This is a genomic window from Sanguibacter sp. Z41_6 (assembly GCF_059621145.1).
Genome location: NZ_JCAQIF010000002.1, coordinates 55,538 through 283,901 on the forward strand (window position 1 = coordinate 55,538; position 228,364 = coordinate 283,901).

The following is a 228,364-nucleotide window of genomic DNA, read 5'->3' on the forward strand; positions in this document are numbered from 1 at the left end:
CGGAGGACGTCATGCGCAGCGCCCTCGTCCAGGGCGGGACGAGCTTCGACGCCCTGTACGTCAACGTCAACGGGCAGTCCGGGTACTTCGACCGGTCGCTCGAGGCCTACGGACGCGCCGGCCAGCCGTGCCGACGCTGCGGGACGCCGATCCGCCGGGACGAGTTCATGAACCGTTCGTCGTTCACCTGCCCGGCGTGCCAGCGCCGCCCTCGCGCGGCGGGCCGATGAGGACGGTACGCGTCGGTCCCGGTCGACGACTCAGCCCCGGTCGACGACGTTCCGCAGCGGCACGCCGCTGACGAACGCCGCAAGGTTCTCCTCGATGAGGGCCTCCGCGCCCTGGGGTCGGCCGCCCGCGGCGTGCGGGGTGGCGATGAGGTTCGGTGCCGACCACAGCGGGGAGGCGGCGGGCAGCGGCTCGCGGGCGAACACGTCGAGCGCTGCGCCACCGAGCGTCCCGGACCGCAGGGCCGTGTCGAGGGCATCTTCGTCGACAGTGGTCCCGCGGCCGACGTTGACGAGCCAGGCATGGTCCGGCAGCTGGGCCAGGCGTCGGGCGTCGATGACGCGGTCGGTCGCACTGCCGGCTGGCAGCACCGCGACGAGCAGGTCGGTGACCGGCAGGCGCTCGTCGAGGTCGTCGTCGGTGATCACCGGGAAGCCGGCACGCGTACCCGCGCTGGTCGCCACCCCGACGACGTGGGCGCCGAGCGCCGCCAGGAGCGGAGCAAGCCTCTGTCCGATCGACCCGAAGCCCCAGATCGTCACCTCGCGGCCGTCGAGCGTGCCCAGGCCCGGGACGTGCGCCTGGTCCCCGGTCTGGACGCCGCCGAGCTCGCCCGCCCACCGTCCGGCGCGCTGGGCGTCGAGCATGAGGTCGAGCCTGCGGACCGCCATGAGCGACAGGGCCAGGGCGTGCTCCGCGACCGGCCCGTCGTGCAGCGACCTGCCTGACGTGATGACGACGTCCGGGCCGAATCCTGCCTCGACCACGGTGTCGGGCCCGGCGGGGAGGGCCTGGACCCATCGCAGGGCCGACAGGCGCTGGGCGCTGTCCGCGAGCTGCTTGCGGTTGTTGCCCCAGACGACGAGCACCTCCGCGTCGGTGTGCTCGTCGGGCACGGGCAGCGTGACGTCGTAGTCGACGAGGTCGACGTCGTGGTCCGCGGGGGCGGTGACCGTGAGGGGCAGGGACGTGGGGAGGAGGACCTTCATGCCCCTACAGTGCCAGGTGCGGCGGGGCGCCACGGGTCGTGGGACCGAGGCAGGGCCAGCCCGTCCTAGGATGGTCGGGTGGACACCGCCGAGGACACCCAGGGCCAGGACTCCCGCATCACCGTCATGATCGTCGACGACCACGAGGTCGTACGCCGCGGGATCGCGGAGGTGATCGACCGGTCGGAGGGCATGCACGTGGTCGCTGAGGCGGGCAGCGTCGCCGAGGGCGTGCGTCGAGCGAAGCTCGTGCGACCCCAGGTCATGCTCGTCGACCTCCAGCTGCCGGACGGAACAGGGATCGACCTCATGCGCGCCGTCCGTGAGGCGCAGCCTGAGATCTACGCGATCGTCCTCACGTCGTTCGACGACGACGCGGCACTCGCGGCCGCGCTCGAGGTCGGCGCGGCGGCGTACGTGCTCAAGAGCGTGCGGGGCGCCGAGATCGCTGACGTCGTGCGCGCGGTCGCGGCGGGCCGGGTGCTCTTGGACCAGCGCACGGTGACGCGCCGTCGCCGGGAGCACGACGACCCCACGGAAGACCTGACCCCGAGCGAGGTGCGCGTCGTCGCGCTCATCGGCGAGGGCCTGTCCAACCGGGAGATCGCGGAGCGACTGGGCTGTGCCGAGAAGACCGTGAAGAACCACATCACGTCGCTGCTCGCGAAGATGGGACTCCAGCGTCGCACTCAGGTGGCGGCCTGGGCGGCCTCGCGGCGCAACCAGGCGTGGGCGCCCGACGCCCTGCGCTGAGTCCAGCCGGCCGTGACGGGCCGAGCTGCGCAGGCGGCCCGCTGCGCCAGCCGCCGCCTGCGCTACCCGGCCCCGCTGTCACCAGGTCCCGCTGCTACCAGTCTCCGCTCGACCGGGCGTTGAGCGGAGCGCTCCAGGTGAGCACGGTTCCACGTCCACCGGGGGCATTCTCGATCGACGACGTGCCGCCGTGCTGGCGTGCCCGGGCGGCGACGTTCCACGTGCCGGAGCTCCGTCCGCTCGCCCCGCTCAGCCCGACGCCGTCGTCCTCCACCTCGACCCGCACCTCGCCCGGGCCGCCTGTCCCGAGGGCAGCGGGGGTGAGGACCGCGATGCGGACGGACACGGACGAGGCCTGGGCGTGGCGGGCTGCGTTGGCAAGTCCTTCGCGGACGACCGCGAGGATGTCGTCCGCCAGGGGCTGCGAGACGAGGGTGTCGATCGTCGCCTCGTCGTCGTCGAGCGCTCCGAGACTCCGGTCGTCGACGGAGATGACGAGCGACGGGGCGAACCCGAGACCGGTCCTGGCCAGCGCCGCCTCCCGCCGCAGGCGCTCGACGAGCCCCGTCGCGGCGTCCGGGTCCCGCAGGGAGTGCACGATCGATCGGATCTCCCGGACGGAGTTGTCCACGTTGTCGAGCGCCTCGTCGAGGATCGCGATGAGCCCGGCCTTGTCGAGCCCTCGCGCCGCGCGGCGCCGGACGGTCTCGAGCTGCAGGCCGGTCGCGAAGAGCTGCTGGATCGCCAGGTCGTGGAGGTCCCGGGCGATGCGCTCCCGCTCCTCCACGAGCTTGCCGACGTCCTGCGCCTGGCGCGCCTCAGCGAGGACGAGCGCGAGGGCAGCCTGGTCCGCGAACGTCGACGCCCGCTCGAGGTCCTTGGAGATGAACGCCTCCTTGCCGTCCTTGCGCAGCAGGACCAGCACGCCCACGGGCTTGTCGGCCGTGCCCATCGGGGCATAGAGGGCAGGGCCGTACTGACGCATCGGCGGGAGCACGAGGTTGCGGGCACGCTTGAGCGAGGGGACGAGGTGGCCCTTGCCCGTCTGCAGCGCCGTCCAGGAGAGCCCGGAGCGTGGCATGACGAGGCCGAGGAGGTCCTTCGCGCCCCACCCGTGGACGATCTCCATGACGAGCTCGCCGCCGAGCCCGGGAAGGACGAGGCACGCGGCGTCGGCCTCGGCGATGTTGCGGGCGACGGTGACGATGTGCTCGAGGACCTCTTCCTCGGGTGCCCCGGAGAGGAGCATCGTGGTGATCTCCGCCCCTGCGCTGAGCCAGCGCTCGCGTTCGATCGCGTCTGCCTCGGTGGGAATCACTCAGCTCTCCTTGCGTGCGGTCTCTGTGTCGACACCGCCACGGTACGCCGGGCGGCGGGCGAGGAGCTCCTCGTGGCGTCCGCGGTCGACGACCTGGCCGCCGTCGAGGAGGAGGACCTCGTCGGCGGCAGCGAGCGGGGTGAGGCGGTGGGTCGCGACGACCACCGTGCGCGGGTGGTGCGAGTCGGTCCCGAGGCGCAGGAGGTCGGTGAGCAGGGCGTCCGCGGTGGCGGGGTCGAGGTGCTCGGCGGGTTCGTCCACGAGGAGGACCTGCGCGGGGGAGCACAGGGCGCGTGCGAGGAGGAGCCGGCGCCGCTCCCCGCCGGAGACCGTCGTGGCGTCGGCCCCGAGCCGGGTGCCGAGCCCGTCGGGGAGAGCGTCGAGCCACCCGCCCAGCCCGGCTCGCCGGATGGCGTCGCACGCTTCGGCCTCCGAGAGGTCGCCTCGCGCGACCCGCAGGTTCTCGAGCAGCGTGGTGTCGAAGACGTGGGCGTCCTCCGCGGTGAAGGTGACCACCTCGGCCGCGGCCTCCCGAGACAGGTGCTCGGCGGGTCGTCCTCCGAGCAGGAGCGTGCCGGAGACGGGCGGGACGAGACCGGCGAGGGTGAGCAGGATCGTCGTCTTGCCCGCACCGCTGGGTCCGACGATCGCGAGGGAGCGTCCAGGTGCCAGCTTGAGGTCGAGGTCACGGACGACAGGCTGGCGGGCGGGCCATCCGCAGGCCAGGTCCCGGGCGACCAGCGGAGCCCCGGACGTCTCGCCGTCGGGAGGCAGGGGAGCCGTCACGGCCTCGCGCGGCGCCGCCGCGTCCAGGAGCGCCATGATGCGGGCAGCAGCCTGTCGCGAGCGGTGCAGCTGGATCGCGGCCGCCGGGAGGACCTGAACGGCCTCGAACGCCGCGAGCGGGGTGAGCACGACGACCGCGAGCGCCACCGGGTCGAGGGCGCCGGCGTGCGTCGCCGGGATCGCGAGCACGAGCGCGCCGAGCACGGCGAGCCCGACGGCGAGGGTGCCGACGGCGCTCGCCGCCCCGGACGTGCGGGCTCCCGCGTCCGTCGCGGCCGTGGTGCGCCGGTCCGCCGCCCGCACGGCGTGCATCCGCTCGTCGAGCCGTCCCGACACGGTGAGCGGTCCGGCGTCGTCGAGGATCTCGAGCGTGAGCGCGGCCGTGTCTGCGCGTGCTGCGCTCGTGCGTTCCTCGCTCGTGCGAGCACCGCGGGCGGCGAGCGCCGGAGCGACGACGCCGGCGAGGACGAGGCACAGGGCGAGGACGAGCGCCGAGGGCACGTGGAGGGTCGCGAGGAGCCCGACGGACCCGACAGACAGGGCGAGGCCGACGGCGGCAGGGAGCAGGGCGCGTACGACGACGTCCCCCACGGCGTCGACGTCGGCGCCGACACGTGCGAGGAGGTCACCGCGTCGGACCGAGGCGACGGCCTCGGGGCGGCCGGACGCGAGAGTCGTGTAGAGCCGGCTCCGCAGCGCGACCATCCCGTCGAGCGCCACCTTGTGGGACGCGAGGCGTTCGAGGTAGCGGAAGACTCCACGTGTGATGCCGAAGGTGCGCACCGCGACGGTCGCGACGGACAGGGTGAGCACCGGGGGCATCTGGGACGCTCGCGCGATGAGCCAGGCGGACACGGCGGCGAGCGCCACGGCGCTCCCGAGGGCGAGCGTGCCGAGCGCGACAGCACCGAGGGCGGGGCGCCACCGGACGTCGAGCATCCGGACGGCCCGCCAGAGCGGGTCGCGAGCGGCGGCAGGAGCAGCCTGCGAGGAGGTGTGCTGGTCGGGGGCCCGGACCGTCATGCGAGGGCTCCGACCGGTGCGTCGGAGCGGACCTCGACGACATCGTCGGCGAGCGCGACGAGCGAGGGCCGGTGGGCGACGAGAAGGACGGTGCGACCGGCGTCGCGCAGCGCGCGGACGCATGCCAGGACGTGCTCCTCCGAGACGGCGTCGAGGTGAGCGCTGGGCTCGTCGAGGACGACGAGCTGCTGCGATCCGAGCAGGGCGGCGGTGAGTGCCACCCGCTGGCGCTGGCCGACGCTCAGGCCGAGACCGCCCCTGCCGACGACGGTGTCGAGGCCGTCGTCGAGCGTCACCAGGACCTCGTCGAGGCCGGTCAGGGCGCTGGCCTGCGCCAGGCGTCGGGTGTCAGGATCTCCGAGGGCGGAGCGGAGCGTGCCGGGGGGCAGGACGCTGCGCTGGGGGAGCCAGGCGATCTGCGACCACCACGATGCGGGGTCGAGGTCGGTGAGGTCGAGCCCGTCCACGAGCACGCGCCCGTCGTCCGGTCGGACGAGACCGAGCAGGGCGAGGACCGCGGTGGTCTTCCCTGCTCCGCTGGGCCCGACGAGCGCCACCACCCGTCCGGGGCGGATGACGACCGACAGTCCTGCAGGTGCCCGGACACCCCGTCCCGGCGCGTCGACGCCGAGTCCTTCGACGCTGACGACGGCGGTCCTGAGGTCGGGGGCCCCGAGGGTGCCGGGCGTCGGCACGGGCGTCTCCAGGACGGCGAACGCTGCGTCGGCGGCGGCCACGCCGTCGGCCGCCGCATGGAAGCGGGCGCCCACCTGACGCAGCGGGAGGTAGACCTCGGGCGCGAGGACGAGGACCGCGAGGGCCGTCTCCAGCTCGATCCCGCCGTGCACGAGCCGCAGGCCCACCCCGACGGCGATGAGCGCGACCGAGAGGGTCGTGAGCAGCTCGAGGACCATCCCGGAGAGGAAGGCGACCCGCAGGGTGCCCATGGTCGAGCGGGTGTACGCCTCTCCGAGGGCGCGCACCCGCGCCGCGGGACCGCGCTCGCGGCCCAGCGCCTGCAGGGTCGGGAGGCCGGCGAGCAGGTCGAGCACCTGCGCGCCGAGGCGCTGCATGGCGACGAGGCGGCGACGGGACGTCGTCTGGGTGAGGTGCCCGACGAGGATCATGAAGACGGGAACGAGAGGGATGGTCACCGTGGCGACGAGCGCGGACACCCAGTCGAGGTCGGCGACGACGAGCAGGACCGCCGGGGTGACGGTGGCGGCGAGGAGCAGCTGCGGCAGGTATCCGACGAGGTAGGGCTCCAGGTCGTCGAGCCCCCGCGTGACGAGCGTCGCGACGTCCGTCCCGTTGCCCGTTGCCCTCCAGCGGGGTCCGAGCGCGGCGGCACGTGCGACGACGCCCGCGCGCAGGTCCCCGACGACGCGCGTCGCCGCACGCTGGGCGAACCGCTCCTGCACGCCCACGGTGACGGCGCGCGCGACGACGACGCCCGCGAGCCACGCGACGTGCCCACGCAGGTCCACGAGCGGCGCACGCTCGCTGATCGCCGGCGCGAGGATCGCGGCGACGAGGAGGGCCTGGGCGACGACGAGCCCTGCGGAGACGAGCCCCAGCGCGGCCGTCAGCAGGAGGTAGGCGCGCGCGGGGGCGGCGAACCGCAGCAGCCGGGGGTCGAGGGGCTTCACTCGGACGCGCCGCCCTCCGCGCTGGCGGCGTCCTCGCGCTCCCGCAGGGTCCGAGCGGCGAGGTCGCGCCGGGCGGACAGACTTGGCAGGCCGATCGGTGCGGGGATGTCCGTGAGGCTGATGCGCTTGCGGAACACCCAGTACGTCCAGCCCTGGTAGAGCAGCACGACGGGCGTGAGGAACAGCGCCACCCAGGACATCACGGTGAGCGTGTACTCGGTGGACGAGGCGTTGCGGATGGTGAGCGAGTTCTCCGTGAGGTGCGCCGGCATGACGTCGGGGTACATGGAGCCGAAGATGAGGACGACGGCGGCGACGATGGCCACGGCGGACAGGAGGAAGGCCCACCCCTCCCGGGCGCGGGCGTTCGCGACGACGACCCCGACGAGCGCCGCTGCGGCGACGACGACGGCCGCCCACGTCCAGGTGACGGAGTACGCGACCTGCGCCCACACCGCCCACGTCCCCGCCGCAGCGACGGTGAGGACGGAGAGCACCCCGGCGAGCGTCCGGGCTCGGGTGCGGATCTCACCGTCGGTCTTGAGCGCGAGGAACACGGCCCCGTGGGTGAGGAACAGCAGGAGGGTGACGACACCGCCGAGGAGGGCGAACGGCGAGAGCAGCGACCAGAAGCCGCCGACGAACTCGTGGTCCGCGTCGAGGTGCACGCCGCGCACGAGGTTCGCGAACGCCACACCCCAGAGGATCGCGGGGAGCCACGAACCGATGATGATTCCCTGGTCGCACCGGCGCTTCCAGGTCGGGTCGTCGATCTTGCCCCGGTACTCGAACGAGATCCCGCGCAGGATGAGGGCGATGAGGATGAGGAACAGCGGGACGTAGAACCCTGAGAAGAGGGTGGCGTACCACTCGGGGAAGGCGGCGAACGTCGCACCGCCCGCCGTGAGCAGCCATACCTCGTTCCCGTCCCAGACCGGCCCGATGGTGTTGATGACGAGGCGCCGTTCCTTCTCGTCGCGCCCGAGCACGGGCAGGAGCATGCCGACGCCGAAGTCGAAGCCCTCGAGCACGAGGTACCCCGTCCACAGGACGGCGATGAGGAGGAACCACAGGAGCTGGAGGTCCATGTCGGTGTGTCTTTCTCGCGGGCCGGGTCAGTAGGCGAAGGACAGCGGGCGGTCGGTGTCGTCGTCCGTGCGTGCCTCGGGGGAGTCGTCGTGCACGGTCTCCGGCGCACCTTCGGCCATGTAGCGCCAGATGAGCCGGCCCCAGACGACCGTCAGCGCCGTGTAGACGAGCGTGAAGATCACCATCGAGGCGAGCACGACGGCAGGGCCCTGCGCGGTGGAGACCCCGCGCTCGGTGAGCATCCGGATCGCGTCGATGCCCGTGGGGTTCGGTGCGACGACCCACGGCTGGCGGCCGGTCTCGGTGAAGATCCATCCGAACGAGGACGCGAGGAACGGCGTGGGGATCGCGAGGAGGCCGAGACGTGCGAGCCACTGCTTGTCGCTCACCCGTCCGCGCCGGGTGAGCCACAGTGCGGCGACGGCCAGGGCGGCCGAGCCTGCCCCGAGGCCGATCATCAGACGGAAGCTCCAGTAGGTGAGCGCGAGGTTGGGGGAGTAGTCGACGGGGTTGCCGGCCGAGTCGGTGTCCCCGTACTTCTCGCTGTACATCTCCTGCAGCTCGGCGATGCCCGGCAGGTAGGAGTCGAACCGGCCGTCGGCGAGGAAGCTCGTCACCCCGGGCAGCTCGAGGACGTGCAGCACGCCCTCGCACGAGTTCGACAGGTCTCCGAGCGTGAGGATCGAGAAGCTCGCGCCGTCCTCGCCCTCGCACAGGGCCTCCGCGGCGGCCATCTTCATGGGCTGCTGGTCGAACATGAGCTTGGCCTGCGCGTCGCCCGAGACGGCAAGGCCGACACCGGACGCGATCATGGCGACGAGGCCGAGCACGACGGCGGGGCGGTAGACGTCGCGGGCGACGTCCGGACGGCCGCGGCGCACCTCGCGGACCATCCACCACGCGGCGATCCCGGCGACGAAGGTGCCGGCCGTGAGCCACGCGGCGGTGATCGTGTGCGGGAACGCGGCGAGGAGCGTCGAGTTCGTCAGCACGGCCCAGACGTCGGTCATCTCGGCGCGTCCCGTCTCCGGGTTGAAGATCGCGCCGACGGGGTGCTGCATCCAGGAGTTCGCCGCGAGGATGAAGTAGGCCGAGAGGTTGGTCGCGACGGCGACCGCCCAGATGCACGCTACATGGATCTTCTTCGGCAGCTTGTCCCAGCCGAAGATCCACAGCCCGAGGAAGGTGGACTCGACGAAGAACGCGGCGAGCGCCTCCATGGCCAGCGGTGCGCCGAACACGTCACCGACGAACCGCGAGTACTCGCTCCAGTTCATGCCGAACTGGAACTCCTGCACGATTCCCGTGACGATGCCGATCGCGAAGTTGATGAGCAGCAGCTTGCCGAAGAACTTCGTGAGCTTGAGCCAGCGCTCGTCGCCGGTGCGGACCCACGCGGTCTGCATGATCGCGACGAGCGGCGCGAGGCCGATCGTCAGCGGGACGTAGAAGAAGTGGTAGACGGTGGTGATGGCGAACTGCCACCGTGCGAGGTCGAGGACGTCCACGATGCTCCAGAGGTGCGGGTCGGGTGCGGGGCGCGCCGGGGCGTTCGCCGGTCCTGTCCTCGGGCCCGCAGCACGCATCGTGCGTCGGAACGACACTAGGGATTGCACCGTCGGGGGGCCGGGACCAAGGTCCCGGTGGCGGCGCGGGCACTCGACTGCGACGTGTGACCTTGGTCTCGACACGCCTTGTCAGCGCCCCGCAGTCCTCGATGACGCCCCTGTGCGATACTGAGGACGGCTCAGGGGCCACACTCCCTGAGGCCGACACAGCTCGCAGCAACGCGAATCGCAGATCGTGGTGGCGCCGCAGTCGGGGTACGTACCCGGCAGCTTGGCGCACCCGCTCGCTCGCCCGTGCAGCGGACTGACACCGACGACTTCCGTCGTGGGCGCTCCTGCGTCTGCGACGACCGAACCGCCTGAGGGCGCCGCACGTGTGGGGCGAGACCCTCCGGGCATTGGAGCACCTTCGTGACTCTCGACAACACTCCCACCAGCACGAGCGGCAACGACGTCCCGGCGAAGAAGCCGGCGCGACGACGAGTCACCCGCCAGACTGCGGCGCCGCAGCCTGTGGACCTCACCGCCCTCGCCGCACCGGTTCCCGCGAGCGCACCTCCCGCTCCGGCCACGAGCACCAGCGGCGCCGCGGTGAGCGAGACGCCCGCCGCCGAGGAGTCGGCCCAGCCCCCGAAGCGCCGTCGCGCCACGGCGTCCGGTCGTGCGACGAGGTCGCGCGCCACCAGCGAGCCTGTCACCACCACCGAGCCTGTCGCAGACACCAGCTCCCCGAGCGTCGTGGCTGCTCCGACGACCGACGGGCCCGCGGCCGGGACGGAGGGCGCCCAGACGTCCGACGACGCGCCGAGCGTGAGTGCTCCGCGAGCCCGACGCAGCCGCTCACGGGCCGGCGCCCGGACAGCCGACGCGCCCGACGCCGCACCCGCTGCCGCCGCACCTGCCGACGACGCACCGGTCAGCGCCGCTGCGGACACGACCCCCGCCGCAGGCGAGCCGCAGCTCGACGTGATCGCCGAGCTCGCGCGGACCGCGGAGCCTGCCACGAGGAGCCGACGCTCCCGCTCGTCGGCCAAGGCCGCGGCCCAGGACGCACCTGCGAGTGCGCCCGCCGAGGCCGCTCCGGAGGGCGCCGGGACGAGCGCTGCGGACGAGGTCGACGTGCCGGCTGCGCCCAAGCGTGCTGCACGCACCCGCGGCGGCCGCCGAGCAGCGAGCCGCCCCGAGTCGTCATCGCAGCCCGAGTCCTCGTCCCCGCCCGAGTCGTCGTCCTCGCCGGAGGAGAGCCCCGTGCGGACGAGCCGTCGCTCGCGGTCGGGTGCGACCAAGGCGCCGGTCACGGATCCCACCCCGGCGCTCGAGACCACCGCGCCGGAGCCCGTCCGCGAGAACGCCGCGCCGGAGCCCGCCAGCAGAACCGCTGCACCGCAGCCTGCCCCGGAGGCCGCGCCGGCGCCGACGACCGGCGAGCAGGCGCCGCGTCGCGCGTCGACCGCGTTGCTCTTCCAGGCGCCGGACACGACGGTGACCCGCACGGGTCGTCGCCGGGTCCAGTCGCCGGCCGGTCCGCCGCGGACGAGCGCGGCGCCGTCCGTCGCCGACGTGCAGCCGGCCTCGAGCGGCGTCGACGAGGACGAGCTCCTCGTCGACGAGGACATGGTCGACGGGCTGGCCGCTGCTGACGAGACCGCGGGTGCGCAGAGCGCCAGCGGCACGGTGGCGGAGGACGACGACCGGGCCGACGACGACTCGCAGGACACGGACGACTCCGAGGACACTGACGCTTCCGAGGACACCGACGCTTCCGAGGACGGCTCGGGTGGGTCGCGCCGTCGCCGTCGCCGTGGCGGCCGTGGTCGGCGTAGCCGTGGCGGTTCTGACACCCCGAACGAGGGCAGCACCGAGGACCACTCCGACGACGACGCGTCGACGGACGAGGACGAGCCCGCCCGCGCACCCGAGGACGAGAGGGGCGAGGGGCACGCTGAGACCGGTGGCGGTCGCTCGCGCCGCCGCCGCGGTGCCGTGGCCGAGACTGAAGCGGCGGAGGACGCGGCAGACGCGTCGTCCGACGAGGACTCCGAGGACGACGGAGAGAGCGGCTCGAGCCGCCGTCGCCGCCGCCGTCGCCGGGGGGGTGCACGCGGCAGCGAGGCCGAGCCCGATGCAGCTCCCGCCCGGACCCCCCGCACACGCGGCGGGTCGGAGGGACGGACCGCATCGGACGAGGTCACCGCGCTCAAGGGCTCGACGCGCCTCGAGGCGAAGCGCCAGCGTCGTCGGGACGGCCGCGACGCGGGCCGGCGTCGGTCCATCATCACCGAGGCGGAGTTCCTCGCCCGTCGGGAGAGCGTCGACCGCTCGATGATCGTGCGTGAGCGCGACGGTCGGACGCAGATCGCCGTCCTCGAGGACGGGGTGCTCGTCGAGCACTACGTCTCCCAGCAGTCGCAGGCCTCCATGGCCGGCAACGTCTACCTCGGCCGGGTGCAGAACGTGCTGCCGAGCATGGAGGCGGCCTTCGTCGACGTCGGCAAGGGGCGCAACGCCGTGCTCTACGCCGGTGAGGTCAACTGGGACGCTGCGGGCCTCGAGGGCCAGCCACGGCGCATCGAGCAGGCGCTGAAGTCTGGCGACCCCGTGCTCGTGCAGGTGACGAAGGACCCGATCGGCCAGAAGGGTGCTCGGCTCACGTCGCAGATCACGCTCGCGGGTCGGTACCTCGTCTACGTCCCGAGCGGAGGCATGACCGGGATCTCCCGCAAGCTCCCCGACACGGAACGTGCTCGTCTGAAGAAGATCCTCCGCGAGGTCGTTCCCGAGTCCGCTGGTGTCATCGTCCGTACCGCTGCCGAGGGTGCGAGCGAAGAGGAGCTGCGCGCCGACATCGCCAGGCTGCAGGCCCAGTGGGAGGCCATCGAGAAGAAGTCGAAGAGCGCGTCCGCGCCGGCACTGCTCCAGGGCGAGCCGGATCTCGCGATCCGCGTCGTGCGGGACATCTTCAACGACGACTTCAAGGAGCTCACCATCTCGGGTGGGACCGCCTGGTCGGAGATCTCCGAGTACGTCAACGAGCTCGCGCCGGACCTCGCCGAGCGTGTCCACCGCTGGACGAGCGAGAAGGACGTGTTCTCGGAGGCGCGGATCGACGAGCAGCTCGCCAAGGGCCTCGATCGCAAGGTGTTCCTGCCGTCCGGAGGGTCCCTCGTCATCGACCGCACCGAGGCGATGACCGTCGTCGACGTCAACACCGGCAAGTTCATCGGATCGGGCGGCACCCTCGAGGAGACGGTCACCCGCAACAACCTCGAGGCGGCTGAGGAGATCGTCCGACAGCTGAGGCTGCGGGACATCGGCGGCATCATCGTCATCGACTTCATCGACATGGTGCTCGAGTCGAACCGTGACCTCGTCCTGCGTCGGCTCGTGGAGTGCCTGGGCCGGGACCGGACGAAGCACCAGGTCGCCGAGGTGACCTCGCTCGGCCTCGTCCAGATGACGCGCAAGCGCGTCGGGCAGGGCCTCGTCGAGGCGTTCAGCGAGACGTGCGAGCACTGCAACGGTCGCGGGTTCGTCGTGCACGACGAACCGAACGAGAAGCACGCCGATGCCGGGCACGGTGCGACGGCCGCAGCGGCCGGCGACTCGTTCGACAAGCGTGCGCGCCGCAAGCGGGGCGCGGGCCGTGACGAGGGTGCTGCGATCACGACGGTCCCGGTGCTGCCCGAGGAACGCGAGTCCGTGAAGGCGACGCTCGCGACGATCGCCGCGGCTGCGGCCCACGCGCACGAGCACGAGCACGACAAGGACGCGGCGGTCAGCGTCGAGACGGACGAGCTCGAGAACCTCGAACCGCTCGCGGATGCTCAGCAGGCCGACACGCAGTCGGACGCAGGGGCGCAGGTCACGGACGGGGCGACGGTCGTCTCGGACGAGGCGGCACCGACCACCCCGCCGTCGGCGCGCGCCGAGAGCCCGGTCTTCGACGTCGTGGCCGAGCTCGCGGCATCCGGGCACGGGGCCGCCCCACGTTCCGACGAGGCCGACGCCGAAGGTCGGGCGTCCACCGGGCCGGACGTCGCCCTCTGACGCGTCACCGGTGAACCTCACCTGATGCCACCGCTCCCTCCGGAGCGGTGGCATCAGGCGTTCCCGCGGCCTTCTGTCGGGCCAGCGGCCGCGCGTCAGCCGCGCGCCAGCCGTGGTCAGTGTGGGGGCACGGGCCGCGATGGCGCCGAGCAGTCCGACGACGTCGTAGGATAGGAGCCGGAGCGTTCCGTTCCGCGCGTGCCCGGGAGCGCAACTTGACCCAGGGTGCCGTATTCCGTAATCTTGACCGTCGGCGCGATGTGATTCGCGCTGGTCCCGTGTGCTCCCGAGGTGTTCGACTGCCCCGGTGATGAGCACGCCGCTGAGACTAAGAGAGATGAGCAGCAACGTGGTGTACGCGATCGTCAAGGCCGGTGGCCGCCAGGAGAAGGTTTCCGTCGGCGACGTCGTCGTCGTCGACCGACTTTCGGGCGACGCCGGCGAGTCCATCGAACTTCCCGCGCTGCTTCTGGTCGACGGGGAGAAGGTGACCACCGACGCAGCCAAGCTGGCGAAGGTCAAGGTCACCGCAGAGATCGTTCGGGACGAGAAGGGTCCGAAGATCACGATCCTCAAGTTCAAGAACAAGACGGGTTACCGTGTGCGCAAGGGGCACCGTCAGCAGCTGACGCGCCTCAAGGTCACCGAGATCAAGTAGTTCCTCCGCGCGGCGGGCGACGCCCGGCGCGCTCGTCTTCCACACACTCTTCAGCAGGAAAGCAGGTTCCGCCATGGCACACAAAAAGGGTGCGAGTTCCTCGCGCAACGGTCGCGACTCGAACGCACAGCGCCTCGGTGTCAAGCGCTTCGGTGGCCAGGTCGTCAGCGCAGGCGAGATCATCGTCCGCCAGCGGGGCACGCACTTCCACCCCGGCAACAACGTCGGCCGTGGCGGCGACGACACGCTCTTCGCGCTGACCGCTGGTGCCGTCCAGTTCGGGACGCGCCGTGGCCGCAAGGTCATCGACATCGTCGAGGCTGGCGTCTGAGGTCCTCGACCACAGCTGAACCACCGCGAAGAGGGACGCACCGCATGGTGCGTCCCTCTTCGATGTTTCGTCCGCGTGCACCTCTGCGTGCCCGTGTTGATCGCTCCTTGCTGACGGCGCGAGACTGTAGACGGACGGGCTCCGCCCCGTCCGGACCCGTCAGCGCTACATGATTGGTTGAACCATGGCTTCCTTCGTTGACCGAGTCGTCCTGCATGCCACGGGCGGGAGCGGCGGCAACGGTTGCGCCTCCATCCACCGGGAGAAGTTCAAGCCCCTCGCGGGTCCCGACGGAGGCAACGGGGGCAACGGCGGGAGCGTCATCATCCGTGTCGACGCCCAGGTGACCACCCTGCTCGAGTTCCACCACTCCCCGCACCGCGTCGCGCAGTCCGGCACCCAGGGCATGGGCGACTACCGGCAGGGCTCCAACGGTGAGGACCTCATCCTCTCGGTCCCGACGGGCACCGTCGTCAAGGACCGCGAGGGCAACATCCTCGCCGACCTCGTCGGCGACGGAGCCGAGTTCGTCGCCGCACCCGGCGGCCACGGTGGGCTCGGCAACGCGGGCCTCGCGTCGAAGCGCCGCAAGGCGCCCGGATTCGCGCTGCTCGGCGAGCCGGGCGAGGAGCTCGATCTCGTCCTCGAGCTCAAGACCATCGCCGACGTCGCGCTCGTGGGCTACCCGAGCGCCGGCAAGTCGAGCCTCATCGCCGCGATCTCGAAGGCGCGTCCCAAGATCGCCGACTACCCCTTCACCACCCTCGTGCCCAACCTCGGTGTCGTCCAGGCCGGCGGGTCCCGGTACACCGTCGCCGACGTCCCCGGCCTCATCCCGGGCGCGAGCGAGGGCAAGGGCCTCGGGCTCGAGTTCCTCCGGCACGTCGAGCGGTGCGCGGTCATGGTCCACGTCCTCGACTGCGCGACGCTCGAGCCGGGCCGCGACCCGATGTCCGACCTCGACACGATCGAGCAGGAGCTCGCCGCGTACGCAGGTGACCTCGACATCGACGGAGGACGCGTCCCGCTCACGGAGCGACCGCGCCTCGTGGTCCTCAACAAGATCGACGTCCCGGAGGCACGCGAGCTCGCCGAGCTCGTGCGGCCCGACCTCGAGGCCCGCGGCGTCAAGGTCTTCGAGGTGTCTGCCGTGAGCCACGAGGGTCTCAAGGCCCTCGCGTACGCCCTGGGCGAGTACGTCGAGCGTGCCCGGGCCGTGGCGCCCGCGCCCGCACCCGCACGCACGGTCCTGCGGCCGCGCGCGGTCGACGATGCCGGCTTCACCGTGCAGCGCAAGGAGTCCGGCGGTCGCCCGTACTACGAGGTGCGAGGAGTCAAGCCCGAGCGCTGGGTCCGCCAGACCGACTTCTCCAACGACGAGGCCGTCGGCTACCTCGCGGACCGGCTCGCGACCCTCGGCGTCGAGAAGCAGCTGTTCAAGATCGGCGCCGTCGCGGGCGACGAGGTCCGGATCGGCCCGGAGCACAACTCGGTGATCTTCGACTGGGAGCCCACGCTCATGACGGGCTCCGAGCTGCTCGGCGGGCCGCGCGGCTCGGACGTGCGCCTCGAGGAGTCCCTGCGCCCGTCGCGGTCGGACAAGCGCCGCGAGCACACCGAGCGCATGGACGCCAAGGCCGAGGCCCGCGCAGAGCTGTGGACGGAGCGCGAGGCGGGCATCTGGACGGACCCGATCGCGGACGACGAGGCTGCCGGGGTCTGACCTGGTGCACGATGTACGTGTGACAGACCTGCCTCCTGCACCGCACCCGCGCGCCATGATCCGGGACGCGCACCGCGTCGTGGTGAAGATCGGCTCGTCCTCCCTGACGGGGGCCGACGGACACCTCGACGTCGCTGCGCTCCGCAGGCTCGTCGACGTGCTCGCCGCGCGCCACGCCGAGGGCAAGCAGGTCGTGCTCATCACGTCAGGTGCCATCGCGGCCGGGCTCGCCCCCCTCGGCCTGCCCGCGCGGCCGCGCGACCTCGCGACCGCCCAGGCGACGGCCTCGGTGGGCCAGGGCATCCTCGTCGCCCGGTACACCGAGGCGTTCGCGGCGCACGGCCTGCGGGTGGGGCAGGTGCTCCTCACCGCCGAGGACACCGTGCGGCGTGGCCACTACCGCAACGCTCAGCGCAACCTCGAGCGGCTCCTCGACCTCGGTGTCGTGCCCGTCGTCAACGAGAACGATGCGGTGGCCACGAACGAGATCCGGTTCGGCGACAACGACCGCTTGGCCGCGCTCGTCTCCCACCTCGTACGCGCGGACGCCCTCATCCTCCTCACGGACGTCGACGGGCTCTACGACGGCCCCCCGTCGCGTCCGGGATCCACCCGTATCCGCGAGGTGCACAGCCTCGCTGACATTGCCGACGTCGAGATCTCGGGCAGCGGCAGCGCGGTGGGGACGGGCGGGATGGTCACCAAGCTCGAGGCCGTGTCGATGGCATCGGGCTCAGGCATCCCCGTGGTGCTCACGCGCGCCGACAACGTCGCCGACGCCCTCGCCGGGAGGGAGGCCGGCACGTGGTTCGCGGCAACCGGCAAACGCACGTCGCGGCGCCGTCTGTGGCTGCGGTACGCCGCCAAGGCGCGTGGCCGGCTCGTGCTCGACGACGGAGCGGTCCGGGCAGTCACCGGTGGCACGGCATCGCTGCTCCCCGCCGGCATCACGGCAGTCGAGGGCGACTTCCGGTCGGCGGACCCCGTCGAGCTCGTGGACTCCACCGGGAAGGTCGTCGCGCTCGGGCTCGTCTCCTACGACGCACGTGAGGTCCCCGCGCTGCTGGGATTCTCCACGGGTGAGCTGCGCGACTCCCTCGGCGAGGGCTACGACCGCGCCGTGGTGCACCGTGACGACCTCGTCCTCGTGCCGCGCCCCCGCAAGTCATGAGCCCGGGCGCCGGCAGGGACCTCGCGACGGACGTCGTCGTGCGGCGCGCCGAGCCCCGCGAGCACGCCGAGGTGGGCCGCGTCACCCAGCACGGCTTCGACACCGGTCCCTATGGCGCGACGAGCGACGCCGACCGGCTCGCGCTGCTCCACGATGCAGCCGGTCGTGACCGTGACGGTGCTCTGCTCGTCGCGGTCCGCGTCCACGACGGCACGATCCTCGGGACGGCGAGCCTGCTGCGGTCGGGTACCCGCTACGTGCGCAACGCACGGCCGGACGAGGCCGAGCTGCGCCTGCTCACGACGCTCCCCGAAGGGCGGGGGCAGGGCCTGGGTCGGCTGCTCGTCGAGGCTGCGGTCGCCGAGGCGCGGACCTGGGGGGTGCGCGCGATCGTGCTCGACACCGGGCCGGACAACCCCGCAGTGGCGCTCTACGAACGCCTCGGGTTCGTGCGCGATCCCGCACGGGAGTCGACGGTGGTGCGCGGCATCGGGACGCTGCGCTTCTACTCCTTCCCGCTCGGTGACGACGCACCTCCGGACGCGCGTGACGACGCCCGCGAGGGGTGACTAACCTGGTCACATGACCCAGGTAGCAGAGCACGGACCGGACGCCCTCGCCGACGACGTGAGCGCGGCGGTGCTGGGCGTCGCCCGGCGTGCCAAGACGGCGTCGTTGGCGCTGGCCACGGCGACCCGCAGCACCAAGGACGCCGCGCTGCACGCGTTGGCCGACGCGCTCGTCGCCGCGACGGCGCAGATCGTCGAGGCGAATGCGGACGACCTCGCCCGGGGCCGCGAGAACGGGACCTCCCCGGGGCTCCTCGACCGCCTCGCGCTGACGGAGGACCGGGTGGCCTCGATCGCCGACGCGCTCCGCGAGCTCGCTGCCCTGCCGGACCCCGTCGGTGAGGTCGTCCGGGGAGCGACGCTGCCGAACGGGCTCCGGATGCGGCAGGTCCGGGTCCCCATGGGTGTCGTGGGGATGATCTACGAGGCGCGTCCCAACGTGACCGTCGACGCGGCCGGCCTCGCCCTCAAGAGCGGGAACGCCGTGATCCTGCGTGGCGGGAGCGCAGCGGCCCGCTCCAACGAGGTCATCGTCGAGGTGCTCGGTCGGGCGCTCGAGCGCCAGGGCCTCCCCGCAGACCTCGTCCAGTCGATCGATGCCTACGGACGGCCCGGAGCCGTGGCGCTCATGCACGCGCGCGGTCTCGTCGACGTGCTCGTCCCGCGGGGCGGGGCGGACCTCATCCAGACGGTGGTGCGCGAGTCCACCGTGCCCGTCATCGAGACCGGGGTGGGCAACTGCCACGTCTTCCTCGACGCGAGCGCCGACCCAGCCATGGCCGTGGAGATCGTCCTCAACTCCAAGACCCACCGGGTGGGGGTGTGCAACGCCGCCGAGACGCTCCTCGTCCACCAGGACGCGGCACCGACGCTCCTGCCCGCGGTCCTCGCTGCCCTCGGCGCGGCGGACGTGGTGGTGCACGGAGATGCGAGCACGCTCGCTCTCGCGCCCGACGCGGTGCGGGCCGTGCCGGCCACCGACGAGGACTGGGCCACGGAGTACCTCTCGCTCGACCTCGCCGTGCGCGTCGTGCCCGACCTCGACGCGGCGATCGAGCACATCCGGACCTGGTCCTCGGGGCACACCGAGGCCATCGTCACGGCGGACCTCGTGTCGTCCGAGCGGTTCGTCGCGGAGCTCGACTCGGCGGCCATCATGGTCAACGCCTCCACCCGCTTCACCGACGGCGGTCAGTTCGGGCTCGGAGCCGAGATCGGGATCTCCACGCAGAAGCTGCACGCGCGGGGTCCGATGGGGCTGGGTGAGCTCACGACGACCAAGTGGGTCGTGCACGGCGACGGTCACGTGCGACGCTGACGTTCCGCGTACGCCGCCGTTCGGGCACCCGTCGGGATCGTCCGCGCCAGGACGCGTGAGAGACTAGACGTTCACTCAGGACCAACGTCCTGCGTCCGGTCCCGACCGGGCGTGCGGACGAGCGAAACAGGAGGATGACATGTTCGCAGCAGTGCTCGCCGCGGAGGAGACCGAAGCCGTGAACCACCTCGCGATCTCGCCGATCGCCTTCGGCATCACCGCCTTCGCCGTCCTCCTCGGTCTCCTCGCCGTGACGTACGCGTTCCGCAGCGTGTGGACGCGTCACTGATCGCGACGGATCCGTCGATGTCGACGCAGCGCCGCCGTGTGGGCGTGATGGGTGGGACGTTCGATCCCATCCACCACGGTCACCTGGTCGCCGCGAGCGAGGTCGCTGCCCGGTTCGAGCTCGACGAGGTCGTGTTCGTCCCGACCGGTCAGCCGAGCTTCAAGCAGCACCAACCGGTCAGCCCGGCAGAGCACCGCTACCTCATGACGGTGATCGCCACAGCGTCGAACCCGCGGTTCACGACGAGCCGGGTGGACATCGACCGTCCCGGGCTCACGTTCACCGTGGACACCTTGCGTGACCTGCGCCAGGAGCGCCCCGACGTGGACCTCTACTTCATCTCGGGTGCGGACGCGATCGAGCAGATCCTCACCTGGAAGGACGCCGAGGAGCTCTGGAGCATGGCGCACTTCGTCGCGGTCACGCGCCCCGGGCACCGGCTGTCGATCGACGGTCTGCCGCGGCACGTGGTGAGCGAGCTCGAGGTCCCCGCCCTGGCCATCTCGTCCACCGACTGCCGCGCGCGCGCCGCCGCCGGTGAACCGGTGTGGTACCTCGTGCCGGACGGGGTGGTGCAGTACATCGCGAAGCACGGTCTGTACGTCGAGTCGGCTGTGAGGGTTGCATCATGACAGAGCAGGGCGGGGACACTCCCGCGGTCCCGCTGACGCGCCGCCAGATCCGCGAGCAGGCCGCACGTGCGGCGGCCGCCGCCGCGGCGTCGGCGCCGCCAGCCTCCCAGGCGCAGGGTGCTCCGCCCGCGTCGTCGCCACGCGGTGCGGCTCCCGCGACACGGTCCGGTGCGCCGGGCGCGCGCCCGGCGCAGCAGGCTGACGGTGGCTCGCGGTCTGCGACCGGCCTGCCTCAGCGGACCCCGCAGCCGAGCGGGCCCGGCTCGCAGTTCAGCCGGGTCGGGCGACCCCGGTCCCAGCCACCGGGGCAGCCACACCCGCAGGTCCAGGCGCAGCCCGCGCGCCCGGAGAGCACGCCGGACGTGTCCCGACGGAACCTGCGGGAACGGGCGGACTCCTCGCGGCCTGTGGTGGTTCCTCCGACGCAGACGAACGCGATCCGCACGGTCGATGAGACCGGCGAGCTGTCCGTCGTGCGTGACGTCCCGCGCACCGAGGTCCCGCGCAGCGGCGCGCGCCCGTCGTCGGCATCGGCCCCGCGACCCGCCCCGACGCCGCAGCAGTTCCACCAGACGGTAAGACCGCAGCCCGCCATCGAGGCTCCCTCCGCCGCTCCGAAGCTCCTCGGTGACGGCACGCCCCGGCGGCCGTGGCCGCCCGTCACGTCCGCCGCTGGACCGCGTACCGCGGAACAGGGCGGGCGCGGCGCGCCCCCCGTGAGCGAGTTCCACCAGCGCGTCTCCGCGCCGAGGACAGCGCCGGACCCGGCGACGGCGCCAGCCACGAGCCCGGAGCCGGTGACGGAGATGCTCCCGCGCTGGGACGCCGTGTCTGCGACGCGCGCCGAGCGCCCGTCGCAACCGAGCGGGGCTGTGCCGGCGGCTGACGCGGCCCCGGAGGAGCGCGACGGACATGGTCCTGCCCAGGCACCGCGGACCCCGCCGCGGTCGCTCCCGGCCGACAGCGCAGCAGACGACGTCGCCGACGAGGACGACGAGGACGAGGACGACGACGACGGGGACCACAAGTACACGTGGTTGCACTATCTGATCCTCGTCGCGGTAGCGTTCGTTCTCGGGCTGATCATCTGGAAGGTCGGCCTGGAGGGCAGCGGCGCCGCCGCTGCCGAGGGCACCGCCGCGAGCATGTCCGCCGCGTCCCATGCATCGTCCTACGCATCACCCCATCCATCTCATGTGTGATCTCTGAGGAGCATCTGTGCCTGCAACTGACCGTGCCATCGAGCTGACGATCGCGGCGGCCCGCGCGGCGTCCGAGCGCAAGGCCGCCGAGATCATCGCGCTGGACGTCAGCGAGCAGCTCGTGCTCACCGACGTCTTCCTCATTGCCTCCGGCAACAACGAGCGCCAGGTCTCTGCGATCGTCGACGCCGTGGAGGAAGCCCTCCACAAGCTCGGCTCGAAGCCGATCCGGCGTGAGGGCAAGGCGGAGGGCCGCTGGGTCCTCATCGACTTCGGTGACATCGTCGTCCACGTCCAGCACGCCGAGGACCGCGTGTACTACGCGCTCGAGCGTCTGTGGAAGGACTGCCCGCTCATCGAGCTCCCCGAGGACGCCCGTGGAGGCGACGGGACGGTCGCGCCCGAGTACGAGCCCGACGACTTCGGCTACCCGTTGCGCGGGGTGGGTGCGGACGTCGACGAGTGAGCGTCGGCACCCTCGTCTTCCTGCGGCATGGCCGGACCGCGTACAACCTGCAGGGCCGGCTCCAGGGTCAGGTGGACATCCCGCTCGACGACGTCGGTGAGTGGCAGGCGGAGCACGGTGCGGCAGCGCTCGCGCGTGCCCACCGGCCGACCCTCGTCGTGTCCTCCGACCTCCTCCGCGCCCGGGCCACCGCGGAGGCGTACGGCAGTGCTGTGGGCGTGGAGGTCGTCGTCGACCCCAGGACCCGCGAGCGTGGCTTCGGGGAGTGGGAAGGCCTGTCGAGGCCTGAGCTCGAGGAACGATGGCCGGTCGGGTTCGCTCAGTGGCGCCGCGGGGAGGAGCCGCCCCGGTCCGGCGCGGAGAGCCGCGCCGCAGTGGTCGCACGGATGCTCGAGGCGATCGCGGAGCACGGGGAGGCGTTGGACACGCAGGACACGCTCGTCGTCGTCTCGCACGGCGCCGCGATCACGATCGCGCTCACGGCGCTGCTCGGCCTCGACCCGACGGTGTGGCGTGGGCTTGCGGGGCTCAACAACGTCCACTGGTCGCAGCTCAACCGCTCCGGACCGTCCGCGCACCCCGGTTGGCGTCTCATGGCCCACAATGTCGGGGCCGGTTACCCGCTGGATCACTGGAACGCGGGGCCCGATTGGAACTTCGAGGCAACTTCGTCCTAAGATTGCGACGCTTCGGAAACGGGGCACCGGATCCCTCGGGGTCACGGGGCTGTGGCGCAGCTGGTAGCGCACCTGCATGGCATGCAGGGGGTCAGGGGTTCGAGTCCCCTCAGCTCCACCGAACGAAGGGCGTCTGACCACCAGGTCAGGCGCCCTTCGGTGTTCTCCGGGTCGGACGCCCGGTCGCGTGCGCCACGTCGTCGAAACGGACACACTGGGGTACTTTCCATGATGACGACAGACTGGACGGCGTGACGACGTCACGCGCCGTCGCGGGCAACGCGCGCGGCCGCGTGCCCGACCGCGCCCGTTGCCCGGCGGTGACGAGCCTCACCGGGCGGGCGAGGAGAGCGCGATGACATCGGTCGGCGAGACGACAGGCCCCGTCGCCCGGCCCCGGCTGCGCAGAGACCTCTCCGTCTCGGCGGTCGTCGCCGGGCTCGTGGCCGTCCTCGTCTCGTACTCGGGGCCGTTCGCCGTCGTCACCCAGGCCGCGGACGCGGGCGGACTGAGCGTCGACGAGACCACGTCGTGGGTGTGGGCCATCTCCGTCGGCAGCGGTCTGACCTGCGTCGTGCTCAGCCTGTGGACGCGGATGCCCGTCATCACCGCCTGGAGCACGCCCGGTGCTGCGCTGCTCATCACGTCGCTCGGAGATCACGCGTTCTCCGCAGCGGTGGGTGCGTATCTCGTCGCGGGTCTCGCGATGACGATCATCGCGACGACCGGGGCCCTCGGGTGGGTGATGGACCGGGTCCCGCACGGCATCGTCTCCGCGCTCCTCGCGGGGATACTGCTGCAGTTCGTCATCGCCGCCTTCCAGGCGGTACCCGGTGCGCCGCTCCTGACGATCACGGTGGTCGCGGCCTTCGTCGTCACGAAGCGGCTCGTGCCGCGGTACGCCGTCCTCGTCGCCCTCGTCCTGGGGGCACTCGTCGCAGGCGTCCAGGGGAGGCTCGATGGCCTCGGCAAGGTGACGGGGGAGGTGACCGTCCCGCACCTGACGGCTCCGTCCTTCTCCCTCGCGGCGATCGTGAGCATCGGGATCCCGTTGCTGCTCGTGACGCTCGCGTCGCAGAACGCGCCGGGGATCGCCGTGCTGCGCACCGCCGGCTACTCGCCGGACGACCGCCGGCTCGTCGGGGCCACGGGTCTCGTCTCGACCGTCCTCGCTCCCTTCGGCAGCCACGCGATCAACCTCGCCGCGATCACGGCAGCGATCTGCACGGGGGAGGAGGCGCACCGCGACCCGGCGCGACGGTATGTCGCCGGGGTGGCGACGGGCGTGCTCTACCTCGTCGTCGGTGTGTTCAGTGTCGGCCTCGTCCAGCTGTTCCACGCGCTCCCGGGCGCGCTCGTCGCGGTGGTCGCCGGCGTCGCGCTGCTGGGCGCGGTGCTCAACGGGCTCGTCGGGGCCGTGGAGGACACCCGCTCGCGCGAGGCGGCGCTCATCACGCTGGCGGTGACGGCGTCGGGCCTGACGCTCGGAGGCGTCGGGTCCGCCTTCTGGGGGCTTGTGGCGGGCCTGCTCGTGCACGCGGTGCTCACCTTCCGGACGCGTGCACCGGGAGCAGGTGCGTGACCAGCAGGTGCGTGACGGCGTGCGTCACGCAGCGGTAGGGGAGATGTTCACCATCCACTGCACGCCGAAGGGGTCGATGCACATGCCGAAGAGGTCACCCCAGGGCGCGGCCACGAGCGGCTCGATGACGGTCCCACCCTCGATGAGGCCCTCCCAGCAGCGCCGGAGCTCGACCTCGTCGTCGCCGCTCAGCGAGACCTGGATGCTCGTGCCGGGCGTGTACTCCATGCTGCTCGGCGTGTCGCCCGCCATGAGGACGAGGCCGCTCGGTGTCATGAGCTGGGCGTGCATGACCTTCTCGGCGTCTGTCGGGTCGTCGCTCCCGAAGGACGGTCCGAAGGTGTCGATGGCCAGCTCGCCCCCGAACACGGACTGGTAGAACTCCATCGCGGGCCGGGCGGTGTCCCGGAAACCCAGGTGGGGATTGAGGATGATGCTCATGGTCGGACCTCCGTGCGTCGTCGGCGGGTGACCCTCCCAGCATGGCACCGGGGAAATGTCAGGGGATAGGGCAAAGCAGGGTCTTTTTGTAGTAGGTCGCGGAGCCCGTGTACCCGAGCGCCTCGTAGAAGGTGCCGGCGCGTCGGGTCGCGAGCGAGACGACGGACGCGCCCACGTCTGTCGCCCACGCTTCTGCCGCGTGCATGAGGGCCGCGCCCGTCCCCGCGCGGCGCACCGCCTCCGCCACGACGATCTCGTCGACCCAGGCCACGAGCCCGTCGGCGTGGAACGTGGCCCGTGTCGACGCGGAGAGGTATCCGACGACCGCACCCCCCGGGTTCGCCTCAGCGACGAGGAGCAGGCATCGGGGGTCGGCGAGGATCGTCCGGTACATCTCCGCGAACCCGCCGGGCGTCGGGCGCCCGGAGGTGGCGAGCGCGATGGCCAGGGGCCACACCGCGTCGGCGTCCTGCGCCGTCGCCGGTCGGACCGTCGTCGTCATCTCGTCTCCCGGTGTCACGTGCGCGTGCAGAGCTCGGACCGCTGGTCAGACTAGCGTCCAGACGGGGCCGCTCTCGGGCCGCTCCCGGGGCCAGTGGGCCCGGGGCACGGGACCGGCCTCAGCGCGGCGTGCGCTGCCGCCACAAGAGCCAGACGAAGTACGGCGCGCCGATGAGCGCCGTGGTCAGTCCCGCCGGAATCTGTGCTGGCGCGATCACGGTGCGGCCGACGGTGTCCGCGACGCTCACGAGGAGTGCTCCGAGGAGCATCGCGACAGGCAGGACGCGTCCGTTGCGGGATCCGACGAGAGCGCGCGCGGCGTGCGGGGCGACGAGCCCGACGAACCCGACGACGCCGACCGCGGAGACGGCCGCAGCGGTGACGAGCACCGTCCCGGCGAGCAGCAGCAGCCGGGTCCGCTCGACGTCGACGCCGAGCGTGAGCGGAGTGTCCTCGTCGAGGCTGAGCACGTCCATCTCGCGACGGTACGAGGCGGCGAGGGGCGTGACGACGAGCAGGGCGACGGTGACGGGGACGATGTGCCCGAGGGTGCGCCCGTAGGTGGAGCCGGAGAGCCACGTGAGGGCGAGGTTGACGTTCCACGGCGCGGTGACGACGATGAGGAGCGTCGTCACGGCGGTGACTCCGGCGCTCGTGCCGATACCGATGAGCACGAGCCGGTCGGAGCTCAGACCGCCCCGTCGGGCGAGGAGGTACACGAGCGCGAACGTCGTGCAGGCGCCCGCCGTCCCTGCCGCGGTCATCATCCACACCGGGGCTCCGGGGACGAGCAGGATGACGCTCACCGCACCGAGACCCGCTCCGGCGGTGACGCCGAGGAGGCCGGGGTCGGCGAGCGGGTTGCGGCACACCGACTGCACGAGCGTCCCGGCGAGTCCCAGCGCCGCACCGGCGAGCAGAGCGGCCAGGACGCGTGGACTGCGCTGGTCGAGGACGAAGTCGACCTGTCGTCCGGCCTGCCCGCCGAGCCAGTTCGCGACGTCTCCGAGCAGGACGAGTCGGTCGCCGAGCAGGACCGCCACGATCGCCGCCGCTGCGAGGAGCGTGACGAGGACCGTGACGACGACCGCGGCGCGCCGGACGCTCCGGGGCCGGACGTGTGCCCGGCTGCCCCGTGCGGCGGGACCGGAGTCCCGCAGTCGGCGGGCCAGGGCCACGAGGACGACGGCACCGAACACCGTGGTGACGATGCCCGTGGGCACGGCCGCGCCGTACCGGCCCGGCAGCACGGCCCGCAGGAGCACGTCGGCTGCGAGGACCACGACGACGCCGACGAGGGCGGCCAGCGGGAGGAGCGTGGCGTGGCGGCTGAGTCCGGGGACCCGGCGAGCGACCAGCCGGGCGAGCACCGGCGCGCACAGTCCGACGAACCCGATGGGGCCGGCCACGGTGACTGCTGCCGCGGAGAGGACGACCGCGCCTCCGACGGCGAGCACTCGCGTGCTGCGCACGTCCACCCCGAGCACCCGGGCGGTGTCGTCGCCGAGCGCGAGGAGGTCGAGGCGTCGCGCGAGGAGACCGAGGCCGACGAGGCCCGCGGCGACGACCGGTGCGGCGAGGGTGACCGTCCGCGTCCCGGACTGGACGATGGAGCCGCTGCCCCACGCGAAGAGACCGAGGGTCTCCTGCTGGAAGAGGACGAGCAGGAGGCTCGTCACGGCGCTCAGCGCCAACGTCGTCGCTGCTCCAGCGAGGATGAGACGCGTGGGCCCGGCACCCCCTCCGCTGGACAGTGCGAGGACGAGACCGGCGGCCGCGAGCCCGCCGACGAGGGCGAGCAGACCCGAGACGTAGAACGGGAGCGTCACACCGACGACAGCGACGACGACGACCGCGAGGTACCCGCCGGCGTTGACGGCGAGGGTGTCGGGGGACGCCAGGGGGTTGCGGGCCACGGACTGCAGTGCCGCACCCGCCGCGCCGAGCGCAGCGCCCACGAGGACTCCGGCCAGGAGCCGTGGGAGCCGTGAGGCGACGAGGACGGCGGAGGCCGTCGAGCCGTCGTCGAGGCCCAGGGCCGCGCGCGCGACCTCACCGACCCCCAGGCCGGCGGTGCCCTGCGTGAGGTGCAGGAGGGCGAGGACGAGGCCGAGGAGGGTGGTGACGGCGAACACGCCGCTGGTGCGCAGGAGCGGGCGGCGAGCGGCGAGGGGCGCCTGCGCGAGGACCTCGGCCGCGCCCACGGGTGGGACCGGGACCGCCCGCTCCTGCGCGGTGCTCACGCGGTGAGTGCGGCGATGACCGCGTCGACGTACGCCTCGGCCGAGGCGGGTCCGCCGAACATCCAGATCCCGTCCGGGAGGCGGTGCACGTCACCGGCGGCGACGAAGGGCAGCTGCTCCCAGATCGCGTTGCCGGCGAGGCCTTCGGCGAACGGGTCGGCGGTGGAGTCGCTGGCCATGTAGAGGAACTGCAGCGCGTCGGCGTCGGCGAGAGCCGTGAGGCCTTCGACGTCCGTGGTGGACAGGCCGTAGTCGGGGTCGCCCTCGCCCTCCCAGCCGTTGACGAGGCCGAGCTCGGCGGCGATCGCGCCGAAGAAGGACCCGGGCGTGTACATCCGGACGCTCACCGTGCCGTTGGTGTCCCAGCCGTCCGCCATGGTGAAGGTCGCGCCGGTGAGGCCCGCGGCCTCGAGCGCGGCCTTGCCCTCGAGCACCTTCTCGTCGAAGGACGCGAGCAGCTCCTCCGCCGTCTCGGCGGTTCCCGTCGCGGCAGCGAGCGTCTCCACCGTGCTCTCCATGTACCCGATGGGGTCGGTGCCGTCGGAACCGCGGAGCACGACGACCGGTGCGATCTCCTCGAGCTGGTCGACGACGGTGTCGGCGGTGTCGGTCGTCACGGCGATGAGGTCCGGTTCGAGGGCGGAGATCGCGTCGAGGCTCGCCTCGCCCCGCATCCCGACGTCGGGGGTCGTCTCGTCGAGCGGCAGAGCGGTTGCCCACGTGTTGTAACCGGCGACGTCGGCCTGGCCGACGACGTCGACACCGAGGGCGAGGAGGTTCTCGGTGAGGCCCCACTCGAGGGACACGACCTCGTCGGCGGCCTCGTCGAGGGTGTGCTCGCCGCGTTCGTCGGTGTACGTGACAGGGTCGCCGGACGCTCCGGCCTTCTCGGTCTGGGTCGTGGACGCTGGCGCCTCGGTGGTGCCGCACGCGGTGAGTGTGAGCGCGACCGCGAGCAGCGTGGCGGGGAGCAGGGGAGACGTGCGCATGGGTGTCCTTCGGTCTTGGGTGAGGGTGGAGAGGTTGAGGGGTGTGCGCGGTGAGGTCAGGCGGGGACCGCGCGGCGCCCCGTGTGGCGACCGACCGGCTCCGTCCGGACGGTGCCGGTGCGCGCGTCGACGCTCACGTCGATCCGGAGCTGGTAGGTCGCGCTGAGCGCTTCGGCAGTGAGGACCTCCACGGGCGTCCCGGCGGCCTGCACGACACCGTCCTGCAGCAGGACGACGTGGTCGGCGACGGCGGCGGCCTGGTTGAGGTCGTGCAGCACGACGCCGACGGCGACGCCGTGGTCGTCCGCGAGGTCGCGGACGAGGTCGAGGATCTCCACCTGGTAGCGCAGGTCGAGGTAGGTCGTCGGCTCGTCCAGGAGCAGCACGCCGGTGTCCTGCGCGAGGCAGGTCGCGAGCCAGACGCGCTGGAGCTCTCCGCCCGAGAGCTCGTCGACCCCGCGCTCGGCCATCGCGCTGACGCCCGTGACCTCCATGGCGTGCGCGACCGCCCGCGGTCCGTCAGGGTCCGTGCGACGGTACCGGGCCTCGTAGGGGTGGCGGCCGTATCCGACGATGTCGCGGACCGTGACGCCGTTCGGGGTGGGCCGGCTCTGGGACAGGAGGGTGACCTGCCGGGCGAAGTCCTTGGGTCGTAGTGCGAGGGCGTCGGGCACGTCGGGCAGGCTGACGGTGCCTGAGGTCGGCCGGTGCAGGCGGGCGAGCGAGCGGAGGAGCGTGGACTTGCCGGACCCGTTGGGGCCGATGAGCGCGGTGACGCGTCCCGCGCTCAGGTGCAGCGAGGCGCCGTGCACGACGGTGGCACGGTCGTATCCGAGCACGAGGTCCTGGCCCGTCAGTGACGGGGAGCCCAGGGCGCGGTCGGTGACTAAGGATTGCCTCACATAGGCAAGGTAACCCTCACTAGCGGCACCGGGTCAAGCATCTCGCGATGCGGGCGTCAGGAGTCGCGCACGATCTCCGCGAGGCGCAGCGCATCGAAGGGGGCGTGCACCTTCGCGTCGTTGTCGAAGTACACGTAGACGTCGCGCCCGACCCCGTCCGCGGTGGACGTTCCGTCGACCCAGCCCCGGATCCGCTCGGCCCACGTCCGGAGCTCTCCGTCGTCGTATCCGCTCACGTACAGCTCGGACGAGCCGTGCAGCCGCACGTAGACGAAGTCGGCGGTCACGTCGAGAACCAGGGGCCACTTCCCGGCCGTGTCGGCGACGACGACGGCGACGTCCTGTGCTCGGAGAAGGTCGAGAGCCTCCGGCGTGACGAACGACGGGTGTCGCACCTCGAGCGCATGACGCAGCGGGCGGTCCTCGTCGGTCGTCAGCCAGTCCCGCCCGTCCAGGCGCTCGTCGCGGCGCGTGGCCAGCTCCGCGGCTGCGGCCGTCGTGCGGGGGAGCGACGCGAGGAACCGCCCGACGACGTCGGCGTCGAAGACGTGCCGCTCGGGCAGCTGCCAGAGGATCGGGCCGAGCGTCGGACCCAGTGCGAGGACACCGGACGCGAAGAAGTTCGCGAGCGCCGCCTCGGTCTCGACGAGTCGCAGCATGTGGGTGATGTAGCGGCCACCCTTGACCGCGAACACGAAGTCGTCCGGCACCTGGGAGCGCCACCGCTGATAGCTCGCGGGCGTCTGGAGGGAGTAGAAGGAGCCGTTGATCTCCACGCTGGGCATACGCTCCGCCACGTACTCCAGCTCGCGCCGCTGCACCAGGCCCGGCGGGTAGAACGTCGTGCGCCACGGAGGGTACCGCCACCCGGAGATGCCCACCCGGGCGGTGGGTGCGTGCGTCAAGACTCGTGGATCTTCGTCGGGAAGGGCGTCCCGTCGCCGTGACCGGCCGCCGCGATGAGATCGAGGAGCGCGGTGGCGTAGGCATCCGAGGCGCTGCCGGCCGGGAACAGGACCGGCTCGCCGTGCAGCAGGATCTCCGCGACGAACCGCTCGTCGCCGTCGTGGCGCAACGACCGGAAGGAGGGTCCGAGCAGGACCCGCAGCTGCTCCTCCGTGGGGTGCCACAACGTCTGGTCGAGGTCCACGGAGTCGAGCGCCCACTCGGTGGTGCCGTTGAAGCCGAGCACCTTGCCCGTGTCGAACTCGTGCACCTCGACGGTCATGTCGCTCACGGTGAACACCGCGTCGGAGAGGTCCTGCGACTCGATCGTGAACCGGTCTCCGGCTGCTGGCTGCCACCGGAGACCGGCGAGGGCGAGAGCGCGTGCGAGGTCCGAGGAGATCATCGCCCCAGTCTCTCCGGACGCGGCGCCCCCCGCACCCCGGCACTCGCCCTGCGCCCGCCCGGGGCGGTGGGTAGGGTCGCCGGAGAACGGGGGTGCCGCGAACCCGTCGGCTACCGCCCGTCGTTGCACGGAGGGCCACCATGACCAGCGTCACCGTCGCCGAAGGCGTCCACCGCATCGAGCACGCGTACGTCAACTGCTACCTCGTCGAGGGCGACGACGGCGCGCTCACGCTCGTCGACGCCGGGCTCCCGGCCGTCTGGCCGGTGCTCGCGGACGCCCTGCGGACCATCGGGAAGCGCCCGCACGACATCTCTGCCCTCGTGCTCACGCACGCGCACTTCGACCACGTGGGCGTCGCCCGCAAGCTCGTCGAACGCCTCGAGGTGCCGGTGTGGGCCCACGAGGACGAGCAGTTCCTCGCCGCGCACCCCTACCGTTACGCGCACGAGAACCTCCGCGGGATCTACCCGGTGCGGTACCCGCGCAGCATCGGCATCCTGGCCGCCATGACGCGAGCCGGGGCACTCAAGGTCCGCGGTGTGCGCGGGACCCGTGCCATGACGCCCGGGTCCGTGCTCGACGTCCCGGGTCGGCCGGAGATCCTCTTCACCCCGGGCCACACCTTCGGGCACTGCGCGCTGCACCTGCCTGAGCGGGGGGTCCTCATCAGCGGCGACGCGCTCGTGACCCTCGATCCGTACACAGCACACACGGGGCCCCGGATCGTGGCGGGAGCGGCCACGGCGGACATCGACGAGGCTCTGAGGTCCTTGGACGTCCTCGCGGCCACCGGAGCCCGGACGGTGCTGCCGGGGCACGGGGAGCCATGGTTCGAGGGCGTGGAGTCCGCGGTGGAGCTCGCGCACGCGGCAGGCGGCGTCTGAGGGGCTCGCGCCCGGCACCGGGCGCGAGATCGCCGTCGGGCTGCCGTCGCTCGCGACGCGCCACAGGCCCCCGTACACGCGACGAAGGCCCCCACCGTGAGGTGGGGGCCTTCGTGTGAGTCGTCCGCGAGCGATCAGGCGCGGGCGTCCTGGATGTTCGCCTGCGAGTCCTGAGCCTGGTCGCGCACGTCCTGGGTGGCGTGCTTCGCCTCGGACTTGAGGTCGGCTGCCCCGCTGGCCGCGGTGTCCCGGACCTGCTGGGCGCCCTCGGTCGCCGTCGCCCTCACCTGGTCCACAGCCTGCATGGCGGGCTCGCGGAGGGTGTCGGCGAGCTCTGCGGCGCTGCTCTTGACGCCCTCGGTGGCAGTCTGGACCGCGTCGCTCTCCTTGACGGAGTGCACGGCGTCGCGCTCACGGCGGCTCGACGGGATGAGCGAGGCGGTGAGAAGTCCGACGCCGAAGGCGATGATGCCGGCGGCGAGCGGGTTGCCCTGCGCCTTGGCCCTCGCAGCGCTCGGCGCGCCCTTCACGGAGCCCATGGCGCCGCTCGCGGCGCCGGAGAGCCCGTCCTTCGTGCTGCTCGCCGTACCGCGGATGCTGTCGGACACACCGCTCGCGGTGCTGTGCAGGCTGTCGTTCGCGCCGCTGGCAGCGCCGAACACCTTCTCCTTGGCGCTCGAGACGGCGTCCTTGACCTTGTCGGCCTGCCGGTGAGCGACGGCACTGGGGCTCACCTTCTCGGTGAGTGCGTCGACGTCCTGGCTGAGGTTGGCGCGGGTCGCTTCGATGTCTGCGCGGATCTGGTCCGGGTCGTTCGTGGTCATGGCGTCTCCTGTCCCTTGAGAGCATCTGGAATCTGCTTGACGGTGGCGGCGGTCTGCGGGAGGCCCTTCGTGCGCGCCATCTCCTTCTTGCCCTTCGCGGCGAGCACCGCGGCGACGACTCCCCAGATGATCGCGACGATGAGGCCGGACCAACCGAGTGCGGGGTCCTCGCCGCCGTCTCCGATGAGCCGTGCGAGGCCCCACCAGAGCGTGAGCGAGAGGAAGAGGAGGACGAAGTGCCCGGCGACGGCAGCGCCGCCGAACATCCCGGCGCCCTTGCCGGCCTGCTTGGCCGACTCCGTGGCCTCGGCCTTGGCGAGGGCGATCTCCTGCCGGATGAGCTCGGAGAAGTCCTTCGTCACCTCACCGAAGAGCTGCCCCACCGAGGCGTTCGTCGGATCGGCCCCGGGGGCTCCCGGTGCGCCTGTGGGTACCGTCATCGAAGCCCACCGAGACCCTGGTCGTACGTCGTGTCGCCGGTGCGGCCGTAGCCGTCGGCGGCCGTCGTCGGGGTCGCGTAGGTGCCGAGCGGGTCGGTCGCCGCTCCGGTGTCAGCGCCGGGTGCCGTGTCGGCGAGGGTGCCGGGTGCGTAGCTGGCGGGCACGTATCCGGCCGGCGTGTGACCGGACAACGAGCTGGGCGCGTGCTGGGACCCGGCCGTGTCCGCGGCCTTCTCCTGTGCGGCGTCGTCCTTGAGACCCCGGGCGACGCGGCCGACGACGAGGCCGACGCCTGCCGCGATCGCGAGGAAGGTCCCCGGGTTGCGACGGGCGTAGCTGGAGACGTCGGTGAGGAGGTCGGACGGCTCACGGCTCTCGAGCCAGTCGCTCGCGTCGGCGAGGTAGGAGGACGCCTGACGCGCGAGGTCGCGGGCGAGGCCCTGTCCCTCCGTGCCGTCAGCCATCGACGTGAGGTCGTCGGAGAACGTGCGGACCGTCCCGGCGAGGCGCTGCACCTGCTGGCTGGCCCCGCTCGCGAGCTCCGTCCGCCCCTGGTCGAGAAGGTCCTTCGCAGCGACCTTCGCCTCGGCGACGGTGTCCTTCGCGGCGGTCTTGGCCTCGGCGGCCGTGTCCTTGACCATGGTCTTCTCGGACTCGACGACGCGGCTCGCGCCGTCGCGTGCGGTCGAGGCGACGTTCGCTGCCTCGTCCTTCGCCGTGTCCTTGAGACCGGAGTCCTGGGAGTCGGAGCCCGTCGTCGAGTAGGAGCTGGTCGACCCTGCGCTGTGCGCGGGGTACGTGGGGACGGGCTCGCCCGCGGACGACCCGAGGGGTTCGATCGGGTTCGTCGGACCGCTGTATGCGTCTGTCATGGTCGTTCCCTTCGTTCGGAGACTTCTTCCACGCCACTTCTTGACGTCTGCGTCCATGGTGTGCTGCATATGCCGCCTCCGCCTCCCGAAATCACATGTCGTGCGAAGGTCGTTCTGCTCGTCTAGAGTTCCCGGCTGCCTGTGTTCGCAGGCGCGCTCGCGGACTGGCGACGCGTTTCGACCGCACGGGCGACGTCGTCGTCGACGAGGTACGCGTTCATGGAGATCGCGGCACGGGAACCGGCAGCTGCCGCAGCGATCACCTGCGCAGCGGGGTCGCTCACGTTGCCCGCGGCCCACAGTCCCTGCACCGTCGTGGCCTGCTCGTCGTCGACAGCGAGCCACTGCGCGAAGTCGTTGCGTTCCGTGCGCGCCCCGAGCACGACTGCCAGCCGGTCGCGGGCGAGGAAGCGCGGGCCGATGAAGAGCGCCGTCCGCGGTTCCACCTCTCCGGACTCCATCCGCACGCCGACGAGACGGTCGCCCGAGGTGACGAGGGCATCGACGGTGCCGTCGACGACGCGCACGCCCCGCGCGGCGAACTGTTCCTCGTCGTCGGGGCTGAGGCTCGCCGTCGAGTGCGTGAAGAGGACGACGTCGTCGGACCACTGCCGGACGGTCAGAGCCTGGTGCAGCGACATCGGGTTGGACGCGATCACGCCGATCGGCTGGCCTCGCACCTCGAACCCGTGACAGTACGGACAGTGCGAGACGCCGGTGCCCCACTGCTCCCGGACCCCCTCGATGTCGGGGAGCTCGTCGACGAGGCCGGTCGCGATGAGCACCGTACGTGCGTGGAGCACCGATCCCGAGGAGAGCGTGGCGCGGAAGCCCGAGCAGTCCCGCTCGAGTGCCTCGACGGAGTCGTCGACGAACCGGCCGCCGTACCGTTCGACCTCGGTCCGACCGTCCCTCATGAGGTCGCCGGGCGAGACTCCCTCCCGAGCGAGGTATCCGTGCACGTGCCCTGCGGGGGAGTTGCGCGGAGATCCGCCGTCCACCACGACGACGTCCCGCAGCGCCCCGGCGAGCACGAGCGCGGCACTGAGCCCGGCCGCGCCACCGCCGACGACGAGTGCGTCGAGCGTCGTCGTCGGCCCACCTCGCCCGCCGGGACAGGGTCGGCTGCCACCGCCCTCGTGCTCGCACCCGTCGACGTGAGCCGCTCCGGTACCACGTGCGGCCCCGGTCTCCTGGGTCATGACAGACCACCTCCGCGCCCCACTGTCGGTTCTCCGGGCCGCTCTCGCCACCGGACGTCGGCGGTGCGGGCACCGCGTCGCGGGCAGGGGCCCGCGCAGGTCCCTCGGGAGGACCCGGTCGGCTCGGTGCACCTGGTGGTACCGTGACATGAGGACAGCCCTCAGAAGGAGGCCAGGACCGATGAGCGACTGCGGTTTTGGCGACTTCGAGTTCGAGCGCCGCTTCCTCGTGGACGACCTTCCCACCGCGGCCCTCGCCGAGCCTGATCCCGTCCTCATCGTCCAGAGCTATGTCCTGGCCGCCGAGGGCTATGCGATGCGGGTCCGCGTCCAGTCCGGCTCCGTCCTCCTCGACCTGGACGGCACCGAGGACGAGCTCGGTGTGCTCCGTGACTTTGCGGGAGAGTTCGAGTTCTGTGCCGTGACCGTCAAGGGCCCGATGGTCGGTGGCACGCGCTACGAGGCCGAGCGCGAGATCGACGTCGGGGTCGGGCTCGAGCTGATCCGGCTCGGCGGCAAGCGCATCATCAAGAACCGCTACGCGATGTGGCTGGGCGGCGACGGGTGGGTCATCGACGTGTTCGGCGGAGCGAACCGGCCGCTCATCATCGCGGAGTGCGAACGCGGCGGTCCGGTCACTGATCTGACGATCCCGCGCTTCTGCGTCACGGAGGTGACGGACGACCGGCGATTCTCGAACGAGACCCTGTCCCACGCACCGTACTCGGCGTGGGCGCCGGCCTATGCGCAGGAGCTCGCGACCCGGGGGCCGCGGTTCCTCCAGGAGTTCGGGCGCAACACGCTCGAGACCGACCTGCCCTGAACCGCGCGTTCCGTACGGCTCAGGGGAGCAGCGGGGGGTCCACGTCCGGCACGTGAGTGCTGAGGAACTGAGCGACTGCCGCAATCTCGGGTCCGCTGATCCCGTGGGCGAGCCCGGGGTAGACGACGTCCGTGAGGGTGGTGTGCTGGGCGAGCCAGCGCCGTGCCCGCTCGAACGCGTCGCTGCTGATGATCTGGTCCCGGTCGCCCCGGCCGAAGAACACGGGAGGCGCGAGGCGTGCCAGTTCGATGTCCGAGTCCAGTGCTGCCTCGGTGACGAAACCGGACAGCACCACGCCTGCGACGAAGCGGGCGGGTGCCTGACGCATGAGCTGGGTGACCATGAGGCCGCCCTGGGAGAAGCCGAGGAGGGCGATCTGCGTCGCCGGGGGGACGTGCTCGTCGATCCACGCGAGGACGGCGTCGGCGGCGGCGCTCGCAGCAGCGGGATCGGGGCGCCCGGGGTCGACGATGGGCACCCACGCGTAGCCCGACGGCAGGGGGAGCGGCGCGCGTACCGAGGCTGTGGCGAGATGCCGGGGGAGGTGCGGGACGAGTCCGGCGAGGTCGTGCTCGTCGGCTCCGTATCCGTGCATGAGCAGCAGGAGCGGCGAGTCCGGGCGGGGACCGGGGGACAGCACGGTCGCCCCGGTCGAGATGCTCAGCGTCATCCGGGAACCCTATCCGGTGGAGGGGTGGGTCGTCGGTGGTGTGCCAGGTCGGCGCGGGGGCTGGTCCCGAAGGTGGTCCGCCATCGACGTGAGGAACGTGACGACCGCGTCGCGGCAGTCCTCCGGGACCTCGTCGGCGATGGCGAGCATCGCGTCGTGCATGACCCGCAGGCGACCGCGGATGTCCTCGTGCGCGTGCGCCGTGGCACGGATCTCGAGTGTTCGGCGGTCGGTCGGGTGCGGGTGCCGTTCGAGGTGGCCGGAGGCGGTGAGGCGGTCGAGGAGCTTCGTCGTGGAGGCCGTGGAGAACCCGAGCGTCACGGACAGCCCGCGCGGTGTGGCGATGGCGCCCTTCGTCTGGGCGCTGACGACGTACTGGAGGGCGAGCAGGTCGCTCTCGTTCATTGCCATGTCGGCGCTCACTCGTCGGCGCATGGACTGGTCCTCGCGCCGGAAACGCCTCAGGGCGTGCAGGATGCGGATGGCCGATTCATTGTTCTCGTACCAGTATGTCCCTGTGCCGGTCGCGTCGTTCGTGCTCATCATGTGATGATAGTTGACTATTAACTAGCCTGGCTAGCAAAATCGTTCGCTCCCACCGTCCCACCACTGCATCGGAGGTCCTCGTGACGATCCAGGTCACCACCCACGAGGACCATGTGATCCTCCTCGACGAGACCGGACGCAGGACCGGGACGGCGCCCCGAGCAACCGTGCACGGCACCGACACGCCGCTCCACCTCGCCTTCTCCTGCTACGTGCTGCGCAGCGACGGAGCGGTCCTGCTCACCCGCCGGGCACTGCACAAGCGCACCTGGCCCGGGGTGTGGACGAACTCCTTCTGCGGGCACCCCCGCGAGGACGAGTCGATGCTCGACGCGATCACCCGCCATGCGACCCACGAGCTCGGCCTCGTGGTCCGGGACGTGTCCGTCGTGCTGCCCGACTTCCGGTACCGCGCTGTCGACGCCTCGGGCGTCGTCGAGAACGAGATGTGCCCCGTCTATGTCGCGACGACCGAGCTCGAGCCCGTCCCGAACCCGGACGAGGTCATGGACCTGCGCTGGGTCGACACCGAGGATCTCGGACGCTCGATCACCGCGACGCCCTGGGCGTTCAGCGAGTGGATGGTCGCGCAGCTCAACGAGATCGCGCTGGTCGACCTCTCGGTGCCCGCATGACGGCGCCGCCTGTGCCCGCGGGGACGCGAGCGCGGACCGGGCGCTCGGCCGCGAGCACGGAGCAGACCCGCACGGAGCCGCCGAGCACGGAGCCGACGAGCACGGGGCCGACGAGCACGGGGCCGACGAGCACGGACCCCGCCCGCGTGATGCCCGCGGAGCAGCTCCCCGGTCTCCGCTCCTCGCGCGAGGCCGTGGCGCAGGTGCTGGACGAGTACTTCGGCACGCGCATCGACCGGGCGGCGCAGCACGGCGACGAGTACCACCGGCTGTGGCTCGGTCTGCGTGAGTCGGCAGACGGAGGCAAACGGTTCCGTCCTGCGCTCGTGACAGGCATGTACGAGGTGCTCGGTGGCACCGACGTCCGCCTCGCCGCCACGATCGGCGCGGCCGTCGAGCTCCTGCACACGGCGTTCGTCATCCACGACGACGTCATCGACCACGACGACGTCCGTCGTGGTCGCCGCAACGTCCCGGGAAGCTTCTACGACCAGGCGCGCCTGGCTGGCGCCGACGACCGCAGAGCACGGAGCCTCGGGGCGGCGGCCGGCATCCTCGCCGGGGACCTCGCGCTCTCCGGAGCCGCACACATGATCGCGGTGAGCAGTGCCTGTCCCGAGGTGCGCGGCGAGCTGCTCGAGCTGTTCGACCACGCCATCTACCTCACGGCGGCGGGCGAGCTCTCCGACGTGGCGTTCAGCGTCGTTCCCGGCGGGGTCGGGCTCTCCGACATCCTGTCGATGGAGACCCACAAGACCGCCGCGTACTCGTTCCAGCTCCCGCTGCGAGCCGGGGCGGTCCTCGCCGGCGCTGATGCGTCGACCGTCGAGTGGCTCGACGGATTCGGTAGGCTCGTCGGTCTCGCGTTCCAGCTCTACGACGACGTCCAGGGCGTCTTCGGCAGTACGGGCCGGACGGGCAAGAGCGTTCTCACCGACCTGCGGGAGGGAAAGATGACACCCCTCATCGCGCATGCCCGGACCACGGATCAGTGGGACGGCATCTGGGCGGTGCTCGGAGACGACCGGGTCACCGAGGAGCAGCTCCACGCGGTCCGCGCGTCCTTGGAAGCGGCAGGCTCCCGTCGCTTCATCGAGGACCTCGCCGCTGACTGCCTCGCGTCGGCCCACGCCCGTCTGACCGAGGTCGACCTCCCTGACCGCTTCACCCGATGGATCGAGACGATGACGGCATCCTTGATCGTGCGACCCGCATGAGCCCTACCGCAGGCCTCCGCCGCGCGCGGCCGGACGAGGCCCAGCTGTACGACCTCGTCGCGCAGCGCAGTGCAGCGACCGTCATCGCCGGGTACTCGACGTCGTTCGGATGGGCGTGCCGGTTGCTGCACCCCTCGACGCGCACCGACGTCCGCAACGTCTACGCGCTCGTCCGCCTCGCCGACGAGATCGTCGACGGGCCGTACAGCGCCGTGGACACGACGCGGAGCGCTGCGCTGCTCGACGCGCTCGAGCGGGACACGCTCGACGTCCTCGTCGCCGCGCACTCGACGAACCTCGTCGTGCACGCCTTCGGTCTCACCGCGCGCCGGTACGGGATCGGTCCAGATCTCGTCGTCCCGTTCTTCGCATCCATGCGCGCCGACCTCGAGGTGCGCACCCACACACCGCAGTCGCTCGCCGCGTACATCTACGGCTCCGCCGAGGTCGTCGGACTCATGTGCCTGCGCGTGTTCCTCGGTGCGGCGGGTCGCGCCGACTACGACGAGCTGGCGCCGGGAGCCTGCCGCCTCGGAGCGGCGTTCCAGAAGATCAACTTCCTGCGCGACCTCGCGACCGACCGCGAGGTCCTGGGCCGGGTGTACTTCCCCGACCTCGATCTCGACGCGTTCTCCGACGAGCAGCGCGACGTGCTCGTGGCGGACATCGACGCCGACCTCGCGGTCGCGGCCGAGGCGATCCGAGCCCTGCCCGCGAACAGCCGGACGGCCGTCGCCGCCGCCCACGGGCTCTTCGAGGAGCTCAGTGCCCGCCTCGCGGCCGCTCCGGCGAGCGACCTGTTGCGCGAACGCGTGCGCGTCCCCGGGCACGTCAAGGCCCAGATCCTCGGTCGCGCGATCGCGAACGGTCGCCGCTCGTGAGCACGGCGATCGTCGTCGGGGGAGGGATCGCAGGTCTGGCCACGGCGGCCCTCCTGGCACGTGACGGCTACGACGTGGAGCTCCTCGAGCAGCGCGACGAGCTCGGCGGGCGGGCCGGCTCGTGGGAGTCGGGAGGGTTCAGGTTCGACACCGGACCCTCGTGGTACCTCATGCCGGAGGTGTTCGACCACTTCTTCCGGCTCCTGGGTACCACCGCCGCGCGCGAGCTGGACCTCGTGCGGCTCGACCCCGGCTACCGGGTCTTCTTCGAGGGGCACGCTGACCCCGTCGACGTCACCGCCGACGTCGAGACGACGAAGGCGACGTTCGAGGCGATCGAGCCCGGCGCGGCCGCGAGCCTCGACCGCTACCTCGCCTCCGCACGCGACACGTACGAGATGGCGCAGCAACGGTTCCTCTACTCGAGCTTCCAGTCGAAGCTCTCGCTCGTGCGGGCCGACGTGCTGCGCCGCGGTGGTCGGCTCGTCCAGCTGCTCGCCCGACCGCTCGACCGCTTCGTCGCGGGCTACTTCCGGGACGACCGGATCCGCAAGATCCTCGGCTACCCCGCCGTGTTCCTCGGGTCCTCCCCGGACCGGGCTCCGAGCATGTACCACCTCATGAGCCACCTCGACCTCGTCGACGGGGTCCTGTACCCGCGGGGCGGTTTCAGCACCGTGATCGAGGCTGTCGAGCGTCTCGCCCGGGCGGAGGGCGTGCGTATCCGCACGGGCGCGACGGTCACTGCCATCCGCACGCGCGACGTCGGGGGTGCGCGTCGCGCCCGGCGTCCACGGGCCGCCGTCACCGGTGTGACGTACGAGTGCGACGAGGGCACGCGCGAGCTCGACGCGGACGTCGTCGTCAGCGCCGCGGACCTGCACCACACGGAGACGACCCTGCTTCCGCCAGCCCTGCAGACCTACCCGCAGGAGTGGTGGGACTCCCGGCAGTCGGGGCCGGGAGCCGTCCTCGTCTACCTCGGGGTGACCGGCGAGCTCCCGCAGCTGGCGCACCACTCGCTGTTCTTCACCGACGACTGGCAACGCAACTTCGACGACATCTTCGGTCCGGACGCGCACATCCCGCAGCCAGCCTCGGCGTACGTGTGCAAGCCGTCCGCGACGGATCCCACCGTCGCGCCCCCGGGGACGGAGAACGTCTTCATCCTCGTCCCCGTGCCGCCGGACCCGTCGACTGGTTCGGGAGGCATCGACGGAGCGGGCTCCCCGGCGATCGAGAAGGCGGCGGACGCGGCCATCGAGCAGGTCGCCCGGTGGGCCGGGATCCCCGACCTCACCGACCGCATCGTCGTCCGCCGCACCGTCGGCCCCGCCGACTTCGCAGAGTCCTACAACTCCTGGTCAGGAGGAGCCCTCGGCCCCGCGCACACCTGGCGGCAGAGCGCCTTCCTCCGCGGGTCCAACAGCTCCGCACGGGTCGACGGCCTCCTCTACGCCGGCGGGACGACGATCCCCGGCATCGGGTTGCCGATGTGCCTCATCAGCGCGGAGATCGCGCTCAAGCGGCTACGCTCCGACCGGTCGACGACACCACTGGAGGAACCGCTGTGACCGGTTGGGAGTACCTGGGTGCCCTCCTCGTCTCGTTCGCGTGCATGCTCGTCGTCGACCGTCGGTGGCGGGTCTTCCTCTGGGCCGACGCACGCCGCGCAGGGCTGGTCATGGCCGTCGGCATCGTCTTCTTCCTCCTGTGGGACGCAGCCGGCATCTCCTTCGGGATCTTCGAGAGGGGCCAGAGCGCCGCGATGACAGGGATCGAGCTCGCCCCCGACTTCCCGCTCGAGGAGCTCGTGTTCATCACCTTCCTGTGCCACCTGACGATGGTCCTGCACGGCCTCGCCACCCGGTACCTCGTGCCCGCCCTCGTCCGCGCGCGAGCCGACGGAGGGCAGGCGTGACGTACCTCCAGCTCAACGCGGTGTTCGTCCTCGTTGCGGCGGCCGTCGCTCTCGTCGCGCTGCGGCGTGCAGCGGGTCGGACGCCGGTCGACCGCCGTGTCCCGGCACCGGGCGCGCGGCGCTGGTGGGCGGCGACGGCCGTCGTCGGCCTCGTCCTCGTGGTGCTCACGGTCGTGTTCGACAGCATCATGATCTGGGCGGACCTCTTCCGGTTCGACGACCAGCACATGAGCGGGGTCACCGTCTGGCTCGCTCCGCTCGAGGACCTCGCCTGGCCGGTCGCCGCAGCGATCCTGCTGCCCGCGGTCTGGGCCGGCGTAGGCCACAAGGACGGTCGATGAAGCAGGTCATCGCGTCCTCACGGCCCATCAGCTGGATCAACACCGCGTACCCGTTCGCCGCCGCGTACATCATGGCCGGCGGCGGCATCACGTGGCCTCTCGTCCTGGGCACCCTCTACTTCCTCGTGCCGTACAACATCCTCATGTACGGGATCAACGACGTCTTCGACTACGAGTCCGACCTGCGCAACCCGCGCAAGGGCGGGGTCGAGGGGATCGTGCTCGACCGCGGTGTGCACCGGCTCACGTTGTGGACCGCCGTGCTGAGCAACGTCCCCTTCCTCGTGTACCTCGTCGCTGTGGGGAACTCCTCGTCGACCGTGGCACTCACCGTGTCCGTCGCCGCCGTCGTCGCGTACTCCGCGCCCGTGCTGCGGTTCAAGGAGAGGCCGCTGCTCGACTCGCTCACCTCAAGCACCCACTTCGTCAGCCCCGCCGTGGTCGGGCTGCTGCTCGCCGCCCCCGGGACCGTCTCCGTCCCCGTGTACGCCGCGCTCGGGGCCTTCTTCCTCTGGGGTGTGGGCTCCCACGCGTTCGGCGCCGTCCAGGACATCGAGGCCGACCGTGCCGCCGGGATCGGGTCCGTCGCCACGGCCTTCGGTGCCGCGCGGACGGTGCGGTTCGCCATGGCCTGCTACGCCGGAGCTGCCCTCGCGCTCCTCGCCACCGGGTGGCCCGGGGTGCTCGCGGCCGTGATCCCGCTCGGGTACCTCGTCAACGTCGCACCCTTCCGCTCGCTGCGTGACGAGGACTGCGAGACGGCCAACGCGGGCTGGCGGCGGTTCCTGTGGCACAACCTCGTCGCAGGCTTCCTCGTCACACAGCTCCTCATCTGGATCGCGCTCACCTGACGCCCTGCGTGTGGTGGGATGGTCGCCGACACGACGAGGAGAACGACGCGATGGCGAAGCTGTACTTCCGGTACGGGGCGATGAACAGCGGCAAGAGCACGGCGTTGCTGCAGGCGGCGCACAACTACGAGGAGCGGGGCCACGAGGTCCTCCTCGCCAAGCCGGGGGTCGACACGAAGGCGGGCCGGGCGATCCGGTCACGGCTGGGCGTGGACCGGGAGGTCGACTTCGTGGTCGGCGCGGAGGAGGACGTGCTCGGCGCGTTCCAGGCTCAGCGGGAGCAGCTCCAGCGCCGCACCGGGCGGGACGTCAGCTGCTTGCTGTTCGACGAGTCGCAGTTCCTCACGGCGCAGCAGGTCGACGATCTCCTGCGCGTGGCGACGCTCGACGGTGTTCCCGTCATCTGCTACGGCATCCGCACCGACTTCCAGACGGTGGCGTTCCCTGGCAGCCGACGGCTGCTCGAGGTCGCGCACTCTCTGGAGGAGCTCAAGACGATCTGCCGCTGCGGCCGCAAGGCGGTCTTCAATGCCCGCACGGTCGACGGCGCGTTCACCTTCGACGGTGCCCAGGTCGCGATCGACGGGGTCGAGGTGGGCTACGAGTCGCTCTGCGCCGCGTGCTACCTCCGGGAGAGCGGCGGCCGGTTGGCGTCCTGACGCGCACGCCGTCCCGAGGTGCTGCTGCAGCTCGGGACGGCGCTGCCAGGACGACGCACCTGTTACCAGCGGTCGTGGACGTGCGGGCGGATCTTCTCGTCGTAGATGCGCTCGAGCGCGGCGGACTGCTCCGGGGTGAGCGGCGGGAGGTCCGCCGCGGCCGCGTTCCCGCGTGCCTGCTCGGGGTTGCGAGCGCCCGGGATGACCGTCGTGACGCCGTCCTGGTCGAGGATCCACCGCAGCGCGAGCTGCGCGGTCGTCATGCCGGATCCCTCGGGGACGAGCGCGGACACCTCGTTCGCGGCGGCGACACCGACGTCGAACGGCACACCGGCGAACGTCTCGCCGACGTCGAACGCGGCGCCCGAGCGGTTGTAGCTGCGGTGGTCGTTGTCGGCGAACGTCGTGCTCGCGTCGTACTTGCCCGAGAGCAGGCCGCTCGCGAGGGGGACGCGCGCGATGATCGCGACGCCCGCCTCCCGGGCTGCCGGGAGGACCTCCTCGAGCGGCTTGCGGCGAAACGCGTTGAGGATGATCTGGACGCTCGTGACGCCGGGGCGCGCGATCGCCGTGATGGCCTCGGCGCAGGTCTCGACGGAGACGCCGTACGCGGCGACGCGCTTCTCGGCGACGAGCGTGTCGAGAGCGTCGTACGTGGCGTCAGCGGAGAACACCGGGGTGGGCGGGCAGTGCAGCTGGATGAGGTCGAGGGTGTCGACGCCGAGGTTCTCCCGGCTCCGGTCCGTCCAGGCCCGGAAGGCGTCGAGCGTGTACGCCTCGGGGGTGTGCGCCTCGGCGCGCCGGCCCATCTTCGTGGCGACCGTGATGCCATGGCGGCCACGCTGGTCGAGGAACGACCCGATGATGCGTTCGCTCCGACCGTCGCCATACACGTCTGCCGTGTCGAGGAACGTCACGCCGGAGTCGAGGGCCGCAGCGAGCACGGCGTGGGCCGACTCCTCCGAGACGTCCCCCCAGTCGCTGCCGAGCTGCCAGCAGCCGAGGCTGATCGCGCTGAGGTCGGGGGAGAGGCGGGATGTGGTTCTGGTGTCCATGCGCCCCACCCTAGGCGGCGGCACCGCCAGCCGCTGGACGCGCCCCGCCCCTCGCCCGCGATCAGGCGCTGGGCTGTGCCTCGGACTCGCTGTCCCGCAGGCTGGCGAGCTCGGCGTCAGAGTCCCACGTGCTGATGTGGAGGCTCGGGAGCATCGTGGCGAGCTCGGGACGCCAGGCGTCGATGCGCTCGGGGAAGCACCGCTCGAGGAGGTTGACCATCGCGGTCACGGCGGTCGACGCACCGGGCGAGGCGCCGAGAAGGCCAGCGATGGACCCGTCGGCGGCGGTGACGAGCTCCGTGCCGAACTCGAGGACACCACCGAAGGCGCCGTCCTTCTTCTTCATCACCTGAACGCGCTGCCCGGCGGTGATGAACTCCCAGTCCTTGGGGTCAGCCGTCGGCATGAAGTCACGCAGCGTGCGGAACTTCGACCACTTCGACTTCGTCACCTCGCGGACGAGGTACATGGTGAGGTCCATGTTGTCCTTGGCGACCGTGAGCATCGTGACGATGTTCGACGGCCGGACGGAGCGGAAGAGGTCGAGGAGCGACCCGCGCTTGAGGAACTTCGTGCTGAAGCCCGCGTACGGACCGAACAGCAGCGAGGTCTCGCCGTCGACGACGCGGGTGTCGAGGTGGGGGACGGACATGGGCGGCGAGCCGACGTCGGCCTTGCCGTAGACCTTGGCCTGGTGCTGGGCGACGAGCTCCGGGTTGCGCGTGCGCAGGAACACCCCGCTGATGGGGAAGCCGCCGTAGCCCTTGATCTCCGGGATGCCCGCCTTCTGCAGCAGCGGCAGTGCGCCGCCGCCGGCCCCGATGAAGACGAAGCGGGCGTCGACCGTGCGACGTGCCTCCTGGGCGTTCCAGCTGCGGTCGGCGACGGACAGGCGCCACGTCCCGTCCTTGCGCTTGGTGAGCGAACGCACCTCGTGCTCGAGGTGCAGCTCGGCGCCGCTGGCGACGAGGTAGTCGGTCATGCGGCGGGTGAGTGCGCCGAAGTCGACGTCGGTCCCGTCCGATGCGCGCGTCGCGGCGATCGGCTCGTCGTCGCGGCGCTCAGCGAGCAGGAGCGGGGCCCACGAGCCGATGACGGCCGGGTCGTCGGAGAACTCGAGGTCCGAGAAGAGGGGGTGCGCGGACAGCGCCGCGTGCCGCCGGCGCAGGTACTCGACGTTCTCCGCGCCGCGGACGAAGGTCATGTGCGGCGTCGAGCTGATGAAGCCCTCGGTGTCGGGCAGGAGCTCGGCGGAGACGAGGTGCTGCCAGAACTCGCGGGACACCTGGAACTGCTCGTTGATCGTCACGGCCTTGCGGATGTCGACGGTGCCGTCGGCGCGCTGCGGTGTGTAGTTGAGCTCGCACAGGGCTGCGTGCCCGGTGCCGGCGTTGTTCCACGCGTTCGAGCTCTCCTGAGCGACGGCGTCGAGACGCTCGTAGATCTGGATGGTCCACGTGGGCTCGAGGAGGCGGAGGAGGGAACCGAGCGTCGCGCTCATGATCCCGCCCCCCACGAGGACGACGTCGACGGGTGCGCTGGGGGTGTTCTTGGAGGCTGCCACCTGGCGATGCTATGACTCGTCAGCCGCAGGATTGGGCCGAAGTGACCAATATCACGGGTCATGCGTTGTGGGGTGGGACCAAGGTCACGGATCGAGGCGGACGTCCGCGACCGACCGGTCGGGCCGCCATCCCCGCCACACAGGGTGCCGGAGCCTGCCGCTGCCCGTCCACTCCGCGAAGGTCACCTCCGCGACGCGGTCGGGCTCCACCCATCGGGCGTCCCGCGCGTCCGCACCTGGCACACCCTCCACGGCCGGTGCTGACCGCTCAGCCCTGCCGAGCTCCTCGGTGAGCTGACGCACGAGCCGTTCCGAGAACCCGGAGCCCACGCGGCCCGCGTAGTGCAGCACCCCGTCGTCGTCGGGGACCGCCACGAGGAGGGATCCGACGAGGCCCGCCCGCCCGTCACGGCCGGGGCGCCATCCGACGACGACGACGTCCTGGGTGCGCTGGTGCTTGATCTTCACCCACGTGCGCGCGCGCCGACCCGGTTGGTAGACGCTGGCGCGGCGCTTGGCGACGACGCCCTCGAGCCCGAGCGTCCTGCTCGCCTCGAAGGCCTGCCGGGCGAGCCCGGGCACGTCGCCCTCCGACGCCGTCTCGAAGGCCGGGGGCAGGTGGATCCCGTCGCGTTCCGTCAGCACCTCCGCGAGCTGCGCGCGCCGGTCGTCGTAGGTGTGCCGCGTCAGACGTCGGCCGTCCCGCTCGAGGAGGTCGAACACCATGAGGTCGACCGGCTGCGCCTTCGCTGCGCGCTCGACGTCGCGGTCCTCGGTGAGGTTCATCCGGGGCTGCAGGCGTCCGAAGTCGGGGCGTCCGGCACGGTCGAGCGCGACGACCTCCCCGTCGAGGACCGCGTCGCCGTCCACGGCGTCGGCGAGCGCGGCGAGCTCCGGGTACGTCGCGGTGAGGTCGATGCCGTTGCGGCTGCGTGCGGTGACGTGACCGTCGGCGACGGTGAGGATCGCGCGGACCCCGTCCCACTTCATCTCGAACGCCCAGTCCTCGGTGCGGTCGAGGTCGTCGATCGATCCCGGCGTCGCGAGCATCGGTGCGATGTCCGATGCCGGAGCACTGCGCGCGGGCCGCTCGGTGACCGGGGCAGGTCCCACCGCCGGTCGGGTTCGCCCCGCCGGCGTGTCCGGCGACATGAGGTGGATGAGCCAGGTCGACTCGTCGCCGGACCCGGTGTGGATGAGAGCGAGCTTCCGTGTCCCGCGGTCCACGGGGCGCCCGGCGCTGTGCAGGGTGACGATGACCTCCTTGCCCTCCCGCCACTTGTGCAGCTCATACGTCCCGGAGTCCCAGATCGTCACCTCCCCGGCGCCGTACTCGCCCTTGGGGATCGACCCCTCGAACGTCCCGTACTCGAGGGGGTGGTCCTCCGTCTGCACGGCGAGGTGGTTGCGGGCCGGGTCGTCGGGCTCGCCCTTGGGCAGGGCCCAGCTGACGAGGACGCCGTCGTGCTCGAGCCGGAAGTCGAAGTGCAGGCGACGCGCATGGTGCTCCTGGATGACGAACGTCGGTGCGGCGTCCTCGGCGCCAGGGTCCCGCCGAGGCGTTGCGCTCGTGCGCGCGGGCACCGGTTCTGGGGTCTTCGCGCCGTCGCGCTTGGAGCGGTACACCGCGAGCCGGTCGGTCACCGCGGGCGCGGGTGCCGGTCCGGTGTCCTGCGGGCGCCGCAGCCCGGCGAGCAGGTCGCCGTGCTCCGCGAGCCGGGCCACGACGTCGTCCATCTCGAGATGGTCGAGGTCGGGGGAGTCGAGCTCGTCCCAGGTCCGTGGTGCCGCGACCGTCGGGCGTTCGCGTCCCCGCAGCGAGTAGGGCGCGATCGTCGTCTTGTTCGGGTTGTTCTGGGACCAGTCGACGAGCACCTTGCCCTCACGGAGCGACTTCTTCATGTCGCTCACGACGAGATCTGGGTGGTCCGCCTCGAGCGCCCGTGCGAGCTCGTGCGCGACGGCTCCGATCGCGGTCGCGTCGTTCGTCCCGTCGAGCGCGGCGTAGAGGTGGATCCCCTTGGAACCGCTCGTGACGGGGAACGGCTCGAGGCCCATGTCGAGAAGGATCGCGCGCGCCCACCGAGCGACGTCGGCGCACTCCGCGAGGCCCGTGCCGGGGCCCGGGTCGAGGTCGAGGACGAGCCGGTCGGGGTTGCTCCGACCGGCGTCGTCGGGGTCGCCGGTGAACCGCCACTGGGGCACGTGCACCTCGAGGGCGGCGATCTGACCGAGCCACGTGAGCGTCGCCAGGTCGTTGACCACCGGGTAGGTGTTCACGTGGTCGGAGTGCTGCAGGCGGCGGCGCGGGACCCACGTGGGTGTCGCGTCGTCGAGGTTCTTCTGGAAGAACACCGGGCCGTCGGTGCCGTGCACCCAGCGCTTGCGCGTCGCAGGCCGGTCGTACGCGTGGGCGATGAACGGGTCAGCGACGGCGGCGAGGTAGGCGAGCACCTCCGCCTTCGTCGTGCCGGTGCGCGGGTAGAGGACCTTGTCGAGGTTGGTCAGCGACAGGCGACGCCCGCCGATCTCCACGGCCTGCGCGCCACCCGGGCGCGACGAGCGCGCACCGCCGCCGGACCGTGCCGCCATGCCAGGCTCCCGTCGTCGTGCCGACCTGTGTCCCGCCCCATCATGGCGACGGGTGCGCGCTGCGGCACCTCGGGCCATGATGGGGCGATGCGAGCGATCTGGAAGGGCGCCATCACGTTCGGGCTCGTCAACGTGCCGGTCAAGCTGTACAGCGCGACCGAGGACCACGACATCGGGCTGCACCAGGTGCACGACGCCGACGGCGGGCGCATCCGGTACAAGCGCACGTGCGAGGTCTGCGGCAAGGTCATCGACTACGGGCACATCGCCAAGGCCTACGACGACGGGGACCGCACCGTGGTCCTCACCTCTGACGACCTCGAGTCCCTGCCGGTCGAGCGCAGCCGGGAGATCGACGTCGTCGAGTTCGTGCCCGCCGACCAGATCGACCCGATCATGTACGAGCACGCCTACTACCTCGAGCCGGACTCGAAGTCGATCAAGTCCTACGCGCTGCTCGTGCGGACCCTCGAGGCGAGCGAGCGCGTCGCCGTCGTGAACTTCTCGTTGCGTCAGCGCTCGCGGCTGGGTGCGCTGCGGGTCCGCGAGGGCGTGCTCACGCTGCAGATCCTGCGGTGGGACGACGAGGTCCGCGAGGCGTCCTTCCCGTCCCTCGACGAGAAGGTCCGCATCAGCCAGAAGGAGCTCGACATGGCGGCCACGCTCGTCGAGAGCTTCGAGAGCGACTTCACCCCCGAGAAGTTCACCGACGAGTACACCGAGCAGCTGCAGATGCTCATCGACGCCAAGCTCGAGCAGGGGGACGCGGTCGACACGGCAGCGACGTTCGGCGAGCAGCCCGAGGACGAGGACGGCGAGGACGCGCAGGTCGTCGACCTCATGGAGGTGCTGCGACGCAGCGTCGAGAAGTCACGGGGGATCGGGAAGAGCACCAAGGCGTCAGGGAGCACCGGGACATCGGGCGGCACCTCGGGTTCTGACGACTCCGCTGGTGTCTCCCGGACGACGAAGAAGGCGACTGCCAAGCGTGCGACGGACGCGGCTCCGTCCTCGTCGACGACGTCCGGGTCGAAGGCGCCAGCGAAGAAGCCTGCCACGACGAAGGCCCCCGCGAAGAAGGCTGCCGCGAAGAAGGGCGGGGCGGAGAAGGGCGGGGCGGAGAAGAAGGAGAGCGCCTGACAGGCGGCTCGCCCGTCGGCGTCACGCGAGGCGCGCGGGGAACCCACCCTTGGCGAGCGGCCCCCAGCGCGTGATGGTCACGCGCAGGAGCGACTTGTCCTGGGCGCGCATGGCGTCCCGGTACTCGTCCCAGTCGGGGTGCTCGCCGGCGATGACCCGGAAGTACTCGACGAGGGGTTCGAGGGCCTCGGGCATGTCGAGGACCTCGGCCGTGCCGTCGATCTGCACGTACTCGCCGTCGAAGTCGTCGGAGAGGATGCACATCGACACGCGGGGGTCCCGGCGCAGGTTCACCGCCTTGGCGCGGTCGGGGTACGTCGAGACGACCACTCGCCCCTGCGCGTCGACGCCGCAGGACACGGGAGAGGTCTGCAGGCTGCCGTCCTTGCGGAACGTCGTGAGGACGGCGTGGTGGCGTGGGCGCACGAACTCGAGGAGCTCGTCGCGGGTGACTGTCGTGGCGGAGGCGATGGATCGGACCATGTCCTGACAGTAGCGAGCGGGCGCCGGGTGCACCGCCGGGCCGCCTCCCGGGTGCGTGGTCAGGTGCCCGCGTCGTTCAGGACAGCGCGTTACGATCAGGGCGTTTGTGGCCGCGTGCCGATCGACCGGAGGTGATGTGGCGGTGCACCTGTCGCCCCCACCCCGCTGGTTGCGGATCGCCTTCGTCGTGCTCGTCGTGGTCCTCGGGTCCCTCGTCTACGGGGTGACGACGGCGTCGACCGACGCGAGCCTCGGTCCGCACAACGCGCACTACGCGGTGACGGTCGACTCCGAGGTGCGGGTGGACCTCGGCCCGCTCGGGACCGTCGCGCTCGACTCGCCGCTGCCGGGCGGCCTCGGCGTGACCGTGACGATCGAGGAGATCCCGAACGACCTCACGTCGGTGGACTCCGGTGCGACGCTCGACGCGCTCGCCACCGACGTGCAGGGGTACCTCCAGTTCTTCGCCGGGCCGCAGGAGACGATCTCCTACGTCGCCCGGGCGCTCATCGAGGATGCGATCAGCCGCGCGGTCGCCATGATGCTCGTCGTGCTCGCCGTCGGTGTCGGGGGGTACTTCCTGCTCGGTGCCGAGCGCCGCTCGGAGCTCGGTGCAGCGGCTACCCGGCACTCCTGGTCCATCGCGGCTCTCGTGACCGTCTCTGCGGTCGTGGGCGGGGTCGTCGTGACCGACCGGGCGCAGGGCTCGTCGGACGTCGAGGGCGAGCGGGCGTCGGCGGTCTTCGCCGGCACGCCGCTCGAGGGGGCGCGCATCACCGGGCGACTCTCCGGCGTGGTGGACGCGTACGGCGGTCAGCTCTTGAGCGTCTACCGCGAGAACGAGGACTTCTACGCCGGGGCGGACCGCAACCTCGCGGCCGCGTGGGCGGCACGGACCGAGCGTACGGACCTCGCGACGGCTCGGCTGCAGGAGAGCGTCGGTCAGGCAGGCAGCTCCGACGATACCGGTGCGGGTCCTGGTGCCGGTGGGGGCGAGGACGAGACGCGCGAGGACGAGCCGGGTCGGGAGGAGAGCGGCGCCGCGGAAGCGGGCGACGAGGATGCGCCGGAGGCCGACCTCGTCACGCTGCTGCTCGTCTCGGACCTGCACTGCAACACGGGGATGTCCCCGCTCATCACGACGGCCGCCCGGCTCTCGGGGGCGGATCTCGTCCTCAACGGCGGTGACACGACGATCAACGGGACGTCCGTCGAACGGTTCTGCATGGACTCCTTCGCGAGCGCGCTCCCGGACGGCGTCCGGATGGTGCAGGCGGACGGCAACCATGACAGCACCGAGACGTCCCAGCAGGCGCGGGACGCGGGCGTCGTCGTGCTCGACGGGTCGATCGTCGAGGTCGCCGGAGTGCGGATCCTCGGTGACCGGGACCCTCACGAGACGCGGATCGGGCAGGGATCAGCCTCGGTCTCGGGCGAGAGCTACGCGGAAGCCGGGAAGCGCCTGGCTGAGGTGGCGTGCGAGGCCGACGAGCCCGTGGACCTCATGCTCATCCATACCCCGGCCGTCGGTACGCCGGCGCTCGCCTCGGGATGTGTGCCGGTGCAGATGTCGGGCCACACCCACACCCGGCTCGGCCCGGTGCGCTCCGGCGGTGGGGTGCTCTACGTGAGCGGGTCCACCGCGGGGTCGGTCAGCGGCCAGGCGACGGTGGGACCGCTCAACGGCGATGCCGAGATGACGGTCTTCCGGTTCGATCGGGCGACGCGCACGATGCAGGACTACCAGGTCGTGCGTGTGCGCCCGGACGGCAGCGCGCAGGTGGGTGCGCGGCTCGCGTTCCCGCGGCCGGCGCCGGTCGCTGACGAGCGGGTCGGGGAGGGGACGTCCGGCCTGGTGACCGTCCCGGACACCGGGGGCGAGGCAGCGACCGACGGCTGAGCGGACCCGGTGCTGGCTGCGGCTCTGGATGGCACGTGTCCCGGTAGACAGGGCACATGCCGTGTGTAAAAGTTCGGTATGCCGAACTTTCAATTGTGGGAGCCCTTCGGCGATCGTCGTGGCCGCCCGCGCCGAGCGGGGGCCGCCACCGCGCTGGCGGTCGCAGCGGGCCTGCTCGCGCTGGCCGCCTGCGCGCCGTCAGACAGCACCGACGTCCGCGAGCGCGCGGGTGACGCGTTGCTCGTGCTCACGACCTTCACCGTGACGGCCGACATGGTCCGGCAGGTGGGCGGGAGCCACGTGCACGTGGAGTCCGTGACGAAGCAGGGCGCGGAGATCCACGGGTACGAGCCCACGCCCGACGACCTGCGGCGCGCCGCGGAAGCCGACCTCGTCATCGAGAACGGACTCGGCCTCGAGGCGTGGTTCGCGGACTTCACGGCGGGCGTCGACGCTCCCCGCGTCACGCTCGGGGACGTCGTCGAGCCCCTCCCGGTACGCCGGTCGGGGTCAGCGGGCGAGCCGGACGTGCCCAACCCCCACGCATGGATGTCGCCGAAGGTGGGAGCGCAGTACGCCCTCAGCATCGGCGAGGCCCTGTCCGACGCGGACCCCGAGCACGCCGCCGACTACCGGGCCAACGCGCAGCGGTACTCCGCCGAGCTCGCCGGGCTCGCCGACTCGCTCACGGAGGCGGTCGCGGCGCTGCCGGAGTCCCGCCGGGTGCTCGTCACCTGCGAGGGAGCATTCTCCTACCTTGCCCGCGACACGGGACTCGACGAGGCCTACCTCTGGGCGGTGAACTCCGAGCAGCAGGCGACCCCCCGGAACATGGGCGCCCTCGTGGACACCGTCCGGGCTCGCGACGTGCCTGCGGTGTTCTGCGAGTCGACGGTGCCCACGGGCGCCCAGCGGCAGGTCGCGGCAGAGACCGGCTCGACCTACGCCGGCGAGCTCTACGTCGACTCCCTCTCCGCTGCCGACGGACCCGTCCCCACGTATCTCGACCTCCTGACGTACGACGTCGGGCTCATCATCGACGGCCTCACAGCCGGCACCCCCACGGAGGAGTCATGACCGTGCACCGCTGGGTCACCGGCGTCCCGGCCGCGATCGTCGTCGACGACGTGAGCTACACCTACCCGTCGTCTGGGCGCCGGGGGACCGAGACCCGTCCCGCGCTCGACCGCGCGTCCCTCACGGTGGCGAACGGCGGGATCACCGGCCTCATCGGGGTGAACGGAGCAGGCAAGTCGACCATCTTCAAGGCACTCATGGGCATCGTTGCGCCCGCCGCAGGGTCCATGGAGATCCTCGGTCTCCCGCCCGCCCGTGCGCGGCGGACCGGGCTCGTCGGGTACGTACCCCAGGCAGAGGCCGTCGACGCGGACTTCCCGCTCACGGTCCGGGACGTCGTCGCGATGGGCCGCTACGGCCGTCTCGGCCCGATGCGCCGGCTCGGACGCTCGGACCGTGCCGCCGTCGACGACGCCCTCGGGCGCGTCGCGCTGTCCGACCTCGCTGACCGGCAGATCGGGCGACTCTCCGGCGGACAGCGGCGACGCGCGTTCGTCGCACGCGGACTCGCCCAGGACGCCCAGGTGCTGCTCCTCGACGAGCCGTTCGCCGGTGTCGACCGCGTGTCCGAGCAGCTCGTCGTCGGAGTGCTCCGGGAGCTGACAGCACGCGGAGGTGCCGTGCTCGTCTCGACGCACGACCTCGCTGCGCTGCCGGCGCTCGCCGACCACGTCGTGCTCATCCACCACCGGGTGCTGGCTGCGGGACCGCCCGAGGTCGTCCTCACCGACGCCAACCTCGCCCTCGCGTTCGGTGCGGGGGCGTCAGCATGAGCGCGGTGCTCGACGTCCTGTCTGCGGTGGGCGGGTGGCTCAGCGAGCCCTTCGCCTACGAGTTCATGCTGCGTTCGCTGCTCGTCACCGTCGTCGCGAGCGCGGTGTGCGCGCTGCTCAGCTGCTGGCTCGTGCTCATCGGATGGTCGCTGCTCGGTGACGCCGTGTCGCACGCCGTCCTGCCGGGCGTGGTGCTCTCCTACATCGTCGGAGCACCGTTCGCCGTCGGAGCCCTCGTCTTCGGGCTCGGGGCGGTCGCCCTCATCGGGACCGTCCGGGACACCACGCGCCTCAAGGAGGACGCCGTCATCGGTGTGGTGTTCACCTCCCTCTTCGCCATCGGGCTCGTGCTCGTCTCCCTCACACCGAGCCACATCGACCTCTCGCACATCCTCTTCGGCAACCTCCTGGGCGTGAGCGACCTCGACATCGGTCAGGTCGTCGTGCTCGGTGTGCTCACGGCAGCGGTCCTGCTCGTCAAGCAGCGCGACCTCACCCTGTTCGCGTTCGACCCCGTGCACGCCCACGCCATCGGTCTGTCGCCCCGGCGGCTGAGCGCCCTCCTCCTCGGCGCGCTGGCCCTGACGGTCGTCGTCGCGCTGCAGGCCGTCGGGGTCATCCTCGTCGTCGCCATGGTCATCATCCCGGGGGCGACGGCGTTCCTGCTCACCGACCGCATCGCGAGGATGCTCGTCATCGCACCGACGATCGCCGTCGGGTGCGCCGTCGCGGGCATGTACGCCAGCTACTACCTCGACGCCTCGAGCGCGGGACTCATCGTCCTCGCCCAGGGGGTCACGTTCGGTGTCGCCTACCTCGCGACCCTGCGGCAACGGTCGAGGGTGTGAGCTCCCGGGCTGGCGGCGTCTGCGGGCGTCGGGCCATGCCGTGCTGCCTCGTGCACGGACTGTCCTAGGCTTGGCACCGTGACCGATGCGCCTGAACTGACCTCCGTGTCCCAGGACTACCTCAAGGTCGTGTGGAGCGCGCAGGAGTGGTCGGCCGAGCCGGTGACGACCAAGCTGCTCGCCGAGCGACTGGGTGTCGGCATGTCCACGGTCTCCGAGACCGTGCGCCGACTCACGGGCCTGGGGCTCCTCGAGCACCAGCGGTACGGGGCTGTGGAGCTCACCCCCGCAGGCCGCGCCCAGGCACTGCGGGTGGTCCGACGCCACCGGCTGCTCGAGACGTTCCTCGTCCAGGAGCTCGGGTACACGTGGGACGAGGTGCACGACGAGGCCGAGGTGCTCGAGCACGCGATCTCCGACACCCTCGTCGAGCGGATCGACGCCCGGCTCGGACACCCCGTCCGCGACCCCCACGGTGATCCCATCCCCACCGCGGACGGCACCGTTCCCCGGCCCGCCGCCCGGACCCTCGCCGGCCTCGACGCCGGCACCCGCGGTGTCGTCGCGCGCATCTCCGACGCCGACCCTGAGGTGCTGCGGTACTTCGCCGAGCTCGGGTTCGGTCTCGACACCCACCTGACGGTCGTCGACCGCCGCGACTTCGCCGGGACGATCAGCGTGGAGTGGGACGACGGCACCGCGACCAGCCGACTCGACCTCGGCCTGCTCGCCGCCGACGCCGTGTGGGTCGTGCCCGTGTGAAGACCGCCCGTATGAAGGGCGCCCGTGCGAAGAGCCCGGCTCCGGCTCCAGCCGCCCGCGCCGCGGTGCGCCCCGTCGCCGCCCTCGCCGCCCTCGCGCTCGGCGGGTTCACCATCGGCACGACCGAGTTCGCCACGATGGGCATCCTCACGAACATCGCGGACGGGCTGCGGACCTCCATCCCCGCCGCCGGTCACGCCATCACCGCCTACGCGCTCGGCGTGGTCGTCGGCGCGCCGCTCATCACGGTCCTCGCCGCCCGCGTCCCCCGCAAGACCCTCGCGGTCTGGCTCATGGTCGGCTACTCGGTCGGCAACCTCCTCTCCGCATGGGCGCCCAACCTCGAGCTCCTGCTCGTGGGGCGCTTCGTGTCCGCGCTCCCGCACGGCGTCTTCTTCGGTGTCGGAGCCGTCCTGGGCACCGCCGTCGTCGGCGTGGCGCGCCGGGGGTTCGCCGTCGCGATGCTCATGGCCGGGCTCACGGTGGCGAACATCGTGGGGGTCCCCCTGTCGGCCTGGCTCGGACAGCACCTGGGCTGGCGTGCCACCTTCGTCGCCGTGGGCCTGCTCGGGCTCGTCACCGTCGTCTTCCTCGTGTCGTTCCTGCCCGCGATCCCGCGGCCGAGGGAAGCGAGCGTGCGCGGTGAGCTGGCGGCACTGCGCAACGGACCGCTGTGGATCCTCTTCGTCGCGTCCGCCGTCGGCTTCGGCGGGCTCTTCGCCGTCTACTCCTACGTCAAGCCCACGCTGCTCGAGGTCACGGGCCTGTCCGAGGGATCCGTCCCCGCCGTCCTCGCGCTCTTCGGTGTGGGGATGACCCTCGGCGTGATCGTCGGCGGCCGGCTCGTGGACCTGCACGTCATGCGCGCCGTGTACGTCGGGTACACGAGCACGGCGGTGAGCCTCGCGGCGTTCGCGCTCGTCGGGGCGCACCCGGTCGCAGCGGTCCTCGCGCTCGTGGCCCTGGGGACGACGTCGCAGGTGCTCAGCGTCGCGCTCCAGGCCCGGCTCATGGACCTCTCGCCGGCGGCACCCTCCCTGGGCGCGGCGCTGTGCCACTCTGCGCTCAACGCCGCCAACGCGAACGGCGCGTTCGTCGGGGGCCTCGTCATCGCCGCCGGCTGGGGGTACCTCTCCCTCGCATGGGTGGGCGTCGTCATGACTGTCGTGGGGCTCGCGCTCGTCCTCGCCGTGGGCCGGCAGAGGCTCCCGCGGGTCGCACCGGATATCCTCGATCCAGCACGCTGACCGAAGGAGACGCTCGTGACCGGCAGTGACCTGGACCGTGGCACGGCCTCGGACGGCGACGGCGCCCTCCTCGTCGACGACGACCACGGGGACGACGAGGCCCTCGACGGTGACGCGCTCGCGCGCCTGACCGAGATCTCCCCGCGGCGCATGGGGTGGCTGCTCGTCGTCCTCGGGCTCGTCGGGTTCGCCGCATCGCTCGCCCTCGCGGTGGAGAAGTACCTCAAGCTCCTCGACCCCGACCACGTCGCGAGCTGCTCGCTCAACATCTTCCTCGACTGCAGCGCTGCCATGGGTTCCTGGCAGGGGGGCCTGCTGGGCTTCCCGAACCCGCTCATCGGCGTGGGCGCGTTCCCGGTCGTGGTCACCACGGGCGTCGTGCTGCTCACGGGCGCCCGGCTCCCACGGTGGTACTGGCTGTCGCTCCTCACGGGCACCCTCGCGGCCCTCGGTCTCGTCGTCTTCCTCATCCACACGTCCGTCGCCGTGCTCGGCAAGCTCTGCCCGTACTGCATGGTCGTCTGGGCGGTCGTGATCCCGTTGGCCTGGTACACCTTCACCTACGCGGTCCAGGAGCGGCACGTCCGCGTCTCCGAGCGCACGCGGTCGACTCTCGTGAAGAACCGCTCGGTCGTCCTCGTCGTCCTCTACCTCGCCGTCGTGGCGTGGGTGTGCATCGGGCTCTACCCGGCGATCGCGGACCACATCCAGCGCGGCTGACCGGGTGCTCGGGGCGGTAAACTCCGACGGGTGACCACGCAGGATTCCCCCAGCACAGACGCTCGCACCACTCCCGACGACGCGCGCAGCGCGGCCCCCGGGCCGGGCGAGCCAGCCTTCCGCTACACGGCCGCTCTCGCCGCCGAGATCGAGCAGCGCTGGCAGCAGCACTGGGAGGACCGCGGCACGTTCTACGCAGCCGACCCTGTCGGTCTCACCGACGGCGAGGGTGCGCACGCGGACCCAGCCACGCCGAGCTTCTTCGTCATGGACATGTTCCCGTACCCCTCCGGTGCGGGCCTGCACGTCGGGCACCCGCTGGGGTACATCGCGACCGACGTCGTCGGACGCTTCCGGCGGATGAGCGGAGACAACGTCCTGCACACCCTCGGGTTCGACGCGTTCGGTCTGCCCGCCGAGCAGTTCGCCGTCCAGACGGGCCAGCACCCGCGGATCACGACGGACCAGAACATCGCCAACATGCAGCGCCAGCTGCGCCGCCTGGGTCTCGGTCACGACCCACGCCGGTCGTTCGCGACGACCGACTCCGACTACGTCCGCTGGACGCAGTGGATCTTCCTGCGCATCTTCAACTCCTGGTACGACGAGACGGCGCAGCGCGCGGACGGTGGTCTGGGACGCGCCCGGCCGATCGCCGAGCTCGAGGCCGAGTACGCGGCCGGGACGCGTGCGACGCCTGACGGACGAGCATGGTCCGACCTCACGCCGGCGGAGCAGCGCGAGGTCATCAACGACCAACGTCTGGCGTACGTGTCGAACGCTCCGGTGAACTGGTGCCCCGGGCTCGGCACGGTGCTCGCGAACGAGGAGGTCACCTCCGACGGTCGGTCCGAACGCGGCAACTACCCCGTCTTCCAGCGGAACCTGCGTCAGTGGAACATGCGGATCACGGCCTACGCCGACCGCCTCGCGGACGACCTCGAGCTCATCGACTGGCCGGACAAGGTCAAGGCGATGCAGCGCAACTGGATCGGTCGCTCCGAGGGCGCGCACGTGATGTTCCCGGTGCCCGGCGGTGGGGAGGGCGCCTCCGTGGAGGTCTTCACGACCCGCCCGGACACGCTCTTCGGTGCGACGTTCATGGTCGTCGCCCCCGAGCACCCCCTGCTCGAGACGTCCGTCCCCGACCAGTGGCCGGCCGGGACGAAGGACGCGTGGACCGGTGGGCACGCCACGCCGGTCGAGGCGGTGGCCGCGTACCGCCGGGCCGCCGCGGCCAAGACGGCCGTGGAGCGGCAGATCGACGCGAAGCAGAAGACGGGCGTGTTCACCGGCGTGCTCGCGCAGAACCCGGTGACCGGCGGGCTCATCCCCGTCTTCACGGCCGACTACGTGCTCATGGGGTACGGCACCGGGGCGATCATGGCCGTCCCCGGAGGTGACGAGCGTGACCACGCGTTCGCCGAGGCGTTCGAGCTCCCCGTCGTGCACACGGTCGCTGCCGCCGAGGGAGCAGACCCCGATGCCCCGGGTGCCCGCACCGGCGACGGTGAGATCATCAACTCCTCCAACGACGAGCTCAGCCTCGACGGGCTGACGGTCGCTGAGGCCAAGCACCGCATGATCGAGTGGCTCGAGTCGACCGGTGCAGGCGCCGGGACCGTGACCTACCGCTTGCGGGACTGGCTGTTCAGCCGCCAGCGCTACTGGGGCGAGCCGTTCCCGATCGTCTACGGCGACGACGACCAGCCGATCGCCCTGCCGGACTCCGCCCTGCCCGTCGACCTGCCCGAGGTGCCTGACTTCTCGCCGCGGACGTACGAGCCCGAGGACTCCCAGTCGTCCCCGGAGCCGCCGCTCGGGCGCAACGAGGCCTGGGTCGAGGTCACACTCGACCTCGGTGACGGACCGCGCGTCTACCGGCGCGACACGAACACCATGCCCAACTGGGCGGGGTCGTGCTGGTACTACCTGCGCTATCTCGATCCGACGAACAACGCGCCCGACGCGACGGCTCCGGTCGACCCGGCGCTCGACGCCTACTGGCTCGGACCGAACCACAACCCCACTGTCGGGGTCGCTGGCGGCGTCGACCTCTACGTCGGTGGCGTCGAGCACGCCGTGCTGCACCTTCTCTACGCGCGGTTCTGGCACAAGGTGCTCTTCGACCTCGGGTTCGTCTCGAGCGTCGAGCCGTTCCACAAGCTCTTCAACCAGGGGTACGTCCAGGCGTACGCCTACACGGACGCGCGCGGCCAGTACGTCACGGCGTCCGAGGTGGAGGAGACGCTGGGCGAGGACGGAAGCCCGGTCTACACGTGGCGCGGCCAGCCCGTGCAGCGTGAGTACGGGAAGATGGGCAAGTCCCTGAAGAACGTCGTGACGCCCGACGAGATGTACGAGGCCTACGGCGCGGACACGTTCCGTGTGTACGAGATGTCGATGGGTCCGCTGGACGTCTCGCGCCCCTGGGACACCCGGGCCGTCGTCGGGTCCCAGCGGTTCCTGCAGCGCTTGTGGCGCAACATCGTCTCCGAGGAGACCGGCGAGCTCGTCGTGTCCGACGAGGAGCCGTCGACCGCGACCCTGCGCCTCGTGCACCGCACGATCGCCGACGTGCGCGTCGAGATGGAGAACATGCGGTCGAACACCGCGATCGCGAAGCTCATCACGCTCAACAACCACCTCACGTCGTTGGCGTCGGTGCCGCGCGCGGCGGCCGAGGCGATCGTCCTCATGACCGCTCCCGTGGCTCCGCACATCGCGGAGGAGCTGTGGGCGCGCCTCGGCCACACCGGCTCGATCGCCCATGTGGCGTTCCCGGTGGCCGACGAGCAGTACCTCGTCGAGGACACGGTGACGTGCGTGTTCCAGGTCCAGGGCAAGGTCCGTGGGCGTGCCGACGTGGCCCCGAGCATCTCCGACGACGACCTGCGCGCGCTGGCTCTCGCCGACGCCGGTGTGCAGCGGAGCCTCGACGGGCGCGACGTGCGGACCGTCATCGTGCGGGCACCCAAGCTGGTGAACGTCGTCCCCGCGTGACCACCCGGAGGCGGACCGACCGGGGGGAGGGGCCGTGATGTCGAGCGCCCCTCCTCCGCGGACCGTCCACGTCGTGACCGACTCCACCGCGTCCCTGCCCGCGGACCTCGTGGAGCGGTGGCGGGTGCGTGTCGTCCCCCTCCAGGTCACCGTCGACGGGGTCCCGCACCTCGAGGGAGTGGACCTCACGCCCGACGACCTCGACCGGGCGATCGCGGCGCGGTCGACGCTCTCGACGTCGCAGCCGTCGCCGCGCGCGTTCTCCGAGGCGTACGAGGCTGCGGCGGACGACGGCGCCGAGCACGTCGTGTCCATCCACCTCTCGGGTGAGCTGTCCGGCACCGTCCACGGGGCCGCGTTGGCGGCACGGAGCAGCCCGGTCCCCGTGGAGGTCATCGATTCCCGCACCGTCGCGATGGGTCTGGGCTTCGCCGTGCTCGCCGCTGCCCGGGAAGCGGCGCAGGGGGCGGAGCCCCACGCCGTGTCCCGCCTCGCGCTGCGGACGGCGAGCTCCGGGCGTGCGATGTTCGTCGTGGACTCGCTCGACCACCTCCGGCGTGGTGGCCGGTTGAGTGCTACCGCGGCCGCCGTGGGCACGGCGCTGGGCCTGCGGCCCGTGCTGGGCCTGCGCGACGGCCGGATCGAGGTGGTGCAGAAGATCAGGTCCCGGGCGGCCGTCGTCGAGCGCCTCGTGACTGCGGGCATCGAGGCAGCGCAAGGGCACCCGGACGTGCGGCTCGCGATGCACCACCTCGGTGACCCGACCGCGGTGCGGGCGTGCGCCGACCGGATCACGGAGGCGACGGGGCGTGAGGTCCTCGTCTCACCGGTGAGTGCCGTGCTCGGTGCGCACGTCGGTCCGGGCCTGCTCGCGCTCATCACGTCGCAGGAGCCCGCCCACAGCGACGACCGGGCGTAGCGCGGTCCACAGGTTGAGCGGCGCGCGAAGCCGACGCTGACCGGCGGCACCTAGCGTGCCGGGATGATCAGCGAGCCTGAGGTACGACGTCGCCCGGAGCCGGACAGCGAGACCGGCCCGCCCGCGCGGCTGCGGTCCGTCTCCGGGCTCGTCGAGTCGGTCTCGACGGCCTACACCGCCGCGCACGGGCACCCCATGGAGCACGACGGCCTCGTCACGCGCGAGGCGACCCGGCGTCGCTGGGCGCTGGGTGCCCGGGTGGGCCTCGTCGTCGCGGTGGTCCTCATCGCGCTGACCGGTGTGCTCGTCGTCCTGGACGTCGTGAGGTCCAGCGGGGATGCTGTCTCGCTGACAGAGGTCGACCCGGAGGCGGCCGCGTCGCAGGGCGCGGGGGACGTCGCCGCGGGGCCCGTCCTCGAAGGCGACGACGTGGCCGGGGTCGGAGCGGCCGCACCGGGGGACGCTCTGCCAGGAGCTGGGGTACCGGGCGCTGCTGACGCACCGGCCGTGCTCGTGCACGTCGTCGGGCAGGTCCACGCGCCGGGCGTCGTCGAGGTCCCGGCGGGCGCACGCGTCGCTGACGCCCTCGATGCGGCAGGTGGCGCGACGGACGTGGCCGACACGGGCGCCGTGAACCTCGCCCGGGTCGTCGTGGACGGCGAGCAGATCCACGTCCCGCTGCCCGGGGAGGTGGTTCCTGCCGCTCCAGGGGGCGGCGCGCCGCCTGGCGGGGGCACGAGTGGTGGGGGCGCGACCGGGGGAGCGGGCGGCGCAGGCGGTGGGCTCGTGGACATCAACGTCGCGAGCGCGGAGGAGCTCGACACCCTGCCTGGCATCGGCCCGGCCCTGGCCGAGCGGATCATCGCCTGGCGCACGGAGAACGGCGGCTTCCGCACGGTCGACGACCTCGGCGAGGTCTCGGGCATCGGCCCGTCGGTCCTCGGTGCTGTCCGGGACCTCGTGACGGTCTGAGGCGGTGCGTTCCCTCGATCTACGGCTCGTGCCGGGTGCTCTCGCCGGGTGGTTGGCGGCCCTCGTGCTCGTCGCCCGCGGGCCGGGGACGGCCGCTGCCGTGGGAGTGGTGGCCGCAGCGGTGTCGGTCAGCGCGTGCGCCGTGGCAGGACGGCACGCCGAGCCCCGGCGCGCGCCTCGTCCCGCCGTCGTGCCCCGCGCCCTCGTCGTGCACCTCGCGGTCACTGCCTGCGTCGTCGCGTGCGTGTCCGCCGCCGTCGTCGGGCAGTGGCACGGACGGGCACCGATCACGGCTCACGTGAGCGGCGACGGAGCGCCCAGCCGCACGCTCGTCCTCGAGGGTGTCGTGGCCTCCGGGGCGTCACCGATGGCGTCCGGGTTCGGCGGGCAGGCGCGCTACTGGCTCGACCTCGACGTGCGCGCCGTCGAGGTCGGGGCCGGTGCCCAGCGGGAGCGGTCGCGGGCAGCCGCACCGGTACGGGTGATGGGCGGGGAGGAGCTGCTCGAGGCCGAGTACGGGTCCACCGTCGCGGTGCGGGGGACCGTGCGCGCCGCCAGTCCCGGGGACGCGTCTGCCGCGATCCTCGGTGTCCGGGCAACAGGCGACGGCAGCGAGCTCCGCGACGTCGCGCCACCCGGTCCGGTCACCCGTGGGACGAACGACATACGCGCGGCCTTCATGGACGCGACGCAGGGCCTGAGCCCACAAGGGCGGGGACTCGTGCCGGGCGTCGCTGTCGGCGACACGACGATGCTCCCGCCGGCGCTCGACGACGCACTCGTCGTCACGTCCCTCACCCACATCACGGCCGTGTCCGGCTCGCACTTCGCGATCATCGCGGCGGCGGTGTTCGGTCTCTGCGCGGTGCTCCGTGTCCCACGCGGCGCCCGGGTCGTCGTGGCGGGAACCGTCATGACAGGTTTCGTGCTCCTCGTGCACCCCGAGCCGAGCGTGCTGCGAGCCGCGGTCATGGGTGCGGTCGCCCTGCTCGCGATCGTGCTCGGCCGCCCCGGGCAGGCCGTGCCGGCGCTCGCCGTGACCGTCGTCGTGCTGCTGCTCGTCGACCCGTGGCTCGCCCGGTCCTACGGCTTCGCACTCTCCGTGCTCGCGACGGCCGGCCTCGTGCTCGGCACGCCGCCCGTCGCGAGGGTGCTCGCACGCGTCCTGCCCCGGTGGCTGGCTCTTGCCGTCGCAGTCCCGTTCGCCGCTCAGCTCGCGTGCGCGCCGGTCGTCGTCCTGCTCGACCCGTCCGTCTCGCTCTACGCGGTCCCTGCGAACCTGCTCGCCGCCCCGGCGCTCGTCCCGGCGACCGTGCTCGGTGTCGTCGGCGCGCTGCTCGCCCCCGTCTGGCCGTCCGCAGCCACGGCGCTGGCCCACGTGGCGAGCTGGTCGACGTGGTGGATCGCTGAGGTTGCCGAGCTCTTCGCCGCCGCGCCGCTGGCCCGGGTGCCGTGGGTCGGGGGAGTCCCCGGTGTCGCCCTGCTCGCGGGAGCGACCGTCGCCGGCCTGCTCGTCGCGGCGCGCTGGCAGCACTGGTGGTGGTCGGTGCGGACAGGTCTCTTCGTCGTGGGACTCGCGAGCTCACCCACGCGCCCCAGGTCCGCGGGGTGGCTGAGCAGCCAGCGGTCAGCATCCACCGGCGGGCCGGTCCGGGCTGCGTTGCGACCGCTCGGTCCCGCCCTCGTCGTGCTCGCCGCGGTGTCCGCGCTCGTCGTCGGTGCCGCGGTCCTGCGGCCACCGTGGCTCGCTGACGTCGTCGGACGGACGACCGGTGCCCCGCTTCGCTGGTCGGACGAGGCAGAGGTCGTCGTGTGCGACGTCGGGCAGGGTGACGCGATGGTCGTCCCGACCTCCCCGGGCCACGCCCTCGTCGTGGACGTGGGTCCGCAGGACGGTGGAGTCGGACGGTGCCTGGACGAGCTGGGCATCACCCACCTCGACCTGCTCGTCCTCACGCACTTCCACGAGGACCACGTGGGCGGGATCGAGGACGCTCTCGCCGGACGCGGGGTGAGTGCCGTGCTCGTCAGCCCTGTCGAGGAACCCGCGGACCAGACGGCGCGGACCCTCCGGGCACTCGACGCCGCGGGAGCGCCGGTGACGACGGCAGCGGCCGGGCTCGGCGGTGACGTGGGCGGCGTCCGCTGGCAGGTCGTGGCGCCGGCCTCGCCCACCGCCCCGGCCGCGGGCGCTGCCGTCCCGACGGCGGACGGCCGCTCCGAGGAGGAGGACGGGGGAGCGAACGACGGCAGCGTCGTCGTCGCACTGCGCACGGAGCACCTGAGCGTCCTCGCGCTGGGCGACCTCGAGGACCGTGGTCAGCGAGCACTTCTCGTCGCCCTCCGGGCGGCGGGCCACGGGCAGGTCGACGTCGTCAAGGTCGCCCACCACGGGTCGCGTACCCAGGACGCCGACCTCGCCCGGCTGCTGTCCCCGCGGGTCGCGCTCGTGAGCTCCGGCGAGGACAACACGTACGGGCACCCGCACGCGGACACGCTCGCGCTCTACCGGGGGACGGGCGCCGCCGTGGTGCGGACGGACACCTGCGGGACGTTCGGTCTCGTCGTCCGGGGCGCCGACACCTTGGTCGCGGGCTCGTGCTCGTGACACGATCGAGGCATGGCTTCCCCCTCCCGCCGTCCCGGTGCCCGAACGTCCTCCGCCAAGCCCGCCGGGCTCCCGTGGGACGAGGCCCGGCTCGCGCCCGTCGTGCTCGTGCACGGCACGGAGGGGCTCCTCGTCGACCGCGCCGTCGAGCGGCTCACGCAGCTCGCCCGCGAGGCGGACGCCGGCACCGAGCGCACCCGCGTGCCTGCCGCCGGCTACCAGGCGGGCATGCTCTCGGTGCTCACGAGCCCCTCGCTGTTCGGCGAGCCACGCATTGTCGTGCTCGAGGGCTGCGAGACGGCGAGCGACGCGTTGCTCACCGACGTCGCCGCGTACGTCGACGCCCCGGCGCCGGACGTCTGGCTCGTCGTCGAGCACCGCGGAGGGGTGCGGGGCAAGAAGATGCTCGACGCCGTGCGGGCCTCGGGTGCGCCGGTCGTCTCGTGCGACCCGGTGAAGAAGGACACGGACAAGATCGCGTTCGTCTCTGCGGAGTTCCGGCGCGCGGGTCGGCGGGCCTCCGCCGGTGCGGTCCGGGCGCTCGTCGAGGCGCTCGGCAACGACCTGCGGGAGCTCGCTGCTGCCTGCGGGCAGCTCGTCTCCGACTCCGAGCGAGCCATCGACGAGGCCGCGGTCGAGAAGTACTACGGCGGGCGGGTCGAGGCGACGGGCTTCCGGGTCGCCGACGCGGCCGTGGCCGGTGACGCGGGTCAGGCCGTCGCGCTGCTGCGGCACGCGCTGGCGACCGGAGCGGACCCCGTGCCGCTCGTGGCAGCCCTCGCGATGAAGCTCCGCACGCTCGCGAAGGTCGCGGGGCTCCGCGGGCGGGGGACGAGCGCCGCCGACCTCGGCCTCGCGCCCTGGCAGGTGGACCGGGCTCGACGGGACCTCGCGTCGTGGACACCGGAAGGGCTCGCGACCGCGATCAGTGCCACCGCTCAGGCTGACGCCGAGGTCAAGGGCGCGGGCCGCGACCCGGTGTTCGCGGTCGAGCGGGCGGTCCTCACGGTGGCGCGCAGCGCCGGACGCTGAGCCCGGAACCGCTGAGCCCGGAACCGCTGAGCCCGGACACGACGAAGGCGCCACCCCGACACGGGAAGTAGCGCCTTCGTTGTGTTCCGACGACCGCGAGGGATCACCGGGACGGGAGACTCACAGGCCGTTGACGGCCTTCGAGAGAGCCGACTTGCGGTTAGCGGCCTGGTTGGAGTGGATGACTCCCTTGGACACCGCCTTGTCGAGCTTCTTCGATGCAGTGATCAGAGCAGCGGCAGCAGCTTCCTTGTCGCCACTGGCGACCGCCGCGCGAACGCGACGGACGTGCGTCTTGAGCTCGGACTTGACGGCCTTGTTACGCAGGCGCGCCTTCTCGTTGGTACCGATGCGCTTGATCTGAGACTTGATGTTAGCCACGTGAGGACTCTCTTGTGTGTTCGCCGAAGCGATCTGACAGGTCGTAGAAGGCGTTTCCAGCACCGGGACTGGGGTGGGGAACCCGTGGAGAGGTACTGGAATGCTGCCCGCCGACCCGGGCGGACACGCGATCGGTAAGTTTACCAGACGAGTCGGTGCCAGCGGCAACGCCCTCTATCTGCTGCGGATCCCTGCGACGACCCTGTCGAACAGGCGGCGCTCCATGATCGCTCCTTCTCGCCTCACCTGGTCGGCGTCGACCCGCAGGACCCGGTCCAGACGGACCTCGCTCTCCCGCCCCGAGCGGTCCCACGGCCCCGATCCGACGTCCATCCAGCGTCGGCCCCACCGGGCCTCGTCTGCGGCGTCCCGGTCGTGGTCGACGCTCGTGAGCATGAGGCCGAGCAGCCACGGACCGTCCCTGCCGACGAGGAGCACGGGTCGGTCCTTGCCCCGGGAGTGGTCCTCCTCGTACGGCACCCACGTCCACACGACCTCGCCAGGGTCCGGGGCGCCGTCGAGCTCGGGGGAGTACTCGACGGTCACCGGCCCTGAGTGGTCGCCCGGATAGGTGCCCGATGCGGGGCCGCCGGCCGTCGTGGTGGTGCGGCGGTCACGGTCGGCGGGAGCGCTCGTCCCGGCGGGTCCTGCCGCCTGCGGGGCTGGAGCGGGCCGGAGCGCCGTGCGGCGGCGGAGCAGGGCGCGGAGGCCACGACGGATCATGTCCGCACTGTACGACGGCCGTTGCGACGACCGCCGGGACGCGGGCCGGGCTGAGAGGGCTTGCCATGAACAGTGACGTACGACACATTGTGTACGTCGCGTGAAGTAAAGGTGCTTTGCGCACGAGGCAAGGGAGGCGCGATGTCCGAATCACCCCCGACCGCTCCTGATGACGCGGGTCCCCAGGGACAGCACCGGGCAACGGTCGACAGCGACCGGCCGATGACCCAGACCGACTATCAACGCGTCCAGGAGAGCCCGGAGTTCCAGGACCTGCGCCGGCGGTTCCGATCGTTCGTGTTCCCGATGACCGCGTTCTTCCTCGGCTGGTACTTCCTGTACGTGCTCCTCGCCGACTACGCGCACGACTTCATGAGCACCCCGGTATGGGGCAACGTCAACGTCGGGCTGCTCATGGGCCTCGGCCAGTTCGTCACGACGTTCGCCATCACCATGATCTACGCGAACTGGGCCAACAAGCGTCAGGACAAGATCGCCGACGAGCTCCGCCAGACCATCGAAGGACGGGACGCCGCATGACCCCCACCACCGTGCTGGCTGCGTCCGAGGACATCGGCAACCCGGCAGTGAACATCGCCATCTTCCTCGCGTTCGTCGCCGTGACCCTCGTCGTCGTCGTCCGTGCCTCGAAGACCAACAAGACAGCCGCCGACTACTACGCCGGGGGTCGGAACTTCACCGGACCCCAGAACGGCACCGCGATCGCGGGGGACTACCTGTCCGCCGCGAGCTTCCTCGGCATCTGCGGGGCCATCGCCATCAACGGGTACGACGGCTTCCTCTACTCCATCGGCTTCCTCGTCGCCTGGCTCGTGGCGCTGCTGCTCGTCGCAGAGCTGCTGCGCAACACGGGCAAGTTCACGATGGCGGACGTGCTGTCCTTCCGCCTCAAGCAGCGCCCGGTCCGGATGGCCGCCGCGATCTCGACGCTCGCGGTGGTCTTCTTCTATCTGCTCGCCCAGATGGCTGGCGCTGGCGGCCTCGTCGCGCTCCTCCTCGGCATCGACGGGGCACTCGGCCAGGGCGTGGTCATCGCCGTCGTCGGGGCGCTCATGATCCTCTACGTCCTCGTCGGCGGGATGAAGGGCACCACCTGGGTGCAGATCATCAAGGCGATCCTCCTCATCGCCGGTGCCGGCATCATGACGGTCTGGGTCCTGTGGAACTTCGACTTCAACCTCTCGAGCCTCATCCAGGGCGCCATCGACACCGCCGGGAACCCCGCCCTCGCCGAGCCCGGCAACCAGTACGGCGGGAGCGAGACCTCCAAGCTGAACTTCCTGTCCCTCGCGCTCGCCCTCGTCCTCGGGACCGCAGGCCTGCCGCACGTGCTCATGCGCTTCTACACGGTCCCGACGGCGAAGGAGGCCCGGCGGTCCGTCGTCTGGGCGATCTGGCTCATCGGGATCTTCTACCTCTTCACCCTCGTCCTGGGATACGGGGCGGGCGCACTGGTCGGACCGGACGTGATCGCGAACGCACCCGGCGGCGTGAACTCCGCGGCGCCGCTCCTGGCGTTCGAGCTCGGTGGTGAGATCCTCCTGGGTGTCATCTCTGCGGTGGCGTTCGCCACGATCCTCGCCGTCGTCGCGGGGCTGACCATCACCGCCGCGGCCAGCTTCGCGCACGACATCTACGCGTCGGTCATCAAGAAGGGCGAGGTGAGTCCTGACGCAGAGGTGCGTGTCGCACGCATGACCGTGCTGGTCATCGGCCTCCTCGCGATCATCGGCGGGATCTTCGCCAACGGGCAGAACGTCGCGTTCCTCGTCGCGCTCGCCTTCGCGGTCGCCGCGAGCGCCAACCTGCCGACCATCATCTACTCGCTGTTCTGGAAGCGGTTCAACACCCGCGGCGCCCTGTGGAGCATGTACGGAGGACTGGCCTCGTGCCTCATCCTCATCGCCTTCTCGCCCGTCGTCTCCGGCAAGCTCAACCCGGACGGCACGAGCGCGTCGATGATCAAGGACGTCGCGGTGGACTTCCACTGGTTCCCGCTCGACAACCCGGGCCTCGTCACCATCCCGCTCGCGTTCCTGCTCGGGATCATCGGGACCCTCACGAGCAAGGAGCGCCCCGACCTCGAGAAGTACGCCGAGATGGAGGTCCGCTCCCTCACGGGCGCCGGCTCCGAGAAGGCGGTGACCAACCACTGACGCCACGCGGGACCCGTCGCCCCGTCGTCGGCGAGGTCGTCGCAGAGGTCGCCGGGGCGTGCTCGAAGTCGGAGCGCGCCCCGGCGTCGTGGGAGAATGGGGCCCGTGACCTCCATCTCCTCAGCAGCCGATCTCGCGCAGATCCAGCCCGCGGCCACCGCGCCCGAGCTGCTGCGCAACTTCTGCATCATCGCGCACATCGACCATGGCAAGTCGACGCTCGCGGACCGCATGCTGCAGCTAACCGGCGTGGTCAGCTCCCGCGACATGCGTGCGCAGTACCTCGACAAGATGGACATCGAGCGTGAGCGCGGGATCACCATCAAGTCCCAGGCCGTGCGCATGCCGTGGCAGGTCGACGGGCCGTCCGGTCCGACGGCCTACGCGCTCAACATGATCGACACCCCCGGGCACGTCGACTTCACCTACGAGGTGTCGCGGTCCCTCGCGGCGTGCGAGGGCGCGGTCCTCCTCGTCGACGCCGCCCAGGGCATCGAGGCGCAGACGCTCGCGAACCTCTACCTCGCGATGGAGAACGACCTCCAGATCATCCCGGTCCTCAACAAGATCGACCTCCCGGCGGCGCAGCCCGAGAAGTACGCCGAGGAGATCGCCGGTCTCGTCGGCGGCGACCCGGACGACGTCCTGCGGGTCTCGGGCAAGACGGGCGTGGGCGTCACCGAGCTGCTCGACCGCATCGTGGAGCTCGTCCCGCACCCGGTCGGCGACCCCGACGCACCGGCGCGCGCCATGATCTTCGACTCCGTCTACGACACCTACCGCGGGGTCGTCACCTACGTCCGCGTCATCGACGGCAACCTCAGCCCGCGCGAGCGCATCGTCATGATGTCGACGCGCGCGACCCACGACCTGCTCGAGATCGGCGTGACGTCCCCCGAGTCGATCCCCACGAAGGGACTCGGCGTCGGGGAGGTCGGGTACCTCATCACGGGCGTCAAGGACGTCCGCCAGTCCAAGGTCGGCGACACGGTGACGAACGCCGCGAAGCCTGCCGCCGAGGCTCTGGGCGGATACAGCGACCCCAAGCCGATGGTGTTCTCCGGCCTCTACCCGGTCGACGGCACCGACTACCCGGTGCTGCGGGACGCCCTCGACCGCCTCAAGCTCAACGACGCCGCGCTCGTCTACGAGCCCGAGACGTCTGTGGCGCTCGGGTTCGGGTTCCGCGTCGGGTACCTGGGCCTCCTGCACCTCGAGATCGTCCGCGAGCGCCTCGAGCGCGAGTTCGACCTCGACCTCATCTCCACGGCGCCCAACGTCATCTACGAGGTGACGATGGACGACAAGTCGGTCGTCACGGTGACGAACCCGAGCGAGTTCCCGGGCGGCAAGATCGGTGAGGTGCGGGAGCCGATCGTCAAGGCGACGATCCTCGCCCCGTCGGAGTTCATCGGGTCCGTCATGGAGCTGTGCCAGTCCCGGCGCGGCGAGCTGCAGGGCATGGACTACCTGTCGACCGACCGTGTCGAGATGCGGTACGTGCTGCCGCTCGCCGAGATCGTCTTCGACTTCTTCGACAACCTCAAGTCGAAGACGAAGGGCTATGCGTCGCTCGACTACGACGTCATCGGAGAGCAGGCTGCGGCGCTCGTCAAGGTCGACATCCTCCTCCAGGGCGAGCAGGTGGACGCCTTCAGCGCGATCGTGCACAAGGACAACGCCTACGCGTACGGCGTGATGATGGTGGGCAAGCTCAAGGCGCTCATCCCACGGCAGCAGTTCGAGGTGCCGATCCAGGCGGCCATCGGGGCGCGCATCATCGCGCGTGAGTCGATCCGCGCGATGCGCAAGGACGTCCTGGCCAAGTGCTACGGCGGTGACATCTCCCGCAAGCGCAAGCTCCTCGAGAAGCAGAAGGAGGGCAAGAAGCGCATGAAGACCATCGGCACGGTCGAGGTCCCGAAGGACGCCTTCATCGCTGCCCTGACGTCCGAGCAGACGGAGAGCCGAGACAAGAAGAAGTGAGCCCCGCACTCCCCGACGGGGACCCGGTCCCCGACGACGGCGCGCTCCCCGGGTGGGTCGCGCAGGGCGCGGACCACCGGCGGTTCGGTGTGTACGTGCACGTCCCGTTCTGCACCGTGCGGTGCGGGTACTGCGACTTCAACACCTACACGGCGAGCGAGCTGGGCGGGGGCGCGAGCCAGCACGCCTATGCGAGCACCGTGCTCCAGGAGATCGACCTCGCGACGCGCGTCATGGACGCCGCGGGACTCCCCGCACGGGAGGTCTCCACGGTGTTCGTGGGCGGGGGGACCCCCACGCTGCTGCCCGCGGGTGATCTCGTCCGGATGCTCGACGGTGTGCGTCGGGCGTGGGGACTCGCACCGGGCGCCGAGGTGACCACCGAGGCGAACCCCGACTCGGTGACGCCCGAGTCGCTCGCGGCCCTGGCCGACGCAGGCTTCACCCGGGTCTCGTTCGGCATGCAGTCCGCCGTCCCGCACGTCCTGGCCACGCTGGAGCGCACGCACGACCCGCGCCGGATCCCCGACGTCGTGCGCTGGGCGCGCGAGGCCGGGCTCGACGTCTCGCTCGACCTCATCTACGGGACGCCGGGGGAGTCGCTCGAGGACTGGCGCACGAGCGTGCAGGCCGCGCTCGCCACGGGCGTCGACCATGTCTCGGCGTACGCGCTCGTCGTCGAGCCCGGCACGAAGATGGCCGCGCAGGTGCGCCGCGGGCAGCTGGCGCTGCCGAGCGAGGACGACCAGGCGGCGAAGTACGAGATGGCGGACGAGCTGCTCACGGCGTCTGGTCTCGAGTGGTACGAGGTGTCGAACTGGGCGCGCACGGTCGACGGCCGGGTCGCGGCGTGCGAGCACAATCTTGCCTACTGGCGCGGTGAGGACTGGTGGGGGCTGGGCCCGGGGGCGCACTCCTACCTCGGTTCCGACGCGCCGGGGACCCGGGGTCTGCGGTGGTGGAACGCCAAGCACCCGCTGCGCTATGCCACCCGCCTGGACGCCGGCCTCAGCCCGGCCGCGGGCCAGGAGGTGCTCGACGACGAGGCCGCCCAGCTCGAGAAGGTCATGCTCGCCGTCCGGTTGCGCGACGGGCTGGACCTGTCCGTGCTCTCGCCGCGGGCCCGGCGCGCGGTCGCCGGTCACGTGGCGAGCGGTCTGCTCGACGGAGCGAGCGCGATCCGCGGCCGCGCGGTCCTCACGCTGCGTGGCCGGCTCCTCGCGGACACCGTCGTGCGGGACCTCACGGACTGAGCCACCGGGCGGGTGAGGCCGGCGGCACCGGGGGTCGGGTCAGGGAGCCGGCTCGGTGACGAAGTCGATGAGCTCCTCGACGCGCCCGAGCAGGGACGGCTCGAGGTCGGCGTAGCTGCGGACGGTCCCGAGGATCCGCTTCCAGCCCTGTGCGACGTCTGCCTGGTCCTGCGCGGGCCATCCGAGCTCGCGGAGCATCCCGTACTTCCACTCCGTGCCGCGCTCGATGACGGGCCACGCGGCCAGCCCGACCCGCTCCGGTCGCACGGCCTGCCACACGTCGACGTACGGGTGGCCGAGGATGAGGACGTTCCCGCCGCGGAACCTCTTCATCACGTCGTCGGCGATGCGCTGCTCCTTGCTCCCCGGGACGAGGTGGTCGACGAGCACCCCGACGCGGCGCTCGCGCGTCGGCCCGAACTCGGCGAGCGCCTCGGCAAGGTTGTCGACGCCGTCGAGACCCTCGACGACGACGCCCTCCACGCGCAGGTCGTCGCCCCAGACGCGCTCGACGAGCTCGGCGTCGTGGCGGCCCTCGACCCAGATGCGGCTGCCCCGCGCGACGCGTGCGCGGGCGTTCGCCACGGCGCGGGAGCCGGACGCGGTGCGTGCTGGTGCGGCGGGGGCGGCAACGGATCGTGCGGGGGTGAGCTCCACCGGGGCGCCGTCGACCCAGAACCCCGGGCCGAGCGGGAACGTCCTGGTCCGGCCCGCCCGGTCCTCCAGCACGACGACGTGCATACCTCCGGACTTCTCGGTCCGCGTGATGGCCCCGACCCACCCCGTCGTCACCTCCTCGACGACGAGCCCGACGTCTGCCGGGACCGGACGCGAGGTGGGGCGACGACGGTGGTGGGTGGCCGGGGTGGACAGGACGTCGTCGGAGTAGCGGTCGTTGCTCACGCGAGGAAGGTTAGCCGCTGACGTGGGTGTGGCCTCGGCAACACGGCCCGGGCCACGGCGGACGGCGGCGTAGAATTAGCACTCGAGAAGTCCGAGTGCTTACCGTCGGTGCACGGCGGCCGGTGTCGTGCGCACGAGACTGCCGCCGGTCCGTGCCCATCGAGGCGGACGAGGCGTGGCGGGCGAGGCCGGACGCGTTCGAGAGCGAAGGAGGTGGTGGGATGGCGTCGAGCGACGAGCGCAGGCTCGAGGTCCTGCGTGCCATCGTGGAGGACTACGTCCAGACACGGGAGCCCGTCGGCTCCAAGCTCCTCGCCGAGCGGCACGGGCTGGGCGTGTCACCCGCGACGATCCGCAACGACATGGCGGCCCTCGAGGAGGGCGGCTTCATCGCGCAGCCCCACACCTCCGCCGGGCGCGTGCCCACCGACAAGGGATACCGCCTGTTCGTCGACCGTCTCGCGAGCGTGCGGGCACTGTCGCCCGCCGAGAAGAACGCCATCGAGACGTTCCTCAACGGCGCCGTCGACCTCGACGACGTCGTCTCTCGCGCGGGGCGCCTGCTCGCGCAGCTCACCGGTCAGGTCGCGGTCGTCCAGTACCCCTCGCTGCGCCGCTCCGGTCTGCGTCACCTCGAGCTCGTCGTCCTCGGCGACCGACGCCTCCTCGTCGTGATCATCACCGACACCGGACGCGTCGAGCAGCGCACGCTCGAGCTCGCGTCCGCACCGCAGGAAGGTGTGCTCGTCGAGCTCCGCACGCGCCTCAACGCCGCAGCCGCCGGCCGCCGGCTCGCCGAGCTCCGGACGGCCCTCGCCGAGCTCGCGCAGTCCTACCACCCGTCCGAGCGCGAGCTCGTCACGCGCGTCGGCGAGGTCATCACGGAGACGCTCGCGCAGGAGAGCGAGGAACGGTTCGTGCTCGCGGGCACCGCGAACCTCGCCCAGGCGGGCATGCGCTTCGAGCACGCCCTGCGGCCCGTCCTCGAAGCGCTGGAGGAGCAGGTCGTGCTGCTCAACCTCCTCACCGAGATGGCGGAGGACTCCGCCACCGTCAACGTCCGCATCGGCCGGGAGACCCAGCTCGCCAACCTGTTCGAGACCTCGGTCGTGACGACCGGGTACGGCTCGGACGGAGGCTCCGTCGCGACGATCGGGTCGATCGGTCCCACCCGGATGGACTATCCCGGCACCATCGCGGCCGTGCGGGCCGTGGCACGCTACCTGTCCCGGATCCTCAGCACGTGAGATCCGTCCCCGACATCCGCCAGACCACAGAAACCCGATCGGCAGAGAGCAGCCAGTGAGCGACTATTACGAGACCCTCGGCGTCCCGCGTGACGCCAGCCAGGACCAGATCAAGAAGGCGTACCGCAAGCTCGCGCGCGAGCTCCACCCGGACGTCGCCGGGCCTGACGCCGAAGACCGGTTCAAGGACGTCTCGCGCGCCTACGAGGTGCTGAGCAACGCGGAGAAGCGTCAGTCGTACGACATGGGCAACGACCCGTCCGCCCCCGGGGGCGGCATGGGTGGGGGCTTCGGCTTCCAGGACATCTTCGAGACGTTCTTCGGTGGCGGACAGGCGCAGCGCGGGCCCATCCCGCGCGCGCGACGCGGGCAGGATGCACTCATCCGCCTCGACATCGACCTGTCCGAGGCGGCGTTCGGCGTCCGCAGGGAGATCCAGGTCGACACCGCCGTCGTGTGCGGGACGTGCAGCGGGTCCTGCTGCCGCCCGGGCACCTCTCCGCGCACCTGCGACGTGTGCGGCGGCCGCGGCTCCGTGCAGCGCGTCGCCCGGTCCTTCCTCGGTCAGGTCATGACGACCGCGCCGTGCGCGGCGTGCCAGGGGTTCGGCACGACGATCCCCGAGCCCTGCGCCGAGTGCTCCGGTGAGGGCCGTGTGCGCAGCCGGCGCACCGTGGCGGTCGAGGTGCCCGCGGGCGTCGAGACGGGAACCCGGATCAAGCTCACGTCCCAGGGTGAGGTGGGACCGGCTGGCGGTCCCCCCGGCGACCTCTACTTCGAGATTCGTGAGCGCAAGCACGAGACGCTGCTGCGGCGCGGTGACGACCTGCACTGCACCCTCGAGGTGCCGATGACCGCCGCGGTGCTCGGCACCGTGATGGAGCTCGAGACCCTCGACGGGGTGGAGGAGATCGACCTGCAGCCCGGCACGCAGCCCGGCCAGGTCATCACTCTGAAGAACCTCGGCATCGGGCACCTGCAGGCGCCCGGGCGTGGGGACCTCAACGTCCACATCGAGGTCCAGATCCCCACCTCGCTCACGGAGGAGCAGGCGGACCTCCTGCGGCAGCTGGCCACGCTCCGCGGGGAGGAGCGTCCGGAGGGACGCGTCTCGGCCGCCCACTCCGGTGTGTTCAGCAGGCTGCGCGACAAGCTCGCCGGGCGCTGGTGAGCGCGCCGGTCTTCCTCGCCGACGCGGGCACTCTCGACTCGGTGGCCGTGGGGGACCGGTATGTGCTCGACGGGCCGGAGGGTCGCCACGCCGGCGTCGTGCAGCGACGCGGCCCGGGTGAGGTGCTCGACGTCGTCGACGGTGCCGGGGTGCGGCTGCGCGGAGACGTGGTGGCCGTCGACGGCCCCCGGGTCGAGCTCCTCGTCCGCGCCGTCCGGCGCGAGCCGGACGACGGCATCGAGATCGTGCTCGTGCAGGCGCTCGCCAAGGGCGACCGTGACGAGCTCGCGATCGAGGCCGCGACGGAGGTCGGGGTCGACGCCGTGCTCCCGTGGCAGGCCGAGCGGTCCGTCGTCGTGTGGCGTGGCGAGCGGGCCGAGAAGTCCCGGTCCCGCTGGGTGTCCACCGTCCGGGCGGCCGCGAAGCAGGCACGTCGGGCGACCGTGCCCGACGTGGGACGCGCGGTCGACCTCAAGGCTCTCGGCGCGCTCGTCCGACAGGTCCGAGACGCCGGAGGGACCACGGTCGTGCTCCACGAGGACGCCGAGGTCGCGCTCGCGAGCGTCCCGCTCCCGCCCGCGGACGCCGGCGCGGTCGCGGAACGGCGCCGGGTGCTGCTCGTCGTCGGACCGGAGGGCGGCATCAGCGACCGCGAGGTCGCGGAGCTGCGGACGGCGGGCGCCGTCACCGCGCGCCTGGGCCCGCACGTGCTGCGGACATCGACCGCGGGACCGGTGGCCGTGGCGCTGCTCTCGCAGCGCCTGGGCCGGTGGGACAGCGAGCCCGCGAGCGCCCTCTCCGGCTAGGCTCGGCGGATGGACATCGTCGACTACGGCACCGAGACGCTCACCCCTGAGACCGACTGCATCTTCTGCAAGATCGTCGCAGGGGAGATCCCCGCGACGATCGTCGCCACCCGCGAGCGCGTCATCGCGTTCCAGGACACCGACCCGCAGGCGCCGATGCACCTGCTCGTCGTACCGCGCACGCACTACGGTGACATCGCCCAGCTCGCCGCCGCCGACGCGGAGCTCCTCGCGGAGATGGTGTCCCTCGCCGACGAGGTGGCCGGCGAGAACGCCGACGGACAGTTCCGCCTCATCTTCAACTCCGGGCCGCACGCGGGCCAGAGCGTCTTCCACGTCCACGGGCACGTCCTCGGCGGCGCACTCCTGGGATGGTCACCCGCCTGAGCGCGCGCTGCTCGCGGGCCCGCGGTCGATAGACTGGGCTCGCGGCGGCCCAGGAACCGGACGTCATCACCGAGCACGGACGAGGAGCGAGCACCCCGCCACATGGCATCTCCAGAGAACGACGACGCAGCAGCGGGCCTGCGTGTCGAGCACAGGATCACCGTCCCGGGCGACGTGTCCATCGCCGCACTCCTCGGCCCGGTGGACTCCGTGCTGCGAGCCGTCGAGGAGGGCTTCACCACGGTCGACGTCTCGATCCGTGAGGACGAGATCGTCCTGCGCGGACCGGTCGCGGACGTCGCGCTCGCGGGGCGCCTCGTCGACGAGCTCATCGAGGTCGTCGCGGCCGGCACGGATGTGACCGCCGAGATCGTCACCCGGTCGATCGCCATGCTCGCCGCGGCGACCGCAGCCACCCGCCCTGCTGAGGTGTTCACCCAGAACATCCTCTCCAGCAAGGGCCGCACCATCGCGCCGAAGACGGCCGGCCAGAAGCACTACGTCGACGCCATCGACGCGAACACCGTGACATTCGGGATCGGGCCGGCCGGGACGGGGAAGACGTACCTCGCGATGGCGAAGGCCGTCCAGGCGCTGCAGGCCAAGCAGATCCACCGCATCGTGCTCACGCGGCCGGCGGTCGAGGCAGGGGAGCGCCTCGGGTTCCTGCCGGGCGGCCTCTCGGAGAAGATCGACCCGTACCTGCGGCCCCTGTACGACGCGCTGCACGACATGATCGACCCCCAGTCGATCCCGCGCCTCATCGAGGCCGGCACCATCGAGGTCGCTCCCCTCGCGTACATGCGTGGCCGCACGCTCAACGACGCGTTCATCATCCTCGACGAGGCGCAGAACACCTCCGCGGAGCAGATGAAGATGTTCCTCACCCGGCTCGGCTTCGGGTCGAGGATGGTCATCACCGGCGACGTCACCCAGGTCGACCTGCCCGGCGGCACCCCGTCGGGCCTGCGCGTCATCGAGGACATCCTCACCGGTGTCGACGACATCGAGTTCTGCCGGTTGCGCTCCACCGACGTCGTCCGCCACCGCCTCGTGGGGGACATCATCGACGCCTACGCCCGGTGGGACCTCGCCGGGGCGGCGGGAACGGCGCGGCGCAGCTCGCGCGACCTCAGCCACGAGAAGGGGCAGCACAGGTGAGCATCGAAGTGAACAACGAGTCTGGCGTCGAGATCGCCGAGGCCGAGTTCGCAGCACTGGGCCGGTTCGTGCTCGAAGAGATGCGCGTGCACCCCATGACCGAGCTGTCGATCCTCTTCGTCGACACGGACGTCATGAGCGAGCTGCACGTGCAGTGGATGGACGAGCCCGGACCCACGGACGTCCTGTCCTTCCCGATGGACGAGCTGCGGCCCGGACGCGACGGGGAGATCACCCCGGCGGGTCTGCTCGGAGACGTCGTCGTGTGCCCCGAGGTCGCTGCCCGCCAGGCAGCGGAGGCGGGGCACTCCTCCGCGGAGGAGATGCTCCTGCTCACGACGCACGGGATCCTTCACCTCCTCGGCTACGACCACGCCGAGCCGGACGAGGAGAAGGAGATGTTCGCGTTGCAGCGGCGGTTGTTGCTCACCTTCCTCGCGAGCCGGCGCCCCGAGTGAGCACCGTCCGTCCCGTCGCCCGCACCAGCCAGCAGGAGAGCACACGCATGAGCACCACCGAGCCCACCCCGGAGCGGACCCGCGCCCACAAGTCGGGTTTCGCGTGCCTCGTGGGGCGCCCCAACGCCGGAAAGTCCACACTCACCAACGCCCTCGTCGGCCAGAAGGTCGCCATCACCTCGGGACGCCCGCAGACCACGCGGCACACGATCCGCGGGATCGTGCACCGCGAGGACGCGCAGCTCATCCTCGTCGACACCCCGGGGCTGCACCGGCCCCGCACCCTCCTGGGCGAACGCCTCAACGACCTCGTCCGAGAGACCTTGACCGAGGTGGACGTCATCGCGTTCTGCCTCCCAGCCGACCAGAAGGTCGGTCCCGGTGACAAGTTCATCGCGAACCAGCTCACCGACCTGGCCCGCGGACGGCGGCGCACACCGGTCGTCGCCGTCGTCACGAAGGCCGACCTCGTCTCCCGCGAGGACCTCGCCAAGCACCTCCTCGCCGTGAACGAGCTGGGCGACTGGGACGACATCGTGCCGGTCTCCGCGGTGGGCGGGTACCAGGTGGGTGCCCTTGCCGACGTCCTCGTGAGCCACCTGCCCGAGGGGGGCGTGCTGTACCCCGACGGAGAGCTCACCGACGAGCCGGAGGCCGTCATGGTCGCGGAGCTCGTCCGCGAGGCCGCCCTCGAGGGGGTCCGCGACGAGCTGCCGCACTCGTTGGCCGTCGTCGTCGACGAGATCAGCCCGCGGCCCGGGTCAGGCTCCAACCCGCTCCTCGACGTGCGGGTCGACCTCTACGTGGAGCGGGACAGCCAGAAGGCGATCATCATCGGCCGCGGCGGGTCCCGTCTGCGCGAGGTCGGGACCGAGGCGCGTCGGGGGATCGAGGCTCTCCTGGGCACCCGGGTCTACCTTGACCTCCACGTCAAGGTCGCCAAGGACTGGCAGCGCGACCCGAAGCAGCTGCGCAAGCTCGGTTTCTGACCCGCCCGGCCCGTCGACGCCGGCCGCGGACTCCGGGGCTGCGGCCGGCAGCGTGGTGCTGTCCGTCCGATCGCCCCCCTCGACGGTGGTCAGCGGTGGACGCGGCGCGCGGTGAACTGGCGCTGACCCACGCGGACGCTGCCGTCCGCGGGTACGTGGACCCGCATGCCGGGGAGGACCTCGAGGGGCTCACCGTGCGACGTGAGGACAGCGCTGCCGTTCGTCGAACCCCGGTCGCCCACCCAGAAGCCCTGGTCGTCGACACCGAACTCGAGGTGCGTCTTGGACACCGAGCGGTCGTCGTCGGCGACCGGGATGAGGTCGTCGTGGTGCTCGCCGTCCTGCGACTGCGGCTTGCGACCGATGAGGCCGCTCCCGCGCACCATGAACGACTGCCCGTTGTCGAACGACAGCAGGTACTGGGGCACGGAGGCTGACGGTGCGCCGGGGACCTGGCTGATGGGCGGAACGGGACGTGTCTGCGGCGTCATGGCTGTCGGAGGAGCGTCGGCCGGTGCCGGCGGCCCGGAGTGGCCGAACGGACCCGCGGGAGCGGGCACCCCGACCGGCGCGGGCGGGTTGGTCGGCGGGTTGACCGGTGGGGCGGACATCGACGCCCGCCGTTGTTCACCCCCGGCGGGCCGGTACGGCCCCGCGGGCTCGGTGCTCGGCTGGCCGGAGATCTCCGAGCGGCCCGTCGAACCGGGCGGACTGGCGACCCGCGGCGCCTGGAACACCGGCGCCGCCGCACGCCGGTCCGGACCGCTCGCCGTCGTCGCGACGGCGCCTGACGAGCGACGTGCGCGCCGGCGCCGGGAGACATCGACGACGGTGGTGCCGGCGACGGCATCGTGCCAGCCCTGTCTCAGCTGCCCGCGGTCCCACGCGGACGACGCGACGACGATCCACTGACCGACGACCGCGACGAGCGCACCAGCAGCGACGACGAGCGACCGGACGACGACCCGGCGGATCCCCGGTGCGTGGCGGCCATCGGTACGCGCGGTGCGCACGGCGCACACCGCGTTGCCGACCGTGGTGCCCGACCGGGCCTCCCAGACGCACAGGGCGATGACGAGCTCACCGAAGGCCAGAGCAGCGTAGAGGGGCTCGTCCGTGAGGACGAGGACGAGGACGCTGACGCCGACGACGACGAGGGTGTCCACCGTGTATGCGGCAACGCGGCGCCCCACCGGTGCAAGCCGGGGGACACCGGGTGTGACGGTCATGGTCGTCCTCGTCGGGTGGGGCCGGGTGCGGGCGGTGGCGATGCTACCAGCGGCCCGGGAACGTCGGTCGTCCGGCGTGGCCGTCATCCTGAGAACGCGCTGCGCACGAGCTCGATGGTCCCGATCGCCACGAGAGCTGCGGGGACGCTGAAGGTCACGGCCAACCCTTCGAGCGCGTCACCGAGCCGCGAGAGGCGCACCCACCTGCGTCCGCGCGACATCGCGACGCTCACGAGCACGACGACCAGGCCCGTGGCCGCCAGCAGACCGGCGAGCGTGATCGCGCGGCCACCGTCGACCGGAGGCGTGAGCGCGACGAGCTCGAGCAGGACGATGCCCGCCGCCGCACGGGGGGCCGTCCGGGACGCCGCGCTCCGTGCGGTCCGCGGCACGAGCACGAGCGCGAGGGCTGTGAGCACGACGAGCACCACTGACGCCACCCGCTCGACCGCACCCGTCACGGGGAGCAGGGCGACGGGGACGAACGCCACGGCGGCGGCGCTGGCCGTGAGCGTGCCCGCCGTGAGCAGCCGGTCGCCCCGCGCCACCGCGGCGCGCACGGCTCGCGGCCGTACCGGCGGCGACGGCCGCGGCGGCCCGCCACGCACGGAGAGCGCTGCGCGTGTGACGTGCTGCGCATCCACGAGGTACTCGACAGGGACCCGCAGGGCCGCGGAGGGCAGGATGCGCAGCACCGGGGGGACGAGGCCCAGGGTGACGACCGCGAACGTCCACGGCGCGAGATCGAGGAAGAGCACGGAACCAGCGACGAGCGCGACCACGGAGAACGCGGTGGCAAGAGCCGTGGCAGCCTGGGCACCGTCGCCGCCAGCCTGCTTCGCGACGACCCCGCCGAGAGCCGACACCGCGGCGGCCGTGACGAACCCGGCGAGGATCGCGAGCTGGAACCCGTCCGCGAAGGTCGTCGCCGTCACGGCCGTCGTCCCGGCACCGCAGGCGAGGAGGGCCGCAGCGACGATGCACACGTCGTTGCGACCCGACTGGTACACCGCGGGCCGCAGGGCCAGCGCGAGCGCCGCGAGCAGCAGGAGGCTGACGACCGCGAGGCGCTGCCCCCCCGACAACGCTCCCGTCGCCGCGATCGCCGGAAGGCCGGCACCGAGGGTCGCCACCACCCCGCACACGCAGGCGAGGACGAGCAGCACCGCCTGGGGTACGACGGTGGGCCGGGACTGCGTGCCCGGTCCCTCACGTCGGCGCGCGGCGCCGCGGGGGACGGCACTGACGTGCAGCACCGCGCCGTCGCTCACGACCTGGCCGGCCGTCCGGGTGAGATCCAGCGCTGCGCCGTCCGACGTGACGACGACGATCGCCGGGTCCTGCGGGTCGACGCCGACCGAGCGCAGGGCGTCAGCAACGCGCAGCTGGTCGGGGAGGAGGACGTCGACGCGGGCGGACGAGAACTGCAGGGCGACGCGCTTCGTCGGTGCGAGCGTGTGCGGCACGCAGATCCTCCTCGCCTCGGGCGGGTGTACGACCACGCGCGCCGGACTCCATATTATGGTGTGCCTGACCGCCCTCGGTCCTGCATCGCTCAGCGATGGTAGATGTCCACATGTGGTGCACGCCCAGGAGAGGGCCCCATGACCAGCCCGACGATGTCCACACCGCTCTACCGCGACACACGGATGGCACCGCCGCCCCTCCCGTCAGGTCGGGTCGTCATGCAGGCCCCGCCCGAGCTCGTCCCCTCGGACGGCATCAGCGGTCTCATCTCCTCGCTCGTGCCGATGCTCGGCAGCGTCGGCTCCATCGTCTTCGTCGCCATGGCGTCGCCCGGTGTCCGCGGGATGATCGGCGGTGCGATGTTTCTCGTCGCCTCGCTGGGGTTCGTCGTCGTCAACGGCTGGCGGCAGAGGTCGCAGCACCAGGCGCAGGTGCTCGGCAGCCGCCGCGAGTACCTCGCGTACCTCACGGACCTGCGCAGCACGGTGCGCGAGGCAGCCCGCCAGCAACGTCGGCACGCCCTCTGGAACAACCCCGACCCGGGCGCACTGGCGGCCGTCGCCGAGGAGGGGCAGCGCGTCTGGGAACGAGCGCCCGGCCAACCGGACCACCTGCGCGCCCGCGTCGGCGTCGCGACCGTGCCGCTGTGCCTCGCGCTCGAGGCTCCCGAGACGCCGCCGCTCGCCCAGCTCGACCCGGTCGCGGCCTCGGCCGCCCACCGGTTCCTCGTCACTCACCAGCTGCAACCGGACGTGCCGGTCGACGTCGACGTCGCCGCGTACTCACGCATCGAGATCACGGGTCCTGAGGAGCAGGCGCGTGGTCTCGCTCGTTCCATCGTCGCGCAGCTCGCGACGTTCCACTCGCCCGAGCACCTGCAGATCGCTGTCGTCGCGTCGCCCGGCGCCCTCGCGGACTGGGAGTGGATCAAGTGGCTCCCGCACGCGCACAGCACGCGTGTGAAGGACAGCGTCGGGCCGGCGCGGATGATCGGGACCTCGCTCGAGGACCTCGAGGACCTGCTGCCCGCTGGCCTCCGCGAGCGCCCGCGGTTCTCCCCGGGCGGCGAGCCCGCGGTGCCGCACGTGCTCGTCGTCGTCGACGGCGGGAACGTCAGCCCGCTCAGCGCCATCGCACCGAGCGACGGGGTGATGGGTGTGAGCGTCCTCGAGCTGCCGGAGGTCTGGGACGACCTCAGCGACCCGCTCCGGCTCCGGCTCGCTGTCGGAGCGCCCGTGCGGACCGCGCGGGGCAGCCGCCCCCGTTCGCCGCTGCAGGTGCTCAGCCTGCGCGACGAACCCGTCGTCGCGACCGCGGACGATGCGTCCGTGCCGGACGTCGAGGCGCTCGCGCGCCGGCTCATGCCGCGCTCGGCCGGTTCGGGCGAGTCCCAGGCGGACACGACCGCGGTCTCGGCCGAGCTCGTTGACCTCCTCGGCATCGGCGACATCCGTGACCTCGACCTCGACGTCTCGTGGCGTCCTCGTCTGCAGCGCGACCGGTTGCGGGTCCCGATCGGCCTGACCGACCAGGGCCAACCGATCGCCCTCGACATCAAGGAGTCCGCCCACCAGGGGATGGGACCGCACGGCCTCGTCATCGGTGCGACGGGTTCCGGGAAGTCCGAGGTCCTGCGCACCCTCGTGCTCGCGCTGGCGCTCACGCACTCGCCTGAGGACCTCAACTTCGTGCTCGTCGACTTCAAGGGCGGCGCCACCTTCGCCGGCATGGCGGACATGCCGCACGTCTCGGCGATCATCACGAACCTCGGTGAGGAGCTCACGCTCGTCGACCGCATGCAGGACGCCCTCCAGGGTGAGATGACCCGACGGCAGGAGCTCCTGAGGGCCTCGGGGAACTTCTCCAACGTCACGGAGTACGAGAAGGCACGCCGTGGGGGCCGCACCGATCTCGCGCCGCTGCCGGCCCTGCTCATCGTCGCCGACGAGTTCTCCGAGCTGCTCGCCGCACGCCCCGACTTCGTCGACCTCTTCGTCGCGATCGGACGGCTCGGCCGCTCGCTGCAGATGCACCTGCTGCTCTCCTCCCAGCGGCTCGAGGAGGGGAGGCTCCGCGGGCTCGAGTCCCACCTGTCGTACCGGATCGGTCTGCGCACCTTCTCCGCCGCGGAGTCGCGGACCGTGCTCGGGGTGCCCGACGCGTACAACCTTCCCCCCGTCCCGGGGATCGGTTACCTCAAGCCCGACACGACGACGATGATCCGGTTCCGGGCGTCCTACGTCTCCGGGCCGCCGAAGGCGCGCACGTCCCCCCGCCGCGCGCTCGAGCAGAGCGGCGGCGCAGGGCTCGAGCCGTTCACCGCGGCGCGGGTCGACTCCACGGACCTCGTCCGGTCCGAGCTGCCGGCGCCGTCCGCACCCGAACCAGCCGAGGAGCGCGCGACGTTCGACATCGCTGTGCGCGCGATGGCCGGGCGCGGACCGGAGGCGCACCGTGTGTGGTTGCCCCCGCTCGTCACGCCCCAGACCTTCGACGAGCTCATGCCCGACCTCGCCGTCGACCCGAACCTCGGGCTCGTCTCGGCGCGGTGGCGCGCCCTCGGCGACCTCGTCGTCCCGCTCGGGATCGTCGACCGGCCGCTCGAGCAGCGCCGGGAGGACCTCGTCGTGTCGCTCGGCGGCGCCGCGGGCCACATGGCAGTCGTCGGCGGTCCGCGCACGGGGAAGAGCACCGTCGCGCGGTCGGTCGTCACAGCGCTGTCCCTCACGCACACGCCGCTCGAGGTGCAGTTCTACGTCCTCGACTTCGGTGGTGGCACGTTCAGCCCGCTCGCGTCCCTGGCACACGTGGCGGGTGTGGCGAGCCGCAGCGAACCAGAGGTGGTCCGGCGTGTCCTCGCCGAGGTCAAGGGCATCGTCGACCGTCGCGAGAGCTACTTCAGGACGCACGGCATCGACTCGATCGAGACGTACCGGCAGCGGCGCCGCGAGGGCCGGGTCGACGACGGGTACGGCGACGTCTTCCTCGTCGTGGACGGCTGGCCGACCATCCGCGCGGAGTTCGACGAGCTCGAGCCCCAGATCCAGGCGCTCGCCGGCCGGGGCCTGACGTTCGGTCTGCACCTGCTGGCCACGTCGACGCGATGGATGGACTTCCGCAGCCAGGTCAAGGACGTGTTCGGGACGAAGATCGAGCTGCGTCTGGGTGACCCCATGGACTCCGACATCGATCGCAAGGTCGCCGTCAACGTGCCCAAGGACCGGCCCGGCCGCGGCCTCGTGGCTTCCAAGCATCACGTCCTGTGCGCCCTGCCGCGTATCGACAGCGACCCCCGGGCGGGCACGCTCGGCGCAGGTGTCGAGCACCTCGTCGACACGGTCAACCGTGCGTGGACAGGCCCTGCCGGGCCGAAGCTCCGACTCCTGCCCGACGACGTCACGCTCGAGGCGGTGCGGGCGCAGGCACCGGCGGACAGCCGGCTCGTGTGGCTGGGCATCGACGAGTCCAACCTCGCACCCGTGGGACTCGACCCGCTCACCGAGCCGCACCTCTACCTGTTCGGTGACGGCGGCTCGGGGAAGTCAGGTCTGCTGCGGGGGTACGCCCGGGAGATCATGCGTCTCTACACGCCGAAGCAGGCGCAGTTCTTCGTGGTCGACTACCGGCGTTCGCTGCTGGGGGAGATCCCCGAGGAGTTCCTCGCGGGGTACCTCACCACCCACGAGGCGGCTTCCGAGGAGCTCGGTGGCCTCGCGGCGTACCTGCGCGGGCGGCTGCCCGGCCCGGACGTCACCGCGGATCAGCTGCGGTCCCGCTCATGGTGGTCCGGTGCTGAGGTGTTCGTCCTCGTCGACGACTACGACCTCGTGGCCACGTCGCTCGGCAACCCGGTCGCGAGCCTCGCGACGCTCGTGGCGCAGGCAGGCGACGTCGGGCTCCATCTCGTCGTGGCCCGGCGTTCCGGTGGCGCGGGCCGGGTGCTCTACGAGCCCGTCCTCCAAGCACTGCGCGACACCGCGGCACCCGGGATCCTCCTGTCGGGCAGCCCGGACGAGGGCCAGCTCATCGGTTCCGCACGCCCCATCCCGTCCGTGCCCGGCCGTGCCCAGCTCGTCACGCGCGAGCGCGGTCGCGAGGTCGTGCAGATCGCCTCCACGGCCCCGACGCACTGACCGTCTGCCCTGACGGCGCGCGCCGTCAGGGTCGGCGTGCCGGGGGCCGTGAACGCTGGGCGAGCCGGCCGAGGAGGACGGTGGCGAGGACGGCCCCGACGCCTCCGAGCGTCCACCACCGCGCGGCATCCTGGGTGCGCGTCCGAGGGTCCTCGACGGCGGCGAGGTCGAGGACCTGCGGTGCGTTCTCGGGCGGCGCTGGTGGCTCGTGCACAGGGCTCGGTGGTCCGGGCGCGCTGCCGTCGTCGACGAACGCCAGGGCCTCCGTCGGCCGGATGACGCCCCATCCGACGAGGTCGTCGCGGGCGCTCGCGGTCGCACGCGCGGCGGTGACCTCGAGCCGGAACGCCCACTGGGTCGGGCTCTCGTCCGGGTGCGCCTCCGCGAGCAGCGCGACGGCAGCACTGACGTACGCCGTCGCGTAGCTCGTCGAGGGGACGCCGTCCCCGAGCACGCAGTCGCCGGCTGCGAGGAACGTCGTGAGCACGTCGGTGCCGGGCGCGGCGACGTCGATGTGGGGGCCATGGATCGCGTCCTGGCTCGGCAGCCCTGCTGCGTCGACGGAGGTGACGGACAGGACCTCGGGGTACGCGGCGGGATACCGGGGTGAGTCGCTGGTGTCCTCGGTGGTGTTCCGGTTGCCGGCGCTCGCCACGACGAGTGCTCCCGCTGCGGTGGCGTGCGCGACGGCCTCTCGCAGCTCCGGCGCGTCGGTGACGGTGCTCATGGACACGTTGATGACGCGCGCACCCGCGTCGGCTGCCGCCCGGATGCCTGCGGCCATGCGGTCCACCCGCGGGCCGTTGCCCGACTCGACGATCTGCTGCTCCTCGTTGACGTACACGCGGACGGCGAGGATGGTGCTGTCCGGCGCGAGCCCCACGACGCCGGAGCCGTCCACCGGGCGGGCCGCGATCTGGCCCGCCACCGCTGTGCCGTGCGCCATGACGTCGGTCGTGGACGCGTTGTCCGCCTCGGGGACGGCGACGAGGCTCGGCCCGGCGACGACCGCGCCGGTGAGGTGGGCGTTGCCCGCCTCGACGCCCGAGTCGACGACGGCGACCGTCACGCCGCGGCCGGTCGCGGTACGCCACGCCAGCTCGCTGTTGAGCGCCTCGAGAGCGGGCGGCGTGTCGGGGGTGTACGACACGACGCCGGGTTCGCACGCAGCCATGGGGAGCAGCACCCCGTGGGGCGCGGCCGGCGGGTGGGAGGCTGCGACAGCGCAGGTCCCGAGGAGCACCTGCGCGGTGACGAGCGGCACGACGAGGAGCGAGGGCCTCACGGCACGGCCAGGGGAGTGGCGCTGGCCGCTTCTGCGGTGAGCTCCGGCCCTGCGGGCAGCAGCGCCGTCCACGCCTGCGGGATCGGGGCGACGTCGGACTCCGTGTACCCGAGCCGGGCGAGGACCTCGGTGTCCGCTCCAGGGATGGCGAAGACCGTGCCCGACTGGTCGACGAGCTGGACAGGTCCGCGGTCGACGACCCGGTCACCGGTCGCGCGCAGCAGCGCGCCGTGCCCCGGGGAGACGACGGCCTCAGGGCTGCTCCCCTCGGGGAGCGCGTCGAGCGGCGCCGTGGCCAGGTGGGCGACGGGCTGCTCACCGCCCTCGTCGGCGAGGACTGCGCACAGCGGAGCGGTCTCCCCGAGCGAGGCCGTCGGCTCGGTGGGCCAGTCGGCGGGGCTGGCGGCGGGCGCGCTGTCCAGCGCGGCGATGTCCGCGCTCGACACGCGGATCGGTTCGCCGAGCTCGGCCCCGCTGCCCAGCTGGTACAGACGGTGGGCCACCTCGCTGACGGGAGCGAGCCGTCCGTCGGAGGACACGAGGTACCTGTCCGGTGGGGTTCCGCTCCCGGTGACCTCGACGACCGACCCGACGACCGTGTCGGCCGGCAGGGCGTCGATCGTCACCGGGGAGCCTGCGTCCGCGACGACGAGCGGCGCGAGGTCCTCACCAGCCCGGAACAGGTTGAGCCATGTCGCCGGCGCCGACCGCACCGGTGCGGTCTCCAGGTCCAGTGCTCGGAGGACGGCCGGGACAACCCCGTCGGGGACGAGGTGGCGCGTGGTGTTGTGCACGACGTACGTCTCGTCGGCCACCCGGACGACCGCACTCTCCGTGACGAGCTCACCGCCGGAGCTGCCGGGTCCGATCGTCGTCCGCGTGCCGCCCTCGGTGCCCACGCACGTGAGCCAGCCCTCGCCCCGCAGGTTCGCCGGAGCGGGCAGCTCGTCGGGTGCTCCCGTGATGCCGATCCGCTGCCCGCGCGGCACCTGCGCGATCTTGTCCTGCGGGACCTCGACCACCTTGAAGGTGGACGAGGGGACGAGCAGGCGGGCGCTCGTCGTGTTGGCGACCGGGTAGAGGGTCCCCTTGATCGCGACGAAGCGCGTCCCGCTGTCCTTGGTGAGCACGAGAGAACCGTCGTCCCAGCCGTTGGGCAGTCCGGGCTTGATGAGCCCGAACCCGATGCTCCCGAGGATGAGCAGGATGGACAGGGCGACCCCGGCGACGACGGCGCGCATGGGCTTGCTCGGCTCGAGCTCCCGGCCGCCGGGGGTGCCGCTGACGAATGCGGTGAGCAGGCGGCGCCGGCTGAACGCCTGCGCTGCGACAAGGTCCTTCTTCGTCGCCATGCGGACCCGCTACAAGAGCCCCGCGGCGGTGACGCCGAGGGGCAGCAGAAGGGCGAGGCTCACGAGCTCCATGGAGTCGGCGATGCGACCGAACGCGGCGCGGGGTCGGGGCGCGATGAGGCAGGCGCCGACGACGACGGCTGCGACGACGGCGAGGGAGCCCATGAGCGCCCCACGCCACTCGGGGTGTGCCACAGCGGCGGCGAGGACCGTGAGCGTGAGTCCGACGACTCCCGTCGCCATGACGACGAGGACGTCGCTGCGCGAGTAGGTCTGCCGGACGCTGAGGAGCATCCCCGTGTACGCGAGAACCATGAGGAGGGTCCCGGCGAGGCCGAGCCCGACGACCTCCGGTGTGGCGAGGAGCGCGACCAGGCTCACGGCGGACCGGAGCGCGAGCTGGACGAGGTGTCCGCGGTCGGCGTCCCGGCGGACCTCCGCCTCGTCCACCGGCTCCGGTGACAGCGTGATCTCCTCGTCGGACTGGGGGGAGACGACACGCAGCGTCGTCGAGGAGATCGCCGCCCACGGGATGCCGTTGCCTACCGTGACGACGATCGCCACGGTGAGTGCCAGGGCCTGGCCGGCATCGACGTCGAGCAGGGCGACGGCGCAGCCGGCCGCGGCGAGGACCACGCCCAGCGCGACGTGCAGCACGCTGATCTCGCGTCGGGCCGGGAGCACGGCCAGCCCGCACACACCGGCGAGCAGCGCACCGGCGCCGGCCGCCGCGAGCGGCCACCCCCACCCTCCGGCGGGCCCGGGGTCGGTGATGAACAGGTCTCCGGCGACGAGCCAGTAGGCGCCCGCACACAGGACCATCGCCTGCGCCCCGACGACGTGGCCCTCGCGTCGGCCGATGACCGCTGCGCTCACGAGCACGAGGGCTCCGACGACCGCGGCGATGACGGGAGCGAGGAGGTCGCCGCGCTCCGAGCCCAGCAGCAGGACCGCACCTGCCAGCAGGAACGCCGAGGCGGCACCCACGGCGGCCCGCGCGCTGTCCTGCGGGGTCCACGGTTGGTGGTCGCGTGCGACTGCGTCCGCGACAGCCTCGACGACGTCGTCGTACACGCGCTCGCCGGGCCGCGACGAACCGGCCTCGAGCGTGAGGACCTCTCCGTCCATGACCCCTTGGGCCAGCAGCGACACGCTCGTGTCGAGCTCGCGGCCGTCCGCGTGGAGCAGGTGGTACCCGCCGTACACCGAGGCGGCGTCGAGAAGCCGCAGCGTCCGCGCGAAACCGGGCAGCAGCTCGGCCACGGGGATGCTTCCCGGCGCGCCCACGTCGAGGCGCCGGTCACCGGCGACGACGGAGATGCGCACGAGGGTGCCCAGGACGCTCGGAGGCGCCGAGACCTCGGTCATTCGGGTCCTCCTGGGAGCAGCGGGACGGTGCGACGACGACAGCATAGTGAGTCCTGCCCGGGCCCGGGGCCGTGCTCGGCGCCGGCGCGGCTGGCCGGAAGGGGCGGTCCGTCCGTTCCGCAACCATGTGGGGAGTTCTCCCCACCGGTGCCCGCGCCCCTGCCCGCAGGCCGTTCCTGGGGGTGAAAACCGCAGAGACTCGCGCTCGATGGGTACCTCTCCCCGTGCGGGAGGGGTGCCCGCCAGCGGCCGGAGCCGTAATGTCCGAGGGGACGGCGGGGCCATCCACCCCGCGCCGCATCGACCATCCGGTCGACGCGTCGTTCCGGCCCGCGGGCCCGTGGAAGGAGTTCTCATGGCAGGTGAAGTCTCTGCTGTTGAAGGTGCGCTGAAGCAGGGCGCGCAGGCGGTCGCGCAGTCGCGCACCGAGCTGAAGTCGGAGCTGAGCAGCCTCGAGGGAAAGCTGTCCTCGATCGGCATGGCATGGAAGGGGCAGGGCGCAGTCGCCTTCACCCAGCTCATGGCACGGTGGCGTGACGACGCCTCGAAGATGGTCGGCGCCCTCGACGAGTTCGAGCAGAACCTCAACTCCTCGGGCACGGCCTACGACACCGCGGACGAGTCGCAGTCGACCGCGATGAGCAAGCTCACCCAGCGCCTCGGCTGACCCCACCACGTAGACGACCAGGAAGGACTGACGACGATGAGCGACCTCAAGGTCAATTTCGGAGCCCTGTCGACCGCAGCGGCCGACATCCAGGGCAGTGCCACGAACCTCGAGCGGATCCTTGACGAGATGGACCGCACCCTCCAGCCGCTCCGCGCGAACTGGGACGGTGAGGCGTCGGGTGCCTACACGACCGCCAAGACGAAGTGGACGCAGGCGATCGGCGACATGAAGCTGCTCCTCGCGGACGTCGGCAAGGCGGTCTCGGCGAGCAACGACGACTACCAGACCACCGAGAAGTCGAACGCGCAGCGCTGGTAGCAGCGACGGTCGTATCGAGGCTCGCAGCCCCACGGGCGACGTGTCGCGATGCGTGCCGTCGGTGCTCCCGGGGCGGAGAGGAAGAGGAATGACATGACGGACGACCTGAGCGTCGAGGAGACGGTGCTGTCGCAGCGCATCGCGACAGTCACCGAGCTGTTGGACACCATCCAGTCGACCTATCTCACGCTGCAGCCCGTCGGTGCGCGGTCCGCTGAGTCCGCGTGGACGGTCGTGCCGTCGTGCCAGGGGTTCGCGGGGTCGTACCTCGGCGTCGTCAACGCGACGCTCGGGGTGCTCCAGCAGGCGCACGACAAGGTCACCGGCCTGGTCGACGGGTTGCGAGAGTTCGCCGACGAGATCGACCTGGCCGACGGCGACGCGAAGGACGCGATGGAGGCGCTCGAGCGCTCCGCCGCGCTCGACCTGCCCACACCTGGCGTGCCCCTGTCGCCGCGGCTCCCGGCCTCGCCCCGCAACCACACCGCCACCTGAGGAAAGGACGACCGATGGCCTCCCAGACACCGTACGAGGACGCGCTCGTCAAGGTGAACACTCCTCTCCTCAAGGCGTGGAGCCGGGACGAGACGACGCTCACGGGCGCGGCAGCCGACCTCGCCGACGTCGGCGCGATGCTCAAGACGATCGCCTCCGACCCGGGATGGTCCGGGTACTCCGCGGACGTGGCGAGCGAGACGTTCTCGGGCCTCGGGTCCAAGATCCTCGTCCACGCGGACAACATGACGGCCCTCTCGGAGCTCACGGTCCGGGGCGACGGTGCCATCGACACGGCGCGTTCGGCGCTCGCGGCCGTGCGCGGCCTGCCGACGACCGCAACCCTTCCACCCGTCCCGGGTTCCCTGCCCGAGGACGAGGCAGCGCAGCAGGCGACCGCCGACGCGAACCTGCGCGGGGCGCGCGAGGGCCAGGCCAAGGTCGCACTCGACGCGCTCGATACCGCGATGCGGACTCTCAAGGACGAGGCGGACGCGCTCTACGAGGTGACGGAGAGCAACCAGATCACCCCACGTGGTCCTGGCGGACCAGGTGGTCCGTCGGGTCCGGGGGGACCCGGTTGGCCCGGCGGTGGCCCGGGGTCGGGTCCCGGCGTGGGTCCTGGTGGGTACGAGATCGCCCGCCGCCCGCCGCGGTTCGAGGTCCACGAGTTCGAGCCGCCGAGGCTCGACCCGAACGACCCACGCGACCCGAACGACCCGCGCGACCCGAACGATCCGCGCGACCCGCGCGACCCGCGCGACCCGCGCGACCCGCGCGACCCGCGCGACCCCGGTGGACCCGATGGCGGCGGACGAGGTCCGGGTGGCGATCTGGGTCCGTGGGGGCCCGGCGGCGCGCGGGGTGAGACGTCGGTCGACGGTGGTGTCGGCGGATCGACGACCATGGCACCCACGGGTGCTGCTGGGGCGTTCGGGCCGGGTGGGCCCGGTGGGCTCGGGGCGTCCGGAGGCGGAGGTTACGGTCCTGGCGGCGGCTTCGGGCCCGGCGCGGGCGGCCTCGGGGGTCCGGGCATCCTCGCCGGTCCCGGCGGCGCCAGCGGAGCGCTCGGAGCCGCGGGCTCCCGCGGTCTCGGTGCGTTCGGGGGAGCAGGCGCGACGGAGTCCGCCGCGGCCGGTGGTCGCGGAGCTGCAGCTGGATCGGCGCCCATGGCGATGATGGGCGGCGCCGGCGGCCGAGGGGGATCGACGACGTCCCGGAGGCGCACGTCCGGGGACTACATCGCTCCGACGCTCGACGAGCACGGGCGACCCGTGGAGCCTGACCTCGGAGCAGCAGCACGGGCAGGCTCGCGCGGTGAGCCCGCCCGCGCGCTCGACACACCTGAGCCGGAGCCCGACGACGAGTCGTGGTGAGGTGCCGCGTCCCCCGGCCGAGCATCGGTCGGGCGGGCGCCGCACGGATGTGGTCTTGTGGGTAGGTTATGGACGACGGTGGTGACCCGTGACAACGGAGCGCCGCAGCAGGACAGGACATCTGTGGTGCCGCCGCGTAGCGGGCGGCAACGACGAAGGGAAGAACATGAGCAACGAAGGTCAGGCGCCGCCCCCCGGCGGCAACCCGTCCGGGGGTGGGCAGTACCAGCAGGCGCCGCAGCCGGGCTCGTACTCCCAGCCCCCCGCAGGACAGGGCGCACCTTCGCCGCAGCCCGGCCAGTACGCACCCCAGCCGGGTCAGTACCAGGGCCAGCCCGGACAGTACGCTCCGCAGCCCGGCCAGTACGCGCCCCAGCCGGGTCAGTACCAGGGCCAGCCCGGGCAGTACGCCCAGCAGGCGTCGACACCGCGGACGAACCCGTTCCAGGGCATCCCCGTCTCGGACTTCGTCCGCGACGGCGTGGCCGCGCTGCTCCTGTTCGTCTCGCTCGCGCTCCCGGTGACGGTGGACCGGGGCCTCGAGGGCATCGGTGACGGGTTCAACTACATCGTCACGATCGCGGCCCTGCTGTCCATCGTGTCCCTCGCGCTGCCCTACCTCGCACGCGCCAGCATCTTCCCGCCGTCGTGGACGGTGCACACCACCCGCCTCGTGCGGCTCGTGGCGAACGCGCCGTACGTCGTCGTCGTCCTCGTCTACGTCGTCCTCGACGCGATCACCAACGACGACCACCAGGGAGTCGGTACGTCCCTGGCCCTCGGCCTCGCCGGAGCGATCCTGGCGGCCCAGCCCCGTCAGTGCGAGCTCGGCCCGGAGGACCAGGACCGCGCGGTGAACGCGCTGTGGTGGAAGATCACCGCGGGCATCGGGGGGCTCATCGCCCTGACGCACCTTGTCGCGCTCATCATGTTCTTCACCAAGGTCGGCGACCTCATGGACGCCGGAGCGATCTACGTCGTCGGGATGATCGTCGCGTGGCTGTTCTCGGCCGCGTTCTGCCTCTGGGCGATCTACGGGACGGTCGTGCAGCGGTCGCAGAGCTGGCGCCTGACCCTCATCGGGCTCGGCGTCATCCTCGTGTGCGCCTTCGTCTTCGGAGCCAGCGAGGAGGCGTCCCTCCTGAAGATCCAGTCGATGCAGCTGCTGGACGACTCCGTGCTCGAGTTCGCCCCCGAGATCCTCAGCATCTACTTCGTCGTCCCACTCTCCCTCGCTCCGCTCGGCGCGATCTTCCTGCCGGCCGCAGCCGCGGCTGCCGCTGCACCGGCGACGAAGCGTGCGCTCGGCCGCGAGCAGCGCGAGCACACGTGGATCGGCACCGCCGTCCACGGCCTCGACTACGCAGCGCTCGTCGCCGCGTCGGCTGTCGTCGGTGCGGTCCTGTGGTTCTTCGTCGACGGGGACACCCCCACCGGCTCGGTCGTCACGACGCTCGTCCTCGGCCTGCTCGCGATCGGCGCAGCCGTGTACGCGCGCATGGAGCTGAAGAAGAACCCGGCGAACGGCCGCATGATCGCGCTCATCGTGGCCGGCGCGCTGTTCGTCATCGGTCTGGTGATCTTCATCGTGGTCCCCGGAGACTCGTACGGGCCTGACCTGAAGAACATCACCGTCGGCCACCTGCTCCTGGCCTTCGGTCTTCCCGCGCTCATCGCCGTCGCGCTCACCGTCCCGAAGGAGGTTCGGGAGTACTTCGCTGCCAACCGACCTGCGCCCCGTGCCGTCAACAGTGCGGCATACCAGTGGAGTGCGCCGGCAGCCCCGAGCTACCAGTACCCCGGGCAGCAGGGCGCGCAGCAGGCGCACCCGACCAGCCAGGGGAGCCCGGCAGGTCACGCTCCGCAGTCAGGCGCCTGGCAGACGCACGTCGCCCAGGCTCCCGCTCAGCAGGCTCCCACCGAGCAGGCGGCGACCCAGCAGGCTCCCGCAGAGCAGTTCGTCAAGCAGGACCCGGCTCAGCAGGCGCCAGCCCCTGGCGCGGCCACCGCGTCGCAGGGGCACGGGTACACGGCTGCGCAGGCGGCCGACCCGTCGACCGCCCCGGCGGTGCTCGCCGAGATCGTCCAGCACGCGCCGGAGCTGCGCCAGCACGTCGCTCGCAACCCCTCGACGTACCCGGCGCTCGTCGAGTGGCTCGGGCAGCTCGGTGACCCGGAGGTCGATGCAGCCCTGCGCTCGCGCCAGGGCTGACCGAACGGCGTGACGCAGAAGGGCCCGGGCATCCATGCCCGGGCCCTTCTGCATGCCTCGCTCGCTGTTCACCCGGTGGGCGATAGTTCTCCCCATTGGTGCGACTCCCGAGTCCCGATAGTGTCCCAGCACATTCCGTTGACGTAAGGCAGGTCATGACTTCCCCCCACGACTTCACTGCCGCCCAGGCAGCCGACCCATCGACGCCCCCAGCCCTGCTCGGGGAGATCGCGACCCACCGTCCGGACCTGCGGCCCGCCATCGCCGGCAACCCGACCGCGTACCCCGAGCTTCTCGCATGGATGCGCACGCTCGGGGATCCTGCCGTCGACCGCGCGCTCGACGCGCGCGCAGCGGGCCCCGGAGTCCAGCACGCGGGGTTCATGCCCGCGCAGGTCCAGCCCGGCGCTGCGACGCAGGCCCCCGGCGCCCCCGGCCACGGTGAGCAGGGCGCGTGGGCCGCGGCTCAGCCGAGCCAGGGAGCATCTGGCCAGGGCTACGGTCTGCCCGGGCAGAACCAGGCGTACGGCGCGACGCCCAACGGCTACGGTTCGGCGTCCGGTGCGTATGGTTCGACGCCCGGTGGTTACGGGGCAGCGCCGGGAGGCGGCCAGTGGGGTGCGCAGGCCCCGAAGAAGTCGTCACGACGGGGTCTGTTGATCGGCGCCGGGGTCGCGGGGGTCCTCCTCGTCGGGGGCGGGGCGTTCGCAGCGAACGAGCTGTGGTTCTCCAAGGTCGGCGGAGCAGGCTCGCCGGAGGACGCCGCGACGAAGCTCATCGAGGGAGCGGCGGACAAGGACCTCGTCGCCGTCTACGGCATGCTCTCCCCGAGCGAGCTGCAGCAGATCGCGACCGGCTTCGAGCTCTTCCGGGACCGGATGCCCGATGCCGTGGGAGAGGACGACGCGAAGGACACCTTCGAGGACTATCTCGATGCGTTCGAGTTCGAGCTCACCGGGCTCGAGGTCGACGTCGAGGAGATCGAGGCGGGCCTCGCCAAGGTGAGCATCGTCGGAGGGGAGCTCGAGGTCGACGCGGACGCGGAGAAGCTCGGCGATGCGACTGTCGCGGTCTTCGACCGGCTCGAGGCCTCGAGCCTCTGGGAGACCTTCGAGCTCGGGGAAGAGGCCGGGCTGCCTGACGAGCAGGAGCTCCGTGACAGCATGACCGAGGGCGTGGAGGAGACCTTCCCCACGACCATCACGGCAGAGGACCTTGTCGTCGACTCAGCCGATCTCGCGGGGGCCCTGGGCGGCGGCGACGAGTCGGAGTCCATCGACCCCTTCCTCATGGTCGTCGAGGAGGACGGTGACTGGTACGTCAGCCCGTACCTGACGATGATGGAGTACGCAGCGATGTCCGAGGGCATCGAGCGTGGCTCGATGCCGTCGGACGACCTCGCTGGGAAGTACGACTCGCCGGAGGCTGCCGCCGAGGGCGCGGTGGCAGGGATCCTCGAGTTCTACTCCACCGGTGACATCAACCCCATGCTCGAGTCGTACCCGCTCGCGGACCGACGCCTCATGTCCCTGTACAGCTCACAGGAGGCGCTCGACTCGGACGCTCTCGAGGAGATCAACGAGGTGCTCGAGTCGCTCGACATCTCTGCCACGTTCACCGAGCGGGACAGCGAGGACGGTGTCGCCTGGCTCAAGCTCGACACGCTGTCGGTCGAGGGCGAGGTCGAGGGCGTTCCGATCTCCATGACGATGACCGCCGAGTGCGTCGACCTGACGGCCGAGGGGGAGACGCTCTCCGGGTGCCTCGAGGACATCCCCGCCCTGGAGGAGCTCGGGCTCGGCGACCTCTCGCTCGTGGCGGTGGAGGAGGACGGCGGCTGGTACATCAGCACGGTGGGGACGTTCGGCGACGCGACAGGCATCCTCGGGTCCAACGCCGTGCGGCTGTACGACGAGGGCAAGCTCACCGACGAGCAGTGGTGGGAGGACAACCTCGGCGTCCTCGCCGACGAGCTGTTCTGACCCGGCGCGGCACAGGAGGGGTACAGTGGTCGCTGTGCGAACTGCTCAGCAGGTCATCCTGCTCCTTCTGTGCCGCGACGAGGCCTCGTAGGCCGGTTCCTCGTCGCGGTGGTCGGTGTGCCGGCTCGTCAGTCAACAGCCACCGAGCGTCCCAGGACGCGCAGACGAAGGATCAGCGATGAACGTTCAGCACGCCCCCCAGCAGCCGTCTCCGATGCCCACGCACAAGTACCGGTCCTACAGCGACCAGTTCTCGGTGTCGCTCCCCGACCGGACGTGGCCCGACCGTGTGATCTCCCAGGCGCCGCGCTGGTGCGCCGTCGACCTGCGTGACGGCAACCAGGCGCTCATCGAGCCCATGAACGCGGAGCGAAAGCTCCGGATGTTCGAGCTGCTCGTCGCGATGGGCTACAAGGAGATCGAGGTGGGCTTCCCGTCCGCGTCGCAGACGGACTTCGACTTCGTCCGGCTCCTCATCGAGGACGGCCTCATCCCGGACGACGTCGTCATCCAGGTGCTCACGCAGTCCCGGGAGCACCTCATCGCCCGGACGTACGAGGCGATCAGCGGCGCCAAGCAGGCGATCGTCCACCTCTACAACTCGACGTCGGTGCTGCAGCGCGAGGTCGTGTTCCGTGCGGACGAGGACGGGATCGTCGACATCGCCCTCGAGGGCGCGAAGCTGTGCCGCAAGTTCGAGGAGACCATCCCCGGCACGACCGTCTACTACGAGTACTCCCCGGAGTCCTACACGGGCACCGAGCTCGAGTTCGCGGCGCGGATCTGCAACGAGGTCATCGAGGTCTTCGAGCCGACGCCCGAGCGCAAGGTGATCATCAACCTGCCCGCGACCGTCGAGATGGCGACCCCGAACGTGTACGCCGACTCGATCGAATGGATGAGCCGGCACCTCAACCACCGCGAGAACGTCGTGCTGTCGCTGCACCCGCACAACGACCGCGGCACGGCCGTGGCCGCCGCGGAGCTGGGGTACCAGGCAGGTGCCGACCGGATCGAGGGATGCCTGTTCGGCAACGGGGAGCGGACCGGGAACGTCGACCTCGTCACGCTCGGCATGAATCTCTTCAGCCAGGGGATCGACCCCGAGATCGACTTCTCGGACATCGACCACGTGCGGCGCACCGCCGAGTACTGCAACCAGCTCTCCGTCCCGGAGCGGCACCCGTATGCGGGCGACCTCGTCTTCACGGCCTTCTCGGGGTCGCACCAGGACGCGATCAAGAAGGGCCTCGACGCGATGCAGGCGCGGGCCGACGAGGCCGGCGTGGGCATCGACGACCTCGAGTGGGGCGTGCCGTACCTGCCGATCGACCCGCGCGACGTGGGTCGCAGCTACGAGGCGGTCATCCGGGTGAACTCGCAGTCGGGCAAGGGCGGCATCGCGTACCTGCTCAAGACCGAGCGCAGCCTCGACCTGCCGCGACGGCTGCAGATCGAGTTCTCCCGGGTCGTCCAGCACGTCACGGACGCGGCCGGACGTGAGGTCACGGGTGCGGACATCTGGTCCATCTTCACGAACGAGTACCTGCCTGCGCCGGCGGACGGCGCGCACGAGCCCTGGGGGCGGTTCTCCCTGCGCGGGACGCGCGCGTCGAGCAGCGGGGACGGGCCGGACACGCTCTCGGTCGACCTCGTCGACGACGGTGTGCCGGTGACCCTCGAGGGCACGGGCAACGGGCCCATCGCGGCGTTCGTCGACGCCCTCGCCAGCGTGGGCGTCGACGTCCGCGTCCTCGACTACGCGGAGCACGCCCTCGCCGAGGGTGGTGACGCGGTCGCTGCGGCCTACGTGGAGTGCGCTGTGGGCGACGACGTGCTGTGGGGGGTCGGGATCGACCCGTCCATCACCACGGCCTCGCTGCACGCGATCATCTCGGCGGTCAACCGGCAGCGGCGGCCCCAGGCGTGAACCCGCGGGTGCGGACGACGTCGGTCGTCCGCACCCGTGTCTGTCACCTGCATGACGGACAATGGTGGCGTGGTCCTCTACCGTGACGAAGCGCTCGTCCTCCGCACCCAGAAGCTCGGCGAGGCAGACCGCATCATCACGCTCCTCAGCCGCGAGCACGGCAAGGTGCGCGCCGTCGCGAAGGGTGTCCGCCGGACCTCGTCGAAGTTCGGTGCCCGGCTCGAGCCCTTCATGTTCGTCGAGCTGCAGCTCCACGAGGGGCGCAACCTCGACATCGTCACGCAGGTGGAGACCGTCGGCGCGTACGCCCGGCCGATCAGCGAGGACTACGTGCTCTACACGGCGGGCTCCGCGATGCTCGAGACGGCTGACCGGCTCGTCGAGGCTGAGCGCGAGCCGGCCGTGCAGCAGTTCTGGCTCCTCGCCGGTGCCGTCCGTGCGTTGGCCAGCAGGGCCCATGCACCCGGTCTGATCCTCGACTCCTACCTGCTGCGTGCCCTCGCGGTCGCCGGGTGGTCCCCGACGTTCTCGGACTGCGCGCGCTGCGGCGAGACGGGTCCGCACCGCGCGTTCTCCGTCGCGCAGGGCGGTACGGTGTGCCGTCGCTGCCGACCGCCGGGCGCGACCGAGCCGGCACCACAGACCGTCGAGCTGCTCGCCGCGCTCCTCAGCGGCGACTGGGCCGTCGCCGACGCCTCGGACGACCGCAACCGGCGCGAGGGCAACGGCATCGTCGCGGCGTACAGCCAGTACCATCTCGAACGGACCCTGCGGTCGTTGCGCCTGGTGGACCGCGAGCCGGGCACCCCGACGACGCGGCCCGGCGCCGTGCCGGACCGTGCTCAGGTGTCCAGGATCCAGGAGAGGGACGTCACCTGATGGCACGAGCACGCAAGGACGCTGCGGCCCCCCCGGCGCCCGCGCCCGTCCGTCCTCCGGCGCACCCGTCCGGAGCCGTCGCGCCGCAGATCCCCCTCGAGTTCGTCCCGCGGCACGTGGCGGTGGTCATGGACGGCAACGGGCGGTGGGCCAACGCCCGTGGGCTGCCGCGGACCGCCGGGCACGAGGCCGGGGAGGCTGCGCTGCTCGACGTCGTCGCCGGTGCCATCGAGATCGGCGTCACGCACGTGTCTGCCTACGCCTTCTCGACGGAGAACTGGAAGCGGTCGCCGGAGGAGGTGCGCTTCCTCATGGGCTTCAACCGCGACGTCCTGCGCCGTCAGCGCGACACGATGAACTCGTGGGGCGTGCGCGTCCGCTGGGCCGGCCGTCGGCCCCGCCTGTGGCGGTCGGTGATCGCCGAGCTCGAGACCGCGGAGCAGGTGACGGCGCAGAACACGACGTGCACGTTGACGATGTGCGTCAACTACGGCGGTCGCGCGGAGATCGCCGACGCCGCCCGGTCGATCGCCCGCGAGGTCGCTGCCGGCCGCCTCGACCCGGAGAAGGTGTCGGAGCGGACGGTCGCACGGTTCCTCGACGAACCCGACCTGCCCGACGTCGACCTCTTCCTGCGGACCTCCGGCGAGCAGCGGACCTCGAACTTCATGCTCTGGCAGTCGGCGTACGCGGAGCTCGTCTTCCTGCCCGAGCCCTGGCCGGACGTCGACCGGCGCAGCCTGTGGCGCGCGGTGGAGGAGTACGCCCGACGGGACCGGCGTTACGGCGGCGCCGTCGACCGGGCTGCGGAGCAGGGGCCGCGGGACGTCGTCGACCCCCCGGCCGGTGACTGACCGCCCGACCGGCTCAGCTCTCGCTCGTGCCCGGCGTGCACGCGGCGCACAGGCCGAACAGCTCGATGGTGTGCTCGATGTCGGTGAACCCGTGCTGCGTGCCGACCTGCGTCGCCCACGCCTCGACGGTGGGTCCGTCGATCTCGATCGTCGCCCCGCAGGACCGGCAGACGAGGTGGTGGTGGTGCTCGCGCCGCTCGCACCTCCGGTAGAGGCTCTCGCCGTCCGCCGTGCGCAGGACGTCGACCTGGCCGGCATCGGCGAGTCCCTGGAGCGTGCGGTAGACCGTGGCGAGCCCCGTCGTGTGGCCGTGCGCCCGCAACAGCTCGTGGAGCTGTTGCGCGCTGCGGAAGTCGTCCGTCGAGTCGAGGATCTCGGCGATGGCGGTCCGCTGGCGGGTCACGCGCTGCATGTGTCGGCTCCGTCCGTGAGGGCGACGTCGTCGGGCACGTCGGGGTGGGGATCTGTGGCGGCGCGTCGGCGGACGACGACGGGCCGCAGCGCAGCGACGAGGACGTAGCACGCCACGGCGAGGACGACGATGGTCGCACCCGGGGACTGGGGCTGCCAGTAGGTGATGGAGAGACCCACCACGCACACCATGACGCCGATGCACACGGCGACCGTCATGGTCCGTCGGAACGATGTCGTGAGGAGCTGGGCGACGGCGACGGGGACGATCATGAGCGCGCTGACGAGCAGCAGCCCGACGACGCGCATCGAGACGGTGACGGTGAGCGCCGCGGTGACCGCGATCGCGATGTTCAACGCCCGGACCGGGATCCCGGACGCCTGGGCGAACTCCTCGTCGTGCGACACCGCGAACAGCGCTGCCCGCAGACCGACGCCCACCGCGAGCACGACGGCGCCGAGCACGAGGGTGAGGACGAGGTCGCTGCCGGTGACGGTGGAGATGGACCCGAAGAGGTAGGACATGAGGTTCGCGTTGGTCCCGCCGGCGATCCCGATGAGGAGCACGCCTCCGGCGATGCCGCTGTAGAAGAGCAGCGCGAGGGCGACGTCACCGCTCGTCCGACCGCGCTCGCGCACGATCTCGATGGCGACCGACCCGACGACGGCGGCCACGACGGCGCCGGGCACGGCGAGCGCGTCCCGCTCGACGAGGCCCATCGCGGACCCGATGAGCCACCCCAGTGCCACACCGGTGAGTGCGACGTGCCCGATCCCGTCGCCGAGGAGGGACAGCCGGCGCTGCACGAGGTAGGTGCCCATGACGGGCGCAGTGAGGCCCACGACGAGCGCGGCGAGCAGCGAGCGCTGCATGAGCGGGTCGCCGAGCATGCCGACGAGCTCGTCGAGGAGCGTCATGAGGTGAGTCCTGTGTCCTGGATGAGCGGTGGCGGACGGTGGTCGACGTCGTCACCGTGGGGGTGGATGTGGTCGTGCGACGCGTCGGCGTGGTCGGCGGTCGGGGGGACGGCGACGCCGTCGTGCACCTTGCGACCGTGCCGGAGCACGACGGTCCGGCTGATGAGCGGAGCGAGGGAACCGAGCTCGTGGAGCACCACGAGGATGGTCGTGCCTCCTGCGACGAGCCGCCCGAGAGTGGTGGCGAACATCTGCTGGCTCGGCTGGTCGACGCCAGCCACGGGCTCGTCGAGGACGAGCAGGTCGGGCTCGCGGACGAGGGCGCGGGCGATGAGCACGCGTTGCTGCTGGCCCCCGGAGAGCTCGTTGACGGACCGGTCGGCGCGGTCCGCGAGGCCGACCTGGTCGAGCGCCTGCGTCGCTCGTGCCCGCCAGTCCCGCGGTGGGCGGATGCGTCGCCCGTGCAGCAGACCTGCGGAGACGACCTCGGCGGCGGTCGAGGGCACGCCGGTCGCCCCGCTCACGCGCTGCGGGACGTACCCGATCCGGTGCCAGGGGGTGGCCCGTCCGAGCGGCGTGCCGTAGAGGCTCACGGTTCCTCGGGTCGCGGGCAGGATCCCGACGAGGGTCCGCACGAGCGTGGACTTGCCAGATCCGTTGGCACCGAGGAGCGCGACGACCTCGCCGTCGGCGACCGTGAGGTCGATGCCGCGCAGGATGCGGCTCGTGCCGAGCGTGACGTGGAGGTCGCGGGCCTCGACGGCGGGGACTGCCGGACGTGCGCGTGGGCCGTCGCTCATGCGCAGCCGAGACCGGTGCGCAGGGCGTCGAGGTTGGCGAGCATGACGGAACGATAGTCCTCGGAAGGGTCGGCGAGGCTCTCGAGCGGGTCGAGCACCGCCGTGGACACTCCGAGGTCGCTCGCGAGGACGTCGGCGACCTTCGAGCTCGCCTGGTTCTCGAAGAAGATCGTCGTGACCCCGGTCTCGCGGACGACGTCCGCCACCTCGCGCAGGCGCGCGGGCGGGGGCTCGGCCTCCGGGTCGATGCCCGAGATGGAGACCTCCTCGAGGTCGTAGCGGTCCGTGAGGTAGCCGAACGCGGAGTGGGAGGTCACGACCGTGCGGCCGGCGCAGCCGGCGAGCCCGGTGACGAGCTCGTTGTCGAGCTCCTCGAGCGACGCGACGAGCTCGGCGCTGCGCTCGGTGTAGGTCTGGGCGTTCTCCGGGTCGACCTCGGCGAGCTCGGTGGCGACGGACTCTGCCACTGCCGCGAGCCGGGTGGGGTCGAGCCAGAAGTGGGGGTCGAGGTCGCCGTGGGAGTGCGCGTCGTGGTCGTCGTCCGCGTGCTCGTCGTCTGCGTGCTCGTCGTGCTCGGCGCTCGTGAGCGACGCGACGTCGGCAGCGTCGACGACGTGCTGCGGGTCGCGGGCGTCGATGGCGTCGTCGACGGCGGGCTGGAACCCGGACAGGTAGACGACGAGGTCGGCGTCGCCGACCGAGCGCGAGTGGGCGGGGGAGAGCTCGAGGTCGTGCGGTTCCGCTCCGGCCGGGGTGAGCGAGGTGACGTCGACGAGGTCGCCGCCGAGCTGCTCGATGACGTACTGCAGGGGGTAGAACGAGGCGAGCACCCGGAGGCGTCCGTCGTCCTCCTCGGCGGGGGTGCACGCTGTCGTGGCAGCGAGCGCGAGGAGCGCGCCGGTCGCTGCGGCGGAGCGTCGACGCTGGTGGGTGGAGGACGAGCGGAACGCGAACATGAGGATCATTCTCAGGTTTCCGCCCGGTCGCTGTCAATCCGGCCCGGCGCACCCGGGCAGGGCCCAGGTGCCCGACGAGTAACCTTGGGGTGGGCGCGCACCTCGCGCTCACCCCCTCGCCTGCCCCACGAGCCACGTGCGGGCACTGATGCACCTGGAGTGATCACCGTGGCCACAGCGCCCTCTCGCCTCGATTCCGCCGTCTCCCTCGCGAAGCGTCGTGGCTTCGTCTTCCAGTCCGGGGAGATCTACGGAGGATCGCGCTCCGCCTGGGACTACGGGCCCCTCGGCGTGGAGCTCAAGGAGAACATCAAGCGCCAGTGGTGGCGCACGATGGTCACGAGCCGCGACGACGTCGTCGGCCTCGACTCGGCCGTGATCCTGCCGCGCAAGGTCTGGGAGGCGTCCGGCCACGTCGGCGTGTTCACCGACCCCCTCACCGAGTGCCTCTCCTGCCACAAGCGGTTCCGTGAGGACCAGATGCTCGAGGAGTTCGAGGAGAAGAAGGGCCGCGTCCCCGAGGGCGGGCTCGCGGAGATCGCCTGCCCGAACTGCGGCACCCGCGGACAGTGGACCGAGCCGCGCGACTTCAACATGATGCTCAAGACGTACCTCGGCCCCGTCGAGGACGAGTCCGGCCTGCACTACCTGCGCCCGGAGACCGCGCAGGGCATCTTCGTGAACTTCGCCAACGTGCTCGGCGCCAGCCGCAAGAAGCCGCCGTTCGGCATCGGGCAGATCGGCAAGTCGTTCCGCAACGAGATCACCCCGGGGAACTTCATCTTCCGCACCCGGGAGTTCGAGCAGATGGAGATGGAGTTCTTCGTCGAGCCCGGCACGGACGCCGAGTGGCACCAGTACTGGATCGACACCCGCACCGCCTGGTACACCGACCTCGGTATCTCCGCGGAGAACCTGCGCCACTACGAGCACCCCCAGGAGAAGCTCTCCCACTACTCCACGCGCACGGTGGACATCGAGTACCGCTTCGGGTTCAGCGGCAGCGAGTGGGGTGAGCTCGAGGGCATCGCGAACCGCACGGACTTCGACCTCAAGACCCACTCCGAGCACTCCGGCAAGGACCTCTCGTACTTCGACCAGGGCAAGAACGAGCGGTGGGTGCCGTACGTCATCGAGCCCGCTGCGGGGCTGACCCGCTCCCTCATGGCGTTCCTCGTCGAGGCGTACACCGAGGACGAGGCGCCCAACGCCAAGGGCGGTGTCGACGTTCGGACCGTGCTCCGGCTCGACCCGAGGCTCGCACCCGTCAAGGCCGCTGTGCTGCCGCTCTCCCGCAACGAGCAGCTCTCGCCCAAGGCGCGTGACCTCGCCGCCGAGCTGCGCCGGAACTGGAACGTCGACTTCGACGACGCCGGGGCCATCGGGCGCCGGTACCGCCGCCAGGACGAGATCGGTACGCCCTTCTGCATCACCGTCGACTTCGACACGCTCGACGACCAGGCCGTGACGATCCGCCACCGGGACGACATGTCCCAGGAGCGCGTCGCGCTCGACCAGGTCACCGCGTACCTCGGCGCCCGCCTCCTGGGCTGCTGACCCCGACGTCCCACCGCGCCCGGCCACGGCCGCCGGGCGCGGTGGGACAATGGACCCCATGACTCTCTCTACCGTCTCTGCCGGAGCCGGTGCGCCCACGGCCGGGGGGCAGCCCCCGGCGGCGGGCGCGCCGCTGCTCCCGCCGCTGCGCATCGGACGGCACACCGTGACCACCCCGGTCGTCCTCGCTCCCATGGCCGGCGTGACGAACGCCGCTTTCCGTCGGTTGTGCCGCGAGCAGGGGCCCGACGGGTTGTACGTCGCGGAGATGGTGACATCTCGCGCGATCGTCGAGCGCAACGCCGAGTCCATGCGGATCGTCAGCTTCGACGAGGACGAGTCGCCCCGTTCGGCGCAGGTGTACGGGGTCGACCCCGCGACCGTGGCCGCAGCCGTGCGGATCATCGCGGGCGAAGACCGCGCCGACCATGTCGACCTCAACTTCGGTTGCCCCGTGCCCAAGGTGACGAAGAAGGGCGGCGGGGCGGTCCTGCCGTGGAAGCGCGAGCTGTTCACGCGGATCGTCGAGGCGGCCGTGGAGGCGGCCGCACCGTACGACGTCCCGGTCACCGTCAAGATGCGCAAGGGCATCGACGACGAGCACCTGACGTACCTCGACGCCGGTCTCATCGCCGAGCAGGCGGGGGTCGCGGCCGTCGCGCTGCACGCCCGCACCGCGGCGGACTACTACTCGGGCACCGCGGACTGGTCGGCGATCCGCCAGCTCAAGGAGACCGTGACGAGCATCCCCGTGCTCGGCAACGGCGACATCTGGTCGGCCGAGGACGCGCTGGAGATGGTGCGTCAGACCGGGTGCGACGGGGTCGTCGTCGGACGCGGCTGCCAGGGCCGGCCATGGCTCTTCGCCGACCTCGCCGCCGCGTTCGCGGGTTCCGACGAGCGCGTCCGACCGGGCCTGCGGCAGGTCGCCGAGACGCTCTACCGGCACGGCGAGCTCATGGCCGAGTTCTTCGAGGACGAAGGTCGTGGGCTGCGTGACCTGCGCAAGCACATGGCGTGGTACCTCAAGGGATACGCCGTCGGCGGGGACGCCCGGTCCGGGCTCGCGCTCGTCTCGACCCTCGCGGAGCTGCGTGAGCGCCTCGACGCGCTCGACCTCGACCAGCCCTACCCGGGCAAGGACGCGGAGGGTCAGCGAGGTCGGCAGGGGTCGCCGAAGAAGCCGCACGTGCCGTACGGGTGGCTCGACTCGCGCGAGCTGAGCGACGAGCTCCGCGCCAAGCTCCTCGAGGCCGAGCTGAGCGTCTCCGGAGGCTGAGGCACGGTTCCGCGGGTACCGGTTGGCACCCGCCGTCCGAGCATCCAGGAAACACTGCAGCCGCCGTGCCCCCGTGGGCACGGCGGCTGCCGTGTTCTCCGGTCAGCGGCGCCAGGTCAGCGCTGGATCCAGACCGTCGTGTCCTGCGCGACATGGGTGACGGCGTCGAGAGCGCCGTCGACCTCCGGGTCGCTCGAGACGAGAACCCGGGCGCCGACCGGCAGCTGCACCGGGGTGTCGCCGAAGTTCGTCACGACGAGCACGTCGTTGTTGAGGAACGCGAGGACGGCGGGTGACGTGGTGAGCTCGTCGACCCAGCCCAGGGAGCCCAGTCCGAGGTCGTGCTCGCGGCGCAGCTCGAGCGCGCGGGCGTACATCCCGTACGTCGATCCGCGCGTCGTGCGCTGCACGTCCGCCGCGCACGACCGGTACGTCTCCGGCTGCGGGAGCCACGACTCGCCGGTCGCGCTGAAGCCGTACGCGGGCTTGTCCGCCTCCCACGGGATCGGCACACGGCAGCCGTCGCGGCCGGCCTCGGTGTACCCGTTGCGCCACCAGGCCGGGTCCTGCCGGAGGTCGTCGTCGAGATCCGTGTGCTCGGGGAGGCCGAGCTCCTCGCCCTGGTAGAGGTACGCGGAGCCCGGCAGGCCGAGCATCTGCAGCGACGCCGCGCGGGCACGGCGCAGACCGAGCTCGGCGTCGGGCTGCGGGTCGGTGCGGCCGATGCCGTTGGGGCGCACCGCCGCGCCGGTGAGGCCCATGCGCGAGGCGTGGCGCACGACGTCGTGGTTGGACAGCACCCAGGTGGTGGGGGCACCCACCTCGTCGGAGGCCTGCAGCGAGGCCGTGACGACGGCGCGCAGCGCGGGGGCGCTCCATGCGGTCGTGAGATAGGAGAAGTTGAAGGCCTGGTGCATCTCGTCGCTGCGGACGTACCGCGCGAGCCGGGTGAGGGGCTCGACCCACGCCTCGGCGACGAGGGCGCGGTCTCCGTCGTAGTCCGCGAGGACCTTGTGCCACGCACGGTAGATGTCGTGCACGCCCTCCTGGTCGAACATGGGGCCGCTGTTGCCGGCCCCGGTGGATCCGTCAGCCTCGGTCGTGCCCTCGACCATCGCGACCTCGCCGTCCCAGTCGGGCAGACCTTCGGCCTTGACCATCCCGTGCGCGACGTCGATGCGGAACCCGTCGACGCCCTTGTCCAGCCAGAAGCGCAGGACGGACTCGAACTCTGACCGGACCTCCGGGTGCTCCCAGTCGAGGTCGGGCTGGCGGGTGTCGAACAGGTGCAGGTACCACTCGCCGTCGGTGATCCCGTCGGTCGCCGCGGCCTCGCGGTCGCTCACCCGGGTCCAGGCGGGGCCGCCGAAGATCGACTTCCAGTTGTTGGGGGGGAGCTCACCGTTGTCACCCTTGCCCTCGCGGAAGATGTACCGCGCGCGCTCGGGGCTGCCGGGCCCGGCTGCGAGCGCCGCCGTGAACCAGGCGTGCTCGTCCGAGGTGTGGTTGGGAACGAGGTCGACGATGACCCGCAGGCCGAGGTCGTGCGCACGCTCGAGCAGCGTCTCGAAGTCCTCGAGGGTGCCGAACAGCGGGTCGACCTCGCGGTAGTCCGCGACGTCGTACCCCGCGTCGGCCTGGGGCGAGCGGTAGAACGGCGAGAGCCACAGGGCGTCGACACCGAGCGCACGCAGGTGGTCGAGCCTCGACGTGATGCCGGGGAGGTCACCGATTCCGTCGCCGTTGCCGTCGGCGAAGGACCGGGGGTAGACCTGGTAGATGACGGCGCTGCGCCACCACTCACGAGCGGTGTCGTTGGCGGGGTGGATGACGGTGACACCTGGGGAGGTCGTGGTGAGCGCTACGGGCGGCGCGTCCACAGGTGGCGAATCGATACGAGTCACGTCGACGAGTTCCTTGTCCTCTGGGTTTGGGGGAGCGATCGGGGAGAGAAGGTCTAGGTCGCGCGCTGCGCCGAGTGCAGTCGCATCTCGGGCGAGGCGCCGGTCGAGTTGCGCACGATGAGCTCGGGGTGGAAGAGGAGCTCCGAACGTGGCGCGGGCGAGCCGTCGATGACCGAGATGAGCGCGCTGATGGCCGCGTGGCTCATCGCGGACACGGGCTGACGGACGGTCGTGAGCGGCGGGTCCGTGAACGCGATGAGCGGCGAGTCGTCGTAGCCGATGACCGAGAGGTCGTCCGGGACGGAGAGGCGGCGCTGGTGCGCGGCCCGGACGGCGCCGAGCGCCATCATGTCGGAGCCGCAGACGATCGCGGTGTGCCCGCTGTCGATGAGGTCGCCGCCGGCGGCCTGGCCTCCCTCGACGGTGAAGAGCGAGGTGGCGATGTGCTCGCTCGCGTCGTCGATGCCGAGGTGCCGGGAGAGCGCGTCACGGAAGCCCTCGAGCTTGCGGCGGGCGGTGATGAAGCGGTCCGGGCCGATCGCCAGCCCGATCCGCTGGTGCCCGAGCGAGGCGAGATGGCGTACGGCGAGCTCCATCGCGGCGACGTCGTCGGCAGAGACGAAGGGCGCGTCCACCTCGGGCGCGAAGCCGTTGATGAAGACGAGGGGGACGCCCCGGCTGCGCAGCTGGTCGTAGCGGGTGCGGCTCGCGTGGATGTCGGCGTGCAGGCCGGAGACGAAGAGGATGCCGTCGATCGAGTGGTCGAGCAGCATCTCGATGTACTCGTCCTCGGTGGTGCCACCCGGGGACTGGGTGCACAGGAGCGGGGTGTACCCGCGCTGGGAGAGCATGCTCTCGATGGTCTGGGCGAAGGCAGGGAAGACGGGGTTGGTGAGCTCGGGGACGATGAGCCCGACGAGTCCCGCCGACCGGTTCCGCAACTTCTCGGGGCGCTCGTAGCCCAGGACGTCGAGGGCCGCGAGGACCGCTTGCCGCGTCTCGGAGGCGACGCCGACCTTGCCGTTGAGCACCCGCGAGACGGTCGCGGTGCTCACGCCGGCCTGCTTCGCGAGGTCGGTGAGACGGGTCTTGGGTCCAGGGCCGTCGGATGGGATCGCAGACACGCCAGACCTCCTTGTCGTCGAGCGGGACGGATCCCCGGGTCGATGGGTACGTGCGCTTGCAACAACTTACAGTAAGCCAATCGCGCGGCAATGGCGGTCGAGATCCGCAGAGATCCGGCGTCAATCTGCAACGAACAGGACGAAATTTCTGTGTGAACCTGATTGTTGCCTGAAAGTTGCTGCAAGGGCTTGCAGGTTGTGCCAAGCAGCGGTTAGCGTCCTGAGGACAGGGCCGACGACGGTGGATGACACCGGCCGCGGCCGGAACACCCTCACCACTTGGAGACTCACGATGCGACGGAGCATCCTACTGACCGGCCTCGTGGCCACGAGCCTCACCCTTGCCGCGTGCGGCACGAACAACGAGGCCACCGACAGCACCGCCTCGGACGCCCCTGCGGCGGAGAGCTCGGACAACGCCCTGACGATCTGGGTCGACGACACCCGCGAGGCACCCGTCGCGGCGGCTGCCGAGGCCTTCACCGAGGAGACCGGCGTCGAGGTCGAGCTCGTCCAGAAGAACTTCGACGACATCCGGCCCGACTTCCTCGCGCAGGTCCCGACCGGCGAGGGCCCCGACATCACCGTCGGTGCCCACGACTGGCTCGGCGAGTTCGTCAACAACGGCGTCGTCGCCCCGCTGGAGATCGGCGAGAAGGCCGCGGAGTTCGACGAGGTCGCGCTCCAGGTCTACACGCTCGACGGACAGCTCTACGGCCTGCCGTACGCGGTCGAGAACGTCGCGCTCATCCGCAACACGGCCCTCGCACCCGAGGCCCCCGCGACGTGGGACGACATGGTCGCAGCAGGTCAGGCGGCCGGTACCCCGTTCCCCGTGCTCATCCAGAGCAACGGTGAGGCCGGCGACCCGTACACGCACTACCCGATGCAGACGTCGTTCGGCTCGACGGTCTTCGCGCAGGACGCGGAAGGCATGTACACGAGCGAGCTGACCCTCGGCGGCGAGGCCGGCCAGGCCTACGCCGCGTGGCTCGCCGAGCAGGGTGCCGCGGGCATCCTCGACATCGACACGACGTACGACATCGTCGTCGAGGAGTTCAAGAACGGGAACTCGCCATTCATCATCGGCGGCCCGTGGATGGTGGCGTCGTTCGAGGGCCTCGACCTCGCGATCGACCCCGTCCCGTCCGCAGGCGGACAGCCGTCGCAGCCGTTCATGGGGGCCCCCGGGTTCTTCGTCAACGGTGAGAGCGACAACCAGCTCCTCGCGAACGAGTTCCTCACCGACTACATGTCCACGACCGAGGCACAGGTCGCGCTGTACGAGGTCGGTGACCGTCTCCCGGCGCTCACCGCCGCGGCCGAGGAGGTCGCCGCGAGCGACCCGATCGTCGCCGGCTTCCGCGACGCCGCGGCCGACGCCGTCCCCGCACCGTCCATCCCCGAGATGGCATCGGTGTGGACGTTCTGGGGCAACACCGAGGCAGCGATCGTCTCTGGCAAGGCCACCCCGGCCGAGGCCTGGGACAAGATGGTCGTCGACATCCAGAGCGCGATCGACGCGGCATCCTGACCCTCGGATGACCCACGTATGACCGGCGTGGCCCGCCCCGACCTGGGGCGGGCCACGCCGCAGGCCGTCGGCTCCGGGCCGGCCGCCTGCACCCCGATCTTTCTGCTGGAGCCCCGCCAGGGCGAGACGGCCCGGCACGTCGCACGGAGGAACACATGAGCGCCCCCCATCAGCTGGACGAGGCCGAGGTGCAGCGTCCCTCGACACCGGGGTCGTCCTCGGTCTCCCACGCGCGAGACTTCCGTCGCGGGTTCTTCGTCAAGCTCGCGATCGTCGCGATCCTCGATGCCCTCGGCGTGTACGTCGTCATCTCCGCCTTCGCGGTCGACTCGCTCGTCATCGCGTGGAGCATGATCGCGCTGCTCGTGCTGCTCAACCTCGTGTACTTCACGAAGCGCGCGCTGCCGATGAAGTACCTGCTGCCGGGTGTCGCCTTCCTCTTCATCTACCAGATCTTCACGATCGGGTACACGGGCTACGTCGCGTTCACCAACTACGGCGACGGTCACAACGGCACGAAGGAGCAGGCCGTCGCGGCGCTCCTCGCGCAGAACGAGAAGCGGGTCGAGGGCACCGAGAGCTACCCGCTCGTCGTGCTCACCGACGGCGACTCGCTGGGATTCGCGATCGTCGACGGCGACGACGTCCGCGCGGGCACGGCGCAGGAGCCGCTCTCCGTCGTCGACGCCGAGGTGACCGACGGGACCATCACCGAGGTCTCCGGCTTCGACATCCTCGACCGCCAGGAGGTGCTCGCAGAGCAGCGGGCCGTCGCCGACCTGCGCGTCGCATTCTCGGACGACCCGGAGAGCGGCTCGATCCGTACGCAGGACGGGCGCAACGGCTACGTCTACGAGTCGGTCCTCGAGTACGACGAGGCCGCCGACACGATGACCAACACCGAGACGGGTGTGGTCTACACGGCGAACGACGAGGGGCAGTTCGAGGCGGCCGACGGCCAGAAGCTCAACGTCGGCTGGCGGGTGTTCACCGGTCTCGACAACCTCAAGACCGCCTTCGGCGACGAGCGCTACTCGGTGCCGTTCGTCAAGGTGCTCATCTGGACCTTCGTCTTCGCGATCGTCTCGGTCGCCGGGACGTTCTTCATCGGGCTGTTCTTCGCCATCGTGCTCAACGACCCCCGGCTGCGGTTCCGGCGCCTCATGCGGGCGCTGCTCATCCTCCCGTACGCGTTCCCGGCCTTCATGTCCTTCCTGCTCTGGCGGGGGATGCTCAACACGAAGTACGGCTTCATCAACGAGACGTTCCTCGGTGGGATGGACGTCAACTGGCTCGGCGACCCGGTCCTCGCGCGGCTCGCCGTCCTCGGGGTCCAGATGTGGGTGGGATTCCCCTACATGTTCCTCATCGCGACCGGAGCGCTCCAGTCGATCCCGGCCGAGACCATCGAGGCAGCGAAGATCGACGGCGCCGGCCCGCTGCGGATCTGGAGATCGGTGACGATGCCGCTGCTGCTCATCGCCGTGACTCCGCTGCTCATCTCGTCGTTCGCCTTCAACTTCAACAACTTCAACATCATCGAGATGCTCACCGGGGGAGGGCCGATGTTCCGGGACGCCTCCGTGCCGATCGGCTCGACCGACATCCTCATCACGATGGTGTACTCCATCTCCGGGCTCGACGGTGGTGCGCCCAAGAACTACGGGCTCGCCAGCGCCCTGTCGATCATCATCTTCCTGATCGTCGCGACGATCTCGGTGATCAGCTTCAAGAAGTCGCGCGCACTCGAGGAGATCAACTGACATGTCGACCGCCACCGTCCCCCAGCAGGACCTCCCGAGCGACCGCCGCACGTCCGCACGCCGCCGCTGGTGGCGCGAGGTGGGCTGGCGCTACGTCGTCGGCGTCCTCGCGATCGCCTACGCGGGCTTCCCGATCCTCTACATCCTCTCGGCGTCGGTCTCCGACGGCGGGACGCTGACAGGATCGACGAGGCTGTTCAGCTCCTTCACCTGGGACAACTTCGTCGCACTCGGCGACACGAAGTTCTGGACATGGGTGGTGAACACCCTCGTCATCGGGACGGTCACCTCGATCGGTACCGTCCTCATGGGTGCGGCGGCCGCGTACGCCTTCTCCCGGTTCCGCTTCCAGGGACGTCGCCTGGGGCTCACGAGCCTCCTCGTCGTGCAGATGTTCCCGCAGGTGCTCGCCTTCGTCGCGGTGTTCCTCCTGCTGCTCAGCCTGGGCGAGGTCATCCCGATCCTCGGGCTGAACTCCCGGCTCGCGCTCATCATGGTCTACCTCGGTGGCGCACTCGGGGTGAACACGTTCCTCATGTACGGGTTCTTCAACACGATCCCGATGGAGCTCGACGAGGCCGCGAAGATCGACGGTGCGTCCCACGCACAGATCTTCTGGACCATCATCCTGCGGCTCGTGGCGCCGATCCTCGCGGTGGTCGCGCTCCTGTCCTTCGTCGGGACCTTCTCCGACTTCCTGCTCGCCAAGCTCATCCTGCAGTCCGAGGGGAACTGGACGCTCGCCGTCGGGCTCTACCAGTGGGTCTCCGACCAGCTGTCCGCGAACTGGGGCATCTTCGCGGCCGGGGCCGTCATCAGCGCGATCCCCGTCGTCGCGCTGTTCATCTTCTTGCAGAAGTACATCGTCTCGGGCCTGACGGCGGGGGCGGTCAAGGGATGAGCGACGCCGGTCACCTGCTCGGCGAGCCGCACCACGACGGTTCCGCCCTGTACGTCTCGACGACGACGCCCGAGCTCGGGGAGCGCGTCACGGTCCGCCTGCGCGTCCCGGTCGCACGGCAGGAGCGCGCCGTGCACCTGCGGATGGTCCGCGACGGTGAGCCCCGCTTCGCGCCGATGCGGCTCGCGGAGCGGACGGCGACGGACCGGTGGTACGAGGGCGAGGTGCTCGTCCACAACCCCGTGACGTCCTACCGCTTCCTCCTCGACGAGCCCGGCGGCTACCAGTGGCTCAACGGCCGCGGGCTGTTCGCGCGGGAGGTCCCGGACGCGGCGGACTTCCGGCTCACCGTGCACACCCCGGCGCCGCGCTGGATGGCCGAGACGGTCGTCTACCAGATCTTCCCGGACCGCTTCGCACGCAGCGGTGCCGAGCGCGAGGTGCCGGACTGGGCGGTGCCTGCCGACTGGGACGACGAGCCGATCGCGGCGGGGCCGGGCGTCGGCGAGCAGTTCTACGGGGGTGACCTGCGAGGCGTCGAGGAGCACCTCGACCACCTCAGCGACCTGGGCGTGGGCGCGGTCTACCTCACCCCGATCTTCCCGGGACGCTCCAACCACCGGTACGACGCGAGCACCTTCTCGCACGTGGACCCCGTGCTCGGCGGTGACGAGGCGCTCGTCTCGCTGTCCGCTGCGGTGCACGCGCGCGGCATGCGGATCCTCGGGGACATCACGACGAACCACACGGGCGTGTCCCACGAATGGTTCGCCACCGCGACCGCCGACCCGGACAGCGAGGAGGCGTCCTTCTACTACTGGACGCAGGACGAGCCCGGCTACGTCAGCTGGCTCGAGCACGCGTCCCTGCCGAAGCTCGACCACTCCGCACCCGCGCTCGCGGACCGGATGACGTCGGGGCCGGGCTCCGTCATCGGCAGGTGGCTCGCGGAGCCGTTCGCGCTCGACGGATGGCGGGTCGATGTCGCGAACATGACCGGGCGCTATGCGGACCAGGACGTCACCCACGAGGTCGCGCGCGCGATCAGGGCGACGATGGACGCGGTCAACCCGGAGTCGGTGCTCGTCGCGGAGCACTTCCACGACGCGGGTGCCGACGTCGTGGGCGACGGCTGGCACGGCACCATGAACTACTCCGCGTTCACCCGACCCGTGTGGTCGTGGGTCGTGGACCCGGGCGCCGGGCTGCCCGCGACGGGGATGCCCGTCCCGCTCCCGCGCCGCTCCGGCGGAGCCATGGTCGACACGATGCGAGACTTCGACTCCGCGGTGCCCTGGAAGGTCCTGGCGAGGCAGTGGAACATGCTCGGGTCGCACGACACCCCGCGCCTGCGGACCCTTGCCGGGAGCCGGGCGATGGTCGAGGTGGCAGCCGGTCTGCTCTTCACCTACCCCGGGACACCGGTGATGTTCGCGGGGGACGAGATCGGTGCCACCGGCACCACCGGTGAGCACGGCCGCGTCACCATGCCCTGGGACGCTCCGGCGCGCTGGGACGACGACACCCTCGCGGTCTACCGCCGTCTCATCGCGCTGCGCCGCGACGTGGCGGCGCTGCGCGAGGGTGGTCTGCGGTGGGCCGTCGTGGAGGACGACGCCGTCGCCTTCCTGCGGGAGACGCCGGACGAGAGCGTCCTCGTGCTCGTCGCCCGCGGGCCGTGGTCGGGCGCAGCCCTGCCTGCGGGCGTGTGCGACGGCACACCCGAGACGTTGTACGGCACGCGCGGGCTCGACCGGTCCGAGCGGGGCTGGGAGCTGCCCGGCGACGGCCCGTCCGTCGGCGTGTGGCGCGTGGGGTAGTGGCGACGCCGCGGACCTGTGCGCGCACGCTCCTGCGCCGCACAGGGTGTGGCTAGGGTTGGACCGTGCCCACACCACACACGACCGTCGACCCGCTCGGCACCGGCTACTCCAGCGCCGACCGGCAACGCTGGGTCAGCGAGGCCCCGAAGAGCAAAGCCAGGACGCCCTTCGAGCGTGACCGCGCGAGGATCGTGCACTCGTCCGCCCTGCGCCGGCTCGGCGCGAAGACCCAGGTGCTCGGTCCGGAGTCCGACGACTTCATCCGGACGCGGCTGACCCATACCCTCGAGGTCGCCCAGGTGGGCCGCGAGCTCGGCAAGGCACTGGGGTGCGACCCGGACGTCGTCGACACCGCGTGCCTCGCGCACGACCTCGGGCACCCGCCGTTCGGGCACAACGGCGAGCGTGCGCTCGCGTACCTCGCCAGCTCGATCGGGGGGTTCGAGGGCAACGCGCAGACGTTGCGCCTGCTCACCCGGCTCGAGGGCAAGGTCTTCGCCCCCGACGGGTCAGCAGCCGGCCTCAACCTCACCCGGGCCAGTCTCGATGCCTCCGTGAAGTACCCGTGGGCGTACCAGCAGGGACCGGTCGGTCTCGACGGCCGGCCCACGCACAAGTTCGGCGTGTACACCGACGACCTCCCGGTGTTCGAGTGGCTGCGCGAGGGCGCACCCGCCGGTGTGAAGTGCCTCGAGGCCCAGGTCATGGACCTCGCGGACGACATCTCCTACTCCGTGCACGACGTCGAGGACGGCATCGTCGGCGGCCGGTTCGACCTCGCGGTGCTCGCGGCCGACGAGGAGCGGGCGAGGGTGATCGACGCGGTCGAGGCCTGGTACGGACACCTCGTCTCGCCCGACGGTCTGCGGGCGGCCATCGACCGGCTCGATGCCGCCGGGCTGCTCCTCCACGGGTTCGACGGGTCCCGGCGGGCGCTCGCGGTCCTCAAGGACACGACGAGCCAGCTCATCGGGCGGTTCGCGAAGGCCGCGGAGGAGGCCACCCGCGCGGAGTACGGCGACGGCCCCCTCACGCGGTACGCCGCCACCCTCATCGTGCCGGCCCACACCCTTGCTGAGATCCTCGTGCTCAAGGGCCTCGCGGTCGCCTACATCATGGCGCCGCGCGAGGGCGAGCCCCTGTACATCAGGCAGCGCGAGCTCATCGCGGACCTCGTGACGACCATCGCCGAGCGGGCACCCGTGGCGCTCGAGCCGGCGTTCGCCGTCGACTGGAAGGAGGCCGCGGACGACGCGGCGCGCCTGCGGGTCGTCATCGACCAGGTGGCCTCGCTCACGGACGTCAGTGCCGCGCACTGGCACGCGCGCCTCGTCCAGCCGGGACGGTCGACGACGTACGTGTGACCGCACGTCCCGGACCTCGCCGGAGCGGGCGTCGGGCGCCGTCGGCCCCCGGTGGCCGCGGAGCCTAGACTCGACGGTGTGGCAGGGCTCATCAAGCGCGAAGACGTGGACGCGGTCCGGGAGAAGGCGCGCATCGAGGAGATCGTCGGCGAGCAGGTGACGCTGCGGTCCGCGGGTGTCGGCTCGATGAAGGGTCTGTGTCCCTTCCACGACGAGCGCTCCCCGTCGTTCCACGTGCGCCCCCAGGTGGGTCGCTGGCACTGCTTCGGGTGCAACGAGGGCGGCGACGTCATCTCCTTCGTGCAGAAGATCGACGGTCTCGGCTTCACCGAGGCGGTCGAGCACCTCGCCAGCCGTGTCGGGCTCCAGCTGCGGTACGAGGAGGGCAACGGTCCGCGGCGGACCGAGGAGCCCGGAAAGCGGCAGCGGCTCATCGAGGCTCACCGCATAGCCGGTGCCTACTTCATGGAGCAGCTCCTGACCCCCGAGGCGGCGGTCGGCCGGACGTTCCTCGCCGAGCGCAGCTTCGACCGCGCGGACGCCGAGCACTTCGGTGTGGGGTACGCACCCAACGGGTGGGACAACCTCATGCGACACCTCCGGGGTCGCGGGTTCACGGAGCCGGAGCTCATGGCCTCGGGCCTCGTCAGCCAGGGGAGCCGTGGCGTCTACGACCGCTTCCGCGGTCGCCTCATGTGGCCGATCCGCGACGTCACCGGTGAGACGATCGGCTTCGGCGCGCGCAAGCTCTACGACGAGGACCAGGGGCCCAAGTACCTCAACACCCCCGAGACCGCCCTGTACAAGAAGTCGCAGGTGCTCTATGGCATCGACCTCGCGAAGCGGGACATCGCCAAGAACAAGCAGGTCGTCGTCGTCGAGGGCTACACGGACGTCATGGCGGCGCACCTGTCGGGCGTGACGACAGCGGTCGCGACCTGCGGTACCGCGTTCGGCCCTGACCACGTGCGCTTCGTGCGCAGGCTCGTGGGGGACACGAGCGCGGGCGGTGGGGTACGCCTCGCCGGTGGCGGTTCCTCCGGCGGGGAGATCATCTTCACCTTCGACGGTGACGCGGCGGGCCAGAAGGCCGCGCTGCGGGCGTTCGGCGAGGACCAGAAGTTCTACGCCCAGACGTTCGTGGCCGTCGAGCCGAGCGGCATGGACCCGTGCGAGCTGCGCCAGGCGCGCGGGCCGCAGGCCGTCCAGGCGCTCGTCGAGGGCCGCCAGCCGCTCTTCGAGTTCGTCATCCGCACGACCCTCGCCGCCCACGACCTCGAGACCGCCGAGGGCCGCGTGGCCGCCCTGCGATCGGCCGCGCCGATCGTTGCCGGCATCCGGGACACCGCGCTGCGCCCGGAGTACGCGCGGATGCTCGCGGGCTGGCTCGGGATGGATGGCGAGACCGTGCGTCGCGCCGTCAACGACGCAGGTCGGGGCGGTGCCCAGGGCGCCGCAGGGGCACCAGGGCGGCAGGGTTCCGGGTCACCGTCCGGCGACCGTGGTCAGGTGCCGGCGCGCTCCGCAGCCGGGAGTGCGAACACCCGGGCGAGCCAGGACGACCCGATCGCGCGGCTCGAGCGCCAGACCCTCGAGGTGCTGCTCCAGTACCCGCACCTCGTACCCGCCGACAAGGTCGACCAGCTCCCCGGGGACGCGTTCACCGTCCCGGCCTGGCGCGCGGTCCATGAGGCTGTCCGTGCCGCCGGCGGCCTGGGCGCCGCCAGCTCGCTCCCCGACTCCGGATGGGTGGGGCTCGTCACCGAGGCCGCCTCGGAGCCCGTCGTCGCGCTCGTCAACGAGCTGGCGGTGGCGCCCCTGCCCGAGGATCGGCCGAGCGCCATCGAGGACTACGCCCGCGGTGTCGTGCGAGCGTTCCTCGAGCTCGGCATGACCCGGCGGATCGGCGACGCGAAGAGCCGTCTCCAGCGGATCGACCCGGTCGCCGACGCCGAGGCGTACCAGCAGGCGTTCGCCGATCTCCTGCACCTCGAGACGGAGCGACGAGAGCTGCGTGACGGCGCCGGATAGCGGAGGTCGTCCCAGGACGCCAGAAAAACGGATACGCAGGACGGGAATCGCGGTACGGTCACGTCCGTGACCCGGACCTGGATCGACACCGCCCTGCTTCCCCGCCTGCGCATCGCCCGGCTCCTGCCCACCGGCGGGCTGTGGCTCGTGGCCCTTCTCCTCGTCCTCAACGTCCTCCTCGGCCTGGCGCCCGTAGCCTTCATCGTCGGGACGAGCGTCGTCGTCGGGAAGGTCCCTGGCGCCGTCGCCGAGGGCGTCGGCGGCGCGGCGTGGGACGAGCTCGTGTGGGTGTTCGTCCTCACCGCTGCCGTCTTCTGCCTCCAGCAGGTCCTCGCACCGCTGCAGACAGCGGTGGGCGCGGCCCTCGAACGGCGGGTCGACGGTCGTCTGCGCGATCGCTTCGTCGCGGGCGCACTGTCCTCCACCGGCATCGGCCCGATGGAGGACCAGCGCACGCTCGACGCCCTGAGTGAGGCGAGCCGCCAGATGGACTCGAGCTTCCAGACCCCCGGTGCCGCGTGCTCGGGCGTCCTCGCGCTCGTCGCGCGGTACGTGCGGCTCCTGGGGTACGCCGTCATCGTTGCGCTCGTCGCCTCCGGCTGGGCTGCGCTGGCGCTCGTCGGAGCCACGATGGTGTTCCGGTACGGGCAGCGCGGCGGGCTGCGGAAGTACTTCAGCGTGTGGGCGACGGTCGTCGGGCACCGACGCAGGTCCTTCTACCTGCGCGAGGTCGCGATGGGGCCGGCCGCCGCCAAGGAGCTGCGCGTCTTCGGGCTCACCGGGTGGTTCGGGGACCGGTACGACGAGGCGAGCCGGGCGATGCTCGCTCCCGTGACCGCACGCCGGCGCACCGTGTACCTGTGGCCCTACTTCCTCTACACGGTCATCGGGCTCGGGGTGGGTGCGTTCGTCATCGTCACGCTCGCCCGCGGCGCCGCTGCCGGGGACATCAGCCTCACCGGGCTGACGCTCGGCCTGCAGGCCGTGGTGGCTGCGCTCCTCCTGGGGGAGTACTACCCCGAGGCGGACGTCGCGACCCAGTACGGGATGCTGTCGATGACCGCACTGACGACGTTCGAGGAGCGGCTGGGCGAGGCAGCCGCTCTGGGACGTGCGCCCGGGACGGCCCCCGTCCCACCACGCAGCCCGGAGTCGTCCCTCCGGTTCGAGGGCGTCGACTTCCAGTACCCCGGGTCGGGCAGACCTGTCCTCGACGGTCTGGACCTCGAGCTGCCGGCCGGACGCTGCACGGCCGTGGTCGGTGTCAACGGTGCCGGGAAGACGACGCTCGTCAAGCTCCTCACGCGGCTCTACGAGCCCACGTCAGGACGCATCACCTCGGACGGGACGGACATCGCGGAGCTCGACGTCGACGCGTGGCGCCGACAGGTGAGCGTGATCTTCCAGGACTTCGTCCGCTACGAGCTCTCCGCCGCCGACAACATCGCGCTCGGCGCCGCGTATGCGCCCCGGAGCACCGAGCGCATCCGTGCCAGTGCTGACGCGGCAGGGATCCTCGACGTCCTCGACGGCCTGCCGCGGGGCATCGACTCGCCGCTCGCGCGGGCCTACGAGGACGGCGCCGACCTGTCCGGCGGCCAGTGGCAGCGGGTCGCCATCGCCCGGTCGCTCTACGCCCTCGCGAGCGGAGCGCGGGTCCTCGTGCTCGACGAGCCGACCTCCGCGCTCGACGTGCGTGCGGAGGCAGCGTTCTTCGACCAGTTCGTCGACCTCACGCGGGGGGTGACGTCCCTGCTCATCTCGCACCGCTTCTCCAGCGTCCGGCGCGCCGACCACATCGTCGTCGTCGACGAGGGACGGCTCGTCGAGCAGGGCAGCCACGACGAGCTCATGGCGCTCGACGGGCACTATGCCGGACTCTTCCGGCTCCAGGCCGAGCAGTTCGGCGACACCGAGCCGCTCGACCCCGACGACCTCGTCGCCAGCGCCGCACCGACCGACGGAGGAGCATCATGATCGACACCCTCAAGGGCGTGGGCGCCCTGATGCGCCTGGCGTACCGCACGGACCCGCGACGGTTCGTCGTCGCGCTCGTCCTCATGCTGCTGCAGTCCGTGGCACTGCCCCTCGCTGCGCCCGCGCTCGGAGGGCTCACCGACGCCGCCGTCTCGGGCGACGCCAGCAGTGCGACGGCCTACGCCGTCGCGGTGGCGGCGCTCGTCATCGCGGCCCTGACCGCCGGCCACTTCGCGCACATCTTCTACTTCGAGCTCGGGGACCTGGCCGTGCTGCGGCTCGAGCGGGACCTCATCGACGTGACGAACGGCTCGCCCGGGCTCGAGCACCACGAGCGCCCGGACTACGCCGACAAGCTCCAGGTCCTGCGCACGGAGCTGCACCGCTCGGGCTGGGGATCGATGCAGGCCCTGCTGTCGAGCATCGGCCTCGCCATCGCGGTGGTCATCACCGCCGTGCTGCTCGCAGGTCTCAACCCCTGGCTCCTCGCGCTCCCGCTGGCAGCGGTTCCGCCCCTCCTGCTCGGCAAGCGGGCGGAGTCCGTCGCGGCGGCGGCGCGAGAGGCGGCGGCCCTCGAGAACCGACGAGCACGGCACCTCTTCGGGCTCGCGACCGACCCTGGCCCGGCGAAAGAGCTGCGGGTCTGCGGTCTCGGCCCCGAGGTGCGGGAACGTCAGAAGCTCTCCTGGGAGACCGCCACGGCCCTGCTCTGGCGGGGGGAGATGCGCGCGAGCGGACTGCGGGTCATGGGCCAGCTCGTGTTCGCCGTCGCGTACGTCGCTGCGACCATCCTCGTGGTGCGCGACGCCGTCGCCGGTGAGCACACGGTGGGGGACGTCGTCCTCGTGATCACGCTCGCCGCCCAGGTCAACGCCCAGGTGACGTCGGCCGTGACCATCCTCCAGCAGCTCCAGCGCAGTGCCCGGTCGCTCGTGACGCTCGACTGGCTCCGCGCCCTCGTCGCGCCCCGCGCGCCAAAGGACGGCACGACGCCGACGAGCGCACCGACCCGCCTGGAGCAGGGCATCACCTTCGCCGACGTGTCGTTCACGTACCCGGGGACGGACCGCCCGGTGCTCACGCGGGCGAACCTCCACCTGCCCGCCGGGTCGACCGTCGCGATCGTGGGGGAGAACGGCGCGGGCAAGACGACCCTCGTCAAGCTCCTGTGCCGCTTCTACGACGTGACGTCCGGTGCCGTGCTCGTCGACGGCACCGACCTGCGGTCCATCGACACCGAGTCCTGGCGGGAGCGGATCGCGGCGGGCTTCCAGGACTTCTCCCGGTTCGAGCTCGTCGCACGTCAGAACGTGGGCCTCGGAGACCTCCCGCACGTCGACTCGGACGACGCCGTGCTCGGGGCCCTCGACCGGGCGAGTGCCACGAGCATCCTCGAACGGCTCGACGACGGCCTCGACACACCGCTCGGGAACAGTCACTCGGAGGGCACACAGCTCTCGGGCGGGCAGTGGCAGAAGCTGGCCCTCGGCCGGGCGATGATGCGTGAGCGCCCGTTGCTGCTCGTCCTCGACGAGCCGACGTCCGCACTCGACGCGGAGGCGGAGCACGACCTCTTCACGCGGTATGCGGAGAGCTCGCGCCGGGTGGCCGAGGTGACGGGAGCGGTGACACTGCTCGTCTCGCACCGCTTCTCCACCGTGCGGATGGCAGACCTCATCGTCGTCGTCGACGAGGGTGGGATCGCGGAGACGGGAACCCACGCCGAGCTGCTCGCGCGCGGCGGCATCTACTCGGAGCTGTTCACCCTGCAGGCGTCCGCCTACCGCTGAGGCACGGAAACAGAAGGCCCCTGACCCGCATCTCTGCAGGTCAGGGGCCTTCTGTGTGGGCTCCCGCGACTGGACTCGAACCAGTGACCGTCCGATTAACAGTCGGATGCTCTGCCAACTGAGCTACGCGGGATCGACCGAAGAAAACTCTAGCAGGCTCCCGCCGGTGCTCCGGACGCAGCTGCCAGCCGGGCGACGACGCGTCGGACGAGGGCTGCCGAGTCGGGCGAGCCGAGGTCCGCTCCTTCGTCCGCGACCACCTGGACGAACAGCTCGTCGTCGGGTGTGCGGCGTACCGCGACGCGTGCCGTGGAGCCGCGGGGGAGGGACACCGTCTCCGTGAGAAGGATGGACGCCTGCACGCGCTCGCGGAACGCCCGCAGGAACGCGGTGCGCTTCGTCGCGACGGACAGCGCCGTCGGGCGCGACCCGTCGACCCAGTGCACCGTGAGCGTCGTGGAGTCCGGGTCCCACCGTGCCCGGTCGACGTCGTACCAGGCGCGGTCGAGGCCCGTCGTGCCTGAGGCGCTCGACACGAGGAGGCGCTGAAGCGTCGCGACGGCCCACTGGCCGTCGACGAGCGGCGCCTGCCCGAGGACAGCGTCGCCGTGCGCGAGGTTCAGCGACCCGCGGACGGAGGTGGGCAGCACGTCCTTGCGTGTGAACAGAGCCATCCGCCCACCGTAGCCCGCGAGCGCGGGTGAAGCGGTGCGTGGTGCCCCGTGCCGGGCTTGAACCGGCGACCAGCCGATTATGAGTCGGGTGCTCTGACCAACTGAGCTAACGGGGCGCGGTGAGGATCCTAGCCCGGATCGCAACGACGGCCCTGATGCCGACCCGCTCCTCGAGCGGGAGGATGGCCTGTGTCGTGGCATCTGTGCCGCGGCAGACCGGAGGTAGTGATGACTGCGCGGATCGTCCTGCTGGGCGCCACCGGATACACGGGCGGGCGCACGGCGCGCGCTCTCGTCGACCGTGGGGGCCGACCGTTGCTCGCTGGTCGCGATCCCGGCCGGCTCGCCCGCCTCGCAGCAGAGCTCGGCGGACTCGAGACCGCGCAGGTGGACGTCACCGACGAGGCCTCGTTGGCGCGCCTCATCCGTCCGGGCGACGTCGTGGTCAGCACCGTGGGCCCGTTCCAGCAGCTCGGCGCTCCCGTGGTCGCCGCCGCCGTGCAGGCAGGTGCCACCTACCTCGACTCGACCGGCGAGGCGCCCTTCATCCGCGAGGTCTTCACGAGGTTCGGCCCCCAGGCCGAAGGCACCGGCGCGGCACTGCTCACAGCGTTCGGCAGCGACTGGGTGCCGGGGAACCTGGCCGGCGTGCTTGCCCTGCGGGCCGCCGCCGACGCGCCTCGGCCCGTGACCCGGTTGCGGGTCGGGTACTTCATGACCGGAGCGAACCGCCACGCCATGAGCCGTGGGACGGCGCGATCGATGCTCGGCGCCGGACGGGAACCGGCCTACCGGTTCCACGACGGGCAGCTCGTCCCGGAGCGCACCGCGACACGGCTGCGCCGGTTCATGGTCGACGGCAGAGCCCGGCCCGCCTTCAACGTGGGCGGCACCGAACAGCTGACCCTCCCGCGGTCGTGCCCCACGCTCAAGGATGTCGACGTCTACCTCGGGTGGTTCGGTCCGATGTCCGTCGCGGTGCAGAGGCTGGCGCCCGTGACCGGCCTGCTCGCGAGGCTTCCTGGCACCCCGGGCGGCGTCTCCCGTCTCGGAGCCGCCCTCGTCGACCGGCTCCCGGCCGGTCCGACGCCTGAGCAGGTGGCGCACGTGCGTACCCAGGTCGTCGCCGAGGCGTTCGACGACTACGGCACGCTCCTGGGGACGGCACGGCTCGACGGCCCCGAGGCGTACGGTCTCACCGCTGACCTCCTCGCCTGGGGAGCGCTGCGGGCCGCGGACCAGGGCGTGCGGGGCGCCGGTGCCCTGGGGCCCGTGGAGGCGTTCGGCCTCGATGCCCTCCTCGACGGCGCAGCGGGCGCAGGCATCTACCCCCAGTGACGCGATGTGCTGCCGCGGTGGCACGTCCACCCGGGCCGTGCCACGGTATAGCCCGTCCCCACACCGAGCAGAAGGAGCCCGACCGTGGCTGAGCTCTCCGGCAAGCGTGCCCTGATCATCGTCACCAACGCGGGCGTCGAGCGTGACGAGCTGCTCACCCCCCTCACGGCGCTGCGGGACGCCGGTGCCGCCGTGACCGTCGCCGCAGCCGAGAAGGCGCCCGTCCGGACGCTCGTGAACGACGACGAGGACGGCCCCACCGTCGACCCGGACGTCGCCCTCGGCGACGTGTCGGCAGCGGACTACGACGTGCTCGTCGTGCCCGGCGGGACCATCAACGCCGACACGCTCCGCACCCACCCGACGGCTCTCGCGCTCGTGCGAGAGTTCACGCGTTCGGGGCGACCGGTTGCCGCCGTCTGCCACGCACCGTGGCTGCTCGTCGAGGCGGACCTTGTCCGCGGCAAGACCCTCACCTCGTTCCCCAGCCTCCGGACGGACGTGCAGAACGCCGGGGGCAGCTGGCTCGACGAGGAGGTCGTGCGCGACGACTCCGACGGCTGGCTGCTCATCACCTCACGGACCCCCGACGACCTGCCCGCCTTCGTCGGGGCCATCACCGCTGCGCTCACCGGGGACGCCGCGTGAGCGCACGGGGCGGAGCGAGGTCCGCGACGGCCGGGGCGACGCGCTCGCCCCACCTGCGGACCCTCGCCCGCGGGGGCTACGTCGCGAGCGGCGCGCTCCACCTGGTCATCGGATGGATCGCCGTGCGGATCGCACTCACGTCCTCCGACGCAGGCGGGAGCGCGGACCAGACCGGAGCTCTCGCCGAGATCAACGAGACGTCCTGGGGGCCCGCGTTCCTGTGGTTCGCGGTCGTGGCCCTCGTCGCGCTGGCGATCGTGCAGATCACCGGAGCCGTGGCGGGTCCGCCGGCGCGGCGCGACGCCTCGGACACCGCCGAGCGGGCGAAGTCGGCGGGCAAGGCCGTGGCTTATCTCGCGTTGGCCGGTCTCACGGCCTCGGTCGTCACAGGATCGGGTGGGGGCGGTGGCAGCGGCGCTCTGACCGCTGAGCTCCTCACGTCCACCGGCGGCAAGATGCTCGTGGCGGCAGTGGGGCTCGGGATCGCGGCCGTCGGCGGCTACCACGTGTACAAGGGCGTGACGAAGAAGTTCGAGGAGGATCTCGGTGCCGGACCCGGCGGGCAGCTGGGCCGTGGCGTCGTCCTCGCGGGCACCATCGGCTACGCCGCCAAGGGCGCTGCTCTGCTCATCATGGGCGCGCTGTTCGTCGTCGGCGCCGTGACCGCCGACCCCGAGAAGGCATCGGGGCTCGACGCGGCGCTGCGGTCCCTCGCCGAGGCGCCGTTCGGCAAGATCCTCCTGACCCTCGTCGGTCTCGGGTTCGTCGCGTACGGCGTCTACTCGTTCGCGCGCGCCCGCTACGCACGCATGTGAGCGGTGGGTCGCAGCCCTGGCGGCTGCGACGCACGCCACCCGGCGCGAGCGCACGCGGGTGCCGGGCTGCGCTCGCCCTCGTGAAAGAATGACGGCATGGCTATGAGAGAGATCCGCGTCATCCCCGACCCCGTCCTGCGCACCCCGTGCGACGAGATCACGGTGATCGACGACCGGGTCCGGGGTCTCGTCGCGGACCTGCTCGAGACCGTCGACCACGACGGCCGCGCCGGCCTCGCCGCCAACCAGATCGGCGTCAGCCTGCGAGCGTTCTCGTGGAACATCGACGACGAGATCGGGTACGTCCTCAACCCGCGGATCGTCGAGCTCTCGGAGGACGAGTACCAGGACGGCGACGAGGGGTGCCTCTCCGTGCCCGGCCTGTGGTACCCGACGAAACGTGCCTGGTACGCGCGCGTCGAGGGGACCGACCTCGACGGCAAGAAGGTCGTGGTCGAGGGGACGGAGCTCATGGCGCGGTGCCTCCAGCACGAGGTGGACCACCTCGACGGGCACCTCTACCTCGACCGGCTCGAGCGGGCGGTCCGCAAGAAGGCGATGCGCGAGCTGCGCGAGTCGCTCTGAGCCGTTCGCCATCCGGACGATCGTCCGGCATGATGTGACCCACGGAAGCACCCGTGCGCTGTACTGACATGCTCGTCCCGGTCCAGAGGTTCGTTGGGGAAGACGAATCTCAACCCTGGGAGGGACACCATGGCTGGTACGAGCACACGCGGCGTACTTTTTGTGCACTCGGTTCCACGAGCGCTCTGCCCACATCTGGAGTGGGCTGCCGGCAACGTCCTGGGCGGGCCGGTGACGTTCGAGTGGTCCGAGCAGCCTGCCGCGCCCGGACTCCTGCGGGCTGAGCTCTCGTGGCTCGGCCCCCAGGGCACCGGCGCGCGCCTCGCGTCCTCCCTGCGCGGGTGGAGCCACCTGCGCTACGAGGTGACAGAAGAGGCGAGCCACGGCACCGACGGCTCACGCTGGAGCCACACGCCACACCTCGGCCTCTTCCACGCAGCCACCGACGTGCACGGCAACATCGTCGTGCCGGAGGACCGCATCCGTGCCGCCCTCGAGCACGCACAGGACCCGCGTCGCATGCGTCAGGAGCTCGACCTGGCCCTCGGTCAGGCCTGGGACGACGAGCTCGAGCCGTTCCGTTACGCCGGCGCTGGCGCTCCCGTGCGGTGGCTCCACCGCGTCGGGTAGGTGCATCGAGACCCGCCAGCGGCCGACAACTCCCTCCCATGACGACGGGGCGGACCTCATCGAGGTCCGCCCCGTCGTCATGCCCCGCGTGGTGCGGCAGGCACCGTGCTGGAGCTGCGTGGATCCGAGCCGTCAGGCGCTGGCGACCACGAGAGCGACGTTGTGCCCACCGAACCCGAACGAGTTGTTGATCGCGACGATGTCACCCGCAGGCAGGGCACGCGGGGTCTCGCGGACGAGGTCGAGCGTGAGCTCCGGGTCGGGCGTCTCGACGTTGATCGTCGGAGGTGCCTGACGGTCGCGCACGGCCAGGACGGAGAAGATCGTCTCCAGAGCCCCCGCGCCGCCCAGGAGGTGGCCGGTCATGGACTTCGTGGCAGAGAGCGCGACGCGGTCGGCATCGCTGCCCAGGACGGCACTGACCGAGCGGGCCTCGATGAGGTCACCGACGATGGTCGACGTCGCGTGGGCGTTGACGTGCACGACGTCGGCCGTCGTCGTGCCGGAGTCTTCGAGAGCGGCGCGCATCGCGCGCACCTGGCCCGCGCCGGACGGCTCGGGCGACGTGATGTGGTAGCCGTCGGCGGTGAGCCCGATGCCGGCGATACGGCCGTGCACCCGGGCGCCACGCGCGGCGGCGTGGTCGGCAGCCTCGAGGACGACCACGGCCGCCCCCTCGCCGATGACGAAGCCGTCACGGTCGACGTCGTAGGGCCGGGAGGCTCCCGCGGGGTCGTCGTTGCGCAGGGACAGTGTCCGTGAGGCAGCAAATGCCGAGATCGGCATCGGGTGGATCGTGGCCTCGGTACCGCCGGCGATGACCACGTCGGCCCGTCCCGATCGGATCATCTCGACGCCGTACGCGATGGCCTCGGCCCCGGACGCGCATGCCGAGACGAGAGCGTGCGCCCCGGCGCGTGCTCCGAACTCGAGCGACACGTAGGCCGTGGGCGAGTTGGGCATGAGCATGGGGACGGTCATGGGGAGGATGCGGCGGGCGCCCTTCTCCTTGAGGGTGTCCCACGCTTCGAGCGTGGTCCAGATGCCCCCGATGCCCGACGAGACGACCGTACCGAGGCGGTCGCCGTCCATCTCGGGCGAACCCGCGTCGGCCCATGCCTCGCGCGCAGCGATGACGGCGTACTGCGCGGAGGGGTCCATCCGCTTGGTCTCGGGTCGGGTGAGCACCTCGGAGGGCGCGACCTTGATGGACGCGGCGAAGTTCACGGCGATGCCGTACTGCTCAGCCCAGTCGTTGTCGAGGGTGCGTGCGCCCGACTCGCCGGCCAGGGCAGCGTTCCATGTGGAGGCCACGTCCCCGCCGAGCGGAGTGGTGGCGCCGAGGCCGGTGACGACGACGTCGCGATGGGTGCTCATGCAGGTCTCCTGGGGCGTGTCGGGTGAGGTGCGGGGCGGCGGGGGTGACCTGCGGCCCGGTGCCGGCCGACGCCCGTACGGGACGGGCGTCGGCCGTGGCGGCGTCAGGCGAGGATCAGGCCTGCGCGCCCGTGATGAACGTGACGGCGTCGCCCACGGTCGTGAGGTTCTTGACCTCGTCGTCGGGGATGGTGACGCCGAACTTGTCCTCGGCGTGCGTGACGATCGTCATCATCGACAGCGAGTCGATGTCGAGGTCGTCCGTGAACGACTTCTCCGACGTGACGGAGTCGGCCGGGAGGCCGGTCTCCTCGGCGACGATCTCGGCGAGACCTGCGAGGACGTCTTCGGTGGTGTGAGCCATGGGGTTCTCCTTGTGTGGGTGAGCTGATGTGACGAGTGGAACGAGAGGAAAGGTTAGGGGAGGACGACGACCTGGGCCGCGTAGACGAGCCCTGCGCCGAAGCCGATCTGCAGGGCGATGTCACCGGACTTCGCGGCGCCCTCGCGGAGCAGACGCTCCGCGGCGAGCGGGATCGACGCGGCGGACGTGTTGCCCGTGTCAGCGATGTCGCGTCCGACGACGACGCTCTCCGGCAGCTTGAGCTGCTTGATGAACTGGTCGATGATGCGCATGTTCGCCTGGTGCGGGATGAACACCTGGAGCTCGTCGGCGGTGACCCCGGCGGCATCGAGCGCTGCCTGGGCGACGACAGGCATCTGGAAGCTCGCCCACTTGAACACCGGCTGGCCCTCCTGACGCAGCGTCGGCCACCCGAGCTCCGGGTTCTGCCGCAGGTCGCTCCAGGAGTGCGTCTGGCGGATCGTCTGCGCCTTCGAACCGTCCGAGCCCCAGACGGTGGGGCCGATGCCGGGGAAGTCGGACGGGCCGACGACCGCTGCGCCGGCGCCGTCGCCGAGGAGGAAGGAGATGGACCGGTCGGTCGGATCGATGAAGTCGCTCATCTTCTCGGCGCCGATGACGAGCACGTGCCGGGCGGTCCCGGAACGCACGAGGGCGTCCGCCTGACCGATCCCGTACGTGTAGCCGGCGCACGCCGCTGAGATGTCGAAGGCCGCAGCAGGGGATGCCCCGATGCGGTCGGCGACGATGGCCGCGGCGGACGGCGTCTGGTGGAAGTACGTGACGGTCGACAGGATGACCGCGTCGATGTCCGCGCCCGTGAGGCCGGCTGCCGCGAGCGCGCGCTCCGCGGCGGCGACCGACAGGTCGAGGACGTCGGTGTCGGCACCGGCGCGCCGGCGCGTGATGATGCCGGTGCGCTGGCGGATCCACTCGTCCGACGAGTCGATGGGGCCCGCGATGTCGTCGTTCGTCACGACGTTCGCACCGCGCTCCGCACCGATGCCGAGGATCCGCGAGAACTGGGGGCCGGTGGACTGCTTGAGCTGAACGGTCACTGGGGGGTCGATCCCGACGTCGTCGCGGCCTGGGCCTGGGTGGATGTGCTGTGCCTGGCGACGAGATCCTGGGCCGCGGCGATGTCTGCCGGGGTCTTCACCGCCAGGGTCTCGACCCCGGGCAACGAACGCCGGGCCAGACCGGTGAGGACACCGCCCGGTGCGAGCTCGAGGAGGCCGGTGACGCCGAGCGCGAGAAGCTGCTCCTGGCACAGGTCCCAGCGCACGGGAGCGACGATCTGCTCGGTGAGGCGCTCGAGGACGCTGGCCGCTGTCCCGTGGGTCGATCCGTCCCCCGTGATGGTCGCGTACGCCTGGCCGTCGGCGTTGGACAGGAACGTCGTCCGCGGGTCCTGGGCGGACCAGTCCGCGGCGACGGGGCCGAACGCCTCGACGGCTGCCTCCATGAACGGGGTGTGGAACGCACCGGCGACCTGCAGCGGGATGACGCGTGCCTTCGCGGGCGGGTTCGCCGCGAGGTTCGCGAGCCCCTCGGGCGAACCTGCGGCGACGACCTGGCCGGCGCTGTTGACGTTCGCGGCGTACAGGCCCGCCGTGTCGATCGCGGCGAGCACCTCTGCCGGGTCTCCGCCGACCACGGCGCTCATCCCCGTCGGGGTCGCGGCCGCCGCCGCAGCCATGAGCTCTGCGCGCACACGGACGAGACCGACGGCGCCGGCGTCGTCGAACACGCCGGCGACAGCGGCCGCGGCGAACTCACCGACGGAGTGCCCCGCGGTGACGTCGACGACGGCGGGTGCGTCTCCCGCGCCGAGGATCGCGCGGAGGGACACGAGTGCTGCCGAGACGATGAGGGGCTGCGCCACCGACGTGTCACGAATCGTGTCGGCGTCGCTCGTCGTGCCATGGGCCGCGAGGTCGATTCCGGCGGCGTCAGAGAAGCTGCCGAGCTGGTCGGCGACGGAGGGCAGCTCGAGCCAGGGCGCGAGCATTCCGGGGGACTGGGAGCCCTGTCCAGGGCATACGACGGCAAGCACGGTATAACTCTGCCCGATCCTGTGGGGGTGAGGGCCGTCACGACGCGCACGGAAATCCGGGCGAGGATTGTGAGCAACCTACAAGGTGGAGTGGCCTAGCGTTCAGCCGGGAGCCGCCCGACGGCGAGCGCGACCTGCAGGACGAACGACTCGCGGGCGTCCATGGGGTCCCAGCCCGTCAGCTCGGCAACCTTCCGTAGACGGTAGCGGACGGTGTTGGGGTGGACGTAGAGGTCGCGCGCCGCTGCCTCGAGCGACCGTCCCGTGCCGAGGTACGCCGAGAGCGTCTCGAGGACCGAGCCGTTCGCCTGCGACAGGGGGAGGTAGGCCTGCTTGACGAGCGTCCGGCGCGCTTCCGCGTCTCCGATGAGCACGCGCTCGGGGAGGAGCTCGTCGGCCAGGACGGGACGCGGGGCGTGGGGCCATGCAGGTGCGGCGGTGAGCCCGGCGAGCGCTGCCGCTGCTGAACGGGATGCGTCGTCGAGGCTCTCCATCGCGGGTCCGATGATCACGGGGCCCGGGCCGAACCGCGGAAGGAGGGCGTTCGCGGCCGCGAAGAGGTCGCCCTCGCCCCCCAGGACGAGGACGATGCGGTCCCCCTGGATGCCGACGAGAGCGTCGTCGACGGCGCGCCGGGTGGCACGCCGCAGGTCGGCGGCACGGACCTCGTCGAGTGCCGTGGGGGTCGTCCCCACCATGACGAGGAGGCTCCCGCGCCCGCTCCAGCCGAGCGCCGAGACCCGTGAGCGCAACGAGTTGTCGTGATCACCACGCACGATCGCGTCCACGACGAGCGCCTCGAGGCGCGCGTCCCACGCGCCGCGGACCTCGGCGGCGCGCGCGTAGACCTCCGCTGCGGAGAACGCCACCTCCCGCGAGTAGCGCAGGACCGCCTCGCGGAGGTCTCGTTCCCCACCCGGCACGGCCAGCTGGTCGCTGTGGCTCTCCACCACCTCGACGACGATGCGCACGAGCTGGAGGGTGTGCTGCAAGGAGATGGATCGCGTGAGGTCCGGTGGTGCGGCGGCGAAGATCTCGCCGACGCCGTGCGGCGGGACGTTCGGGTTCGCGTACCAGGTGGCGAAGGCGGTGATGCCGGACTGTGCGACGAGCCCGACCCAGGACCGGTCGTCTGCGGCGAGCGCGCGGTACCACGGCAGCTCGTCGTCGAGCCGGCGGAGCGCCGCGGCGGTGAGCAGCCCGCTGCCGTCGCGCACGCGCTGGATGTTCGCGGCCGTCCCCGGCACCGGGCCTGCTCCCGCGGACGCCTTCTTCACAGCTGGAACCATCCGCTTAGAGTAGACCGGCGTTTGTCGAGTCCACACAAGAACACGGTGGCATGCGCGAATGTGTCGGAATGCACATCCCGGTCATCGAGGCGGTGCAACCGTGGCAGAACGGCTATCGTCGGCTCATGGCACTCATGCCCAGACTCCGTCAGCTCATGCGCCGATCCACTTCGGCGTCGACCATCGGCGCGCGCCGTCCCACGCGAGGCGACCGCCGCGGCGACACTCTCCACGAGGACGCGCTGCGCGCGATGCTCGTGGACGACCCGAACAACATCCGCGCGTTCCAAGCCCTCTCCGAGGTCGTCCGGCGCCGTGCGTCCGAGGGGTCGCAGGTGGACGACCCGCTCGCAGCGCCGTCCGACGACCACGAGAAGCAGCGCGCCGCCGACCTCGCTGCCTGGGCACTCGGTGAGGAGCTCGCGGGGAATCCGCGCGCGTGGTACCCGCTCATCGAGCTCGCGCGGTTGTCGCTCCACGACGACCAGGATGCCGCGATCCGCCGGCTCGCCACGGCGGCGGACCGTGACCCGTCCGGCCAGGCGCTGACCGAGGGCATCGCCACGCTCCGCGAGGCGGGCCTGCCTGTCGAGGCCCTCGGCCTGGGTGTCGGTCACTGGCGGGCGCGCGAGCACACGCCCGAGGTGGGGGAGCAGGTCGTGCGGGCCGCTCTCGAGGCGGACCGGATCCTCGATGCCCGGCAGCACCTCGACGCGCTGTCGTACCACCCGGACAAGAGTGCCGTCGCGAAGATCCGCGCGGGCCTGGAGCGCGAGATCGCACAGGCCGAGCAGCACCCCGCGGGGACCTGATCCCGGCCCGGACCCTGACGTCCGGAGCACCAACGACCGAGGCCCGGTCCCTGTTGCCAGGGACCGGGCCTCGGTCGTTCGCGTCAGACGGGCGTCAGGAGTCGCCGCCCGCGGTGCCGGACGTCCCGGCGTTGACGTCGTGCAGGCGGTACTGCTCGATGGCGCGGGCCGGAGCGTCCGCGGGGACCTCGCCCCGCTTCGCGAGCTGCTGCAGGGTCCGCACGACGACGGACGGGCCGTCGATCTTGAAGTAGCGGCGAGCGGCCGCGCGCGTGTCGGAGAACCCGAACCCGTCCGCCCCGAGAACCGCGTAGTCGCCCGGCACCCACTGACGCACCTGGTCAGGGACGAGGTGGTCGAAGTCGCTCGTCGCGACGAACGGACCCTGGGCGTCGCGGAGCTTCGTCGTGAGGTACGCCTCGCGGGGCTCGGCCGACGGGTTGAGGAAGTTGTGCTGCTCGGCGGCGAGACCGTCGCGGCGCAGCTCGTTCCAGCTCGTCACGGACCAGACGTCGGCCTGCACGCCCCAGTCGTTGGCGAGCAGCTCCTTGGCCTCGAGCGCCCACGGGACACCGACGCCGGACGCGAGGATCTGGGCGCGAGGCCCGTCGCCGTCAGCGGTGGCGATCTTGTGGATGCCGCGCAGGATCCCGTCGACGTCGACGTCCTCCGGCTCCGCCGGCTGGATCATCGGCTCGTTGTACACCGTGAGGTAGTACATGACGTTCTGGTCGCGGGACTCGGTCTCGCCGTACATGCGCTGCATGCCGTCACGGACGATGTGGCGGATCTCGTACCCGTACGCCGCGTCGTACTGGACGACGGCGGCGTTCGTGCCCGCGAGGAGCGGGGAGTGGCCGTCAGCGTGCTGCAGCCCCTCACCGGTGAGCGTCGTGCGACCTGCGGTCGCGCCGATGATGAACCCGCGGGTGAGCTGGTCACCCGCCGCCCAGAACTGGTCCCCGGTGCGCTGGAAGCCGAACATCGAGTAGAAGATGTAGAACGGGACCATCACCTCGCCCTGCGTGGCGTACGAGGTGCCCACGGACTGGAAGGCTGCGGCCGAGCCGGCCTCGTTGATGCCCGTGTGCATGATCTGGCCGGACTCGGACTCCTTGTAGGAGAGCATGAGCTCACGGTCCACCGCGAGGTAGTTCTGGCCCTGGGTGTTGAAGATCTTCGCGGACGGGAAGATCGAGTCGAGCCCGAAGGTGCGCGCCTCGTCCGGGATGATCGGGACGATGCGCTTGCCGAACTCCTTGTCCTTGATGAGGTCCTTGAGCAGGCGGACGAACGCCATCGTCGTGGCGACCTCCTGCTGCCCGGAGCCCTTCTTGAGGACGTCGTAGATCTTCTCGTCCGGGAGCGTGACCGCCGTCGACGTGGAACGGCGCTCGGGGACGAAGCCACCGAGCTGGCGGCGGCGCTCGAGCATGTACTGGATCTCGGGGGCGTCGGCACCGGGGTGGTAGTACGGCGGCGCGTAGGGGTCGGCCTCGAGCTCGGCGTCCGTGATGGGGATGTTCAGCGCGTCACGCAGACCCTTGAGGTCGTCCGCCTTGAGCTTCTTCATCTGGTGCGTGGAGTTGCGGCCGGCGAAGCCCGAACCGAGACCGTAGCCCTTGATCGTGTGCGCGAGGATGACGGTCGGCTGGCCCGTGTGGGCGACGGCCGAGGCGTATGCCGCGTAGAGCTTGCGGTAGTCGTGGCCGCCACGCTTGAGGGCCCAGATCTCGTCGTCGGTCATCTTCTCGACGAGCTGCTTGGTCCGGGGGTCACGGCCGAAGAAGTGCTCGCGGACGAACGCGCCGTCGTTGGCCTTGTACGTCTGGTAGTCGCCGTCGGGCGTGATGTTCATGAGGTTGACCAGGGCGCGGTCCTTGTCGGCGTTGAGCAGGACGTCCCACTCGCGGCCCCAGATGACCTTGATGACGTTCCAGCCCGCACCGCGGAAGAACGCCTCGAGCTCCTGGATGATCTTGCCGTTGCCGCGGACGGGTCCGTCGAGGCGCTGGAGGTTGCAGTTGACGACGAAGTTGAGGTTGTCGAGCTTCTGCTGAGCGGCGAGCTGGAGCATGCCGCGGCTCTCGGGCTCGTCCATCTCGCCGTCACCGAGGAACGCCCAGACGTTCTGCTGGCTCGTGTCCTTGATCCCGTTGTTGTGCAGGTAGCGGTTGGTCCACGCCTGGTAGATCGCGCTCGCCGGGCCGAGGCCCATGGAGACGGTCGGGAACTCCCAGAAGTCCGGCATCTGGCGGGGGTGCGGGTAGGACGGCAGCCCACCGCCGGCGTGGGAGTGCTCCTGGCGGAAGCCGTCGAGCTGGTCCGCGGTGAGGCGGCCCTCGAGGAACGCGCGGGAGTACACCCCGGGGGAGGCGTGGCCCTGGAAGTAGATCTGGTCGCCGCCGCCGGGGTGGTCCTTGCCGCGGAAGAAGTGGTTGAGGCCCACCTCGTAGAGGGTCGCGACGGAGGCGTAGGACGAGATGTGCCCGCCGACGCTGATCTCCGGGCGCTGGGCGCGCGTCACCATGACGGCCGCGTTCCACCGGTTCCAGCTGCGGTACCGGCGCTCCATGACCTCGTCGCCCGGGAAGTAGGGCTCCTCGTGCACACCGATGGTGTTCACGTACGGGGTGTTGATGGACGTCGGGATCGCGACGTTGCGCTCCCGTGCCCGCTTGAGCAGGTTGAGCAAGATGTAGCGGGCGCGGGGTCCGCCGCGGTCGTCGATCAGGCCGTCGAGGGACTCGACCCACTCACCGGTCTCCGAGGGGTCGATATCAGGGACCTGGCTCAACAGACCATTGATCAGCGGTCGCGTCTCGTCGTGCTTAGCCACCAGCAACCTCACATCGTGTCCAGAGCATTGCGGGGCCGTGTGCCCCATCGCTCGCGTCAACCGGCAGCCCGACCAGTCGTCCGGGCGCTGCGCGCAGCGTCGAGCGGTGGCCTGTCTCTCGGTAGTTCCACACATTCTCGTGGGTCTAGCGAGGGTAAAGCCACTCTGTCCACTGACCCGGGCACGTGACATTCGTGACATCCCAGTGATGGGGCCGATCCTGACGTGCCAGGGACGGGTCCGCGACGGCGAGCCAGCCGCGCCGGGAGCCCGGACACGACGCCCCTGGCGCCCGTTTTCGCCCCGACGTGGCGCTGGGTGGGCTACGTTTGCCACCATTGATCGATCCGCCGCGTCCTGCGTGCGGTGACCCCGACGGGAAGGGAAGACCATCACCGTGGTAGCGACCACTGAGCCCCAGGATGCGGACCGCCTAGGTTTCGCCTCCGGGTTCGTCGTCCAGGAGTTCGGCTGGGCCGACGACGCCGACCAGGACCTCCGGGAGGCGATCGAGGAGATCACCGGTACCGAGCTCGTCGACGAGGACTACGACGACGTCACGGACGGTGTGGTGGTCTGGTGGCGCGAGGATGACGGTGACCTCACGGACACCCTCGTCGACGTGCAGACGGTCCTCGACGACGGCGGCCTCATCTGGATCTTCACGCGCAAGCCCGGCCGGGACGGCCACGTGGGGCACAGTGACATCCAGGAGGCCGCGACGACCGCCGGCCTGCACGCGACGAGCACCTTCTCGATCGCCCAGGACTGGTCCGCGACGAAGCTCGGGACGCGCGGCCGCGGCAAGTGACCGCTGCCGCCGCACGCGCCCCCGAGGTCGGCACGGCCGCGCCGGACTTCGCCCTGCAGGACACGCACGGCACTCCCGTGCGCCTGGCGGACCTGCGGGGTGAGCGCGTGCTCATCGTCTTCTTCCCGTTCGCCTTCTCCGGCATCTGCACGAACGAGCTGTGCGAGCTGCGGGACAGCATCGCGGAGTTCCAGACCCGGGGCGTGCGACTCCTCGCCATCTCTTGCGACCCGGTCTTCTCGCTCAAGGCCTGGGCCGCCCAGGAGGACTTCGGGTTCGACCTGCTCTCGGACTTCTGGCCGCACGGTGACGTCGCCCGGCGGTACGGAGTGTTCGACGAGACCCTGGGGCTCGCGGTGCGGGGGAGCTTCCTGCTCGACGCCGAGGGGATCGTGCGCTGGTCCGTGGTCAACGGGCGCGGCCAACGCCGTGAGCTGGACGCGTACCGGGGCGCGCTCGCGGCGCTCTGAGAATCGTCACGGCCAGGTGCGGAACCCGGCCGGACACGCGGCTACGCATGCCGCACCGGGTAGGCTGTGTCCGCCCGTTCACCGGGGCCTGTAGCTCAGTTGGTTAGAGCGCCACGTTTACACCGTGGATGTCGGGGGTTCGAGTCCCTCCGGGCCCACCAGAAGATCGTTGTTCACACCAACGGCATCACCGGTCTCGCCGGGCATGCGCTCGAAGCGGGTCCAGCCCTTCCAGCCGCGCTCTTCCAGGAGGGCGAGCAGTCGTTTGGCGGCGGGGGCGGACTCGGCCATCGTGGCGTCCAGCAGGTCGACGAAGGTGTCGTCGAACCCGTCCTCTCGCACGTCGCCGGATTCGACCGCGCGGGTGGTGATGCGGTCCAGGATGTCGGCGGCCTCGACCACGCGAGGATCGTCCACCGTCCAGTCAAGCGCTCCGCTGAGCAGGGTGTACAGCCGCACCATGTCCGGGTCGTCCAGGTCGGCGTGCTTCTGTGCGATGACCGCGTCGATCTGTTCCGGGATCTGGGCTGCGACCATGATCCAGGCATCCCGTTCCCGCTCGATCAATCGCTCCTCGATGCCGAGACCACGGAGCCGGTCGAGGTACCCGACAACGCTCGCCGGGAGTGCCAGCTGTTCACCGGCGGCGAGCTGGGCGAGCCTCTTGCGGGTCTCCTGAACCAGCCGGACCTCGGCTCGCAGCCGCTTGTCGATCTGCCGAACCCCATCGGCGAACTCCTCCGGATCGGCGCCCAGGAGGTCTTCTACCTGCGCCAGTGGCACGCCAGCGCTGGCGAGGATGTGGATACGGATCAGTCGCACGACCGCAGCGGCGTCATAGCTGCGATACCCGGAGCGGTCACGGCCGGGCTCGGGCAGCAGACCGATCCTGTGATAGTGCCGGACGGCCGCCACCGTCACCCCGGCGTAGGCGGCGAGTTGGCTGATGGTGAGCATGACATCCACCCTGCTTCAGGCGATCTTCCGCCGGTAGACGAGCATCGCGGCGACGTAGGCGGCGACGGAGATGCCGACGCACCATGCCAGTGCGACCCAGATCTCCCCGCTGACGGGCTGCTGGGCGAACAGGTCGCGGATCGTGTTCACGATGGAGGTCGCCGGCTGGTGCTCGGCGAACCACCGCACCGGTCCCGGCATCGACCCGGTGGGCACGAACGCGGAGCTGATGAACGGCAGGAAGATCAGCGGCTGCAGCACCGCGCTCGCCCCATCCACCGACTTCGTCGACAGCCCCGACAGCACCGCTACCCAGGTCAAAGCGAAGATGAACAGGACCACGATGCCCGCGACCGCAAGCCACCCCAGCACTCCGGTACCCGTGCGGAAGCCCATGAGGAGCGCGACTCCCGTCACGAGCACGACGGAGATGACGTTGGCCACGAGCGAGGTCAGCACATGCGCCCACAGAGCGGACGACCGGGCGATGGGCATCGAGTGGAAGCGGTCGAAGATACCGCCCTGCATGTCGATGAAGAGTCGATACGCGGTGTAGGAGATGCCCATCGCGACCGTGATCAGCAGAACACCCGGCAGTACGTAGTCGATGTACTCGCCCGAGCCGGTGTCCTGCCCGGTGGTGACGGCGCCGCCGAGCACGTAGACGAACAGCAGCATGATCGCGATCGGCATGACCGCGGTCGTGATGATCGTGTCCGGGCTGCGCAGGACATGCTTCATCGACCGCCCGGTGAGGGTGGCGGTGTCACCAAAGAAGTGGGTGGTCATGATGTTCCCTTCTCGCCCGCGCCACCGTTCACGCCGGCGGCGTCGCTGTCCTCGCCCACCAGGGCGAGGTAGACGTCTTCGAGGGACGGCTGCTTCTCGACGTACTCGACCTTCGCCGGCGGCAGCAGCTTCTTCAGCTCGTCCAGCGTGCCGTTGACGATGATCCGGCCCTTGTGCAGGATCGCGATCTGGTCGGCCAACTCCTCTGCCTCGTCCAGATACTGCGTGGTCAGCAACACCGTCGTCCCACCCGCTGCGAGCTTCTCGACGGCCCTCCACACCTCGATGCGCCGCTCCGGGTCCAGGCCGGTGGTCGGCTCGTCCAGGAACACCACCGGCGGGTTCCCGATCAGGCTCATCGCGATGTCCAGCCGCCTGCGCATGCCGCCGGAGTACTCGCCGACCTTCCGGTTGCCGGCGTCGGTCAGCGCAAACCGATCGAGCAGACCGTCCGCGATCGCGCCGGGGTCTTTCAGATGGCGGAGCTTGGCGACGAGGATCAGGTTCTCCCGACCCGTCAGGATCTCGTCGACGGCGGCGAACTGCCCCGTCAGGCTGATGGACTCCCGCACCTGTGCCGGCTGTGAGGAGACGTCGAAGCCGTTGATGCTGGCGGCTCCCGCGTCTGCCCTCAACAGCGTGGACAGGATGCGCACCGCCGTCGTCTTGCCCGCACCGTTCGAGCCGAGCAGGGCGAAGATGCTCCCCGACGCGACCTTGAAGTCCACCCCGCGCAGCACCGAGAGCTTCCCGTACGACTTCTCCAGACCCTGCACCTGGATCGCCGGAGCGATCGTTGATCCCGCGGTCATGAACGCCCGCTCCCGCTCTCGGCCTCGGCACGGGCCATCGCATCGACCAGACGCTTGCGCTCGTTGTCGATCCACTCGCCCTCGGCGTATTTCGTTCTCGTGATCGCCCCGCGGTACATCAGGTACCGCTTCAACGCCGCGACCGCGTCCGCGTCGCCGGCAGGCAGCGCCTTCGCGTGCCGCTTGTACTCCCGCCACCGCTTCTTGTCGCCGATGTCGCCGACGACCTTCTCGATGAAGCCCGACATCATCCGCCTCCTCTCACGGAGCGTCCCGACCTGTGCGAGGTCTCCTGAAACCCAGGGTGCAGGGTTGATGCAGGATCAAGGTCAAGGGCCAAGCTCAGAATGACGCACGACCCTTTCGCGAGGCCATAGACGGATAGGGCGGCGGCCGAGGACTGGTGCCCTCTTTCACGAGGGGAGGTGCGGGCGCTTCGCGTCCGGTGAGGTGTTGCCATCGGCGATAGCATGGGCGTGGCGTCCCAGCGGTGACGATGCCCTCTCTTCCCGCCGCGAGAGGAGTCCGATGCCAACGGGGTTCGGAACAGAGCGGTGGGCGAGGATGAAGATGCGGAACCGCGCAGTGCGGCAGGCACGCGAGGACGAGTTCCCGGGCGGCGTGCGGCTGGGGTCGCTCGAGTGGCAGCAGGCGCTCACGACACCGTCGCTGCGCACGAGCACCTCGCTCGCAGGGTTCGCGACCCTCGCGAGAGGGATCGCCCTGGTCGCGCCCCTCGGGGGCGTGCTGGCGCCCTTGGGCGGCTCAGGGGCCGACGTGTTCTCGGGCACAGACACGATGAGCCCGGACCTGGCTCGATCGGTCGCTGCGATCTGCTTCTGGGTCGCTGCGGTCGGTCAGGCGTGGGCGCTCGCGGATTGGTGGCGCCTCGGCCGTCCCAGGGACGGGAACGGACTCGCAGCGGCGTGCCTCGCGATGGCTGCAGCGGCGGGCGCGGCGTGGTGGCACAGCGCGCGACCCGAGCCGGGGGCGTTGTCGTCGCTCGCGGTGCCCATCGTCGCCACCGGCATCATCGGTACCGTCGCCCTGGTCGCGCGGCTGGTCGGTTCCAGGGACCGCACGGTGCGCGACGTGAGACGGGCCGCGCTCGGCGAACGCCTGCGGTCGCTGCCCGTGGCCGAGCAGGAGGCGCTCCTCGGCGAGCGGCGCGAGATCCTGGATGCTCTGTGCCGACGCGGCCTCCTCGACCGTGACCTCGCCGAACGCGCTGCCCTGGCCCGGCTCGGCGACTGGTGGCTCCTCGACGCCGAGCGGGACGTCCCTGCTCCCCGCTGAGCGCATGCTCGGCTGACTCGCGTCCGGCTCGGCGGGGAACTGCGGATCAGACGGCCAAGCGCTCGGAGGCTCGCCGGTACGCATCGGGGGTGATGCCTGTTGCGGTGCGAAAATCGCGGGTGAGGTGAGACTGATCGGTGTAGCCCAGGCGCGCCGCGATGATCGCGAGCTCCTCATGGGGTCGGAGAGTCAGCGCTCGGGCGACCTCTTGGAGGCGGATGCGGCGGCTCAGCCACTTCGGGCCGTGTCCCAGCGTGTCCATGCAGGCACGTTGGATCGTCCGCTCGCTCTGTGGGAAGCGCTCCGCGAGGGCGGGGCCGGTTCTGGTGTGGATGCGCTCGCGCAACTCGGCCATCACGTCGTTGGCGAGCAATCCCGTCGGCGTCGGCGGACGCTCCAGGAGCATCTGTCCGATGGCACGGTCAGCAACCCGTGCACGTGCGGCAGGATCGGGGGAGACCGCAATCGCGCTCATGAGTGTGTGCAGGCGCGGGTCGAGCTTCATGGTGAGTGGCACCGTGGCATCGGCGACCCCCGCAGGGGCGAGGTCGCTGAGCACCGCCAACCCCGCTGGTCGCAGGCGAACCGCGAACACACGTCCCGTGCCGTGAATGACGCGCTGCCAGGCACGAGCGTGCACCCCGGTGACCACGAGCGGGGCGGGCACGTCGCCCTCCTCGATCGTGACGTTCACCGCGGGCAGGTCGATGATCGGTTGATCCAGGCGTTCGCCGTCATCCAGTGCCCACGAGACGTGCCAGTAGTGATCGACCACCGTTGAAACGGCAGGGTCGGGTGCGATCCAGCCCGCTGCATACCGTGCGAGACGGTGAGGGTAGAGCACGCCGGATCGCTCTGAGACGGAGATCGGGCGCGCCCGATCCTCACGCGCGATGGTCATGTCTCGCATTCTCTCAACCGTGCCCGTCTCGCTGCCGGTTTTCTCCTATCGCGTCCCTCTCGATCGGGCGAGGATGGGCGTATGGGAAGCACGAACTACACCGGCACGTTCATCCAGGTCGCAGACGACTGCCCGGTCGAGGCGGCCGAACGGCCACCGGTCGGCGACAGGGCTCCGACGGTGGCGGCTCTGCAGTGTGCGCTCGTCTTGGAGCGTCCTTATGAACTCACCAGCGACGATGTGCTGTTCGAGGTGCATGCGACCCGGCACTCCATCCCGGCCGAGGCTCGGCCGGCGGCGCGAGAGGAGTTCTTCGCTCGAGACCGTGCATGCCTGCGCTCCTCACCTCTGGGGAAGCGGTACGGCTGGGGCATCCATCACGACGGCGACGGCCGGGTCGCCCTCGTGCCCCTCGGCTCAGCCGAGTACCGGGCCCTTTCCGCCGACCCCGCAGTGAAGCAGCTCAAGGCGATGCGGTCGAAGCGCGCCTGACAGGACCACAGCGGGCTCCCGCCATCGATGTGTCGTGCTGGCGCAGCACCGGGGTCTACTTCCTGCCCTTCTCGACACGCGTCCGCGAGCCGACCCGTGTGCGGCATTACCGACAGGTCGGCCAGCTCAGCGAACGTACCTGATTCACATCACCGCGCTCGCGGACACGCTCGTGACCGAGCTCGCGCGGGCATCCGCGACGACCGAGCGAGTCGACCGCGCTACCGTGAGATGACGGCCACAGACGCTCGACGCAAGGAGACACCAGTGGGCAATCCCCAGGACGAGAAGACGACCTTCGCGCAGGTCCCGATCGACACGACGAAGAGCGAGGCCGAGCAGATCGCGGCTGTCATGGAGGAGCTCAGGAGTCGGGGCGTCGAGACGGACCCTGCGGCGATCGCGAAGGTCGTACGGTCACGCACGACGTAGTTCCGTCAGGCACGACGTAGGTCCGACCAGACCGCAGTGAGTGACCCGCCGGGTCGTTGATGCCCCCGATCTCCGGACCTCAGCACGGGCCTCCACGTGTGATCGGCGCGTAACGCGCCGGACACTCCGGGGTGGAAGCGTCACGCCGCATGAACACTCACGCCAAGACTGCGACCTCCGGGGCGCACGGGGTCCATCCGTGATGGCTGCCTCGTTCACGCTTTCCTCCGTCCGACTCCTGGACCGCGGCGGCCTGTGGGACGTCGTGGTCAGCGACGGACGCATGACGTCCCTCGCGCTCGCTGGCGACGGTGTTCCGTCGCCGTCGCCGTCGCCGTCGCCGTCGCCGTCGCCGTCGCCGACGCCGACCACCGTCGACGGGAAGGGCCTCCTCCTCGTTCCGGGGTTCGTCGACATCCACGTCCACCTCGACAAGGCTTTTCAGCTGACCTCCCTCGAGCGTGCGTACGGGAGCGCGGACAGTCTCGAGCAGGCGATCGAGCGCACGGCGCTCCTGCGCAGCTCGCTCGACCTGGCGACCATCGAGCGCAACGCCGATCGCGTGCTCCGGATGATGGTCAGCGGTGGCACCGTGGCAGCGCGCGGTCACGTCGAGATCAGCGAGGCCACGGACCCCGCGATCGTCGCCCTCCACCTCGACCTCGCCGAGCGCCACCCGGAGATCTCGCTCGAGCTCACGGCGTTCGCGCAGCACGGGACCACGCGCGACAGCCGGACGCTGCGAAGCATGGACCGGGCCATGGCTGACGGGTGCCGGGTGGTGGCCGGGTGCCCCTACGCCGACCCGGACCCGTTGCGGCACCTCGACGACCTCATCGACCTCGCACGCGCGTGGGACGCGCCGGTCGACCTGCACCTTGACCTGAGCGACCGTCCCGAGGACCTGCTCCTCGACCAGGTGATCCCGCGCATCGAGGCAGCGGGCCTGCAAGGTCGCGTCGTGGTGGGCCACCTCACGACGCTCACCGCGCTCGGGCCCCGGCAGGTGCGCGAGCTCGTGGCCGCCGTGCGTGGTGCGGGTATCGCCGTCGTCGCCATCCCCACCACCGATCTCTTCCTCAGCGGACGGCACCAGGACGTCGCACCGACCCGGGGCGTGACCCGCATCGCCGAGCTTCTCGACGCTGGGGTGCCGGTCGCTCTGGCGAGCAACAACCACGAGAACGCCTTCACCCCGGTCTCGATGCCCTCGCTGACCCACGCCGGGTGGCTCGCGTCGCTCACGAACTACATGAGCACGTCGGACCACCAGCTCGCGCTGCTCGACGCGATCAGCCGCGTCCCGCGGTCCCTCCTCACAGGACCCGCCCCGGGGCTCGAGGTCGGGGGAGTCGTGGGTGGCGCGCTCTTCGATGTTCCTTCGCCGGTCGACCTCATCCGCTCGGCGGCGCGCCCGGTGGCCCTGGTGACGGCCCGGGACGGTGTCGTCGCACCCGGAACAGGGACGGTGCCCGCACTGGTCGGGGTCCAGAAGGACGAGCTCGTGGCGCCGTCCCGGTACCCCGCGCGCTGACAGAGACGGAGCCACCCATGAGGCGCACCACGACGACCTGGAGCCCCGGACCCGTATCCTCCCGGACTTCCTCCGCTAGCCTGCGGGAGTGACTTCTGAACCCACCCTGGCCGCCGTCGTCCGACACCTCGACGCGCGCTACCCACCACGCACCGCGGAGGGCTGGGACGCCGTCGGGCTCGTCGCGGGCGACCCGGCCGCACCGGTCCGCAAGGTCCTCTTCGCGGTCGACCCGGTCCTCGACGTCGTCGACGAGGCGCTCGCGTGGGGTGCCGACCTCGTCGTCACCCACCACCCCCTGCTCCTCGACGCGGTGCACTCCGTCGCCGCGACCACGGCCAAGGGAGCGGTCGTCACACGGCTTCTCGCAGCGGGTTGCGGTCTCTACACCGCGCACACCAACGCCGACTCCGCAGAGCGCGGCGTCGCGGACGCGCTCGCGGACCTCCTCGGGCTCGTCGACCGTCGCCCGCTCGTCCCCGCGGCCGACCTGCCGCTCGACAAGCACGTCGTCATGGTGCCCAGCGACGGCGCCGACGCGATCATCGATGCCATGGCCGACGCGGGTGCGGGCGGGATCGGCGAGTACTCCCGGGCAGCGTGGACCACGACGGGCACCGGCACCTTCGTCCCGTCGCGCGACGCCAACCCGACGATCGGCAGCCCGGGCGAGGCCGAGCAGGTCACGGAGACCCGCATCGAGATGGTCGCGCCGCGCGGGGTCCGGCGCGAGGTCGTGGCAGCGATGATCGCGGCGCACCCCTATGAGGAGCCCGCCTACGACGTCCTCGAGCTCGCCGGGCGCGAGGTCGCGACCGGGCTCGGTCGGGTCGGACGCCTCCCCGAGCCGGTGACGCTCCGTGCGCTCGCCGAGCTCCTCGCGGCCGAGCTCCCCGCGACCGCGCAGGGGGTCAGGGCCGCCGGAGACCCGGACGCGACCGTGACGACGGTGGCGGTGCTCGGTGGTTCGGGCGGCTCGCTCATCGGCGCTGCCCGGGACGCTGGCGTCGACGTCTACGTGACGTCCGACCTCAAGCACCACGACACGTCCGAGGCGCGTGAGCGCGCCGCGTTCGAGGCGGCGCACCGCGGCGCGTCCGCGGACGACGGCCGTCCCTTCCTCGTCGACACGGCGCACTTCGCGTCCGAGTGGCCGTGGTTGCGCTACGCGAGCGAGGATCTGGTGCAGGACCTCGCCGCCGACGGCACTACGGTTGAGGTCGCAGTGAGCACCCGGTCCTCCGACCCCTGGACGTTCCGCGTCCCGTCGTCCCAGACCCCGCTGTTCGCACCCCCTACGGAAGGACACCGCTCGTGACCACGGCACCCGTCGAGGACCAGCGCCGACTGCTCGATGTCCAGGCGCTCGACACCCGGACACAGCAGCTCGCGCACAAGCGCACGACCCTGCCCGCGCTCGCCCGGGTCGCTGAGGTCGAGGCACAGCTGGCCGACCTCCATGCGGCGCTCGTCGCGTCGCGGACAGCGGTGAACGACCTGCGTCGCGAGCTCGCCAAGGCCGAGTCCGACGTCGAGCAGGTGCGTGTGCGGGTCACCCGCGACAAGCAGCGCCTCGCGTCCGGTGGGGTGAGCGCCAAGGACGCCCAGGCGCTCACGAACGAGCTGGAGTCCCTGGCCCGCCGGCAGAGCGCGCTCGAAGACATCGAGCTCGAGGTCATGGAGCGGCTCGAGGCGCACCAGGACACGCTCGCGAAGCTCGACGAGGCCAACGAGAAGGTGCTCGAGGCCAAGCGTGAGGTCGAGGCGGAGCGGGACGCCGGATTCGGGGAGATCGACGCGGAGCTCGAGTCCGTGGCTGCGCAGCGCGTGGTCGCGGCCCGCGGGCTCGACGAGGGCCTGCTCGCCCTCTACGACAAGCTCCGCGGGCAGCTCGGGGGCCTGGGCGCCGCCGCCCTCCGTGGCCGCCGGTGCGAGGGGTGCCGGCTCGAGCTCAACCAGACCGACCTCCAGGCGATCCGCGCCGCCAAGCCCGAGGACGTCGTCCGGTGCGAGGAGTGCGGCCGCATCCTCGTGCGCCCGCAGGAGACCGAGCACAAGGCGTAGCCGATGGTCGACGAAGGAACGTCCGACCGCATGACGCCCGACGGGCAGGGTGGGGCCGCCGAGGACGCCGGAGCTCCTGGCGACCCGCGCTCCCGGGTGCACCGGCCGTCAGGATCGACGCTCCGGTTCGACGACGCTGAGCCAGCGACCATCGTGCTCGTCCGGCACGGGGTCACGCCGTACACGCTCGTGGGCGCGTACTCGGGAGGTGGAGTTGCCGGCCCCTCGCTCACAGGCCACGGACGCATCCAGGCGGCGAAGGTCGCGGATCTCGTCAACCGGGTCGGCAGGCAGCTGTGGCAGGACCTGCCGCGGCCCCGCGCCGTCGTCGCCTCCCCGATGGTCCGCACCCAGGAGACCGCGGCGGCAGTCGGGCGGCGTCTTGGCCAGGTCGTGCGCACCGACCCGCGCCTCGCCGAGTGCGACTTCGGTGAGTGGGAAGGCTTCACGCGCGCCGAGATCGAGTCGCGGTGGCCCGGAGACCTCCGGCGCTGGCACGAGTCGGGCGAGGTCCGAGCGCCGGGTGGTGAGTCCATCACTGACGTCGGCGCACGCGTCGAGGCGTGCCTCGGGTCGCTGGGCGACACCGCACCGGGCAGGACGACCGTCGTCGTGGCCCACGCCGTCGTCGTCCGGGCGGCCGTCGGCATGGCCGCCGGTGCGCCGGTCGACAGGTGGCAGCGCTTCCGCGTCCCACCGGCATCGATGAGCATCCTCCGGCGCTGGCCCGACGGGACGAGCGAGATCACCGTCGTCGGGATGCCCTCCGAGGCCTGACCGGACCCGAGGGCCGACGCGAGAGCGACGGCTCGCGGGGCGATCCTCCGCGGGATCAGATGACGACGAGCTCGAGTGTCGAGCGACCGTTCTTCGCCGCCGTCGTGGTGTCCAACGTCACGTCGAGCACGTGCGTCCCGACGAGCTCGCCCGCCGCCTCGAGCAGTTCCGCGCTCGTCCGTGGTGGTGCGCCTGCGCGGACGAGGAGGTGCCGGGTGAGGACCCCCCGTGCGTGCTTGGCGTTGTGGGAGACGACGGACCGGACCCCGTCGAGCTCGCGCACCACCCGGACCGTCACCCAGTCCGTCCCGGCTGCCGGGCGCCACGCCGCGGTGTAGGCGGCCGATCGGCAGTCGACGACGACGTCGGAGGCGGCCCGGGGCTGCAGCACCTCGTGCAGGTGCGGGCGCCATGCCGCAGCGAGCGGCCCGATGCCGGGGAGATCCGTGCTCATCGACAACCGGTACGCGGGGATCCGGTCGGCGGGGGCGACGGCACCCCACAGCGCGGAGACGGTCACGACCGACGCCGCAGCGCGAGCCGTCCCACGCTCGTCGAGATCGCCGAGCCCCGCCGCGCCGTAGAGCACGCCCGTGTACACCGATCCGGCGGTAGCAGCGGGGTCCGTGAGGAGCCGGGTGTTGCGGGCCACCTCCGGGGCGAGGCTGGCGCCGACACCGAGCGTCTCGAGAGCATCCCGGCGGGCGCTCGCCCGGGCGAGCGCCCGCAGGACGCGTGTCCGGTGGCGGTTGAGGGCAGGTGCGGAGAAGGCGTCGAGCTGGACCGGCTCGCCCTGCTCCGGAGCGGTCTTTCCCTCGGACGGAGGCAGGAGGATGAGCACCGAAAGATTTTAGTACCTCGCGCACCGGTGACCGGCCTCGCTAGTCTCGGCCCATGGCACAGCTCAAGGTGTACGGCCGACGCTCGGTCTGGGGGCAGCGACGGGCCGAGCTGTCCGACCTCCTCCACGACGCGCTCGTCGCCGCGTGGCAGATGCCCGCGGACAAGCGGTTCCAGAGGTTCCTGTGGCTCGAGGACGACGACCTCGTCGCCCCGCAGCGTGGTGCGGCGTACCTCGTCGTCGAGGTCGTCGCGTTCACCGGCCGCAGCCCGGAGGCCAAGCGGGCGCTCGTACGCGAGATGTACGACCGCGTGTGCCCGGCGCTCGACCTCGCCGTGGAGGACCTCGAGATCGTCCTGATCGAGAGCGACCGCGCGAACTGGGGCATCCGTGGGATGAGTGGCGACGAGCTCGTGCTCGGCTACACGGTCACCGTCTGAGTGCCACGCCCGGTAGGCTTGCCCCGAGCGGATGAGTTGGCCAGACGGCCGCGTCGGGAGGTCCGCCTCCTGCCGAGGAACGTCCGGGCTCCACAGAGCGAGGTGGTGGGTAACACCCACCCGGGGTGACCCGCGGGACAGTGCCACAGAGAACAGACCGCCGGCAGCGTTCGCGGTGCCGGTAAGGGTGAAACGGTGGTGTAAGAGACCACCAGCGTGCCGGGTGACCGGTGCGGCTCGGTAAACCCCACCTGGAGCAAGGTCAGACAGGATGCGTTCGAGGGCTGCTCGCCCGAGCATCCGGGTAGGCCGCTGGAGGCGTGCGGCAACGCACGTCGTAGATGGATGGTCGTCGCCCGCGCGTGGGTAACCGTGCGCGGGACACAGAACCCGGCGTACGTGCTGACTCATCCGCTCGTTCACCGTCTGCCGTTCGATGAAAACGCAACTACGTATGATATTGGTCAAGCGCTTGCCAAGAAGTCACGCGGCGTCCTAGTCTGTTGAGCGTGTCGTCAGGGCTCATGTGGCACGTGCGTGAGCCGGAGTATTCGTGGCACCGACGCGAAAGTGGTGTGGCATGACGGACATCAAGGCTTCAACAGGTGGTATCCGGCTCAACGAAGAGTCGGCGAAGAGCGTCGTCGAGATGTGGGGCGAGATCGACGTCGCTCTGCGTCCCGAAGCGAGCGCGGCCCTCGCGACCGCCCTCGACCGCAATCTGCCGGTCATCATCGACACCTCGCGGGTGACCTTCATGGACTCGACGGGGATCGCTTTCCTCGTGCAGTTCTACACGATCGGGCACGAAGAGGGCCTGCACGTCACCCTGCGCAACCCGCCGACGGCCGTCAGCGACGTGCTCGCGATGCTCGGCGTCGACGACTTCCTCCGGCGCGAGCCCGCGGACCTGGCGCTCAGCTGAGCGACGAGCCGCGCACGTGGCTCGACCCTACGGAGCAGTGGGGATGCGCGACCATGCAGACGCCCCGGACCAGAGAACTGGTCCGGGGCGTCTGACGTGCGGCGCCTAGACGCCCTGGCGCTGCTGCGCCGCGAGCGCTGCCGCACCGACGATCCCGGCGGCGTTGCGGAGCTGCGCGGGGATGATCGGCGCGCGCAGGTCGAGGAGTGGCAGGAACTGCTCGTGGTGCTTGCTCACGCCACCACCGACGACGATGAGGTCGGGGGAGAACAGGTACTCGACCACGGAGAAGTAGCGCTGGAGACGCTTGGCCCACTGCTCCCACGACAGGTCTTCCCGGTCGCGGGCGCTGTCCGCCGCGCGTGACTCGGCGTCGTGCCCGTCGATCTCGAGGTGACCGAGCTCGGTGTTGGGCAGCAGGTGACCGTCGACGATGAGGGCGCTGCCGATCCCCGTCCCGAGCGTGACGACGAGGATGACCCCCGACTGTCCGCGGGCGGCTCCGTACGTGGCCTCACCGAAGCCCGCGGCGTCGGCGTCGTTCGCCGCGACGACACGTCGGCCGGTGGCCTCCGCGGCCAGGCCCTCGAGGTCGACCCCTGCCCACGACGCGTCGAGGTTCGCGATGCTCGGGACGACTCCGTGGTGGATGGGTGCGGGGAACGCGACCCCCACGGGCGTCGAGTCCGGGAGGTCGAACGACCCGACGAGCTCCTGCATGATCGCCTGCACCGCGGCGGGCGTCGACGCTGCGGGAGTCTTGATGCGTACGCGCTCTGCGGCGAACTCTCCGGTGGCCAGGTCGACGGGGGCGCCCTTGATCCCGCTCCCACCGATGTCGATGCCGAACCCGATGCCTGTGAGTGTGCTCTGTGTGGGGCTCGCGCCCGCTGTGGGTGTGGTGTTCATGGCAGTGTGAGGATCTCCGCTCCGGTATCGGTGACGACGAGGGTGTGCTCGAACTGGGCGGTGCGCCGCCGGTCCTTGGTCACGACGGTCCAGCCGTCGTCCCAGATCTCCCATTCGTGGGTGCCGAGCGTGAGCATGGGCTCGATCGTGAACACCATGCCCGGCTCGATCACCGTGGCGTAGTGGGGCGCGGCGTCGTAGTGGGGGATGATCAGCCCCGAGTGGAAGGCCTCCCCGACGCCGTGCCCTGTGTAGTCGCGGACCGTCCCGTACCCGAACCGGTCCGCGTACTTCTCGATGACGCGGCCGATGACGTTGACCTCGCGCCCTGGTTTCACCGCCTTGATCGCGCGGTCGAGCGCCTCGCGTGTGCGCTCCACGAGCAGCCGGGACTCCTCGGGGAGCTCTCCGACGCCGAAGGTTGCGTTGTTGTCGCCGTGCACGCCGCCGATGAATGCCGTGATGTCGACGTTGACGATGTCGCCCTCGACGAGCTCGAGGGAGTCAGGGATCCCGTGGCAGATGACCTCGTTGACGGACGTGCACAAGGACTTGGGGAACCCGCGGTACCCGAGGGTCGAGGGGTACGCACCGTGGTCGAGGAGGAACTCGTGCCCGATCCGGTCGAGCGCATCTGTCGTGACCCCGGGCGCGACGTGCCGGCCGACCTCGGCGAGCGCCTGCGCTGCGATGCGGCTGGCGTCCCGGATCCTCTCGATCGTCTCTGGCGGGACGACGTCCGGACCCGTGTAGGGCATGGGAGCCGGCTGGCCCACGTACGAGGGACGCGGGATCGAGGCAGGGACGGCGAGCGTCGGGCTGACGGTCCCGGGACTGAGCAGGGGGCGCTGCGCGACTGGCATGGAGGAAGTCTACGGACTCCCGTCTCCCGTGCCCCCCGGGGCCGGCTTCGACCGGCGAGAAGACAGCTCCGTCGGCCATGATGGGGGTGACCGGGGCGCGGAGGCGTCCACCAGGGCGTGCACCCCGAGCGGGTCGCGGAGCGAGGCGAGGAGCGGACCATGACGGCACCCGCGGAGTTCTACTTCAACACCAAGACGCGTGAGGTCGAGGAGGGTAAGCCCTCCTCGTGGCGCCACCGGATGGGTCCGTACCCCACGCGCGAGGCGGCAGCGCGTGCGCTGAGCCTCGCCGAGCAGCGGACGGAGACGTGGGACGCGGCCGACGAGGAGGAGGAGCAGCGGTAGCTGCCCCCGCAGGGAGTGATCCCTCGGGTTGTGCTCAGCTCTCGTACTGGTGCTCCGGGCCGGGGAAGGCACCGCCGCGCACGGCATCGACGTAGTCCTGCGCCGCTGTGGTCAGCGCAGCGCCCACCTGGCCGAACTGCCGGGCGAACCGTGGTGACCAGTCACCCATGCCAGCCATGTCGGTCCAGACGAGCACCTGACCGTCGACGTCGGCGCCGGCTCCGATGCCGATCGTCGGGATCCGCAGGGCCTCGGTGACCCTCGCCGCCACGGGCGCGGGCACCATCTCGAGGACGACAGCGACGGCGCCGGCCTCCTGGAGCGCGACCGCGTCCGCGAGGAGCCGGTCGCCGGCACCTTCGCCGCGGCCCTGCACGCGCTTTCCCCCGAGCAGGTTCTCGGACTGCGGCGTGAAGCCGAGGTGACCGAACACCGGGATTCCCGAGGCCGTGAGGAGCTCGACGTGCGGAGCCATCCGCGCTCCGCCCTCGAGCTTCACCGCGTGGGCTCCGCCCTCCTTGAGCAGCCGCACCGCGTTCGCGTGCGCGTGCTGCGGCGACGCCTCGTACGCGCCGAACGGGAGGTCGGTGAGCACCATCGCGTACTTCACCGAACGGGAGACGGCGCGGGAGGCGACGATCATCTCCTCCATCGTCACCGGGATGGTCGAGGTGTGGCCGAGGGTGTTGTCGCCGACGGAGTCACCGACGAGCAGCAGGTCGACCTCTGCCGCGTCGAAGATCCGCCCGGTGATCGAGTCGTAGGCGGTGAGCATGGTGAGCTTGCGTCCCGCCGCCTTCGCGTTGAGCAGGTGATGCACGCGGAACCGCTTGCGGGGCGCTGGGGTGCTCGGCTGAGCGGGGGACTGGTCCATGTGTGTGCCTTCGGCCGGAGGATCTGGGAGACGGGGGAGTCAGGTCTGGGGCTCGCGCCACCGCGACGTGATGGGCAGCCGGCGGTCTCGCCCGAACGCCAGGGCTGTCACCTTCGGACCCAGCGGGTACTGCCGTCGCTTCCACTCGGCCCGGTCGACGAGGCTGACCACCTTGTCGACCACCGCGGGGTCGAATCCCCGCTCGAGGAGCTCGGCGCGGCCCTCCGCGTGCTCGATGTACGCGTCCAGCACCTCGTCGAGGAGGTCGTAGGGCGGAAGCGAGTCCTGGTCCACCTGCCCGGGGCGCAGCTCGGCGGAGGGCGGCTTCGTGATCGAGCTCTCGGGGATCGGTGGGATCTCTCCACGGTCGACGGCGAGGTTGTTCCGCCACCGGGCCAACGCCCACACCCGCGACTTGTCGACGTCCTTGAGCGGGGCGTACCCACCGACGGCGTCCCCGTAGATGGTGGAGTACCCGACCGCGAGCTCGGACTTGTTGCCCGTCGCGAGCACGAGGTGCCCCTCGGCGTTGGACAGGGCCATGAGGATCATGCCGCGCGCGCGCGCCTGGAGGTTCTCCTCGGCGACGCCCGTCAGGTGCATCTGGCCCTGGAACGCATCGACCATCGGAGCGATGGGCTGGACGCGGTAGTCCGCGCCGATCCGCTGCGCGAGGTCCTGCGCATCGTCCTTGGAGTGCTCGGACGAGTACACCGACGGCATGGAGACGCCGACGACGTTCGCGCCGCCGAGCGCGTCCGCGGCGATGGCTGCGACGAGTGCGGAGTCGATCCCGCCGGACAACCCGAGAGTCACGGAACGGAAGCCGTTCTTCGAGGCGTACCCGGTGAGCCCCACGACGAGCGCCCGGTAGATCTCCTCGTCCGTGCTCAATGGCGGGGCGACCTCGCCGCGGCGGGGCTCCTCGTCGTCCTCGGCGAGGTCCCACACGAGCAGGTGCTCGACGAACTGCGGTGCGCTCGCCAGGACTGTCCCGCCGGCACCGACGACGAACGACCCGCCGTCGAAGACGAGGTCGTCCTGGCCACCGACCATGTTGACGTAGACGACGGGCGCACCGAGCTCGCGCGCGCGCCGGGCAGCGAGGTCCGTCCGCACGTGCCCCTTGCCCTCCTCGAACGGGGAGCCGTTGAGCACGAGCAGCGCCGCGAGCCCCGCGCCGGAGAGGGACGCGACGGGCCCGCTGTCCTGCCAGATGTCCTCGCAGACGACGATCCCGAGCCGGCGACCGCGGACCTCGATGACGCACGTGGCGTCGCCGGGCGCGAAGATGCGGTACTCGTCGAAGACGCCGTAGTTCGGCAGGTGGTGCTTGTCGTAGCTCGCCGCCACCGTGCCGTGCTGAAGCACGACGGCCCTGTTGGTCGGGCGGGTCGTCGGATGGTCGGCGCTCGCGCGGGACGCCCCGACGGAACCGACGACGACGCTGAGGTCTCCCAGCCCGAGCTCGTCGAGCCGGCCCGCCAGGACGGTGAGGGCGTCGCGCGCCGCGCGCTGGAAGGACGCCCGCAGGGCGAGGTCCTCGATGGGATACCCCGTGACCGTCATCTCCGGGAAGACCACGACGTCGGCGCCGGCGTCAGCCGCCCGTCGGGACCAGTCGAGGACGGCCTGGGTGTTGTTCTCGATGTCTCCGACGCACGTGTCGATCTGCGCTAGAGCGATCCGGATCTCGGCCATGCACCTCACCCTAGGGCTTTCGTCGCGCATTTTCGGAGCGGCAGCCACCGCCCGGGCTCGGCATCAGGCAGGATGTACTCATGGACAGGCAGCAAGAGTTCGTGCTCCGCACGGTCGAGGAGCGCGACATCCGCTTCATCCGCCTCTGGTTCACCGACGTGCTCGGCATGCTCAAGTCGGTGGCGATCGCCCCGGCGGAGCTCGAGGCCGCCTTCACCGAGGGCATCGGCTTCGACGGGAGCGCGATCGAGGGACTCACGCGGGTCTACGAGGCGGACATGATCGCGCGCCCGGATCCCACGACCTTCCAGGTGCTCCCGTGGCGCGGTGAGCACCACGGCGCGGCCCGCATGTTCTGCGACATCCTCACCCCGGACGGCGAGCCGTCGCTCGCGGACTCCCGCAACGTCCTCAAGCGGGCGCTCGCCAAGGCCAGCGACCAGGGGTTCACCTTCTACACGCACCCCGAGGTCGAGTTCTACCTGTTCGAGCCGCCCACCGCCGACGGCCCCCTCGTGCCGATCGACCACGGCGGGTACTTCGACCACGTCGCACGGACCCAGGGTCACGACTTCCGGCGTGCGGCGATCACGATGCTCGAGTCGATGGGGATCTCCGTCGAGTTCTCCCACCACGAGGCCGGTCCGGGCCAGAACGAGATCGACCTGCGGTACGCGGACGCGCTCACGACCGCCGACAACCTCATGACGTTCCGCACGGTCGTCAAGGAGGTGGCGCTCGAGCAGGGCGTGTTCGCGTCCTTCATGCCGAAGCCGCTCGCCGACCAGCCCGGGTCGGGGATGCACACCCACCTCTCGTTGTTCGAGGGTGACCGCAACGCGTTCCACGAGCCCGGCGCGACCTACGAGCTGTCGAAGACCGCCCGCCACTTCATCGCCGGCCTCCTGCACCACTCCGCGGAGATCACCGCGGTGACGAACCAGTACGTGAACTCCTACAAGCGCCTGTGGGGTGGCGCCGAGGCGCCGAGCTACATCTGCTGGGGACACAACAACCGCTCGGCGCTCGTGCGCGTACCGATGTACAAGCCGGGCAAGGGCAACTCCAGCCGCATCGAGTACCGGGCGCTCGACACCGCGACGAACCCCTACCTCGCGTTCGCGCTCATGCTCGCCGCCGGCCTCAAGGGGATCGAGGAGCAGTACGAGCTCCCCGAGGCCACCGAGGACGACGTGTGGGAGCTCACGGACGCCGAGCGTCGCGCGATGGGCATCAAGCCCCTCCCGCAGTCGCTCGACGACGCCGTGAACATCATGGAGAAGTCGGAGCTCGTCGCCGAGACGCTCGGCGAGCACGTCTTCAACTTCGTGCTGCGGAACAAGCGCCAGGAGTGGGACGGCTACCGCGCGCAGGTGACGCCGTTCGAGCTCAAGCGCCTGCTCCAGGTCCTCTGAGCAGCCCCGGCCATCGCGGGACGGGCGGGTGGACCCGATGGTGATCTCGACCCGTAGGCCGACGCTCCGGGGCCGGTTGACCCGGCTCGGGTTCACCGACGTCGCACGGTCGGTGCAGCTGTGCTCCGACAAGGATCTCGTCGCGGTGGTCGGAGAGGTCACGCCCTCCTCGACGGTGCTCGCCGCGCTCGGCGAGGCCGCTGACCCCGACCTCGCGCTGCTCGCCCTCGTCCGGCTCTGCGCGTCCTCGTCCTGCGACGGGTCCGCAGCCGGAGCCGCGCGCACCGCGCAGCTGGGCCGCCTGTTCCGCGACGACCCCGACGGTTGCCCCAGCGAGGACCCCTCGCAGGAGATGGCCCGGCGTCGCCTCGTCGCAGTCCTCGGCGCGTCCTCCGCGCTCGGCGACGAGCTCGTGCGGCACCCCGACCTCCTCGACGACCTCCTGCCAGCCAGGTCAGCCGTCGGGGTGGACGTCCGGACCGTGCGACGAGAGATGCTCGACGCCGTGGGGGCAGACCCCGAGGCGCGTGCGCCGGTCGCGACGCTCTCCCACACCGAGGCGGTCGACGCGATGCGGCGGGCCTACCGTCGGCGGCTGCTGCTCATCGCCGCGACCGACCTCACGTCGACCGAGCCGCTGTCGATCCTCCCAGCCGTTGCCGCTGCTCTCGCTGACCTTGCCGCGGGCGCCCTCGAGGCCGCGCTGGCCATCGCGCGTGCCGAGCTGCCGGACCACGGCGAGGGCGTGCGCATCGCCGTGCTCGGCATGGGCAAGTGCGGCGGTCGCGAGCTCAACTACGTGAGCGACGTCGACGTCATCTACGTCGTCGAGCCGGAGCCCGGCTACTCCGAGGACCACGCGACGTCCGTGGGTGCACGCCTGGCGACCGGTCTCACGCGTGCGTGCGGAGGCCCGAGCGGCGAGCCCGCGCTGTGGCCCGTCGACGCGGCACTGCGCCCCGAGGGCAAGAACGGCCCGTTGGTCCGCACCCTCGCGAGCCACGTGTCCTACTACGAACGCTGGGCCAAGACGTGGGAGTTCCAGGCGCTGCTCAAGGCGCGGCTCGCCGCCGGTGACGCGGATCTTGCCCGGGAGTACGTCGCGGCTGTCACCCCCATGGTGTGGAGCGCGGCCGGACGCGAGAACTTCGTCGAGGACTCCCAGAAGATGCGCCGCCGCGTCGAGGACCATGTCCCGGCCGCCGAGGCAGACCGGCAGATCAAGCTCGGCAAGGGTGGGCTCCGGGACGTCGAGTTCACGGTCCAGCTCCTGCAGCTCGTGCACGGCCGCTCCGACCCGACCATCCGTAGCTCGAACACGCTCACCGCGCTCTGCGCGCTGGCGGAGGGTGGGTACGTCGGGCGGGAGCACGCGGCGCAGCTGGCCGTGTGCTACCGGTTCCTGCGTTCGCTCGAGCACCGCGTCCAGCTGTTCAAGCTGCAGCGCACGCACCTCATGCCGACGAGCGAGGACGACCTGCGCAGGCTCGCCCGGTCGCTGGGCATGCGCGCCGAGGGGGCCGAGGGACTGCTCGCCCGGTGGCGCACCACGCGACGACAGGTCCGAGGCCTCCACGAGGAGCTCTTCTACCGCCCGCTCCTGCCGGCGACCGCGCAGCTGTCGGCGGAGGAGGCGAGCCTCGCCCCTGAGGCCGCGCGTGCACGCCTGGCGGCGATCGGTTACCGCGACCCGGGTGGTGCTCTGCGGCACATCGCCGCACTCACCGAGGGGATGAGCCGGCGGGCGTCGATCCAGCGGCAGCTGCTGCCCGTCATGCTCGGCTGGTTCGCGGAGGGGTCCGATCCCGACGGCGGCCTGTTCGCCTTCCGGCGGCTGTCCGAGGAGCTCGGCAGCACCCACTGGTATCTCAAGCTGCTGCGCGACTCCGGCTCGGCGGCGTTCCGCCTGGCGTATCTGCTCTCGACCTCGCGGTACGTCGCGGAGGCACTCGGGCGGTCACCGGAGTCCGTGACCTGGCTCGCGGAGGACGCGCGCCTGCAGCCGTTGCCAGCCGAACGGCTGCACACGGAGCTCGACGCCTTCCTCACGCGTGCGGACGACCCGCAGCAGGCGGTGACGCTCGTCCGCGCTCTGCGGCGCCGCGAGCTCGCGCGTATCGCGTGCGCCGAGCTTCTCGGTGTGATCGACGGCAAGAACGCCGCGCCGGCGATCTCCGATGCCGCCGACGTCGCCCTCGTCGGCGCGCTGCGTGTGGCCTGTGCGGTCGTGAGCGAGGAGCGCGGCACTGCGCACCCGCCCGCACGCTTCGCCGTCATCTCGATGGGACGTCTGGGGGGCCGTGAGCTCGGGTACGGGTCCGACGCGGACGTGATGTTCGTCTACGAGGCTGTCGAGGGAGCGAGCGAGGCGGACGCTCAGGCGTTCGCCCACGCGCTCGCGCTGCGCCTGAGGTCCTTCCTCGGGACCGCCAGCGAGGAACCCTCCCTGCAGGTGGACGCCGACCTTCGCCCGGAAGGGCGGAACGGTCCGCTCGTCCGGTCGTTCGAGTCCTACGTCGAGTACTACGGTCGCTGGTCCTCCCCGTGGGAGAGCCAGGCACTGCTCCGCGCCAGACCGGTGGCCGGTGACGAGGGGCTCGGCGAACGGTTCATCGCGCTCATCGACCCGCTGCGTTACCCGGTCGGCGGACTCGATGCCGCGACCGTGCGGGAGATCCGCCGGATCAAGGCGCGCGTCGAGTCCGAGCGCCTGCCGCGGGGCGTCGACCCCACGCGGCACCTCAAGCTGGGCCGTGGGGCCATCAGCGACGTCGAGTGGACCGTGCAGCTCCTCCAGCTCATGCACGCCCATGAGATCCCCGAGCTGCGGACCACCGGGACGCTCAGCGGCCTGGCGGCTGCTCAGAAGGCCGGCCTCCTCGACGCCCAGGACGTGCAGACGCTCGCGACGGCGTGGCAGTTCGCCTCGGACCTCCGCGACGCCGTCGTGCTCTGGTCCGGGCGCATCGGAGGAGCGACGGCCGATGTGCTGCCCTCGGACCGGGTGGCGCTCGGCGGCATCGCCCGGGCGGTGCACTACCAGTCCGGCAGCGGCGCCGAGATCGAGGAGGACTACCTCCGGGCGGCTCGACGCTCGCGTGCCGTCATGGAGCGCGTCTTCTACGGCCGCGAGGACTGACCTGCCTCGTCCTCCCGGGCCGAGGATCCTGAGGTGGTCGTCGGCGCCTTCTTCTCCGCGGACCCCGGGTCCTGGAACATGGGGGAGTCGACGAGCTCGTGGCGGCGCAGATAGGTCGATGCGACCGCCTGGATCGTGGCGGCGATCGGGAGGCTGAGGAACGCGCCGAGCGCACCGAAGACTGCTCCGAAGGCGAGCACGACGACGAACGAGACCGCGGGGTTCATCTCGAGGGCACGCCCGGAGATCTTCGGGGAGAGCCAGAAGTTCTCGATCTGCTGATAGGCGACGATGAACCCGGCGACGAGGAGGGCCTTCTCCGGTCCGTCCGTCGTGATCGCGAAGATCACGGGCAGCGCCCCGCCGATGTACGTCCCGATCGTGGGGACGAACTGCGACACGACACCCGTGAAGAGCGCGAGCGGGAGCGCGAACGGGATGTCGATGATGGTGAGGAACACGCCCGTCGCCACGCTGGAGAGGGCAGCGAGGGCGACGCGGGAGTTGATGTACCCGGAGATCTTCATCTGGGTGATCTCCCACAGGCGCAGCACCTCCGTCTGGTTCGCGGGGCTCAGCCACGCGCAGATGGACGCACGGAACCGCGGACCAGCAGCTGCGAGGTAGTACGCGACGAGGAGGATGACCGAGAGGCTGAAGATCCCGGAGACGAGCGAGGACCCGATCTCGATCGCCCGGCTCGCCACCTCTCCGCCCCAGTCGTTGACGACCTGGGTCTGCAGCTCAGCCATCTCCGGGATCTGGACGGCGAACTGCTCCTCTGCCCAGTCCGTCACGTCGTCGTACGTGTCGGGCAGTGTCGTGATGAGCTGCCCGGCCTGGTCGAGGAACAACCCGCCGAAGAGGGCGAGGACGACGCCGACACCAGCGATGAGGCTGAACAGGACCGCGCCGGTGGCGAGGCCGCGCTTCCAGCCGTGACGAACGAGCCACAGGATCATCGGCTCCATGGCGAGCGCGACGAAGAGCGCGATGACGAGGTTGACGATCAGCCCGTTGAGGGACCCGAGCGCCCGCCACACGAAGATCCCGAGGAACACCGCGCCGATGCACAGCAGGAGCGCGCGCGGCAGCCACCGCGGCGGGCGGGTGCTCTCGATGAGAGCAGGGCGGGTGTCCACGGGGCCTCCACGAGCCGATGACGATGGGTGTGGAACGCGGGCTGTCCGGGCGCCACCGGGAGAGAACCTACCGCAGAGAGGGGCAGGTGCTGCCCCTTCTTGCAGCCCACGCCACCGTCTGGCGCGAGCAGCAAGGGTGAGCGAAAAGGAGAGGATGTCCCGTGATGTGCTTATTGTGAAGGGGGTTCGAAGCTCGACAGACGATGAGCGTCCTCGGTCGGACCGCGGCGGCACGCGGGGCGGCCGGGATGTGAGTGGAGGCAGACCGTGGACCAGAAGCCCGCGTCACCGCACATCGAGCTCGCGCATCGGGAGGCGGAGGAGTCGCTGCCGTTCTCGGACGACCGGGACTTCCGCGATGCGGACCGTGGCTTCCTGGCCGCCCGCGACCCGGGCATCGTCACCGCCGAGGACGGCCGGGTCGTCTGGGACAACGACAGCTACGCCTTCCTCACTGGCACCGCGCCCACGACGGTGCATCCGAGCCTCTGGCGGCAGTCTCAGCTGGTCGCGAAGCAGGGCCTGTACGAGGTCGTCGACGGGGTCTACCAGGTGCGAGGGCTCGACCTGTCGAACGTCACCTTCGTGGAGGGCGACACCGGGGTGATCGTCATCGACCCGCTGATCTCCACCGAGACCGCGGCCGCAGCGCGGGAGCTGTACGCGGCGCATCGAGGAATGCGCCCCGTCGTCGCGGTGATCTACACCCACAGCCACGTCGACCACTTCGGCGGCGTCTTCGGTGTCGCGTCCCAGGCGGACGTCGATGACGGGCGCATCGAGATCATCGCCCCCGAGGGCTTCACGGAGCACGCGGTCGCCGAGAACGTCTACGCCGGCGTGGCGATGGCCCGACGCGCCGGATACATGTACGCCGCATCGCTGGATCGAGGTCCGCGGGGGCAGGTGGGTGCCGGCCTCGGCCAGACGACGTCCGGGGGAGAGGTCGGCCTCATCGTGCCGACCATCCACATCACGCGGACCGGGCAGACGCACACCGTCGACGGCATAGAGATCGAGTTCCAGATGGCTCCCGGGTCCGAGGCGCCGGCCGAGATGCACCTCTATCTCCCGCGCTACCGGGCGCTGTGCCTCGCGGAGAATGCCACCCACACGTTGCACAACCTCCTCACGCTCCGTGGTGCGCTCGTGCGCGATCCGCATGCCTGGGCGGGATACCTCACCGAAGCGCTGACGCTCTTCGCCGACCGCACCGAGGTCGCGTTCGCCTCGCACCACTGGCCGACATGGGGGAGGGAGGAGATCGTCGAGTTCCTCAGCACGCAACGCGACCTGTACGCGTACCTGCACGACCAGACGCTCCGGCACCTCAACCAGGGCCTCACCGGCACCGAGATCGGCGAGGTCATCGAGCTGCCGCCGGCGCTGCGGAGGGCGTGGAACGCGCGGGGCTACTACGGCTCGGTCAGCCACAACGTCAAGGCGATCTACCAGCGCTACATGGGCTGGTTCGACGGCAACCCCGCCCGGCTCTGGCCGCATCCCCCAGCCCAGCTCGCGGCACGATACGTCGACGCCCTCGGAGGCATCGACAGGACCGTCGACCTCGCGCAGGCGGCGTTCGACGCCGGAGACTTCCGCTGGGCGGCGACGTTGCTCGACCACGCCGTCTTCGCCGACGAGGACCACGCCGCCGCACGCGCGCTCCACGCCGACACGCTGGAGCAGCTCGGCTACGGCGCCGAGAACGGCACCTGGCGCAACTTCTTCCTCGCCGGTGCGGCCGAGCTGCGGGGGAGCAGCCTCGGCACCCCTTCGTCCTCCTCAGCCGCGCCCGCCCTGCTCGCCCAGCTCACGCCCAGGCACCTGTTCGACGCCCTCGCGGTGTCCGTCGACGGTCCGGAGGCGTGGGACCTCGACCTCGCCCTGGTCGTGAGGTTCACGGAGCTCGAGGAGGCCTACCGGCTCACTCTCAAGAATGGCGTGCTCATCAGCGCCCGGTGCGAGGACGACACCACCGAGCGACTGACGGTCAGTGCGACGAAGCGCCGGATGATCGCCCTCATGGCCGGCGATCTCACCTCCCCCGGCGTGGAGCTCACCGGCGATGCGGCAGTACTCGATGCACTCCTCGGAGTGCTGGACCGGGGGGACCCCGCCTTCCCGATCGTCACACCGTAGGCGCGGGGGCGAGCAGGGCCACTCGCGGCCGGCCGGGATTCCGGGGTGCAGCTGGTGACGACGAGGTTCGGTACCGACCGCCACGCGCCCCCGGACGCAGAAGAGTCCGCACGTGCCGCCGTGGTTGTCTGGCGGCTCGTGCGGACTCTTTGCGGACGCATTGCGGACTACTGCGGGGCCTGGCCAGCGTTCCCGCAGGTCAGGCGACCATCAGAGGTCACATGTCGTAGTACAGCTCGAACTCGTGCGGGTGCGGGCGCAGACGGATCGGGTCGATCTCGTGCGTGCGCTTGTAGTCGATCCACGTCGAGATGAGGTCCGGCGTGAAGACGTCACCGACCGTGAGGAAGTCGTGGTCGGCCTCGAGGGCGTCGAGCGCCTCGCCGAGCGACGCGGGCACCTGCTGGATCGCAGCGTGCTCCTCGGGCGGGAGCTCGTAGAGGTCCTTGTCGACCGGCTCCGGGGGCTCGATGCGGTTCTTGATGCCATCGAGGCCTGCGAGCAGCTGGGCTGCGAACGCGAGGTACGGGTTGGCCGTCGGGTCCGGCACGCGGAACTCGACGCGCTTCGCCTTCGGTGAGTTCCCGGTGACGGGGATACGGATGCACGCGGAGCGGTTGCGCGCCGAGTAGACGAGGTTGACGGGCGCCTCGTAACCCGGGACCAGGCGGTGGTAGGAGTTCACCGACGGGTTCGTGAACGCGAGCAGCGCGGGCGCGTGCTTGAGCAGACCACCGATGTACCAGCGCGCGATGTCGGAGAGGCCGCCGTAGCCCTTCTCGTCATAGAAGAGCGGCTCGCCGTCCTTCCACAGCGACTGGTGGGAGTGCATGCCCGAGCCGTTGTCGCCGAAGATCGGCTTCGGCATGAAGGTCGCGGACTTGCCGGCCTCCCACGCGACGTTCTTGATGACGTACTTGAACTTCATGAGGTCGTCGGCAGCGGCCGTCAACGTCGAGAAGCGGTAGTTGATCTCCTGCTGGCCGGCGGTGCCCACCTCGTGGTGCGCGCGCTCGACGTCGAGACCGACCTCGCCGAGGACTGCGCACATCTCGTCACGCAGGTCAGCCATCTGGTCGTTGGGGGAGACGGGGAAGTAGCCACCCTTGTAGCGGGTCTTGTAACCCAGGTTGCCACCCTCCTCCTCGCGGCCCGTGTTCCAGGCCGCCTCCTTGGAGTCGAGCTTGTAGTAGGACTCGTTCGCGCTCGTCTTGAAGCGGACGTCGTCGAAGATGTAGAACTCGGCCTCGGGGGCGAAGAACGCCGTGTCCGCGATGCCGGTGGAGCGCAGGTAGGCCTCAGCCTTGAAGGCCACGTTGCGCGGGTCGCGCGAGTACGCCTCGTCGGTGAAGGGGTCGACGATCGAGAAGTTCACGATGAGCGTCTTGCGCTTGCGGAACGGGTCGACGTACGCGGTGGTGACGTCGGGGATGAGCTTCATGTCCGACTCGTGGATCGCCTGGAAGCCACGGATCGAGGACCCGTCGAACATCATTCCGTCGGTGAAGGCCGACGCGGCGAACTGCGAGATCGGGATGTTGAAGTGCTGCATCACGCCCGGCAGGTCGCAGAACCGGACGTCGACGAATTCGACACCCTCGTTCTGGGTGAAGGCAATGGCCTCCTCGGCGTTCTTGAACATCCGCTACTCCTTGATCGGGGGCGCCCTCTTACCCGGGCAGTGAAAAACTAGAGGTCAGGGATTTCTCGTGCATGTTCCTCATGTTTCGCGCGTGTTACGAAGACGTCGCCCGTGTATCGGTCGCGTGTCCGGCGCGGTCCGTGAGGGTCAGCGCCCCCGCATCCCCTTGCGGTCGGGTCGCGCACGGTTGGGGTCGACGCCCTTGGGGATCGGCATCCGGATCTTCCCGAGCGCGGTGAGACGCTTGCCCACCTCGCCGACCTCGGCGCGCGTGAGCTTCGGCTTGAGCTTCTGCACGTGACGCGCGAGCTTGGGCAGGGGCACCTGGCCCTCGGCGTTGCCGCACTGCACGACGATGACAGGCACGCTCGACAGGACGCGGTTGAGCTTGCGCTGCTCGGCATCGATGAGCTTCTTCACGCGGTGCGGGGGCCCCTCGGTCACGAGGACGATCCCGGGACGTCCGAGCCCCCGGAACACGAGGTCCTGAGTCTTGGGGTCGACCGCGACGGGCTCCTCGTCGAACGTCCAGCCGCGGCGGATCGTCCCGAGCGCGGCGCGCGACGCGCCGGGCTGACCCTCGATCTCGGCGTACTGCGCCTTCTCAGCCCTGCGCGCCAGGACGAACATGGCAGCCAGGAGGGCGAACGGCAGGCCCACGATCGAGACGTAGATGACCAGGCCCCACCAGAGGCCGAGCAGCACCGCGACCGCCATGACCGCCGCGAACGCCGCGAGCATGAGCCACGGCAGGACGCGGTCGTGCTCGTACGTCATGCGGTAGGCGCGGGCCACCTGGTGATACCAGCGGACCTTCTTGGGCTTCTTCTGCTTCGGTGCGCCCTGCGCACCGGGAGCACCACCGGGGGCGGTTGCGTCACTGTTCTTGCGAGCCATGATCCTCAGTCTAGTGGGGGCGTACGCAGGCCCCGGCGCACGTCAGCGACGTGGACGGGGGCCTGTGCGCGCCGGGCGGACGGGTCAGGAGCGGCGTCAGCGCGACGGGCGCAGCAGGAGGCTCGAGGCCTCCTGGCGGGACGTCGTCGGCTCACCGAGGTGGGCGAGCGCAGCGGGGATGTCCATGCCGCGTCGCTTCATGGCCTGGCCCCACAGGCGGCCGGCACGGTAGGAGGACCGGACGAGCGGCCCGGACATGACGCCGAGGAACCCGATGCGCTCGGCCTCGTCCGACAGCTCGACGAACTCCTCGGGCCTGACCCAGCGGGACACCGGGTGGTGGCGCACGGACGGACGCAGGTACTGCGTGATGGTGATGAGGTCGCACCCGGCGTCGTGGAGGTCCTGGAGAGCCTCCTTCGCCTCGTCCATCGTCTCGCCCATGCCGAGGATGATGTTCGACTTCGTCACGAGGCCGGCCTCGCGCGCCCGGGTGAGGACCGACAGCGAGCGGTCGTACCGGAACCCGGGGCGGATCTCCTTGAAGATCCGGGGGACGGTCTCGAGGTTGTGCGCGAGGACCTCGGGGCGGGACTCGTTGACCGCGTCGAGGAGCTCGGGGATCGCGTTGAAGTCCGGGATGAGCAGCTCCACTCCGGTGCCGGGGTTGAGTGCGTGGATCTGCCGGACGGTCTCGGCATAGAGCCATGCGCCGCCGTCGGGCAGGTCGTCGCGCGCGACACCGGTGATCGTCGAGTACCGCAGGCCCATCGACAGGACGGACTCCGCGACTCGACGCGGCTCGTCCGCGTCGAAGTCTGCGGGCTTGCCCGTGTCGATCTGGCAGAAGTCGCACCGGCGCGTGCACTGGTCCCCACCGATGAGGAACGTCGCCTCACGGTCCTCCCAGCACTCGAAGATGTTGGGGCACCCGGCTTCTTCGCAGACGGTGTGCAGCCCCTCCTTCTTCACGAGGCCCTTGAGCTCCGTGTACTCCGGACCCATCGTCGCCCGGGTCTTGATCCACTCGGGCTTCTTCTCGATCGGGGTGGCGCTGTTGCGGGCCTCGACCCGGAGCATGCGACGTCCTTCAGGTGCGATTGTCACGCGAGGTCTCCCAGGAGTTGGCGTTCGGGTCAGCCTACGGCAGCACAGGGCTCGGACCCGGGTCTGCTGGAAGCAGCAGATGTGACGTGGGTGACACGTCGGCGAGGGTCCGTTCGAGATGCATCTGCAGCAAGGGTGCGACGTCGGTGACGGTCATCCGACGACCGGCCTCCACGCTGAGAGAGGTGACGTCCGCATCGGTGATGCCACAGGGGACGATGGACCCGTAGCGGTCGAGGTCCGGGTCGCAGTTGAGCGCGAGCCCGTGCATCGTCACGCCGCGTGCGACGCGGACGCCGATGGCGCACACCTTGCGGTCGCGCTGCCACGACGTCGCCGGGAACCAGACGCCGCTGCGTCCCTCGACGCGGACGGTCGTCAGCCCGAGGTCGGCGCAGAGGTCGATGACAGCCTGCTCGAGCCGGCGCACGTACTCCACGACGTCGAGCGGCTCGCGGAGCGCGACGATCGGGTACGCGACGAGCTGCCCGGGGCCGTGCCACGTGATCTTCCCGCCGCGGTCCACGTCGACGACCGGGGTCCCGTCCGTGGGGCGCTCCGCGATCCGGGTGCGCCGCCCCGCGGTGTAGACCGAGGCGTGCTCGACGAGCAGGACGGTGTCCGGCCGCAGACCCTCGACGACCTCCGCGTGCACCTGGCGCTGCAGCGCCCACGTGGTCTCGTAGTCGGCGTGGGCGGTCCCCAGGTCGACCGGTTGGAACTCCATGGGGCCAGGCTAGTCCTCGTGCTCCTGGGACTCCGCGCGGACCATCGCGAGGAGGATCTCCCGGAGCGTGGCCACCTGCTCGGGGGTCAGTCCGCGCGTCGCCATGTCCTCACCGATCTCCCGCCGGGCGGCGTCGAGGACCGCGACGCGTCCGGCGTCGGTGAGCTGGACGAGGCGTCGCCGCGCATCGTCGGGGTCGTCGGCGCGCAGGACGTACCCCAGGCGCTCGAGCCGCGCGACGACGCGGCTCATCGTCTGCTCGGTGACGTTCGAGGCGAGGGCCAGCTCCCGCTGCGAGTGGTCCTGGGCGAGCAGCGCGAGGAGCACGGGGGTGTTCGCGTGGTTGAGGCCCCAGCCGTCCAGGTGGGCGTTCCAGCGACGCTCGAGGTTCCGCGCGACATGGGAGAGCAGGCGTCCGGTCGGCCAGCTGGTGGCGTCCTCGGTCACGTGGTGGTCCTCCCGGTTGCAACGACGTGCGTGATAGCCAATAGTACTCAGCATGCTGAGTAAACGATCCGGTGGCGTGGTCCGCGGCCTCATCATCCTCGTCGCCCTGGCCGTCTGGCTGGGGATCGGCGCCGTCGGCGGCCAGGCGCAGGGCAAGCTCAGCTCCGTGCAGACGAACGACGCAGCCGCGTCGTTGCCCTCGAGCGCCGAGTCGACCAGGGCCGGCGAGCTCGCAGCCGAGTTCGTCGACCAGGAGTCGCTGCCCGGGCTCGTCGTCGTCACCAGCCAGGACGACGAGCCGCTGACGCCCGAACAGCTCGCCGTCCTCGAGCAGTTCGCCCAGTCGCTCGGGGCCGCGCCGATCCCCGGGGCAGGGGAGGGCGACCCGGCGACGGTCGGTGACGTGCTCGCTGCACCACCCGTGGTCATCCCCTCCGAGGACGGTCTCGCCGCGCTCGTCACGGTGAGCATCGACGCGAGCCAGACCCAGAGCCCGCTCGCGGACGGCGAGGCGGTGATCCCCGTCGTCGTCGAGGAGATCCGCGGACTGCTGGCAGAACAGCTCGAGGGGACAGGGCTCAACGCCTGGGTCACCGGGCCCGCCGGGTTCGTCGCGGACCTCGTCACCGCCTTCGGTGGCATCGACACCGTGCTGCTGCTCGTCGCGCTCATCGCCGTGCTCGTCATCCTCGCGGTCGTCTACCGCTCGCCGATCCTGCCGATCATCGTCATCCTCACCGCGGTGTTCGCGCTGTGCCTCGCGGGACTCGTCGTCTACCACCTGGCGGACGCCGACCTGCTCGTGCTCAACGGGCAGGCGCAGGGCATCCTCTCGATCCTCGTCGTCGGTGCGTCCGTGGACTACGCGCTGCTCATCGTCGCCAGGTACCGCGAGGAGCTCCACAGGTACGAGAGCCCCGCCACGGCACTCGCAAAGTCGCTGCGAGCGTCCTTCGAGCCGATCCTCGCGAGCGCTGGCACCGTGATCGCCGGGCTGCTGTGCCTCCTGCTGTCCGACCTCGCGTCGAACCGCAGCCTCGGACCCGTCGCCGCCGTCGGGATCGTCGCCGCGGTCCTCGCCGCGATGACGTTCCTGCCCGCCCTGCTCCTCGTCGGCGGCAAGCGGTCACGTGCGGTCTTCTGGCCCCGCCGCCCCCGGTTCGAGGGTGCCACCGCCGAGAGCGTCGTCGACGAGGGGAGCCGCGGCGGCCTGTGGGCACGGATCGCGACGTTCGTCGCCAAGCACGACCGCCCCGTGTGGATCACCACCGCTCTCGTCCTCGCCGCGTGCGCCGCCTTCGTCCCGACCCTCGACGCCCGGGGCACGGGCGAGTCGGACGTCTTCCTCACCCAGGTCGACGCCGTCGACGGCGAGGAGGTGCTCCTGGAGCACTTCTCGGGCGTGAGCACGCAGCCCGTCATCGTCATCGCTCCTGAGACCCAGGCGGACGAGGTGCTCGACGCCGCCGCGGCGGTCGACGGTGTCGAAGGTGCAGCGCTCGTCACCGAGGGCAGCACGGGTGCGCCGGGCGCCCCCGCGCAGGGGCCGCCCACGGTCGTCGACGGCCGGGTACGCATCGACGTCACGACGACGGCCCCGTCCGACACGCAGGAAGCGGTCGAGACCGTGGGCGCCCTGCGCGACGCCGTGCACGACGTCTCCGACGACGTGGTCGTCGGTGGGGCTGCGGCGGAACGACTGGACACCCAGGACGCGGGGACCCGCGACCTCACGGTGATCGTCCCCGTCGTGCTCGTCGTCATCCTCCTCATCCTCATGCTGCTGCTGCGGTCCGTCGTGTCCGCGCTCATCCTCATGGCGGCGAACGTCCTGTCCTTCGGTGCGGCGCTCGGTGTGTCCGCCATCGTGTTCAACCACGTCTTCGACTTCCCGGGCGCGGACCCGACGGTCCCGCTGTACGCCTTCTGCTTCCTCGTGGCGCTCGGTGTCGACTACACGATCTTCCTCATGACCCGGGTCCGGGAGGAGACCAAGCAGCACGGCACGCGGGACGGCGTCACGCGCGGACTGCGCCTGACCGGCTCGGTCATCACGTCTGCCGGCATCGTGCTCGCCGCGACCTTCGCCGCTCTCGGCATCATCCCGCTGCTCTTCCTGGCCCAGCTGGCGTTCATCGTCTCGTTCGGTGTGCTGCTCGACACCCTCGTCGTGCGCAGCCTCCTCGTGCCTGCCCTCGTCCACGACATCGGCCCGAAGGTCTGGTGGCCCTCGGCACTCGCCCGCCGCGAGGACGACGACGCTGACGACCGGAGGAACGCCACTACCGTGGACGCATGAGCGACCACGTGGACGAGCCCGGCCGCAACCGGACGGCAGACGAGCGCGGCCTGAGAGTCGGTCTCGTGGGCTACGGGGGAGCCGGGCGTGGCATCCACGCCCGGCTCATCCGTGACGCGGGCTACGCGGTGACGGCAGTCGTCGTCCGCTCCCCGGAGCGGGTTCGGCACGCGCGCGAGGACTGGCCGGACGTGGCGGTCCACGAGACCCTCGACGCTCTGCTCGCCGACCGCGACAGGTACGACCTCGTCGTCCTCGCGAGCCCGAGCGCCCTGCACGAGGCTCACGCCGCTCAGGTCGTGTCGGCGGGTGTGCCGTTGCTCCTCGACAAGCCGATCGCGCTCACAGCAGACGGCGCCGAACGGCTCGTCACGCTCGCGGACGAGACCGGTACGCCCTTCACCGTGTTCCAGAACCGGCGGTGGGACCCGGAGCAGCTGACCCTGCGCGAGGTGCTGACCTCCGGGGCGATCGGCGACGTGCACACGTTCGAACGGCGGTGGGAACGGTGGCGCCCCGTCCCCCAGGACAGGTGGAAGGAGAACGACCCGGTCGGTGGCGGGCTCCTGCTCGACCTCGGGACGCACCTCGTGGACTCGGCGGTGCAGCTCTTCGGTCCGGCGACCAGCGTGTACGCCGAGCTCCGTGGCCTGACGACACCCACCGAGGACGACGTCTTCCTCTCCCTGGTGCATGCGCCCGTGGGGGAGCGGCCCGCAGTGCGCAGCCGCCTGTGGGCCGGGTCCGTCGTCGGGGCACCGGGGCCGCGCACCCGGGTGCTCGGGACCGGCGGGGCATACGTCGTCACGAGCTTCGAGAGCGACGCCTCGCCGTTCGAGGAGATGGACGCGGCAGCCGCCGCGGGCTCCGAGGGCTGGATCGCCCGAGGGCGGGAACGGGTGCGCGTTCCTCGGGCGCCCGGGGGGCACGGTGACATCTACCCGGCGGTCGCGCGGTGGCTCCGCGGGGACGGCCCTGCTCCCGTCGACCCGGCGGAGACGGTCGCGACAGCGCGCGTGCTGGACGCTGCGCGGACGAGCGCCAGGACGGGTCGACGCATCCCTGTCTGAGTGAGGCCTGTGGACAACAGCATCTCGCGCACCGGATCCGGTGGGATGGGGGCATGCACCCCGACTCCCGTGCGGCACCGGCGCTCGCCCCCGCCATGCTCGACGCGCTCCGCGCCGCCGGGTACCGTCCCGAGCCGGACGGCGCGTCCGACCCGCCCGCGCTCGCATGGCGGTACGCGGTGCTCGGACCGCAGGACGCCCGGCTCGATCTCACGGTCCTTCCGGCTCCCGACCCGGACACGCGCGGGCAGTCGATGCGACGCCTCGAGACGTGGCACGAGGTCGACGACCCCGCGTTGGAGCGTCTCGTCGACGTCGTCGACCTGGGGCAGACGGCGCTGGGCCTCGTCACGCCCCGCAGCACCGGTCCGACGCTCGCGCGGCTCTGCGCCGACGAGGGCGCCCTGTCCGCGGGCCGTGCCAGCACGCTCCTCGTCGTCCTCGGTCGGGCGCTGGCGCTGCTCCATCACGCCGGAGACTCCTACGGGGTGCTTGTCGCCGACCGGATCCTCGTCACGAACGGTCGGCCTGTCCTCACGCTGCCGCTCCCCGACCGGGGTGGCGTGCTCCCACGTTCGGCCAGCGAGGACGCCTACCACCTGGCAGCGCTCGTCGACCCCCTCCTCGTCGCGGCCCATGACGTGGGGAGCTCGCCCGAGGACAGGCGCGTGGTGCGCGCGTTCGGCCGGCTGCTCGTGTCTGCCCTGGGCGACGCCGAGGACAGGCCGGGCGTCGGCACCCTGGCGAGCCGCAGCCACGACCTCGTGCCCTGCCAGCCGTTGCTCGCCGCGTCCCCGCCGGTCGACCCGGACCACGGAGCACCGGACCGGACGATCGCTACTCTCCGCCGATCGTCGGCGCAGGTCAGCACACGGCCGCGGCTGCGGCGTCCCGTCGGTGCTCTCAGCACTCTCGGCGTGGTGGTGCTGGTGGTCGCGGGACTGCTCGTCGTCCCCACGTTGCGGCTCGGCAGCGGTGCGACGCCGGCGCCGACCGGCGGAACCGCCAGCACCGCGTGGGCGGGCACGGGCGCCGACCGTGGGCACGCCCGACAGGGCGCGAGTGCGGCTGGGAGTGCGGGCGCGCCGGAGGACGACCACGCGCAGGACACGGACGAGCAGGTGGACCCCGCGCGCGCGGCCGCGGACCTCACGGTGGCGCGCTTCGACCTCGTCACCGATCTCGCCGGCGCGGGCGCGGCGGGTGACGACGTGGCCTGGTCGGACGTCGTCGTCATCGGTTCCGCTGCCCACACGCAGGCGGACGCCCTCGTCAGCTCGCTCATCACCGACGGCATGACGATCAGCGGACTGAGCGTGACCGTGAAGAGCGCGGAGGTCGTCGAGCACGACGCGGGCGCCGCGTCGGTGGCGGTCGGCTACACGGTGAGCGAGCACGCGGTCCGCACGGCGCTCGGCGCCCGCGTCGTCGGTGCCAGCGAGCACCACGCCGTGCTCGGACTCGTCCAGGTGCCGGTCACCGGTGCGACGCAGCCTGCGTGGCGCGTCGCGTCTGTCACCGAGGCGGTCTCCGGTGCAGGCGCGTGAGCCGAGCAGCCGCGGTGGAGCGCGCACGCACCGCCATCACCCAGCCGACCGCACCCAGCGGGCCGCGCTGTCGATGTCCGGGTGATCGAACCGGAAGCGGGCGTCCTGAAGAGCGCGAGGCAGGACACGCTGAGACCCGAGGATCTCCGAGGAGAACTCGCCGAGCGCGAGCCGCAGCGCCCACGCCGGCACGGGGAGCGCGGTCGGCCGGTGGTAGGCCCGGCCCAGAGCCGCGACGATCTCCCGGTTCCGCACGGGCTGGGGTGCCGTGAGGTTCACGGGACCGGCGATCGGCGCGTCGATGAGGAACCGCAACGCCCGCACCTCGTCCTCGAGCGTGATCCAGCTCCAGAACTGCTGTCCTGATCCCAGCCGCCCACCGAGCCCCAGCCGGACGAGGGGCAGGAGGCGCCCGAGCGCGCCGCCGTGCGGTGCGAGGACGATCCCGGTGCGGGCCAGCACCACGCGGACGCCCGCAGCACTCGCGGGAGCCGTGGCCGCCTCCCAGTCACGCACGACGTCTGCGAGGAAGCCGTCCCCCGGAGCTGTCTCCTCGGTGAGCACCTCGTCACCCCGGTCCCCGTACGCGCCGATGGCGGATGCCTGGACGAGGACGGTCGAGCGGCTCCGGCTGTCTGCCAGCCGACGCGCGAGCAGGTCCGTGGTCGCCGTGCGCGACTCGAGGATCGCGGCCTTCTGGCTCGCCGACCACCGACGGTCTCCGACCCCGACGCCCGCGAGGTTGACGACGGCCGACGCGCCATCGAGCGCCGTCGGGGGAAGCGTCCCCCGTGCAGGGTCCCACTGGATCTCCGTGGCGCTGCGGGCCGGGCCGCGCACGAGGGTCCGCACCGTGCTCCCCTCACGGCGCAGGGCAGCCACGAGCGCGGTACCGATGAGGCCGTGCGAGCCCGCGACGACGACTGTGGGGTGGACGCTCGCCTCATGGACCATCTCGCCAGCGTAGGACCCGGCAGCCGGACCGGCTCGGCGGAGCTGCGCGAGCACGAGAGGCCCCCGACCGTGCGGTCGGGGGCCTCTCGTGGTGTCAGGTGGTGCCGCGCGTCAGAGTCCGACCTCGGACTCGAACGCACCGTCCTCGATGCGCTTCTTGATCGCCATGAGGTACCGGGAGGCGTCCGCACCGTCGACGAGACGGTGGTCGTAGGACAGGCTCAGGTAGCACATGGAACGGATCGCGATGACCTCCGCGCCGTCCGCATCGGTGATGACGACCGGGCGCTTGACGATCGTGCCGGTACCGAGGATCGCCGACGTCCCGCCGGGGACGATCGGCGTGTCGATGAGGGCGCCGCCGGAGCCGGTGTTCGTGATGGTGAACGTGGCTCCACCGAGCTCGTCCGGCGTGACCTTGTTGGAACGGGTCCGCGTCGCGAGGTCAGCGATCTTGCGGGCGATCCCGCCGAGGTTGAGGTCCCCGGCATCCCGGATGACCGGGACGAGGAGCCCGCGCTCGGTGTCGACCGCGATGCCGATGTTCTCCTGGGCGTGGTAGGTGATCGTGTCACCCTCGAGCACCCCGTTGACCTTCGGGTGAGCCTTGAGGGCCTCGACCGCGGCCAGCGTGAAGAACGGCAGGAAGGTGAGGTTCGCGCCCTCGCGGGCCTTGAAGGTCTCCTTCGCCTTGGCGCGCAGGCGCGCGACCCGGGTGACGTCGACCTCGACGACCGTCGTGAGCTGGGCCTGCGTGTGCAGGGCCTCGACCATGCGCTCCGCGATGATCCGACGCAGTCGGCTCGCCTTCTCCGTCGTCCCGCGCAGCGGGGAGACGTCGGGAACCGCGGCCGACGTGGCGGACGGAGCCGGAGCTGCGGTCGCCTGGGACGACGCAGCGGCCTTCTCGGCCTCTGCCTGCTTGGCGCGCTCCGCGGCGGCGGCCGCCTCGAGGACGTCCTCCTTGCGGATGCGACCGCCGACACCGGTGCCGGTGAGGGACGTCACGTCGACGCCCTTCTCGGCAGCCAGCTTGCGGACGAGCGGCGTGAGGTACACGCCGCCTGCGGGCGACGACGCCGGCTGGCTCTGCTCGGCGGGGGCCGCGGGTGCCTGCTCGGCGGGGGCTGCGGGCTCCTGCTGAACGGGCGCCGGTGCAGCCTCCTGCGCGGGCTCGGGAGCTGACTCCTCGGCTGCCACGGGCAGCGCCTCGCCGGCGGTGGTCTGCGCGGGCTCGGCGGTCGAGGCCGTGCTCGCGGGAGCCTCGTCGGCCGCAGCCGGTGCAGCGCCGGAGCCGACGATGGCCAGGACGGTGCCGACCTCGACGGTCTCGTCCTCCTGGACGAGGATCTGCTGGACCGTGCCTGCCACGGGTGACGGCACCTCGGTGTCGACCTTGTCGGTGGACACCTCGAGAAGGGGCTCGTCGACCTCGACGGTCTCGCCGACCTGCTTGAGCCAGCGCGTGACGGTCCCCTCGGTGACGGACTCGCCCAGGGCCGGGAGCTTGATCTCCTCGCCGGCGGCGCTTCCGGCGTCGGCCGGGGCGGGCGCGTCAGCGGGGGCGTCCTGCGCGGCAGGCGCGGACTCCTGCGCCGGGGTGGGCGACTCGTACCCACCACCCGCAGCGGGAGCCTGGCTCTCGGTCGACTCCGCCTGAGCGGGCTCCGGGCGGGACTCCTCGGTCTGCTCCGGCTCAGGCGACGCGGACTCGTCGCTGTCCGAGCCGGACCCGATCACCGCGAGGGGAGCGCCGACCTCGACGGTCTCGTCCTCCTCGACGAGGATCTTCTCGAGCACGCCAGCGAACGGCGAGGGGATCTCGGTGTCGACCTTGTCGGTCGAGACCTCGAGCAAGGGCTCGTCGAGCTCGACGGTGTCGCCGACCTGCTTGAGCCAGCGGGTAACGGTGCCTTCGGTGACTGATTCACCCAGGGCGGGCATCTGCACGTTGTCTGGCATGACCTCTCCGGTCTCCTTCGATCGCTTGGTCAGTTGTGGGCGTGCAGGGGCTTGCCGGCCAGGGCCAGGAAGGCCTCTCCGAGTGCCTCGTTCTGAGTGGGGTGTGCGTGGACGAGCGCTGCGACGTCCTCGGGGTAGGCCTCCCAGTTGACGATGAGCTGCCCCTCCCCGATGAGCTCGCCGACGCGAGCGCCGATCATGTGGACTCCGACGACGGGCCCGTCCTTCTGGCGGACGAGCTTGATGAAGCCCTGGGTGGCGAGGATCTTGCTCTTGCCGTTCCCGGCGAGGTTGTACTCGAGGACCTCGACGGAGTCGGCGCCGTACTGCTCCTTGGCCTTGACCTCGGTGAGGCCCACGGACGCGATCTCTGGGTCCGAGTAGGTGACGCGCGGGATGCCGGACTCGACGATCGGCGCGGGGTTGAGACCGAGGATCTGCTCGGCGACGAAGATGCCCTGGGCGAAGCCGCGGTGCGCGAGCTGCAGGCCGGGGACGATGTCTCCGACAGCCCAGATGTTGCCGACGCCCGTGTGGAGCTTCTCGTCGGTGATGACGAACCCGCGGTCGAGCGTGATGCCCTGCTGCTCGTAGCCGAGGTCGGCGGTGCGCGGTCCACGACCGACGGCGACGAGCAGGAACTCTGCGTCGAATGTCTTGCCGGACTCCAGGGTGACGTGGACGCCCGAGTCGTCCTGGGTGACGCCGGCGAAGCGGTCGCCGAGGTTGAAGGCGATGCCACGCTTGCGGAACGCACGCTCGAGGCTCTTGCTCAGCGACTCGTCCTCGGCGGGCACGAGGTGCGGGAGGCCCTCGATGATGGTGACGTCGGCGCCGAAGGAGCGCCAGACGCTCGCGAACTCCGAACCGATGACGCCGCCACCGAGGATGATGACGGACTTCGGCACGGTGTCGAGCTTGAGCGCCTGGTCGGACGTCATGACACGGCCGCCGATCTCGAGGCCGGGCAGCGAGCGCGAGTAGGAGCCGGTGGCGAGGACGACGTGCTTGCCGGTGTACCGGGTCCCGTCGACCTCGACCGCGTCCTGTCCGACGAGCTTTCCGTAGCCCTCGACGACGGTGATGGCACGGGACTTGATGAGTCCCTGGAGGCCCTTGTAGAGGCCCGAGACGACGCCGTCCTTGTACTTGTTGACGCCCTCCATGTCGATGCCCTTGAGCTCGGTGTTCACCCCGAAGTGGCTGCCGTCGCGGGCGTTGTCGGCCAGCTCTGCCGCGTGCAGGAGAGCCTTCGTGGGGACGCAGCCGTAGTGGAGGCAGGTCCCACCGAGCTTGTCCGCCTCGATGAGGGCGACCTTCTGGCCCAGCTGGGCGGCCCGGAGGGCGGCCGCGTAGCCTCCGCTCCCTCCGCCCAGGACGACGATGTCAAACTCGGTGCCGGGGGTCTCGGCCACGTGCAGCTCCTTAGGCGCAAAAGGGTTCGGTACGGTCTCCATCTTGTCATCAAGGTAGCCCTGCCCCAAGCGCGGTGCCGGTCTTTCGGGCGTCGCGGGCTGTGACGCTCAAGACACCCCGCACCTGGGGCGGTGAGAGCCGGAGGACGATCAGCCCGCCGTTCGGGTGGCGGAGCTGCCGGGGGACCAGGACTCGAGGTAGGAGAGCAGGGTGCGGACAGCCACTCCGGTCCCTCCCTTGGGCGTGTACCCGTGGGGTGCGCTCTCGTTGAAGGCTGGGCCCGCGATGTCGAGGTGCGCCCACGGGGTGTCTCCGACGAACTCCTTGAGGAACAGACCGGCGACGAGCATGCCCCCGAACCGTTCCCCGATGTTCGCGAGGTCCGCGACGGGGGAGTCGAGGCTCGCGCGGAGCTCGGCCGGCAGCGGCATCGGCCAGAACTGTTCGCCGGCCGCGCCAGCCGCAGCGACGACGTCGGCGCGGACGTCGTCCGTGCCCATGACCGCAGAGACCCGGTTGCCGAGGGCGACCATCTGCGCGCCGGTGAGCGTGGCGACGTCGAGGATGACGTCGGCACCGTCCTCCCGCGCGGCCACGAGCCCGTCGGCGAGCACGAGGCGGCCCTCGGCGTCGGTGTTGAGCACCTCGACGGTGGTGCCACCACGGACGGTCAGGACGTCAGAGGGACGCTGGGCGGTGCCTGACGGCATGTTCTCGGCGAGGCAGAGCCACCCTGTGACGGCGACGGGCAGCTCGAGCCGGGCGGCGGCGAGCACCGTGTGGAGCACAGCCGCGGCACCGGCCATGTCGGACTTCATGGCCTCCATGCCCTTCGCAGGCTTGAGCGACAGGCCGCCCGAGTCGAAGGTGATGCCCTTGCCGACGAGCGCGACGCGACCTGTGGCGCGAGCGGGGGAGTAGACGAGCTTGACGAGCCGGGGGCCGCGGACCGATCCCATGCCGACACCGAGCAGCCCGCCGTAGCCGCCGGCGGCGAGTGCCTTCTCGTCGAGGACCGTGACCTTGACCCCGGTGCCGCGGGCCGCGCTGCGTGCGGCCTCCGCGAAGGCACCCGGGTAGAGATCGTTGGGCGCCGTGTTGACGAGGTCGCGCGTGCCATGGACGGCACGGGCGACGATCTCGGCGCGCGCGCCGGCGTCCGTGACGGCGGCGGTCCCCGCGAGCGGCGTGACGATCGTGAGGTCGCTCACCGGCGTGCCTGCCGTGGCTGCCTCACCCGTGCGGTACGTCCGGTAGGCGTAGGCGCCGAGGAGCGCTCCCTCCGCAACCGCTGCCACGTCGGCGACCTCGGCGCCGGGCAGCGCGACGGCGACGCTGCCTCCGCCGGCGAGCGACCGCACGGCCGCCCCCGCAGCGCGGCGCAGGGTCTCCGGCGTCGCCGGGGAGGTGCCGAGACCGGCGAGCACGAGAACGCGTGCCGCCAGGCCGTCGCCCGCCGGGAGCCGCGTGATCGACTCGGCGTCCGAGCGCACCCCGAGCACCCGGAGCTGGTCCGGTGCGAGGGCTGCGAGCACACGTGCCGGGAGCGGCTGCGCGGAGACGACGGAGAGCGCGTCGCGCGTCCCGGTCACCCCGACGACGAGGGCCTCGGTCGCGATCGTGCTGATGTCTGTGCTGGTGAAGGAGATGTCTGCCACCGCTCGATGGTAACCCTCGGACGTGCCCGCAGGACCGGGCGGCATACGGCCCCGGCAGCGCGAGCGGTAACCTCGTCCTGTGTTCGCACCCCTGACCATCCTCATCGCGGCCGTGGCCCTCGCCCAGGCCGGCTGGGCGACGTGGTTCGTCATCCAGGACCGCGCTGTCGTCCTCAAGCAGCTCTGGGGTGCGGCGGTCGTGGAAGGTCTGCTCGTCGTCCAGGTGATCGTCGCCGCAGGGATCCTGCTCACGGGGTCGTACGACGTCCGGGCGGGCGAGCTGTGGGGCTACCTCCTCACGGTCCTGCTCATCCTTCCGTTCGCTGCTGCCTGGGCGTTCGCGGAGCGCACCCGGTGGAGCTCGGTCGTCATGGTGGTCGCCGCACTCACCGTCGTCTTCCTCGAGTTCCGCCTCACCCAGGTCTGGGCAGCATGAGCGCGCCCCGGTCCGCCCCGCAGCCCCACGGGCCCGCGTCCACGGCCAGCGGCTTCGGGCGCCTGCTCGTCCTCGTCTACGGGATCCTCGCGCTCGCGGCGACCGTCCGCGGCGCCTACCAGCTGATCTCCGACGGGTCCCAGGCGCCGGTGCCGTACTCCCTGTCGCTCGCGGCCGGCATCGTCTACATCGTCGCCACCGTGGCCCTGGCCAAGGGCACAGGGCGCTGGCGCACCGTGGCGTGGGTCGCGTGCGGGACGGAGCTCGTCGGGGTGCTCACCGTGGGTGTGCTCACGCTCGTCGACCAGGCGGACTTCCCCGACAGCACCGTGTGGTCGGCATTCGGCCAGGGGTACGGATACGTCCCGCTGGTCCTGCCGGTGATCGGCCTCGTCTGGCTCCTGCGCACCCGGGAGGGCGCCACCCGGTGACCGACGTGCGGCGCGCGCGCCCGCCCCGTCCTGCCCCACCCGCTCTGCACGACGACCCGACCGAAGGACATCCAGCGGCCATGATCTACCCTCTCCTCTTCAACGCCGTCTTCAGACGGATGGACCCTGAGCGCGCCCACACGGTCGCTTTCCGCCTCATCGCCGGGGTCGGGCGGGTGCCCGTCCTCGCGGGCGTCGTCCAGGGTGCGCTCGCGCCGTACCTGCAGCGGGGCCCCGGGGTCCGCGTGTTCGGGCGCCGCGTCCCGGCGCCCTTCGGGCTGGCCGGTGGGTTCGACAAGAACGCGGAGGCCGTCCGGGGCCTGACGATGCTCGGCTTCGGGTTCGTCGAGATCGGCACCGTCACCGCGCAGCCGCAGCCGGGCAACGAGAAGCCGCGGATGTGGCGGGAGATCGAGCTCGGGGGCGTCCGCAACAGGATGGGCTTCAACAACGGGGGAGCGGCGGAAGCCGCGCAGCGGCTCCGTGACCTGCGCTCGACGAGGTCCGGCCGCGCGATCTTCGTCGGGGCGAACATCGGCAAGACGAAGGTCACCCCGGCCGCGGAGGCCCCCGGTGACTACGCGACGAGTGCGAGCCTGCTCGCCCCGCTCGCCGACTACCTCGTGGTCAACGTCTCCTCCCCGAACACTCCCGGGCTCCGGGACCTGCAGTCCGTCGACGCGCTCCGGCCCATCCTCGTCGCGGTCCGGGCAGCGGCGGACCGGGCGTGCGAGTCCGCGGGTCGCCCCCGCATCCCGCTCCTCGTGAAGATCGCCCCCGACCTTGCGGACACCGACGTCGACGCCGTCGCCGACCTCGTCCTCGAGCTCGGCCTCGACGGAGTCGTGGCCGTGAACACGACGATCAACCACGACCTCGGGCCGGGTGGGCTCTCGGGCTCGCCGCTCCTCGAGCGCGGGCTCACGGTCGTGGCCCGACTGCGGGAGAGGCTCGGTCCGGGCACGGTCATCATCGGTGCCGGTGGCATCCGCACCGCTGCAGACGCTCGCGCCTACCTCGACGCGGGCGCTGACCTCACGCAGGGGTACACGGGCTTCGTCTACGAGGGTCCGCTGTGGGCGCGCCGGGTCAACACGGGGCTGCTGCGATGATCCCCCCGCGGTGGGTGTGGCAGATGGTCGCCGCTGACGGTTCCGTGCTCGAGGAGCCGATCAGCCCGGTGTTCACCACCCAGTACGACGCCGAGCAATGGCTCGGAGAGCAGTGGCGTGGGCTGGCGGAGCAGGGTGTTGCGGAGTCTCGCCTGCTGCACGACGGGAGGCAGGCGGCCACGGCCGTGCGCCTGTCGACGCACGTGCCGTGACCGCTGCTCGCTGACCCGTGGGCTACGGGCGCTGCTTCGGGGCTCCCTCTGCGGTCTTGCCGGCGTCGCGCTCGACGACGTCGCCGAGGATCTCGTCGATCCGTGTCATCAGCTCCGCGGGGATCTCGACCCCGGACGCCTTGACGTTCTCGGCGACCTGCTCGGGCCGCGATGCGCCGATGAGCGCGGCGGCGACGTTCTGGTTCTGCAGCACCCAGGCGACCGCGAGCTGCGCAAGAGTGAGGCCCAGCTCGTCCGCGACCGGCCGCAGGTTCTGCACGCGCTCGAGCACGTCGTCGCGCAGGAAGCGCTGGATGAAGCTCGCGCCACCCTTCTCGTCCGTCGCACGCGACCCGGCAGGAAGCTCGGCGCCCGGCCGGTACTTCCCGGACAGGACACCTTGGGCCACGGGCGACCACACGATCTGGGAGATGCCGAGCTCCTGCGACGCGGGCACGACCTCGTCCTCGATGACGCGCCACAGCATCGAGTACTGGGGCTGGGAGGAGATGAGCTGGAAGCCCAGGTCCGTGGCGAGCGCGTGGCCCGCGCGGAGCTGGTCCGCGGTCCACTCGCTCACGCCGATGTAGAGCGCCTTGCCCTGTCGGACGATGTCGGCGAACGCCTGCATCGTCTCTTCGAGCGGGGTCTCCGTGTCGTAGCGGTGCGCCTGGTAGAGGTCGACGTAGTCGGTGCCGAGGCGCCGCAGGGACCCGTTGATGGACTCGAGGACGTGCTTGCGGGAGAGGCCGGAGTCGTTCGCGCCGCCCGGACCCGTGGGCCAGTAGACCTTCGTGAAGATCTCGAGGCTCTCGCGCCGCTGACCGGCGAGAGCGTCGCCGAGCACCTGCTCAGCAGCCGTGTTCGCGTAGGCGTCGGCGGTGTCGAAGCTCGTGATGCCCGCGTCGAGCGCGGCGTGGACGCATGCGGTGGCGGTGTCGTTCTCGACCTGCGAGCCGTGCGTCAGCCAGTTGCCGTAGGTGATCTCCGTGATCTTGAGACCGGAGTTGCCGAGGTATCGATAGTTGACCATCTCACGACCCTAACCACGCCGTGCGGGTCGTGCTCGCGGGCGCGAGCTGTCAGGACGGGTACTCACCGTGCTTCACCATGGGCTTGGGCAGGCGGGCACGACGGATCTGGAACGCGCGCATGACCGCGTACATCGCCGTCCCGCGGACGAGGTGTTCCTCGCCGAACTTCGCGATGAGCCGCTTCTTGAGCATCCGCCACATGATGAACGCATCGGCGATCGCGAGGAGCACCACGAGGTAGAGCGCGACGATCGCGCCGAGGGCGATGTAGGCGTTCTGCTGCGCGGCGAACGTCACGACGAGGAACAGCGCCGCGAGGAAGAGGAAGATCTCGCCGATGTTCCAGCGGGCGTCGACATAGTCGCGGATGTACCGGCGCACGGCGCCCCGGTCCCGGTAGGGCAGGTTCTTGTCGTCGCCCGTCTTCATCGCCTTGTACTCACGCTCGCGGACCTCGCGCTGCTTGGCGCGCGCCGCCTTCGCGGCCGCCCGACGGTCGTCCGGGACGAGCGGACGCTTGTTGGCGGCCTGGGCCTCGCGCCGGGTGGGGGTGGGGCGACCCTTGCCGACCGACTGCTCGATCTCGGCGGCCGTCGCCGTGGCGTCGTCGGGGGTGGCCGAGGTGTCTGGGGCGTCTGAGGGCTTCTTGCGTGAGAACACCCACCGATCGTAGTCGACGCCACGAGCGCCCAGGTGCCCGCGATACGGTGCTGTGATGAGCGACTTCTCCCACCTCCGTGCCCGCGTGAGCGAGCTCTTCCCCGTCCTGCGTGCTGACCTCGAGGCCCTCGTCCGCATCCCGAGCGTCTCCGCCCCGGCCTTCGACCAGGCGCACGTCGCCGCGAGCGCCGATGCCGTCGCAGAGCTCCTGCGCGCTGCGGGCCTCCCCGACGTGCAGGTGCTCAGCGCCGGTGGGAGCAGGCCCGCGGTCGTCGGGCGCCGGCCGGCGCCCGACGGGGCGCCGACGGTCATGCTGTACGCCCACCATGACGTGCAGCCCCCGGGCGAGCGCGAGCACTGGACGAGCGAGCCGTTCGAGCCGCAGGAGCGCGCGGGCCGTCTGTACGGGCGTGGCGCCGCTGACGACAAGGCGGGGATCATTGCGCACCTGGGTGCGTTGCGGGCCCTGGGAGACGATCTCGAGGTCGGGGTGACCGTCTTCGTCGAGGGCGAGGAGGAGATCGGCTCGCCCGCGTTCGGGGCGTTCCTCGCCGAGTACGAGTCGCTCCTGCAGGCCGACGTCATCGTCGTCGCCGACTCCATGAACTGGAAGGTCGGGGTGCCGGCGCTGACGACGTCCCTGCGCGGGCTCGTCGACTGTGAGGTCGAGGTCACCGTGCTCGACCACGCGGTCCACTCGGGCATGTACGGCGGCCCGGTGCTCGACGCCGTCACGCTCCTCTCCCGGCTGATCGCCACCCTGCACGACGACGACGGCTCGGTCGCGGTGGCGGGCCTGGCCAGTGGGCCGGACCCCACGGTCGACTACGACGAGGCCGAGCTCCGCGCCGACAGCGGTCTCGTCGAGGGCGCGACGCTGGCCGGGACCGGTCCGCTCTCGGCTCGGATGTGGACCCGCCCTGCCCTCGCCGTCATCGGTCTGGACGCGCCGGCGGTGGCCACGGCGTCGAACACGCTCGCACCGCGCGCGACGGCCAAGCTCTCGCTGCGCATCGCGGGCGGCCAGGACCCTGAGGAGGCCTTCGCGGCGCTGCAGGCCCACATCACCTCCCACGCACCGTTCGGCGCGCAGGTGGTCGTCCGCCCGGGCGAGCTCGGTCGGTCGTTCCAGGCGCCCGCCGACTCCGCGGCGATGCAGACGGCACGCGCGTGCTTCGAGCAGGCATGGGGGACTGCGCCGGTGGACATCGGCATCGGGGGTTCCATCCCGTTCATCGCCGACCTGCTCGACGTCTACCCGGACGCCGCGATCCTCGTGACGGGGGTCGAGGACGCCGACTCTCGCGCGCACGGCGCCGACGAGTCCGTCCATCTCGGGGAGCTCGAGAAGGTCGTGCTCGCCGAGGCGCTGCTGCTCTCCAGGCTCGGGCGTCGGTCCTGACGCGGACGCCCGGGCCCGTTCGGGCCCGGGCGTCGCGACGTCAGGAGCGGTGGGCGATGTCCAGTGCGCGTGCCCAGGCGAGCACGTCGTCGGGCAGCGTGGGCGTCTGCGGCGGTCCGCCGAGCAGCTCGACGACGTCGGGCGCGGGGACCCGGGTCCCGCCCTTGCCGAGGAATCGGGCGGCGACGATCGCCCGCGCGGCGAGCTCTCCGCGGACGGTCACCACCTGCTCGAGGTAGGCCAGCCGTGGGTCCCACCCCAGGACGCGCGTCGTGATGACGACGGGCTGCCAGAGCGTGAGCGAACGCTTGTACAGGATCGTCGATGCGGCAACCACCGGGTACCAGCCGCGAGCGTTGAGGGTCGGCATCGCGCCGCAGTCGGCGATGAGGTTGCTCCGCGCGGCGTCCATCATGTTGAGGTACACCGCGTTGTTCACGTGGAGGTAGATGTCGAGGTCGCCGGGCCGCACGCGGGTCCGGGTGATCGACGGGTCGAGCAGCGTCTGGCCCGGGACGGGGCGGCGTGGACGGAACGTGGCGAGGGCGAGCGCGATCTGGCGGGTCACCATCGCACGGTACTACGAGTAGCAGGTATCCAGGCGTAGGCGGACTCGGACCCGGGGGCCAGGCCCCGGTCGGTCCGGGAGGTCGGGGGACCGGCGTCCGGCGAGGCCGGCTCCGCTCAGAGTCCGGGCAGCGCGAGCATCTGGTCGAGCGCCACCCGCGCCCAGTGCGCGTCGTCAGGGTCGACGACGATCTGGTTGACGAGCCGCCCGGCCACGAGAGACTCCATGACCCACACGAGGTGCGGGAGGTCGATGCGGTTCATCGTCGAGCAGAAGCAGACGGTCGAGTCCAGGTAGTGCACCTGCTTGTCCGGGTGCGCACGCGCGACGCGGCGCACGAGGTTGAGCTCGGTGCCGATCGCCCATGCCGACCCTGGTGCCGCGGCGTCGAGCGTCGAGATGATGAACTCGGTCGATCCAACGAGGTCGGCAGCCTGCACCACCTCGTTCTTGCACTCCGGGTGGACGAGCACGTTGACGCCCGGAACCGCAGCACGGATGTCCGCGACGTTGCGCTCCGAGAACCGCCCGTGCACGGAGCAGTGGCCGCGCCACAGGATCATCCGTGCGTCACGGAGCTGCTCGTACGTGAGCCCGCCGTCCGGCTTGCGGGGGTCGAACACGACACAGTCCTCAGGGCGCAGACCGAGCTTGAGCAGCGCGGTGTTGCGTCCCAGGTGCTGGTCGGGGAGGAACAGCACCTTGCCCGTGCCGTCGACACCGCCGACCTGGTCGAACGCCCACCGCAGCGCGACCTCGGCGTTCGACGAGGTGCACACCGTTCCCGAGTGCCTGCCGGTGAACGCCTTGATGGACGCGGAGGAGTTCATGTACGTCACCGGAACGGTGGCGTCGACGATGCCCGCGTCCGCGAGGACGTCCCAGCACTCCTCGACCTGGTTGATCGCGGCCATGTCCGCCATGGAGCATCCCGCGGCGAGGTCCGGCAAGATCACCCGCTGGTCGTCCGAGGTGAGGATGTCCGCGCTCTCAGCCATGAAGTGCACGCCGCAGAAGATGATGAACTCGGCCTCCGGGCGGGCAGCCGCCTCGCGGGCGAGCTTGAACGAGTCCCCGGTGACGTCCGCGAAGTCGATGACCTCGTCGCGCTGGTAGTGGTGACCCAGGACGAACGCACGGTCTCCCAGTGCCGCGCGGGCAGCCCGTGCGCGGGCGACGAGGCCGGGGTCGCTCGCGGCCGGCAGCTCCCCCGTGCACTCGACACCCCGCTCGGACGCGAGGTCGCGACCCTGGCCGAGGAGGAGGAGCGCGGGCGATGCCTGGGGCTCTGCGAAGGTCGAGTTCACGAGGGTGCTCACGCGCGCCATCATCTCATGGTGCTCCGTGCCCGGAGAGGGCTCTCGTGCGCGAGGATGGCACCATGCACGTCCTCGTCGTCGCCGACTCCTTCCCGCCCGCTCCGACGGGGGACGTCGCGCGTGCGGTCGCGTCCGGGTGGCTGCGTGGTGCTCCGCACGACGTCGTGGCGGGACTCGGGCTGCCCGACGGCGGACGCGGAGTCGTCCCGCTCCTCGCCGAGGCTCTCGGCGTCGGCCTGGACGCCGACGGGCTCCTTGTCGTCCGCGGGACCGGCGGTGACCGCACGGCGTACGTCGAGCGCCGCGACGGTGCCACGTCGCAGTCTCTGGGCGCGCAGGTCGCTCACGCGCTCGACTGCGGTGCGACCCGGGTCGTCGTCGGGCTCGATGCCAGGTCCGCGCCCGGGCAGGTGCCGGACGGCGGGGCAGGTCTGCTCCTGACGCTCGCCGCCCAGCAGGGCTCCCAGGCCGCGGCCTCGATGCTCGCAGGCCTCGAGGAGTCGACGGCGCAGCACGCGCAGGGCCCCGGGCCGACCCGTCCCGGTGCCGCACGAGCGGTCATCGATGTCCTCGGAGCAGACCCGGCCACCTGGCACGAGGTGCTCGTCGCCGCGCACCGACGGCTGGCCGGGGCGGACCTCGTCGGCGCTGTCGCGACCGACATCGCACTGCTCGGTCTGCACGGCACGAGCGCGGGCGCGGCCCGGGCGGGCGTGCTCGACGACGAGACCGCGCAGGAGCTCGAACGTGCGCTCGGTCACTATGCGCACGCCCTGCGGGAGGGTGTGCCAGGCCCGCGCCAGCTCCTGCCGCTCGCAACCGCCCGCAGCGCGTCGGCGGCATCCCGGTCGTCGGCCAGCACGGCCGGCGCCGGAGCCGGCGGCGGAGCGGGGTTCGCGCTCGTCGCGCTCGGGGGCCGGCTGCTCCCGGGACCAGGTGTCGCGGCGTCGGCCGTCGACCTCGACCGACGCGTCGCGTCGGTCGACCTCGTTGTCGCCGTCCGCGGGGAGCTCGATGGCGCGACCTTCGAGCTCACAGCCGTGCGCGAGGCCGCACGAGCAGCTGGCGAGGTGGGGATCCCGTGCCTCGTCGTCGCAGGTTCCTCGCTCATGAGCACGCGGGAGTACTCCGCGCACGGCATCTCCTCGCTCCACACCGTCGTTGGCCGGGGAGCGGTTCCACTCGTCGAGGAGCCCGGTCCCGGCGAGCTCCTCGACGACCTCGGCAGGTGTGCTGAACGCCTGGCCCGGACCTGGTCCCCGAGCAGGCTCGCCGGCACGACCCGCTGAGGGCTTACGCTGGTGGGAACAAAGTGTGAGGACGCGTGGTTGAACCTCACGCTGGCACCACCCGACGAGAGATGCGCCTGGCGGGGCCGCAACCGGGTTCCCGGGCACCGCCGCACACCCGTCTATTTTCTTCATTGTGGGGAGACACCATGACCGAGACCACCGAGACCGCGACCCACGGGGTCCTGCTGACCGACGTCGCCGGCCAGAAGATCCGCGACCTGCTCGAGCAGGAGGGCCGTGACGACCTGCGTCTGCGCGTCGCTGTCCAGCCGGGCGGCTGCTCGGGCCTCATCTACCAGCTGTACTTCGACGAGCGCGTGCTCGACGGCGACGCGCTGCGCGACTACGACGGCGTCGAGGTCGTCGTGGACAAGATGAGCGTGCCGTATCTCGACGGCGCGACGATCGACTTCGCTGACACGATCGAGAAGCAGGGCTTCACCATCGACAACCCCAACGCGGGCGACGGCTGCGCGTGCGGGGGCTCCTTCAGCTGACCACCCGCTGACGGACGACACCCGCCCGCACGCGGACGACAGGGCCCGGATCGCACGATCCGGGCCCAGTCGCGTCCCCGGGACGACCGGCTCATGAGCCGCGCGATGCCCAGCGTGAAGAGGCAGACCGGTAAGCGCGATCAGTCCTGTGGGGCACCGGCGCCCAGCTCGACCGTCAGCGCGAGGTGCCCGCCGCCGCCGTCGTGCTCACGCGCGGACGCGACGACCGCGTGACCCCGCATGCGAGCCCAGGCCGGCACATCGTGCTCCGCTGCCGGGTCTGTGCTCCACACGACGACCAGTGCTCCCGCCGGGAGGTCGCGAGCTGCCGCGGCGAGCCGGATCACCGGCAACGGGCAGCGTAGGCCGCGGGCATCCACGACGTGGGCGTCGCTCACAGGCCCTGCGCACCGAGCATGCTGCGGACGCCGGCGACGACCTCGGGGAGGGCGTCGAGGAAGGCCTCGATGTCGGCGGCGGTCGTCGTCCGGTCGAGCGCCAGACGCACGTTCCCGTGGGTGAGCACACCCATGGCGGCGAGCACGTGGCTCGGATCGAGCGTCGTCGATGCGCACGCGGACCCGCTGCCCACCGCGAAGCCCGCCCGGTCCAGCGCCGAGACGAGCGCCTCGCCGTCGGCATAGAGGCAGGAGAACGTCACGACGTGGGGGAGCCGGTCCACCGGCTCTCCGACGACCTCGACGTCAGGGATGTCGATGACCCGGCTGCGGACGAGGTCGACGAGCTCCCGGCGCCGGACAGCCTGCGCGTCGAGGTCGTCCTGCGCCGCCTCGAGCGCCGCCGCTGCCGCGAAGGCGAGCGGAACGCTCACCCCGCCCGGGAACCACGCGTCGGCGTCCTCCGGCCAGTCCGCCGCCCACCGCACGGAGGGACGGACCGCGAGCACGCCGATCCCCGCGAGACCGCCCCAGTCAGCCGGATCTGCCGCGAGGACGTCCCAGGCCTGCGGTACCGCGACGTGTCCGATCGCGGCTCCGGCGTCGACGAGCAGCGGGACGCGGGCAGCACGTGCCGCCGCATGGACCGCGTCGAGCGGTTGCAGCGTCCCGACCTCGCCGTTCGAGTGCTGCAGCGCCGCGAGCGCGACACCGGGCACGAGCGCACCGGCGAAGACCTCTGCGTCGACCCGGCCCGTCCGAGTGACAGGGATGCGCACGTGCGCGGGGACGTGCGCGTTCGTCACACCGGATCCGCGCACGTCGACCCGACCGGGCCCGGTGACGAACGAGGCGGCATCGAGCACCGCCGATCGCTCGACCGCTGACGTGACCACCGTCCCGCCTGCACGCCGTCGGCCGCGGACGACACCGCGAACCGCTGCGTGCAGCACCGCCGTGTGCGAGGGACCGAAGTGCACCTCCTGCGTCCGGACCCCGAGGCTGTGCGCGACCGACTCGCGCGCAGCCCCCAGGAGCGCCGACGCGCGCCGTGACTCGGACGACAGCCGGCGCGGGTCGGCCCACCCCTCGCCGAGAGCCTGCTCGAAGGCGAGGCGGGCGCGTTCGTGGGGGCGGGCGCTCCCGCCGGCATCGAGGTGGACGCGCGTGGGGGACGCGCCGAGAGCGGTGCCGTCAGTCACGCGACCACCGTATCGGTTGGGGCGCGAGAGAGGGTGACCGGGCATTCGTCACACCGCAACCGGCGTCCTGCGGGCCTGCGCACGACCGGTTGCGCGATACGCTTGGCGCTGTCGAGGACGAAGGTCCTGCTCGCTGCCCTTTTTCCGGGGGTCGGACGACAGGACGCGAAGTGAAAGGCCCTCCTTTGCGCTCGGAACGCCCCACCCGCAGTCGGCGGACACAAGGCAGGCTCCTCGGAGCCGCCGTGCTCGTCGCGCTCGCAGTATCCGGATGTTCCCCAGAAGCCCAGCGTGGCTTCCTCCCGGGGTTCTCCGACGGACCTGTGACGAACCAGACCGACACCTTCACATCGATGTGGGTGGGCTCGTGGATCGCTGCCATGATCGTCGGCATCATCACCTGGGGCTTGATGCTCTGGTGCGTGATCGTGTACCGCAAGCGCAAGAACGACGAGGTGCTGCCGGTCCAGACCCGCTACCACCTGCCGCTCGAGATCATGTACACGGCGGTGCCGCTCGTCATGGTCGGCGTGCTCTTCTTCTTCACCGCCCGCGACCAGGCCGAGATCCGCGACACGTCCGCTGAGCCGGACCTCACCATCCAGGTGATCGGCAAGCAGTGGAGCTGGGACTTCAACTACGTCGACGATGACGTCTACGACTCCGGCGTCCACGCAGAGCGCCCGGGTGAGCTGACCGAGACGCTCGGCGCCCCCGGGACGAGCCCCACGCTGCCGACCCTCTACCTGCCCGTCGGGCAGCGGGTCGAGTTCCAGCTCGAGTCCCGCGACGTCATCCACTCCTTCTGGATCCCGGCGTTCCTCGACAAGCTCGACATGATCCCCTCCCGCACCAACGTGTGGCAGGTGACCCCCATGCGTGAGGGCGTCTACGCCGGCAAGTGCGCCGAGCTCTGCGGAGAGTGGCACGCGGGCATGCTCTTCAACGTCATGGTCGTCTCACCCGAGGAGTACGACGCGCACATGCAGGCGCTGGCCGACAAGGGCCAGACGGGCCAGCTCGGTCTCGACCTGAACCGACAGCACGGGATCCCCTCGGGTCCCCGAGAGAGTGAGAACTGATGGCCGCCGCGGCTACGACCACGGTCCCCGGCCTGGCGCCTGCGCGTCAGACGCTCGGACGGACCGTCATCAAGTGGGTCACGTCGACCGACCACAAGGTGATCGGGTACATGTACCTCATCACGTCGTTCATCTTCTTCTGCATCGGTGGCCTCATGGCGCTGGTGATCCGGGCGGAGCTGTTCGAGCCCGGCATCCAGGTGGTGCAGAGCACCGAGCAGTACAACCAGCTGTTCACGATGCACGGCACGATCATGCTGCTGCTGTTCGCCACGCCGCTCTTCGCGGGTTTCGCGAACGTCATCATGCCGCTGCAGATCGGTGCACCCGACGTGGCCTTCCCGCGTCTGAACATGTTCGCGTACTGGCTCTACCTCTTCGGTGGACTCATCGCCTGCGCCGGGTTCTTCACACCGCAGGGTGCGGCATCGTTCGGATGGTTCGCCTACGCGCCGCTGTCGAGCACGACCTTCAGCCCCGGGCTCGGCGGTGACCTGTGGGTCTTCGGCCTGGCGATGACCGGGTTCGGGACGATCCTCGGAGCCGTCAACTTCATCACGACGATCATCACCATGCGCGCGCCGGGCATGACGATGTTCCGGATGCCGATCTTCACGTGGAACACGCTCGTGACGAGCCTGCTCGTGCTCATGGCGTTCCCGCCGCTCGCCTCCGCGCTGTTCGCTCTCGGAGCGGACCGCCGCCTCGGTGCGCAGGTCTTCAACCCCGAGAACGGAGGAGCGATCCTCTGGCAGCACCTCTTCTGGTTCTTCGGCCACCCCGAGGTGTACATCATCGCCCTGCCGTTCTTCGGCATCGTCAGCGAGATCTTCCCCGTCTTCAGCCGCAAGCCGATCTTCGGCTACAAGGGCCTCATCTACGCGACCATCGCCATCGCCGCCCTGTCCGTGACCGTGTGGGCGCACCACATGTACGTCACCGGCGCGGTGCTGCTGCCGTTCTTCTCGTTCATGACCATGCTCATCGCGGTGCCCACCGGGGTGAAGTTCTTCAACTGGATCGGCACGATGTGGCGCGGCAAGCTCACGTTCGAGACGCCGATGCTCTGGTCCATCGGCTTCCTCGTGACATTCCTCTTCGGTGGTCTGACGGGCATCATCCTGTCGAGCCCCGTCATGGACTTCCACGTCTCTGACTCCTACTTCGTCGTGGCGCACTTCCACTACGTCGTCTTCGGGACCGTCGTGTTCGCGATGTTCGCCGGGTTCTACTTCTGGTGGCCGAAGTTCACGGGACGCATGCTCAACGAGCGCCTCGGCCGCCTGCACTTCTGGCTGCTGTTCATCGGGTTCCACATGACCTTCCTCATCCAGCACTGGCTGGGCGTCGCCGGCATGCCGCGGCGTTACGCCGACTACATGCCGGAGGAGGGCTTCACCTGGATGAACCAGGTGTCGACCGTCGGTTCGTTCATCCTCGCCGCCTCGACCCTGCCGTTCCTGTGGAACGTCTACATCACGTGGCGCAACGCGCCCAAGGTGACCGTGGACGACCCGTGGGGCTTCGGGTCGTCGCTGGAGTGGGCCACGTCGTGCCCGCCGCCGCGCCACAACTTCGTGTCGCTGCCGCGGATCCGCTCCGAGCGTCCCGCCTTCGACCTGCACCACCCCGAGGTCGCGGCGATGGACTACCACCAGCCCAACAAGGGCATGCTGGACGTCATCTACGGTGAAGCGGACCGTCGCGGCGAGCAGGAGGATGCCGCACGGCGCGTCTCGGACTCCTCGACCCCTGACACTCCGACCGACAGCGAGGGCACCCGATGAAGATCGAGAGCAAGTTCTTCACCTACCTGGCTCCGTTCTTCCTTCTCGTCGCGGTCGTCTACGGGCTCTGGAGCCGGTGGGAGCCCGTCGGCACGACGGCGCTGTTCCTCACGACCGGGCTCGTCGCCATGATCGGCTGGTACCTCATGTCGACCGCGCGTCGTATCGACGCGCGGCCGGAGGACGACCCTGAGGGCGAGATCGCTCAGGGGGCGGGGGAGCAGGGCGTCTACGCCCCCTGGAGCTGGTGGCCCCTCGCCATCGGGGCCGGCGCGGCGATCTGCTTCCTGGGACTGGCCGCAGGGTGGTGGATCTTCGGCATCGGCGTGGTTCTCTCCATCATCGCGCTCGTCGGCTGGGTGTTCGAGTACTCGCGTGGGCTCCACGCCCACTGATCGGCTCTACCGGGCCTCAGCCCGGTAGAGCGCGGGACCGCGCGCAGCGCATCCAAGAGGCCCTCCCGTGGCGGGAGGGCCTCTTTTCTCATGCGGTGCGCTCCTCGCCCGACTGGACCTGCCGCAGACTGGGAGGCACGCGCTCTCACCCGGGCGCGGGATCTCGACGGCGCGCGCTAAGTGCGGCGGGAGAGTCCCAGCACGCCCCAGGCAGGGGGCCCCGGCAAGGGCGGGGCATACACGGGGGCGCCGGGACGGGTCGGTAGAGGCCCCAGGGGCGAACGCGGTGCTGAGGACGACGAAAGCACCTCCCGGGGGGGGGCTGCGGTGCTGAGGACGAAGAGAGGCACCTCCCGGGGGGAGGTGCCTCTCTGGTGTGGTGCAGCGCCGGACGTGAAGACGTCCGTCACGTCATGTGTCAGGCCGGGACGATGAGCCCTGCGGTCTGGCTGCGGGCACGGTCGAAGCGCGCCGCCGCGTCAGCCCAGTTGACGATGTTCCACCACGCGGCGATGTAGTCCGCACGGACGTTCGCGTAGTCGAGGTAGTAGGCGTGCTCCCACACGTCCAGCAGGACGATGGGCACGAGGCCCAGCGGGATGTTTCCCTGCTGGTCGTACAGCTGGACGATGATGAGCTTCTGGCCGAGGGAGTCCCACGCGAGGATGGACCAGCCGGATCCCTGCACGCCCGCGGCGACCGCGGCGAAGTGCTTCTTGAACGCGTCGAAGGAACCGAAGTCCTCGTCGATGGCAGCAGCGAGCTCACCCTGCGGCTCGCCGCCCTCGGGGGAGAGGTTGGTCCAGAACGCGGAGTGGTTGACGTGGCCGCCGAGGTTGAACGCGAGGTTCTTCTCGTGGAGGTTGACCGCTGCGAAGTCGCCCTTCTCACGCGCCTCGGCGAGCTTCTCGAGGGCGGTGTTCGCCCCGGTCACGTACGCCTGGTGGTGCTTGGAGTGGTGGAGCTCCATGATGCGACCTGAGATGTGCGGCTCGAGCGCACCGTAGTCGTAGCCGAGCTCGGGCAAGGTGTAGACAGCCATTGCGAAGTCCTCCTGGTGCGTCTTCCACGGCAGTGCTGCCGTGACTCACTGGAAAATAAAATACGAGTGGCCCGTGAACGTGGCCTCATCCGAGGCGGTTGTTCACGGGCCACTCACCTACTTTGCAGCAAGATCAGTGCTGGTGCCCGGTGCTGTCCGCGGGGTGACCACCCGTGGTGCTGCCGTCCGCGCCGATGACTGCGAGCGAGGACTCCGACTCCGAAGACTCGAGCGCATCGTGGTGCCCGTGTGACTGAGCTGCTGCGAGCTCAGCCGGCGTGACGGGCTCCACCCGGTCCTCGTAGAAGAACCGCGAGAGCTTCTGGAGCATCTGATCCTTGCGGTAGCCCTTGCGGCGCACGCCGCGAGAGTCTTCCCGTGGAGCGATCTCGAGAGGGCGGTGCGCGTCGTAGTTGACCCGGACCCACCGCTCCTCGTCCGACAGCGGGGTGTGCACCTCGATGTACTCCCCGTTGGCGAACCGCACGATCCGACCGCTCTCGTGCCCGTGGAGCACGAGCTCGCGGTCCTTGCGCTGCAGCCCGAGGCAGATGCGCTTCGTGACCCAGAACGCGATCACCGGGGCGACGAAGAAGGCGATCCGGAGCACCCACGTGATGGCGTTGAGCGAGAGATCGAAGTGCGTCGCGATGAGGTCGTTGGACCCGGCGATGGCCAGGATGATGAACGCCGTGAGGAACGCGACGCCAAGCCCGGTGCGCACAGGCACGTTGCGCGGGCGGTCCAGGACGTGGTGCTCCCGCTTGTCGCGCGTCACCGCGGCCTCGAGGAAGGGGTAGACCGCGAGGAACGTGAACAGCAGGCCAGGGATGACCACGGCCGGGATGAGCACGTTGAGGGACAACGTGTACCCACCGATCACGTACTCGGGTTGCCCGGGCATGAGTCTGAGCGATCCCTCGAGGAACAGCATGTACCAGTCGGGTTGTGCACCGGCCGACACGGGCGAGGGGTCGTAGGGACCGTAGTTCCACACGTTGTTGATCGCCATCGTCCCGCCCATGAGAGCGAGGACGCCGAAGACGATGAAGAAGAATCCGCCAGCCTTCGCGACGTACACCGGGAAGAGCGGGAATCCGACGACGTTCTTGTCCGTGCGTCCACCGCCCGGGTACTGGGTGTGCTTGTGCACGACGACGAACAGCAGGTGGAGGCCGATGAGCGCAAGGATCAGAGCGGGCACGACGAGGATGTGCATCGTGAACAGGCGCGGGATGATCGCGTCGCCGGGGAACTCGCCACCGAAGAGGAAGTAGGAGAGGTACGCGCCCACGAACGGGATCGCCTTCACGACTCCGTCGGTGATCCGCAGCCCGTTGCCCGACAGCACGTCGTCGGGGAGCGAGTATCCGGTGAAGCCCGCAGCGAGCGCGAGGATGAGCAGGAGGAACCCGACCATCCAGTTGAGCTCGCGCGGCTTGCGGAAGGCGCCGGTGAAGAACACGCGCATCATGTGCACGACGATCGCAGCGACGAACATGAGCGCGGACCAGTGGTGGATCTGCCGCATGAGCAGACCACCCTGGACGTTGAACGAGATGTCGAGCGTCGATGCGTACGCCTCGGAGACCAGTCGACCGTTCATCGACGCCAAGGGCCCCGAGTACTCGACGAGTCCCATCGAGGGCACGAAGAAGATGGCGAGGAAGACGCCCGAGATGAGCAGCACGACGAACGAGTAGAGCGCGATCTCGCCGAGCAGGAACGACCAGTGGTCAGGGAAGACCTTCCGCGCGAAGCCCTTGACCGCGTGGCCGATCCCGGTGCGCTGGTCGAGGTAGTCAGCGGTACCCGCTGCCGCCCGTGTGGTGGGGGATGTACTCACTTGAGGCGCTCCCAGTAGCTCGGTCCGACGGGCTCGTCGAAGTCGTCCTGCGCGACGAGGTAGCCCTCGTCGTCCACGGTGATCGGCAGCTGAGGCAGCGGGCGGTGCGCGGGTCCGAAGACGACCTTCGCGCCGTCGGCCACGTCGAACGTCGACTGGTGGCAGGGGCACAGCAGGTGGTGGGTCTGCTGTTCGTAGAGTGCGACAGGGCATCCCACGTGCGTGCAGATCTTCGAGTACGCAACGATGCCGTGGTACGACCAGTCCTTGCGGTCCTCGGCCTCCTTGAGGTCCTCAGGAGCGAGACGGACGAGGAGAACGACAGCCTTGGCCTTCTCGGTGATCCAGTGGTGCGTCAGGCGCTCTTCCGCCGGGACGTCAGGGATGACGTGCACGACGGAACCGACGGTGAGGTCGGAGGGCTTGATGAGGCGGCCTGCGGGGTCCGTCGCAAGACGCATCCCCTTCTTCCACATCGTGTGCTTGAACTTGCTGATGTCCCAGTCGCCACCCGCGGAGCTGATGAGCGGCACGGCGATGGTCAGCGGGAACAGACCGAGCGCGGTGACGACGGCACCCTTGAGCACCCCGCGACGGGCGATACCCGAGTCTTGCGCTCCAGCGCTGAGCGCTGCAACAGCGTCCTTGCGGACGTCGTCGGGGCTCCGGATCTCGTGACGCTCGTCGACCTGCTCGTGGTCGGACATGAGGGTCTTCGCCCAGTGCACGGCGGCGAGGCCGATCCCGATGAGCGAGAGGAACAACCCGAAACCGAGCGCGAAGTTCGTGAGGCGCAGGCCTTCGGTGGTTCCGTCGGGTCGCAGCGCGAAGAAGGCGACGATCATGCCGATCGTGCCGATGATGGAGAGCACGAAGAGGATGACGACCTGGCGCTCGGCCCGCTTCGCGGCCTTCGGGTCGCGGTCCGCCATGCGGTCGCGGTGCTCCGGCAGTCCGGGGTCGTCGAACTTCTCGACGTCGGATCCGGCCGCCGTGACGACGTCGCCCGAGTTCTTCTGCACACTCATGAGGACTTCGCTCCGATCCAGATGGAGAACCCGATCAGGGCGCCGATTCCGACGATCCAGACCCACAGGCCTTCGCTGACAGGGCCGAGGGAGCCGAGGCCGAGGCCGCCGGCCGAGCCGTCACGCTGCTCGACGAGGTACGCGATGACGTCGCGCTTCTCCTCGGGCGTGAGCGTCGCCTCGTTGAAGACGGGCATCGATGCGGGCCCGGTGGTCATGGCCTCGTAGATGTGCTCGGGAGTCGTGTCCCACAGGGCGGGGGCGAACTTGCCCTCGGAGAGCGCGCCGCCCGCGCCGACAGCGTTGTGGCACATGGCGCAGTTGGTGCTGAAGATGACCGAGCCGTTGGCGGCGTCTCCCAGCGCGGGGTTGACCTGCTGGGCTGTGGGGATCGACGGTCCAGGACCGAGCGATGCGACATAGGCCGCGAGCTGACGGGTCTGCTCCTCGTCGAGCTGACGAGGCTTCGCGAGCGCCTGCGGGCCGTTGGTCTGCATGGGCATGCGGCCCGTGCCGACCTGGAAGTCGACCGCGGCCGCACCGACGCCGACGAGGGACGGGGCGTTGCCCCGGCCTTCGGCGTTGGTGCCGTGGCACGAGGCGCAGTTCGCCTGGAAGAGCTTCTCGCCGTTCTCGATGTCCTCAGACGTCGTCGTCTCGGCTCTGGCGGGGCTCGGCGACAGGACGGCATAGATGCCGCCGGTGACCAACAGCGCCAGCAGCAGGAGCACGACCGGCGTCAACCGGTGGTGTCGGCGGGCGGCGAGTGCCTTCACGGATGGATCCTCGTCTCGCAGGGGGTGACAGAAAAACAGGGACGGAGCGTGCGCTGGGCACGGGCGCCTGCACGGGCAGACGGGGATGACTTACTGCAGGAAGTAGATGACGCCGAAGAGAGCGATCCACACGACGTCGACGAAGTGCCAGTAGTACGACACGACGATCGCCGTGGTGGCCTCGTGGTGGCCGAACTTCTTCGCGGTGAACGACCGGCCCAGGAGGGCGAGGAAGGCGATGAGTCCGCCGACGACGTGCAGGCCGTGGAAGCCCGTTGCCAGGTAGAAGACGGAACCGTACGGGCTCGACGAGATCGTCAGACCGTGCTCGACGAGCTCGGCGTACTCGAAGATCTGCCCGGCGACGAAGAAGGACCCCATGATGTACGTCAGGGTGATCCACTCGTTCATGCCCCACTTGGTGAACTGGAGGAGCGAGCCGGTGCGTCGCGGCTGGAACCGCTCGGCGGCCCACACGCCCATCTGGCACGTCACCGAGGACGCGACCAGCACACAGGTGTTGATGAGAGCGAACGTGAGGTTGAGGTGTCCGACACCCTCGTCCCACTGCTCTGCAGGGATCGTGGCGCGGATCGTGAAGTACATCGCGAACAGGCCGGCGAAGAACATGAGTTCACTCGCGAGCCACACGATGGTTCCGACCGAGACAGGGTTCGGTCGGTTCACGCTCACATGGAGGGGGGCGGAGGGCGCAGCCGTTGCAGTCGACACAGGAACCATTATGGCCGATGACGGCGCATGTTTGGTCCCAAGGGCCCATGCGGGCGCAGCGGCGAATGTCACAATGCCCGTCCGCGTGTCCGACTGCGGCCCGCGTGCGTCCGTGCGCACCCATCGGCGGGGGGTGACCGGCCGTTCGGTTCGACGCGCCGCGCACGGGTCGCGCAATGGTCTGGAGCGTCAGGGCGGGGCCACAGTAGGCTCACCGTGGGCGCCTGTGCCCCTGACGTCGATTGCGAGGATCTCCATGTCGATCACCCCGTCTGCTTCCGCCCCTGCACGCACGGTGCTGCTCTACAGCGACGACCGGGCTGTGCGTGACACGGTGCGCGGCGCTGTTGGCAGCGTCACGGCAGCGGGCGAGCAGCTCGTCTGGGTCGAGGTCGCGTCGTACGACGCTGTCGTCGCGCGTGCGGACGAGGGTGGGATCGACCTCATGGTGCTCGACGGCGAGGCCGACAAGGCGGGCGGGATGGGTGTGTGCCGCCAGCTGAAGAACGAGATCTACGACTGCCCGCCCGTGCTCGTCCTCACCGGGCGGCCGCAGGACGCGTGGCTCGCGTCGTGGTCGTTGGCCGACGGGGTCGTGTCGCGTCCGCTCGACCCCTTCGAGCTGCAGCGGGAGGTCGGCTCGCTGCTCGGGCGTGTGCCTGCGGCGGGGCGTACCACGTGAGCGCGACGAGCTGGAAGGCCCTCACGGCGTCGCTCATCGGCGGGCAGGACCTGACGGCGACGGACACCGCATGGGCCATGGACACAGTGATGTCGGGTCGCGCGAACGCGGTCGAGCTCGCGGGATTCCTCGTGGCTCTGCGGGCGAAGGGTGAGACCGTCGAGGAGCTGTCGGGGTTCGCGGAGTCGATGCTCGCGCACGCGCGAAGGTTCACGGTGGGTGGCCGCACGGTCGACATCGTCGGCACCGGTGGCGACATGCTGCACACGGTGAACATCTCGACGATGGCCGCGATCGTGCTCGGTGCGGCCGGTCTGACGGTCGTCAAGCACGGCAATCGCGCAGCGTCGTCGTCCTCCGGTTCCGCGGACGTGCTCGAGGCCCTCGGCATCCGGTTGGACCACACCCCGGAGCGGGTGGCCGAGCTCGCCGACGAGGTGGGGATCACCTTCTGCTTCGCGAACGTGTTCCACCCGTCGATGCGGCACGCCGGGCAGGTGCGTCGGGAGCTCGGGCTCCCGACGGTCTTCAACTTCCTGGGGCCGCTCACCAACCCGGCCCAGCCGTCGGCGACGGCGGTGGGTGTCGCGGACGCACGCATGGCGGCCCTCATCGCCGGGGTGTTCGCCCGCAGGGGGACGAAGGCGCTCGTGTTCCGGGGCGCGGACGGCCTCGACGAGCTCGCACCGACCGGCCCCGCGCAGGTCTGGGAAGTGGTGGCGGACGAGGTCGTGCTGCACTCCCTCGATCCTGTCGCCGATCTCGGCCTCGCACCGGTGGCGATCGCCGACCTGCGGGGCGGCGACGCCACCGCCAATGCTGCGGTGGCGCGCGACGTCCTGGCAGGTGGCGGGGGACCGGTTCGGGAGACGGTCCTGCTCAACGCCGCAGCCGCGCTCGTCGCGGAAGGCTCGCTCGAGGGCACGGCGGAGGGCGATCTGGCGGCGCGCCTGCGGCGGGGCATCGACCATGCGGCCGCTGCCGTCGACTCTGGTGCCGCGACGGCGCTCCTCGAGCGTTGGGTTGCGGCGTCGGGTCGCGCGGACGCGATCCGAGGTTAGTCCTCGGTGATCCGAACTTAGTCCTCGCTGCCCGACGGTCGGCCGCCGGGCAGTGAGCGCCTAGTCCTCGAGCCCGAGGGCGAACGCGGCATCGAGGTCGCTGCTCGAGTACTCGCGGAACGCCAGGTACGTCCGTGTCCTGTGCACGCCCGGGATCTTGCTGATGCGGTCCGCGATGACGTCGGCGAACTCCTCATGGTCGTCCACCTTGACGACGGCGATGAGGTCGACCTCTCCGGTCACCGAATAGACCGCCGACACTCCGCTGACGTCGGCGATCGCGGCAGCGGCTTCCGGGATCCGTGCCTGGTCCGTGTCGATCATGACGATTGCCGTGGGCATCTACGCGCTCCTCGCAGTGGTGGTCGTGCCCGTGGGTGTGGGCATGGTCCGATCATGCCGTGCGAGGCTCGCCGTGACGACCTCGGCGGTCGTGCCGTCGAGGTAGCGTCCCGCGCCCCGCACGGGGCAGGTGAGCGTGCCGGAGGTCTCCACGAGGCGGACGCCCGGCCTGCTGAGCCATCGCACGACGAGGTCGGTCTCCTCAGGGTGGCAGGCTGGCGCGGGCTCGGGGCGAGCGATGACGTGCTCGGCAGCAGCCGTCGCCGCGTGGATGGCGACGTACGGGTCGTGACCTGGCGCGCTCACTGCGGTTGCTGCCAGCCGGCCGTGGCGGACGACGACGATCTCCCACCCGCCCTGCTCGGCCGGTCCGGCGGCGACGATCTCGGAGCATCCGCTCAACGGTCGGATCTGCTGTGCGCGGGCCGCTGCGGCGAGGAACGCCGCCAGCCGGTCCCGCTCGGTGGCGGCGTCCTCGAACCGTTCACTGCGCGCGAGGTCCTGGATCCGTGCGGAGAGCCCCACGACGACCCGGTCGGGGTCACCGTGCAACGACTCTCGCACCTGGCCGACGACGGACGTGTACGGCTCCGACGAGGCTCCGGGTGGACGGCTGTCCTCCGCGACGCACGGAGCGCCACAGCGTCCCATCTCAGCGAGAGCGCACGCCCCAGTGGTCGCGCTCGGCACGGCGGGGAGCTTGCGGGTGCACTGACGGATGTCATGAGCCGCCTGCACGGCCTCGAGGGCGAGCTGCGCCCGCGCCCGCGACGCGAACGGGCCGATGTGCGGCTCGTACCGGCCAGGGGCGTCCTGCCGGACGTCGCGGACGATGGTCAGGCGAGGGAAGGCCTCGGCCGTGAGCCGGACCCAGTGCATCCGCTCCGGGAACTTCGAGCGCCGGTTGTAGCGCGGCGCGTGCTCGGTGATGAGTCGTAGCTCGCGCACCCGGGCTTCGAGCTGGGTCGCGCACGGCACGGCCCGGACCCGTTCTGCGAGTCGGATCATCTCGATCATCCGCCCACGTTTCTCCGAGGCCGTGAAGTAGCTCCGGACCCTCCGTGCGATCGACGTGGATGTCCCCACGTAGAGCACCTCGTCGCGGGGGCCGACGAACATGTAGACCCCCGGACCCGTGGGCAGCCCGTCAGCGAGGTGTCGCTTGCGCCGGACGTCCGCCGGGACGGGGTCCGTCGCGGTCGCCAGATCCTCGAGGTGCGTGATGCCGAGGGGAGCGAGACGGTCGAAGAGCGCGTGCATGACGTCAACGGTCGCGCGGGCGTCCGAGAGCGCACGGTGGTCCGGGATCACGGTGGCGCGGAAGAGCGCTGCGAGGGTCGAGAGCTTGTGGTTCGGTGCCTCGTCCCGGGTCACGACACGTCGTGCGAGGGGAACGGTGTCGAGGACCTGCGCCGGCGGCCAGGGCAGGTCCATGCGCGCGGCGGCTGCGCGCAGGAACGACATGTCGAACGGTGCGTTGTGCGCGACGAGCACCGCACCGCGCGCGAACTCGAGAAATGCGGGCAGCACGGCTTCGATGCGGGGCGCGCCGACGAGCATCGTCGTGGTGATCCCGGTGAGCCGTGCGATGAAGGCCGGGACGGGGACCCCGGGGTCGACGAGCGTCTGGAACTCGCCGAGGATCTCACCACCGCGGACCTTCACGGCTCCGATCTCGGTGATCCCTGAATCCTTGGCCGAGCCGCCGGTGGTCTCGAGGTCGACGACGACGAACGTGACGTCCCGCAGGGGCGTGCCCATCTCGTCGAGCGTGAGCTGGACGGGCACGCCGGGCTGCGCCCACGTGAGGTCTGGGGTCGGAGTGCCGATCCGTCTCCCGGCCTGGCGGAGGCCTGGGAGCGGACGCATCTCGTCGGTTGGCTGCGCGAGCATGAGCCGAACGTACGAGGACCCACCGACACCCGGACGCTTCCGGGTGTCGGTGGGTCCCGCCGTGACCTCAGTCGACGTGCTTGACGTCCGCGTAGATCGTCGAGATCTGCTCGGCGAAGTCCACCAGAACCTTCGATCGCTTCACCTTGAGGGACGGCGTCAGGTAGTCGTTGGCGATCGTGAAGTCGGTCGTGAGCACCGAGAACTTCCGGATGGACTCAGCGCGCGAGACCGCACGGTTGGCGCGCTGGACGGCGGCGTCGATCGACGCGAGTACGTCCGTGTCCTCGGTCGCCTCCTCGATCGTCAGAGCGCCCTTGCCGTGCGTCGCCAGCCAGCCGGGGAGCCCGTCGGGGTCCAGGGTCACGAGCGCGCCGATGAATGGCTGGCCGTCGCCCACGACGACGACCTGGCTGATCACGGGATGTGCACGCAGGCGGTCCTCGAGCACGGCCGGCGCAACGTTCTTGCCCCCCGCCGTGACGATGATCTCCTTCTTGCGGCCGGTGATCCGCAGGTAACCGTGCTCGTCGACGGCTCCCAGGTCACCCGACCGGAACCACCCGTCGACGAACGCCTCGGCGGTGGCCTCGGGGTTGTTGTGGTACCCACGGAACACGTGCGGTCCCTGGATGAGGATCTCGCCGTCCGCGTCGACCTTCACGGCGTTGCCCGGCAGCGGGGGGCCGACCGTGCCGATCTTCCCTCCCTCGGGAAGGTTGACGCTCGTCGGCGCCGTCGTCTCGGTGAGGCCGTACCCCTCGAGCACGACGAGACCGACACCCCGGTAGAAGTGCCCGAGCCGTTCACCCAGCGCCGCGCCGCCCGAGACGGCGTAGCGCGCCTGTCCGCCGAGCGCGGCGCGGATCCGCTTGAGCACGAGCGCGTCCGCGACCGCGTGACGGGCCTTGAGCACCAGCGACGGTCCCGACGGGGTGTCGAGGGCGCGCGAGTAGCTGATCGCCGTCGCCGCCGCCCAGTGGAAGATTTTGCCCTTGCCACCTGCGGCAGCCTTCTGCTCGGAGCTGTTGTAGACCTTCTCGAACACACGGGGCACCGACAGGATGTAGGACGGGCGGAACGTGCCCAGGTCCTCGAGGAGAGTCGTGGTGTCTGGCGAGTGGCCCATGACGGAGCCCGCCGGCACGACGAGCACGTGGATGAATCGCGCGAAGACGTGCGCGAGCGGCATGAAGAGCAGCGTGCGGCGCGCGCCGTACTGGAGCACGTCGCTCAGCCGCTGTGCGGCGTTGACCGTGAGCACGTAGAAGTTCTCGTGCGTGAGCTCGGCACCCTTGGGGCGACCTGTCGTGCCCGAGGTGTAGATGATCGTCGCGACGTCGGCAAGGCCGGCGTGCGAGCGGCGTCGGGCGATCTCCTCGTCCGACACGGCGGCCCCGGCAGCCTTGAGTGCGTCGATGCCACCCTCGTCGATCACGTGCACGGTCGACAAGGACGTCGCGACCGGTCGCGCCTCCTCGACCGTCGCGCGGTGCTGGTCGGTCTCGACCACGAGCAGGCGGACGTCCGCGTCGACGAGGACCCACTCGATCTGCTCCGCGCTCGATGTCTCGTACAGCGGCACGGTCACGGCGCCAGCGGCCCAGATCGCCCAGTCGAGCAGGGACCACTCGTAGCGGGTCCGGGACATGATCCCCACGCTCTGGCCCGGTTCGACGCCCGCTGCCACGAGCCCTTTCGCGACGGCGACGACCTCGGCGTCGAACTCTCGTGCCGTGATGGCCGTCCACGCGCTGGCACCCGCGGCCTTGCGCTCCATGAGGGTCGCGTCACCCGACGATGCCACCCGGTCCGCCAACAGATCGTTGAGGTTCTTGTCCGGTGGGACGTCGATGAGGGCAGGTGTGCGGAACTCGTCCATGCTGGCTCCAGTGACAGTTGGTCGATGGGTGGTAAGACCTTACCCATTCGGCAGGCGTGCAACGGTCATGACCGGCCCAGTACGATTCATCCGGAGTCACAGCACGCGCTGTGCACACTACGAGGTGAGCGAGGGAACGGGCATGCATGCCATCGGGGTCGACATCGGCGGGACCAAGATTGCGGCCGGGGTGGTCGACGAGGACGGACAGATCCTCGCTCAGACGCGGGTGAGCACGGAGCCGGACGACGCGTCGAGCATCGACCGGGCGATCGCGGAGGTGTATCGCGAGCTCACCAAGGACTTCGTGGTCGGCGCGGTCGGGCTCGCGGCCGCCGGGTTCGTCAGCCCGGACCGCACGTCCGTCCTGTTCGCGCCGAACATCGCCTGGCGTGACTACCCGATCGGTCAGCGGGTGCGGGCGCTCATCGGCGACGACGTGCGGATCGTCGTCGAGAACGACGCGAACGCGGCCGGGTGGGCGGAGTTCCGCTTCGGCGTCGGGCGGGACGCGACCGACATGCTCATGCTCACGGTGGGGACCGGCCTCGGCGGCGCGCTCGTCGTCAACGACCAGCTCGTGCGTGGCCGGTGGGGCGTCGCGGCAGAGGTCGGGCACATGCGAGTGGTCCCGAGCGGGCACTACTGCGGGTGCGGCCACGAGGGATGCTGGGAGCAGTACGCCTCAGGCTCCGCCCTCGTCCGCGACGCGCGCTCGGCGGCGACCGCGAGGCCGCAGGACGCGGCACGCCTCATCGACCTCGCCCAGGGGCGCATCGAGCTCATCACCGGCCCGCTCGTCACCATGGCCGCGCAGTCCGGCGACCCCCTCGCCATCCGCCTCCTCGCGAACCTCGGCGGGTGGATCGGGACAGGCTCCGCGTCCGTCGCAGCGCTGCTCGACCCCGAGCTCATCGTCATCGGCGGGGGAGTCGGTGCGGCCGGCGACCTGCTCCTGGGCCCGGCACGCCAGGCGTACGGCGAGGCGTTGCCGGCGCGTGGCCACCGCCCGGAGGCGCGCATCGAGCTCGCCGCGCTCGGCAACGAGGCGGGGATCGTCGGAGCAGCGGACCTCGCGCGGATCTGACCTAGACGACCGCGCCCTGGTTGCTCGGCGGTTCCCGGTCGTCCGGGAGCCGCCAGAGCAGCAGCGCGACGCCGACGAGGAACACGCCACCCGCGCTGACGAAGAACCCCGTCGGCGCCGTGTCCCACAGGACCGCGCCGACGACGAGCGCCAGCACCGCTGAGACGAGTGCTGACCACCCGAGGTTGCGGAGCTTGTCCGTGCTCAGCGTGAACCCGGGGTCGGGCGGCACGAACTCGCCCTCGGCATCGTCGAGCGCCTCCACCTCCGGGGTCCGGGGAGAGTCGCGCGGGCCGGTCCCGACGTGGTTCGTGACGCCGGGGCCGACCGGGGCAGCGACCGTCCGCGCGCCGGCTCCGGGCTCCTCCCCGGAGACATCCGTCGTTCGTTGCGACGAGGGATCCGTGGAAAGATCGGAGAGTTCGGCGACGATCTGCGCCCACGCGGCATCGTGACGGCGCTGCTCGTCGGGGTCGTTCGTCCCGCGCTCACGCGGGTCGACGGGCTCGCCCGGGAGATCGTCGGGGGTGTCAGTGGTTCCTGGCATGTACATCACTCTAGAGTCGGACGCGAGTCCCGCGGATGCGGTCACGAGGAGGCGGGTTGTTCTACTGGCTGATGAAGCGGGTCCTGGTCGGCCCCTTCCTACGACTGATGTTCCGCCCGTGGATCCGCGGTATCGAGAACATCCCCGGTGACGGGCCTGCCATCGTCGCGAGCAACCACCTGGCGGTGATCGACTCCTTCATCCTCCCGCTCGTCATCGACCGGGAGATCGTGTTCATCGGCAAGTCCGAGTACTTCACGGGAACAGGCCTCAAGGGTCGGATGACCGCGGGCTTCATGCGCGGTGTCGGCACGATCCCCGTCGATCGCTCGGGCGGCAAGGCCAGCGAGGCCGCGTTGCGCACCGGCCTCAAACGCCTCAACGACGGTGGCCTGTTCGGGATCTACCCCGAGGGGACGCGCAGCCCTGACGGACGCCTCTACCGCGGGAAGACGGGCGTCGCCCGGCTCGCGCTCGAGTCCGGCGCCCCCGTGGTGCCCGTCGTGATGATCGGTACCGACAAGGCGCAGCCGATCGGCCGACGGATCCCGAAGCCCATGCGTATCGGCATCGTCGTCGGTGAGCCGCTCGACTTCAGCCGGTACCGCGGGATGGAGACGGACCGCTTCATCCTGCGGTCCGTCACCGACGAGATCATGTACGCGCTCATGAGCCTGTCCGGCCAGGAGTACGTGGACATCTACGCCGCCACGCAGAAGGCGCGCCTGGCGGCCGGCGTGCGTCCCGCCGCCACCGCGGCGGGCGCCCCCATCGCTCCCGGCGGGCGCCCCGCGCCCGACGTCCAGGTTCCGGAACCACCCCAGGAGCCTCCCGTCGCCTCGGTAGACTGAGCGACGGTCCGCAACATCGAACGAACCCGCCCCGCCGCCGCGCCTGCCGCGCGGCCGGGCCCAATGAGAGGTTGACCCCATGACGGTCCGTCGCGTCGCGCTGCTCACTGCCGGAGGCTTCGCGCCCTGCCTGTCCTCCGCTGTCGGTGGACTCATCGAGCGGTACACGGAGCTCGCCCCCGAGGTCGAGATCATCGCCTACCAGCACGGCTACCACGGTCTGCTCACGGGCAACAAGATCGTCGTCGACGACGAGGTCCGTCAGCGCGCCGGGATCCTCCACCGGTTCGGAGGATCTCCGATCGGCAACAGCCGGGTGAAGCTCACCAACGCGGCGGACTGCGTCAAGCGCGGCCTCGTCAAGGAGGGGGAGAACCCTCTCACCGTCGCCGCGGAGCAGCTCAAGGCCGACGGCGTGGACGTCCTGCACACCATCGGTGGCGACGACACGAACACGACGGCAGCCGACCTCGCCGCCTACCTCGAGGAGAACGGCTACCACCTCACGGTCGTCGGTCTGCCGAAGACGATCGACAACGACGTCATCCCGATCAAGCAGTCGCTCGGCGCGTGGACCGCCGCAGAGGAGGCCGCGGGCTTCGCCGCGAACATCATCGGCGAGCACCGTTCCGGCCCGCGCATGCTCATCGTCCACGAGGTCATGGGACGTCACTGCGGCTGGCTGACCGCCGCCTCGGCCGTCGAGTACCGCAAGTGGCTCGACACCCGGGAGTGGGTGCCCGGCATCGGGCTCTCGCGTGAGCGCTGGGACATCCACGCCGTCTTCGTGCCCGAGCTCAAGCTCGACATCGAGGCGGAGGCCGCGCGCCTGCGGACCGTCATGGACGAGGTCGGGAACGTCAACATCTTCCTGTCCGAGGGGGCCGGGATGCACGAGATCGTGGCGCAGCTCGAGGCCGCTGGCGAGACGGTCGGCCGCGACCCGTTCGGACACGTCAAGCTCGACACGATCAACCCCGGCGCGTGGTTCGCGAAGCAGTTCGCCGAGCTCCTCGGTGCCGAGAAGACCATGGTGCAGAAGTCGGGCTACTACTCCCGTGCCGCGGCTGCGAACGCCGAGGACCTGCGTCTCATCAAGTCGATGACCGACTTCGCCGTCGAGAGTGCGTTCCGTGGAGAGTCGGGCGTCGTCGGCCACGACGAGGAGGACGGCGACCGCCTCAAGGCGATCGCGTTCCCGCGGATCGCGGGCGGCAAGGCGTTCGACGTGTCGCAGCCGTGGTTCGGCGACCTTCTCGGTGAGATCGGACAGCAGCTGGTGCCTGCGGGCTCATGAGCATCGCTCCCGGTGTCGCCGTAGACCCAGAGGTCGCCGCCGGACTCGACCACTTCCGCACGCTCGTCGCCGGGCAGCAGCCCGTCTGGCCGGACCCTGAGCATCTCCGGTCGGTGAGCGAGCGCCTCGCGGAGGTGCCGCCGCTCGTCGTACCTTCCCAGCTGGAGACGCTCACCGGCCGGCTCGCCGCTGCGGGCCGTGGTGAGGCCTTCCTCCTCCAGGGGGGTGACTGCGCCGAGACGTTCGCCGAGGCGAACGCCGACCGGATCCGCAACAAGGTGCGCACCATCCTCCAGATGGCCGTGGTGCTCACCCACGGCGCGAGCATGCCTGTCGTGAAGATGGGCCGGATGGCCGGGCAGTACGCGAAGCCGCGCAGCTCCAACGACGAGACGCGCGACGGTGTCACGCTTCCCGCCTACCGCGGTGACATGGTCAACGGGCACGCCTTCACTCCTGAGGCGCGGGTCCCGGACCCGGAGCGTCTGCTGAGGGGGTACACGATCTCCGCGGCGACGCTCAACATCGTCCGTGCCCTGACCACGGGTGGGTTCGCCGACCTGCGGCAGGTCCACGAGTGGAACCGCGGGTTCATGACGAACCCCGCGTACGCACGGTACGAGCGCACCGCGACGGAGATCGACCGTGCTGTGCGGTTCATGGCGGCGTGCGGCGCGGACTTCGACGCGCTCCGCAGCGTCGAGTTCTACGTGAGTCACGAGGCCCTGCTGCTCGACTACGAGCGCGCGATGACCCGAGTCTCGTCGCGGTCCGGCGCACCGTACGACGCGTCCGGACACTTCCTGTGGATCGGAGAGCGGACGAGGCAGCTCGACGGGGCGCACGTGGACTTCCTCTCGAGGATCTCCAACCCGATCGGGGTGAAGCTCGGCCCGACGACGTCGGCCGACGACGCCCTCGCCCTCCAGGAGAAGCTCAACCCGGAGGGGATCCCCGGCCGGTTGACGTTCATCACCCGCATGGGTGCGGGCAGGATCCGCGAGGCACTGCCCCCGCTCGTCGAGAAGGTCGCGGCGGTCGGAGGACCCGTGACCTGGGTGACCGACCCGATGCACGGCAACACGATCACCTCGGACAGCGGGTACAAGACACGACGGCTCGAAGACGTCCTCGACGAGGTCCGGGGCTTCTTCGAGGTGCACCGGAGCCTCGGCACCGTCCCGGGTGGTCTGCACGTCGAGCTCACGGGTGACGACGTCACCGAGGTGCTCGGTGGGAGCGAGGAGATCGACGACGCGGGGCTGGCGCTGCGCTACGAGACGCTCGTCGACCCGCGCCTCAACCACCAGCAGTCGCTCGAGATGGCCTTCCAGGTCGCGGAGATGCTCCAGGGCCGTTGAGGCACCAGCTCAGCGGAGCGACAGCAGGCTCTCACCCCTGGGGTGGGAGCCTGCTGTCGTCTCCGAGCGGCACGCGGCGTGGCACCCGGCCCGCCCGCGAGCGTCAGAGGAAGAGCTCGATGGTGCTGCCCTTGCGCAGCTGGCTGCCCGGGGCGGCGCTCTGGGACCGGACCTCGTTGCCGAAGACGCCCAACCAGTACGTCACCTTCACGTCGAAGCCCGCGTCCTCGAGGATCTGCGCCGCCTCGGCGTGCGGTGTGGCCACGACGTCGGGCACGGTGACGAAGGGCTTCCCCAGGGACACGACGACGTCCACGGTGTCGCCGCGGAAGGCGCCGCTGCCTTCTTCGGGGCTCTGCGAGATGATCTTGCCCTCAGCGACGGTGTCGCTGTACTCCTCGGTCGCGACGGGGGTGAGGTCCCAGGGGCTGAGCTGTTCCGTCGCGCTGTCGAGGTCGAGCAGCTCCACCTGGGGCACGGTCACGGGCTCGGGGCCTTTCGAGGCCACGACCGTGATGGGCGTGCTGTGCGGCAGGAGCTGCCCCTCGTCGACGGAGACGCTCATGACGACGTCGGCGGCGGTCGCCGTGTCCCACACACGCTCCTGGGTGACGGCCGTGAAGCCCGCACCTTCGAGCGCTGCCACGACGTCGGACACGTTGGCTCCGACGAGGTCCGCGGGCACGGTGAAATGCTGGATCCCCAGCGAGACCGTGAGCTCGACCGCCCCGTCGCGCAGGATCCGTTCGCCACTGCGCGGATCCGCGTCGATGACGGTCCCCGCCGCGACCGAGTCGCTGAACGCCTCTGCCGTGCGGACCTCGAGCTCCGCTGCCTCGACGACGGCGGTCGCCTCCTCGAGGGTCGTCCCAGACAGCCCTTCCGGGACGGTGGTGTAAGCGCCGGGTCCGACGAGGAACCACCACGCTCCAGCTCCGCCGAGCCCAGCGAGGACGAGGAGCGTCACGAGCGACCACAGGACCGTGCGCCGGCGACGGCGCACGCGATCGGCCGCCGCAGGACCGCCGCGGTCCGAGACGGTGACCGTCTGGTTGAACGTGCGAGCGCTCCCGACGGGCAGCGCGATCGTTGACCCGCTCGACCCCTGGACGAGCAGCTCGGTCGGGTGCGACGGCTCGGGTGGGTGATCGGTGCCCGAGCCATCCGGGGTGTCGCGGTCAGCAGCGGCATGCGGGACGGCTGCGGCGGTCTTCACGGGTGCGCCGTTCGCCCCGGGCGCCTGCCCGGTCGCCGTCGGACCGTGCCGGTCCGGGGTGTCGCCCACCCCGTCGGTGTCGTGGGCGACCGCGTCGGTCGTGGCGCCGGCAGGGTCGTCGTCGTCCTCGACGGGGGTGCCCTCGGCGAGGGAGACGAGGGGAGGGGGCGGGTCCGCCCTGCGTGCGGCGAGCTCAGGGGGCAGCGCGGCGCGCGCGCTCCGGAGGCGCTCGAGCGCCGCCGGTGCGTCGGTCGGCCGGTTCTGCGGGTCCCGCGAAGCCATGGCGCACACGAGCTCGTCGAGCTCGCGGGGCAGCCAGGAGACGAGCTCGGACGGGAGCGGCACGTCGTTGTTGACGTGCTGGAACGCCACCTGGATCGGTGTCTCACCGACGAAGGGCTGCCGTCCCGTGAGCATCTCGTAGAGCATGATGCCGACGGCGTAGATGTCGGTCCGCGTGTCGCACGCGCCGGTGGCGATGAGCTCGGGACCAAGGTACGCCACCGTGCCGAGGATGGTCCCCGTCGTCGTCGACGTCACCTCGGTGACGGCCCTGGCCAGACCGAAGTCGGCGACCTTGACCCGGCCGTCCGTGGCGAGCAGGACGTTCTCCGGCTTGATGTCACGGTGCACGAGCCCCTGGCGGTGTGCCGCGGCGAGCGCGTCGAGGACGTCGTCGATGATGGCGAGCGCCGTGCCCACGGCGAGCGGACCGTCCTGGTGCAGCCGCCGGCGCAGGTTCGTGCCGTCGACGTACTCCATCGTGAGGTAGCTCGTCTCGCCGTCGAGCCCCTGGTCGTAGACCGCGACGAGACCGGGGTGCGTGAGCCGCGCGGCGGCACGGGCCTCGCGGCGGAAGCGCGACACGAAGTCCCCGCCGGTGGCGCCGTCTGCGAGGTGCGGGTGCATGACCTTGAGCGCGACCTCGCGGTCGAGGCGTCGGTCGGTCGCGAGGTAGACGGTGGCCATGCCCCCGCGGGCGATCCTGCGGTCGACCTTGTACCGGCCGTCGACGAGCTGGCCGACGAGGGAGTCCGTCAGGATGGTGGCCACTCGACGATCTTAGGCGGTCGGTGGCCGTCAGCGCGGGATGTCGGGGGCTGCGACGCGTGGCGAAGGTGCGGGGACCTCGCGCCCGCGGTCCTCACTGCTGGGCGGCGAGGGTCTGCACGTTGGCGACGTAGCGACGCGTGTCGTCGAACATGCCGTTGTTCCGCACGGAGGTCTGACCCTGGTAGTACCCGGCGATCGCCGTCTCCAGGGACGGACTCGTCTCGAGGAGGCGGGCGAGGATCGCCACCCCGGCCGTGACGTTGTCCCGCGCCTCGAGGAGGTTGAGGTCCTGGCCGGTGAGCTCTGACGCCCAGTCCCCGGACGAGGGGATCACCTGCATCGCGCCGATCGCGTTGGCGGGGGACACCGCCCGCTGGTCGAACCCGGACTCCTGGAGCGCGACGGCGAGCGCGAGGGAGGGATCGACCCCGTGCGCTCGCGCCGTCTCGCGGACCATCGTGCGGATCTCGTCCTTCGTCGGCACGTCCATGGCGAGGAGGGTCGCCTTGTTCTGGTTCGCGGCCGACACCACGTCGGAGGCGTAGGTCCGCCCGGCAAACGTGTCCCCCACGAGCGCCTTCGACGGGGACGACGTCTGGACCGCTCCCGTTGTGCCGGAAGGAATGGCCAAGGTCTGGCCGATGCGGATCATCGCGTCGGCTCCGAGACCGTTGGCGGCAACGATCTGCGCGGTGGTGGTGCCGTGCCGAGCGGCCAGGGCGGAGACGGAGTCACCGGCGACGACGACGTGCTTCGTCGAGCTCGGCTGCCCTGACGTCGAACCCGTCGTCGGGGCGGAGGAGGCCGCACCCGAGGGGATCGCGAGCTGCTGCCCGGCACGGATGCGGTACTGCGAGTCGAGCGAGTTGACCGCCCGGATCGACTCTGCCGGCACCCCCGTGCGCAGCGCGATGTCACTCACCGTGTCTCCGGCGCGGACCGTGTAGGACTCGTCCGCGGCAGCGGACGACGCGCTGACCGCGATGGATGCTGCAGCGAGCGCAAGCGTGGTTGTCCCGTACCGGACCGCGTACCGGCCGAGGGTCCGGGGGAGCGAGGAGCTGGGGAGGTCCACCGGTTCCGCTGCATCGGTCGTGGCGGGGCGCGTGGTCGGGGGCTCAGTGGGCGCTGCAGGCATCGTCTCTCCTTTGCGGGGGTGCCGCTCTCCCAGCGCCCCACGGTGCGTCTAGCTCGGCCACTGCGCGGCGTCATCGGCGCGGCCTCGTACCACTTGACCGTAAAGGAGATCGGAGACCGTGGGAAGTCGACCCCCCGCGGCGACGTGCGGCACAGCGTCGATCGGGGACGCGATCGTGCTCGGGCGAGACCGTAGGCTTGGTCCGTGACTTCCTCAGAACGCGATGCCGCTGCCGTCCCCGCCGACCCGACCGATCCGACCGCGTCGATCGAGGCGCTCGTCGGGGAGTGGTTGAGCTTCCCGGCGATGGCCGAGCTGCTCGGGACGTCGGTGAGCTCTGTGCGCAGTGCTCTGCGCGACCGTCGCATCGTCGGCATGAAGAGGGGGGAGCGCCAGATCTTCTCCGTACCCGCGGCGTTCCTCGTGCCGATCCATCTGGCCAACCCGGCGAACGTCAAGCCGGTGCGCACCGCCGACGGTGAGAGCGAGCAGGTGATCATCCTCCCGTCGCTGCGCGGCACGATCCTCGTTCTCGGAGACGCCGGTCTCAGCGATCCAGAGATCATCGAGTGGCTCTTCACGCCAGAGCCCTCGGTGGGCGGTCGACCGATCGACGCCCTGCTCGAGGGGCGCAAGAGCCCGGTGCGCCGCGCAGCGCAGGGTCTCGCCTGAGGTCCTGCGCCTGACCCGCGCCCGGGTCCCGGTCAGGCGCTGCGCTCGACCGCCGACCGTGCGAGCCGGTGCAGCACGTCGCCCGCGTCCGGCTCGAGCGGGGCGGAGCCGAGCGCCTGGAGCGCTCTCGTCGAGAGGTCGGCGATGAGGTCCTCGACCTGCTCGACCGCGCCCGATGCCCGGATCACGCCCTGCAGCACCCGGATCTCGTCCTCGGACAGGTCCGGCCGGCCGAGCAGCGCCGCGATCTGGTCCCGCGTGGATGTGTCGACCGCCCGCATCGTCCGGATGATGAGGACGGTGCGCTTGCCCTCCCGCAGATCGTCGCCGGCAGGTTTTCCGGTGACGGAGGGGTCCCCGAACACGCCGAGCATGTCGTCGCGGAGCTGGAACGCCTCGCCCAGCGGCAGGCCGAACGCGGAGCATGTCGCGAGGGCGTCCTCGCTCGCCCCGGCGAGCGCGGCTCCCAGGAGGATGGGGCACTCCACGCTGTAGCGTGCCGACTTCGAACGGATGACCTCCCGGGCTCTCGCCTCGTCCGCCTCGAGGTCGGTTCCCCATGGCAGGACCTGGGCGTACATGTCGAGGTACTGCCCGACGGTGACCTCCGTCCGCATCTGCGTGAAGACACGACGGGCGCGACCGACGAGCGGTCGCGCCTCACCGTCCAGCGCGCGGACGAACTCCTCCTCGCTCGCCACGAGGCTGAGGTCCCCGAGCAGGATCGCGCTCGAGACGCCGAACTGCTCGTCGTCGCCCGTCCACCCCGACCGGCGGTGCCGGTCGGCGAACGCCCGGTGCGCGGTCGGCACGCCGCGGCGGGTATCGGACTTGTCCATGACGTCGTCGTGGAAGAGGGCCGCTGCCTGGAACAGCTCGAGAGCTGCTCCCACGCCGATGACGCTCCCGGCGGGCACCGCGGCTGCTGACCCGAGATGAGCGCGCCACGACCAGTAGCAGAACGCAGCCCGCAGGCGTTTTCCGCCGCGCAGCATGCCGCGCCACGCATCGACGAGCGGGGCCGCGTCGCTGCTGATCCCGGAGAGCACGGCGGCTTCGCGCTCGAGGACCCGGTCGAGCGCGTCTTCGACACGGGTGCGGACGTCGTCGAGGTCGACGAGGGCGGGGGAGGAGGCGGGCATGCGACGAGCCTAGGCGTCCGGGGTGCGGCCGTCCGCATCGGCGCGGCCGCAAAGACCTCACCCACAGCATCCGCTCGCGGTCGGTCGTCCCCAACCGGTGATCGCTGGGCGGATCTGGTCGGGCAGTCCCGGCAGGGTGCGGGGATGAGACACACGACCCGGGTTCGCGAACCCCAGGAGCTGCTCGCCCTCATCCCGTACCAGCTCGGCTTCCGGCCACGCGAGAGCCTCGTCGTCGTGAGCCTGCGCGAGCCACGCCAACGGGTCGGGCTCGTGGCGCGCGTCGACCTCGCCGACCTCGCCCCAGCCGCGCCTGCAGGCGGACGGCCGTCCGGAGCGATGCTGGCCCAGACCCTCGTGTCGCACGTCGTCGCCGACGGTGGGCGCAGCGCTGTCCTCGTCGTCTACTCGGACGGGTGCCCCGCGGGAACCGCGACGACGGACGGACGCCGGGACCCTGCGCTGCCGGCCGTCGACCTCGTCCGAGAGGCCGCGGCTCCGTTCATCGATCCCGTGGACGTCTGGATCGTCACGTCCGTCGGGTACTTCGCGCCCGACTGCCGCGATCACGGCTGCTGCCCCCCGGGCGGCAGGCCGTTGTCCGACCTCGAGCAGACGACCGTCGCCGCGAGGATGGTGGTCGAGGGGGCGACGGTCGCCGACGAGCGTGAGGAGCTCGCCTGCATCTCGGTCGCGGGTGACGAGGAACGCGGTCGGACGGCTGCGGCTTCTGACCGGGTGCGCGCCCGGCGCCGTGCCGCGACGTGCGCTGCGGACATCGCGCGGTGGCGACGGGAGGTCCTCCTGGCCTGGCGGACAGCGACGACGGCGGCAGCGCACGACCCGGGTGCGGTCCCGTCACCGTCGCTGCTCGGGGTGATCCTCCCGGGACTGGACGACATCACCGTCCGCGACGCCGTCCTCGTCACGCTCGTCCGCGGGACGGGGGACCTGGCCGAGCGGATGCTCGCGGATGAGCCTGACGCCACCACCGACAGCGCGGTCGGGCGCGCCATCGCCGCGATCGTGGACCCTCGGGAGGGTGTCCGTCCGGACACGGCGACGAGCACGGCAGCGCGGGTCGTGCTCGAGCACGTCGTCGGCCACGGACCGGCGACCGGGCAGGCCCCCGCACTCACCCTTCTCGCGCTCCTCGCCTGGTGGGGTGGGAGCGGTGCTCGCGCCGCGGTCCTCCTCGAGCTCGCGACGAGGGACGACAGCGCGTACCGGCTCGCGCGCCTGGTCGGTCAGGCCCTCGACTCAGGGATGGCTCCGGGATGGGTCGCGGCCAGCCGGCTCGCGGCGGCGCAGCCGGACTGACGCGCGCGCCGAGGTCGGGTAGGTTCAGAGTGCGCCCGGTCGGGCGCGCGCACCGTGAATCTCGGAGGATTGTGATGACCGTCGTCGTCGGGTACCTGGCCACTGCTGAAGGGCGAGAAGGCCTCAGCGCGGCGGTGACCGAGGCGGCACGCAGGGAGACGGACCTCGTCGTGGTCGTCAGCGAGAAGCCTCGTCCGCCGGCCGCTGAGGTCCTCGAGCAACGCGCGGCCGAGTTCGCCGAGCTCCAGTCGTCGGCTGCGGCGCACGGGGTCGCGCTGGACATCCGTGTCCTCGACGAGCGGCACGACGTCTCCGACGACCTCATCGCCGTGGCCGAGGACGTCGCCGCCGACGTCATCGTCATCGGCCTGCGTCGCCGGAGCCCGGTGGGCAAGCTCATCCTCGGCTCGAACGCCCAACGGATCCTTCTCGAGAGCCCGTGCCCGGTCCTCGCGGTCAAGCCGCAGCGTCCTGTCTCTGCCTGACGCACGCCTGCCGCAGCACCGGGAATCTTCTTCCCCACCGCGGCGTTGTGGACGTATGGCACCGGCACCGGTCGGTTGTCGGAGATCAGCGCGGTCCCCGCGATGATCCTCGCGCGACGTCACCCCGAAGGTCCCCTCGAGGCCCTTCTGACCACCCCCCAGGGTAGGTGGCTCGGCGCGAGCAAAGTACAATGATGGTTCACGGCTGCTCCGGGACACTCGCCGAGCGAGCCGGATCCGCCTACCTGAGATGCCGAAAGGTCGTTCGTGGCGCCCATTTCTGCGAATCCCGCACTTCCGCGCGAATTCGAGCACCCCGCTATGCAAGAACTCATCCGTCGCGGAGCGACGCACGGCCGCATCGACGCGGAGAGCTTCCGCGAGGCGTGCGAGTCCGCGTCGGTGGCAGACGCTCGTCGCCTCAAGGTCGTCTACCGAGCGCTCGCCGCCGCTGGCGTCGAGGTCGATCTCCCCACCGTCGCTGCGACGAAGGTCGCCGCCGCCGCCGCACCCCGTGCCACCAGCACGACGGCGCGCGCAGTGAAGCCGCGCGTGACAGCCGCCGCGAAGAAGGCAGCGGCCGAGGCCGCCGCCGGCACCACGATCGTGGACGGCGCGCCCGACACGGTGGATGTGGTCGCCGAGGGCGCCGTCGAGGCGCCTGCCGCCCCGAAGCGTGCGCCTCGCAAGGCCGCTGCCCCGAAGACCGCTGCTGCGAAGGCAGCTCCCGTCAAGCGCGGTCGCCGCAAGGCCGCTGACGACGGCGCCCACGACTCGGACGGCGTCGAGGTCGCGGACGTCGAAGAGGTCGACCCCGAGGTCGCTGGTGCCAAGAAGGCCGCCGAGGAGGGCGACGAGTCCCGCGGATACGTCTACTCCGACGCGGACGACGACGACGCACCCGCCCAGCAGGTCGTCACCGCCGGCGCGACCGCCGACCCCGTCAAGGACTACCTCAAGCAGATCGGCAAGGTCGCGCTCCTCAACGCCGAGCAGGAGGTCGAGCTCGCGAAGCGGATCGAGGCCGGCCTGTTCGCCGAGGAGCGCCTGGCGTCGGGCACGAAGTTCGAGGCGAAGGCCCGCCGCGAGCTCGAGTGGATCGCGGGCGACGGTCGCCGCGCCAAGAACCACCTGCTCGAAGCGAACCTGCGTCTCGTCGTGTCCCTGGCCAAGCGGTACACGGGACGCGGCATGCTCTTCCTCGACCTCATCCAGGAGGGGAACCTCGGCCTCATCCGTGCGGTCGAGAAGTTCGACTACACCAAGGGCTACAAGTTCTCGACCTACGCGACGTGGTGGATCCGTCAGGCCATCACGCGTGCGATGGCCGACCAGGCCCGCACCATCCGTATCCCGGTGCACATGGTGGAGGTCATCAACAAGCTCGCCCGTGTGCAGCGGCAGATGCTCCAGGACCTCGGACGCGAACCCACGCCCGAGGAGCTCGCCAAGGAGCTCGACATGACGCCCGAGAAGGTCGTCGAGGTGCAGAAGTACGGCCGCGAGCCGATCTCCCTGCACACCCCGCTCGGCGAGGACGGCGACAGCGAGTTCGGTGACCTCATCGAGGACTCCGAGGCCGTGGTCCCCGCGGACGCGGTGAGCTTCACCCTGCTGCAGGAGCAGCTGCACCAGGTGCTCGACACGTTGTCAGAGCGTGAGGCTGGCGTGGTCTCGATGCGCTTCGGGCTGACCGACGGCCAGCCGAAGACGCTCGACGAGATCGGCAAGGTCTACGGGGTGACCCGTGAGCGCATCCGGCAGATCGAGAGCAAGACGATGTCGAAGCTGCGTCACCCGAGCCGGTCCCAGGTGCTGCGCGACTACCTCGACTGACGGCCGACACCTGCAGCGCACGGTGTGCGCTGCAGGCTTCGGCGCTCGCGGACCAGGTGGACCTCGCGGACCAGGTGGACCACGCGGACCAGGTGGACATCGTCGAGCGACGACGACGAAGGAGCCCGGCCCCCTGCAGGGGGCCGGGCTCCTTCGTCGTGTCGGGTGTCGTCCGGTGAGGACGAGGTGTCGTCGGTGGGACGAGTCGGAGCTGCGTCAGCTCCGCGCGCCGTGCTCCTCGAGGAGCCGGTCGGTCTCGTCCTGGATGTGTGTCGCGATTCCCGTGAAAGCGTCTGAGTGCGCGCGCGCGTGGTGCGCACAGAACAGGAGCTCGCCGGACGGGAGCAGCACACGAACGTAGGCCTGAGCACCGCAGCGGTCGCAGCGGTCGGCCACGGTCAGGGTTTCAGTCGTTGTCGTAGTCACCTGACAATCAAACCACCCTCCGGCCTGTTTCCGGCCATGAGAAGCGGGTGGTTCGCTCCCCGCGTAGTCCGGGGACCTGTGCGCGCTCCCACCGCCGTGTGGGTGGCACCCGTTAGGCTCGACCATCGTGACGACAGCATCCGCAGAATCGAGCTACACCGCACGGCACCTCTCTGTCCTCGAGGGGCTGGAAGCCGTCCGCAAGCGCCCCGGCATGTACATCGGGTCCACGGACTCGCGCGGTCTCATGCACTGTCTGTGGGAGATCATCGACAACTCGGTCGACGAGGCGCTCGGGGGCCACGGTTCTCGCATCGGGATCACGCTCCACGCCGACTCGTCCGTGTCGGTGAGCGACGACGGGCGAGGGATCCCCGTCGACGTCGAGCCCAAGACCGGTCTCAGCGGCGTCGAGGTCGTGTACACCAAGCTCCACGCCGGCGGGAAGTTCGGTGGCGGCTCCTACACGGCCTCGGGTGGTCTCCACGGGGTGGGCGCCTCCGTCGTCAACGCCCTGTCGTCCCGGCTCGACGTCGAGGTCGACCGGGGCGGCAAGGTGCACCGCATGACCTTCCGACGCGGTGAGCCCGGCCGCTTCGACGACTCCGCGGGCCTCGGCCCGGACTCGCCGTTCACGCCGTTCGTCGAGACGTCAGAGCTGGAGATCGTCGGCAAGGTCAAGCGGGGGCAGACCGGTACACGCGTGCGGTACTGGGCGGACCGCCAGGTCTTTCCCACCACCGCCGTCTTCTCCTACGACGAGCTCGTCACACGGGTCCGGCAGACGACCTTCCTCGTACCCGGGCTCCAGGTCACCATCCGGGACGAGCGTGGGCTGCCCGGCACGCCGGGCGAGAACGGGCCGCACGAGGAGACGTTCGTGCACCACGGCGGGACCGTCGACTTCGTCGAGTTCCTCGCTCCCGACGCCCCGGTGACGGCGACGTGGCACCTCACCGGCACCGGAACGTTCAAGGAGACCGTGCCGGTCTTCGACGAGCGGGGCCACCTCACCCCGCAGGAGGTCGTGCGGGACTGCGAGGTGGACCTCGCCATGCGGTGGGGCACCGGGTACGAGACCGAGGTCCGCACGTTCGTCAACATCATCGCCACGCCCAAGGGTGGCGCGCACCTCGCGGGCTTCGAGGCGGGCCTGCTCAAGGTCATGCGCAAGGCGGTCGAGGCGAACGCACGCAAGCTCAAGGTGTCCCTCAAGGACTCGAGCGAGCGGATCGAGAAGGACGACGTCCTCGCCGGTCTCACGGCGGTCCTCACGGTGCGGCTCGCGGAGCCCCAGTTCGAGGGGCAGACGAAGGAGGTCCTGGGGACCGCTCCGGTCCGCGCCATCGTGTCCCGCGTCGTCGAGCAGGAGATCAACGCGCTGTTCTCCTCCCCGAAGCGCGACGACAAGACGCAGGCTGCACTCCTGCTCGACAAGATCGTCGCGGAGATGCGCGCGCGCCTGTCCGCGCGCAAGCAGAAGGAGATCTCGCGTCGCAAGAACGCGCTCGAGACCTCGTCCCTGCCGACCAAGCTCGCCGACTGCCGCAGCGACGACGTGGACCGCAGCGAGCTGTTCATCGTCGAGGGCGACAGTGCTCTGGGGACCGCGAAGCTCGCGCGGAGCTCGGACTTCCAGGCGCTCCTGCCCATCCGCGGGAAGATCCTCAACGTGCAGAAGGCGTCCGTGAGCGACATGCTTCGCAACGCCGAGTGCGCAGCGATCATCCAGGTGCTCGGTGCAGGCTCGGGGAGGTCCTTCGACCTGGAGGCCGCCCGCTACGGCAAGATCGTCCTCATGACCGACGCCGACGTCGACGGCGCCCACATCCGCACCCTGCTCCTCACGCTGTTCTTCCGGTACATGCGGCCGCTCGTCGATGCCGGCCGGGTGTACGCGGCCGTCCCGCCGCTGCACCGGATCGAGGTGATCGGTGCGGGCTCGCGCAAGAACGAGTACATCTACACGTACTCCGAGGCGGAGCTCGCTGCCACGCTGAAGAAGCTCGACAAGGCCAACAAGCGGTACAAGGAGGACATCCAGCGGTACAAGGGCCTCGGGGAGATGGACGCGGACCAGCTGGCCGAGACCACCATGGACCCGCGTCACCGGACGCTGCGACGGGTGACGGCCGACCATGCGGAGGCTGCCGAGCGTGTCTTCGAGCTCCTCATGGGCTCGGATGTCGCTCCTCGCAAGGACTTCATCATCGCTGGTGCGAACGCCCTCGACCGGGCGCGAATCGACGCGTGACGCGCGCGGTCGCCTGGCCGACTCTCGCTGTCGCGCTCCTCGGGCGCCGCAGAGCGTTCCCCTGCAGCCATGCCGCCCCTAGTCTTGGTCTATGGAGCAGACCCCGGACGGCAGCGGTGGAGGAATCGCCGAGCCTGCCTCCGGGGCCACCGCGCCCGTGAGCGCCGACCTGGGGCTGCTGTGGCGGGCCATGACGCCGCAGGACGTGCCTGACCTGTTCGGGCTCGTCTCCGCGATCGAGGAAGCCGACGCGCCGCCCTACCGCACCGCGCTCGACGAGATCGCGGACCTGTTCGCGGGCAGCTGGAAGGACCCGGCGCAGGACACCCTCGTCGGGATCGACGAGCGCGGCGTCTTCCGGGCGTACGGCAGCGTCGAATGCCCGCCCGGTGACGAGAGCGTGCGTCGGGCATTCCTCATGGGGGGCGTGCACCCCGACGTCCGTGGGGCCGGCGTGGGCCGGGAGGTCCTCGCCTGGATGACCGCGCGCGCGCACGCGAAGCTCGCGGAGCTGGGGAGCGGGACGCCGGGGCGGATCGCCGCGTTCCTCGACGACTCCGCGCCCGACCAGTGGCGACTGTTCGAGGCAGCCGGCTATCGCGCGCAGCGGTTCTACTCGAACCTGCGCCGAGACCTCGCGACGCCGTTGCGCGACGTGCCCGTCGCACCAGGACTCCGCATCGCCGCCTGGGAGGACTCGCTCGACGAGGGTGCGCGTCTGGCGCACAACGACGCGTTCCGCGACCACTGGGGGAGCGAGCCTGCGACCGCGGAGTCCTGGACGCAGGGCAGGAGCATGTTCGCCCCGGCGTGGAGCTTCGTCATGCTCGACGAGACGGTGCCCGACGACCGCAAGCCGTTCGTGGCGGGCTACCTCATGTCCGGGCGGTACGAGCAGGACTGGCCCGTCATGGGGCACTCGAGCGGGTACATCGAGGCGTTGGGCGTACGCCGGGCGTACCGCGGCCGCAAGATCGCCGTGGCGCTCCTCACTCACGCGATGCGGACATACGCCGCTGAGGGGGTCGAGTTCGCGGAGCTCGACGTCGACGCAGACAGCCCGTCCGGTGCCTACGGGCTCTATGCCGGTCTCGGGTTCGAGCGGACGAGCGGTTCACGCATGTACTCCATCGAGCTCTGAGCATGAGACGCCGCCCTCGGGTCGGGGCCCGGAACCTAGACTCTGGGACGTGATCACCCTTCGTCGCCCGCGTCTCGTCTCCGTCTCTCTCGCCGGCCTCGTCGGGGTCAGCATGTGCCTGGCGGGGTGCTCCGAGCGGGCGGCTGACGCGCAGGGTTCCGGTGGCAGCACGACGAGTCCTGCGCCGGGTGGAGGGCAGCCCGCCGCCGCATCGGCGTCCGCGGAGTGGCTGACGTCTGCCGCGGCGGAGGCTGACGCGTTCGACCTCGAGCTCGAGGGCACGGTGTTCACCGACCACGGGCTCCGCGCTGACGCCGTCCTCGCACTGCTCGCCGCGGGCGAGCCGGGAGCAGCGGGGAGCGTGGCGGAGACGCTCACCGACCCTGCCTCGGCTGCCGCGTACGTGGGCGACGGACATACGGCCCTCTATGCCGGGTCAGCGGCAAAGCTCGTCGCCGTCCTCGACGCGGTGGGCCAGGACCCGCGTGCGCTCGACGGCCGGGACCTCGTTGCGGAGCTCGCGGCGCGCGAGTCGCCCTCGGGGCGGTTCACCGATCTCGGTGACGCTGACTACTCGCAGACGGTGTCCCAGTCGTGGGCGGTGCTCGCCCTGGCCACGGTCGGCGAGGCCTCCCCGGCGGCCGTGCAGTACCTGACGGCGCAGCAGTGCGACGACGGCGCGTTCCCCGCGCAGCTCGCCGACGAGCCGACCGCCGCGTGCGAGCCGGACGTCGACGCGACGGCCTTCGCCGTGTCCGCGCTCACGGCCGCGGGTGGGAACGACGCGGCGGTCGACGGCGCCGTGTCCTGGCTCCAGGAGCACAGTGACGGCGGAGCATCATGGGCTGCTGCGGGAGGCGCCGAGCCGAGTGTCAACACGACGGCGGTCGCCGTCTCCGCCCTGGCGGACGCGGCACAGGATGCCGCCCCCGCGCGCGACTGGCTCGCCGGTCAGGCGATCGACGAGGGACCCGACGCCGGAGCCTTCGCGCTCGTCCAGGGCGACGGAGGGACGGCGCCCGAGGGTGACCTGCGCGCGACCGCGCAGGCGACCCTCGCGTTGTCCGGGTCAGGGCTGGCCCAGGTTCTCGGCGCCCGGGAGTGACATGAGGCGCGGTCCGCGCATGCTCGCGGCGATCGGGATCTCGGTGCTCAGCGTGCCGGTCGTGGCCGGCGCGCCGGCCAGCGCCCGCCCGGTCGCCTCGCCGACGCCCCTGTGGTCGGCCGAGGCCGGAGGCACGCCGTGCGATGGCATCGCGGTGGTAGCCGACTTCACCACGCTCGGTGGCGCCCGGGTGCCGGAGACGTCGAGCGAGCAGGTGCAGGGGGTCCTCGCGTGCGTCGACGTCGACGTCGACACCACGGCCTCCGACGTCCTGGCGCGCGCCGGGCTCGAGGTGGCCGGCACAGCCCAGTGGGGTGACGCGTTCGTCTGCCGCGTCGCCGGCCGTCCGGCGAGCGACGAGGACGTCCTGCTCCCGGAGGGGGGCGTCGTGAGGGAGGCGTGCGCTCGTACACCCTCGCAGGCCGCCTACTGGTCCGTGTGGACCGCGTCGTCGGGCGCGACGCAGGGCTGGGCGTACGCGGCGGTCGGCGTGACCGAGGTCGTCCTGTCGCCCGGTGACGCACTGGCCCTCGCATTCACCGTCGGCCAGGCGCAGGCGGTGCCGCCGGGGGTCTCCGTCGAGGCAGCCACGGCGCGCATCCTGCCGACCGGCTGGTCGGAGCTCGCGGTCGAGGACGACGACCCGGCGGACGGAGCGGCCGAGCCGCGCCACGAGGACGACGCTTTCCCCGCGGCCGGCAACGCTGTCACCGAGGGCGGTGGGCCGGGTGCCGTCCCGCTCGTCGCTGTCGCACTGCTCGTGGCGCTGGCCGCCGTCGCCGTCGTCCGTGCGGCCCGACGATGACCGTGCACCCCGGGGCGTGGTGGCTGTGGGCCGCCGCGCTCGCCGTGGCAGCGTCGTCGACGACCAACGTCCTCGTGCTCCTGCTGCTCATCGCCGTGACCTGCGTCGTCGTCGTGTCGTGGCCGCGATCAGCCACGGGCGCCGGGTTCGGGCTCTACCTCGTCGTCGCCGCGGTCGTCGTCGTGCTGCGCATCGCGTTCCGGGTCGTGTTCCCGGCCGCGGGAGGGGGCGACGCCGTCCTCGTCCTGCCGACGGTGTCGCTCGGTCAGCTCGACCTCTTCGGCACCGTGACCGCCGGAGCGCTGCTCAGCGGTCTCACGGGCGGGGCGCAGCTCGCGGTGATGATCCTCGCCGTCGGTGCGGCCCACACGCTCGCCGACCCCCGTGACCTGCTCAAGCACGCCCCGCCCGCGCTCGCGGGCGTGTCCACGGCTCTGGTCATCGCCGTCTCGGTGTTCCCGGCCCTCACCCGCAGCGTCCAGGACGTCCGTCGTGCCGCGCGGCTGCGCGGTGGCCGCTCCGGGATCCGGGGCCTCGTCGTGCCCGTCCTCGAGGGTGCGATGGACCGCGCGCTCGCCCTCGGTGCCGCGATGGAGGTCCGCGGGCTGGGTGCGTCCGGCACCGGCACCGGTACCGCCGCCGACGGTGGTGCCGGGGCCGCCGCACGTCGCACGGAGCGCCTCCAGACGACGCTCGTGCTCACGTCGGTCCTTGCCGTGGCGCTCGCCGCCTACGCCCTGCTCGACGTCGCGTGGCCCCGGTGGTCCCCGCTCGCGCTCGGCACCCTCGCGGTGCTCGCCGCGACCGGTGCGGCCCTCGTCGACCGGACCCGCCGGCGGACGGTCTACCGTCCGCACACGTGGGGGTGGCGGTCGACCGCGACCGGTGCGAGCGGTGCATCGAGCCTGGGAGCGCTGCTCGTCGCCGTCCCGCTCGCGGTGCGGCACCCGGCGCCGGGGACGCTGCCCGACCTCACCGCCGTCGGCCTCGTCGCTGCGCTCCTCGCGTGCCTGCCGGTCGCACTCGCACCACGGGGGCACACATGAGCGCGCCCGGGCCGCGCGGACCCGTCGAGCCGCCCGTGATCGCCCTGTCCGGCGTGACGTTCGCCCACGAGGGCGCTGCACCGGTCCTGCGTGACGTCGACCTGGCGATCGGTGCGGGTCAGCTCGCGCTCGTCGTCGGGCTCACGGGCTCAGGGAAGTCGACGCTGCTGCAGACGATCAACGGCCTCGTCCCGCGGTTCACCGGTGGCCGGATGACGGGTGAGGTCCGGGTCGCCGGGATCTCCACACGAGACGTGCCGCCCCGGGAGCTGGCCAGCGTCGTGGGCTACGTGGGACAGAACCCGGCACTCGGGTTCGTCACCGCACACGTCGAGTCCGAGCTCGCGTTCGGCATGGAGCAGCAGGGCGTCGACCCCGCGGTGATGCGGCGCCGGGTGGAGGAGACGCTCGACCTCGTGGGAATCACCGCGCTGCGAGAGCGTCCGCTCGACTCGCTGTCCGTCGGGCAGCAGCAACGGGTGGCGATCGGCGCCGTCCTCACGAGCGGACCGCGGGTCCTCGTGCTCGACGAGCCGACGTCGGCCCTCGACCCCGTGGGCGCCGAGGAGGTGCTCGCGACGATCGCCCGGCTCGTCCACGACCTCGGCCTCACGGTCGTCCTCGCCGAGCACCGGCTCGAACGGGTCGTGCAGCTCGCAGACACCGTCGTGCAGCTCGTGGGGGACGGTTCTGTCCGGTGCGGACCGCCCGAGGTCCTCCTGCCCGGCACCGCCGTGGCCCCACCCGTGGTGCGCCTCGCTGCGGCCGCCGGCTGGCACCCCGTCCCGCTGTCGGTCCGCGACGCCCGACGCCGCGTGCCCGAGCTCGGCCCGCTGGTGCCGGTGCGGCCCGAGCCGTCACCCTTGTCCGGCCCCGTGGCGCTGCGCGCCCGTGGCATCTGCGTGCGTTACGGGTCCCACGAGGCAGTGCGTTCGGTCGACCTCGAGCTCCACGGCGGGCAGGTCGTCGCACTCATGGGACGCAACGGCTCCGGCAAGTCCTCGCTCCTGTGGTCCCTGCAGGGCACGGGCCGGCGCGATGCGGGCCGCGTCGACGTCGGGGGGATCGATCCGCGGGCCGTCGACGCCCGGCGTGCCCGGCGGGCTGTCGGGCTCGTGCCGCAGGACGTCGCCGACCTCCTCTACCTCGAGACCGTCGCGCAGGAGTGCGCGGCGTCGGACAAGGACGCCGGCGTCCCCCCCGGCACGACCGCCGCGCTCGCCGCCCGGCTCGCCCCGGACCTCGAGCCGGGCACGCATCCCCGCGACCTGTCCGAGGGGGAGCGCCTGTGCCTCGTCCTCGCCATCACGCTCGCCGCGCCACCCCCGGTGCTCCTCCTCGACGAACCCACCCGGGGACTCGACCCCGTCGCGAAGGACGGACTCGTCGCCGCCCTGCGTGCCCTCGCGCGCGACGGCCACGCCGTGGTCGTCGCGACCCACGACGTCGAGCTCGCGGCCGCCGTCGCCGACCGCGTCGTGCTCATGGCACAGGGAGAGGTGGTCGCCGACGGATCCGCACGGGCCATGCTCACCGGCTCCCCGGCCTTCGCGCCCCAGATCGCGAAGATCCTCGCGCCCGGCCCGTGGATGCTGCTGAGCGATCTCGGCCTCGAAGCGCCACCGGGCGCAGCGAGCGCGCCATGACCGCCGTCGGGGCGCTCAGGGGTGCTGCTCAGGCCGATCGGGCTGGTCGGTCGCCCCGGGCTGCTGCGCTCGTGCTCGCGGCCACGAGCCTCGTCGGGATCGCCGTCTTCTGCTGGCCGCTCGTGGGCAGTGTGCTCCCCGCCGACGGAGCACCGAGCACACCGTGGGTCATGCTTGTCCTGCTCCCCGTCCTCCTTCTCGCCGTGCTGCTCCACCTCGGCCAGGACGGGTTCGACCCACGGACCCTCGCGATGCTCGGCGTGCTGGCCGCCGTCAACGCGGCGCTCCGTCTCGTCGGGGCCGGAACGGGGGGGATCGAGCTCGTCTTCTTCCTCCTCGTCCTCGCCGGTTACTCCTTCGGCCCCGTGTTCGGCTTCCTCCTCGGGACGCTCTCGCTCTTCGCGTCAGCGCTCCTCACGGCCGGCATCGGGCCGTGGCTGCCCTTCCAGATGCTCGCCTGCGGGTGGGTCGGGCTCAGCGCAGGCCTCCTCGGCCAGGCGCTCGCCGGACGCGTCGCGCCCCGCGGCCGCGCGGAGCTCACTGCGCTCGCGGTCTACGCCGCTGTCGCGGCGTACGTCTTCGGCGCCCTGATGAACCTGTGGTTCTGGCCGTTCGCGCTCGGCGGCGACACCGCGATCTCCTACGTGCCCGGGGGAGGGCTCGTCGAGAACCTGCGGCGCTTCGCAGTCTTCACCGCGACGACGTCGACGTTCACGTGGGACACCGTGCGCGCCGTGACGAACGTCGTCGCCGTCATGCTGCTCGGCCGGCCCGTGCTCGGCACGTTCGCGCGGGCACGGCGACGGGCGTCGTTCGGCTGAGATGCGCCCGCTCGTCCAACGTGCGGGCAGCGCGGAGGCCGGCGGTGTACCTGTCTCAAGAAGCAGCAGTGAGGTTCCAGCCGCGTCGGCGCGTGAGCCACCCCAACGTCGCGTCGCGGTACCAGCGCTGGTGGCGGCGCAACCAGGGTGAGGTCGGGACGTGGTCCTGCTCGGCGACCCCTGCGTAGTACCCGAGATGCAGCGCGAGTACGCCATCGATATGGTCGCCCGGCACCTGGGACGTCGCGTCGTGGGCGGCGAGCAGCGCGTCCGCGTCGAGGCCGTCCCCGGCGACCGCGATCATGGCGACCACCGGCATGAACCATGCGGGCGCCGCGATCGGGAGGCTCCAGTCGACGAGCCGCACCCGACCGTCCGCCTCGAGGAGCAGGTTGTCGTCGCGGACGTCGTCGTGGCAGAGCGTCGTGGGGGGTGCCTCGCGGAGCACGCGCAGCGCCAGCTCCCTGGCTGTGGCGCACCGCTCGGGTCCGAGGACAGGGATGAGGGCGTCGAACCCGTCCACGCAGGGTGCGAGCGCGGTGGCCCACGACGGAGCTCGGGCGCCGTGAGGAACCGGGGTGAGCGCGCGCGCTGCATCCGCGAGCGCTCCGAGCACAGCGGCTGCCTCGGCGCACTGCCACGGGCGCGCAGGGTGACGGCCCTCGACGTCCTCGTACGCGGCGAGGAACCAGCCGTCGACGTCGACGTTCCAGAGGCCCGGGACGAGCGCGTCGTGCGGGGGCAGGGCAGCGACCTGCCGTGCCTCATGACGGTAGGTCGCGACGAGCCAGGCCTCGGCCGCAGGGCCAGCGCCCTTGAGGAAGAGACGTCGGCCGTCCTCCAGGAGGAGCCGGCTCGCGAATCCGGGCGTGAAACCGGCCTCCTGGGTCGTCGCGGCAACGACGCGGGCCCCGGACCGGGTCTCGACCGCCTCGTGGACCGTGGCGGGCAGATCGGCCCACCGGGGGCGCTGCGCGGTCCGATATCCCGGGGTGCCCGCGGTGCTCCCGACGCCGCCCGTGCTGCCGGTCATACCGAGAAGTACTTCGCCTCAGGGTGGTGGAACACGATCGCGTCCGTCGACTGCTCGGGGTGCAGCTGGAGCTCCTCGGACAGCTCCACGCCGACCCGCTCCGCGCGCAGGAGGTCCATGACCTTGCGGCGGTCCTCCATGTCCGGGCACGCCGGGTACCCGAGGGAGTAGCGCGCACCCCGGTAGGCGACCTTGAACATGCCGTCGAGGTCTGCGGGATCCTCGGCTGCGAAGCCGAGCTCCTCCCGGATGCGGGAGTGCCAGAACTCCGCGAGGGACTCGGTGAGCTGGACGGACAACCCGTGCAGCTCCATGTACTCGCGGTACTTGTTCTCCGCGAAGAGCTTGGCGGTGTGCGCGTCGACGCTCGCGCCGACGGTGACGAGCTGGAACGCGACGACGTCGATCTCGCCGGACTCCTTGGGCTTGACGAAGTCGGCGAGGCACAGGTGCTTGTCCCGGCG

The 228,364-nt window shown here is 71.2% G+C and carries 205 protein-coding genes, 4 tRNA genes and 1 other RNA gene (2 of these 210 cut by a window edge); 123 read left to right on the forward strand and 87 right to left on the reverse strand.

The window, feature by feature from the left end:
- On the forward strand, positions 1-230 hold the 3' portion of the coding sequence (gene mutM, locus AC54T1_RS05245) for a bifunctional DNA-formamidopyrimidine glycosylase/DNA-(apurinic or apyrimidinic site) lyase (protein WP_496911295.1). 700 nt of this gene lie to the left of the window's left edge; only the last 230 of its 930 coding nucleotides appear in the window; its start codon lies off the left edge, out of view; its stop codon occupies positions 228-230.
- 30 nt (positions 231-260) lie between these two features.
- Here the strand turns inward: mutM and AC54T1_RS05250 are convergent, their stop codons facing one another.
- Positions 261-1,217 (reverse strand): NAD(P)-dependent oxidoreductase, encoded by a 957-nt coding sequence (locus AC54T1_RS05250; RefSeq protein ID WP_496911296.1) that lies wholly within the window; start codon positions 1,215-1,217, stop codon positions 261-263.
- A gap of 126 nt (positions 1,218-1,343) precedes the next feature.
- On the opposite strand from AC54T1_RS05250, the gene AC54T1_RS05255 reads away from it, so the two are divergent.
- Positions 1,344-1,970: a response regulator gene (locus AC54T1_RS05255; protein WP_484344920.1), complete on the forward strand. Its 627-nt coding sequence runs from the start codon at positions 1,344-1,346 to the stop codon at positions 1,968-1,970.
- A gap of 94 nt (positions 1,971-2,064) precedes the next feature.
- On the opposite strand, the gene AC54T1_RS05260 is transcribed toward AC54T1_RS05255, so the two are convergent.
- Genes AC54T1_RS05260 through AC54T1_RS05280 form a run of 5 tightly spaced genes read right to left on the reverse strand, consistent with a single transcriptional unit; the run spans position 2,065 to position 9,343 of the window.
- Positions 2,065-3,288 (reverse strand): GAF domain-containing sensor histidine kinase, encoded by a 1,224-nt coding sequence (locus AC54T1_RS05260; RefSeq protein WP_484344842.1) that lies wholly within the window; start codon positions 3,286-3,288, stop codon positions 2,065-2,067.
- Entirely contained in the window at positions 3,289-5,097 is a 1,809-nt protein-coding gene (gene cydC / locus AC54T1_RS05265; protein WP_496911297.1) for a thiol reductant ABC exporter subunit CydC, read from the reverse strand.
- Entirely contained in the window at positions 5,094-6,746 is a 1,653-nt protein-coding gene (cydD, locus tag AC54T1_RS05270) for a thiol reductant ABC exporter subunit CydD (protein ID WP_496911298.1), read from the reverse strand. Before cydD ends, cydC begins: the two co-directional genes overlap by 4 nt.
- Positions 6,743-7,834 (reverse strand): cytochrome d ubiquinol oxidase subunit II, encoded by a 1,092-nt coding sequence (cydB, locus tag AC54T1_RS05275; RefSeq protein WP_484344839.1) that lies wholly within the window; start codon positions 7,832-7,834, stop codon positions 6,743-6,745. The genes cydD and cydB overlap by 4 nt, the downstream gene beginning before the upstream one ends.
- A gap of 27 nt (positions 7,835-7,861) precedes the next feature.
- Complete coding sequence (locus AC54T1_RS05280) at positions 7,862-9,343, reverse strand: cytochrome ubiquinol oxidase subunit I (protein WP_484344838.1); 1,482 nt, start codon at positions 9,341-9,343, stop codon at positions 7,862-7,864.
- A 471-nt stretch (positions 9,344-9,814) separates the two neighbouring features.
- On the opposite strand from AC54T1_RS05280, the gene AC54T1_RS05285 reads away from it, so the two are divergent.
- From AC54T1_RS05285 to AC54T1_RS05350, 14 genes are all read left to right on the forward strand, one after another.
- On the forward strand, positions 9,815-13,450 hold the full coding sequence (locus AC54T1_RS05285) for an Rne/Rng family ribonuclease (RefSeq protein ID WP_496911299.1): 3,636 nt from the start codon (positions 9,815-9,817) through the stop codon (positions 13,448-13,450).
- A gap of 349 nt (positions 13,451-13,799) precedes the next feature.
- Positions 13,800-14,108, forward strand: coding sequence for a 50S ribosomal protein L21 (rplU, locus tag AC54T1_RS05290; protein WP_484344919.1), 309 nt, complete (start codon positions 13,800-13,802; stop codon positions 14,106-14,108).
- Positions 14,109-14,181: 73 nt separating this feature from the next.
- The gene (gene rpmA, locus AC54T1_RS05295) at positions 14,182-14,439 is read left to right on the forward strand and encodes a 50S ribosomal protein L27 (RefSeq protein ID WP_056131185.1); all 258 of its coding nucleotides are present in this window, start codon (positions 14,182-14,184) and stop codon (positions 14,437-14,439) included.
- A 184-nt stretch (positions 14,440-14,623) separates the two neighbouring features.
- Positions 14,624-16,162, forward strand: a complete 1,539-nt coding sequence (gene obgE / locus AC54T1_RS05300; RefSeq protein ID WP_484344836.1) for a GTPase ObgE — start codon at positions 14,624-14,626, stop codon at positions 16,160-16,162.
- 55 nt (positions 16,163-16,217) lie between these two features.
- On the forward strand, positions 16,218-17,333 hold the full coding sequence (gene proB / locus AC54T1_RS05305; RefSeq protein ID WP_484344918.1) for a glutamate 5-kinase: 1,116 nt from the start codon (positions 16,218-16,220) through the stop codon (positions 17,331-17,333).
- Positions 17,330-17,902, forward strand: a complete 573-nt coding sequence (locus AC54T1_RS05310; protein WP_484344835.1) for a GNAT family N-acetyltransferase — start codon at positions 17,330-17,332, stop codon at positions 17,900-17,902. Before proB ends, AC54T1_RS05310 begins: the two co-directional genes overlap by 4 nt.
- A 13-nt stretch (positions 17,903-17,915) precedes the next feature.
- Positions 17,916-19,220: a glutamate-5-semialdehyde dehydrogenase gene (locus AC54T1_RS05315; protein ID WP_484344834.1), complete on the forward strand. Its 1,305-nt coding sequence runs from the start codon at positions 17,916-17,918 to the stop codon at positions 19,218-19,220.
- A gap of 139 nt (positions 19,221-19,359) precedes the next feature.
- Positions 19,360-19,509 (forward strand): hypothetical protein, encoded by a 150-nt coding sequence (locus tag AC54T1_RS05320; RefSeq protein ID WP_496911300.1) that lies wholly within the window; start codon positions 19,360-19,362, stop codon positions 19,507-19,509.
- Positions 19,510-19,526: 17 nt separating this feature from the next.
- Entirely contained in the window at positions 19,527-20,141 is a 615-nt protein-coding gene (gene nadD / locus AC54T1_RS05325; RefSeq protein WP_484344832.1) for a nicotinate-nucleotide adenylyltransferase, read from the forward strand.
- Positions 20,138-21,343 carry a hypothetical protein gene (locus AC54T1_RS05330; protein ID WP_496911301.1) on the forward strand — a complete coding sequence of 402 codons (1,206 nt, stop codon included), beginning with the start codon at positions 20,138-20,140 and terminating at the stop codon, positions 21,341-21,343. The genes nadD and AC54T1_RS05330 overlap by 4 nt, the downstream gene beginning before the upstream one ends.
- 16 nt (positions 21,344-21,359) lie before the next feature.
- A complete protein-coding gene (gene rsfS / locus AC54T1_RS05335) occupies positions 21,360-21,809 on the forward strand; it encodes a ribosome silencing factor (RefSeq protein WP_484344830.1) in 450 nt (149 codons plus the stop codon).
- Positions 21,806-22,486: a histidine phosphatase family protein gene (locus AC54T1_RS05340; protein WP_496911302.1), complete on the forward strand. Its 681-nt coding sequence runs from the start codon at positions 21,806-21,808 to the stop codon at positions 22,484-22,486. Before rsfS ends, AC54T1_RS05340 begins: the two co-directional genes overlap by 4 nt.
- A 45-nt stretch (positions 22,487-22,531) precedes the next feature.
- Positions 22,532-22,604, forward strand: a tRNA-Ala gene (locus AC54T1_RS05345).
- 237 nt (positions 22,605-22,841) lie between these two features.
- Positions 22,842-24,068 (forward strand): benzoate/H(+) symporter BenE family transporter, encoded by a 1,227-nt coding sequence (locus AC54T1_RS05350; RefSeq protein ID WP_496911303.1) that lies wholly within the window; start codon positions 22,842-22,844, stop codon positions 24,066-24,068.
- A gap of 24 nt (positions 24,069-24,092) precedes the next feature.
- On the opposite strand, the gene AC54T1_RS05355 is transcribed toward AC54T1_RS05350, so the two are convergent.
- From AC54T1_RS05355 to AC54T1_RS05385, 7 genes are all read right to left on the reverse strand, one after another.
- Positions 24,093-24,509 (reverse strand): VOC family protein, encoded by a 417-nt coding sequence (locus AC54T1_RS05355; protein WP_484344827.1) that lies wholly within the window; start codon positions 24,507-24,509, stop codon positions 24,093-24,095.
- Positions 24,510-24,567: 58 nt separating this feature from the next.
- A complete protein-coding gene (locus AC54T1_RS05360) occupies positions 24,568-25,011 on the reverse strand; it encodes a GNAT family N-acetyltransferase (protein ID WP_484344826.1) in 444 nt (147 codons plus the stop codon).
- Between the two features lie 118 nt (positions 25,012-25,129).
- Positions 25,130-27,253 (reverse strand): iron ABC transporter permease, encoded by a 2,124-nt coding sequence (locus AC54T1_RS05365; RefSeq protein ID WP_496911304.1) that lies wholly within the window; start codon positions 27,251-27,253, stop codon positions 25,130-25,132.
- Complete coding sequence (locus AC54T1_RS05370; protein ID WP_496911305.1) at positions 27,250-28,242, reverse strand: ABC transporter substrate-binding protein; 993 nt, start codon at positions 28,240-28,242, stop codon at positions 27,250-27,252. The genes AC54T1_RS05365 and AC54T1_RS05370 overlap by 4 nt, the downstream gene beginning before the upstream one ends.
- 56 nt (positions 28,243-28,298) lie before the next feature.
- Positions 28,299-29,144 carry an ABC transporter ATP-binding protein gene (locus tag AC54T1_RS05375; RefSeq protein WP_496911306.1) on the reverse strand — a complete coding sequence of 282 codons (846 nt, stop codon included), beginning with the start codon at positions 29,142-29,144 and terminating at the stop codon, positions 28,299-28,301.
- A gap of 56 nt (positions 29,145-29,200) precedes the next feature.
- Positions 29,201-30,049 carry a DUF72 domain-containing protein gene (locus AC54T1_RS05380; protein WP_484344822.1) on the reverse strand — a complete coding sequence of 283 codons (849 nt, stop codon included), beginning with the start codon at positions 30,047-30,049 and terminating at the stop codon, positions 29,201-29,203.
- Positions 30,046-30,495 (reverse strand): pilus assembly protein CpaE, encoded by a 450-nt coding sequence (locus AC54T1_RS05385; RefSeq protein ID WP_484344821.1) that lies wholly within the window; start codon positions 30,493-30,495, stop codon positions 30,046-30,048. The genes AC54T1_RS05380 and AC54T1_RS05385 overlap by 4 nt, the downstream gene beginning before the upstream one ends.
- Before the next feature lie 140 nt (positions 30,496-30,635).
- Between AC54T1_RS05385 and AC54T1_RS05390 the strand changes: the two genes are divergently transcribed.
- Positions 30,636-31,382 (forward strand): MBL fold metallo-hydrolase, encoded by a 747-nt coding sequence (locus AC54T1_RS05390; protein WP_496911307.1) that lies wholly within the window; start codon positions 30,636-30,638, stop codon positions 31,380-31,382.
- Positions 31,383-31,516: 134 nt separating this feature from the next.
- Here AC54T1_RS05390 and AC54T1_RS05395 read toward each other — a convergent pair whose 3' ends face one another.
- The 4 genes from AC54T1_RS05395 to AC54T1_RS05410 all read right to left on the reverse strand — a co-directional run bounded on the left by AC54T1_RS05395 (position 31,517) and on the right by AC54T1_RS05410 (position 34,720).
- Positions 31,517-32,206 (reverse strand): DUF3618 domain-containing protein, encoded by a 690-nt coding sequence (locus AC54T1_RS05395; protein ID WP_484344819.1) that lies wholly within the window; start codon positions 32,204-32,206, stop codon positions 31,517-31,519.
- Positions 32,203-32,646, reverse strand: coding sequence for a phage holin family protein (locus AC54T1_RS05400; RefSeq protein ID WP_484344818.1), 444 nt, complete (start codon positions 32,644-32,646; stop codon positions 32,203-32,205). Before AC54T1_RS05400 ends, AC54T1_RS05395 begins: the two co-directional genes overlap by 4 nt.
- Positions 32,643-33,518: a hypothetical protein gene (locus AC54T1_RS05405; protein WP_484344817.1), complete on the reverse strand. Its 876-nt coding sequence runs from the start codon at positions 33,516-33,518 to the stop codon at positions 32,643-32,645. Before AC54T1_RS05405 ends, AC54T1_RS05400 begins: the two co-directional genes overlap by 4 nt.
- 122 nt (positions 33,519-33,640) lie before the next feature.
- Positions 33,641-34,720, reverse strand: coding sequence for an NAD(P)/FAD-dependent oxidoreductase (locus AC54T1_RS05410; RefSeq protein WP_496911308.1), 1,080 nt, complete (start codon positions 34,718-34,720; stop codon positions 33,641-33,643).
- Positions 34,721-34,901: 181 nt separating this feature from the next.
- On the opposite strand from AC54T1_RS05410, the gene AC54T1_RS05415 reads away from it, so the two are divergent.
- A complete protein-coding gene (locus AC54T1_RS05415; RefSeq protein ID WP_496911309.1) occupies positions 34,902-35,543 on the forward strand; it encodes a CYTH domain-containing protein in 642 nt (213 codons plus the stop codon).
- A 19-nt stretch (positions 35,544-35,562) separates the two neighbouring features.
- Here the strand turns inward: AC54T1_RS05415 and AC54T1_RS05420 are convergent, their stop codons facing one another.
- Both AC54T1_RS05420 and AC54T1_RS05425 read right to left on the reverse strand, forming a co-directional pair.
- Positions 35,563-36,213, reverse strand: coding sequence for an alpha/beta hydrolase (locus AC54T1_RS05420; RefSeq protein WP_496911310.1), 651 nt, complete (start codon positions 36,211-36,213; stop codon positions 35,563-35,565).
- A 9-nt stretch (positions 36,214-36,222) separates the two neighbouring features.
- Positions 36,223-36,756 carry a MarR family winged helix-turn-helix transcriptional regulator gene (locus AC54T1_RS05425; RefSeq protein WP_496911311.1) on the reverse strand — a complete coding sequence of 178 codons (534 nt, stop codon included), beginning with the start codon at positions 36,754-36,756 and terminating at the stop codon, positions 36,223-36,225.
- 89 nt (positions 36,757-36,845) lie between these two features.
- Between AC54T1_RS05425 and idi the strand changes: the two genes are divergently transcribed.
- The 8 genes from idi to AC54T1_RS05465 are packed head-to-tail and all read left to right on the forward strand — an operon-like array spanning position 36,846 to position 43,264.
- On the forward strand, positions 36,846-37,394 hold the full coding sequence (gene idi / locus AC54T1_RS05430; RefSeq protein WP_484344917.1) for an isopentenyl-diphosphate Delta-isomerase: 549 nt from the start codon (positions 36,846-36,848) through the stop codon (positions 37,392-37,394).
- Positions 37,391-38,611 (forward strand): polyprenyl synthetase family protein, encoded by a 1,221-nt coding sequence (locus AC54T1_RS05435; protein ID WP_496911312.1) that lies wholly within the window; start codon positions 37,391-37,393, stop codon positions 38,609-38,611. Before idi ends, AC54T1_RS05435 begins: the two co-directional genes overlap by 4 nt.
- Positions 38,608-39,492, forward strand: a complete 885-nt coding sequence (locus tag AC54T1_RS05440; RefSeq protein ID WP_484344811.1) for a phytoene/squalene synthase family protein — start codon at positions 38,608-38,610, stop codon at positions 39,490-39,492. Before AC54T1_RS05435 ends, AC54T1_RS05440 begins: the two co-directional genes overlap by 4 nt.
- Complete coding sequence (gene crtI, locus AC54T1_RS05445) at positions 39,489-41,066, forward strand: phytoene desaturase family protein (protein WP_496911313.1); 1,578 nt, start codon at positions 39,489-39,491, stop codon at positions 41,064-41,066. Before AC54T1_RS05440 ends, crtI begins: the two co-directional genes overlap by 4 nt.
- Entirely contained in the window at positions 41,063-41,413 is a 351-nt protein-coding gene (locus AC54T1_RS05450) for a lycopene cyclase domain-containing protein (protein ID WP_484344809.1), read from the forward strand. Before crtI ends, AC54T1_RS05450 begins: the two co-directional genes overlap by 4 nt.
- The gene (locus AC54T1_RS05455) at positions 41,410-41,754 is read left to right on the forward strand and encodes a lycopene cyclase (RefSeq protein WP_496911314.1); all 345 of its coding nucleotides are present in this window, start codon (positions 41,410-41,412) and stop codon (positions 41,752-41,754) included. The genes AC54T1_RS05450 and AC54T1_RS05455 overlap by 4 nt, the downstream gene beginning before the upstream one ends.
- A complete protein-coding gene (locus AC54T1_RS05460; RefSeq protein ID WP_496911315.1) occupies positions 41,751-42,605 on the forward strand; it encodes a prenyltransferase in 855 nt (284 codons plus the stop codon). The genes AC54T1_RS05455 and AC54T1_RS05460 overlap by 4 nt, the downstream gene beginning before the upstream one ends.
- Before the next feature lie 50 nt (positions 42,606-42,655).
- Positions 42,656-43,264, forward strand: coding sequence for a thymidine kinase (locus AC54T1_RS05465; protein ID WP_496911316.1), 609 nt, complete (start codon positions 42,656-42,658; stop codon positions 43,262-43,264).
- A gap of 62 nt (positions 43,265-43,326) precedes the next feature.
- Here AC54T1_RS05465 and AC54T1_RS05470 read toward each other — a convergent pair whose 3' ends face one another.
- The 3 genes from AC54T1_RS05470 to AC54T1_RS05480 form a co-directional block, all read right to left on the reverse strand.
- Complete coding sequence (locus AC54T1_RS05470; protein WP_496911317.1) at positions 43,327-44,319, reverse strand: aldo/keto reductase; 993 nt, start codon at positions 44,317-44,319, stop codon at positions 43,327-43,329.
- Between the two features lie 61 nt (positions 44,320-44,380).
- Positions 44,381-45,883: a malate dehydrogenase (quinone) gene (gene mqo, locus AC54T1_RS05475; protein ID WP_496911318.1), complete on the reverse strand. Its 1,503-nt coding sequence runs from the start codon at positions 45,881-45,883 to the stop codon at positions 44,381-44,383.
- Positions 45,884-45,967: 84 nt separating this feature from the next.
- A complete protein-coding gene (locus AC54T1_RS05480) occupies positions 45,968-48,475 on the reverse strand; it encodes an ATP-dependent DNA ligase (protein ID WP_496911319.1) in 2,508 nt (835 codons plus the stop codon).
- Between the two features lie 87 nt (positions 48,476-48,562).
- Between AC54T1_RS05480 and ku the strand changes: the two genes are divergently transcribed.
- On the forward strand, positions 48,563-49,615 hold the full coding sequence (gene ku / locus AC54T1_RS05485) for a non-homologous end joining protein Ku (RefSeq protein WP_496911320.1): 1,053 nt from the start codon (positions 48,563-48,565) through the stop codon (positions 49,613-49,615).
- A gap of 21 nt (positions 49,616-49,636) precedes the next feature.
- Here ku and AC54T1_RS05490 read toward each other — a convergent pair whose 3' ends face one another.
- On the reverse strand, positions 49,637-50,098 hold the full coding sequence (locus AC54T1_RS05490; RefSeq protein WP_484344801.1) for a PPOX class F420-dependent oxidoreductase: 462 nt from the start codon (positions 50,096-50,098) through the stop codon (positions 49,637-49,639).
- Between the two features lie 142 nt (positions 50,099-50,240).
- Here AC54T1_RS05490 and AC54T1_RS05495 point away from each other — a divergent pair, with 142 nt between their 5' ends.
- The 12 genes from AC54T1_RS05495 (at position 50,241) to holA (ending at position 65,959) form a co-directional block, all read left to right on the forward strand.
- Positions 50,241-51,998, forward strand: coding sequence for a metallophosphoesterase family protein (locus tag AC54T1_RS05495; protein ID WP_496911321.1), 1,758 nt, complete (start codon positions 50,241-50,243; stop codon positions 51,996-51,998).
- Positions 51,999-52,076: 78 nt separating this feature from the next.
- Positions 52,077-53,075, forward strand: a complete 999-nt coding sequence (locus tag AC54T1_RS05500) for a metal ABC transporter solute-binding protein, Zn/Mn family (RefSeq protein WP_496911322.1) — start codon at positions 52,077-52,079, stop codon at positions 53,073-53,075.
- Positions 53,072-53,848, forward strand: a complete 777-nt coding sequence (locus AC54T1_RS05505; protein WP_484344798.1) for a metal ABC transporter ATP-binding protein — start codon at positions 53,072-53,074, stop codon at positions 53,846-53,848. The genes AC54T1_RS05500 and AC54T1_RS05505 overlap by 4 nt, the downstream gene beginning before the upstream one ends.
- Positions 53,845-54,696 carry a metal ABC transporter permease gene (locus tag AC54T1_RS05510; RefSeq protein ID WP_484344797.1) on the forward strand — a complete coding sequence of 284 codons (852 nt, stop codon included), beginning with the start codon at positions 53,845-53,847 and terminating at the stop codon, positions 54,694-54,696. The genes AC54T1_RS05505 and AC54T1_RS05510 overlap by 4 nt, the downstream gene beginning before the upstream one ends.
- Positions 54,697-54,774: 78 nt before the next feature.
- Positions 54,775-55,458 carry a metal-dependent transcriptional regulator gene (locus AC54T1_RS05515; protein ID WP_484344796.1) on the forward strand — a complete coding sequence of 228 codons (684 nt, stop codon included), beginning with the start codon at positions 54,775-54,777 and terminating at the stop codon, positions 55,456-55,458.
- Between the two features lie 11 nt (positions 55,459-55,469).
- On the forward strand, positions 55,470-56,705 hold the full coding sequence (locus AC54T1_RS05520; protein ID WP_496911323.1) for an MFS transporter: 1,236 nt from the start codon (positions 55,470-55,472) through the stop codon (positions 56,703-56,705).
- Positions 56,706-56,720: 15 nt separating this feature from the next.
- A complete protein-coding gene (locus AC54T1_RS05525) occupies positions 56,721-57,425 on the forward strand; it encodes a vitamin K epoxide reductase family protein (RefSeq protein ID WP_484344794.1) in 705 nt (234 codons plus the stop codon).
- Positions 57,426-57,455: 30 nt separating this feature from the next.
- On the forward strand, positions 57,456-60,428 hold the full coding sequence (gene leuS / locus AC54T1_RS05530; RefSeq protein ID WP_496911324.1) for a leucine--tRNA ligase: 2,973 nt from the start codon (positions 57,456-57,458) through the stop codon (positions 60,426-60,428).
- A 73-nt stretch (positions 60,429-60,501) separates the two neighbouring features.
- Complete coding sequence (locus AC54T1_RS05535) at positions 60,502-61,347, forward strand: DegV family protein (RefSeq protein ID WP_484344792.1); 846 nt, start codon at positions 60,502-60,504, stop codon at positions 61,345-61,347.
- Between the two features lie 63 nt (positions 61,348-61,410).
- Positions 61,411-62,319, forward strand: coding sequence for a ComEA family DNA-binding protein (locus tag AC54T1_RS05540; RefSeq protein ID WP_496911325.1), 909 nt, complete (start codon positions 61,411-61,413; stop codon positions 62,317-62,319).
- Positions 62,320-62,323: 4 nt separating this feature from the next.
- The gene (locus AC54T1_RS05545) at positions 62,324-64,927 is read left to right on the forward strand and encodes a ComEC/Rec2 family competence protein (protein ID WP_496911326.1); all 2,604 of its coding nucleotides are present in this window, start codon (positions 62,324-62,326) and stop codon (positions 64,925-64,927) included.
- Between the two features lie 12 nt (positions 64,928-64,939).
- Positions 64,940-65,959 (forward strand): DNA polymerase III subunit delta, encoded by a 1,020-nt coding sequence (gene holA, locus AC54T1_RS05550; RefSeq protein WP_496911327.1) that lies wholly within the window; start codon positions 64,940-64,942, stop codon positions 65,957-65,959.
- Between the two features lie 120 nt (positions 65,960-66,079).
- Here the strand turns inward: holA and rpsT are convergent, their stop codons facing one another.
- Both rpsT and AC54T1_RS05560 read right to left on the reverse strand, forming a co-directional pair.
- Positions 66,080-66,340, reverse strand: a complete 261-nt coding sequence (gene rpsT / locus AC54T1_RS05555; RefSeq protein ID WP_484344788.1) for a 30S ribosomal protein S20 — start codon at positions 66,338-66,340, stop codon at positions 66,080-66,082.
- Positions 66,341-66,514: 174 nt separating this feature from the next.
- Positions 66,515-67,063 carry a type II toxin-antitoxin system PemK/MazF family toxin gene (locus AC54T1_RS05560; RefSeq protein WP_496911328.1) on the reverse strand — a complete coding sequence of 183 codons (549 nt, stop codon included), beginning with the start codon at positions 67,061-67,063 and terminating at the stop codon, positions 66,515-66,517.
- A 222-nt stretch (positions 67,064-67,285) separates the two neighbouring features.
- On the opposite strand from AC54T1_RS05560, the gene AC54T1_RS05565 reads away from it, so the two are divergent.
- The 4 genes from AC54T1_RS05565 to hemW all read left to right on the forward strand — a co-directional run bounded on the left by AC54T1_RS05565 (position 67,286) and on the right by hemW (position 72,479).
- A complete protein-coding gene (locus tag AC54T1_RS05565) occupies positions 67,286-67,603 on the forward strand; it encodes a DUF485 domain-containing protein (protein ID WP_484344786.1) in 318 nt (105 codons plus the stop codon).
- Positions 67,600-69,240 carry a monocarboxylic acid transporter gene (locus AC54T1_RS05570; protein WP_484344785.1) on the forward strand — a complete coding sequence of 547 codons (1,641 nt, stop codon included), beginning with the start codon at positions 67,600-67,602 and terminating at the stop codon, positions 69,238-69,240. The genes AC54T1_RS05565 and AC54T1_RS05570 overlap by 4 nt, the downstream gene beginning before the upstream one ends.
- Before the next feature lie 96 nt (positions 69,241-69,336).
- Positions 69,337-71,226 carry a translation elongation factor 4 gene (gene lepA / locus AC54T1_RS05575; protein WP_484344784.1) on the forward strand — a complete coding sequence of 630 codons (1,890 nt, stop codon included), beginning with the start codon at positions 69,337-69,339 and terminating at the stop codon, positions 71,224-71,226.
- A complete protein-coding gene (gene hemW / locus AC54T1_RS05580; RefSeq protein WP_496911329.1) occupies positions 71,223-72,479 on the forward strand; it encodes a radical SAM family heme chaperone HemW in 1,257 nt (418 codons plus the stop codon). The genes lepA and hemW overlap by 4 nt, the downstream gene beginning before the upstream one ends.
- 39 nt (positions 72,480-72,518) lie before the next feature.
- On the opposite strand, the gene AC54T1_RS05585 is transcribed toward hemW, so the two are convergent.
- The gene (locus AC54T1_RS05585) at positions 72,519-73,382 is read right to left on the reverse strand and encodes a DUF3097 family protein (protein ID WP_496911330.1); all 864 of its coding nucleotides are present in this window, start codon (positions 73,380-73,382) and stop codon (positions 72,519-72,521) included.
- 221 nt (positions 73,383-73,603) lie between these two features.
- Between AC54T1_RS05585 and hrcA the strand changes: the two genes are divergently transcribed.
- The 7 genes from hrcA (at position 73,604) to era (ending at position 79,601) form a co-directional block, all read left to right on the forward strand.
- Complete coding sequence (gene hrcA / locus AC54T1_RS05590; protein ID WP_484344781.1) at positions 73,604-74,629, forward strand: heat-inducible transcriptional repressor HrcA; 1,026 nt, start codon at positions 73,604-73,606, stop codon at positions 74,627-74,629.
- Positions 74,630-74,684: 55 nt separating this feature from the next.
- A complete protein-coding gene (dnaJ, locus tag AC54T1_RS05595; RefSeq protein ID WP_484344780.1) occupies positions 74,685-75,800 on the forward strand; it encodes a molecular chaperone DnaJ in 1,116 nt (371 codons plus the stop codon).
- Entirely contained in the window at positions 75,797-76,606 is an 810-nt protein-coding gene (locus tag AC54T1_RS05600; RefSeq protein ID WP_484344779.1) for a 16S rRNA (uracil(1498)-N(3))-methyltransferase, read from the forward strand. Before dnaJ ends, AC54T1_RS05600 begins: the two co-directional genes overlap by 4 nt.
- Before the next feature lie 9 nt (positions 76,607-76,615).
- Entirely contained in the window at positions 76,616-76,993 is a 378-nt protein-coding gene (locus AC54T1_RS05605; RefSeq protein ID WP_496911331.1) for an HIT domain-containing protein, read from the forward strand.
- Between the two features lie 102 nt (positions 76,994-77,095).
- The gene (locus AC54T1_RS05610; RefSeq protein WP_484344777.1) at positions 77,096-78,154 is read left to right on the forward strand and encodes a PhoH family protein; all 1,059 of its coding nucleotides are present in this window, start codon (positions 77,096-77,098) and stop codon (positions 78,152-78,154) included.
- A complete protein-coding gene (ybeY, locus tag AC54T1_RS05615; protein WP_484344776.1) occupies positions 78,151-78,612 on the forward strand; it encodes an rRNA maturation RNase YbeY in 462 nt (153 codons plus the stop codon). Before AC54T1_RS05610 ends, ybeY begins: the two co-directional genes overlap by 4 nt.
- A 47-nt stretch (positions 78,613-78,659) precedes the next feature.
- Complete coding sequence (era, locus tag AC54T1_RS05620) at positions 78,660-79,601, forward strand: GTPase Era (RefSeq protein ID WP_496911332.1); 942 nt, start codon at positions 78,660-78,662, stop codon at positions 79,599-79,601.
- Positions 79,602-79,690: 89 nt separating this feature from the next.
- Here era and AC54T1_RS05625 read toward each other — a convergent pair whose 3' ends face one another.
- Positions 79,691-80,830: an FHA domain-containing protein gene (locus AC54T1_RS05625; protein ID WP_496911333.1), complete on the reverse strand. Its 1,140-nt coding sequence runs from the start codon at positions 80,828-80,830 to the stop codon at positions 79,691-79,693.
- 83 nt (positions 80,831-80,913) lie between these two features.
- Positions 80,914-82,296 (reverse strand): hypothetical protein, encoded by a 1,383-nt coding sequence (locus AC54T1_RS05630; RefSeq protein ID WP_496911334.1) that lies wholly within the window; start codon positions 82,294-82,296, stop codon positions 80,914-80,916.
- Between the two features lie 138 nt (positions 82,297-82,434).
- Between AC54T1_RS05630 and eccCa the strand changes: the two genes are divergently transcribed.
- On the forward strand, positions 82,435-86,430 hold the full coding sequence (gene eccCa, locus AC54T1_RS05635; protein ID WP_496911335.1) for a type VII secretion protein EccCa: 3,996 nt from the start codon (positions 82,435-82,437) through the stop codon (positions 86,428-86,430).
- A 25-nt stretch (positions 86,431-86,455) separates the two neighbouring features.
- On the opposite strand, the gene AC54T1_RS05640 is transcribed toward eccCa, so the two are convergent.
- The 3 genes from AC54T1_RS05640 to eccD are packed head-to-tail and all read right to left on the reverse strand — an operon-like array spanning position 86,456 to position 90,435.
- Positions 86,456-87,715, reverse strand: coding sequence for a S8 family serine peptidase (locus AC54T1_RS05640; RefSeq protein ID WP_496911336.1), 1,260 nt, complete (start codon positions 87,713-87,715; stop codon positions 86,456-86,458).
- A complete protein-coding gene (gene eccB / locus AC54T1_RS05645; protein ID WP_484344770.1) occupies positions 87,712-89,067 on the reverse strand; it encodes a type VII secretion protein EccB in 1,356 nt (451 codons plus the stop codon). The genes AC54T1_RS05640 and eccB overlap by 4 nt, the downstream gene beginning before the upstream one ends.
- Positions 89,068-89,076: 9 nt before the next feature.
- Positions 89,077-90,435 carry a type VII secretion integral membrane protein EccD gene (eccD, locus tag AC54T1_RS05650; protein WP_496911337.1) on the reverse strand — a complete coding sequence of 453 codons (1,359 nt, stop codon included), beginning with the start codon at positions 90,433-90,435 and terminating at the stop codon, positions 89,077-89,079.
- A 355-nt stretch (positions 90,436-90,790) separates the two neighbouring features.
- Here eccD and AC54T1_RS05655 point away from each other — a divergent pair, with 355 nt between their 5' ends.
- The 9 genes from AC54T1_RS05655 (at position 90,791) to AC54T1_RS05695 (ending at position 101,151) form a co-directional block, all read left to right on the forward strand.
- Complete coding sequence (locus tag AC54T1_RS05655) at positions 90,791-91,102, forward strand: WXG100 family type VII secretion target (protein WP_484344768.1); 312 nt, start codon at positions 90,791-90,793, stop codon at positions 91,100-91,102.
- A 36-nt stretch (positions 91,103-91,138) separates the two neighbouring features.
- Complete coding sequence (locus AC54T1_RS05660) at positions 91,139-91,423, forward strand: WXG100 family type VII secretion target (protein WP_484344767.1); 285 nt, start codon at positions 91,139-91,141, stop codon at positions 91,421-91,423.
- A gap of 93 nt (positions 91,424-91,516) precedes the next feature.
- Positions 91,517-91,918, forward strand: a complete 402-nt coding sequence (locus AC54T1_RS05665) for a hypothetical protein (protein ID WP_484344766.1) — start codon at positions 91,517-91,519, stop codon at positions 91,916-91,918.
- Between the two features lie 14 nt (positions 91,919-91,932).
- A complete protein-coding gene (locus tag AC54T1_RS05670; protein ID WP_496911338.1) occupies positions 91,933-93,294 on the forward strand; it encodes a hypothetical protein in 1,362 nt (453 codons plus the stop codon).
- A gap of 166 nt (positions 93,295-93,460) precedes the next feature.
- Entirely contained in the window at positions 93,461-95,506 is a 2,046-nt protein-coding gene (locus tag AC54T1_RS05675) for a DUF3824 domain-containing protein (RefSeq protein WP_496911339.1), read from the forward strand.
- Between the two features lie 155 nt (positions 95,507-95,661).
- Entirely contained in the window at positions 95,662-97,488 is a 1,827-nt protein-coding gene (locus AC54T1_RS05680; RefSeq protein ID WP_496911340.1) for a variant leucine-rich repeat-containing protein, read from the forward strand.
- Positions 97,489-97,666: 178 nt separating this feature from the next.
- A complete protein-coding gene (gene leuA / locus AC54T1_RS05685; protein WP_484344762.1) occupies positions 97,667-99,418 on the forward strand; it encodes a 2-isopropylmalate synthase in 1,752 nt (583 codons plus the stop codon).
- A 69-nt stretch (positions 99,419-99,487) separates the two neighbouring features.
- Positions 99,488-100,297 carry a DNA repair protein RecO gene (recO, locus tag AC54T1_RS05690; RefSeq protein ID WP_496911341.1) on the forward strand — a complete coding sequence of 270 codons (810 nt, stop codon included), beginning with the start codon at positions 99,488-99,490 and terminating at the stop codon, positions 100,295-100,297.
- On the forward strand, positions 100,297-101,151 hold the full coding sequence (locus tag AC54T1_RS05695; RefSeq protein ID WP_496911342.1) for an isoprenyl transferase: 855 nt from the start codon (positions 100,297-100,299) through the stop codon (positions 101,149-101,151). Before recO ends, AC54T1_RS05695 begins: the two co-directional genes overlap by 1 nt.
- 13 nt (positions 101,152-101,164) lie before the next feature.
- On the opposite strand, the gene AC54T1_RS05700 is transcribed toward AC54T1_RS05695, so the two are convergent.
- The 4 genes from AC54T1_RS05700 to AC54T1_RS05715 are packed head-to-tail and all read right to left on the reverse strand — an operon-like array spanning position 101,165 to position 104,236.
- Positions 101,165-101,563, reverse strand: a complete 399-nt coding sequence (locus AC54T1_RS05700; RefSeq protein ID WP_484344759.1) for a Fur family transcriptional regulator — start codon at positions 101,561-101,563, stop codon at positions 101,165-101,167.
- A complete protein-coding gene (locus tag AC54T1_RS05705; protein ID WP_496911343.1) occupies positions 101,551-102,480 on the reverse strand; it encodes a metal ABC transporter permease in 930 nt (309 codons plus the stop codon). Before AC54T1_RS05705 ends, AC54T1_RS05700 begins: the two co-directional genes overlap by 13 nt.
- Positions 102,477-103,280 (reverse strand): metal ABC transporter ATP-binding protein, encoded by an 804-nt coding sequence (locus AC54T1_RS05710; RefSeq protein WP_496911344.1) that lies wholly within the window; start codon positions 103,278-103,280, stop codon positions 102,477-102,479. The genes AC54T1_RS05705 and AC54T1_RS05710 overlap by 4 nt, the downstream gene beginning before the upstream one ends.
- Positions 103,277-104,236 (reverse strand): metal ABC transporter substrate-binding protein, encoded by a 960-nt coding sequence (locus AC54T1_RS05715; protein ID WP_496911345.1) that lies wholly within the window; start codon positions 104,234-104,236, stop codon positions 103,277-103,279. Before AC54T1_RS05715 ends, AC54T1_RS05710 begins: the two co-directional genes overlap by 4 nt.
- Positions 104,237-104,404: 168 nt before the next feature.
- Between AC54T1_RS05715 and AC54T1_RS05720 the strand changes: the two genes are divergently transcribed.
- Together AC54T1_RS05720 and dusB are read left to right on the forward strand one after the other, a co-directional pair.
- Positions 104,405-105,793 carry a glycine--tRNA ligase gene (locus AC54T1_RS05720; RefSeq protein WP_484344755.1) on the forward strand — a complete coding sequence of 463 codons (1,389 nt, stop codon included), beginning with the start codon at positions 104,405-104,407 and terminating at the stop codon, positions 105,791-105,793.
- Between the two features lie 58 nt (positions 105,794-105,851).
- Positions 105,852-107,072 carry a tRNA dihydrouridine synthase DusB gene (gene dusB, locus AC54T1_RS05725; RefSeq protein WP_484344754.1) on the forward strand — a complete coding sequence of 407 codons (1,221 nt, stop codon included), beginning with the start codon at positions 105,852-105,854 and terminating at the stop codon, positions 107,070-107,072.
- A gap of 116 nt (positions 107,073-107,188) precedes the next feature.
- Here dusB and AC54T1_RS05730 read toward each other — a convergent pair whose 3' ends face one another.
- Together AC54T1_RS05730 and AC54T1_RS05735 are read right to left on the reverse strand one after the other, a co-directional pair.
- Entirely contained in the window at positions 107,189-108,976 is a 1,788-nt protein-coding gene (locus AC54T1_RS05730; RefSeq protein ID WP_496911346.1) for a glycoside hydrolase family 13 protein, read from the reverse strand.
- A 53-nt stretch (positions 108,977-109,029) separates the two neighbouring features.
- Positions 109,030-110,100, reverse strand: coding sequence for a LacI family DNA-binding transcriptional regulator (locus AC54T1_RS05735; RefSeq protein WP_484344752.1), 1,071 nt, complete (start codon positions 110,098-110,100; stop codon positions 109,030-109,032).
- Positions 110,101-110,392: 292 nt separating this feature from the next.
- On the opposite strand from AC54T1_RS05735, the gene AC54T1_RS05740 reads away from it, so the two are divergent.
- The 8 genes from AC54T1_RS05740 (at position 110,393) to AC54T1_RS05775 (ending at position 123,283) form a co-directional block, all read left to right on the forward strand.
- Complete coding sequence (locus AC54T1_RS05740) at positions 110,393-111,634, forward strand: sugar ABC transporter substrate-binding protein (RefSeq protein WP_496911347.1); 1,242 nt, start codon at positions 110,393-110,395, stop codon at positions 111,632-111,634.
- Between the two features lie 155 nt (positions 111,635-111,789).
- Positions 111,790-113,397, forward strand: a complete 1,608-nt coding sequence (locus AC54T1_RS05745; protein WP_496911348.1) for an ABC transporter permease subunit — start codon at positions 111,790-111,792, stop codon at positions 113,395-113,397.
- Position 113,398: 1 nt separating this feature from the next.
- Positions 113,399-114,298 (forward strand): sugar ABC transporter permease, encoded by a 900-nt coding sequence (locus tag AC54T1_RS05750; protein WP_484344749.1) that lies wholly within the window; start codon positions 113,399-113,401, stop codon positions 114,296-114,298.
- Positions 114,295-116,118: a glycoside hydrolase family 13 protein gene (locus AC54T1_RS05755; protein ID WP_496911349.1), complete on the forward strand. Its 1,824-nt coding sequence runs from the start codon at positions 114,295-114,297 to the stop codon at positions 116,116-116,118. The genes AC54T1_RS05750 and AC54T1_RS05755 overlap by 4 nt, the downstream gene beginning before the upstream one ends.
- A 65-nt stretch (positions 116,119-116,183) precedes the next feature.
- A complete protein-coding gene (locus AC54T1_RS05760) occupies positions 116,184-117,485 on the forward strand; it encodes a deoxyguanosinetriphosphate triphosphohydrolase (RefSeq protein ID WP_484344747.1) in 1,302 nt (433 codons plus the stop codon).
- A 78-nt stretch (positions 117,486-117,563) separates the two neighbouring features.
- Positions 117,564-119,516, forward strand: coding sequence for a DNA primase (dnaG, locus tag AC54T1_RS05765; RefSeq protein WP_484344746.1), 1,953 nt, complete (start codon positions 117,564-117,566; stop codon positions 119,514-119,516).
- Positions 119,517-119,582: 66 nt separating this feature from the next.
- Complete coding sequence (locus AC54T1_RS05770; RefSeq protein ID WP_496911350.1) at positions 119,583-121,493, forward strand: ABC transporter ATP-binding protein; 1,911 nt, start codon at positions 119,583-119,585, stop codon at positions 121,491-121,493.
- Entirely contained in the window at positions 121,490-123,283 is a 1,794-nt protein-coding gene (locus AC54T1_RS05775) for an ABC transporter ATP-binding protein (protein WP_496911351.1), read from the forward strand. Before AC54T1_RS05770 ends, AC54T1_RS05775 begins: the two co-directional genes overlap by 4 nt.
- Positions 123,284-123,343: 60 nt before the next feature.
- Here AC54T1_RS05775 and AC54T1_RS05780 read toward each other — a convergent pair.
- The 3 genes from AC54T1_RS05780 to AC54T1_RS05790 form a co-directional block, all read right to left on the reverse strand.
- Positions 123,344-123,416 (reverse strand) — tRNA-Asn (locus tag AC54T1_RS05780).
- Between the two features lie 16 nt (positions 123,417-123,432).
- A complete protein-coding gene (locus AC54T1_RS05785; protein ID WP_496911352.1) occupies positions 123,433-123,957 on the reverse strand; it encodes a hypothetical protein in 525 nt (174 codons plus the stop codon).
- A 39-nt stretch (positions 123,958-123,996) separates the two neighbouring features.
- A tRNA-Ile gene (locus AC54T1_RS05790) sits at positions 123,997-124,073 on the reverse strand.
- 112 nt (positions 124,074-124,185) lie between these two features.
- Between AC54T1_RS05790 and AC54T1_RS05795 the strand changes: the two genes are divergently transcribed.
- The 5 genes from AC54T1_RS05795 (at position 124,186) to AC54T1_RS05815 (ending at position 127,973) form a co-directional block, all read left to right on the forward strand.
- A complete protein-coding gene (locus AC54T1_RS05795) occupies positions 124,186-125,295 on the forward strand; it encodes a saccharopine dehydrogenase family protein (protein WP_496911353.1) in 1,110 nt (369 codons plus the stop codon).
- A gap of 84 nt (positions 125,296-125,379) precedes the next feature.
- Positions 125,380-125,943 carry a type 1 glutamine amidotransferase domain-containing protein gene (locus AC54T1_RS05800; protein ID WP_496911354.1) on the forward strand — a complete coding sequence of 188 codons (564 nt, stop codon included), beginning with the start codon at positions 125,380-125,382 and terminating at the stop codon, positions 125,941-125,943.
- Positions 125,940-126,758 (forward strand): DUF1206 domain-containing protein, encoded by an 819-nt coding sequence (locus tag AC54T1_RS05805; protein ID WP_496911355.1) that lies wholly within the window; start codon positions 125,940-125,942, stop codon positions 126,756-126,758. The genes AC54T1_RS05800 and AC54T1_RS05805 overlap by 4 nt, the downstream gene beginning before the upstream one ends.
- 96 nt (positions 126,759-126,854) lie before the next feature.
- Positions 126,855-127,343: a peptide deformylase gene (def, locus tag AC54T1_RS05810; RefSeq protein ID WP_496911356.1), complete on the forward strand. Its 489-nt coding sequence runs from the start codon at positions 126,855-126,857 to the stop codon at positions 127,341-127,343.
- Between the two features lie 129 nt (positions 127,344-127,472).
- Positions 127,473-127,973, forward strand: a complete 501-nt coding sequence (locus AC54T1_RS05815) for a DUF3145 domain-containing protein (RefSeq protein WP_484344738.1) — start codon at positions 127,473-127,475, stop codon at positions 127,971-127,973.
- 132 nt (positions 127,974-128,105) lie between these two features.
- Here the strand turns inward: AC54T1_RS05815 and AC54T1_RS05820 are convergent, their stop codons facing one another.
- The 5 genes from AC54T1_RS05820 to AC54T1_RS05840 form a co-directional block, all read right to left on the reverse strand.
- Positions 128,106-129,350, reverse strand: a complete 1,245-nt coding sequence (locus AC54T1_RS05820) for a beta-ketoacyl-[acyl-carrier-protein] synthase family protein (protein ID WP_484344737.1) — start codon at positions 129,348-129,350, stop codon at positions 128,106-128,108.
- A 115-nt stretch (positions 129,351-129,465) separates the two neighbouring features.
- Entirely contained in the window at positions 129,466-129,714 is a 249-nt protein-coding gene (locus tag AC54T1_RS05825; RefSeq protein WP_484344736.1) for an acyl carrier protein, read from the reverse strand.
- A gap of 53 nt (positions 129,715-129,767) precedes the next feature.
- Positions 129,768-130,772 (reverse strand): beta-ketoacyl-ACP synthase III, encoded by a 1,005-nt coding sequence (locus AC54T1_RS05830; protein WP_484344735.1) that lies wholly within the window; start codon positions 130,770-130,772, stop codon positions 129,768-129,770.
- Positions 130,769-131,770 carry an ACP S-malonyltransferase gene (locus tag AC54T1_RS05835; RefSeq protein WP_496911357.1) on the reverse strand — a complete coding sequence of 334 codons (1,002 nt, stop codon included), beginning with the start codon at positions 131,768-131,770 and terminating at the stop codon, positions 130,769-130,771. The genes AC54T1_RS05830 and AC54T1_RS05835 overlap by 4 nt, the downstream gene beginning before the upstream one ends.
- Positions 131,771-131,865: 95 nt before the next feature.
- Positions 131,866-133,059 (reverse strand): PucR family transcriptional regulator, encoded by a 1,194-nt coding sequence (locus AC54T1_RS05840; protein WP_496911358.1) that lies wholly within the window; start codon positions 133,057-133,059, stop codon positions 131,866-131,868.
- 155 nt (positions 133,060-133,214) lie between these two features.
- Here AC54T1_RS05840 and AC54T1_RS05845 point away from each other — a divergent pair, with 155 nt between their 5' ends.
- A complete protein-coding gene (locus tag AC54T1_RS05845) occupies positions 133,215-133,871 on the forward strand; it encodes a hypothetical protein (RefSeq protein WP_484344732.1) in 657 nt (218 codons plus the stop codon).
- Between the two features lie 94 nt (positions 133,872-133,965).
- Here the strand turns inward: AC54T1_RS05845 and aceE are convergent, their stop codons facing one another.
- A complete protein-coding gene (gene aceE, locus AC54T1_RS05850) occupies positions 133,966-136,710 on the reverse strand; it encodes a pyruvate dehydrogenase (acetyl-transferring), homodimeric type (RefSeq protein WP_496911359.1) in 2,745 nt (914 codons plus the stop codon).
- Positions 136,711-137,107: 397 nt separating this feature from the next.
- On the opposite strand from aceE, the gene AC54T1_RS05855 reads away from it, so the two are divergent.
- From AC54T1_RS05855 to AC54T1_RS05865, 3 genes are all read left to right on the forward strand, one after another.
- Positions 137,108-137,521: a DUF3052 domain-containing protein gene (locus tag AC54T1_RS05855; protein WP_484344730.1), complete on the forward strand. Its 414-nt coding sequence runs from the start codon at positions 137,108-137,110 to the stop codon at positions 137,519-137,521.
- A complete protein-coding gene (locus AC54T1_RS05860) occupies positions 137,518-137,991 on the forward strand; it encodes a peroxiredoxin (protein WP_496911360.1) in 474 nt (157 codons plus the stop codon). Before AC54T1_RS05855 ends, AC54T1_RS05860 begins: the two co-directional genes overlap by 4 nt.
- Positions 137,992-138,075: 84 nt before the next feature.
- A tRNA-Val gene (locus AC54T1_RS05865) sits at positions 138,076-138,152 on the forward strand.
- Here the strand turns inward: AC54T1_RS05865 and AC54T1_RS05870 are convergent.
- Genes AC54T1_RS05870 through AC54T1_RS05885 form a run of 4 tightly spaced genes read right to left on the reverse strand, consistent with a single transcriptional unit; the run spans position 138,109 to position 140,797 of the window.
- Positions 138,109-138,948, reverse strand: coding sequence for a MerR family DNA-binding transcriptional regulator (locus AC54T1_RS05870; protein WP_484344916.1), 840 nt, complete (start codon positions 138,946-138,948; stop codon positions 138,109-138,111). The genes AC54T1_RS05865 and AC54T1_RS05870 overlap by 44 nt on opposite strands.
- A gap of 15 nt (positions 138,949-138,963) precedes the next feature.
- A complete protein-coding gene (locus AC54T1_RS05875; protein WP_496911361.1) occupies positions 138,964-139,737 on the reverse strand; it encodes an ABC transporter permease in 774 nt (257 codons plus the stop codon).
- Positions 139,734-140,549, reverse strand: a complete 816-nt coding sequence (locus AC54T1_RS05880) for an ABC transporter ATP-binding protein (RefSeq protein WP_496911362.1) — start codon at positions 140,547-140,549, stop codon at positions 139,734-139,736. The genes AC54T1_RS05875 and AC54T1_RS05880 overlap by 4 nt, the downstream gene beginning before the upstream one ends.
- Positions 140,546-140,797 carry a hypothetical protein gene (locus tag AC54T1_RS05885; protein ID WP_496911363.1) on the reverse strand — a complete coding sequence of 84 codons (252 nt, stop codon included), beginning with the start codon at positions 140,795-140,797 and terminating at the stop codon, positions 140,546-140,548. The genes AC54T1_RS05880 and AC54T1_RS05885 overlap by 4 nt, the downstream gene beginning before the upstream one ends.
- Positions 140,798-141,119: 322 nt before the next feature.
- Here AC54T1_RS05885 and AC54T1_RS05890 point away from each other — a divergent pair, with 322 nt between their 5' ends.
- Complete coding sequence (locus tag AC54T1_RS05890) at positions 141,120-141,845, forward strand: hypothetical protein (protein ID WP_496911364.1); 726 nt, start codon at positions 141,120-141,122, stop codon at positions 141,843-141,845.
- A 46-nt stretch (positions 141,846-141,891) separates the two neighbouring features.
- Here the strand turns inward: AC54T1_RS05890 and AC54T1_RS05895 are convergent, their stop codons facing one another.
- The gene (locus tag AC54T1_RS05895) at positions 141,892-142,746 is read right to left on the reverse strand and encodes a helix-turn-helix domain-containing protein (RefSeq protein WP_496911365.1); all 855 of its coding nucleotides are present in this window, start codon (positions 142,744-142,746) and stop codon (positions 141,892-141,894) included.
- Between the two features lie 81 nt (positions 142,747-142,827).
- On the opposite strand from AC54T1_RS05895, the gene AC54T1_RS05900 reads away from it, so the two are divergent.
- From AC54T1_RS05900 to AC54T1_RS05925, 6 genes are all read left to right on the forward strand, one after another.
- Positions 142,828-143,238, forward strand: coding sequence for a DUF6157 family protein (locus AC54T1_RS05900; RefSeq protein ID WP_496911366.1), 411 nt, complete (start codon positions 142,828-142,830; stop codon positions 143,236-143,238).
- Positions 143,239-143,505: 267 nt separating this feature from the next.
- Positions 143,506-143,670, forward strand: a complete 165-nt coding sequence (locus tag AC54T1_RS05905; RefSeq protein ID WP_484344722.1) for a hypothetical protein — start codon at positions 143,506-143,508, stop codon at positions 143,668-143,670.
- Between the two features lie 202 nt (positions 143,671-143,872).
- Positions 143,873-145,204 (forward strand): amidohydrolase family protein, encoded by a 1,332-nt coding sequence (locus AC54T1_RS05910; RefSeq protein WP_496911367.1) that lies wholly within the window; start codon positions 143,873-143,875, stop codon positions 145,202-145,204.
- Positions 145,205-145,292: 88 nt separating this feature from the next.
- On the forward strand, positions 145,293-146,522 hold the full coding sequence (locus AC54T1_RS05915) for a Nif3-like dinuclear metal center hexameric protein (protein WP_484344720.1): 1,230 nt from the start codon (positions 145,293-145,295) through the stop codon (positions 146,520-146,522).
- Positions 146,519-147,268, forward strand: a complete 750-nt coding sequence (locus AC54T1_RS05920; protein ID WP_484344719.1) for a zinc ribbon domain-containing protein — start codon at positions 146,519-146,521, stop codon at positions 147,266-147,268. The genes AC54T1_RS05915 and AC54T1_RS05920 overlap by 4 nt, the downstream gene beginning before the upstream one ends.
- A gap of 3 nt (positions 147,269-147,271) precedes the next feature.
- Complete coding sequence (locus AC54T1_RS05925) at positions 147,272-148,045, forward strand: histidine phosphatase family protein (RefSeq protein WP_496911368.1); 774 nt, start codon at positions 147,272-147,274, stop codon at positions 148,043-148,045.
- A 55-nt stretch (positions 148,046-148,100) separates the two neighbouring features.
- Here AC54T1_RS05925 and AC54T1_RS05930 read toward each other — a convergent pair whose 3' ends face one another.
- Positions 148,101-148,886 carry a YaaA family protein gene (locus AC54T1_RS05930; RefSeq protein WP_496911369.1) on the reverse strand — a complete coding sequence of 262 codons (786 nt, stop codon included), beginning with the start codon at positions 148,884-148,886 and terminating at the stop codon, positions 148,101-148,103.
- A 53-nt stretch (positions 148,887-148,939) separates the two neighbouring features.
- On the opposite strand from AC54T1_RS05930, the gene AC54T1_RS05935 reads away from it, so the two are divergent.
- From AC54T1_RS05935 to AC54T1_RS05945, 3 genes are all read left to right on the forward strand, one after another.
- Positions 148,940-149,326, forward strand: a complete 387-nt coding sequence (locus tag AC54T1_RS05935) for a tautomerase family protein (protein WP_496911370.1) — start codon at positions 148,940-148,942, stop codon at positions 149,324-149,326.
- A gap of 32 nt (positions 149,327-149,358) precedes the next feature.
- Positions 149,359-149,740: RNase P RNA component class A (rnpB, locus tag AC54T1_RS05940), an RNA gene on the forward strand.
- A 166-nt stretch (positions 149,741-149,906) separates the two neighbouring features.
- Positions 149,907-150,251, forward strand: coding sequence for an STAS domain-containing protein (locus tag AC54T1_RS05945; protein ID WP_484344715.1), 345 nt, complete (start codon positions 149,907-149,909; stop codon positions 150,249-150,251).
- A 105-nt stretch (positions 150,252-150,356) separates the two neighbouring features.
- Here the strand turns inward: AC54T1_RS05945 and ppgK are convergent, their stop codons facing one another.
- Entirely contained in the window at positions 150,357-151,160 is an 804-nt protein-coding gene (gene ppgK / locus AC54T1_RS05950; protein ID WP_496911371.1) for a polyphosphate--glucose phosphotransferase, read from the reverse strand.
- On the reverse strand, positions 151,157-152,023 hold the full coding sequence (gene map, locus AC54T1_RS05955; protein ID WP_496911372.1) for a type I methionyl aminopeptidase: 867 nt from the start codon (positions 152,021-152,023) through the stop codon (positions 151,157-151,159). Before map ends, ppgK begins: the two co-directional genes overlap by 4 nt.
- 159 nt (positions 152,024-152,182) lie before the next feature.
- On the opposite strand from map, the gene AC54T1_RS05960 reads away from it, so the two are divergent.
- A complete protein-coding gene (locus tag AC54T1_RS05960) occupies positions 152,183-152,368 on the forward strand; it encodes an SPOR domain-containing protein (RefSeq protein ID WP_484344712.1) in 186 nt (61 codons plus the stop codon).
- A 34-nt stretch (positions 152,369-152,402) separates the two neighbouring features.
- On the opposite strand, the gene panB is transcribed toward AC54T1_RS05960, so the two are convergent.
- Together panB and AC54T1_RS05970 are read right to left on the reverse strand one after the other, a co-directional pair.
- Positions 152,403-153,242 (reverse strand): 3-methyl-2-oxobutanoate hydroxymethyltransferase, encoded by an 840-nt coding sequence (gene panB / locus AC54T1_RS05965; protein WP_496911373.1) that lies wholly within the window; start codon positions 153,240-153,242, stop codon positions 152,403-152,405.
- A 39-nt stretch (positions 153,243-153,281) separates the two neighbouring features.
- Positions 153,282-154,943 carry an NAD+ synthase gene (locus AC54T1_RS05970; RefSeq protein WP_496911374.1) on the reverse strand — a complete coding sequence of 554 codons (1,662 nt, stop codon included), beginning with the start codon at positions 154,941-154,943 and terminating at the stop codon, positions 153,282-153,284.
- Positions 154,944-155,023: 80 nt separating this feature from the next.
- Between AC54T1_RS05970 and AC54T1_RS05975 the strand changes: the two genes are divergently transcribed.
- Together AC54T1_RS05975 and AC54T1_RS05980 are read left to right on the forward strand one after the other, a co-directional pair.
- Positions 155,024-156,358, forward strand: a complete 1,335-nt coding sequence (locus tag AC54T1_RS05975) for a glutamine synthetase family protein (protein ID WP_484344709.1) — start codon at positions 155,024-155,026, stop codon at positions 156,356-156,358.
- Between the two features lie 37 nt (positions 156,359-156,395).
- A complete protein-coding gene (locus AC54T1_RS05980) occupies positions 156,396-159,497 on the forward strand; it encodes a bifunctional [glutamine synthetase] adenylyltransferase/[glutamine synthetase]-adenylyl-L-tyrosine phosphorylase (protein WP_484344708.1) in 3,102 nt (1,033 codons plus the stop codon).
- On the opposite strand, the gene AC54T1_RS05985 is transcribed toward AC54T1_RS05980, so the two are convergent.
- Complete coding sequence (locus AC54T1_RS05985; RefSeq protein ID WP_496911375.1) at positions 159,479-160,639, reverse strand: AI-2E family transporter; 1,161 nt, start codon at positions 160,637-160,639, stop codon at positions 159,479-159,481. The two genes, AC54T1_RS05980 and AC54T1_RS05985, sit on opposite strands and share 19 nt — an antisense overlap.
- Positions 160,640-160,906: 267 nt before the next feature.
- On the opposite strand from AC54T1_RS05985, the gene AC54T1_RS05990 reads away from it, so the two are divergent.
- The gene (locus AC54T1_RS05990) at positions 160,907-162,781 is read left to right on the forward strand and encodes an alkyl/aryl-sulfatase (protein WP_496911376.1); all 1,875 of its coding nucleotides are present in this window, start codon (positions 160,907-160,909) and stop codon (positions 162,779-162,781) included.
- A 217-nt stretch (positions 162,782-162,998) separates the two neighbouring features.
- On the opposite strand, the gene glnA is transcribed toward AC54T1_RS05990, so the two are convergent.
- The 5 genes from glnA to AC54T1_RS06015 form a co-directional block, all read right to left on the reverse strand.
- Positions 162,999-164,423, reverse strand: a complete 1,425-nt coding sequence (gene glnA, locus AC54T1_RS05995) for a type I glutamate--ammonia ligase (RefSeq protein WP_484344705.1) — start codon at positions 164,421-164,423, stop codon at positions 162,999-163,001.
- A gap of 147 nt (positions 164,424-164,570) precedes the next feature.
- Positions 164,571-165,320, reverse strand: a complete 750-nt coding sequence (locus tag AC54T1_RS06000) for a DUF4191 domain-containing protein (protein WP_484344704.1) — start codon at positions 165,318-165,320, stop codon at positions 164,571-164,573.
- Between the two features lie 96 nt (positions 165,321-165,416).
- Positions 165,417-166,427, reverse strand: a complete 1,011-nt coding sequence (lipA, locus tag AC54T1_RS06005) for a lipoyl synthase (protein ID WP_484344703.1) — start codon at positions 166,425-166,427, stop codon at positions 165,417-165,419.
- A gap of 34 nt (positions 166,428-166,461) precedes the next feature.
- Positions 166,462-167,154 (reverse strand): lipoyl(octanoyl) transferase LipB, encoded by a 693-nt coding sequence (gene lipB / locus AC54T1_RS06010; protein ID WP_484344702.1) that lies wholly within the window; start codon positions 167,152-167,154, stop codon positions 166,462-166,464.
- A gap of 9 nt (positions 167,155-167,163) precedes the next feature.
- On the reverse strand, positions 167,164-167,601 hold the full coding sequence (locus tag AC54T1_RS06015) for a MarR family winged helix-turn-helix transcriptional regulator (protein WP_484344701.1): 438 nt from the start codon (positions 167,599-167,601) through the stop codon (positions 167,164-167,166).
- Positions 167,602-167,653: 52 nt separating this feature from the next.
- On the opposite strand from AC54T1_RS06015, the gene AC54T1_RS06020 reads away from it, so the two are divergent.
- From AC54T1_RS06020 to AC54T1_RS06030, 3 genes are read left to right on the forward strand one after another with little or no spacing between them, the layout of a single operon-like run.
- The gene (locus AC54T1_RS06020) at positions 167,654-169,900 is read left to right on the forward strand and encodes an MMPL family transporter (protein ID WP_496911377.1); all 2,247 of its coding nucleotides are present in this window, start codon (positions 167,654-167,656) and stop codon (positions 169,898-169,900) included.
- On the forward strand, positions 169,897-170,970 hold the full coding sequence (locus tag AC54T1_RS06025) for a Gfo/Idh/MocA family protein (RefSeq protein WP_496911378.1): 1,074 nt from the start codon (positions 169,897-169,899) through the stop codon (positions 170,968-170,970). Before AC54T1_RS06020 ends, AC54T1_RS06025 begins: the two co-directional genes overlap by 4 nt.
- A gap of 53 nt (positions 170,971-171,023) precedes the next feature.
- Positions 171,024-172,517 (forward strand): hypothetical protein, encoded by a 1,494-nt coding sequence (locus tag AC54T1_RS06030; protein WP_496911379.1) that lies wholly within the window; start codon positions 171,024-171,026, stop codon positions 172,515-172,517.
- A 36-nt stretch (positions 172,518-172,553) separates the two neighbouring features.
- Here AC54T1_RS06030 and AC54T1_RS06035 read toward each other — a convergent pair whose 3' ends face one another.
- From AC54T1_RS06035 to AC54T1_RS06050, 4 genes are all read right to left on the reverse strand, one after another.
- Complete coding sequence (locus AC54T1_RS06035; RefSeq protein ID WP_496911380.1) at positions 172,554-173,471, reverse strand: TIGR01777 family oxidoreductase; 918 nt, start codon at positions 173,469-173,471, stop codon at positions 172,554-172,556.
- Positions 173,472-173,582: 111 nt separating this feature from the next.
- On the reverse strand, positions 173,583-175,433 hold the full coding sequence (gene sucB / locus AC54T1_RS06040; RefSeq protein WP_484344696.1) for a 2-oxoglutarate dehydrogenase, E2 component, dihydrolipoamide succinyltransferase: 1,851 nt from the start codon (positions 175,431-175,433) through the stop codon (positions 173,583-173,585).
- A gap of 29 nt (positions 175,434-175,462) precedes the next feature.
- Positions 175,463-176,848: a dihydrolipoyl dehydrogenase gene (gene lpdA / locus AC54T1_RS06045; protein WP_496911381.1), complete on the reverse strand. Its 1,386-nt coding sequence runs from the start codon at positions 176,846-176,848 to the stop codon at positions 175,463-175,465.
- 150 nt (positions 176,849-176,998) lie between these two features.
- Positions 176,999-178,507: a leucyl aminopeptidase gene (locus AC54T1_RS06050; protein WP_484344694.1), complete on the reverse strand. Its 1,509-nt coding sequence runs from the start codon at positions 178,505-178,507 to the stop codon at positions 176,999-177,001.
- A 79-nt stretch (positions 178,508-178,586) separates the two neighbouring features.
- On the opposite strand from AC54T1_RS06050, the gene AC54T1_RS06055 reads away from it, so the two are divergent.
- The 4 genes from AC54T1_RS06055 (at position 178,587) to AC54T1_RS06070 (ending at position 180,698) form a co-directional block, all read left to right on the forward strand.
- Positions 178,587-178,943, forward strand: a complete 357-nt coding sequence (locus AC54T1_RS06055) for a hypothetical protein (RefSeq protein ID WP_484344693.1) — start codon at positions 178,587-178,589, stop codon at positions 178,941-178,943.
- Positions 178,940-179,374, forward strand: a complete 435-nt coding sequence (locus tag AC54T1_RS06060; RefSeq protein ID WP_496911382.1) for a hypothetical protein — start codon at positions 178,940-178,942, stop codon at positions 179,372-179,374. Before AC54T1_RS06055 ends, AC54T1_RS06060 begins: the two co-directional genes overlap by 4 nt.
- 80 nt (positions 179,375-179,454) lie before the next feature.
- On the forward strand, positions 179,455-180,486 hold the full coding sequence (locus tag AC54T1_RS06065) for a quinone-dependent dihydroorotate dehydrogenase (RefSeq protein ID WP_496911383.1): 1,032 nt from the start codon (positions 179,455-179,457) through the stop codon (positions 180,484-180,486).
- Positions 180,483-180,698, forward strand: coding sequence for a hypothetical protein (locus AC54T1_RS06070; protein ID WP_484344690.1), 216 nt, complete (start codon positions 180,483-180,485; stop codon positions 180,696-180,698). The genes AC54T1_RS06065 and AC54T1_RS06070 overlap by 4 nt, the downstream gene beginning before the upstream one ends.
- Positions 180,699-180,720: 22 nt before the next feature.
- Here AC54T1_RS06070 and AC54T1_RS06075 read toward each other — a convergent pair whose 3' ends face one another.
- On the reverse strand, positions 180,721-181,731 hold the full coding sequence (locus AC54T1_RS06075) for an aldo/keto reductase family protein (RefSeq protein ID WP_484344689.1): 1,011 nt from the start codon (positions 181,729-181,731) through the stop codon (positions 180,721-180,723).
- Positions 181,732-181,780: 49 nt separating this feature from the next.
- Positions 181,781-182,392: a DUF3043 domain-containing protein gene (locus AC54T1_RS06080; RefSeq protein WP_484344688.1), complete on the reverse strand. Its 612-nt coding sequence runs from the start codon at positions 182,390-182,392 to the stop codon at positions 181,781-181,783.
- Positions 182,393-182,447: 55 nt separating this feature from the next.
- Here AC54T1_RS06080 and AC54T1_RS06085 point away from each other — a divergent pair, with 55 nt between their 5' ends.
- Positions 182,448-183,794: a dipeptidase gene (locus AC54T1_RS06085; RefSeq protein ID WP_496911384.1), complete on the forward strand. Its 1,347-nt coding sequence runs from the start codon at positions 182,448-182,450 to the stop codon at positions 183,792-183,794.
- Between the two features lie 40 nt (positions 183,795-183,834).
- Here AC54T1_RS06085 and AC54T1_RS06090 read toward each other — a convergent pair whose 3' ends face one another.
- Positions 183,835-184,365 carry an acyl-CoA thioesterase gene (locus tag AC54T1_RS06090; RefSeq protein ID WP_484344686.1) on the reverse strand — a complete coding sequence of 177 codons (531 nt, stop codon included), beginning with the start codon at positions 184,363-184,365 and terminating at the stop codon, positions 183,835-183,837.
- 113 nt (positions 184,366-184,478) lie between these two features.
- Positions 184,479-185,690, reverse strand: a complete 1,212-nt coding sequence (nadA, locus tag AC54T1_RS06095) for a quinolinate synthase NadA (protein ID WP_496911385.1) — start codon at positions 185,688-185,690, stop codon at positions 184,479-184,481.
- A 53-nt stretch (positions 185,691-185,743) separates the two neighbouring features.
- Here nadA and AC54T1_RS06100 point away from each other — a divergent pair, with 53 nt between their 5' ends.
- Positions 185,744-186,970: a glycerate kinase gene (locus AC54T1_RS06100; RefSeq protein ID WP_496911386.1), complete on the forward strand. Its 1,227-nt coding sequence runs from the start codon at positions 185,744-185,746 to the stop codon at positions 186,968-186,970.
- Positions 186,971-187,119: 149 nt separating this feature from the next.
- A complete protein-coding gene (locus tag AC54T1_RS06105) occupies positions 187,120-187,470 on the forward strand; it encodes a HesB/IscA family protein (RefSeq protein WP_484344683.1) in 351 nt (116 codons plus the stop codon).
- Positions 187,471-187,610: 140 nt separating this feature from the next.
- Here AC54T1_RS06105 and AC54T1_RS06110 read toward each other — a convergent pair whose 3' ends face one another.
- The gene (locus AC54T1_RS06110) at positions 187,611-187,868 is read right to left on the reverse strand and encodes a sulfurtransferase TusA family protein (RefSeq protein WP_496911387.1); all 258 of its coding nucleotides are present in this window, start codon (positions 187,866-187,868) and stop codon (positions 187,611-187,613) included.
- Positions 187,865-189,070 carry a cysteine desulfurase family protein gene (locus AC54T1_RS06115; protein WP_496911388.1) on the reverse strand — a complete coding sequence of 402 codons (1,206 nt, stop codon included), beginning with the start codon at positions 189,068-189,070 and terminating at the stop codon, positions 187,865-187,867. The genes AC54T1_RS06110 and AC54T1_RS06115 overlap by 4 nt, the downstream gene beginning before the upstream one ends.
- 185 nt (positions 189,071-189,255) lie before the next feature.
- Between AC54T1_RS06115 and ctaC the strand changes: the two genes are divergently transcribed.
- Genes ctaC through AC54T1_RS06130 form a run of 3 tightly spaced genes read left to right on the forward strand, consistent with a single transcriptional unit; the run spans position 189,256 to position 192,334 of the window.
- Positions 189,256-190,152, forward strand: coding sequence for an aa3-type cytochrome oxidase subunit II (ctaC, locus tag AC54T1_RS06120; protein WP_496911562.1), 897 nt, complete (start codon positions 189,256-189,258; stop codon positions 190,150-190,152).
- Complete coding sequence (gene ctaD / locus AC54T1_RS06125) at positions 190,152-191,939, forward strand: aa3-type cytochrome oxidase subunit I (protein WP_484344680.1); 1,788 nt, start codon at positions 190,152-190,154, stop codon at positions 191,937-191,939. The genes ctaC and ctaD overlap by 1 nt, the downstream gene beginning before the upstream one ends.
- Entirely contained in the window at positions 191,936-192,334 is a 399-nt protein-coding gene (locus tag AC54T1_RS06130) for a cytochrome c oxidase subunit 4 (protein WP_496911389.1), read from the forward strand. Before ctaD ends, AC54T1_RS06130 begins: the two co-directional genes overlap by 4 nt.
- A 418-nt stretch (positions 192,335-192,752) precedes the next feature.
- On the opposite strand, the gene AC54T1_RS06135 is transcribed toward AC54T1_RS06130, so the two are convergent.
- From AC54T1_RS06135 to ctaE, 5 genes are all read right to left on the reverse strand, one after another.
- Positions 192,753-193,376 carry a superoxide dismutase gene (locus AC54T1_RS06135; protein ID WP_484344678.1) on the reverse strand — a complete coding sequence of 208 codons (624 nt, stop codon included), beginning with the start codon at positions 193,374-193,376 and terminating at the stop codon, positions 192,753-192,755.
- A 133-nt stretch (positions 193,377-193,509) separates the two neighbouring features.
- A complete protein-coding gene (gene qcrB / locus AC54T1_RS06140) occupies positions 193,510-195,222 on the reverse strand; it encodes a cytochrome bc1 complex cytochrome b subunit (protein ID WP_484344677.1) in 1,713 nt (570 codons plus the stop codon).
- On the reverse strand, positions 195,219-196,250 hold the full coding sequence (gene qcrA / locus AC54T1_RS06145) for a cytochrome bc1 complex Rieske iron-sulfur subunit (RefSeq protein WP_496911390.1): 1,032 nt from the start codon (positions 196,248-196,250) through the stop codon (positions 195,219-195,221). Before qcrA ends, qcrB begins: the two co-directional genes overlap by 4 nt.
- Entirely contained in the window at positions 196,247-197,026 is a 780-nt protein-coding gene (gene qcrC / locus AC54T1_RS06150; protein WP_484344675.1) for a cytochrome bc1 complex diheme cytochrome c subunit, read from the reverse strand. Before qcrC ends, qcrA begins: the two co-directional genes overlap by 4 nt.
- Positions 197,027-197,116: 90 nt before the next feature.
- A complete protein-coding gene (gene ctaE / locus AC54T1_RS06155) occupies positions 197,117-197,767 on the reverse strand; it encodes an aa3-type cytochrome oxidase subunit III (protein WP_484344674.1) in 651 nt (216 codons plus the stop codon).
- Between the two features lie 247 nt (positions 197,768-198,014).
- Here ctaE and AC54T1_RS06160 point away from each other — a divergent pair, with 247 nt between their 5' ends.
- Both AC54T1_RS06160 and trpD read left to right on the forward strand, forming a co-directional pair.
- Positions 198,015-198,440: a response regulator transcription factor gene (locus tag AC54T1_RS06160; protein ID WP_484344673.1), complete on the forward strand. Its 426-nt coding sequence runs from the start codon at positions 198,015-198,017 to the stop codon at positions 198,438-198,440.
- Entirely contained in the window at positions 198,437-199,501 is a 1,065-nt protein-coding gene (gene trpD, locus AC54T1_RS06165; protein WP_496911391.1) for an anthranilate phosphoribosyltransferase, read from the forward strand. The genes AC54T1_RS06160 and trpD overlap by 4 nt, the downstream gene beginning before the upstream one ends.
- A gap of 60 nt (positions 199,502-199,561) precedes the next feature.
- Here the strand turns inward: trpD and AC54T1_RS06170 are convergent, their stop codons facing one another.
- The 3 genes from AC54T1_RS06170 to AC54T1_RS06180 all read right to left on the reverse strand — a co-directional run bounded on the left by AC54T1_RS06170 (position 199,562) and on the right by AC54T1_RS06180 (position 203,618).
- A complete protein-coding gene (locus AC54T1_RS06170; RefSeq protein WP_484344671.1) occupies positions 199,562-199,843 on the reverse strand; it encodes an Lrp/AsnC family transcriptional regulator in 282 nt (93 codons plus the stop codon).
- Entirely contained in the window at positions 199,844-201,736 is a 1,893-nt protein-coding gene (locus AC54T1_RS06175; protein WP_496911392.1) for a DEDD exonuclease domain-containing protein, read from the reverse strand.
- Between the two features lie 67 nt (positions 201,737-201,803).
- The gene (locus AC54T1_RS06180) at positions 201,804-203,618 is read right to left on the reverse strand and encodes an AMP-dependent synthetase/ligase (protein WP_496911393.1); all 1,815 of its coding nucleotides are present in this window, start codon (positions 203,616-203,618) and stop codon (positions 201,804-201,806) included.
- Positions 203,619-203,760: 142 nt separating this feature from the next.
- Between AC54T1_RS06180 and AC54T1_RS06185 the strand changes: the two genes are divergently transcribed.
- Positions 203,761-204,705: an ROK family glucokinase gene (locus tag AC54T1_RS06185; RefSeq protein WP_484344914.1), complete on the forward strand. Its 945-nt coding sequence runs from the start codon at positions 203,761-203,763 to the stop codon at positions 204,703-204,705.
- Between the two features lies 1 nt (position 204,706).
- On the opposite strand, the gene AC54T1_RS06190 is transcribed toward AC54T1_RS06185, so the two are convergent.
- Entirely contained in the window at positions 204,707-205,252 is a 546-nt protein-coding gene (locus AC54T1_RS06190; protein WP_496911394.1) for a hypothetical protein, read from the reverse strand.
- Between the two features lie 56 nt (positions 205,253-205,308).
- Here AC54T1_RS06190 and AC54T1_RS06195 point away from each other — a divergent pair, with 56 nt between their 5' ends.
- The 3 genes from AC54T1_RS06195 (at position 205,309) to AC54T1_RS06205 (ending at position 208,761) form a co-directional block, all read left to right on the forward strand.
- Positions 205,309-206,103: a lysophospholipid acyltransferase family protein gene (locus AC54T1_RS06195; RefSeq protein ID WP_496911395.1), complete on the forward strand. Its 795-nt coding sequence runs from the start codon at positions 205,309-205,311 to the stop codon at positions 206,101-206,103.
- Positions 206,104-206,182: 79 nt separating this feature from the next.
- Positions 206,183-207,400, forward strand: coding sequence for a pyrophosphate--fructose-6-phosphate 1-phosphotransferase (locus AC54T1_RS06200; RefSeq protein ID WP_496911396.1), 1,218 nt, complete (start codon positions 206,183-206,185; stop codon positions 207,398-207,400).
- Entirely contained in the window at positions 207,397-208,761 is a 1,365-nt protein-coding gene (locus tag AC54T1_RS06205; protein WP_496911397.1) for a class II 3-deoxy-7-phosphoheptulonate synthase, read from the forward strand. The genes AC54T1_RS06200 and AC54T1_RS06205 overlap by 4 nt, the downstream gene beginning before the upstream one ends.
- A gap of 103 nt (positions 208,762-208,864) precedes the next feature.
- Here the strand turns inward: AC54T1_RS06205 and AC54T1_RS06210 are convergent, their stop codons facing one another.
- Both AC54T1_RS06210 and AC54T1_RS06215 read right to left on the reverse strand, forming a co-directional pair.
- The gene (locus tag AC54T1_RS06210; protein WP_496911398.1) at positions 208,865-211,030 is read right to left on the reverse strand and encodes a Stk1 family PASTA domain-containing Ser/Thr kinase; all 2,166 of its coding nucleotides are present in this window, start codon (positions 211,028-211,030) and stop codon (positions 208,865-208,867) included.
- A 91-nt stretch (positions 211,031-211,121) separates the two neighbouring features.
- The gene (locus tag AC54T1_RS06215) at positions 211,122-212,168 is read right to left on the reverse strand and encodes a lytic transglycosylase (protein WP_496911399.1); all 1,047 of its coding nucleotides are present in this window, start codon (positions 212,166-212,168) and stop codon (positions 211,122-211,124) included.
- 204 nt (positions 212,169-212,372) lie between these two features.
- On the opposite strand from AC54T1_RS06215, the gene AC54T1_RS06220 reads away from it, so the two are divergent.
- Positions 212,373-212,840, forward strand: coding sequence for an Rv2175c family DNA-binding protein (locus tag AC54T1_RS06220; protein ID WP_496911400.1), 468 nt, complete (start codon positions 212,373-212,375; stop codon positions 212,838-212,840).
- 32 nt (positions 212,841-212,872) lie between these two features.
- Here the strand turns inward: AC54T1_RS06220 and AC54T1_RS06225 are convergent, their stop codons facing one another.
- On the reverse strand, positions 212,873-213,982 hold the full coding sequence (locus AC54T1_RS06225; RefSeq protein WP_496911401.1) for a polyprenyl synthetase family protein: 1,110 nt from the start codon (positions 213,980-213,982) through the stop codon (positions 212,873-212,875).
- A 144-nt stretch (positions 213,983-214,126) separates the two neighbouring features.
- Here AC54T1_RS06225 and AC54T1_RS06230 point away from each other — a divergent pair, with 144 nt between their 5' ends.
- The 3 genes from AC54T1_RS06230 (at position 214,127) to AC54T1_RS06240 (ending at position 217,623) form a co-directional block, all read left to right on the forward strand.
- Positions 214,127-215,302 (forward strand): DUF4192 domain-containing protein, encoded by a 1,176-nt coding sequence (locus AC54T1_RS06230; RefSeq protein ID WP_496911402.1) that lies wholly within the window; start codon positions 214,127-214,129, stop codon positions 215,300-215,302.
- Between the two features lie 74 nt (positions 215,303-215,376).
- The gene (locus tag AC54T1_RS06235) at positions 215,377-215,787 is read left to right on the forward strand and encodes a universal stress protein (protein ID WP_484344659.1); all 411 of its coding nucleotides are present in this window, start codon (positions 215,377-215,379) and stop codon (positions 215,785-215,787) included.
- A gap of 321 nt (positions 215,788-216,108) precedes the next feature.
- Positions 216,109-217,623 (forward strand): RNA polymerase sigma factor, encoded by a 1,515-nt coding sequence (locus tag AC54T1_RS06240; RefSeq protein ID WP_484344658.1) that lies wholly within the window; start codon positions 216,109-216,111, stop codon positions 217,621-217,623.
- Positions 217,624-217,839: 216 nt separating this feature from the next.
- On the opposite strand, the gene AC54T1_RS06245 is transcribed toward AC54T1_RS06240, so the two are convergent.
- Positions 217,840-218,049 carry a DUF7455 domain-containing protein gene (locus tag AC54T1_RS06245; protein ID WP_484344657.1) on the reverse strand — a complete coding sequence of 70 codons (210 nt, stop codon included), beginning with the start codon at positions 218,047-218,049 and terminating at the stop codon, positions 217,840-217,842.
- A gap of 127 nt (positions 218,050-218,176) precedes the next feature.
- On the opposite strand from AC54T1_RS06245, the gene AC54T1_RS06250 reads away from it, so the two are divergent.
- From AC54T1_RS06250 to AC54T1_RS06280, 7 genes are all read left to right on the forward strand, one after another.
- The gene (locus tag AC54T1_RS06250; RefSeq protein ID WP_484344656.1) at positions 218,177-220,303 is read left to right on the forward strand and encodes a DNA gyrase/topoisomerase IV subunit B; all 2,127 of its coding nucleotides are present in this window, start codon (positions 218,177-218,179) and stop codon (positions 220,301-220,303) included.
- A 91-nt stretch (positions 220,304-220,394) separates the two neighbouring features.
- Positions 220,395-221,444, forward strand: a complete 1,050-nt coding sequence (locus tag AC54T1_RS06255; protein ID WP_496911403.1) for a GNAT family N-acetyltransferase — start codon at positions 220,395-220,397, stop codon at positions 221,442-221,444.
- Positions 221,445-221,493: 49 nt separating this feature from the next.
- On the forward strand, positions 221,494-222,549 hold the full coding sequence (locus tag AC54T1_RS06260) for a prenyltransferase/squalene oxidase repeat-containing protein (RefSeq protein ID WP_484344654.1): 1,056 nt from the start codon (positions 221,494-221,496) through the stop codon (positions 222,547-222,549).
- Position 222,550: 1 nt separating this feature from the next.
- Positions 222,551-223,354, forward strand: a complete 804-nt coding sequence (locus tag AC54T1_RS06265) for a hypothetical protein (protein ID WP_496911404.1) — start codon at positions 222,551-222,553, stop codon at positions 223,352-223,354.
- Entirely contained in the window at positions 223,351-224,400 is a 1,050-nt protein-coding gene (locus AC54T1_RS06270) for a hypothetical protein (RefSeq protein WP_496911405.1), read from the forward strand. Before AC54T1_RS06265 ends, AC54T1_RS06270 begins: the two co-directional genes overlap by 4 nt.
- Positions 224,397-226,046 (forward strand): ABC transporter ATP-binding protein, encoded by a 1,650-nt coding sequence (locus tag AC54T1_RS06275; protein ID WP_496911406.1) that lies wholly within the window; start codon positions 224,397-224,399, stop codon positions 226,044-226,046. Before AC54T1_RS06270 ends, AC54T1_RS06275 begins: the two co-directional genes overlap by 4 nt.
- On the forward strand, positions 226,043-226,867 hold the full coding sequence (locus tag AC54T1_RS06280; RefSeq protein WP_496911407.1) for an ECF transporter S component: 825 nt from the start codon (positions 226,043-226,045) through the stop codon (positions 226,865-226,867). The genes AC54T1_RS06275 and AC54T1_RS06280 overlap by 4 nt, the downstream gene beginning before the upstream one ends.
- A 55-nt stretch (positions 226,868-226,922) precedes the next feature.
- Here the strand turns inward: AC54T1_RS06280 and AC54T1_RS06285 are convergent, their stop codons facing one another.
- Together AC54T1_RS06285 and metH are read right to left on the reverse strand one after the other, a co-directional pair.
- Positions 226,923-227,900 (reverse strand): aminoglycoside phosphotransferase family protein, encoded by a 978-nt coding sequence (locus AC54T1_RS06285; RefSeq protein WP_496911408.1) that lies wholly within the window; start codon positions 227,898-227,900, stop codon positions 226,923-226,925.
- Positions 227,897-228,364: the 3' end of a methionine synthase gene (gene metH, locus AC54T1_RS06290; protein WP_496911409.1), read on the reverse strand. It continues 3,063 nt past the right edge of the window; only the last 468 of its 3,531 coding nucleotides appear in the window; its start codon lies off the right edge, out of view; its stop codon occupies positions 227,897-227,899. The genes AC54T1_RS06285 and metH overlap by 4 nt, the downstream gene beginning before the upstream one ends.

Coding starts and splice junctions, on each gene's coding strand:
- AC54T1_RS05820 (WP_484344737.1), bottom strand. CDS start 129,350: ATGAGCACCCATCGCGACGTCGTCGTCACCGGCCTCGGCGCCACCACT.
- lepA (WP_484344784.1), top strand. CDS start 69,337: ATGGGGCCCGTGACCTCCATCTCCTCAGCAGCCGATCTCGCGCAGATC.
- proB (WP_484344918.1), top strand. CDS start 16,218: ATGATCCGGGACGCGCACCGCGTCGTGGTGAAGATCGGCTCGTCCTCC.
- AC54T1_RS05975 (WP_484344709.1), top strand. CDS start 155,024: ATGGACAGGCAGCAAGAGTTCGTGCTCCGCACGGTCGAGGAGCGCGAC.
- holA (WP_496911327.1), top strand. CDS start 64,940: ATGGCTTCCCCCTCCCGCCGTCCCGGTGCCCGAACGTCCTCCGCCAAG.
- AC54T1_RS06135 (WP_484344678.1), bottom strand. CDS start 193,376: ATGGCTGTCTACACCTTGCCCGAGCTCGGCTACGACTACGGTGCGCTC.
- AC54T1_RS05840 (WP_496911358.1), bottom strand. CDS start 133,059: ATGGTTCCAGCTGTGAAGAAGGCGTCCGCGGGAGCAGGCCCGGTGCCG.
- AC54T1_RS05675 (WP_496911339.1), top strand. CDS start 93,461: ATGAGCAACGAAGGTCAGGCGCCGCCCCCCGGCGGCAACCCGTCCGGG.
- AC54T1_RS05355 (WP_484344827.1), bottom strand. CDS start 24,509: ATGAGCATCATCCTCAATCCCCACCTGGGTTTCCGGGACACCGCCCGG.
- map (WP_496911372.1), bottom strand. CDS start 152,023: ATGCCAGTCGCGCAGCGCCCCCTGCTCAGTCCCGGGACCGTCAGCCCG.
- cydB (WP_484344839.1), bottom strand. CDS start 7,834: ATGGACCTCCAGCTCCTGTGGTTCCTCCTCATCGCCGTCCTGTGGACG.
- nadA (WP_496911385.1), bottom strand. CDS start 185,690: ATGGCGCGCGTGAGCACCCTCGTGAACTCGACCTTCGCAGAGCCCCAG.
- AC54T1_RS05465 (WP_496911316.1), top strand. CDS start 42,656: ATGGCGAAGCTGTACTTCCGGTACGGGGCGATGAACAGCGGCAAGAGC.
- AC54T1_RS06175 (WP_496911392.1), bottom strand. CDS start 201,736: ATGCTCGCGCAGCCAACCGACGAGATGCGTCCGCTCCCAGGCCTCCGC.
- eccCa (WP_496911335.1), top strand. CDS start 82,435: ATGACCAGCCCGACGATGTCCACACCGCTCTACCGCGACACACGGATG.
- AC54T1_RS05745 (WP_496911348.1), top strand. CDS start 111,790: ATGAGCGCCCCCCATCAGCTGGACGAGGCCGAGGTGCAGCGTCCCTCG.
- AC54T1_RS05960 (WP_484344712.1), top strand. CDS start 152,183: ATGACGGCACCCGCGGAGTTCTACTTCAACACCAAGACGCGTGAGGTC.
- AC54T1_RS05895 (WP_496911365.1), bottom strand. CDS start 142,746: ATGACCATCGCGCGTGAGGATCGGGCGCGCCCGATCTCCGTCTCAGAG.
- AC54T1_RS05605 (WP_496911331.1), top strand. CDS start 76,616: ATGGACATCGTCGACTACGGCACCGAGACGCTCACCCCTGAGACCGAC.
- AC54T1_RS05655 (WP_484344768.1), top strand. CDS start 90,791: ATGGCAGGTGAAGTCTCTGCTGTTGAAGGTGCGCTGAAGCAGGGCGCG.
- AC54T1_RS06035 (WP_496911380.1), bottom strand. CDS start 173,471: ATGGTCCATGAGGCGAGCGTCCACCCCACAGTCGTCGTCGCGGGCTCG.
- AC54T1_RS05390 (WP_496911307.1), top strand. CDS start 30,636: ATGACCAGCGTCACCGTCGCCGAAGGCGTCCACCGCATCGAGCACGCG.
- AC54T1_RS05330 (WP_496911301.1), top strand. CDS start 20,138: ATGACAGAGCAGGGCGGGGACACTCCCGCGGTCCCGCTGACGCGCCGC.
- dusB (WP_484344754.1), top strand. CDS start 105,852: ATGACTCTCTCTACCGTCTCTGCCGGAGCCGGTGCGCCCACGGCCGGG.
- sucB (WP_484344696.1), bottom strand. CDS start 175,433: ATGCCAGACAACGTGCAGATGCCCGCCCTGGGTGAATCAGTCACCGAA.
- AC54T1_RS05845 (WP_484344732.1), top strand. CDS start 133,215: ATGCGCCGATCCACTTCGGCGTCGACCATCGGCGCGCGCCGTCCCACG.
- AC54T1_RS06215 (WP_496911399.1), bottom strand. CDS start 212,168: ATGCCTGCAGCGCCCACTGAGCCCCCGACCACGCGCCCCGCCACGACC.
- panB (WP_496911373.1), bottom strand. CDS start 153,242: ATGGACCAGTCCCCCGCTCAGCCGAGCACCCCAGCGCCCCGCAAGCGG.
- AC54T1_RS05565 (WP_484344786.1), top strand. CDS start 67,286: ATGACCCAGACCGACTATCAACGCGTCCAGGAGAGCCCGGAGTTCCAG.
- AC54T1_RS06270 (WP_496911405.1), top strand. CDS start 223,351: ATGACCGTGCACCCCGGGGCGTGGTGGCTGTGGGCCGCCGCGCTCGCC.
- def (WP_496911356.1), top strand. CDS start 126,855: ATGGCTATGAGAGAGATCCGCGTCATCCCCGACCCCGTCCTGCGCACC.
- AC54T1_RS05870 (WP_484344916.1), bottom strand. CDS start 138,948: ATGCTCACCATCAGCCAACTCGCCGCCTACGCCGGGGTGACGGTGGCG.
- AC54T1_RS06185 (WP_484344914.1), top strand. CDS start 203,761: ATGCATGCCATCGGGGTCGACATCGGCGGGACCAAGATTGCGGCCGGG.
- AC54T1_RS05755 (WP_496911349.1), top strand. CDS start 114,295: ATGAGCGACGCCGGTCACCTGCTCGGCGAGCCGCACCACGACGGTTCC.
- AC54T1_RS05250 (WP_496911296.1), bottom strand. CDS start 1,217: ATGAAGGTCCTCCTCCCCACGTCCCTGCCCCTCACGGTCACCGCCCCC.
- AC54T1_RS05500 (WP_496911322.1), top strand. CDS start 52,077: ATGCCGAACTTTCAATTGTGGGAGCCCTTCGGCGATCGTCGTGGCCGC.
- AC54T1_RS05540 (WP_496911325.1), top strand. CDS start 61,411: ATGATCAGCGAGCCTGAGGTACGACGTCGCCCGGAGCCGGACAGCGAG.
- rpmA (WP_056131185.1), top strand. CDS start 14,182: ATGGCACACAAAAAGGGTGCGAGTTCCTCGCGCAACGGTCGCGACTCG.
- AC54T1_RS06000 (WP_484344704.1), bottom strand. CDS start 165,320: ATGGCTCGCAAGAACAGTGACGCAACCGCCCCCGGTGGTGCTCCCGGT.
- AC54T1_RS05520 (WP_496911323.1), top strand. CDS start 55,470: ATGAAGGGCGCCCGTGCGAAGAGCCCGGCTCCGGCTCCAGCCGCCCGC.
- AC54T1_RS06170 (WP_484344671.1), bottom strand. CDS start 199,843: ATGCCCACGGCAATCGTCATGATCGACACGGACCAGGCACGGATCCCG.
- AC54T1_RS05350 (WP_496911303.1), top strand. CDS start 22,842: ATGACATCGGTCGGCGAGACGACAGGCCCCGTCGCCCGGCCCCGGCTG.
- AC54T1_RS05775 (WP_496911351.1), top strand. CDS start 121,490: ATGATCGACACCCTCAAGGGCGTGGGCGCCCTGATGCGCCTGGCGTAC.
- AC54T1_RS05570 (WP_484344785.1), top strand. CDS start 67,600: ATGACCCCCACCACCGTGCTGGCTGCGTCCGAGGACATCGGCAACCCG.
- AC54T1_RS06280 (WP_496911407.1), top strand. CDS start 226,043: ATGACCGCCGTCGGGGCGCTCAGGGGTGCTGCTCAGGCCGATCGGGCT.
- AC54T1_RS06070 (WP_484344690.1), top strand. CDS start 180,483: ATGATCCCCCCGCGGTGGGTGTGGCAGATGGTCGCCGCTGACGGTTCC.
- AC54T1_RS06275 (WP_496911406.1), top strand. CDS start 224,397: ATGAGCGCGCCCGGGCCGCGCGGACCCGTCGAGCCGCCCGTGATCGCC.
- AC54T1_RS06230 (WP_496911402.1), top strand. CDS start 214,127: ATGAGACACACGACCCGGGTTCGCGAACCCCAGGAGCTGCTCGCCCTC.
- AC54T1_RS05310 (WP_484344835.1), top strand. CDS start 17,330: ATGAGCCCGGGCGCCGGCAGGGACCTCGCGACGGACGTCGTCGTGCGG.
- AC54T1_RS06085 (WP_496911384.1), top strand. CDS start 182,448: ATGAGCGACTTCTCCCACCTCCGTGCCCGCGTGAGCGAGCTCTTCCCC.
- AC54T1_RS05400 (WP_484344818.1), bottom strand. CDS start 32,646: ATGACGGTACCCACAGGCGCACCGGGAGCCCCCGGGGCCGATCCGACG.
- AC54T1_RS05415 (WP_496911309.1), top strand. CDS start 34,902: ATGAGCGACTGCGGTTTTGGCGACTTCGAGTTCGAGCGCCGCTTCCTC.
- nadD (WP_484344832.1), top strand. CDS start 19,527: ATGTCGACGCAGCGCCGCCGTGTGGGCGTGATGGGTGGGACGTTCGAT.
- AC54T1_RS05385 (WP_484344821.1), bottom strand. CDS start 30,495: ATGATCTCCTCGGACCTCGCACGCGCTCTCGCCCTCGCCGGTCTCCGG.
- AC54T1_RS05440 (WP_484344811.1), top strand. CDS start 38,608: ATGAGCCCTACCGCAGGCCTCCGCCGCGCGCGGCCGGACGAGGCCCAG.
- AC54T1_RS05435 (WP_496911312.1), top strand. CDS start 37,391: ATGACGGCGCCGCCTGTGCCCGCGGGGACGCGAGCGCGGACCGGGCGC.
- lipB (WP_484344702.1), bottom strand. CDS start 167,154: ATGGAGTTCCAACCGGTCGACCTGGGGACCGCCCACGCCGACTACGAG.
- AC54T1_RS05560 (WP_496911328.1), bottom strand. CDS start 67,063: ATGATCCGTCGTGGCCTCCGCGCCCTGCTCCGCCGCCGCACGGCGCTC.
- AC54T1_RS05665 (WP_484344766.1), top strand. CDS start 91,517: ATGACGGACGACCTGAGCGTCGAGGAGACGGTGCTGTCGCAGCGCATC.
- AC54T1_RS05750 (WP_484344749.1), top strand. CDS start 113,399: ATGTCGACCGCCACCGTCCCCCAGCAGGACCTCCCGAGCGACCGCCGC.
- AC54T1_RS05420 (WP_496911310.1), bottom strand. CDS start 36,213: ATGACGCTGAGCATCTCGACCGGGGCGACCGTGCTGTCCCCCGGTCCC.
- AC54T1_RS05875 (WP_496911361.1), bottom strand. CDS start 139,737: ATGACCACCCACTTCTTTGGTGACACCGCCACCCTCACCGGGCGGTCG.
- AC54T1_RS06100 (WP_496911386.1), top strand. CDS start 185,744: ATGCACGTCCTCGTCGTCGCCGACTCCTTCCCGCCCGCTCCGACGGGG.
- AC54T1_RS06025 (WP_496911378.1), top strand. CDS start 169,897: ATGAGCGACCACGTGGACGAGCCCGGCCGCAACCGGACGGCAGACGAG.
- AC54T1_RS05315 (WP_484344834.1), top strand. CDS start 17,916: ATGACCCAGGTAGCAGAGCACGGACCGGACGCCCTCGCCGACGACGTG.
- AC54T1_RS05395 (WP_484344819.1), bottom strand. CDS start 32,206: ATGACCACGAACGACCCGGACCAGATCCGCGCAGACATCGAAGCGACC.
- AC54T1_RS06240 (WP_484344658.1), top strand. CDS start 216,109: ATGCAAGAACTCATCCGTCGCGGAGCGACGCACGGCCGCATCGACGCG.
- qcrA (WP_496911390.1), bottom strand. CDS start 196,250: ATGAGTGTGCAGAAGAACTCGGGCGACGTCGTCACGGCGGCCGGATCC.
- AC54T1_RS05480 (WP_496911319.1), bottom strand. CDS start 48,475: ATGGCGGCACGGTCCGGCGGCGGTGCGCGCTCGTCGCGCCCGGGTGGC.
- AC54T1_RS05795 (WP_496911353.1), top strand. CDS start 124,186: ATGACTGCGCGGATCGTCCTGCTGGGCGCCACCGGATACACGGGCGGG.
- AC54T1_RS06255 (WP_496911403.1), top strand. CDS start 220,395: ATGGAGCAGACCCCGGACGGCAGCGGTGGAGGAATCGCCGAGCCTGCC.
- leuA (WP_484344762.1), top strand. CDS start 97,667: ATGAACGTTCAGCACGCCCCCCAGCAGCCGTCTCCGATGCCCACGCAC.
- AC54T1_RS05360 (WP_484344826.1), bottom strand. CDS start 25,011: ATGACGACGACGGTCCGACCGGCGACGGCGCAGGACGCCGACGCGGTG.
- AC54T1_RS05880 (WP_496911362.1), bottom strand. CDS start 140,549: ATGACCGCGGGATCAACGATCGCTCCGGCGATCCAGGTGCAGGGTCTG.
- AC54T1_RS05255 (WP_484344920.1), top strand. CDS start 1,344: ATGATCGTCGACGACCACGAGGTCGTACGCCGCGGGATCGCGGAGGTG.
- AC54T1_RS05370 (WP_496911305.1), bottom strand. CDS start 28,242: ATGCGCACGTCTCCCCTGCTCCCCGCCACGCTGCTCGCGGTCGCGCTC.
- ctaE (WP_484344674.1), bottom strand. CDS start 197,767: ATGGTTCCTGTGTCGACTGCAACGGCTGCGCCCTCCGCCCCCCTCCAT.
- AC54T1_RS05740 (WP_496911347.1), top strand. CDS start 110,393: ATGCGACGGAGCATCCTACTGACCGGCCTCGTGGCCACGAGCCTCACC.
- AC54T1_RS05680 (WP_496911340.1), top strand. CDS start 95,662: ATGACTTCCCCCCACGACTTCACTGCCGCCCAGGCAGCCGACCCATCG.
- AC54T1_RS06065 (WP_496911383.1), top strand. CDS start 179,455: ATGATCTACCCTCTCCTCTTCAACGCCGTCTTCAGACGGATGGACCCT.
- ctaD (WP_484344680.1), top strand. CDS start 190,152: ATGGCCGCCGCGGCTACGACCACGGTCCCCGGCCTGGCGCCTGCGCGT.
- AC54T1_RS05710 (WP_496911344.1), bottom strand. CDS start 103,280: ATGAGCGACGGCCCACGCGCACGTCCGGCAGTCCCCGCCGTCGAGGCC.
- AC54T1_RS06090 (WP_484344686.1), bottom strand. CDS start 184,365: ATGGTGACCCGCCAGATCGCGCTCGCCCTCGCCACGTTCCGTCCACGC.
- AC54T1_RS06190 (WP_496911394.1), bottom strand. CDS start 205,252: ATGCCAGGAACCACTGACACCCCCGACGATCTCCCGGGCGAGCCCGTC.
- AC54T1_RS06225 (WP_496911401.1), bottom strand. CDS start 213,982: ATGCCCGCCTCCTCCCCCGCCCTCGTCGACCTCGACGACGTCCGCACC.
- AC54T1_RS05900 (WP_496911366.1), top strand. CDS start 142,828: ATGGGAAGCACGAACTACACCGGCACGTTCATCCAGGTCGCAGACGAC.
- cydC (WP_496911297.1), bottom strand. CDS start 5,097: ATGACGGTCCGGGCCCCCGACCAGCACACCTCCTCGCAGGCTGCTCCT.
- AC54T1_RS06160 (WP_484344673.1), top strand. CDS start 198,015: ATGTCGATCACCCCGTCTGCTTCCGCCCCTGCACGCACGGTGCTGCTC.
- eccD (WP_496911337.1), bottom strand. CDS start 90,435: ATGACCGAGGTCTCGGCGCCTCCGAGCGTCCTGGGCACCCTCGTGCGC.
- AC54T1_RS05925 (WP_496911368.1), top strand. CDS start 147,272: ATGGTCGACGAAGGAACGTCCGACCGCATGACGCCCGACGGGCAGGGT.
- AC54T1_RS06285 (WP_496911408.1), bottom strand. CDS start 227,900: ATGACCGGCAGCACGGGCGGCGTCGGGAGCACCGCGGGCACCCCGGGA.
- AC54T1_RS05945 (WP_484344715.1), top strand. CDS start 149,907: ATGACGGACATCAAGGCTTCAACAGGTGGTATCCGGCTCAACGAAGAG.
- AC54T1_RS05660 (WP_484344767.1), top strand. CDS start 91,139: ATGAGCGACCTCAAGGTCAATTTCGGAGCCCTGTCGACCGCAGCGGCC.
- AC54T1_RS06060 (WP_496911382.1), top strand. CDS start 178,940: ATGAGCGCGCCCCGGTCCGCCCCGCAGCCCCACGGGCCCGCGTCCACG.
- AC54T1_RS05505 (WP_484344798.1), top strand. CDS start 53,072: ATGACCGTGCACCGCTGGGTCACCGGCGTCCCGGCCGCGATCGTCGTC.
- ppgK (WP_496911371.1), bottom strand. CDS start 151,160: ATGAACACCACACCCACAGCGGGCGCGAGCCCCACACAGAGCACACTC.
- AC54T1_RS05970 (WP_496911374.1), bottom strand. CDS start 154,943: ATGGCCGAGATCCGGATCGCTCTAGCGCAGATCGACACGTGCGTCGGA.
- AC54T1_RS05785 (WP_496911352.1), bottom strand. CDS start 123,957: ATGGCTCTGTTCACACGCAAGGACGTGCTGCCCACCTCCGTCCGCGGG.
- AC54T1_RS06205 (WP_496911397.1), top strand. CDS start 207,397: ATGAGCATCGCTCCCGGTGTCGCCGTAGACCCAGAGGTCGCCGCCGGA.
- AC54T1_RS05510 (WP_484344797.1), top strand. CDS start 53,845: ATGAGCGCGGTGCTCGACGTCCTGTCTGCGGTGGGCGGGTGGCTCAGC.
- AC54T1_RS05715 (WP_496911345.1), bottom strand. CDS start 104,236: ATGTTCGCGTTCCGCTCGTCCTCCACCCACCAGCGTCGACGCTCCGCC.
- era (WP_496911332.1), top strand. CDS start 78,660: ATGAGCACCACCGAGCCCACCCCGGAGCGGACCCGCGCCCACAAGTCG.
- AC54T1_RS06265 (WP_496911404.1), top strand. CDS start 222,551: ATGAGGCGCGGTCCGCGCATGCTCGCGGCGATCGGGATCTCGGTGCTC.
- AC54T1_RS06075 (WP_484344689.1), bottom strand. CDS start 181,731: ATGGTCAACTATCGATACCTCGGCAACTCCGGTCTCAAGATCACGGAG.
- AC54T1_RS05625 (WP_496911333.1), bottom strand. CDS start 80,830: ATGACCGTCACACCCGGTGTCCCCCGGCTTGCACCGGTGGGGCGCCGC.
- AC54T1_RS05910 (WP_496911367.1), top strand. CDS start 143,873: ATGGCTGCCTCGTTCACGCTTTCCTCCGTCCGACTCCTGGACCGCGGC.
- obgE (WP_484344836.1), top strand. CDS start 14,624: ATGGCTTCCTTCGTTGACCGAGTCGTCCTGCATGCCACGGGCGGGAGC.
- AC54T1_RS05460 (WP_496911315.1), top strand. CDS start 41,751: ATGAAGCAGGTCATCGCGTCCTCACGGCCCATCAGCTGGATCAACACC.
- AC54T1_RS06020 (WP_496911377.1), top strand. CDS start 167,654: ATGCTGAGTAAACGATCCGGTGGCGTGGTCCGCGGCCTCATCATCCTC.
- AC54T1_RS05425 (WP_496911311.1), bottom strand. CDS start 36,756: ATGAGCACGAACGACGCGACCGGCACAGGGACATACTGGTACGAGAAC.
- AC54T1_RS05885 (WP_496911363.1), bottom strand. CDS start 140,797: ATGTCGGGCTTCATCGAGAAGGTCGTCGGCGACATCGGCGACAAGAAG.
- AC54T1_RS05470 (WP_496911317.1), bottom strand. CDS start 44,319: ATGGACACCAGAACCACATCCCGCCTCTCCCCCGACCTCAGCGCGATC.
- AC54T1_RS05705 (WP_496911343.1), bottom strand. CDS start 102,480: ATGACGCTCCTCGACGAGCTCGTCGGCATGCTCGGCGACCCGCTCATG.
- AC54T1_RS05670 (WP_496911338.1), top strand. CDS start 91,933: ATGGCCTCCCAGACACCGTACGAGGACGCGCTCGTCAAGGTGAACACT.
- AC54T1_RS05410 (WP_496911308.1), bottom strand. CDS start 34,720: ATGACCCAGGAGACCGGGGCCGCACGTGGTACCGGAGCGGCTCACGTC.
- AC54T1_RS05825 (WP_484344736.1), bottom strand. CDS start 129,714: ATGGCTCACACCACCGAAGACGTCCTCGCAGGTCTCGCCGAGATCGTC.
- AC54T1_RS05320 (WP_496911300.1), top strand. CDS start 19,360: ATGTTCGCAGCAGTGCTCGCCGCGGAGGAGACCGAAGCCGTGAACCAC.
- AC54T1_RS06235 (WP_484344659.1), top strand. CDS start 215,377: ATGACCGTCGTCGTCGGGTACCTGGCCACTGCTGAAGGGCGAGAAGGC.
- ku (WP_496911320.1), top strand. CDS start 48,563: ATGCGAGCGATCTGGAAGGGCGCCATCACGTTCGGGCTCGTCAACGTG.
- AC54T1_RS05980 (WP_484344708.1), top strand. CDS start 156,396: ATGGTGATCTCGACCCGTAGGCCGACGCTCCGGGGCCGGTTGACCCGG.
- AC54T1_RS05700 (WP_484344759.1), bottom strand. CDS start 101,563: ATGCAGCGCGTGACCCGCCAGCGGACCGCCATCGCCGAGATCCTCGAC.
- AC54T1_RS06130 (WP_496911389.1), top strand. CDS start 191,936: ATGAAGATCGAGAGCAAGTTCTTCACCTACCTGGCTCCGTTCTTCCTT.
- AC54T1_RS06030 (WP_496911379.1), top strand. CDS start 171,024: ATGCACCCCGACTCCCGTGCGGCACCGGCGCTCGCCCCCGCCATGCTC.
- AC54T1_RS06200 (WP_496911396.1), top strand. CDS start 206,183: ATGACGGTCCGTCGCGTCGCGCTGCTCACTGCCGGAGGCTTCGCGCCC.
- AC54T1_RS05610 (WP_484344777.1), top strand. CDS start 77,096: ATGGCATCTCCAGAGAACGACGACGCAGCAGCGGGCCTGCGTGTCGAG.
- AC54T1_RS05815 (WP_484344738.1), top strand. CDS start 127,473: ATGGCTGGTACGAGCACACGCGGCGTACTTTTTGTGCACTCGGTTCCA.
- AC54T1_RS05490 (WP_484344801.1), bottom strand. CDS start 50,098: ATGGTCCGATCCATCGCCTCCGCCACGACAGTCACCCGCGACGAGCTC.
- AC54T1_RS06180 (WP_496911393.1), bottom strand. CDS start 203,618: ATGGACGAGTTCCGCACACCTGCCCTCATCGACGTCCCACCGGACAAG.
- AC54T1_RS06105 (WP_484344683.1), top strand. CDS start 187,120: ATGACCGAGACCACCGAGACCGCGACCCACGGGGTCCTGCTGACCGAC.
- hrcA (WP_484344781.1), top strand. CDS start 73,604: ATGGCGTCGAGCGACGAGCGCAGGCTCGAGGTCCTGCGTGCCATCGTG.
- glnA (WP_484344705.1), bottom strand. CDS start 164,423: ATGTTCAAGAACGCCGAGGAGGCCATTGCCTTCACCCAGAACGAGGGT.
- AC54T1_RS05935 (WP_496911370.1), top strand. CDS start 148,940: ATGGCACAGCTCAAGGTGTACGGCCGACGCTCGGTCTGGGGGCAGCGA.
- AC54T1_RS05695 (WP_496911342.1), top strand. CDS start 100,297: ATGGCACGAGCACGCAAGGACGCTGCGGCCCCCCCGGCGCCCGCGCCC.
- AC54T1_RS05890 (WP_496911364.1), top strand. CDS start 141,120: ATGCGGAACCGCGCAGTGCGGCAGGCACGCGAGGACGAGTTCCCGGGC.
- eccB (WP_484344770.1), bottom strand. CDS start 89,067: ATGGCGACGAAGAAGGACCTTGTCGCAGCGCAGGCGTTCAGCCGGCGC.
- AC54T1_RS05405 (WP_484344817.1), bottom strand. CDS start 33,518: ATGACAGACGCATACAGCGGTCCGACGAACCCGATCGAACCCCTCGGG.